Annotated in this window: 216 protein-coding genes, 1 tRNA gene, 4 pseudogenes and 3 riboswitches (1 of these 224 only partly in view); of the genes and pseudogenes, 71 read left to right on the top strand and 150 right to left on the bottom strand. The window is 71.3% G+C overall.

Features of this window, described 5'->3' with window-relative positions:
• Nucleotides 1-30: 30 nt before the first annotated feature.
• A complete protein-coding gene (locus tag Q7L65_RS02150) occupies nt 31-648 on the top strand; it encodes an SCO family protein (protein WP_304718570.1) in 618 nt (205 codons plus the stop codon).
• A gap of 35 nt (nt 649-683) precedes the next feature.
• On the opposite strand, the gene Q7L65_RS02155 is transcribed toward Q7L65_RS02150, so the two are convergent.
• From Q7L65_RS02155 to Q7L65_RS02165, 3 genes are all read right to left on the bottom strand, one after another.
• Nucleotides 684-1469 (bottom strand): hypothetical protein, encoded by a 786-nt coding sequence (locus Q7L65_RS02155; protein ID WP_304718571.1) that lies wholly within the window; start codon nt 1467-1469, stop codon nt 684-686.
• 135 nt (nt 1470-1604) lie between these two features.
• Nucleotides 1605-1763 (bottom strand): hypothetical protein, encoded by a 159-nt coding sequence (locus tag Q7L65_RS02160; protein WP_304718572.1) that lies wholly within the window; start codon nt 1761-1763, stop codon nt 1605-1607.
• Entirely contained in the window at nt 1760-3193 is a 1434-nt protein-coding gene (locus Q7L65_RS02165; RefSeq protein ID WP_304718573.1) for a fenitrothion hydrolase, read from the bottom strand. Before Q7L65_RS02165 ends, Q7L65_RS02160 begins: the two co-directional genes overlap by 4 nt.
• A gap of 70 nt (nt 3194-3263) precedes the next feature.
• Between Q7L65_RS02165 and Q7L65_RS02170 the strand changes: the two genes are divergently transcribed.
• Nucleotides 3264-4016: a redoxin domain-containing protein gene (locus tag Q7L65_RS02170; RefSeq protein ID WP_304718574.1), complete on the top strand. Its 753-nt coding sequence runs from the start codon at nt 3264-3266 to the stop codon at nt 4014-4016.
• 22 nt (nt 4017-4038) lie between these two features.
• Here Q7L65_RS02170 and Q7L65_RS02175 read toward each other — a convergent pair whose 3' ends face one another.
• The gene (locus Q7L65_RS02175) at nt 4039-5211 is read right to left on the bottom strand and encodes a metallophosphoesterase (RefSeq protein WP_304718575.1); all 1173 of its coding nucleotides are present in this window, start codon (nt 5209-5211) and stop codon (nt 4039-4041) included.
• 29 nt (nt 5212-5240) lie between these two features.
• Nucleotides 5241-6200 (bottom strand): 4-hydroxy-3-methylbut-2-enyl diphosphate reductase, encoded by a 960-nt coding sequence (locus Q7L65_RS02180; protein ID WP_304718576.1) that lies wholly within the window; start codon nt 6198-6200, stop codon nt 5241-5243.
• A gap of 46 nt (nt 6201-6246) precedes the next feature.
• Between Q7L65_RS02180 and lepB the strand changes: the two genes are divergently transcribed.
• The gene (gene lepB / locus Q7L65_RS02185) at nt 6247-6894 is read left to right on the top strand and encodes a signal peptidase I (RefSeq protein ID WP_304719129.1); all 648 of its coding nucleotides are present in this window, start codon (nt 6247-6249) and stop codon (nt 6892-6894) included.
• Here the strand turns inward: lepB and Q7L65_RS02190 are convergent.
• The gene (locus Q7L65_RS02190; RefSeq protein WP_304718577.1) at nt 6861-7784 is read right to left on the bottom strand and encodes a M28 family metallopeptidase; all 924 of its coding nucleotides are present in this window, start codon (nt 7782-7784) and stop codon (nt 6861-6863) included. The genes lepB and Q7L65_RS02190 overlap by 34 nt on opposite strands.
• A gap of 155 nt (nt 7785-7939) precedes the next feature.
• Between Q7L65_RS02190 and Q7L65_RS02195 the strand changes: the two genes are divergently transcribed.
• Nucleotides 7940-9580, top strand: coding sequence for a wax ester/triacylglycerol synthase family O-acyltransferase (locus tag Q7L65_RS02195; RefSeq protein WP_304718578.1), 1641 nt, complete (start codon nt 7940-7942; stop codon nt 9578-9580).
• Here the strand turns inward: Q7L65_RS02195 and Q7L65_RS02200 are convergent.
• Nucleotides 9577-11160, bottom strand: coding sequence for a S8 family serine peptidase (locus Q7L65_RS02200; protein WP_304718579.1), 1584 nt, complete (start codon nt 11158-11160; stop codon nt 9577-9579). The genes Q7L65_RS02195 and Q7L65_RS02200 overlap by 4 nt on opposite strands.
• A gap of 140 nt (nt 11161-11300) precedes the next feature.
• Nucleotides 11301-11600, bottom strand: a complete 300-nt coding sequence (locus Q7L65_RS02205) for a metal-sulfur cluster assembly factor (RefSeq protein ID WP_304718580.1) — start codon at nt 11598-11600, stop codon at nt 11301-11303.
• 53 nt (nt 11601-11653) lie between these two features.
• Between Q7L65_RS02205 and Q7L65_RS02210 the strand changes: the two genes are divergently transcribed.
• The 4 genes from Q7L65_RS02210 to Q7L65_RS02225 are packed head-to-tail and all read left to right on the top strand — an operon-like array spanning nt 11654 to nt 14143.
• Nucleotides 11654-12073: a lipid asymmetry maintenance protein MlaB gene (locus Q7L65_RS02210; RefSeq protein ID WP_304718581.1), complete on the top strand. Its 420-nt coding sequence runs from the start codon at nt 11654-11656 to the stop codon at nt 12071-12073.
• 59 nt (nt 12074-12132) lie between these two features.
• Complete coding sequence (locus tag Q7L65_RS02215) at nt 12133-12606, top strand: FxsA family protein (protein WP_304718582.1); 474 nt, start codon at nt 12133-12135, stop codon at nt 12604-12606.
• Nucleotides 12603-13484, top strand: coding sequence for a hypothetical protein (locus Q7L65_RS02220; protein ID WP_304718583.1), 882 nt, complete (start codon nt 12603-12605; stop codon nt 13482-13484). Before Q7L65_RS02215 ends, Q7L65_RS02220 begins: the two co-directional genes overlap by 4 nt.
• On the top strand, nt 13481-14143 hold the full coding sequence (locus Q7L65_RS02225; RefSeq protein ID WP_304718584.1) for an HAD family phosphatase: 663 nt from the start codon (nt 13481-13483) through the stop codon (nt 14141-14143). Before Q7L65_RS02220 ends, Q7L65_RS02225 begins: the two co-directional genes overlap by 4 nt.
• Here the strand turns inward: Q7L65_RS02225 and Q7L65_RS02230 are convergent.
• A complete protein-coding gene (locus Q7L65_RS02230; protein ID WP_304718585.1) occupies nt 14140-14691 on the bottom strand; it encodes a hypothetical protein in 552 nt (183 codons plus the stop codon). The genes Q7L65_RS02225 and Q7L65_RS02230 overlap by 4 nt on opposite strands.
• Here Q7L65_RS02230 and Q7L65_RS02235 point away from each other — a divergent pair.
• Together Q7L65_RS02235 and Q7L65_RS02240 are read left to right on the top strand one after the other, a co-directional pair.
• Entirely contained in the window at nt 14678-15019 is a 342-nt protein-coding gene (locus Q7L65_RS02235; protein ID WP_304718586.1) for a helix-turn-helix domain-containing protein, read from the top strand. The two genes, Q7L65_RS02230 and Q7L65_RS02235, sit on opposite strands and share 14 nt — an antisense overlap.
• Before the next feature lie 229 nt (nt 15020-15248).
• A complete protein-coding gene (locus Q7L65_RS02240; protein WP_304718587.1) occupies nt 15249-15587 on the top strand; it encodes a hypothetical protein in 339 nt (112 codons plus the stop codon).
• A 51-nt stretch (nt 15588-15638) separates the two neighbouring features.
• Here Q7L65_RS02240 and Q7L65_RS02245 read toward each other — a convergent pair whose 3' ends face one another.
• The 12 genes from Q7L65_RS02245 to Q7L65_RS02300 form a co-directional block, all read right to left on the bottom strand.
• Nucleotides 15639-17552 (bottom strand): carboxypeptidase-like regulatory domain-containing protein, encoded by a 1914-nt coding sequence (locus tag Q7L65_RS02245; RefSeq protein WP_304718588.1) that lies wholly within the window; start codon nt 17550-17552, stop codon nt 15639-15641.
• 295 nt (nt 17553-17847) lie between these two features.
• The gene (locus Q7L65_RS02250; RefSeq protein WP_304718589.1) at nt 17848-19497 is read right to left on the bottom strand and encodes a sigma-70 family RNA polymerase sigma factor; all 1650 of its coding nucleotides are present in this window, start codon (nt 19495-19497) and stop codon (nt 17848-17850) included.
• 276 nt (nt 19498-19773) lie between these two features.
• Nucleotides 19774-20763, bottom strand: coding sequence for a hypothetical protein (locus tag Q7L65_RS02255; protein ID WP_304718590.1), 990 nt, complete (start codon nt 20761-20763; stop codon nt 19774-19776).
• A 28-nt stretch (nt 20764-20791) separates the two neighbouring features.
• A complete protein-coding gene (locus Q7L65_RS02260) occupies nt 20792-21421 on the bottom strand; it encodes a TetR/AcrR family transcriptional regulator (protein ID WP_304718591.1) in 630 nt (209 codons plus the stop codon).
• Nucleotides 21418-22848 (bottom strand): NAD(P)/FAD-dependent oxidoreductase, encoded by a 1431-nt coding sequence (locus Q7L65_RS02265; RefSeq protein WP_304718592.1) that lies wholly within the window; start codon nt 22846-22848, stop codon nt 21418-21420. The genes Q7L65_RS02260 and Q7L65_RS02265 overlap by 4 nt, the downstream gene beginning before the upstream one ends.
• Nucleotides 22849-22928: 80 nt before the next feature.
• Complete coding sequence (locus tag Q7L65_RS02270; protein ID WP_304718593.1) at nt 22929-23930, bottom strand: lysylphosphatidylglycerol synthase domain-containing protein; 1002 nt, start codon at nt 23928-23930, stop codon at nt 22929-22931.
• Nucleotides 23931-24059: 129 nt separating this feature from the next.
• Complete coding sequence (locus Q7L65_RS02275) at nt 24060-25631, bottom strand: glutamate synthase subunit beta (protein ID WP_304718594.1); 1572 nt, start codon at nt 25629-25631, stop codon at nt 24060-24062.
• A 12-nt stretch (nt 25632-25643) separates the two neighbouring features.
• A complete protein-coding gene (gene gltB / locus Q7L65_RS02280; RefSeq protein WP_304718595.1) occupies nt 25644-30173 on the bottom strand; it encodes a glutamate synthase large subunit in 4530 nt (1509 codons plus the stop codon).
• A 108-nt stretch (nt 30174-30281) separates the two neighbouring features.
• Complete coding sequence (locus Q7L65_RS02285) at nt 30282-31652, bottom strand: glycosyltransferase family 4 protein (protein WP_304718596.1); 1371 nt, start codon at nt 31650-31652, stop codon at nt 30282-30284.
• A gap of 93 nt (nt 31653-31745) precedes the next feature.
• Nucleotides 31746-32522, bottom strand: coding sequence for a phosphodiester glycosidase family protein (locus Q7L65_RS02290; RefSeq protein ID WP_304718597.1), 777 nt, complete (start codon nt 32520-32522; stop codon nt 31746-31748).
• 161 nt (nt 32523-32683) lie between these two features.
• Nucleotides 32684-33556 carry a Ku protein gene (locus Q7L65_RS02295; protein WP_304718598.1) on the bottom strand — a complete coding sequence of 291 codons (873 nt, stop codon included), beginning with the start codon at nt 33554-33556 and terminating at the stop codon, nt 32684-32686.
• A gap of 56 nt (nt 33557-33612) precedes the next feature.
• Nucleotides 33613-34272, bottom strand: coding sequence for a SigB/SigF/SigG family RNA polymerase sigma factor (locus tag Q7L65_RS02300; RefSeq protein WP_370552504.1), 660 nt, complete (start codon nt 34270-34272; stop codon nt 33613-33615).
• 240 nt (nt 34273-34512) lie between these two features.
• On the opposite strand from Q7L65_RS02300, the gene Q7L65_RS02305 reads away from it, so the two are divergent.
• Nucleotides 34513-35637 (top strand): MerR family transcriptional regulator, encoded by a 1125-nt coding sequence (locus tag Q7L65_RS02305; protein WP_304718600.1) that lies wholly within the window; start codon nt 34513-34515, stop codon nt 35635-35637.
• 6 nt (nt 35638-35643) lie between these two features.
• Here Q7L65_RS02305 and Q7L65_RS02310 read toward each other — a convergent pair whose 3' ends face one another.
• The 3 genes from Q7L65_RS02310 to Q7L65_RS02320 form a co-directional block, all read right to left on the bottom strand.
• Nucleotides 35644-35928, bottom strand: coding sequence for a GlsB/YeaQ/YmgE family stress response membrane protein (locus Q7L65_RS02310; RefSeq protein WP_304718601.1), 285 nt, complete (start codon nt 35926-35928; stop codon nt 35644-35646).
• Nucleotides 35929-36000: 72 nt separating this feature from the next.
• Entirely contained in the window at nt 36001-36405 is a 405-nt protein-coding gene (locus Q7L65_RS02315) for a DUF3037 domain-containing protein (protein ID WP_304718602.1), read from the bottom strand.
• Entirely contained in the window at nt 36389-37138 is a 750-nt protein-coding gene (locus Q7L65_RS02320; RefSeq protein ID WP_304718603.1) for a HipA family kinase, read from the bottom strand. The genes Q7L65_RS02315 and Q7L65_RS02320 overlap by 17 nt, the downstream gene beginning before the upstream one ends.
• Before the next feature lie 99 nt (nt 37139-37237).
• Here Q7L65_RS02320 and Q7L65_RS02325 point away from each other — a divergent pair, with 99 nt between their 5' ends.
• Nucleotides 37238-37654, top strand: a complete 417-nt coding sequence (locus tag Q7L65_RS02325; RefSeq protein ID WP_304718604.1) for a thioesterase family protein — start codon at nt 37238-37240, stop codon at nt 37652-37654.
• On the opposite strand, the gene Q7L65_RS02330 is transcribed toward Q7L65_RS02325, so the two are convergent.
• From Q7L65_RS02330 to Q7L65_RS02350, 5 genes are all read right to left on the bottom strand, one after another.
• Nucleotides 37651-37842, bottom strand: a complete 192-nt coding sequence (locus Q7L65_RS02330) for a hypothetical protein (RefSeq protein WP_304718605.1) — start codon at nt 37840-37842, stop codon at nt 37651-37653. The two genes, Q7L65_RS02325 and Q7L65_RS02330, sit on opposite strands and share 4 nt — an antisense overlap.
• Nucleotides 37843-37950: 108 nt before the next feature.
• Nucleotides 37951-41490, bottom strand: a complete 3540-nt coding sequence (locus tag Q7L65_RS02335) for a UvrD-helicase domain-containing protein (protein WP_304718606.1) — start codon at nt 41488-41490, stop codon at nt 37951-37953.
• 82 nt (nt 41491-41572) lie between these two features.
• Complete coding sequence (locus Q7L65_RS02340) at nt 41573-44563, bottom strand: PD-(D/E)XK nuclease family protein (RefSeq protein WP_304718607.1); 2991 nt, start codon at nt 44561-44563, stop codon at nt 41573-41575.
• Between the two features lie 138 nt (nt 44564-44701).
• Nucleotides 44702-46972 carry a type IA DNA topoisomerase gene (locus Q7L65_RS02345; protein WP_304718608.1) on the bottom strand — a complete coding sequence of 757 codons (2271 nt, stop codon included), beginning with the start codon at nt 46970-46972 and terminating at the stop codon, nt 44702-44704.
• A 38-nt stretch (nt 46973-47010) separates the two neighbouring features.
• On the bottom strand, nt 47011-48162 hold the full coding sequence (locus Q7L65_RS02350) for a MarP family serine protease (protein ID WP_304718609.1): 1152 nt from the start codon (nt 48160-48162) through the stop codon (nt 47011-47013).
• A gap of 253 nt (nt 48163-48415) precedes the next feature.
• Here Q7L65_RS02350 and Q7L65_RS02355 point away from each other — a divergent pair, with 253 nt between their 5' ends.
• Complete coding sequence (locus Q7L65_RS02355) at nt 48416-50053, top strand: penicillin-binding transpeptidase domain-containing protein (RefSeq protein ID WP_304718610.1); 1638 nt, start codon at nt 48416-48418, stop codon at nt 50051-50053.
• Nucleotides 50054-50191: 138 nt separating this feature from the next.
• Here the strand turns inward: Q7L65_RS02355 and Q7L65_RS02360 are convergent, their stop codons facing one another.
• From Q7L65_RS02360 to Q7L65_RS02370, 3 genes are all read right to left on the bottom strand, one after another.
• Entirely contained in the window at nt 50192-50776 is a 585-nt protein-coding gene (locus Q7L65_RS02360) for a hypothetical protein (RefSeq protein WP_304718611.1), read from the bottom strand.
• A 23-nt stretch (nt 50777-50799) separates the two neighbouring features.
• A complete protein-coding gene (locus tag Q7L65_RS02365) occupies nt 50800-51282 on the bottom strand; it encodes an SRPBCC family protein (protein ID WP_304718612.1) in 483 nt (160 codons plus the stop codon).
• Between the two features lie 72 nt (nt 51283-51354).
• Complete coding sequence (locus tag Q7L65_RS02370; RefSeq protein ID WP_304718613.1) at nt 51355-51639, bottom strand: hypothetical protein; 285 nt, start codon at nt 51637-51639, stop codon at nt 51355-51357.
• Between the two features lie 223 nt (nt 51640-51862).
• Between Q7L65_RS02370 and Q7L65_RS02375 the strand changes: the two genes are divergently transcribed.
• The 3 genes from Q7L65_RS02375 (at nt 51863) to Q7L65_RS02385 (ending at nt 54356) form a co-directional block, all read left to right on the top strand.
• Entirely contained in the window at nt 51863-52474 is a 612-nt protein-coding gene (locus tag Q7L65_RS02375; RefSeq protein ID WP_304718614.1) for an FHA domain-containing protein, read from the top strand.
• A 34-nt stretch (nt 52475-52508) separates the two neighbouring features.
• The gene (locus Q7L65_RS02380; protein WP_304718615.1) at nt 52509-53318 is read left to right on the top strand and encodes a ParA family protein; all 810 of its coding nucleotides are present in this window, start codon (nt 52509-52511) and stop codon (nt 53316-53318) included.
• 78 nt (nt 53319-53396) lie between these two features.
• Nucleotides 53397-54356, top strand: a complete 960-nt coding sequence (locus Q7L65_RS02385; protein WP_304718616.1) for a L,D-transpeptidase family protein — start codon at nt 53397-53399, stop codon at nt 54354-54356.
• Nucleotides 54357-54377: 21 nt separating this feature from the next.
• On the opposite strand, the gene thrB is transcribed toward Q7L65_RS02385, so the two are convergent.
• From thrB to Q7L65_RS02410, 5 genes are read right to left on the bottom strand one after another with little or no spacing between them, the layout of a single operon-like run.
• Nucleotides 54378-55232, bottom strand: coding sequence for a homoserine kinase (gene thrB / locus Q7L65_RS02390; protein ID WP_304718617.1), 855 nt, complete (start codon nt 55230-55232; stop codon nt 54378-54380).
• Between the two features lie 18 nt (nt 55233-55250).
• Complete coding sequence (gene thrC / locus Q7L65_RS02395) at nt 55251-56264, bottom strand: threonine synthase (protein WP_304718618.1); 1014 nt, start codon at nt 56262-56264, stop codon at nt 55251-55253.
• Complete coding sequence (locus Q7L65_RS02400) at nt 56261-57502, bottom strand: homoserine dehydrogenase (protein ID WP_304718619.1); 1242 nt, start codon at nt 57500-57502, stop codon at nt 56261-56263. Before Q7L65_RS02400 ends, thrC begins: the two co-directional genes overlap by 4 nt.
• Nucleotides 57492-58760, bottom strand: a complete 1269-nt coding sequence (gene lysA / locus Q7L65_RS02405) for a diaminopimelate decarboxylase (protein WP_304718620.1) — start codon at nt 58758-58760, stop codon at nt 57492-57494. The genes Q7L65_RS02400 and lysA overlap by 11 nt, the downstream gene beginning before the upstream one ends.
• A 60-nt stretch (nt 58761-58820) precedes the next feature.
• Entirely contained in the window at nt 58821-59639 is an 819-nt protein-coding gene (locus Q7L65_RS02410) for a prolipoprotein diacylglyceryl transferase (RefSeq protein ID WP_304718621.1), read from the bottom strand.
• Nucleotides 59640-60066: 427 nt separating this feature from the next.
• Here Q7L65_RS02410 and Q7L65_RS27640 point away from each other — a divergent pair.
• Together Q7L65_RS27640 and Q7L65_RS27645 are read left to right on the top strand one after the other, a co-directional pair.
• Nucleotides 60067-60225, top strand: a pseudogene (locus tag Q7L65_RS27640) (hypothetical protein); the annotation flags it as partial.
• Between the two features lie 92 nt (nt 60226-60317).
• A pseudogene (locus Q7L65_RS27645) lies at nt 60318-60716 on the top strand (DUF234 domain-containing protein); the annotation flags it as partial.
• Nucleotides 60717-60745: 29 nt separating this feature from the next.
• On the opposite strand, the gene Q7L65_RS02420 reads toward Q7L65_RS27645, so the two are convergent.
• Nucleotides 60746-61954 (bottom strand): murein hydrolase activator EnvC, encoded by a 1209-nt coding sequence (locus Q7L65_RS02420; RefSeq protein WP_304718623.1) that lies wholly within the window; start codon nt 61952-61954, stop codon nt 60746-60748.
• A 138-nt stretch (nt 61955-62092) separates the two neighbouring features.
• A riboswitch (cyclic di-AMP (ydaO/yuaA leader) is annotated at nt 62093-62212 on the bottom strand.
• Between the two features lie 116 nt (nt 62213-62328).
• On the opposite strand from Q7L65_RS02420, the gene Q7L65_RS02425 reads away from it, so the two are divergent.
• The 3 genes from Q7L65_RS02425 to Q7L65_RS02435 all read left to right on the top strand — a co-directional run bounded on the left by Q7L65_RS02425 (nt 62329) and on the right by Q7L65_RS02435 (nt 64729).
• Nucleotides 62329-63126, top strand: coding sequence for a hypothetical protein (locus tag Q7L65_RS02425; protein ID WP_304718624.1), 798 nt, complete (start codon nt 62329-62331; stop codon nt 63124-63126).
• 109 nt (nt 63127-63235) lie between these two features.
• Complete coding sequence (htpX, locus tag Q7L65_RS02430; protein WP_304718625.1) at nt 63236-64126, top strand: zinc metalloprotease HtpX; 891 nt, start codon at nt 63236-63238, stop codon at nt 64124-64126.
• 30 nt (nt 64127-64156) lie between these two features.
• A complete protein-coding gene (locus Q7L65_RS02435) occupies nt 64157-64729 on the top strand; it encodes a hypothetical protein (RefSeq protein WP_304718626.1) in 573 nt (190 codons plus the stop codon).
• 98 nt (nt 64730-64827) lie between these two features.
• On the opposite strand, the gene Q7L65_RS02440 is transcribed toward Q7L65_RS02435, so the two are convergent.
• The 3 genes from Q7L65_RS02440 to Q7L65_RS02450 all read right to left on the bottom strand — a co-directional run bounded on the left by Q7L65_RS02440 (nt 64828) and on the right by Q7L65_RS02450 (nt 66647).
• Nucleotides 64828-65106: a hypothetical protein gene (locus Q7L65_RS02440; protein ID WP_304718627.1), complete on the bottom strand. Its 279-nt coding sequence runs from the start codon at nt 65104-65106 to the stop codon at nt 64828-64830.
• On the bottom strand, nt 65103-65879 hold the full coding sequence (locus tag Q7L65_RS02445) for a PspA/IM30 family protein (RefSeq protein ID WP_304718628.1): 777 nt from the start codon (nt 65877-65879) through the stop codon (nt 65103-65105). Before Q7L65_RS02445 ends, Q7L65_RS02440 begins: the two co-directional genes overlap by 4 nt.
• A 102-nt stretch (nt 65880-65981) precedes the next feature.
• Nucleotides 65982-66647: a hypothetical protein gene (locus Q7L65_RS02450; protein ID WP_304718629.1), complete on the bottom strand. Its 666-nt coding sequence runs from the start codon at nt 66645-66647 to the stop codon at nt 65982-65984.
• A gap of 35 nt (nt 66648-66682) precedes the next feature.
• Nucleotides 66683-66830, bottom strand: a riboswitch (cyclic di-AMP (ydaO/yuaA leader).
• A gap of 98 nt (nt 66831-66928) precedes the next feature.
• Between Q7L65_RS02450 and Q7L65_RS02455 the strand changes: the two genes are divergently transcribed.
• The 8 genes and pseudogenes from Q7L65_RS02455 to Q7L65_RS27650 all read left to right on the top strand — a co-directional run.
• Entirely contained in the window at nt 66929-68596 is a 1668-nt protein-coding gene (locus Q7L65_RS02455) for a DUF3352 domain-containing protein (protein ID WP_304718630.1), read from the top strand.
• Nucleotides 68597-68692: 96 nt separating this feature from the next.
• Entirely contained in the window at nt 68693-69898 is a 1206-nt protein-coding gene (locus Q7L65_RS02460) for a cell wall-binding repeat-containing protein (RefSeq protein WP_304718631.1), read from the top strand.
• Complete coding sequence (locus Q7L65_RS02465; protein ID WP_304718632.1) at nt 69895-70173, top strand: hypothetical protein; 279 nt, start codon at nt 69895-69897, stop codon at nt 70171-70173. The genes Q7L65_RS02460 and Q7L65_RS02465 overlap by 4 nt, the downstream gene beginning before the upstream one ends.
• 87 nt (nt 70174-70260) lie before the next feature.
• Nucleotides 70261-71295: an LLM class F420-dependent oxidoreductase gene (locus Q7L65_RS02470; RefSeq protein WP_304718633.1), complete on the top strand. Its 1035-nt coding sequence runs from the start codon at nt 70261-70263 to the stop codon at nt 71293-71295.
• Nucleotides 71292-72707 carry an exodeoxyribonuclease VII large subunit gene (xseA, locus tag Q7L65_RS02475; protein WP_304718634.1) on the top strand — a complete coding sequence of 472 codons (1416 nt, stop codon included), beginning with the start codon at nt 71292-71294 and terminating at the stop codon, nt 72705-72707. The genes Q7L65_RS02470 and xseA overlap by 4 nt, the downstream gene beginning before the upstream one ends.
• Nucleotides 72704-72991 (top strand): exodeoxyribonuclease VII small subunit, encoded by a 288-nt coding sequence (gene xseB / locus Q7L65_RS02480; RefSeq protein WP_304718635.1) that lies wholly within the window; start codon nt 72704-72706, stop codon nt 72989-72991. Before xseA ends, xseB begins: the two co-directional genes overlap by 4 nt.
• Before the next feature lie 73 nt (nt 72992-73064).
• Nucleotides 73065-74123 (top strand): hypothetical protein, encoded by a 1059-nt coding sequence (locus tag Q7L65_RS02485; RefSeq protein ID WP_304718636.1) that lies wholly within the window; start codon nt 73065-73067, stop codon nt 74121-74123.
• Between the two features lie 70 nt (nt 74124-74193).
• A pseudogene (locus Q7L65_RS27650) lies at nt 74194-74502 on the top strand (DUF192 domain-containing protein); the annotation flags it as partial.
• A 10-nt stretch (nt 74503-74512) separates the two neighbouring features.
• Here the strand turns inward: Q7L65_RS27650 and Q7L65_RS02490 are convergent.
• On the bottom strand, nt 74513-76780 hold the full coding sequence (locus tag Q7L65_RS02490; RefSeq protein ID WP_304718637.1) for a bifunctional diguanylate cyclase/phosphodiesterase: 2268 nt from the start codon (nt 76778-76780) through the stop codon (nt 74513-74515).
• Nucleotides 76781-77026: 246 nt separating this feature from the next.
• Between Q7L65_RS02490 and Q7L65_RS02495 the strand changes: the two genes are divergently transcribed.
• The gene (locus Q7L65_RS02495) at nt 77027-77824 is read left to right on the top strand and encodes a 3-hydroxyacyl-CoA dehydrogenase family protein (RefSeq protein ID WP_304718638.1); all 798 of its coding nucleotides are present in this window, start codon (nt 77027-77029) and stop codon (nt 77822-77824) included.
• 246 nt (nt 77825-78070) lie between these two features.
• On the opposite strand, the gene Q7L65_RS02500 is transcribed toward Q7L65_RS02495, so the two are convergent.
• Nucleotides 78071-78364, bottom strand: coding sequence for a 4a-hydroxytetrahydrobiopterin dehydratase (locus Q7L65_RS02500; RefSeq protein ID WP_304718639.1), 294 nt, complete (start codon nt 78362-78364; stop codon nt 78071-78073).
• A gap of 12 nt (nt 78365-78376) precedes the next feature.
• On the opposite strand from Q7L65_RS02500, the gene Q7L65_RS02505 reads away from it, so the two are divergent.
• The 3 genes from Q7L65_RS02505 (at nt 78377) to Q7L65_RS02515 (ending at nt 80964) form a co-directional block, all read left to right on the top strand.
• Complete coding sequence (locus tag Q7L65_RS02505; protein ID WP_304718640.1) at nt 78377-79267, top strand: ABC transporter substrate-binding protein; 891 nt, start codon at nt 78377-78379, stop codon at nt 79265-79267.
• Between the two features lie 97 nt (nt 79268-79364).
• Nucleotides 79365-80117: a hypothetical protein gene (locus Q7L65_RS02510; RefSeq protein WP_304718641.1), complete on the top strand. Its 753-nt coding sequence runs from the start codon at nt 79365-79367 to the stop codon at nt 80115-80117.
• Nucleotides 80118-80208: 91 nt separating this feature from the next.
• A complete protein-coding gene (locus Q7L65_RS02515; RefSeq protein WP_304718642.1) occupies nt 80209-80964 on the top strand; it encodes a hypothetical protein in 756 nt (251 codons plus the stop codon).
• Between the two features lie 52 nt (nt 80965-81016).
• On the opposite strand, the gene Q7L65_RS02520 is transcribed toward Q7L65_RS02515, so the two are convergent.
• The 4 genes from Q7L65_RS02520 to Q7L65_RS02535 all read right to left on the bottom strand — a co-directional run bounded on the left by Q7L65_RS02520 (nt 81017) and on the right by Q7L65_RS02535 (nt 84537).
• Complete coding sequence (locus tag Q7L65_RS02520) at nt 81017-81835, bottom strand: rhomboid family intramembrane serine protease (RefSeq protein ID WP_304718643.1); 819 nt, start codon at nt 81833-81835, stop codon at nt 81017-81019.
• 113 nt (nt 81836-81948) lie between these two features.
• Complete coding sequence (locus Q7L65_RS02525) at nt 81949-82296, bottom strand: hypothetical protein (RefSeq protein ID WP_304718644.1); 348 nt, start codon at nt 82294-82296, stop codon at nt 81949-81951.
• Nucleotides 82293-82838: an RNA polymerase sigma factor gene (locus Q7L65_RS02530; RefSeq protein ID WP_304718645.1), complete on the bottom strand. Its 546-nt coding sequence runs from the start codon at nt 82836-82838 to the stop codon at nt 82293-82295. Before Q7L65_RS02530 ends, Q7L65_RS02525 begins: the two co-directional genes overlap by 4 nt.
• 34 nt (nt 82839-82872) lie before the next feature.
• Nucleotides 82873-84537, bottom strand: a complete 1665-nt coding sequence (locus Q7L65_RS02535) for a 1-acyl-sn-glycerol-3-phosphate acyltransferase (protein ID WP_304718646.1) — start codon at nt 84535-84537, stop codon at nt 82873-82875.
• Between the two features lie 168 nt (nt 84538-84705).
• Here Q7L65_RS02535 and Q7L65_RS02540 point away from each other — a divergent pair, with 168 nt between their 5' ends.
• Nucleotides 84706-85278 (top strand): hypothetical protein, encoded by a 573-nt coding sequence (locus Q7L65_RS02540; RefSeq protein ID WP_304718647.1) that lies wholly within the window; start codon nt 84706-84708, stop codon nt 85276-85278.
• Nucleotides 85269-85341: transfer RNA gene (locus tag Q7L65_RS02545), tRNA-Thr, on the top strand. The genes Q7L65_RS02540 and Q7L65_RS02545 overlap by 10 nt, the downstream gene beginning before the upstream one ends.
• A 75-nt stretch (nt 85342-85416) precedes the next feature.
• On the opposite strand, the gene Q7L65_RS02550 is transcribed toward Q7L65_RS02545, so the two are convergent.
• The 7 genes from Q7L65_RS02550 to Q7L65_RS02580 all read right to left on the bottom strand — a co-directional run bounded on the left by Q7L65_RS02550 (nt 85417) and on the right by Q7L65_RS02580 (nt 89522).
• The gene (locus Q7L65_RS02550; protein ID WP_304718648.1) at nt 85417-86748 is read right to left on the bottom strand and encodes a site-specific integrase; all 1332 of its coding nucleotides are present in this window, start codon (nt 86746-86748) and stop codon (nt 85417-85419) included.
• Complete coding sequence (locus tag Q7L65_RS02555; protein ID WP_304718649.1) at nt 86738-87115, bottom strand: helix-turn-helix domain-containing protein; 378 nt, start codon at nt 87113-87115, stop codon at nt 86738-86740. Before Q7L65_RS02555 ends, Q7L65_RS02550 begins: the two co-directional genes overlap by 11 nt.
• The gene (locus tag Q7L65_RS02560; protein ID WP_304718650.1) at nt 87112-87696 is read right to left on the bottom strand and encodes a hypothetical protein; all 585 of its coding nucleotides are present in this window, start codon (nt 87694-87696) and stop codon (nt 87112-87114) included. The genes Q7L65_RS02555 and Q7L65_RS02560 overlap by 4 nt, the downstream gene beginning before the upstream one ends.
• On the bottom strand, nt 87683-88642 hold the full coding sequence (locus Q7L65_RS02565) for a hypothetical protein (protein ID WP_304718651.1): 960 nt from the start codon (nt 88640-88642) through the stop codon (nt 87683-87685). Before Q7L65_RS02565 ends, Q7L65_RS02560 begins: the two co-directional genes overlap by 14 nt.
• Nucleotides 88639-88857, bottom strand: coding sequence for a hypothetical protein (locus Q7L65_RS02570; protein ID WP_304718652.1), 219 nt, complete (start codon nt 88855-88857; stop codon nt 88639-88641). Before Q7L65_RS02570 ends, Q7L65_RS02565 begins: the two co-directional genes overlap by 4 nt.
• On the bottom strand, nt 88854-89186 hold the full coding sequence (locus Q7L65_RS02575; protein ID WP_304718653.1) for a hypothetical protein: 333 nt from the start codon (nt 89184-89186) through the stop codon (nt 88854-88856). Before Q7L65_RS02575 ends, Q7L65_RS02570 begins: the two co-directional genes overlap by 4 nt.
• A 117-nt stretch (nt 89187-89303) precedes the next feature.
• Nucleotides 89304-89522 carry a helix-turn-helix domain-containing protein gene (locus Q7L65_RS02580; RefSeq protein WP_304718654.1) on the bottom strand — a complete coding sequence of 73 codons (219 nt, stop codon included), beginning with the start codon at nt 89520-89522 and terminating at the stop codon, nt 89304-89306.
• 77 nt (nt 89523-89599) lie between these two features.
• Between Q7L65_RS02580 and Q7L65_RS02585 the strand changes: the two genes are divergently transcribed.
• Both Q7L65_RS02585 and Q7L65_RS02590 read left to right on the top strand, forming a co-directional pair.
• Nucleotides 89600-89977, top strand: coding sequence for a hypothetical protein (locus Q7L65_RS02585; RefSeq protein ID WP_304718655.1), 378 nt, complete (start codon nt 89600-89602; stop codon nt 89975-89977).
• A 393-nt stretch (nt 89978-90370) separates the two neighbouring features.
• Nucleotides 90371-90652, top strand: coding sequence for a hypothetical protein (locus Q7L65_RS02590; RefSeq protein ID WP_304718656.1), 282 nt, complete (start codon nt 90371-90373; stop codon nt 90650-90652).
• A gap of 81 nt (nt 90653-90733) precedes the next feature.
• On the opposite strand, the gene Q7L65_RS02595 is transcribed toward Q7L65_RS02590, so the two are convergent.
• The 23 genes from Q7L65_RS02595 to Q7L65_RS02705 all read right to left on the bottom strand — a co-directional run bounded on the left by Q7L65_RS02595 (nt 90734) and on the right by Q7L65_RS02705 (nt 108349).
• Nucleotides 90734-91045, bottom strand: a complete 312-nt coding sequence (locus tag Q7L65_RS02595; RefSeq protein WP_304718657.1) for a hypothetical protein — start codon at nt 91043-91045, stop codon at nt 90734-90736.
• A 23-nt stretch (nt 91046-91068) separates the two neighbouring features.
• Nucleotides 91069-91359 carry a hypothetical protein gene (locus Q7L65_RS02600; RefSeq protein WP_304718658.1) on the bottom strand — a complete coding sequence of 97 codons (291 nt, stop codon included), beginning with the start codon at nt 91357-91359 and terminating at the stop codon, nt 91069-91071.
• Between the two features lie 16 nt (nt 91360-91375).
• Nucleotides 91376-91942 carry a hypothetical protein gene (locus Q7L65_RS02605; protein ID WP_304718659.1) on the bottom strand — a complete coding sequence of 189 codons (567 nt, stop codon included), beginning with the start codon at nt 91940-91942 and terminating at the stop codon, nt 91376-91378.
• Between the two features lie 63 nt (nt 91943-92005).
• A complete protein-coding gene (locus Q7L65_RS02610; protein WP_304718660.1) occupies nt 92006-93589 on the bottom strand; it encodes a hypothetical protein in 1584 nt (527 codons plus the stop codon).
• Nucleotides 93589-94266, bottom strand: coding sequence for a hypothetical protein (locus Q7L65_RS02615; protein WP_304718661.1), 678 nt, complete (start codon nt 94264-94266; stop codon nt 93589-93591). The genes Q7L65_RS02610 and Q7L65_RS02615 overlap by 1 nt, the downstream gene beginning before the upstream one ends.
• A 3-nt stretch (nt 94267-94269) precedes the next feature.
• Entirely contained in the window at nt 94270-95625 is a 1356-nt protein-coding gene (locus Q7L65_RS02620; RefSeq protein ID WP_304718662.1) for a hypothetical protein, read from the bottom strand.
• The gene (locus Q7L65_RS02625) at nt 95625-96413 is read right to left on the bottom strand and encodes a hypothetical protein (RefSeq protein WP_304718663.1); all 789 of its coding nucleotides are present in this window, start codon (nt 96411-96413) and stop codon (nt 95625-95627) included. The genes Q7L65_RS02620 and Q7L65_RS02625 overlap by 1 nt, the downstream gene beginning before the upstream one ends.
• Before the next feature lie 12 nt (nt 96414-96425).
• Nucleotides 96426-96641: a hypothetical protein gene (locus Q7L65_RS02630; protein WP_304718664.1), complete on the bottom strand. Its 216-nt coding sequence runs from the start codon at nt 96639-96641 to the stop codon at nt 96426-96428.
• 8 nt (nt 96642-96649) lie between these two features.
• Nucleotides 96650-97072: a collagen-like protein gene (locus tag Q7L65_RS02635; protein WP_304718665.1), complete on the bottom strand. Its 423-nt coding sequence runs from the start codon at nt 97070-97072 to the stop codon at nt 96650-96652.
• Between the two features lie 5 nt (nt 97073-97077).
• The gene (locus Q7L65_RS02640; RefSeq protein ID WP_304718666.1) at nt 97078-98544 is read right to left on the bottom strand and encodes a baseplate J/gp47 family protein; all 1467 of its coding nucleotides are present in this window, start codon (nt 98542-98544) and stop codon (nt 97078-97080) included.
• A gap of 1 nt (nt 98545) precedes the next feature.
• Nucleotides 98546-98860: a hypothetical protein gene (locus Q7L65_RS02645; protein WP_304718667.1), complete on the bottom strand. Its 315-nt coding sequence runs from the start codon at nt 98858-98860 to the stop codon at nt 98546-98548.
• A 4-nt stretch (nt 98861-98864) separates the two neighbouring features.
• Entirely contained in the window at nt 98865-99455 is a 591-nt protein-coding gene (locus Q7L65_RS02650) for a hypothetical protein (RefSeq protein WP_304718668.1), read from the bottom strand.
• Nucleotides 99452-100906, bottom strand: a complete 1455-nt coding sequence (locus Q7L65_RS02655; protein WP_304718669.1) for a hypothetical protein — start codon at nt 100904-100906, stop codon at nt 99452-99454. Before Q7L65_RS02655 ends, Q7L65_RS02650 begins: the two co-directional genes overlap by 4 nt.
• Nucleotides 100903-101793 carry a hypothetical protein gene (locus tag Q7L65_RS02660; protein WP_304718670.1) on the bottom strand — a complete coding sequence of 297 codons (891 nt, stop codon included), beginning with the start codon at nt 101791-101793 and terminating at the stop codon, nt 100903-100905. Before Q7L65_RS02660 ends, Q7L65_RS02655 begins: the two co-directional genes overlap by 4 nt.
• A complete protein-coding gene (locus Q7L65_RS02665; protein ID WP_304718671.1) occupies nt 101790-102710 on the bottom strand; it encodes a hypothetical protein in 921 nt (306 codons plus the stop codon). The genes Q7L65_RS02660 and Q7L65_RS02665 overlap by 4 nt, the downstream gene beginning before the upstream one ends.
• Before the next feature lie 378 nt (nt 102711-103088).
• Complete coding sequence (locus Q7L65_RS02670) at nt 103089-103256, bottom strand: hypothetical protein (protein WP_304718672.1); 168 nt, start codon at nt 103254-103256, stop codon at nt 103089-103091.
• 20 nt (nt 103257-103276) lie between these two features.
• Nucleotides 103277-103849 carry a hypothetical protein gene (locus Q7L65_RS02675; protein WP_304718673.1) on the bottom strand — a complete coding sequence of 191 codons (573 nt, stop codon included), beginning with the start codon at nt 103847-103849 and terminating at the stop codon, nt 103277-103279.
• Entirely contained in the window at nt 103846-104277 is a 432-nt protein-coding gene (locus tag Q7L65_RS02680; protein WP_304718674.1) for a hypothetical protein, read from the bottom strand. The genes Q7L65_RS02675 and Q7L65_RS02680 overlap by 4 nt, the downstream gene beginning before the upstream one ends.
• Before the next feature lie 12 nt (nt 104278-104289).
• A complete protein-coding gene (locus tag Q7L65_RS02685) occupies nt 104290-105717 on the bottom strand; it encodes a hypothetical protein (RefSeq protein WP_304718675.1) in 1428 nt (475 codons plus the stop codon).
• A gap of 58 nt (nt 105718-105775) precedes the next feature.
• Nucleotides 105776-106456, bottom strand: a complete 681-nt coding sequence (locus Q7L65_RS02690) for a hypothetical protein (protein ID WP_304718676.1) — start codon at nt 106454-106456, stop codon at nt 105776-105778.
• Nucleotides 106453-106860 (bottom strand): hypothetical protein, encoded by a 408-nt coding sequence (locus Q7L65_RS02695; protein WP_304718677.1) that lies wholly within the window; start codon nt 106858-106860, stop codon nt 106453-106455. The genes Q7L65_RS02690 and Q7L65_RS02695 overlap by 4 nt, the downstream gene beginning before the upstream one ends.
• 2 nt (nt 106861-106862) lie before the next feature.
• Nucleotides 106863-107120: a hypothetical protein gene (locus Q7L65_RS02700; RefSeq protein ID WP_304718678.1), complete on the bottom strand. Its 258-nt coding sequence runs from the start codon at nt 107118-107120 to the stop codon at nt 106863-106865.
• Nucleotides 107117-108349: a peptidoglycan-binding protein gene (locus Q7L65_RS02705; protein ID WP_304718679.1), complete on the bottom strand. Its 1233-nt coding sequence runs from the start codon at nt 108347-108349 to the stop codon at nt 107117-107119. The genes Q7L65_RS02700 and Q7L65_RS02705 overlap by 4 nt, the downstream gene beginning before the upstream one ends.
• Before the next feature lie 123 nt (nt 108350-108472).
• Here Q7L65_RS02705 and Q7L65_RS02710 point away from each other — a divergent pair, with 123 nt between their 5' ends.
• Together Q7L65_RS02710 and Q7L65_RS02715 are read left to right on the top strand one after the other, a co-directional pair.
• The gene (locus tag Q7L65_RS02710) at nt 108473-108679 is read left to right on the top strand and encodes a helix-turn-helix transcriptional regulator (RefSeq protein WP_304718680.1); all 207 of its coding nucleotides are present in this window, start codon (nt 108473-108475) and stop codon (nt 108677-108679) included.
• A gap of 190 nt (nt 108680-108869) precedes the next feature.
• Complete coding sequence (locus tag Q7L65_RS02715) at nt 108870-109790, top strand: DUF389 domain-containing protein (protein WP_304718681.1); 921 nt, start codon at nt 108870-108872, stop codon at nt 109788-109790.
• 53 nt (nt 109791-109843) lie between these two features.
• Here Q7L65_RS02715 and Q7L65_RS02720 read toward each other — a convergent pair whose 3' ends face one another.
• From Q7L65_RS02720 to Q7L65_RS02740, 5 genes are all read right to left on the bottom strand, one after another.
• The gene (locus Q7L65_RS02720; RefSeq protein ID WP_304718682.1) at nt 109844-110068 is read right to left on the bottom strand and encodes a hypothetical protein; all 225 of its coding nucleotides are present in this window, start codon (nt 110066-110068) and stop codon (nt 109844-109846) included.
• 40 nt (nt 110069-110108) lie between these two features.
• A complete protein-coding gene (locus Q7L65_RS02725) occupies nt 110109-111227 on the bottom strand; it encodes an AI-2E family transporter (RefSeq protein ID WP_304718683.1) in 1119 nt (372 codons plus the stop codon).
• A 69-nt stretch (nt 111228-111296) separates the two neighbouring features.
• Nucleotides 111297-113759, bottom strand: a complete 2463-nt coding sequence (locus Q7L65_RS02730; RefSeq protein ID WP_304718684.1) for an HAD-IC family P-type ATPase — start codon at nt 113757-113759, stop codon at nt 111297-111299.
• Between the two features lie 124 nt (nt 113760-113883).
• Nucleotides 113884-116874, bottom strand: a complete 2991-nt coding sequence (locus tag Q7L65_RS02735; protein WP_304718685.1) for an amidase — start codon at nt 116872-116874, stop codon at nt 113884-113886.
• A 133-nt stretch (nt 116875-117007) separates the two neighbouring features.
• Nucleotides 117008-117457 (bottom strand): MarR family winged helix-turn-helix transcriptional regulator, encoded by a 450-nt coding sequence (locus Q7L65_RS02740; protein ID WP_304718686.1) that lies wholly within the window; start codon nt 117455-117457, stop codon nt 117008-117010.
• A 131-nt stretch (nt 117458-117588) separates the two neighbouring features.
• Between Q7L65_RS02740 and Q7L65_RS02745 the strand changes: the two genes are divergently transcribed.
• Nucleotides 117589-119151, top strand: coding sequence for a DHA2 family efflux MFS transporter permease subunit (locus tag Q7L65_RS02745; protein WP_370552505.1), 1563 nt, complete (start codon nt 117589-117591; stop codon nt 119149-119151).
• Nucleotides 119152-119160: 9 nt separating this feature from the next.
• Complete coding sequence (locus Q7L65_RS02750; RefSeq protein ID WP_304718688.1) at nt 119161-120999, top strand: metallophosphoesterase; 1839 nt, start codon at nt 119161-119163, stop codon at nt 120997-120999.
• 144 nt (nt 121000-121143) lie between these two features.
• Here Q7L65_RS02750 and Q7L65_RS02755 read toward each other — a convergent pair whose 3' ends face one another.
• The 5 genes from Q7L65_RS02755 to Q7L65_RS02775 form a co-directional block, all read right to left on the bottom strand.
• Complete coding sequence (locus Q7L65_RS02755; RefSeq protein ID WP_304718689.1) at nt 121144-121938, bottom strand: ABC transporter permease; 795 nt, start codon at nt 121936-121938, stop codon at nt 121144-121146.
• Between the two features lie 82 nt (nt 121939-122020).
• Nucleotides 122021-122779, bottom strand: a complete 759-nt coding sequence (locus Q7L65_RS02760) for an ABC transporter permease (RefSeq protein ID WP_304718690.1) — start codon at nt 122777-122779, stop codon at nt 122021-122023.
• 46 nt (nt 122780-122825) lie between these two features.
• Nucleotides 122826-123752 carry an ABC transporter ATP-binding protein gene (locus Q7L65_RS02765; RefSeq protein WP_304718691.1) on the bottom strand — a complete coding sequence of 309 codons (927 nt, stop codon included), beginning with the start codon at nt 123750-123752 and terminating at the stop codon, nt 122826-122828.
• 26 nt (nt 123753-123778) lie between these two features.
• Entirely contained in the window at nt 123779-126526 is a 2748-nt protein-coding gene (locus Q7L65_RS02770) for an AAA family ATPase (protein ID WP_304718692.1), read from the bottom strand.
• A 115-nt stretch (nt 126527-126641) separates the two neighbouring features.
• Entirely contained in the window at nt 126642-127016 is a 375-nt protein-coding gene (locus tag Q7L65_RS02775) for a hypothetical protein (RefSeq protein ID WP_304718693.1), read from the bottom strand.
• 87 nt (nt 127017-127103) lie between these two features.
• Between Q7L65_RS02775 and Q7L65_RS02780 the strand changes: the two genes are divergently transcribed.
• Nucleotides 127104-127325, top strand: a complete 222-nt coding sequence (locus Q7L65_RS02780) for a hypothetical protein (protein ID WP_304718694.1) — start codon at nt 127104-127106, stop codon at nt 127323-127325.
• Here Q7L65_RS02780 and Q7L65_RS02785 read toward each other — a convergent pair.
• The 4 genes from Q7L65_RS02785 to Q7L65_RS02800 all read right to left on the bottom strand — a co-directional run bounded on the left by Q7L65_RS02785 (nt 127312) and on the right by Q7L65_RS02800 (nt 131358).
• Nucleotides 127312-128943, bottom strand: a complete 1632-nt coding sequence (locus tag Q7L65_RS02785; protein ID WP_304718695.1) for a bifunctional DedA family/phosphatase PAP2 family protein — start codon at nt 128941-128943, stop codon at nt 127312-127314. The two genes, Q7L65_RS02780 and Q7L65_RS02785, sit on opposite strands and share 14 nt — an antisense overlap.
• Before the next feature lie 54 nt (nt 128944-128997).
• On the bottom strand, nt 128998-129468 hold the full coding sequence (locus Q7L65_RS02790) for a CYTH domain-containing protein (RefSeq protein ID WP_304718696.1): 471 nt from the start codon (nt 129466-129468) through the stop codon (nt 128998-129000).
• A complete protein-coding gene (locus Q7L65_RS02795; RefSeq protein WP_304718697.1) occupies nt 129465-130442 on the bottom strand; it encodes a CHAD domain-containing protein in 978 nt (325 codons plus the stop codon). The genes Q7L65_RS02790 and Q7L65_RS02795 overlap by 4 nt, the downstream gene beginning before the upstream one ends.
• A 211-nt stretch (nt 130443-130653) precedes the next feature.
• Nucleotides 130654-131358 (bottom strand): hypothetical protein, encoded by a 705-nt coding sequence (locus tag Q7L65_RS02800; protein WP_304718698.1) that lies wholly within the window; start codon nt 131356-131358, stop codon nt 130654-130656.
• 326 nt (nt 131359-131684) lie between these two features.
• Here Q7L65_RS02800 and Q7L65_RS02805 point away from each other — a divergent pair, with 326 nt between their 5' ends.
• The 3 genes from Q7L65_RS02805 to Q7L65_RS02815 are packed head-to-tail and all read left to right on the top strand — an operon-like array spanning nt 131685 to nt 137610.
• The gene (locus Q7L65_RS02805; protein ID WP_304718699.1) at nt 131685-133610 is read left to right on the top strand and encodes a PKD domain-containing protein; all 1926 of its coding nucleotides are present in this window, start codon (nt 131685-131687) and stop codon (nt 133608-133610) included.
• Nucleotides 133607-135820 carry a hypothetical protein gene (locus Q7L65_RS02810; RefSeq protein ID WP_304718700.1) on the top strand — a complete coding sequence of 738 codons (2214 nt, stop codon included), beginning with the start codon at nt 133607-133609 and terminating at the stop codon, nt 135818-135820. Before Q7L65_RS02805 ends, Q7L65_RS02810 begins: the two co-directional genes overlap by 4 nt.
• Nucleotides 135817-137610, top strand: a complete 1794-nt coding sequence (locus Q7L65_RS02815; protein WP_304718701.1) for a hypothetical protein — start codon at nt 135817-135819, stop codon at nt 137608-137610. The genes Q7L65_RS02810 and Q7L65_RS02815 overlap by 4 nt, the downstream gene beginning before the upstream one ends.
• Nucleotides 137611-137763: 153 nt before the next feature.
• Here Q7L65_RS02815 and Q7L65_RS02820 read toward each other — a convergent pair whose 3' ends face one another.
• The 7 genes from Q7L65_RS02820 to Q7L65_RS02845 form a co-directional block, all read right to left on the bottom strand.
• Entirely contained in the window at nt 137764-138132 is a 369-nt protein-coding gene (locus Q7L65_RS02820; RefSeq protein WP_304718703.1) for a transposase, read from the bottom strand.
• A 244-nt stretch (nt 138133-138376) separates the two neighbouring features.
• On the bottom strand, nt 138377-138619 hold the full coding sequence (locus Q7L65_RS02825) for a hypothetical protein (RefSeq protein ID WP_304718704.1): 243 nt from the start codon (nt 138617-138619) through the stop codon (nt 138377-138379).
• A 37-nt stretch (nt 138620-138656) separates the two neighbouring features.
• Complete coding sequence (locus Q7L65_RS27655; RefSeq protein WP_370552513.1) at nt 138657-138881, bottom strand: integrase core domain-containing protein; 225 nt, start codon at nt 138879-138881, stop codon at nt 138657-138659.
• Nucleotides 138875-139339, bottom strand: a complete 465-nt coding sequence (locus tag Q7L65_RS02830) for a DDE-type integrase/transposase/recombinase (protein WP_304718705.1) — start codon at nt 139337-139339, stop codon at nt 138875-138877. The genes Q7L65_RS27655 and Q7L65_RS02830 overlap by 7 nt, the downstream gene beginning before the upstream one ends.
• A gap of 381 nt (nt 139340-139720) precedes the next feature.
• Complete coding sequence (locus Q7L65_RS02835) at nt 139721-142258, bottom strand: PKD domain-containing protein (protein ID WP_304718707.1); 2538 nt, start codon at nt 142256-142258, stop codon at nt 139721-139723.
• A gap of 299 nt (nt 142259-142557) precedes the next feature.
• Nucleotides 142558-143907, bottom strand: a complete 1350-nt coding sequence (locus Q7L65_RS02840) for a hypothetical protein (protein WP_304718711.1) — start codon at nt 143905-143907, stop codon at nt 142558-142560.
• 246 nt (nt 143908-144153) lie between these two features.
• Nucleotides 144154-148821 carry a hypothetical protein gene (locus tag Q7L65_RS02845; protein WP_304718713.1) on the bottom strand — a complete coding sequence of 1556 codons (4668 nt, stop codon included), beginning with the start codon at nt 148819-148821 and terminating at the stop codon, nt 144154-144156.
• Nucleotides 148822-149182: 361 nt separating this feature from the next.
• Here Q7L65_RS02845 and Q7L65_RS02850 point away from each other — a divergent pair, with 361 nt between their 5' ends.
• From Q7L65_RS02850 to Q7L65_RS02880, 7 genes are all read left to right on the top strand, one after another.
• Entirely contained in the window at nt 149183-150073 is an 891-nt protein-coding gene (locus tag Q7L65_RS02850; protein WP_304718714.1) for a hypothetical protein, read from the top strand.
• 127 nt (nt 150074-150200) lie between these two features.
• The gene (gene ftsH / locus Q7L65_RS02855) at nt 150201-152198 is read left to right on the top strand and encodes an ATP-dependent zinc metalloprotease FtsH (RefSeq protein ID WP_304718718.1); all 1998 of its coding nucleotides are present in this window, start codon (nt 150201-150203) and stop codon (nt 152196-152198) included.
• Nucleotides 152199-152207: 9 nt separating this feature from the next.
• The gene (locus Q7L65_RS02860) at nt 152208-153368 is read left to right on the top strand and encodes a hypothetical protein (RefSeq protein ID WP_304718719.1); all 1161 of its coding nucleotides are present in this window, start codon (nt 152208-152210) and stop codon (nt 153366-153368) included.
• Nucleotides 153365-153964 (top strand): RNA polymerase sigma factor, encoded by a 600-nt coding sequence (locus Q7L65_RS02865; protein WP_304718720.1) that lies wholly within the window; start codon nt 153365-153367, stop codon nt 153962-153964. Before Q7L65_RS02860 ends, Q7L65_RS02865 begins: the two co-directional genes overlap by 4 nt.
• An 18-nt stretch (nt 153965-153982) precedes the next feature.
• Nucleotides 153983-154741 carry a hypothetical protein gene (locus Q7L65_RS02870; RefSeq protein WP_304718721.1) on the top strand — a complete coding sequence of 253 codons (759 nt, stop codon included), beginning with the start codon at nt 153983-153985 and terminating at the stop codon, nt 154739-154741.
• A 168-nt stretch (nt 154742-154909) separates the two neighbouring features.
• On the top strand, nt 154910-155293 hold the full coding sequence (locus Q7L65_RS02875) for a hypothetical protein (protein WP_304718722.1): 384 nt from the start codon (nt 154910-154912) through the stop codon (nt 155291-155293).
• Between the two features lie 33 nt (nt 155294-155326).
• Nucleotides 155327-155722: a YidH family protein gene (locus Q7L65_RS02880; RefSeq protein ID WP_304718723.1), complete on the top strand. Its 396-nt coding sequence runs from the start codon at nt 155327-155329 to the stop codon at nt 155720-155722.
• Between the two features lie 46 nt (nt 155723-155768).
• Here the strand turns inward: Q7L65_RS02880 and purU are convergent, their stop codons facing one another.
• The gene (purU, locus tag Q7L65_RS02885; protein ID WP_304718724.1) at nt 155769-156677 is read right to left on the bottom strand and encodes a formyltetrahydrofolate deformylase; all 909 of its coding nucleotides are present in this window, start codon (nt 156675-156677) and stop codon (nt 155769-155771) included.
• Between purU and Q7L65_RS02890 the strand changes: the two genes are divergently transcribed.
• Genes Q7L65_RS02890 through Q7L65_RS02900 form a run of 3 tightly spaced genes read left to right on the top strand, consistent with a single transcriptional unit; the run spans nt 156667 to nt 158257 of the window.
• Entirely contained in the window at nt 156667-156900 is a 234-nt protein-coding gene (locus Q7L65_RS02890) for a hypothetical protein (RefSeq protein ID WP_304718725.1), read from the top strand. The two genes, purU and Q7L65_RS02890, sit on opposite strands and share 11 nt — an antisense overlap.
• Nucleotides 156897-157319 carry an RNA polymerase sigma factor gene (locus Q7L65_RS02895; RefSeq protein ID WP_304718726.1) on the top strand — a complete coding sequence of 141 codons (423 nt, stop codon included), beginning with the start codon at nt 156897-156899 and terminating at the stop codon, nt 157317-157319. Before Q7L65_RS02890 ends, Q7L65_RS02895 begins: the two co-directional genes overlap by 4 nt.
• Complete coding sequence (locus tag Q7L65_RS02900) at nt 157316-158257, top strand: hypothetical protein (RefSeq protein WP_304718727.1); 942 nt, start codon at nt 157316-157318, stop codon at nt 158255-158257. The genes Q7L65_RS02895 and Q7L65_RS02900 overlap by 4 nt, the downstream gene beginning before the upstream one ends.
• A gap of 6 nt (nt 158258-158263) precedes the next feature.
• Here the strand turns inward: Q7L65_RS02900 and Q7L65_RS02905 are convergent, their stop codons facing one another.
• From Q7L65_RS02905 to Q7L65_RS02980, 17 genes and pseudogenes are all read right to left on the bottom strand, one after another.
• Nucleotides 158264-158656 (bottom strand): hypothetical protein, encoded by a 393-nt coding sequence (locus Q7L65_RS02905; protein ID WP_304718728.1) that lies wholly within the window; start codon nt 158654-158656, stop codon nt 158264-158266.
• Nucleotides 158657-158768: 112 nt separating this feature from the next.
• Nucleotides 158769-159419, bottom strand: a complete 651-nt coding sequence (gene sigH, locus Q7L65_RS02910) for an RNA polymerase sporulation sigma factor SigH (RefSeq protein WP_304718729.1) — start codon at nt 159417-159419, stop codon at nt 158769-158771.
• A 305-nt stretch (nt 159420-159724) separates the two neighbouring features.
• Nucleotides 159725-160891, bottom strand: a complete 1167-nt coding sequence (gene rlmB, locus Q7L65_RS02915; protein ID WP_304718731.1) for a 23S rRNA (guanosine(2251)-2'-O)-methyltransferase RlmB — start codon at nt 160889-160891, stop codon at nt 159725-159727.
• Between the two features lie 2 nt (nt 160892-160893).
• The gene (gene cysS, locus Q7L65_RS02920; RefSeq protein WP_304718732.1) at nt 160894-162264 is read right to left on the bottom strand and encodes a cysteine--tRNA ligase; all 1371 of its coding nucleotides are present in this window, start codon (nt 162262-162264) and stop codon (nt 160894-160896) included.
• Between the two features lie 143 nt (nt 162265-162407).
• The gene (gene ispF, locus Q7L65_RS02925) at nt 162408-162890 is read right to left on the bottom strand and encodes a 2-C-methyl-D-erythritol 2,4-cyclodiphosphate synthase (RefSeq protein ID WP_304718733.1); all 483 of its coding nucleotides are present in this window, start codon (nt 162888-162890) and stop codon (nt 162408-162410) included.
• Between the two features lie 13 nt (nt 162891-162903).
• A complete protein-coding gene (locus Q7L65_RS02930; protein WP_304718734.1) occupies nt 162904-163743 on the bottom strand; it encodes a histidinol-phosphatase in 840 nt (279 codons plus the stop codon).
• Complete coding sequence (ispD, locus tag Q7L65_RS02935; RefSeq protein WP_304718735.1) at nt 163737-164408, bottom strand: 2-C-methyl-D-erythritol 4-phosphate cytidylyltransferase; 672 nt, start codon at nt 164406-164408, stop codon at nt 163737-163739. The genes Q7L65_RS02930 and ispD overlap by 7 nt, the downstream gene beginning before the upstream one ends.
• A gap of 22 nt (nt 164409-164430) precedes the next feature.
• Nucleotides 164431-164820, bottom strand: a complete 390-nt coding sequence (locus tag Q7L65_RS02940; protein WP_370552506.1) for a CarD family transcriptional regulator — start codon at nt 164818-164820, stop codon at nt 164431-164433.
• Nucleotides 164821-164823: 3 nt separating this feature from the next.
• Nucleotides 164824-165009: pseudogene (locus Q7L65_RS27660) on the bottom strand (CarD family transcriptional regulator); the annotation flags it as partial.
• Between the two features lie 42 nt (nt 165010-165051).
• Entirely contained in the window at nt 165052-166167 is a 1116-nt protein-coding gene (gene disA / locus Q7L65_RS02945) for a DNA integrity scanning diadenylate cyclase DisA (RefSeq protein WP_304718737.1), read from the bottom strand.
• A gap of 141 nt (nt 166168-166308) precedes the next feature.
• Nucleotides 166309-167787, bottom strand: coding sequence for a DNA repair protein RadA (gene radA / locus Q7L65_RS02950; RefSeq protein WP_304718738.1), 1479 nt, complete (start codon nt 167785-167787; stop codon nt 166309-166311).
• Nucleotides 167788-167895: 108 nt separating this feature from the next.
• Entirely contained in the window at nt 167896-168120 is a 225-nt protein-coding gene (locus Q7L65_RS02955; RefSeq protein WP_304718739.1) for a CDGSH iron-sulfur domain-containing protein, read from the bottom strand.
• Nucleotides 168121-168207: 87 nt separating this feature from the next.
• The gene (locus Q7L65_RS02960) at nt 168208-170799 is read right to left on the bottom strand and encodes an ATP-dependent Clp protease ATP-binding subunit (RefSeq protein ID WP_304718740.1); all 2592 of its coding nucleotides are present in this window, start codon (nt 170797-170799) and stop codon (nt 168208-168210) included.
• 242 nt (nt 170800-171041) lie between these two features.
• Nucleotides 171042-172526, bottom strand: coding sequence for a lysine--tRNA ligase (gene lysS, locus Q7L65_RS02965; protein ID WP_304718741.1), 1485 nt, complete (start codon nt 172524-172526; stop codon nt 171042-171044).
• A 25-nt stretch (nt 172527-172551) separates the two neighbouring features.
• Nucleotides 172552-173031, bottom strand: a complete 480-nt coding sequence (greA, locus tag Q7L65_RS02970; protein ID WP_304718742.1) for a transcription elongation factor GreA — start codon at nt 173029-173031, stop codon at nt 172552-172554.
• A gap of 211 nt (nt 173032-173242) precedes the next feature.
• Nucleotides 173243-174235 (bottom strand): tRNA-dihydrouridine synthase, encoded by a 993-nt coding sequence (locus Q7L65_RS02975; protein ID WP_304718743.1) that lies wholly within the window; start codon nt 174233-174235, stop codon nt 173243-173245.
• A gap of 21 nt (nt 174236-174256) precedes the next feature.
• Nucleotides 174257-175021 (bottom strand): type III pantothenate kinase, encoded by a 765-nt coding sequence (locus Q7L65_RS02980; RefSeq protein WP_304718744.1) that lies wholly within the window; start codon nt 175019-175021, stop codon nt 174257-174259.
• A gap of 175 nt (nt 175022-175196) precedes the next feature.
• Here Q7L65_RS02980 and Q7L65_RS02985 point away from each other — a divergent pair, with 175 nt between their 5' ends.
• Entirely contained in the window at nt 175197-175982 is a 786-nt protein-coding gene (locus Q7L65_RS02985) for a glutathione S-transferase family protein (RefSeq protein WP_304718745.1), read from the top strand.
• Here the strand turns inward: Q7L65_RS02985 and folK are convergent.
• The 7 genes from folK to Q7L65_RS03020 form a co-directional block, all read right to left on the bottom strand.
• Nucleotides 175877-176434 (bottom strand): 2-amino-4-hydroxy-6-hydroxymethyldihydropteridine diphosphokinase, encoded by a 558-nt coding sequence (gene folK / locus Q7L65_RS02990; RefSeq protein WP_304718746.1) that lies wholly within the window; start codon nt 176432-176434, stop codon nt 175877-175879. The genes Q7L65_RS02985 and folK overlap by 106 nt on opposite strands.
• A gap of 4 nt (nt 176435-176438) precedes the next feature.
• On the bottom strand, nt 176439-176876 hold the full coding sequence (gene folB, locus Q7L65_RS02995; RefSeq protein WP_304718747.1) for a dihydroneopterin aldolase: 438 nt from the start codon (nt 176874-176876) through the stop codon (nt 176439-176441).
• The gene (gene folP / locus Q7L65_RS03000) at nt 176873-177688 is read right to left on the bottom strand and encodes a dihydropteroate synthase (RefSeq protein WP_370552507.1); all 816 of its coding nucleotides are present in this window, start codon (nt 177686-177688) and stop codon (nt 176873-176875) included. The genes folB and folP overlap by 4 nt, the downstream gene beginning before the upstream one ends.
• 120 nt (nt 177689-177808) lie before the next feature.
• Nucleotides 177809-179776 carry an ATP-dependent zinc metalloprotease FtsH gene (gene ftsH, locus Q7L65_RS03005; RefSeq protein WP_304718749.1) on the bottom strand — a complete coding sequence of 656 codons (1968 nt, stop codon included), beginning with the start codon at nt 179774-179776 and terminating at the stop codon, nt 177809-177811.
• Between the two features lie 168 nt (nt 179777-179944).
• Entirely contained in the window at nt 179945-180475 is a 531-nt protein-coding gene (hpt, locus tag Q7L65_RS03010) for a hypoxanthine phosphoribosyltransferase (RefSeq protein ID WP_304719131.1), read from the bottom strand.
• Nucleotides 180476-180506: 31 nt separating this feature from the next.
• The gene (gene tilS / locus Q7L65_RS03015) at nt 180507-181871 is read right to left on the bottom strand and encodes a tRNA lysidine(34) synthetase TilS (RefSeq protein ID WP_304718750.1); all 1365 of its coding nucleotides are present in this window, start codon (nt 181869-181871) and stop codon (nt 180507-180509) included.
• A gap of 382 nt (nt 181872-182253) precedes the next feature.
• Nucleotides 182254-182679 carry an SCP2 sterol-binding domain-containing protein gene (locus Q7L65_RS03020; protein ID WP_304718751.1) on the bottom strand — a complete coding sequence of 142 codons (426 nt, stop codon included), beginning with the start codon at nt 182677-182679 and terminating at the stop codon, nt 182254-182256.
• Nucleotides 182680-182752: 73 nt separating this feature from the next.
• Between Q7L65_RS03020 and Q7L65_RS03025 the strand changes: the two genes are divergently transcribed.
• Complete coding sequence (locus tag Q7L65_RS03025) at nt 182753-183484, top strand: hypothetical protein (RefSeq protein WP_304718752.1); 732 nt, start codon at nt 182753-182755, stop codon at nt 183482-183484.
• A 12-nt stretch (nt 183485-183496) separates the two neighbouring features.
• Here the strand turns inward: Q7L65_RS03025 and Q7L65_RS03030 are convergent, their stop codons facing one another.
• Entirely contained in the window at nt 183497-183997 is a 501-nt protein-coding gene (locus Q7L65_RS03030) for a hypothetical protein (RefSeq protein WP_304718753.1), read from the bottom strand.
• A gap of 412 nt (nt 183998-184409) precedes the next feature.
• Between Q7L65_RS03030 and Q7L65_RS03035 the strand changes: the two genes are divergently transcribed.
• Nucleotides 184410-187181 (top strand): lytic murein transglycosylase, encoded by a 2772-nt coding sequence (locus tag Q7L65_RS03035; protein WP_304718754.1) that lies wholly within the window; start codon nt 184410-184412, stop codon nt 187179-187181.
• A gap of 157 nt (nt 187182-187338) precedes the next feature.
• A complete protein-coding gene (locus tag Q7L65_RS03040; protein WP_304718755.1) occupies nt 187339-188127 on the top strand; it encodes a hypothetical protein in 789 nt (262 codons plus the stop codon).
• A gap of 95 nt (nt 188128-188222) precedes the next feature.
• Here Q7L65_RS03040 and Q7L65_RS03045 read toward each other — a convergent pair whose 3' ends face one another.
• From Q7L65_RS03045 to Q7L65_RS03055, 3 genes are read right to left on the bottom strand one after another with little or no spacing between them, the layout of a single operon-like run.
• Nucleotides 188223-188999, bottom strand: a complete 777-nt coding sequence (locus tag Q7L65_RS03045) for a Sir2 family NAD-dependent protein deacetylase (protein ID WP_304718756.1) — start codon at nt 188997-188999, stop codon at nt 188223-188225.
• Entirely contained in the window at nt 188996-190978 is a 1983-nt protein-coding gene (locus Q7L65_RS03050; RefSeq protein ID WP_304718757.1) for a 3-hydroxyacyl-CoA dehydrogenase/enoyl-CoA hydratase family protein, read from the bottom strand. The genes Q7L65_RS03045 and Q7L65_RS03050 overlap by 4 nt, the downstream gene beginning before the upstream one ends.
• A 34-nt stretch (nt 190979-191012) precedes the next feature.
• On the bottom strand, nt 191013-191471 hold the full coding sequence (locus Q7L65_RS03055; RefSeq protein ID WP_304718758.1) for an SRPBCC family protein: 459 nt from the start codon (nt 191469-191471) through the stop codon (nt 191013-191015).
• Between the two features lie 78 nt (nt 191472-191549).
• Between Q7L65_RS03055 and Q7L65_RS03060 the strand changes: the two genes are divergently transcribed.
• On the top strand, nt 191550-192551 hold the full coding sequence (locus Q7L65_RS03060) for a hypothetical protein (RefSeq protein ID WP_304718759.1): 1002 nt from the start codon (nt 191550-191552) through the stop codon (nt 192549-192551).
• A 161-nt stretch (nt 192552-192712) separates the two neighbouring features.
• Here Q7L65_RS03060 and Q7L65_RS03065 read toward each other — a convergent pair whose 3' ends face one another.
• Nucleotides 192713-193885, bottom strand: a complete 1173-nt coding sequence (locus Q7L65_RS03065; protein WP_304718760.1) for an acyl-CoA dehydrogenase family protein — start codon at nt 193883-193885, stop codon at nt 192713-192715.
• 204 nt (nt 193886-194089) lie between these two features.
• Here Q7L65_RS03065 and Q7L65_RS03070 point away from each other — a divergent pair, with 204 nt between their 5' ends.
• Nucleotides 194090-194410: a hypothetical protein gene (locus Q7L65_RS03070; RefSeq protein WP_304718761.1), complete on the top strand. Its 321-nt coding sequence runs from the start codon at nt 194090-194092 to the stop codon at nt 194408-194410.
• On the opposite strand, the gene cax is transcribed toward Q7L65_RS03070, so the two are convergent.
• On the bottom strand, nt 194411-195553 hold the full coding sequence (gene cax, locus Q7L65_RS03075) for a calcium/proton exchanger (protein ID WP_304718762.1): 1143 nt from the start codon (nt 195551-195553) through the stop codon (nt 194411-194413). It abuts the gene before it with no gap.
• 119 nt (nt 195554-195672) lie between these two features.
• Nucleotides 195673-196740 carry a hypothetical protein gene (locus Q7L65_RS03080; RefSeq protein ID WP_304718763.1) on the bottom strand — a complete coding sequence of 356 codons (1068 nt, stop codon included), beginning with the start codon at nt 196738-196740 and terminating at the stop codon, nt 195673-195675.
• Between the two features lie 165 nt (nt 196741-196905).
• Here Q7L65_RS03080 and Q7L65_RS03085 point away from each other — a divergent pair, with 165 nt between their 5' ends.
• The 3 genes from Q7L65_RS03085 (at nt 196906) to Q7L65_RS03095 (ending at nt 199825) form a co-directional block, all read left to right on the top strand.
• Nucleotides 196906-198330 (top strand): D-glucuronyl C5-epimerase family protein, encoded by a 1425-nt coding sequence (locus Q7L65_RS03085; protein WP_304718764.1) that lies wholly within the window; start codon nt 196906-196908, stop codon nt 198328-198330.
• Nucleotides 198331-198411: 81 nt separating this feature from the next.
• Nucleotides 198412-198915 (top strand): EVE domain-containing protein, encoded by a 504-nt coding sequence (locus tag Q7L65_RS03090; protein ID WP_304718765.1) that lies wholly within the window; start codon nt 198412-198414, stop codon nt 198913-198915.
• A gap of 16 nt (nt 198916-198931) precedes the next feature.
• A complete protein-coding gene (locus Q7L65_RS03095; protein ID WP_304718766.1) occupies nt 198932-199825 on the top strand; it encodes a hypothetical protein in 894 nt (297 codons plus the stop codon).
• 1 nt (nt 199826) lies between these two features.
• Here the strand turns inward: Q7L65_RS03095 and Q7L65_RS03100 are convergent, their stop codons facing one another.
• From Q7L65_RS03100 to Q7L65_RS03120, 5 genes are all read right to left on the bottom strand, one after another.
• Complete coding sequence (locus Q7L65_RS03100; protein ID WP_304718767.1) at nt 199827-200528, bottom strand: response regulator transcription factor; 702 nt, start codon at nt 200526-200528, stop codon at nt 199827-199829.
• On the bottom strand, nt 200525-201781 hold the full coding sequence (locus tag Q7L65_RS03105; RefSeq protein ID WP_304718768.1) for an ATP-binding protein: 1257 nt from the start codon (nt 201779-201781) through the stop codon (nt 200525-200527). The genes Q7L65_RS03100 and Q7L65_RS03105 overlap by 4 nt, the downstream gene beginning before the upstream one ends.
• 14 nt (nt 201782-201795) lie before the next feature.
• A complete protein-coding gene (locus tag Q7L65_RS03110) occupies nt 201796-201987 on the bottom strand; it encodes a hypothetical protein (protein ID WP_304718769.1) in 192 nt (63 codons plus the stop codon).
• A 1-nt stretch (nt 201988) separates the two neighbouring features.
• Nucleotides 201989-203320, bottom strand: coding sequence for a PspC domain-containing protein (locus Q7L65_RS03115; protein ID WP_304718770.1), 1332 nt, complete (start codon nt 203318-203320; stop codon nt 201989-201991).
• A gap of 73 nt (nt 203321-203393) precedes the next feature.
• A complete protein-coding gene (locus Q7L65_RS03120) occupies nt 203394-203558 on the bottom strand; it encodes a hypothetical protein (RefSeq protein ID WP_304718771.1) in 165 nt (54 codons plus the stop codon).
• A 66-nt stretch (nt 203559-203624) separates the two neighbouring features.
• Here Q7L65_RS03120 and Q7L65_RS03125 point away from each other — a divergent pair, with 66 nt between their 5' ends.
• The 5 genes from Q7L65_RS03125 to Q7L65_RS03145 all read left to right on the top strand — a co-directional run bounded on the left by Q7L65_RS03125 (nt 203625) and on the right by Q7L65_RS03145 (nt 208812).
• Complete coding sequence (locus Q7L65_RS03125) at nt 203625-204533, top strand: MoxR family ATPase (RefSeq protein ID WP_304718772.1); 909 nt, start codon at nt 203625-203627, stop codon at nt 204531-204533.
• Nucleotides 204502-205923 carry a VWA domain-containing protein gene (locus Q7L65_RS03130; protein ID WP_304718773.1) on the top strand — a complete coding sequence of 474 codons (1422 nt, stop codon included), beginning with the start codon at nt 204502-204504 and terminating at the stop codon, nt 205921-205923. Before Q7L65_RS03125 ends, Q7L65_RS03130 begins: the two co-directional genes overlap by 32 nt.
• 176 nt (nt 205924-206099) lie before the next feature.
• A riboswitch (TPP riboswitch) is annotated at nt 206100-206217 on the top strand.
• A gap of 51 nt (nt 206218-206268) precedes the next feature.
• Nucleotides 206269-206976, top strand: coding sequence for an ABC transporter ATP-binding protein (locus Q7L65_RS03135; RefSeq protein WP_304718774.1), 708 nt, complete (start codon nt 206269-206271; stop codon nt 206974-206976).
• 55 nt (nt 206977-207031) lie between these two features.
• Nucleotides 207032-207802, top strand: a complete 771-nt coding sequence (locus tag Q7L65_RS03140; protein ID WP_304718775.1) for an ABC transporter permease — start codon at nt 207032-207034, stop codon at nt 207800-207802.
• Entirely contained in the window at nt 207799-208812 is a 1014-nt protein-coding gene (locus Q7L65_RS03145) for an ABC transporter substrate-binding protein (RefSeq protein WP_304718776.1), read from the top strand. Before Q7L65_RS03140 ends, Q7L65_RS03145 begins: the two co-directional genes overlap by 4 nt.
• A 48-nt stretch (nt 208813-208860) precedes the next feature.
• Here Q7L65_RS03145 and Q7L65_RS03150 read toward each other — a convergent pair whose 3' ends face one another.
• The 6 genes from Q7L65_RS03150 to Q7L65_RS03175 all read right to left on the bottom strand — a co-directional run bounded on the left by Q7L65_RS03150 (nt 208861) and on the right by Q7L65_RS03175 (nt 214606).
• On the bottom strand, nt 208861-210039 hold the full coding sequence (locus tag Q7L65_RS03150; protein WP_304718777.1) for a CdaR family transcriptional regulator: 1179 nt from the start codon (nt 210037-210039) through the stop codon (nt 208861-208863).
• Between the two features lie 97 nt (nt 210040-210136).
• Complete coding sequence (locus tag Q7L65_RS03155; RefSeq protein ID WP_304718778.1) at nt 210137-210508, bottom strand: P-II family nitrogen regulator; 372 nt, start codon at nt 210506-210508, stop codon at nt 210137-210139.
• Entirely contained in the window at nt 210505-211902 is a 1398-nt protein-coding gene (locus tag Q7L65_RS03160; RefSeq protein ID WP_304718779.1) for an ammonium transporter, read from the bottom strand. The genes Q7L65_RS03155 and Q7L65_RS03160 overlap by 4 nt, the downstream gene beginning before the upstream one ends.
• Nucleotides 211903-212113: 211 nt before the next feature.
• Nucleotides 212114-213031, bottom strand: coding sequence for a DNA-3-methyladenine glycosylase (locus Q7L65_RS03165; RefSeq protein ID WP_304718780.1), 918 nt, complete (start codon nt 213029-213031; stop codon nt 212114-212116).
• Nucleotides 213032-213082: 51 nt separating this feature from the next.
• Entirely contained in the window at nt 213083-213403 is a 321-nt protein-coding gene (locus Q7L65_RS03170; protein ID WP_304718781.1) for a hypothetical protein, read from the bottom strand.
• Nucleotides 213404-213436: 33 nt separating this feature from the next.
• A complete protein-coding gene (locus Q7L65_RS03175; RefSeq protein WP_304718782.1) occupies nt 213437-214606 on the bottom strand; it encodes a peptidogalycan biosysnthesis protein in 1170 nt (389 codons plus the stop codon).
• A gap of 13 nt (nt 214607-214619) precedes the next feature.
• Between Q7L65_RS03175 and Q7L65_RS03180 the strand changes: the two genes are divergently transcribed.
• Together Q7L65_RS03180 and Q7L65_RS03185 are read left to right on the top strand one after the other, a co-directional pair.
• Nucleotides 214620-215888: an aminotransferase class I/II-fold pyridoxal phosphate-dependent enzyme gene (locus Q7L65_RS03180; protein ID WP_304718783.1), complete on the top strand. Its 1269-nt coding sequence runs from the start codon at nt 214620-214622 to the stop codon at nt 215886-215888.
• A 631-nt stretch (nt 215889-216519) separates the two neighbouring features.
• Nucleotides 216520-216729, top strand: a complete 210-nt coding sequence (locus tag Q7L65_RS03185) for a hypothetical protein (RefSeq protein ID WP_304718784.1) — start codon at nt 216520-216522, stop codon at nt 216727-216729.
• A gap of 93 nt (nt 216730-216822) precedes the next feature.
• On the opposite strand, the gene Q7L65_RS03190 is transcribed toward Q7L65_RS03185, so the two are convergent.
• From Q7L65_RS03190 to Q7L65_RS03230, 9 genes are all read right to left on the bottom strand, one after another.
• Entirely contained in the window at nt 216823-217278 is a 456-nt protein-coding gene (locus tag Q7L65_RS03190) for a VOC family protein (RefSeq protein WP_304718785.1), read from the bottom strand.
• 213 nt (nt 217279-217491) lie between these two features.
• Nucleotides 217492-217812: a hypothetical protein gene (locus Q7L65_RS03195; RefSeq protein WP_304718786.1), complete on the bottom strand. Its 321-nt coding sequence runs from the start codon at nt 217810-217812 to the stop codon at nt 217492-217494.
• 268 nt (nt 217813-218080) lie between these two features.
• On the bottom strand, nt 218081-218515 hold the full coding sequence (locus Q7L65_RS03200; RefSeq protein ID WP_304718787.1) for a hypothetical protein: 435 nt from the start codon (nt 218513-218515) through the stop codon (nt 218081-218083).
• A gap of 962 nt (nt 218516-219477) precedes the next feature.
• Nucleotides 219478-220044 carry a hypothetical protein gene (locus Q7L65_RS03205; RefSeq protein ID WP_304718788.1) on the bottom strand — a complete coding sequence of 189 codons (567 nt, stop codon included), beginning with the start codon at nt 220042-220044 and terminating at the stop codon, nt 219478-219480.
• Nucleotides 220044-220694 (bottom strand): phenylalanine--tRNA ligase beta subunit-related protein, encoded by a 651-nt coding sequence (locus Q7L65_RS03210; RefSeq protein ID WP_304718789.1) that lies wholly within the window; start codon nt 220692-220694, stop codon nt 220044-220046. Before Q7L65_RS03210 ends, Q7L65_RS03205 begins: the two co-directional genes overlap by 1 nt.
• Nucleotides 220691-221296 carry a TlpA disulfide reductase family protein gene (locus Q7L65_RS03215; protein WP_304718790.1) on the bottom strand — a complete coding sequence of 202 codons (606 nt, stop codon included), beginning with the start codon at nt 221294-221296 and terminating at the stop codon, nt 220691-220693. Before Q7L65_RS03215 ends, Q7L65_RS03210 begins: the two co-directional genes overlap by 4 nt.
• Nucleotides 221297-221451: 155 nt before the next feature.
• On the bottom strand, nt 221452-224232 hold the full coding sequence (locus Q7L65_RS03220; RefSeq protein WP_304719133.1) for an RND family transporter: 2781 nt from the start codon (nt 224230-224232) through the stop codon (nt 221452-221454).
• A gap of 73 nt (nt 224233-224305) precedes the next feature.
• On the bottom strand, nt 224306-225841 hold the full coding sequence (locus Q7L65_RS03225) for an MlaD family protein (RefSeq protein ID WP_304718791.1): 1536 nt from the start codon (nt 225839-225841) through the stop codon (nt 224306-224308).
• Nucleotides 225842-225850: 9 nt separating this feature from the next.
• Nucleotides 225851-226297: the 3' end of an MlaD family protein gene (locus tag Q7L65_RS03230; RefSeq protein ID WP_304718792.1), read on the bottom strand. Its footprint extends 882 nt past the window's final position; only the last 447 of its 1329 coding nucleotides appear in the window; the start codon falls outside the window, past its right edge — the gene reads right to left on this strand; its stop codon occupies nt 225851-225853.

The raw sequence follows: 226297 nt of genomic DNA on the forward strand, positions 1-226297 counted from the left end.
AGGATAGCGGCCCGTTACGCTGTCTGGGTCGTGCCTGCCCGTCTGCGCCTCACGCTCCTCGTCACAACCGCCATTCTCGTCGCTGCGCTCGGCGGCGTGGTGGTGTTCGGCGGCGGCAGCGACGGCGCCTCCGACGCCAAGGGCGCCGACCCGACCGGCTTCCACGGGGCCGTGCGCCCGCCCGGTGCGCCGGTGCCCGACTTCCGCCTCAGAGACCAGGACGGCAAGCTCGCGACGATGGACCAGTACCGCGGCAGAACGGTCGTGCTGACGTTCATGTACTCGACCTGCGAGGACACCTGCCCGCTGGCCGCGCAATCGATCCGCGGCGCGCTCGACGACCTCGGCGAGGACCTGCCGGTGATCGCGGTCAGCGTCGACCCGAAAGACGACACGCCGTTCCACGTCGACAACTTCCTCGTGAAGCAGAGAATGAACGGGCGCATGCGCTTCCTCACGGGCACGCGCGCGCAACTGGAGCCGATCTGGAAGGCGTACGGGATCCAGCCGCAGGGCCAGGGCTTCGAGCACTCCGCCTCGACGGTCGTGATCGGCGCCGACGGCCAGCAGAGAGTCGGCTTCCTGACGAACCAGCTGACGCCCGACGGTCTCGCGGCCGACCTGCGCCGCGTGCAGCGCGAGAGCTGAGCGCCCGCGGCGCCCAGCTCTCACACGACCTCAGATCAGCTGCACTTCTGGTTCGGCGAGACCGCGTTCAGCGGGCCGTCGATGAACGGCGCGGCCTGGTCGAACGTGAAGGCCGCCTCGAACGGCCAGCCGCCCGACGGGCACTTGACCGTCTGGACGTACGGGACCTTCGTGCTCTTGCCGCCTCTTCTGACCGTCGTCGTCGCCTTGACGTCGACGTGGAAGTAGACGAGCGGCGCCCAGGCGGTGCCCGGGATGACCTCCTGCAGGTCCTGCGGGAGTCTCACGTTGAGCTTGTAGCCGTACTTGCCGGACGCCTTCACCAGTCTGCCGGTGATCGGCGCCGCGATCGGCAGCGGGTTGGTGCCGGCGACGTACAGCTGCAGCGTGTTGCCGGGGCTGTTGACCGCCGTCACTCTCAGCGTCTCCGGAACGCGCGTGCCGTTCAGGAAGCCGATCGCTCTCGCGGTGCCCTTGCCGACGATCGACCCTCTCGGGCACTTCGACAGGCTGCGGTTCGCGTTGATCGTCTGCAGCGAGCAGGTCGGGAACGCTCTGTTGTTGAACTCGACGCCCTTGCCGAACGAGACGGAGACGGTCTCCGTCGTCGCGGGCTCGGACGTCGGGCTCTGGATCGTGACGCCGATCGACGCGGCCTTCGGCGCTCTTGACGTACCTGACTTCGCCGGGGAGATGGTGACTCTCAGGTTCTGCACCATGTCCACCGGCTTCGGCGGATCAGCGGCCTGTGCCGAGGCCGCCGTGACGCCGAGCGCTGCCAGCGTGACCCCAGCGAGGGTCCGCCAACGGGGAAACGACATGCATCCTCCTCTTGGTACTGCGGTGCGGATGGGACTTGGGGGGGAATCTAGTTACAAACTCCCTCCCCGTGCCAGGGATTCGGGAGCAAGTGACAGATGTCCTCAATCGGACAACTGTAACCGCCGATGTCCAGCTCAGCTGGCGTGTTCGCCGTCGGCGCCGGCTCTTCTGGCCGCGTCGCGACGGCGCTGACGGACGGTGCTGACCGCCAACGCGCCAGCCAGCAGCAGCGCCGGCGCGGCGTAGACGATCGACACGTACCAGTGTCCGAGGTGAGCGAAGACGACGGTCATCGGTTGGCCGCCGAGATCAGCCAGAGGGCGAGGCACGTGAAGGAGACCATCACGGCCAGCATCCACAGTTGCGAGCGGATCGCGGCGCGTCCACCACGGTAGAGGGCGAGCGCCCGGTCGTGTGCCAGCACGAGCGCGCCGATGTGTCCGAGGACGATCACGATCACCTGGAGATACCAGATCCCGGTCGCGGAGATCACCGTGTAGTCGATCGTCCAGTCCGCGGTGCCGAGCAGGTTGGAGCCGTCGCCGAGCGGGTCCGACAGCAGGAAGCCGAGCGCCTGGCCCTGGTAGATCAGCAGCGAGGCGTAGTGGGCGAGCGCGTAGGCGAGCGCGATCGGGACGAGCGTGTGCGCGAATGCGTGCGACAGCTCGCGCGGGCTGCGCTCGCGGTCGACCGTGCGCATGCCGAGGATCCCGACCCGGTAGACGAGCGCGGCCAGCAGGATGCAGGCGATCAGCCCGACCGTGAAGGCCGCCTCCCCCGCCGCCGTCAGGCTCATCCCGAGGTCGGCGAAGACATCCTGCAGGTGCGGCGCCAGATCGGTCCACAGCGGCCCGCCGGAGGCGCCGTCGAACGTCGTCGAACCGATCGTCGCGCACAGCAGCGCGACGGTTCCCGGCAGCACCTCCAGCGACGGCAGCCCGTCGAGCGGGCGGCGCAGGTGGAGGACGCCGTCGCGGCGGACGAACGGGGCGATGCGCGCGAACAGGCCGAAGAAGACGCCGAAGCCGTCGCCGCGACGGCTCCACGGCTCGATCCCCCAGACGCTCATGCCGATCAGCTGCAGCGCCGCGTAGACGAGCGCCAGCGTCGCCAGCAGGCTCGGCGTGTCGCGGTCGACCGAGACCAGCTCCAGCCACGCGAACGCGACGATCGTGAGCACGGCGGGCCAGTGGCCGAGCCAGCGCGGATAGGCGAGCGGTTCGGGGAGGGCCTCCTCGTCGTTGCCACGACGGGCTTGCGAGGTGATCCACGCCGCCGCGCGTGCGAGCGCGCGCCAGGGGCTGAGCAGGCGGAAGACGTCGCCGAACAGCATCGAGGCGACGACGAGGCCGACCCAGAAGACGACGTAGACGGCGGTCGGAGCGAAGTTCGCGGTCGGCACCTCGGTGCCGGCGAAGCCGCTCACGACGAGCAGCACGAAGAACGCGATCCCGACCGCGCCGAGGATCACGTCGGCCGACGCCCCGAGCGGCATCAGCCGCCGCTCGCGCGGCTGCTGCAGGCGCGGCTGCGGCCACAGCAGCCCGAGTGCCGCGAACGAGACGACCAGCACGATCGCGGCAGCCCACGCGAACAGCCAGGTCGGCAGCGGGAGGTCGGCCTTGCCGACGAGGCCGTGGGCGGAGGCCGGAGCGGGTGGGAGCACCAACAGCGCGACGACGACGAGCGCAGCGAACTGCCGGAGACGGGAGAGGCGGATCATGGGGAGCGGCCGGCCGCGCGGGGCGCCGACGAGACCGGCGATTCTACGCGGCGCTACCCTTCCGGGCCGAATGCGCCCGCCAGTAGAAGCCGAGATCCTCGCCCCTTCCTTCCCCGGCCTGGCCAGATGGGTCAACGTCGCGACGCTGCGGATGGACAAGCAGCTCGGGCGTCCCGTGCTGGTCGAGTTCTGGGACTTCTGCCGCGTCAACTCGCTGCGCACGATCCCGTATCTGCAGGCGTGGCACGAGCGCTACGCCGACGACGGGCTGCGCGTGATCGGCATCCACGCGTCCGGCTTCGAGGCGTCGGCCGACATCGACGAGGTGCGCGCGGCCGTCGAGCGGCTCGGGATCACGTACCCGGTCCTGATCGACGCGGAGCTGAAGGCCGCCGAGGCGTACGGGATCGAGGGCTGGCCGAGCCGCTACCTGTGGGACAGAGAGAGCCGGCTGTTCGACTTCCACTTCGGCGAGGGCGCCTACGCCGACACCGAGCTGGCGATCCAGGAGCTGCTCGGCGTCGAGCGCGAGCTGGTCGCGCCGGTGCGGGCGACCGACGAGCCGGGCATCCTGCTGCCGGCGCAGACGGCCGACCAGTTCGGCGCCTGGTCAGGCCCCTACGAGGCCGGCGGCGTCTGGGCGGTGCTGAGCGGCAGCGGCGTCGTGCACGCCAACGGCAACGAGATCGCCGTCACGCATCCGGGCTGCTATCCGCTGATCGAGCACGAGCACCACACGACCGGCGTGCTCGAGCTGAGAGTCGGCGACGGCGTCAGCTGCGAAGCGGTCTGCTTCACGCCGGGCATCGCGCCGACCGACTGACCCGCGCGGGCCCCGCCCCAGCTCACTCCCCGGCCAGCTCCCCCCACGTCCGCTCGCCCAGCAGCGACAGCAGCTCGGGCGGCGCGGTCGAGTCGTGCTCGACGCGGATCGCGCGGCCGGGCCAGTATGGGCTCTGGTACGGGACTCTGCTGAGGAAGTGGCGCTCGAAGACCCACGTGCCCGTGTTGTGCAGCCGCACGGGTCCGTCACCGCGCCAGACGGACGGGTCGTCGCCCGGCAGCGGGCCGGCGCGGTGGGTGTGGCCGAAGATCACGTGCGGGGCGCCGATGCCGAGCGCGGTCGCGGCGTCGGCCATCGCCCGCGCGCCCGCGACGCCGAGCGCTCTGCCCGAGATGTCGGCCTTCACGGGCCCGATCCCGGTGCGGTTGATCGCGGCGACGCCGAGCGGGAAGGCGGCCGCGAGCGCGCGCCGGCGCAGCGGCCGGTGGCCGTCGCCGGCGAGCGTGCTCCAGACCTTCACGCTGATGCCCTGAGTGCCGGCAGCACCGCGTCCCCCTGCGCCGCCCGTGCGGGCGCCTGCTCCGCCGCTGGCGCCGCCCTCGCCCGCACCGCCGTCGCCGCCACCAGCATGCTGCGCGAGCGCGTATGACCACGCGTAGATCGGTGCCAGCGCCGCCTCGTAGTCGTCGGGCCCCGCGCCGTGCGCGGCCGGCCGGCCGACGATCCGGCCCATCACGCCCGCGCTGAGACGCTCGAAGGTCGGCACGGTGGTGTGGCGGTCGAGGTAGTGGCCGTGGGTCGCGTAGACGTCGTCGCGCAGCCAGACGCCGGGGTAGGCGAGCCGCAGCCGCGCCGGTGCGAGCCACGACGCGATCTGCGCGATCGCATCACCGTCCTCCCACGCCGCGTCCTGCTCCAGCCCCAACGCCGGCGGCTGTTCGTCGCGCCGCCGCCGCTCCAGCCACGGCGCGACGAGCGCGTGGTCGTGGTTGCCGGGTACGAGCACGACTTCAGCCACCCCACTCGCCCCCAGCTCCTCGAAGAACGGCCGCGAAGCCGCCAGCGCAACCCGCGCCGGCCCCTGCCGCAGCTCGACCGCGTCGCCCAGCAGCACGACGCGCTCGATCCCGTCCAACGCCTCAGACAGCGCCGCGCGCAGATCGGGCCGGCGCAGCAGGTCGCTGCCGCTGCGGTTGCCGAGGTGCAGATCCGAGATGACGAGCGTGGCAGCCACAGGCGCGCGGGCTCGTCAGCGTCGCTGGATCAGGCGGACTGCGCCGCCATCGCCTGGCGGATCGGCTTTGGCAGCATGAAGCGGACGTCCTCCTGGACGACCTCCAGCTCCTCGACCGTCTCGGTGCCGCGCGCTCTGAAGAACTCGACGAGCCGCTGCACCAACTCCTCGGGCGCGCTCGCGCCGGAGGTGATCCCGACGATTCTGCGGTCGACGAGCCACGACTCGTCGACCTGGCCCTCGTGGTCGATCAGGTGCGAGTCGGTCCCCAGCTCGCGCGTCACGTCCACGAGCCGTTGCGAGTTGGACGAGTTCTGCGAGCCGATCACCAGCACCAGGTCGCACGCTCTCGCGAGCTGCTTGACGGCCAGCTGGCGGTTCGTCGTGGCGTAGCAGATGTCGTCGGTGCGGGGACCGGTGATGTTGGGGAACTTCTCGCGCAGGCGGGCGATGATCGTGCGCGTCTCGTCGACCGACAGCGTCGTCTGCGAGATGTACGCGACCTTGTCCGGATCGCCGATCTCGAGCTGCGCGACGTCCTGCTCGGTCTCGACGAGCACGATGTGGTCCGGTGCCTCGCCCATCGTGCCCTCGACCTCTTCGTGCCCGGCGTGGCCGATCAGCACGATCGTGTAGTCGTCGGAGGCGAATCTGACGGCCTCGCGGTGGACCTTCGTGACGAGCGGGCAGGTCGCGTCGATCGTCTTCAGGCCGCGCGCGGCGGAGTTCTCGTGCACGCTCGGCGCGACGCCGTGGGCGGAGAAGACGACCGTCGAGCCCTCGGGCACCTCGGTCTCGTCGTCGACGAAGATCGCGCCGCGCGAGCGCAGCTGCTCGACGACGTGCTTGTTGTGGACGATCTCCTTGCGCACGTAGACCGGCGCGCCGTGGAAGTCGAGCGCGCGCTCGACCGTCTGGACGGCACGGTCGACCCCGGCGCAGTAGCCGCGCGGGGATGCCAGGAGGATCTTCTCGGGAGCGGGACGCATGCGACTCGACACAGTGTAGGCGACCGTCTACGCTCGGCCCGTGGCCATGGTGCGCAACGACGCCGGGGGGCTCTCGCCGAAGGAAGAGAAGTCCGGCACCAACAAGTGGGTCGAGCTGATCGGCATCGTGATCTTCGCGTTGCTGCTGGCATTCGTGATCCAGCTCTTCCTCGTGAAGACCTACCGGATCCCGAGCGGCTCGATGGAGCCGACGCTCGACATCGGCCAGCGCGTGCTCGTCAACCGCATCGGGATGCGCTTCGGCGACCCGAAGGTCGGCGACATCGTCGTCTTCCACCCGCCGGCCGGGGCCGACATACAGCCGGCCACGTGCGGCGCTCAGGGCGAGGGCAACGGCAGCGCGAGACCGTGCTCGGTGCCGACGCCCGAGGAGTCCGACCAGACCTTCATCAAGCGCGTCGTCGGCACCGGCGGCGACACGATCTCGATCCGCGACGGCCACGTGATCCGCAACGGCAGACTCCAGAGAGAGTCGTTCATCAACGCGTGCGGCGGCGGCTTCGGCTGCAACTTCCCGGGCACGATCACCGTGCCAGACGGCAGCTTCTACATGATGGGCGACAACCGCGGCGCGTCCGACGACAGCCGCTACTGGGGGCCAGTCCCGAAGGACTGGCTGATCGGCACGGCGTTCGCCACCTACTGGCCGCCGAAGCGGATCGGCGTCTTCTGACGCAGCAGCTCGACGAGCGCCTCGCCGGTCGCGTCGAGGCTGCGCACGTCGACCTGGTCGAGTCTGTCGCAGGCTCTGTGGAAGCAGTCGTAGTCGAAGTCGATCAGGTCGATCGCCTGCACGCCCGCTCTCGTGAACGGGGTGTGGTCGTCGTAGATCTCGCCGGCGGTGTCGTCGGGGAAGACGCGCTCGACGCCGGCGCGCGCCGCGGCGGCGCGCAGCGCCTCCCACGTCTGCTCGTCGGAGCTGCCCTCGCGCGGCAGCTTCAGGTCGGGCTGGCCGACGAAGTCGACGACGATCGCCGCGCCCAGCTCGTCGGCGTGCGCGCTGGCGTACGCCTTGCTGCCGCGCAGCCCGGTCGCGTAGAAGTCCGCCTCGTCGTCGGGCGACTCCTCGCCGTCGAACAGCACGAAGCGCAGCTCGGGCGCGCCGGCGGGGCGTCTGATCCGTCTCAGCGCGCGCGCCAGCTCCAGCACGACCGCGGTCCCGCCCGCGCCGTCGTTGGCGCCGGCGAAGCCCGGTACGCCTCTGATCACCTTCGTGTCGTAGTGCGCGCCGATCACGATCGCGGGCTGGCTGCCGGGCAGCGTGCCGACGACGTTGCGCAGCCCGCCGGGCACGGCTTCGAATCTGCCGTTCGGAAGCTGCGTGCGCAGCCACGCGGCGAGTCTGCGCGACGCGGGCGAGCCGGCCGGCCGCGGCCCGCGTCTGACCTGCGCGGCGACGAGCGCGTGGGCGCGGTCGCCGTCGAAGCGGTCGACGCGGGCGGCTTGCGTCGTGCGCGCGCCGGCGTCGCCGCCGGAGCCCGACAGGATGATCGCGGCGACGATCCCGATCGCGCCGCAGAGGAACACGGGCAGCAGCGCCCATCCGAGTCCGCGCGTTGCCATCGGCACAGCTTGTCACGCCGGGGCGGCGCGCAGCCGCGCGCGCGCCGTGCACGGTGACGAACTGGTGACACGCCACCTGTTCGCGTAAGAGGACTTCCGGGGATACGCTTGAAATTCCGGACCACTGAGAAGAGCTGCTGGGGAGGCATCACCGCGTGGCGCAGGAACACCTCGACCGACTGACCGCCGTGGACGCCTCGTTCCTCCACCAGGAGGACGCCGCGTCGCACATGCACATCGGCGCGGTCACGATCTTCGAGGGGCCGCCCCCGCCCTTCTCCGCGGTGCTCGACCACATCCGCAGCCGGCTGCGGTTCGTCCCGCGCTACCGCCAGAAGCTCGCGTACCCGCCGCTCGACAGCGGCCGCCCGCTGTGGGTCGACGACCCGACCTTCAACCTCGAGTACCACGTCCGCCACAGCGCGCTGCCGCATCCCGGCACCGAGCAGCAGCTCTACCGGCTCGCCGCGCGGATCGGCTCCCAGCAGCTGGACCGCTCCAAGCCGCTGTGGGAGTGCTGGTTCGTCGAGGGGCTCGAGAACAACCGCTTCGCGCTGATCTTCAAGACGCACCACGCGCTCGTCGACGGCGTCTCCGGCGTCGACCTCGCGACGGTGCTGTTCGACCTGCAGCCGGTGCCGCCCGCGCTCGACGGCGAGCCGGAGAACTGGCAGCCGCGGCCGGAGCCGACGAGCGCCGAGCTGGTCGCCGCGGGCGTCGCGGGGCTGGCGCGGACGGCGTTCGACATAGCCGCGAAGGCGCTGGAGGCGGCGACCCATCCGGGCAGCGCCGTCGATGCGCTGAGAGAGGCCGCGGAGGGGATCGGCGAGATCGTCTGGGCCGGTCTCAACCCCGCGCCCGAGACGCCGCTCAACGTCCCGATCGGCCCGCACCGCCGCTACGCGATCGTGCGCAACCAGCTGGCCGACTTCCGCTTCGTCAAGAGCGCCTTCGACGCGACCGTCAACGACGTCGTGCTGGCTGTCATCTCGGGCGCGCTCGGCAGCTGGCTGCGCTCGCGCGGCGTGCGCACCGAGGGTCTGGAGCTGCGCGCGCTCGTGCCGGTCTCGATCCGCGCCGAGGGCGACAGAAACCAGCTCGGCAACCAGATCGTGCTGATGCGCGGGCCGCTGCCCGTCTACATCAAGGACCCGGTCGCGCGGCTGCGCTTCGTCAAGGAGGCGATGGACGGGCTGAAGGAGTCCAAGCAGGCGGTCGGCGCGAAGGTGCTCGCCGACGTGCAGCAACTGGCGCCGCCGACCGTGCTCGCGCAGGCGTCGCGGATCCAGTTCTCGACGCGCCTCTTCAACATCCTCACGACGAACGTCCCCGGCCCGCAGTTCCCGCTCTACGTGCTCGGCCGCGAGCTGCAGGACCTCTTCCCCGTCGCGTTCCTGCCGAAGAACCACAGCCTCGCGATCGCGATCATGTCGTACAACGGCGGCGTCAACTTCGGCCTGCTCGGCGACTACGACGCGCTGCCCGACATCGACATGATCGCCGACGGCATCGCCGACGGCCTGGCGGAGCTGAGACGCGCCGCGCAGGCGAAGCTGGCGCGCGCCGCGGGGGCGAAAGCGGTCGTCGGGGCGGTGACCGACGGTGCGAGAGCGAGACGTGGAAGAGCAGCTGCCGAAACGGTGCCCCCGGTGCCTGCTGCGGCGACGGTTGCGCCCACGACAGAGGAACCGCAACTGCTCCCACGCGGTCCGGTCTCGCGTCCCGACGGTCCCGGTGCCGCGATGCGCGCCAGACGGCGTCATCCGCCGAACGGGAACGGCAACGGGAGAAGCTAGCGGCGCGGCTGGGCGCTGTCGCCGTTGCGTGACAACGGCGCGGTGGCGCGCGGCATCCGCAGGACAGCGTCGAAGCGGCGCGGGCGCGGCTCGCGGTTGCCGGCGCGGTCGAGCGCGCGCGTGACGAAGCCGTAGCGCTCGCCCGGCTCGCCGCGGAAGACGACCGTGCGCGTGCGCGGCCGCAGCCGCACGCTCAGCTCGACGTGGCGGTCGCGCAGCCGCACCGCGACCAGCCCGACCGACGCGAGGCCGGACGCGACGACACCGTCGGGCGCCTCGTCGCTCGCGCTCCAGCGCAGCTCGATCGCGCCGGCGACCGGATTCGCGCTGACGTGCGAGAGCGGCGCGCGCAGGTCGGTCGTGCGGGCGCTGGCGAGCGCGCGCTCGGCGTCGAGGATCCCCCAGCCGAGGTCGCGGTTCCAGCCGCCGCCGGGGCCGCGGCGCGCGGTCCGCTTCAGCAGCGTGACGACCGCTCTGCCGCTCATGTCGGGGTTCAGCGCGCGCACCATCGCGGCCGTCGCCGCGACCTGCGGCGCCGCCATCGACGTGCCGGCGAGGTAGCCGTAGCGCGGGTCGCCGTCGATGCTCGTGCGGCAGTCGCAGGGATGCGCGGCGTCCTGCTCGTAGCGCGTCGGGTTCGCGGGGAACGCGCCAACGATCCCGCGCGGTCGGGATCCGGGCGCGCCCGTCGTCCCGTAGGCGGCGAGCGAGATCTGCGAGCCGTAGCCGGCGAACGGCGCGCGCTCGCCGTCGTACGCCGCGGCGGTCACGCTGAGGCCGATGCCGGCGCCGATGTCGGGTCCGGTCCCGCTCGGCTGCAGCACGTTGGAGGGATCGCCCTGCTCGCGCACCGGCTCGTCGGCGGCGGCCGCGACGAGCACGACGTCGCGCTCCGCGGCGTACTGCAGCGCGCGCTTGATCGCGACGCTCGCGGGCCGGCTGCCGTCGTCGCCGAAGCTCATGTTGATCGCGTGCACGCCGCGGTCGGTCGCGTCGACGAGCGCGGCGGCGATCGAGGCGTCGCTGAGGTCGGTCTTCTCGACCACCAGCCGGCAGTCGTGGCCGGCGCCGGCGATCCCGGCGCCGTTGCCCGTCACGGCGCAGGCGATCGAGGCGACGTGTGTCCCGTGGCCGTCCGCGTCGACTCCTGCCGGCCCCTGCGAGAGCGTCCACTGCTGGTCGACGAGCGCGTCGACCTTCGGCGACAGCTCCGGATGGGTCGCGTCGACGCCGGTGTCGATCACGCCGACGAGCGCGCGCTCGCCGCGCGTCACGTCCCACGCGCTCGGGAAGCCCTCTCGCAGCAGCGGCCAGGCCAGCGGCGTCTGCGCCGGCAGCGGCGAGGCGGGCGTGCCGGCGAACGGGTCGGGCAGCGTCAGCGCGGGATCGTCCGCCAGCTCGCGCAGGCGCATCCGCAGCTCCGGCTGCGCGGACTCGACGCCCGGCTGCGCGGCGAGCCGACGGGCGGCGTGCGCGGCGTCCTCGCCGCGGCGCGGGCGCACGGTCACGAGGCCGATCTGGGGTACGTCAGGGCCGGCGTGACGCGCGCCGGTGCCGGAGCCGGCGAGCGCGGCGCGCACGAGCGGCCCGCCGGCGTGCGGCTTCGTCAGGACGAGGACGCGGCCGGTGGAGGGTTGGTCAGCGGCCGCAGCCGGCGCGCTGAACGCGGCGCCGGCGAGGAGGACGAGGCCCGCGACGCGGCCGCGTGCGCGAGCTCCGACTAGAACCCGAGCGCGAACTTCGCGTCTTCGCTCATCCGGTCCGGAGACCACGGCGGCGAGAAGACCATCTTCGGGTTGACCTCTTCGACCTCGTCGAGCTCACCGACGAACTCGATCATCTGCTCGCTCACCTGCGGGCCGATCGGGCACGCGGGCGTCGTCAGCGTGAAGGTGATGTTGACGGTCCCGCCGTCGACCTCGACGTCGTACACGAGGCCCAGCTCGACGAAGTCGAGACCAAGCTCCGGGTCGATCACGTTGGACAGCGCGTCGTTGACTTCTTCGATCGTGGTCGGCACGCAAGTGAGTCTAGCCGACCCCTCCCGAGCGCTCGCGCGCGCGGTCGACCAACGTGAGAGTCCACTTATGTAGTTGCACGGGACGTGAAGGTTTCGTTAGGTTCGCGCGCATCGTCGACTACGTCGAACACCCGCCCACGCTGCGCTGCTCCGGCGACGAGGACCGCGCGACGCAGGCACGGCGCCGCCCCGCGTTGGCGCGCGCGATCAAGGCGCCGGCGGATGTCGTGATCGACCTCGCCGAGCTGACCTGGGCCGACGCCTCGCTGATGCTCGACTTCGTGATGCTGGCGCGCCGCCTGCGCGCGAGCGGCCGCAACGTCGAGCTGCGCAGCGCGCAGCCGCAGATCGTCGCGCTGATCGAACTGGTCGGCCTCGACCGCCTGCCGGGCGTGGACGTCGAGCGCCCGACGGCGCGGATGCCGTCGAGCCTCGCGGCGACCGCCGCGCGGCTGCGACTCGCACACGCGTAGCGCCGGTACGGCCAGCCCCCTGTCCGCCCTGCTCCGGCACGGGTAGCCTGTCAAGCACGATGTTCATCCTGCTCCTGCTGCTCTTGATCCTGGTTCCGATCGCGGAGCTGTACGTGATCATCCAGGTCGGCCAGGCGATCGGCGCGCTGCCGACGATCGGCCTGCTGATCCTCTCCTCCGTCCTGGGCACGATGCTGCTGCGTTCGCAGGGCAGGCTCGCGTGGCGGCGCTTCCGCAGCGCGATCAACGCTGGCCGGGCCCCGACGCGCGAGGTCGTCGACGGCGCGCTCGTCGTCGCCGGCGGCGGGATGTTGATCGTGCCGGGCTTCATCAGCGACTTCTTCGGCCTGCTCCTGCTGCTGCCGCCGACCCGTGTGGCGGCGCGCAAGCTGCTGCTGAGCGGCGCGCGCGGACGGCTGCTGATGGCGGCGACGAGCATCGGCGGAGCATCGCGCGCCCGGGCACGGCAGGATTACGACGTGGACTCCACCGCACACGACGTCGATCGCCCCGGCCCACAGCTGCGCGGATGATCGGCCCCGAACACGAAACGCCTCGCCCCGCCGCGGGCGAGGGATTCGGCGACGCCGTCACGTACGCCTTCGGCGACCCGGCGACAGACATCTACGGCAGCGTCCGGCTCGGCCTGCTCGACGGCACGCCGCCGCGCGCGACCAGCATCGTCCTGCTGTTCCACGCCGGCGAGGTCGCCGACGTCTCCTCCTCCGGCGCGGTCGACGTCGCGCAGCTCGACTGGACGCGCGTCGCGGCCGGTGACGCGGTCGCGGAGATCGTCGAGCCGCTGCGCTCCTGGCGCGTGACCCACGACGGCGACGGCGGCGGCTTCGAGCTCGGCTTCGAGGCGCTCGGCCCGCCGGCCGAAGTCGGCCAGGGCGAGATCGCCAGCAGCGCCGCCGCGATCAACGGCTACGAGCAGCTCTGCCGCGTGCGCGGGACCGTCCGCGTCGGCGAGCGCAGCTGGAAGGTCGACTGCCTCGGCCAGCGCGGCCACACGTGGGGCACGCCCGACTGGCAGCGGATCGAGCTGTCGCGCACGCTCGGCGTCTGGCTCGACGACGAGTTCGGCGTCGCGCTCTCCTCGGTGCGCCCGCGCGGCGCCGCCGGCCACGAGGAGGAGGTCGTCAGCGCCTTCCTGCTCGACGCGGACCCGGTCGCGATCGACGACCCGCGTCTCTCGACCGCCCTCGACGCGAGCGGGCGCCAGCTGCGCGCCGGCCTGGAGCTGTGGGTCGACGAGGAGGGCGAGGAGGGCCCGCTGCGCGGCGCCGGCCAGGCCCTCTGCGGCACGACCTTCGACCTCGGCGAACTGCGACTCGACTGCTCCTTCTTCACCTGGCAGATGGAAGGGCGCCGCGGCGTCGGACGCTACGACCTGCTGCAGCGCAGATGAGCCGCATCGAAGCGATCGTCTCCGACTTCGGCGGCGTCCTGACGACGCCGCTGATGCACGCCTTCGCGGCGCTGCAGGACGCGCAGCAGATACCGCTGGAGCAGTTCGGCGCGGGCATGGCGCGCGCGGCGGAGCTGCACGGCGGCGTGAACCCGCTGTTCGAGCTGGAGAAGGGAACGCTGAGCGAGCGCGACTTCGTGCTGCAGCTGAACGCGGGACTCAGCGACGTCGTCGGCCGTCCGATCGACCTCGACGGCTTCGGCAACGACTTCTTCGCCGCGCTGCACCCGAACGAGGAGCTGTTCGCGTACATGCGCGCGCTGCACGGGCGCGGCTACCGGATGGCGATGCTGACCAACAACGTGCGCGAATGGGAGCCGCTGTGGCGCGCGATGCTCCCGATCGACGAGATCTTCGAGCTGGTCGTCGACTCGGCGTTCGTCGGCATGCGCAAGCCCGATCCGGCGATCTACCGGCTGCTGCTCGACAGACTCGGGCTGCCGGCCGCGACGACGCTGTTCGTCGACGACCTGCAGGTCAACTGCGAGGCGGCACGCGAGCTGGGCATGCACGCCGTCCAGTTCGAGACGACCGAGCAGACGATCGCCGGCGTCGAGGCGCTGCTCGACGGCAACGTGCCGAGCGGCGCGGCGCGCTAGTTCTCGGAGCCGAGCCGGTCCCAGCAGTACAGCTCGACGCACTCTTGCGCGAGCTCGCGGCAGCGGGCGTCGGACAGGAACGGCAGCACCATCTCGAGCGACTGCTCCTCCGCGACGCCGGCGTCGAACGCCTCCTCGCCGCGGAAGCCCGCGGCGATCTTCAGCGCCTCGCGCCGGTTCTCGCCGAGCGACGAGAAGACATTGACGAGGAACTCCTTGTTCGCGATCGGATGGCCGACCTCCAGGGAGGCGTGCCAGGCCGCGAGCATCGACAGATCGTGCTCGTCGAGGTCCGCGACCGCCTTCGCGTAGTGCGAGTCGAGCTCGGTGTCGGGAATCTCGTCGACCCACGCGCGGACGACTTCTCCAAGCAGCTGTCGACGCGCCTCACGCCCAACGGAGTTGGCGATTACGCGAATGGCATTCTGCGGCTCGATGAAGCAAAGGGACATCGGGGCTCCCACGTCGTCACAGATCGGGGACTTGATCGTGCAGGACTGTACGGCTCGGTGCAGACGGCAAAAGTTTCGAGCTGTGAGAATCGTCACGATCCAAAGTCATGACGTAAATGTCGTTGCAGAAGCGACGGCTGCGCCCGAGGGTGGCGCGGTGCTGGATGCCGCCCCATTTCTGCGCGCCCTCGGCCGCGCGCTGCGCGATCGTCGTGAGGAACTCACCCTGACACAGGAGTCGCTTTCACTGCGGACCGGCGTCCCCCAACGACGGATCTGGGAGCTCGAAGCAGGGATCGGCAACCCGACCGCGCGCACGTTGCTGCGTCTCGTGTCGGGACTGGACATGCCCTGCTCCGCGCTGTTCGCCCGCGCCGAGCAGATCGCCGATCTGCCGGAGGCCGCAGCAAGGGCCGAGGACTGAGCGTGTCGCGCCGCCGCTGATCAACTTCTTTTACGACGTTTGCGTCGTAAGCCGAACGCTGCCAACATGGTGAACGCTGTCGTTCATGGGAAGCTCGACAGCGGGGACGAACGCAGGTGTCAGCAGCAGATGACGTGAGTTGGGCACGTCCCCGAGTCCCACGTGGCGGCCGGGGGAGTCGCTGGTGGTGGGGACGCGCACAGTCGTGGTGGCGGAGGTGCAGATGCAGATGCGAGTCGTGACCAAGCAGGAAGACGTCGAGCGCGAGCCCGACGTCGCCGGGGCGCCGGTCGCCTCGGTCGTAGAACGGGGCCTGTTCAACTCGGCGCTCGACTTCTACGGAGCGGCCGGGGCGGTGATCGACTACCGCGGCACCGACCACCCGCAGCTGCGCTGGAGCCTCGAGGGGCTGCAGGGCGTCCGGGAGGCGATGGACGCACTCGAACGGCGGATCGGAATCGCCCTTCGCGCCGGTTTCTCGACTGATCGAATCGTGCGCGTCACGCGTCTCGAACCCGATGTCGTCGCGCAGATTGTCGAGCGCCAACGCGCCGGGATCCAGGACTGAACGGCTGGCGGCGGCCGCGCGTTCGCGCGACCGCCGCCTGGTCCTCGTTCGCTACTTCACGCGGACCGAGACCGCCGCGGAGGTGGTCGTGATGAACGGGTACGCGCCCTGTCTTGGCACGATCGCACGGAACGCGAAGCGGCCCGAGGTGGTGCGGAAGCGGTAGCGCGTGCGCCAACTTCCCGCGCGCGTGGTGCGCAGCGTGCGGAACGTGCGCCACCCGTAGCCGCGTTGGTAGCCCTGCAGCGTGACGAGCAGGCCGCCGGCCGGGATCGACTCGCCGCCGGCCTTTCCGCTGATCGTCACGATGCGCTTTCCACTGACGACGCTGCGGTCCGTCCTGATCGTCAGGGGCGCCAGCACGTCGATTCTCACCGCGTTCGAGGTGCGGAACGCGTTGCTGTCGCCGAACGGGAAGTAGGTCAACTTGACGGTGCGGCTCGGGCCAGGCGGAAGCGTCAGCGTGAAGCGGCCGCCGGCGCCGCTGCGCACGAGCCCCCGCGCCGCCCAGCGCCGTGCGCCGACGCGTCGCAGGACGTTCAGCCGGGCACCGGCGATCGCCCTGCCGTCGGCGCCGGTGATGCGACCGACGATCGTCCAGCGCCTGTCGCGCTTGGAGCGCACGCGCTGAGCCGACCCGCCACCGGCGCGTCGCAACGCGATCGTCACGCGCGCCTGCGCCGATGCGCCCGTGCCGTTCGGCGCGCGCCCGGTCTGGTCGGCGAGCGGGTTCTGCAGGTTCGGCACGCCGCCGATGCCAGGCGCGGGCGCACCGTCGCCCGACCGTCCGCCGTCGCCGGCACGATCCGCCCCACCCCCGCCGCCGGCACCCGGCCCGTCTCCGACGCCAGGCCCGTCACCAGAGCCCGGGCCGTCGCCCGCCCCTGGCCCGTCGCCTGCGCCTGGGTCGTCCCCGGAGCCCGGATTGTCCCCGGTGCCAGTTCTGTCGTCCGGATCCGGATCGGACGGCACGGTTCTGCCGTTCGAATCGGCGACGACCGCGCTGGGCGCGGAGCGAGCGGTCGCCGAGCCGTTGCCGTTGGCGGCGACGACCTCCGCGACGATCCGGTGATAGGCGTCCGCGACGGCCGGGTTGTACTGGGTGCCACCGGCGCCCGTGATCGCAACGCAGGCATCGCCGGTGTCGTCACAGCGCAGCCAGCGATGCTCCAGCCCGGTCGGAACCACGTCCCACTGCCCATCGCCAGCAGTGAGCCCGCCGCCGACCTTCGCCTCGCCCGACAGCGACGGAGGCGCGAGCGAGATCGGCGCATTGTGCGTCGTGACGACGCTGGTCTCGGGCGCCGACACGTTCCCGGCAGCATCCTCGACGCTCACTCTGATCGTGTGCAGCCCGTCTCTCAGCGTCCGCGTGTCGATCGCGACCTCACCGGTCGCGTCGCTCGGACAGGGCTGCGGCGCCGCAAACTCATACGCGTCCGCGTTCCCGGGCTCCACATCCCCACACTGCCCCGCGTTCCCATCCACGACCGCCCGCCCGACCTCCACATCGTCAATCACAACAATCGACCGATACACCCCACTGCCAGTGTCGTGGGCGGTGAGGTCAAGGCTGATCGCTCCCCGGATTTCCTCAGCCAGACTGTCGACGGCGATCGTGGGACGGCGCGGGTCAGACAGCACGAACGTCGCACGAGCGATTGTCACCATCGATCGGCCTGGTTCACACGCACCTTCGCCCATCAGCTCCCAGCAGCTGAGACGGAAATGCACTGACGCCCAGCTTTGTCTCTCGTACTCAACGACCGGAGCAGATTCTCTGCGTACCACGCCGGTCGAGGCCCCTCGCGCCTCCAAGTCGTTGCCAGACTCGTCGTCATCGTGCCAACTGTCATATCGGTAGGGACGTCCGTTTGAGTCGTCAGTAAACGGCCATTCCAGCGTGTATGAACGCACGATCTCGGCCGAGACGATCTTGGTGTCCAAAGCGCTGGTGAAGCTCATGCTGAGGCGCGAAGCTGCTCTAACGGGCAGTTGCGCGTCACCGAACCGCAGTTCAAGTGGCCTCTCAGCGGACGTGCACCGCTCAACGGCTCCGACATCCGTATCGGGCCACGGCGATGGCATAAGCCAACTCCACCCCTCCGCTCCAACCCATCTCCCACTCGGCGTTCTGCAGCTGTAGACGGTGTAGGTATCCGCTTGGGCTTGGGCGGTTGCGAGGAGGAGGAAAGTTGTGAGGAGGAGCGGGAGGAGGTGTTTGGGGGTCTTCATTTCGTGCGACCTCTTGTGGTTGTGGTCAGAAGCCGGCGAACTCGCCGGCGGAGCTGGGTGGCGGGGGCGGGTTCTCGGGCGGGGGTGGCTCGCTGAAGGCGGCGGGCTTGCTCGGCAACGGCGGATCGTCCTGCGAGGTCGACGCGACGGTTGCGGGGGCCGTGGTCGTGCGATCGCCTGCATCCGCATCCGCATCCGGATCGGCACCGGCGCGATCCTGGTCGGCTGACCACTCGGGCGACCGCTGTCGCGACGCACTCACGCGGCTCTCCGTGCGCTTTCGCGACGCGGCTTCCGATCTGTCTCCCTGGTCTGCGAACTGCTCCGCGGGAGCCGTCGCGTCGCCGTGGCTCCCGCCTGCGCTCGAACCGCCCCGTGGGCGGGCGGTCGAGGCGGATCCGGGGGTCCATTCCGCGACCGTGCTGAGCAACTCCGCGCCCGGCCACTCCGAGCCGGCCGCGAATTCGCTCTGGCCTTCCTCGTCGGAGGCGTCCGTCAGGTGCGGGTCGGAACTGGACGAGCCTCCTGCACCACCGGGCGGCACGTTCGGTTCGAGCGGCGGCGCTGTGGTGAGGGCGCCCGAGCCGACTGTCGTACCGTCCGCAGTCGCGATCGGAGCGTTCAGATTCGCTGCCGCCACCTGCGCCGCGGGCACTCTCTTCACACCCGCGGTCGCCGCCTGCTCGATCGCCGCGCCGCCACCGGCGACCGCGACCGTCGAGGCCGCGACGGCTGCCAGCTTTGCGCCGGGCAGCGCGTCGACCGCCGACTGCACCCGCAGCACGGACACGCTCGCTCGATCGAGCGCGCCGTGCACCAGCGCCCCCAGATGGCGCGCGATCCCACCTCCGGGTCCGCTCGCCGCACCGACCGCATCCACCGCAGCCGCCCCGTGATCGGTCGCTGCCGCAGCAGCCGCCCCGTGATCGGCCGCCGCCGTGCCGCCAGCCACTCCAGCGCCGCTGGCGACACCCGCCACTCCCACCGCCCCCAGGACCACCGGCAGCACCGCCACCGGCAGGAGCGCGCGAAGCTGGCTCGGGAGCTCGTGGAAGGCTCGCAGGGTCGCCTGGCAGCTCGTGCAGGCACGCAGGTGGGGGCGCAGCTCCGCGACCTCTCTGGCCGTCGCCTCGCCGTCGGCGAAGATCGACAGCAGCGGGAGCCAGCGTTCGCACTCGGCGCCTGAGTCGATCGCGTCGAGGCGGCGGCGCAGCGCGCGGCGACCCTCCGTCACGACGCGGTTGCATCTGGTGTACGACCAACTCGTCCGCTCGCAGATCTCGCGATAGGAGAGGCCCTCCGCGCGCAGCACCAGCGCGGTCAGCTCCTGCGGCTTGAGGCGGCCGAGCGCCTCCGCCGTGTGGGCGAGGCGCTCGAACCGCTCGACGCGCTCGGCCGGGTCGTTCAGCGACGCGCCGTGGCGGTCGTCGTCGAGCTGGACGCGGTTGAGCGACCGCTCGCGATCGGCGCGCACCTGCAGCGACTCGTGGCGCAGAACCGTCCGGATCCATGAGAGCAGGTTCTCCGGCGGCTCCTGGCGCATCCGCCGCACGAGCTTCTCGAGCGCGCGCTGGTACGCGTCCTGCGCGTCGTCGGCGCAGATCGAGAAGCGGCGTGCGAAGCGCAGCAGCTCCCCGGCGTGCTCGCGCAGCAACTCGAGCACCTCGTCTTCCACGGCATCGTCCCCATGCCGTCCCGGCGTCCGTCCCATCGCGACCTCTTCCCCGGTTTTCGCGGTGAGCTGGCGCATCGGCGACGCGCCAGCTCCACGTGGCTGTCAATCGGCAGCCAGAGCCCGAGAAAGATGTCTTTCTCCCCCAACGAAAGAGGAAAAGTCCGCAAATTGCGGATAGAGACGGTCTTGTTTACGGATATTCGTCCAGCGCCCTTACGGCGTCACGGACGTATTTCCGTGCTGACTATGCAGCGCTGGGACGCGCCAGAAAGCGCGTCAGAGGCCGAGCGCCGCGGCAGCGCGCTCGTACACGTCGGCGTCGGGCTCGCCCTCCGCGACGCCGAGCGTCGCGCGTCTCGGGCGGGCCCAGTTCCAGAGGCCGACGTCGAGCACCTCGATCGGCAGCTCGGCGGCCTCTGCGAGGTCCGCGGCACGTCTCTCGAGCAGCAGCGTGTCGCCGATTCCGAAGACGCGCTTGGCGGCGACCGTCGTCTCGTCCGCGCCGCCGAGTCCGAGTGTCGAGGCGCTGATCTCGTAGACGCCGAGACGGCCGAGCGTGACGAGCAGGTCGTAGCGCGCGTCGCGCGAGAAGCCCTTCACCGCGAGCCGCTCGAACAGCCGCTGCGAGCGCCGCGCGGGCGTCCACGAGCTCTCACCGGTGAACGCTCTCTGCTGCGTGCCGGCACGCTTCACCCAGGCGCGATAGCCCTCGATCGTCGAGGTCCCTCTCTCGCGCGTGTGCGACGTGCGCGGGCCGAGCTGGGCGCCGTCGAGGTCGGGCAGCTCGCCCGAGACCCAGGTCGTGCGCACCGCCTTGACGCCGGCGAACGGATCGTCGCCGTCGAGCGGGCCGAGGTAGGCGATCAGGAAGGCCAGCCAGGTCGCCTCCTCCAGGTCCGAGTCAGACCCGACGGACGCATAGAGCCCGGTCGGCGCGACTGCGAGCGTGGCGAGCCGGGCGCTCGCGAACGCAAGCTCCTCCGCCAGCCGCTCGGCGTCCGCGGTCGCTCTTATCCCCGGCACCAGCACGGAGCTGTAGCCGTCGGCACCGGCGCGCGCGACGCGGCGCACTCTCAGATTGTTGTTGCTCGAACGGGTCCTGGCAGTCCTGCCGGTCGTCGGCGTCTTGCGCGTGACGTGACCGCCGGAGCTTCTCAGCCCGGTCGAGCGCGGACCCGCCTTCTCGGCTTCCTCACGGGAGCAGACCGGGCAGTTTGCGGCGAAGCGGTTATGGCGGCAGAACGACGGCACGGCGACCCCTCTCAATATAGGGATCGAAGCAGCATGTCTGCACTCAGACTCCGAACTCCTCTTCCCCGGTCATACGGGCGATGCCGCCGAGGAACAGCTCGCCGGCGAAGCGGGCCGTCCGCTCGACCTCCGGGACGGGCTGCTCGACCAGCCGGATGCCGAGCTCGAACGCCACCCCGCCCATCGCCGCGGAGAGGTAGTCGAGGTCGATCGTGGGCGCCAGCTGCTTGCGCTGCGCGAGCGTGCTGAGGTCCTCGAACAGCTCGACGATCCCCGCCTCCAACGCCGGCGTGTCGAACATCGTCTGGACCGTGCCGGCGTTGCGCCGCAGCAACTCGAACAGCGGCCGATCCTCGACGATGAAGGAGAAGTAGACGCGGAAGCCCTCCAGCACGACGGCGTCGAGCGTCGTCTCGCGCTGGCGCACCGCGCGCAGCCGCCTGCGCAGCTCCTGCGTGCGTTCCTCCAGCACCGCGTGGAAGACCGACGCCTTGTCCGGGAAGTAGTTGTAGAACGTGCCCGACGCCAGCTCCGTGCGCCGCACGACGTCGCGGATCGAGGCGGCGTCGTAGCCCATCTCGATGAAGACCTCGCAGGCCGCGTCGAGGATCGCGCGGCGGTTCTGCGCCTTCGTGCGCTCACGCCTTCCCGGCGCGGCGGCGGCCGAGCTCACGTCGCGGCCTCGACCTCGACAGCCGCGCCGGCGCCGGCACCCGCGCCGCCGTTCACCGCCGCGACCGTGCCCGTCCCGGCCTCGGCCACCGCCGCCACCGGCAGCGCGAATCCGCGCTCGCACATGCGCCGGGCGCCCGCGCGCCGCTCGCGCCGCAGGTCGTGCAGGTAGTTGTCGAAGTCGACCTGCATCGTGTGGCGCGCGGAGGCGACGTAGCGCTTGTGCATCCGCGCGCGCTCGCGCGCGACGTCGGCCGCCAGCGCGGCCGGGTCCGGCAGCGCGTACTCGCCGCGCAGGTACTCGGCGATCCATCTCCCCTGCGCCTCGGCGAGCGGCATGATCGCCCCGAGCGGCTGCAGCAGCCCGACGAAGAAGACATCGTCGTGCTGCGGGTGGAAGACGCGCCGGAACAGCGGCAGGTCGTTGTCGGGCGCGGACAGGAAGTCCGCGTCGAAGAACGGGAAGGTGACCTTGTAGCCCGTGCACCAGACGATCGCGTCGACCTGCTCGACGGTGTCGTCGCTGAAACGCACGCTGTCGCCCTCCAGCCGAGCGATCCCCGGCTTGTACGTCATCTCGCCGTGCGCGAGGCGGTTGAGGAAGTCGGCCGATATCGTCGGGTGCGACTCGCCGAGCTGATGGTCGGGGCGCGGCAGGCCGTAGTCCTCCACGCGCCCGACGCCGATCCGGTACAGGCCGCGCAGCACCGTCTTGCGCACGCCCCACGGGACCGCGCCGGTGAAGCGGTTGACGCCGATCTGGTCCAGCGGGCGGCCGAACATGTACTTCGGCAGCACGTGCGCGCCACGCCGCGCCGACAGGAACGTGCGCTCGGAGACGAAGCTCGACTCGACCGCGATGTCCATCGCGCTGTTGCCGAAGCCGACGACCAGCACGCGTCTGCCCTCGAACGGTCTGTTGTCGACGTAGTGGTGCGCGTGCGACTGCGCGCCGTCGAACGTGCCGGGATAGGCGGGCTCGGGCCAGCGCGGGTCCCAGTGATGGCCGTTGGCGACGACGAGCGCGTCGTAGCGGCGCGTCTGGCCCGTGTCCAGGCGCACGTCCCAGACGCGGTCGGCGCCGCGCTCGGCGCGCTCGACGCCGGTCTCGAAGAGGATCCTGTCGCGGAAGCCGAAGTGGTGGACGTAGGCGTCGAAGTAGTCGGCGATGTGGGTGTGGTGCGGGAAGTCCGGATACCACTTCGGCATCGGGAAGTCGCTGTACGCCATCCGCTCGCGCGAGGTGTTGATGTGCAGCGAGCGGTACGCCGCCGACATCCCGTTGCTGTTGCCGAAGACCCAGTTGCCGCCGACGCGGTCGGACTTCTCGATGCAGTCGAACGGGATCCCGCGCTCGTGCAGCGCCTTCGCGGCGGCGATCCCGGACGAGCCGGCACCGATGATGCAGACCGACGGCAGCGTGGTCATCGGAGCGTCTCCTTCTCTCTCCAAAAGTGACGGTGGCGTCACTTTAGTCGTGCGCGGTCGCGCGGGTCAAGCGCGAAGGTTCACGCGTGCGCGTCGACGGGTCTCGGCGCGTCGCCCTGCTTGCGGTGCTCGCGGCCGGCGCGGATGACCTCCTTGAAACTCCTGAATCTGAAGATCAGCGCAAGCGCCCCGAACGCCATCGACGCCGCGCCGACCGTGATCGCGATCTGCTGGCCGACCGAGAACGCCGCCACCTCCGCACCGGTCGCCGCGCCCGCGAAGACGGTCAGCAGCAGCGCCTGCTGCACGCCGGCGCCGCCCGGCGTGAACGGCATCAGCATCGCGACGACCTGCACGCCCAGCACCAGCAGCGCGTTTCTGATCCCGCCGCCGATGTGGAACGCGTCGAGCAGGAACCAGTAGGTGAAGAAGCGCGAGACCCACGCGGCCGACTGCCACGTGACCATCTCGCGGAAGTAGCGACGGCGGTCGGTCAGGATCGTGAAGCCCTGGCGCACGCGCGCCCAGAACGCCTTCACCCTCGCCGACAGCAGCGCGAACGCCACCAGCACCGCGATCCCCAGCACCGTCAGGAAGAACAGCAGGAAGCGCGGGTGCGAGGCGAAGAAGGAAAGATCGAATGCGGGGAGTTTCGAGAAGTCGGGCGGTTTCGGGAAGACGCCCTGCGTGAAGGCGAACAGCAGGATCACGATGTTGACGACGTAGTCGAACACGAGCCCCGTCCAGAGCGCGGCGATGATCGCCGGATAGCTCGAGTTCGGGATCGATATGCGCGTCAGGAAGTACTGCACGATCGTCCCGCCGCCGAGCGGGAAGACCTGGTTGATGCCGACGCCGGAGACGTACGCGCCCCAGATGTCGCGCCAGCGGATCGTCTCGGCCGGATAGGCCGCCTGCACGGCGTTGAAGAGCGCGCGCGAGCGCAGCGTCAGGTAGCCGAAGTAGAACGCCAGCGCCAACAACAGCGCGAGCCAGTTGAGGCCGGCGAGATTCCCCAGAAACTCACCGACGGAGTCGAAGAAGCGACTGAGGTCGCTACCGAGCGAGGCGGTGACGAGCATCCGACCTCATGGTATGCGGAAGGGCCCGAATGCATCCGGGCCCCCCGCTGCCGAGGATCGTGGGGGAGACGATTCTCGGCGCAGCAGAACGGCTTGCGCCCTGCACGTGCAGCATACCCGCCCCGGGTGTCAGATCGGTCCGCCAGGACCGCTGAAGAAGTCCTCGCCGAGCCGCACGTTGCCGGCCACGTCGGCCTCGTGACGAAGCGTGTGGTCGACCTCGCCGTCCCACGCGCCGATCGCGAGCTTCTCGCGGTCGGCGTCCATCGGCGAGCCGCCGAGGTCGCGGTTGACGATCCGCGCGCACTTGCGTCCCTCGGCGATCGCGGTCACGACCAGCGACTGCCCGATGCGCGCGTCGCCGCAGGCGTAGACGCCCTCGGTCGAGGTGCGGTAGGTCTTCATCGTCTTGACGTTGCCGCGCGGGTCCTTCTCGACGCCGAGCTGGTCGACGAGGCCGTCGTGCTCGGGATGCGTGAAGCCGATCGCGATCAGCACGAGGTCGGCCGGCAGCGTGTACTCGCTGCCCTCGACGACCTTCAGGTCGCGCGAGGAGGAGCCGACGACCTTGCGCGCGTGCACGTGGGTGACCTTGCCGTCCTCACCGGAGAAGGCGTAGACCTCGGTGCCCCAGCGGCGCTCGCCGCCCTCCTCCAGCGCGTACGTCGTCTCCGTGCGCTTGGGCGGCAGCGGCCACGGCGTGCGCTCGTCGCGCCCGCCCTCGGGCAGCTCCTGGTACACGTCGAGGATCTTCGCGCTCGTCGCGCCCTCGCGGTTGGCGTTGGAGATGCAGTCCATGCCGGTGTCGCCGCCGCCGATCACGACGACGTTCTTGCCGGCCGCGACGATCTCGGTGCCGGGCGCGGGCGCTCTCGACGCGCGTCCCTCCTGCGCGGCGACCCAGCGATTGCGCTGGTAGAGGTAGTCCATCGCCGGGTGGATGCCGGACAGCTCGCGGCCCGGCGACTCGACGTCGCGCGGCACGCGCGAGCCGATCGCGACGACGACCGCGTCGTGCTCCTCGCGCAGCTCGTCCGCGGTGACGTCGACGCCGACGTCGACGCCGTACTCGAATCTGATCCCCTCGGCCTTGAGGATCGCGACGCGGCGGTCGATCACCGACTTCGGCAGCTTCGCGTCCGGCACGCCGAAGCGCATCAGGCCGCCGGGGCCCTCGTCGCGCTCGTAGACGGTCACGAAGTGGCCGGACTTGTTCAGCTCGGCGGCGACCGCGAGGCCGGCGGGGCCGGAGCCGATCACGCCGACCGTCTTGCCGGTGCGGCGATCCGGCGGCTCGGGGACGATCCAGCCTTCCTCGTAGGCGCGCTCGACGATCGACAGCTCGATCTGCTCGATCGTGACCGGGTCGTCGTTGACGGCCAGCACGCAGGCCGACTCGCACGGCGCCGGGCAGATGCGCCCGGTGAACTCCGGGAAGTTGTTGGTCGCGTGCAGCTGGACGATCGCGTCCTGCCACCTGTCGCGGAAGACGAGGTCGTTCCAGTCCGGGATCAGGTTGCCGAGCGGGCAGCCCTCGTGGCAGAACGGAATGCCGCAGTCCATGCAGCGCGCGCCCTGCTGCTGCAGCTCCTCGTCGGACTGCAGCGTGAAGTACTGGTCGTAGTCGTTGACGCGCTGCGCGGGGTCGCGCTTGTCGAAGCCGACACGCTGGATTCTCAGGAAACCGCCAAGCTCACCCATGTCGTGTCCTTCTCAGGCTTCGGCCGCCGTCGCGTGCTGCGCGACGCCGGTCTCTGTCTGCTCGCGCGCGGCGCGCTCGGCGAGCGCCCGCTTGTAGTCGCGCGGCATCACCTTCACGAACCGCTGCGCCGCGGTCTCCCAGTCGTCGAGGATCCGCTGCGCGACCTGCGAGCCGGTCCGCGCGGCATGCTCCGCGACGAGGTCCTTCAGCTCCGCCTCGTCGTGCTCCTCGAGCTCGTCGAGGTCGACCAGCTCCGGGTTGCAGAGCGACGCGAAGCGGTGCTGCTCGTCGTAGACGTAGGCGATCCCGCCGCTCATGCCGGCGGCGAAGTTGCGCCCGGTCGGGCCGAGCACGACGACGCGACCGCCGGTCATGTACTCGCAGCCGTGGTCGCCGACGCCCTCGACGACGGTCTCGGCGCCCGAGTTGCGGACCGCGAAGCGCTCCCCCGCAAGGCCGCGGAAGAACGCGCGGCCGCGCGTCGCGCCGTAGAGCACGGTGTTGCCGATGATCGGCGAGTTCTCGAGGTCGAAGGCGGCGTCCTTGGGCGGATGCACCGTCAGCACGCCGCCGGCAAGGCCCTTGCCGGTGTAGTCGTTCGTCTCGCCGACGAGCGTGAAGGTGACGCCGGGCATCAGCCAGGCGCCGAAGCTCTGACCGGCGGAGCCCTCCAGCGCGACGTCGATCGTGCCCTCCGGCAGGCCGTCCGGGCCCAGGCGCTTGGCGACCTGGCTGGAGAGGATCCCGCCGACGGTGCGGTTGACGTTGCGGACCGTCGCGCTCAGCTGCACTCTCGCCCCGCTGGCGAGCGCCGGCTCGGCCTCGCGCAGCAGCTCCCAGTCGAGCGCGTCGTCGAGCACCGGCTCCTGCGCGCGCGTCTGGTGCAGGGGCGTGCCCTCCTCCAGCTCCGGCATCGCGAAGACGGCGCTGAGGTCGACGCCGCGCGCCTTCCAGTGCTCGATCGCGCCGTCCATCTCGAGCAGGTCGGTGCGGCCGATCATCTCGGAGAAGCTGCGCACGCCGATCGACGCCATCAGCTGGCGCGTCTCCTCGGCGACGAAGAAGAGGTACTTGACGACGTGGTCCGGCGTGCCCTGGAAGCGCTTGCGCAGCTCCTCGTTCTGCGTCGCGATGCCGACCGGACACGTGTTCAGGTGGCAGACGCGCATCATGATGCAGCCCATCGCGATCAGCGGAGCGGTCGAGAAGCCGACCTCGTCGGCGCCCAGCAGCGCGGCGACGACGACGTCGCGGCCGGTCTTCATCTGACCGTCGGCTTGGACGATCACGCGCGAGCGAAGGTCGTTCAGCAGCAGCGTCTGCTGCGTCTCGGCGAGGCCGATCTCCCATGGCGTGCCGGCCGCCTGGATCGACGACTGCGGCGAGGCGCCGGTGCCGCCGTCATGGCCGGAGACGACGATGTGGTCGGCGTTCGCCTTCGCGACGCCGGCGGCGACGGTGCCGACGCCGACCTCGGAGACGAGCTTGACGGAGACCGTCGCGGTCGGGTTCGAGCAGCGCAAATCGTAGATCAGCTGCTTGAGGTCCTCGATCGAGTAGATGTCGTGGTGCGGCGGCGGCGAGATCAGGCCGACGCCCGCGGTCGAGTTGCGCAGCCACGCGATGTAGTCGTCGACCTTGTGGCCGGGCAGCTGGCCGCCCTCGCCGGGCTTGGCGCCCTGCGCCATCTTGATCTGCAGCTGGTCCGCGTTGACGAGGTAGTGCGGCGTCACGCCGAAGCGGCCCGAGGCGATCTGCTTGATCGCCGAGCGGCGCGCGTCGCCGTTCTCGTCGGGCGTGAAGCGGCTGGGGTCCTCCCCGCCCTCGCCCGTGTTCGATCTGCCGCCGATGCGGTTCATCGCGATCGCGAGCGCCTCGTGCGACTCGCGCGAGATCGCGCCCAGCGACATCGCGCCGGTCGAGAAGCGCTTGACGATCTCCTCCGCCGACTCGACCTCGTCGAGCGGGATCGGCTCGGCGAGTCTTCTGAGCTTCATCAGGCCGCGCAGCGACGCCTTGCGGGCCGCCTCGTCGTTGACGGCGCGGGCGAAGTCGTCGTACGTCTGGAGGGCGGTGCCGTCCTCGGTTCTGACCGCGTGCTGCAGCAGCGCGATCGTGTCCGGGTTCCAGATGTGGCGCTCGCCGTCGCGGCGCCACTGCAGCACGCCGCCGACGGGCAGCGTCTCGCGACCGGTGCGCGGGTAGGCGCGGAAGTGACGCTCCAGCGCCTCCTTCGCGAGCACGTCCATGCCGATGCCGCCGATCCGCGACGAGGTGCCGGTGAAGTAGGTCTTGACCAGCTCCGGCTCGAGGCCGACCGCCTCGAAGATCTGGGCGCCGCAGTACGACTGGATCGTCGAGATGCCCATCTTCGAGAACGTCTTCAGCAGCCCCTTGCCGATCGCTCTGACGATCCGCTGCTCGGCCGTCTCGCGGTCGAGGTCGACCGGCAGGCGGCCGTGGTCGGCCAGCTCGTCGAGCGACTCGAACATCAGGTACGGGTTTATCGCCGCGGCGCCATAGCCGATCAGCGTCGCCATGTGGTGGATCTCACGCGGCTCGCCGGTCTCGATCACGAGCCCGCAGCGCAGGCGCGTGCCCTCGCGCACGAGGTGGTGATGGACCGCGGCGACCGCCAGCAGCGACGGGATCGCGACGCGCTCGGCGCCGAGGTTGCGGTCCGACAGGATCACGATGTTGGCGCCCCGCTCGACCCACGTTGAAGCCTCGTCGCAGATCGCTCGGAGACGGCGCTCCATTCCGTCCGAGCCCTGCTCCACCGGCCACGTCAGGTCGATCGTGGCGGCGTGGAATATGTCGTGCGAGACCTGGCGCAGCTTCTCCAGCTCGTGGTTGCGCAGGATCGGCTGGCGCATGAACAGCTGATGCGCGTGCGCGGGGCTCTCGCTGAGCAGGTTGACCTCGGCGCCGAGCGAGGTCGCGAGCGACATCACGACCGACTCGCGGATCGGGTCGATCGGCGGGTTGGTGACCTGTGCGAAGAGCTGCTTGAAGTAGGCGAACAGCGGCGGCTGGCGATCGGACAGGACCGCGAGCGCGGCGTCGTTGCCCATCGACGCCGTCGGCTCCTCGCCGTTGACCGCCATCGGCGCGATCGTCATCCGCAGGTCCTCCTGCGAATAGCCGAACGCGAGCTGCTTGGAGCGCAGCGGCTCCACGCGCGGGGCGCGCGGGGCGCGCTCGGGCAGGTCGTCGAGGTTGACGACGCGCTCGGCGTACCACTCGCCGTACGGACGCTGGCCGGCGACTCTCGCCTTGACCTCCTCGTCCTCGACGATGCGGCCCTGCTCGAGGTCGACGAGGAAGACCTTGCCCGGCTGCAGGCGCCCCTTGCGGACGATCTCCGACGGCTTCGCCTTGATCACGCCGGTCTCGGAGGCGAGCACGACGTAGCCGTCGGTCGTCTGGACCCAGCGGCCGGGACGCAGGCCGTTGCGGTCGAGCGTCGCGCCGACCTGGGTGCCGTCGGTGAAGCAGATCGCGGCGGGACCGTCCCACGGCTCCATCACGCACGAGTGGTAGTCGTAGAAGCCGCGCACGGCCGGCGACAGCTCCGCGTTGTCGCGGTAGGCCTCCGGCACCATCATCATCACGGCGTGCGTGATCGGGCGGCCGTCGAGCACGAGCAGCTCGAGCACGTTGTCGAACGTCGCCGAGTCCGAGCCGCCGTCGCGCACGACCGGCATGATCTTCTCGAGGTCGTCGCCGAAGTTGTCCGACAGCAGCTGCGACTCACGCGCGCGCATCCAGTTGATGTTGCCGCGCAGCGTGTTGATCTCACCGTTGTGGGCGAGCATCCGGTACGGGTGCGCCAGCTCCCAGCTCGGGAACGTGTTGGTCGAGAAGCGCGAGTGCACGAGCGCAAGGCGCGAGACCATCCGCTCGTCCTTGAGGTCGGGGTAGTAGCCCGACATCTGCGGCGCGGTCAGCATGCCCTTGTAGACGATCGTGCGCGAGGAGAAGCTCGGGATCGCCAGCGCCGGGCCGGCGGCCTTCTCGATCAGGCGGCGGATCACGTACAGCTTGCGCTCGAACGCGAGCTGGTCTGGCAGCTCGTCGCTGGCGCCGACGAAGACCTGGCGGATGCGCGGCGCGGCCGCGCCGGCCATCACGCCGACGAACGCGTCGTCGACCGGCACGTCGCGCCAGCCGAGGACTCTCTGGCCCTCCTCGCGGATCGTCCGCTCGACAAGCTCGACGATGCGGTCGTGCTCGTCCTGCTCCTGCGACATGAACAGCACGCCGACGGCGAAGCGGCCGCGCTCGGGCAGCGGGAAGTCCGTGACCGCGCGGAAGAACTCGTCGGGCAGTTGCAGCAGGATGCCCGCGCCGTCGCCGGTCGTCGGGTCCGCGCCGGCAGCGCCGCGGTGCTCCAGGTTCTCGAGCGCGTAGAGCGCACGACCGACGACGCCGTGGTCGGCGTCCCCCGTGATCTTTGCCACGAACGCGACACCGCAGGCGTCGTGCTCATGTTCGGGGTGGTAGAGGCCAGCGGCCTGTGGCGGCTTGTTCGAGAGCATGAATCCTGTGTCCCGGCGGGCGTCGCGAACACTGAGAGGAGGCCAAAGGGTACCAGCGGACCGGCCCCCCATCAGCGCTCCACCAGCAGGAGAATCTTGATATGAGCGTCAGCCTGACGCGACTACCGGAGCCCCGCTCAGAGTCGCGTCGACGCTGCACGCCGCCGCATATGTTGACGCAACTTGGCCTGCGGCGGCGTCGCGGCTGAAACGGCGGACCACGTCGGCATGCGCTGCGACGCCCCGTCGAGCCCGCTCCGCCGGGCGATTGACGACCTCCACGAGCGCCTGCGCGAGGCCCGTTTCGTCGTCGGGTCCGACCAGCCAACCGGTCACGCCGTCGCGCACGATCTCGCCCGGACCCATCGCGTCGACCGCGACCGCGGGCAACCCGCAGGCCATCCCCTCGACCAGCACCGAGCCGAACTGCTCGCGCACCGACGGCAGCACGATCGCGTCGCCGGCGGCGAGGAACTCGGGCAGCACGTCGTGCTCCTGCCAGCCGGCGAGGAAGACGTCGCGCGCGCCGCTCGCCGCGATCGCGTCGTAGGGGTGCTCGCCCTCCCACTCGCCCGGATGGCCGCCGACGAGCACCAGCGGCGTGCGGCGCTCGAAGTCGCGCTGGGCGCGCGCGAAGGCGCGGATCAGCAGGCCGACGCGCTTGACCTCCGTGAAGCGGCCGACGTACAGCAGCACCGGGCCGCCGCCGTCGAACGCGGCGAGGTCGGCGTCGTCGTAGGCGACCGAGCCCTCGGGCGCACCGGGACGCCAGCCGCGCGGGCGCTCGACGAGGTGGCGCCGCCAATGGGCCCTGCGGTCCACTTCGACGTGGGCGAATCTGCGCGGGTCGACGCCGTTGGGGATCGCCACGCACGCCTCGGCGGGCAGGTCGAGCAACTGCTCGACGCGCGGCAACTGGCGCTCTGTCAGCACGATCGTGCGTTCGCAGCGCGCGGCCCAGCCGCGCATCCGCTCCGCCCACTGCTCGGCGTGCGGCCAGGAGGGCGGCGAGCCGGCGGCGATCTGCTCCAGCATCAGCAGCTCGGTCCCGTGCAGGTGCCCGACGACCGGGACGTGCGGCGCGACGCGGGCCGCCGCCTCGTGCAGCGGCGTCAGGTGGTGCAGGTGCAGGACGTCGGCCTCGGCGGCGCCGGCGCGCTGCAGCACACGCGCCCAGGCGGCGACGTGGCGCTCGTAGTCGACCTCGTCGAGCGCCGCGAAGACGCGGTCGGGCGCGTCCGGCCGATCCTCGTAGGAGCCCTGCAGTGCGGGCTCGGCGACGTTGGCGGCGTGGACGCGCAGGGGCGCGTAGAACTGTCTGGCGTCGCCGTGGCCGGGCAGCGAGCCGGACACGACGGTGACGTCCCAGCCGTGCGCCGGGAGCGCTGTGGCGAGGCCGCGGACGACGTGGGCGGAGCCACCGCGCGGGAAGAACGCGACGCCCATCAGGACGCGGCGTCTTTGTGGCAGAAGGCTCATGTGCCATCGACGCTAGCAGCGCGCCCGAGCGCCCGCGGATCATCGGTGCGCCGGATAAGCGCGCGGGCGCGCGCGAGGACGGGCCTGAGCCGCTCAGCGCCGCGCGAACGCGATCGCGGTCGAGATCGGCCGACCGCCCGGGATCACGACGTCCTGCTGGCCGCGCGGGAGGTTGCGCAGCAGGCCGCCGCAGACCAGCGAGGCGGAGCCGCCGCCGTCGAGGTTCATCGCCTGCTCCGCGCCGAGGTCGAGCAGCGTCGCGGCCAGCTCGTCGAGCGTCATACCGGCCTCGTCGTGGGCGCGGCCGTCGACGGCGACCGCCAGCAGCGTGCCGCCCGCCAGCGCGACCGCGGCGCGCGGGTAGCGGCCGTCGCTGATGTCGGAGTCGAACTGGGCGTGGCCGGCGGAGAAGCCCTCGGGGTCCTCCCCCGCCTGCACCGCGGCGGCGCCGTCGCGCACGAGCAGCGGACCGGCCTGCAGCAGGTCCCCGCGCGGCGCGGTGCAGAAGGCGCTGCGCGGCGCGATCGAGACGACACCGCGATCGACGTGCAGGCACGCGCGCTGCTTGTGCCACGGCGCTGCGAAGGCCGTGCTCTCGCGCGCGATCCCGTGCGTGCGGACCTCGCCGAGCGGACGGCCGTGCGGTCGCACGAAGAAGCCGCCGACGATCGCCTCCGCGACGCCGGTGCGCGCGCACCAGGTCGCGAGCGGCTCCGGTCTCGTCAGCCGCGCGACCCGCACGCGCGTGGCGGCGAGCTCGTGGGCGGCGACGTGGACCGTCGTGCGCGCGCCGTCGGCCAGCGTGACGCGCAGCGAGCGCAGGTGCGACAGCGGAACGGGGTCCGCACGGGGTGCGATGAGCGGGCTCATGAAGCGAAGCATGGGTCGCGATCCCTGCGACCACGTTGAGAAAGCGTAAACACCGTGTAACGCGGACGGTCACACGAAAATGTGAAAACGCCTGGAAAGCGCGTGCGGGAGCCGGCGCGCCGACCCCGCGCCGACGGGCGCGGACGCGCCGCCGGCGGGCGCTACTTCGCCGCGGCTCTCGCTCTGGCGGCTCTGGCCGGCGCTCTGCGCGCGCGTCTTCTGGTCGCGACCGGCTCGGGTCTGTCGCTGTCGCCGGCGCGCACGGTCGCGAGACTCGCTTCCAGCGCCGCCATCAGGTCCGGCACCTCGGTCGGCGCATCGGCGGTCGGCTGGACCGTGATCTCCTCGCCGGAGGCCTTGCGCTCGATCAGCTCAAGCACTCTCTCGCGGTAGTCGTCTCTGAACCGCAGCGGCTCGAACGGCGCCGACAGCGAGTCGATCAGCTGGCGCGCCATCGCGACCTCGCGCTCGTTCGCCTCGATCTCGCCGAGCGCCTCCAGCTCGTCGAGCCGCTCGGGCGAGTTGACCTCGTCGCCGAACAGCATCGTCGAGAGCATCATCACGCCGCCGGCCGGCCGCAGCGCGCACAGCTGCTGACGCGTGCGCAACACGAAGCGGCAGATCGCGACCTTGCCGGCGTCCTCCATCGCGCTCAGCAGCAGCCTGTACGCCTTCGCCCCACCCGTCGCCGGGGCCACGTGGTAGGCGCTGTCGTAGTAGACCGGGTCGATCTCCGACAGGTCGACGAACTCCTCCACGTCGATCGTCTTCGTCGCGCGCGGGTCGAGCGCGTCGAGCTCGTCCTGCGTGATCACGACGTAGCGGTCGGGCGAGACCTCGTAGCCCTTCACGATCTCCTCGAACGGGACCTCGGCCCCGTCGATCGCGCAGACGCGCTTCTGCTTCAGGCGGCCGCCGTCGGCAGCGTGCAGCTGGTTGAACCGCACCGTCTTCGGCGAGGTCGCGCTGTACAGCTTGACGGGTACGTTGACCAGGCCGAAGCTGATCGCACCACTCCAGATCGCACGTGGCATGGGACTGATCCTCTACCCCCGCGCCGCCGCGATCAAGCCGTGGGCGCGGGGTTGCATCAGCGATCCTCCGGCGCGATCGGCGACATCGTGTCGCCCATCCGCTCCAGCGAGCGCCGCAGCAGACGCGAGACGTGCATCTGCGAGATGCCGACGCGCTCGGCGATCTCGCGCTGCGTCAGGCCCGCGAAGAAGCGCAGCAGCACGATCCGCCGCTCGCGCTCGTTGAGCACGTGCAGGCCGCGGCTCAGCTCGATCCGCTCCTCCGCCAGCTCGAACTCGGGGTCCTCGGCGCCGATCCGCGCGACCGGCTCGCCGTCGTCGCCGAGCGGCTCCTCCAGCGGCACCGTGCTGTACGCCTGCGCGCCCTGCAGCGCTTCGAGCACCTGCTCGGGCGTCGTGCCGGTCGCCTCGGCGAGGTCCTCGATCGTCGGCGAGCGGCCGAGCTTGGTCGAGAGCCGATCGGCCTCGCGCGTGACGCGGGCGCTCAGCTCCTGCAGCCCGCGCGAGACGCGCACCGACCAAGCGCGGTCGCGGAAGTGGCGCTTGATCTCGCCGAGGATCGTCGGAACCGCGAAGGTGGAGAATCGCAGTTCGCGGGAAAGATCAAACCGATCGACAGCTTTGATGAGTCCGACGCAGCCGACCTGTTCGAGATCGTCGAGCGGCTCCCCGCGATTGGCGTAGCGGCGCGCGAGCGAGCGAACGAGCGGCATCATCCGCTCGATCAGCACGCGTCGCGCGACTTCGTCACGCTCTTCGTGCCACCGGCGGAGCAGCTCGTGCTCGTCACAGATAGTGGCATCAACCCTGACGCGAACGGCCGTTGCGGACACGGGTTGCGCCTCCTTATTCGGGTGCCCAGTCCTGTCTAGCCATGCTCGCGCTCACGAATTCGATGACAAGGTGGGCAGACCTGGTCACTGGTGAACAGCGGTCCGGTGCGGTACAACCCTAGGGTGGACAAAGGTGGACACACGGTCAGCGCAACCGAGTTCGCAACACTGACCGGCGTCTCGCGCGAGCGGCTGCGCACCTGGGAACGACGCTTCGGCTTCCCGCACCCGGCGCGCAGCGGCGCAGGGCCGCGCCGCTATGCGGTCAGCGACGCGCCCCGCGTGGTCGCGGTGCGGCGCGCGGCCGAGCAGGGCGTCCCGCTGCCGCAGGCCATCGAGGCGTCGGTGCTGGTCGCGGCGCCCGCGCTGTCGCAGGCGACGCTCGCTTCGGTCGTCGCCGCCGCGCCGACCCCGATCCTCGTCGTCGCCGGCCCCGAGCCGCTGCGGATCCTCTACGCCAACACCGCGCTGCCGGCCCTCGGCCAGGACGACCCGGCCGGAAGCCTGCTCGACACGCTCCCATGGTTCGCCGGCAGCGACCTGGAGCGAACGCTGCTGACGCTGTTCGCGACCGAGGCACCCGCGTTGGAGTGCGTGCACCCGACCTGGAGCGGCGGCGACGCCAGCGCCCGCTCGCTCGCCTACCGCCTGCCGCTGCAGCCGGGCGAGCCGCCGGCCGTCGCGATCGCCGGGATCGACCGCGCGCAGGACCGCCGCACGCGCAGGGACCTGATCGAGGTGCGCGACGAGCTGACACGACTGCGCGTGCGCGAGCGGCGCCAGGAGCGCTGGCTGGCGCTCGCGGCCGCGCTCGCGGAGCGCTTCCAGCGCGAGACCGGCGACGCGGTGATGGCGACGACGGCCGACACGCTCGTGCGCAGGCTGTCCGCCGTCGACGCCGGCATCGCCGTCTACATGGCCGGCGAGCTGGCGCTCGGCAGCTCCAGCCGCGGCCTGCTCGGCCCGCGCATGGTGACGGTCACCGGCTACGCCGACCTGACCGCGCTGATGCACGAGGGCCAGCCCGGCTGGCTGACCGACGCGGCGGGGCGCGCGTTCGGCGCTCCCGCCGGGCTGCACAGCCTGGCCGTGCCGATCACGGTCGTCGGCGAGACGCTCGGGGTCCTCGTGCTGGTCTTCGACGAGCCGACCGAGCTCGACGACGACGCCCGTCAGCTGCTGACGATCGTCTCCGCCGGGCTTGGCTTCACGCTATTGCGCGACCGGCTGCTGGAGTCCTCGAAGTAGCTCGTCTCAGACGGTGTGGCCGGTTCCGGCGCCCTCGCGCCGGGACATCACGAAGCGGTACAGGAACAGCACGAGCATCACGCCGATCACGGCGCCTATCAGCCCGCCGAGGTCGAAGATCTTGTCGTCGCCGATGTTCAGCAGCTCGGTGAAGATGAAGAAGCCGGCGAGCGCGCCGACGAGTCCCAGCAGGGTCGTGGCGATGAAGCCCTGCGGCTCGTGGTCGTCGCCTGGCATCAGCCATTTGCCGAGGTAGCCCGCGACGATGCCCAGGATGATCGCGCCGATCATGTGCCCTCCTTTGGTCGCCATCCGCACCGGCGGCGCGGATGCACTCCGGAGTATTCCCGTGCCGGCGGTGTTTCAGGCGCCCTGCGAGGGCGCGTCGACCAGCTCCGCCGTGAGCCGGTCGAGCGTCTGCTGCGGGTCGTCGCAGAGGCCCGTGTGGACCGGCGAGGGCTGCACGAGCGCGCTCGACGGAGCGGTCAGCCAGCCGAAGCGGTCGGAGCGGTCCATCCGCGCGACGGCGCCGGCCGCGGGATCGCCCGCCGCGATCCGCTCGATCGCTCTCAGATGACGCTCCAGCGCATCGAGCTCGAGCGCCGGGTCGAGCGCGCGCAGGCGGTCGCGGTCGACGCGCGTGCGGGCGGCGAGAAAGCGCCAGCGGCGGCTGTGCACGACGACCCCGACGTTGAGCGCCTCCCCGCGCGGCAGCGACGGCACGACGCGCAGGATCGCGTACTGGAAGACCTCACGCTCGCCGGGCACGCTCCGCCTCCTCGGCGAACGCGCGCGGCTGACGCAGCCGCGCCGACAGGTACTCGACGTAGCGCGCTGGCGCCGCGTCGCCCAGCCACGCGATCGGCACGCGCGCGACGAGCTGCTGCAGCAGCGCGTCGGTGACGAGCGGGGCGAGGCGCGCGTCGGCCTGCTCGATCGAGCCGGCGGCCGGCAGCAGCACGTGGTCGCGGATCGCCGCGAAGGTGCCGTCGGCTCTCGCCGGGTCGAGGCCGGCGTGCTGCTTGTAGAGCGCCGCGCCATGGTCGATCAGCCACAGTCTGCCGTGCCACGTCAGCAGGTTCGGATTGCGCGGCGTGCGATCGACGTTCTCCGTGTAGGCGTCGAGCCAGACGACCGCGGCCGCCAGCTGCGGATCGACCGGCGAACCCTCGATCGCCGGGTTGTACGGCAGCGAGCGCGGCAGGAAGTCGATCCCGACGTTGAGCCCGGCGCTCGCCTGCAGCAGCTCTTGGATCTCCGGATCCGGCTCGGCGTCGGGCAGATGCGGGTCGAGCTCGACGAAGACCTGCTCGGGCACCGGCAGGCCGAGCGCGCGCGCCAGCTCGCCGACGATCAGCTCGGCCACGAGCGCCTTCGCCCCCTGGCCGGCGCCGCGCAGCTTGACGACGTAGAGCCCGTCGTCGTCGGCCTCGACGAGCGCGGGCAGCGAGCCGCCCTCGCGCAGCGGCAGCACGTAGCGGGTGGCGGAGACGGTGCGCACGAGCGCGGAGGCTACGCGGTCGGCGGGACGGCCGGCGGGCGGAGCGCCCGCCCGCTTCGCCGGGGTCGATCGCGCCGACCGCTCGGTAGGGTCAGGCGGATGAGCGACGCGACCGATCGCACGCTGCGGCTCACGCTGCAGCTGCGCCTGAACGACTTCGACGTGCTGGGTCATCTCAACCAGGCCGTCTACCACGAGCTGCTGGAGCAGGGGCGGATCGGGATCCTCACCGCCCTCGGGGCCGACTCCAACCGCTACGTGCTCGCCCGCGTCGAGCTCGACTACCGCCGCGAGATCGCGGCGACGGTGCGCGAGGCGATCCTCGAGACGAGCGTCGAGGGGTACCGCAGATCCAGCATCAGGCTGTCCCAGCGGGTGCTGCGACCGGACGGCGAGCTGGCCGCGGAGGGCTTCACGGTCCTGGTCGGCTGGGACGGCGACGCGCGCAGATCGCGCCCGCTCGACGCAGCGGAGCGCGCGGCGCTGGCCGAGTGGATCGTGCCGGCGGCGGCCTAAGCCGCGTCGTCGCCGGGCGGCGTCTGCGCGTTCGGCTCGGCGCGTCTGGGCTGCACCGGTCTCGGCTCGACGCGCGCGATCGGCTCGCCGTTGAGGCTGACGGTCACGGAGCCGCCCGTTCTGCTGAGTCTGCGCAGCATCTCGGTCAGCTCTGTTCTGTCGTTGTGCGGTTGGTCACGACGGAGCATCCCTCCAGCGTAGCGGGGCGGGCTGCTCGGCTCGCCCACTGAGCACCCGAGCGGACGCGTCACAGGCCCGGCGGTCCCTGGGCGCGCAGCCGGACGCGTCGGGCGACGTCAGAACAGCTGTCCCTCGTGCGCCGCTCCCTGCGTCCGCTCCAGCGGCCATGAGCAGAGCGTGCCGCGGCCGGGGCAGCCGTCGCAGATGCGCGGGCCCGGATCCTCGGCGACGGCGAAGTCGCGCTTCAGGACGCGGTCGGCGCGCTGGCTCAGCTGCTCCGCCAGCGCGGGCTCGTCCTGGCGCCGGAAGGTCGCCGCGACCGTCGCCTCCGGGCGTTCCAGGAAGCAGTGGACCAGCTCCACCTCGGTCGCGCCGTCGCGCAGCGCGGCGAGCGCGTAGGCGGCGCGCTGGAGGCCGTAGGAGCGCCTCACGACCTCCTCGGGATCGGCGCCGGCGAGGCGGTCGGACTTCCAGTCGACGATCAGCGTCCGCCCCGGCTCGCGGGCGATCACGTCGAAGACGCCGACGAGCGGGAGGCTGCCGAGCTGGAACGCGAACGGCTGCTCGCGCCGCACGTCTCTCGCCTGCGCCAGCCGCTCGCGCAGCGGGCTCGCGAGGAATCTGACGACGAGCGCGCGCAGCTCGTCCAGCTCCTGCCGGCTCGGATCGACGCCGGCGCGCGCGGCGGCGCGTCTCACCGTCTCGGCATCCGGCGGCTGCGCCCGCACGAGGTCTATCTGCTCGAGCAGCTGATGGACGATCACGCCGCGCGTCGTCCCCAGCAGCCCGCCCCCGCCGCGCCCGGCGTGCGGGTCCTCGACGGCCGGCAGCCGCAGCACACGCTCCAGGTAGAAGCGATACCCGCATCTCGCATGCTGCTCCAACGCCGTGTAGGAGAGCGTCTGCACCGGCGCCGCGGGCGCAGCCGCCCGCAGCGCGACCGACCCGTCGTCCAGCTCGCGTGCGTTCTCCGGGTCCAGGAGACGTGGAGATCGCACCTGTTCGGACGCCGCGGTCTCGGCGACCGGCTCGGGCTCCGCCGCGGCGAGTGTCTGCGGGCGGACGATCTCGTACGCGATCGGCATGCCGCCGTTGTCGGCGATCCCACTCGGTGCGACGGAGTCGGGCGCCGCGAGGCGTCTGATGTCGGGCACGAACGCGGGGCCGATCCACGTCAGCGGCGGGGCGCCCGGCTTCGGGTCCGGCCACGGCTCGGTCGGCAGCGCGCCGGACAGGATCAGCTGCTCGCGCGCACGCGTCATCGCGACGTAGAAGAGGCGCGCCTCCTCGTCGGACTCGGCCCGCGCGCGAGCGTCGCCGATCGCCCTGTAGGCGAACGCCGGCTGCGCTCTGCCGCCGTCCAGCGCGCGCAGCTTCAGGCCGACGCGGCCGTCCTTGCCGACGCGCACGACGTCGCCGCCGGCCGAGGGCGAGCCGCGGCCGAGGTCGGCCACGCAGACGACCGGGAACTCGAGGCCCTTCGCGCGGTGGATCGTCATCAGGCGCACGGCGTCGAGCGCCTCGCCCTCGACCGGCGCCTCGCTCTCGCGGTCGGGCTCACGACTGTCGGCGCCGCCGCCCAGCTCCGTCACGAGGTCGACGAAGCCGCGCAGGTCGCGCCCATGTTCCGCCTCGAACTCGCGTGAGAGCCGCATCAGCTTGCGCACGTTCGCCAGCCGCCGCTCGCCGCCCGGCAGCCGCAGCAGCGCGAGGTCGTAGCCGGTTTGCGCCAGCACGCGATCGAGCAGCGATTCGAGGCTGTGGCGCGGTGCGCTGGCGCGCTCGGCGGGGAGCCAGGCGCGCAGCGCGACGATCCGCTCGCGATCATCCTGTCCCAGTCGTTGCAACAGTTGCTCGGAGGCGCTCAAGACCCACCACGGATCCGGCGCCTCCCCCTCGCGCCGCCGCTCGCGGGCGGTCGCGACGAGCTGGACGAGCGCGTCGCTCGAGAGGCCGATCAGCGGGGAGGCGAGCAGCGTCTGCAGTGCGACGCCGTCGCGCGGGTTGGCGAGCACGCCGAGGTAGGCGACGAGGTCGCGCACCTGCTGCTGGGACCAGTAGCCGCGGCCGCCGATCACGTAGGTCGGGACGCCGAGGTCGGTCAGCGCGCGCTCGTAGACGGCGAGGTCGCCGGTCGCGCGCAGCAGCAGCACGACGTCGCCGGCTCTGCGACCGCCGTCCAGCAGCGCCCGCACGCGTCCCGCCAGCGCGCGTGCCTCGGCGATCCGCCACAGCGGCGCGGGCGCCGCCATCCCCTCCGGCAGCAGCTGCGCGCCGGCCCAGTCGACTCTCTGGTCGACGACGATCAGCTCGACGCGCGGGCCGGCGACCGGCAGCGCGTCTGGCTGCTCGGTGCGCCCGGGGACCAGCGGCGTGAAGCTGGCGCCGAAGCGGGGGGCGAAGGCGACGTTGAGCGTCTCCAACACGTCGGCGTGGCTGCGGAAGTTGGTCGCCAGCGTCGCCGCTGCGCCGTGCTCGGCGAGCGCCTTGCGACGGCGCCGGAACAGCTCCACGTCGGCATGACGGAAGCCGTAGATCGACTGCAGCTCGTCGCCGACGGTGAACAGCCGCTCGCCCGCGATCCGCTCCAACAGCTCCAACTGCAGCGGATTCGTGTCCTGGAACTCGTCGACCATCACGTACAGGAAGCGCTCGGCGTAGCGGGCGCGCAGCTCGTCGTGCTCGCGCAGCAGGCGGTTGGCGCGCAGCTCGAGGTCCTCGAAGTCGACCGCGGACGCCGCATGCTTTGCCTGCTGGTAGCGCTCGCCGAAGCTGCGCAGCAGCGTGTCGAGCAGCGCGTGCACGGCGAGCCCGTGCGCGTCGGCGCAGGCGTCGGCGTATCTGGCGAGCGCGTCGCGGTAGCCCTCGCAGCCGTCGCCCGACAGCGCTCTGCCGTTTCTCGGCAGCGCGAGCCTGAGGATCTCGTTCGGCGTCGGCGGCAGCGCGCCGGGCGGTGCGGCGGCGATCCGCTGCAGCACTCTCTCGCACTCCACCAGCGCCAGCCGCGCTCTGAAGACCGTCTTGCCGTCTCTCGCGCCGACCGCCTCGGCCTCCGCCTGGCCGCGCGCGATCGCGAGGGCGACGCGGGCCGGCTCCAGCGGTGCGGGGTGCGGCGCGGGCAGCTCCGGATGCTCCTGCCCGCGGCTGCGCAGCTCGCCGTGCAGCGACATGATCGCGGCGCGCAGCTCGAGCGGTCTGTAGGCGGCGATCAGCTCCAGCGCGGGGTCGCCGTGGTCCTCCGCGAGCTGGTCGAGCGCCTGCTCGAAGGCGACCGCGGCGAGCTGTCTGGAGGCGTTGTCGTCGAGCACGCTGAAGCGCGGGTCGATCCCCGCGGCGAGCGGATGGGTCCGCAGCAGCCGCGCGCAGAAGCCGTGGATCGTCGAGACCCATGCGCCCTCGGTCGCGCGCGCCAGCTCCGGCTCGCCGGCCGCCTCGAAGCCGCGCCGCACGCGCTCCTTCAGCTCCGACGCCGCCTTCTCGGTGAACGTGATCGCGAGGATCCGCGCGACGTCGACGTCGTCCTGCAGCACCGCGCGCACGAACCGCGCGGCCATCACGGACGTTTTTCCGCTGCCGGCGTTGGCGGTCAGCAGCAACCCGCCGCGATGCTCGATCGCGGCGCGCTGCTCGGGGGTGAACGGGACGGAGGCGCTCACGCGGCGCCCACCGTGCCAGGGAACGCGAGAGCGAGCCGCAAGGCGAGTTCCCGCCTGTGACGCAAGGCCGCAGGCCGCAGCATCACGCGTCGACCACGCGACAGATCCCCGGGTACGCGCAGCCGCCGAAGCCGCACGTGTCGGGCGACGGCTGCAGGCGGCCGGCGCGCAACTGGACGGCGAGCTGGCAGGCGCGCTCGGCGGCGTCGCTCAGCGCCTGCTCCAGCTCCTCCTCCGACCTCAGGTCCGTTCTGACGGCCAGCTCGCCGGCGTCGACGTCGTCGCGGATCACGCCGCGCGCGCGCAGGTCCTCGCCGCGCAGCGGCTGGTAGACGCCGCCGACCGGCTGGCGCCCGAGCAGCTCGCGCACGACGACCATGTAGAGCGCGACCTGCAGCTGATCCTCCGCGCGCCATGCCGCGACCGGCCAGCCTCTGCCGGGCCGCCCGCTCTTGTAGTCGCGCACGAGCGCCCGCCCGGCCCCGTCGAGGTCGACGCGGTCGATCACGCCGCGCAGGCGCAGCGGCTCGGCGCCGGCCGGCAGCGGCGGCGCGGCGGCAAGCGGATCGGCCGGGTCCGCGGCACCGCTCGCGCCGCCCAGCTCGAGCGCGGGCAGCGAGCCTTCCTCCTCCCCCATCCCGAACTTCAGCTCCAGCTCGGCCGGTCTGAACGGCCCGCCGGCGGCCGCCTCGTGGCGCAGCAGGCGCAGCACGTCGGCGACGATCTCGTGGGCGGCGGCGGCCTGGGCGGCGGCGCCGCGGCCGAGCACCCATCTCGGCGCCTCCTCCGCGACCGCCGCGCGCACGACCGCCTCGACCGGCGCGAAGTCCTCGTCCGCGCGCGGCAGCGGCCAGTCGAGCTGCGCGAGCGAGCGCTCCAGCACCGCGTGGATGCACGAGCCGCGCGTCATCGCCTCCGGGTCGGGCTCGAAGCGCGCCGGCTGCAGCTCGCTCTCGACGAACCAGCGCACCGGACAGCGCGCGTACTTCTCCAGCGCTCCCGCCGACAGCACGTCGCGCTGGCGCAGCTGGGCGGCGGCCGCGGCGGTCAGCGAGGCGATCGGGCGCGGCTCCACGCGCGGCGCCGCGAGCGCCTCGGAGCGGCGCCGCTCGGCGGGCGTCGGCGCGTCGGCGAGCGGCCACGTGACGGCCGACAGCGGGCGGTGCGACTCGGACAGCCCCGGCAGCACGGCGCGCACATCGTCGACGAAGAACGACGGCAGCGCGGGGTTGCCGTCCTCGTCGGCGTCGCGGGTGCTCAGCAGCAGCCGCCGCCGCGGCCGCGAGACGACCGCGTAGAAGAGGTAGCGCTCGTCGGCGAGCGCGTCCTCGCGCGGCGCCAGCCGGAGGTTCGCGACCGTGTTCAGCTCCCGCCGCACGTCGTCGGACAGGAACGGCTCCGGGTGCGCGGGACGCGGGAACTCGCCCTCCTGCAGGCCGCAGACGATCACGGTGTCGAAGCGGCGCGCACGGATCGCGAGCGGGTCGGCGACCAGCACCGCGCCGCTGCGGGGCGGCTCGCCGAGCGCGACCTCCAGCTCCCCGAGCGACGCCAGCAGCGCGTCCGGCGCCAGCAGCTCCGCGGCGCGGCGGGGTTCCGCGGCGGCCAGCTCGGCCAGCTCGTCGAGCGCGCGCAGCAACGCCGCCAGCGCCCGTGCGTCGGCCTCCTCGGCGGCGTCGAGCACGCGCGCGGCGCCCCTGTGCGGAGCGACGAACAGCGCCCGCGCCTCGCGCCCGAGCGCGCTCAGCAGCGCCCCGGGACCGTCGGCGGCGGCACCGCGCAGGCGGTCCAGCTCGCGCAGCGGCCAGCCGCCTCTGGCCTCCTCCCACGCCCTGCGCGCCCCGTCCAACCTGGTGATCGCATGACGCCGCACGGTCAGCTCCAGCCGGTCGGCCAGCTCCAGCTTCGCGAGCCGGCCGGGCGTGCGCAGGTAGGCGAGCAGATCGGCGGGGCGCGCCTCGTCGGGCAGCAGCGCGCAGCGCGCGAGCGCCAGCAGGCCGCGGCCGAGCGCGGTGTGCGCGAGCGGCACGCGCCAGTCGAGCGCGTGCGGGATCCCATAGGCGCCGAAGACCTGCTCGACGAGCGAGGCGCTGCGCGCGGGCGTCCGCAGCACGACCGCGATCTCCTCGCCCCTCACGCCCGCGTCGAGCAGCCTCAGCACATGCGCGGCGACCAGCTCGATCTCCGCCCGCTCGCCGCCGGCGACGAGCAGGCTGACGGCGTCGCCGGGGTCGGCCCCCTCCGCCCCCGGTTCGAACAGCCCGCGCTCCAGCGCGTGCAGCGGGACCCGCGCCGCCTCGTCGTACCAGTCGTCCAACGCCGGCAACTGCTCGACGGTGTCGGCGATCTGCGTCAGGTCCTCGACCGTTCTCGCACGGCCGGCGAAGGCGTCGCGGCCGCGCTCGTAGGTCATCGAGACGAGCACCTCGGCGTCGGCGATCCTGCCGACCGTCTCGATCGCGTCCAACTCGATCGGCGTGAAGTCGTCGAAGCCGTAGAAGACGACGGGCGTCTCGCCCCACGCGGCCGGCCGGGCGCGCAGCGCGTCGAGCGCGCGCCAGGCGAAGAGATCGCCGTCGACGCGGCCGAGCCGCTCCAGCGCGCGTGCATAGCGGTCGTAGATCGCGGCGACCTCGTGCAGCGTCGCGGGCGCGTCGGGCAGCGCGCGGACGGCGGCGGTCAGCCGCGCCGGCGTCAGCAGCGAGCGCTCCATCTCGGCCGTGAAGGCGCCCGCGGCGTGCAGGAAGCCGCGCGTTCTGGCGATCGGCGCGAGCGCCACCAGCGGCGCCTGCGCGATCGCGTCGGCGACGAGCCGTTCGCGCTGCAGCGGCGCGACCACGCGCGACGCGTAGCCGGCACGCTGCGCAAGCGCCCGCACGAACGCCGAGAACGTCCCGACGTGCCCGCCGCGCCGCACGGGATCTCTCTCCGCCAGCTCGCGCTCGTAGTACGCGACGTCCTCGGCGGTCGGCACGACCAGCCAGGGATCGCGCTTCAGGCGCGCGCGGAACGTGTCCAGCGCGACGCCGGCCTTGGCCGCGTTCGCCGGACCCGTGAGGAGCTTCAGAGGCATCGTGCTCCGCACTGCGAGTTCCACGGCAGCGCGCGGAGCCGCGCGGCGCGTCCGGGAACTCGCGGGGTCGTACGTCTCATCGCGTGCTGCACGACAGCACGCCGGCAGGACGACGCGCGTGCGGGAACGCGCGGCGCCTTAGGCGACAGCAGCCTCGTCGGCGACCGCGTCGATCGCTCTTCTGGCGGCGTCGGCGGCGAGCGCGCCCTCGGCGGGGGCCTCGGCCTCCGGCGGTCTGGCGCCCTCGCGCGCCCACGGCTCGTCGAACTCGACGCGCCATCTGCCCTCGGGCGTCTGCATCAGCGCCAGGCGCGAGCGGAACGATCTGCCGGCGCGGCTTCTGAAGCCGGTCACCGGTCTGTCGGTTCTGCCGGTGCGGATCAGCTCTCTCGCGATCGCGCCGGAGAGCGTCTTGCCGGCCTTCGCCTTCCAGATCACGAAGCCGCAGCCCGGATCCTCGCGCGCCCAGCAGGAGAAGCCCTTGCGGTTCTCCATGATGTCGTGGCCGCAGACAGGGCACGGGCCGAGGTTGGCGCGCGGGATCCGCACGTCTCTCAGCTTCGCGTCCAGCTCCGCGATCGTGCCCTCGGCGAACTTGACGATGTCGCCCATGAACGCTCTGCGCGAGTCGGTGCCCTGCTCGATCTTCGCGAGCCGGTGCTCCCAGTCGCCCGTCAGCGACGGCGACGTGAGCGGGTGCTCGCCGAGCAGCCGGATCACGTTGAGGCCCTTCTCGGTCACGACCAGCGAGCGGCCGTCGCGCTCGATGTAGCCGACCGCCAGCAGGCGCTCGATGATCGCGGCGCGGGTCGCCGGCGTGCCGATGCCGGAGTCCTTCATCGCCTCGCGCAGCTCCTCGTCGTCGACGAGTCTGCCGGCCGTCTCCATCGCTGCCAGCAGCGAGCCCTCGGAGTAGCGCCGCGGCGGTCTCGTCTCCTTCTGCTCGGAGCTGACCTCGCGCGTTCTGACCGCCTCGCCGTGCTCCAGCTTCGGCAGCTGCTGCTCGCGGCCCTCGTCCTCCTCGCCCTCTCTCGGCTCGGCGTCGGCGGACTCGCCGTAGACGCCGCGCCAGCCGGGCACGAGCATGACCTTGCCGCGTGTGCGGAAGACATGGCCGGCGACCTCGGTCTCGACGGAGGTGTTCTCGAACTCGGCGTCGGGATGGAAGACGGCGAGGAAGCGGCGCGCGACCATGTCGTAGATGCGGCGATCGTCGTCGCCCATTCTGTCGACCGGGTGCGGCGCTCTCGTCGGGATGATCGCGTGGTGGTCGGTGACTCTGGCGTCGTTGATGACGCGCGCCAGCGGCAGCACGTCGAGCGACAGCACGTATCTGGCGCCGGCGGCGTACTCGCTGCGCCCGCCGACGATCTCGGCGATCGGCTTGATCTCGGGGATCATGTCCGTCGGCAGGTAGCGCGAGGCGGTACGCGGATAGGTCAGCGCCTTGTGCTCCTCGTACAGCCGCTGCGCGGCGCCGAGCGTGCGTCTGGCGGAGAAGCCGAAGCGCGAGTTCGCCTCGCGCTGCAGCGAGGTGAGGTCGAACAGCAGCGGGACGCGCTCTCTGCGCTTTCTCTTCTCCAGCTTCGAGATGACGCCGTCGGTCGTGCGGCACGCCTCGACGACCGCGGCGGCGAACTCGGCCGTGCCGATCCGCGGGCCTCTGCCGTCGCCGCTGCCGGCGGCGACGTGGAAGCGACCGTCGTAGACGCGCTCCCCGTCGGCGGCGAAGGTCGCGTCGACGGTCCAGTACGGCTCGGATCTGAAGGCGCGGATCTCCTCCTCGCGGCGGGCGAGGATCGCGAGCGTCGGCGTCTGCACGCGGCCGAGCGAGACGGCGCCGTCGAACGACGAGCGCAGGCGGATCGTCGCCGCGCGCGTCGAGTTCATGCCGACGATCCAGTCCGCCTCCGAGCGCGAGCGGGCGGCGTCCTCCAGCGAGCGCATCTCGGAGCCGTCGCGCAGCTGGCCGAAGGCGTTTCTGATCGCCGTCTGCGTCATCGACGACAGCCACAGCCGCTGCACCGGCAGTCTCGCGCCGGCCTTCTCGAACAGGTAGGCGAAGATCAGCTCGCCCTCGCGCCCGGCGTCGCAGGCGTTGATGACGAGGTCGACGTCGTCGCGGCCGAGTTGGCGCTTGACCACGTTCATCTGTCTTCTGGAGCGCTCGTCGCGGACGACGAGTCTGAACTTCTCCGGCACGATCGGCAGATCCGCCATGCGCCATCTCTTGAACTTGTCGTCGTACTCGTCCGGCTCAGCGAGCTGGACGAGATGGCCGACAGCCCACGTCAGGACGTGGTCGGGGCCTTCGAGAAAGCCCTCGCCTCTTCTGAACGGGCCGGTCAGGACTCTGGAGAGATCTCTGCCGACTGAGGGCTTCTCGGCGATGACAAGGGTCTTCGGCATGGGCCGTGCAGCGTAGCGCCCTCGGCGCGGACCCGTCCTCAGCGCGCGCAGGGGCCGCTGGAGACGGTCACGCCGCGATGGGCGCCGACGAGCGCCGAACGGACGATCGCGTTCGGCACGCCATAGCCGCCGGGACGCCCGCTCGTGGTCGCCGCGAAGACCGTCGTCAGCACCCGGCCGCCCGTGTCCACGACCGGCCCGCCGGAGTTGCCGCTGCGCACGACGCCGCGCAGCGTCGTCAGCGGCCGCTGCACCGGCCCGTTGCCGTACGCGTCGTCGGACATCACCGTGCGCGTGGCGCCGATCCGCGCGGCGCGCGCGTCGAACGGGCCGTTGAGCGGATAGCCGAGGATCGCGCCGCCGGTGCCGCTGGCGGGGTCGTCCGCGAGCGCGAGCGCCGGCAGATCGAGCCCCGGCACGCGCAGCACCGCGACGTCGTTGCGCGCGTCGAAGTGGACGACGGAGGCGTTCAGCGACGGCCCGCTGCCACGGCGTTGGACGATCGTGTCGTCCTGGCCGGCGACGACGTGGGCGTTGGTGACGACGAGGTCGTCGCCCGCGACCCAGCCGGAGCCCTCGACGCCGAGCCCGCAGGCGCTGCCGAGAATCCGCACGACGCTCGGCGCGGCGGCGAGCACGCCGGGGTTGCGCAGCACTCGCCGCGACGGCGGCGCGACGTCGGCGTCGGGCCCGTGCAGCTGCGGCAGCGGGTCGAAGCGCGCGAGCGCGTTGAGGATCGGCCCCGACGGCGGCAGCGCCGCGTTGAGCCGTCTCAGCACCTGCGACTGCTGCACCTGCGCGCGCAGGTCGCGGATCCCCGGCGTCTGCAGCACGACCGCGCCCGCGACCCACACCAGCCCGAGCGCCAGCGCGGCCGTCAGCAGCGCGCCGAGCGCGCCGTCGAGCAACCCGAGGCCGGGCAGCCGCATCACGCCGCGCAGCCTCGCCCCGACGGTCTCCAGCACGCTCGACAGCAGCCCGCCGACCAGCAGCGCCCCGGCGAGCGCGAACAACGCCGCGTACGGCGAGTGCGAGCCGTCCGGCAGCAGCAGCGGGCCGACGCGCGCACCGACCAGCGCACCGACCGCGAAGCCGGCGAGCGAGAGCGCTCCGACGATGAACCCGCGCATCCATCCGAACAGCGCGAAGAGGGCGACGAGCGCGACGATGACCCAGTCGATCGTGGTCACGGGGACGACAAGTGTGACGGGTGGACCACCGCGGCTCGCGTGGGCGCCCGCACGCCATCCTGCAGCACCACAAAGAGCGGGTTTCCTGTTTGGCCCTGGATGACGTACCCTCCGCGTGCACGTGGAGGCAGGTAGCCGGTATGGGGGTGCGCGACGGAAACAGCCGTCGCGGTATTCCGCCGCAGACGTCGAGCGGCGGCGTCGACTGCTGCGCCGACTCCTCCCGGCCGTCGGGGTCCTGCTGGTGCTGCTGGTGGCGATCTGGCTGATCGCGGGCCGCGACCCGGGCCGCGGCGAGCGCGACGCCGTCCAGCAGTTCACGAGACTGTGGTCGAGAAACGACTACAGCGCGATGTACGGGCTGATCGACGCGAGAGCCAGAGCGCGCGTCACGCTGGAGCAGTTCCAGGCGCTCTACCGCGCCGCCGCCACGACGGCGACCGCCACCGCGGTCCTCCCCACCGGCCCCGCGAGCGACAAGCGGGGCGAGCTGGTGCCGATCCCCGTCGTCGTCAGAACGCGCGTCTTCGGCACGATCCACAGGCTGCTGCAGGTGCCGGTCAGCGGCTCCGGCGACGAGGCGAGAGTCGCCTGGACCACAGCGCTCGTCTTCCCCGGGCTGCGCAGCGGCGAGCAGCTCACGCGCCAGACCGCGCTGCCCGAGCGCGGCACGCTGCTCGCGCGCGACGACGCCGTGCTGGCGAAGGGCCCCGACCGCACTTCCGACATCCCCGACGTCGCGACGCAGATCGTCGGGCGCTTGGAGCCGATCCCGGATGCCGAGAGACCGGCGCTGGCCGCGCTCGGCTACCCCGACGACGCGCAGGTCGGCGTCTCCGGCCTGGAGCGCGTCTTCCAGCAGCAGCTCGCCGGCACGCCCGGCGGCAGACTGCTGGCCGGCGCGCGCGTGCTGGCCGAGACGCAGCCGAGAGCGGCGCCGAAGCCGGTCAAGACGACGATCGACCCGGAGATCGAGCGCTCCGCCGTCACGAATCTCGGCAGCCGCTATGGCGGGATCGCGGCGATCGAGCCCGCGACCGGCGAGATCCTCGCGCTCGCCGGGGTCGCCTACTCCGGCCTGCAGCCGCCCGGCTCGACCTTCAAGATCATCACGCTGACGGGCGCGCTGGAAGCGGGCATCGCGAGACCGGAGACCGAGTACCCCGTCGTCAGCGAGGCGCTGCTGTCCGGCGTGCCGATCCAGAACGCCAGCGGCGAGATGTGCGGCGGGACGCTCGTCGCCTCGTTCGCGCACTCGTGCAACTCCGTCTTCGCGCCGCTGGGCGCCAGACTCGGGCCGGAGAAGCTCGTCGACGTCGCGGAGCGCTACGGCTTCAACGCGCCGGTCGGCATCCCCGGCGCCGCGATCTCGACGATCCCGGCCGCGAGCGAGATGGGCGACGACCTCAACGTCGGCTCGACCGCGATCGGCCAGGGGATGGTGCAGGCGACCGCGCTGCAGATGACGCTCGTCGCGGCGACGATCGCCAACGGCGGCAAGCGCCCGGTGCCGACGCTCGAGTTCGGCGCCAGACCGCAGTTCGTGCGCGTCACCTCGCCGAGAATCGCGCGCGAGGTCGGGCGGATGATGGACGAGGTCGTCAAGGAGGGCACCGGCACGGCGGCGCAGATCGACGGCGTCGCGGTCGCCGGCAAGACCGGCACGGCGGAGCTGCGCAGCACGGTCGCGCCGGCCGACGGCGAGGAGGCGCCCGACTACCTGACCGACGACATCCCCGACACCGACGCCTGGTTCGTCGCCTACGCGCCGGAGCAGAACCCGCGGATGGCAGTCGGCGTGCTGTTCACGGAGGCGGGCGCCGGCGGCGACGTCGCCGCCCCCGCCGCCCGCGAGGTGCTCGTCGCGGGGCTGCAGAGACCGACAGGCTGAGGGCGCGCGCTTCGCCGGATCAGATGGCGCCGCATCGCGGATGCCGGGCGCCGGGCGGCGGGCCGATCAGGCCGGAGGCCTTGAGGCTCGCCGCGTGGTGATCCGGCGCCGCGAGGCGGTGCCAGATCGCCGGCGAAGCTAGAGGTCCAGCTCTACCACCGACGCCTCGCCGCCCTCGGTGGGCGTGATCTCCAGCTCGGCGGGCGAGTTCTGGTAGATCGTGTGGGGCACCTTGAACAGCACGAGCGAGCCCTGGATCGGGCCGGAGCCGGAGGCGCTGTCGGGATCCGGCTGGATCGGCTGGCCGTTGCCGCTCTTCTGCTCCACGAGGCGCGGGGCGTACTTGAACGGGTTGACGTCGCCGATCGGGATCGGCTCGTACTCGTTGCCGGCCGCGTCCTTGACCTTGAACTCGTCGGTCGACTCGTGCGGGGTGTCAGTCGTGTTCTCGACACGGACCCAGACGCCGAACCACTCGTCGTCCGCGCTCAGTCTCGCCTCGGCGGGGTCGACGGCCTCGAGGTACTGGCTGTCGTCGACCGCCTCGGGGTTGAGTGCGCGGCTGATCTGCACCTGGTAGACGAGGTTGCCGGCCTGCACGTTGACCGACTCGTTCTCACCGTGGGTGACGGGCTCGGTCTGGTTGTAGCCACAGGCCGCCAGCGTCATCGACGCCAGCAGCGCGCCGATGATCGGGGGGGTTCGCAGAAGTCTGTTCGTCATGAGCGGTCGCGGAGTCTACTGAGCTAGCGGCCGGCAACCGTCACTCGACCGCCACGATCCCGGTTCTCCTCCAGGATCGACTGCAGTCGGCGGGCGGCCTTCGCGGTCTTGCGCTTCCACCAGCCGCGACTCTCGCGCAGGCTGTCGGAGGGCATGTTGCTCTCGGCCTCGTAGCGGTACTCGACGCGCGTCATGTCGCCCGGCGCGTCGGACAGCGACCACGTGCCCATCGTGCGGTTGCGGTTGAACTTCCCGCTGCGACCGCGCTCGACGACCTTGTACGGCGAGACCTCGACGAGCGTGTAGTCGCCCCACGAGAAGCGGCTGAACGGCAGCTTCATCTTGAAGCGCACGCCCGCGCCGCGACCCTCGGTGTCCTCGCGCGTCAAGTGCCAGTCGACGAGGAAGTGGTCCTTGAACTCCGGGTGGTTGGCCACGTCGGCCAAGTAGGCGACGATCTCATCGCGCGGGCGGGCGATGAAGACGGTGGCGGTGACGGGCTCCATAGCGCGCTGAAGTCTAAAGGACGAACGGCCGAGAACGCCTGCTCGTCAGAGGCTCCCGGCGCCCGTGGGGCGTCAGGCCGCGCGCCGACGGCGGCGCTCGGGCCGCTGGTCGGTGATCCGCACGGTCGTGCCGTGCTCGCCGCCGTGCACCACGCGCGAGCCGACCGGCTGCTCGCGGCGTTCGCCGCGGCACAGCTCGCACAGCTTGCGGCCACCCTCGTAGTGGTGGATGCGCTCGCCGAGCAGCGGCGTGCGGTGACAGCCGTCACAGCTGTCGCGTCCCTCGGACAGCGCCATCACGCTGCGACGCAGCAGCTGACGCTCGAGGACGTCGGAAGACTGGAGCGAACGGAGCATGTCCAGGTATTCGGCTGCGCTGGGCGTGCGTCCTTTCATGACAGAAATCGTGCAAGGTTTCCATGCTGACGCACTAGAACTCTGTATGGCGGATAGAGTTTCGCCGCCGGCACGCCGGGTAGGAGGAGGGAGGCAGGGATCCCACGGGCCGATCGCTGCAACAAAACTTCGCTCGTAACAAGTGTTACTTGCACGTTCGACCCGACGCCCCCGCGTCGAGTCCGTGACGGAGGTCGAAGACATGCAGGCTCACACGTCGGGAACCCTCGCTGGCACCGGCACGTTCCGCTGCGTCGAGTGCGACTACGTGGTCTCACTCGCAGCCGCGGACGCACTTCCCCCCTGCCCCAGCTGCGGCGGCGCGCAGTTCGTGCGGGCCTCCCTCTTCACCGCGCAGCACGTCAGCGCCGAGACGCTTCCGCGCGGCCTGGACGAACAGGTGCAGCCGTGGCTCGCCGGCGTGCGCGCTCAGCTCGACCAGGCCGGCCAGTACCTGCTGTTCCAGGAGGACGACACGGCGGTCGTGCACCAGCTGTCGCGCGAGTGGACGCGGATCGGCCGCAGCCTCGCCGCCGACGTCCGCTTCGACGATCCAACCGTCTCGCGGCGCCACGCGCTGGTCGTACGCCGCGCCGACGGGGTGCGGGTGCTCGACGACCGCAGCCTCAACGGCGTCTTCGTCAACGGCGAGCGGGTCGAGTGGCACACGCTGCGCGACGGCGACGAGCTGGTCGTCGGCAGGCACCACCTGCACTTCGCCGACGTGCCGGTCGTCAGCGGCACGCGCGAGTTCCCCGCGCTCGCGGACCAGGGGCGGATCGCCGAACCGGCTTGAACCAACGGGCCGCGCGTCTATAGTGCGCGGCTCGATGGCGGTCACGATCGCGGTCCTCTCCCAGAAGGGCGGCACCGGCAAGACGACGACGGTGCGCACGTTGACGGACGTGTTCCGCCGGATCGGCCTCGACACGCTCGCGGTCGACCTCGACCCGCAGGGCAACCTGTCCGACTATCTCGACGTCGACCCGGCCGCCGAGCCGACCGTCGGCGACGTGCTGACCGGACGCGCCGTCGCCGCCGACGCGATCCACGGCGGCGTCCTGCCGGCCAACCTCGGCCTCGCCGAGGCGGAGCTGACGCTGGGCGGCAAGATCGGCCGCGAGCTGACCCTCAGACGCGCGCTGAGAGACGTGAAGGACGACTACGACGTCGTCCTGATCGACTGCCCGCCGGCGCTCGGGCTGCTGACCGTCAACGCGCTCGTCGCGGCCGACTACGCGCTGCTGTCCGCCGAGGCGCAGTACTTCGCGATGCAGGGCGTCGAGCAGGCGCTCGAGGTGATCGAGCTGGCGCGCGACAACCTCAACCCCGGGCTGGAGTGGCTCGGCGTCGTGCTGAACATCGCCGACATGCGCACGCGCCACTCGCGCGAAGCGTTCGACTCGCTCAGAGAGCACTTCGGCGAGAAGCTCGTCGAGCAGACGATCCGCTCCTCGATCGCCTACGCGGAGTCCGCCGAGCGGGCGCTTTCGATCGTCGACTACCGCCCGGACCTCGGGCTCGACTACCTGCGCGTCAGCGACGAGCTGCTCGGCCGCCTCGGCCTCAGAGGCGCCCGTCGCAGACTCAAGCCGCTGATCGACGCGGCCGCGAACGGGCACAGACCCGCCGCGAGCTGAGTTCGCGCGGCGCACGCTCGACGCCCCCGCGGGCGTCGATCCTCCGGTGCTCACACGAACGGGCCGTACCCTTGGTCTGTGACCTGCGCGCGCTCATCGCTCCTCCGGGCGCTCGTCGCCGCGCCGCTCGCGCTCGCCGTCGCGGGCGGGCTCGCGGGCTGCGGCAGCTCCGACCCGGTCGCGAGCGCGCTCCAGGGGCAGACGGTGACGGTCACGATCCCCGGCGCGATCGGCACGAGCACCGCCCCGGTCGCGCCGCAGGAGTCGCCCGCTGCGCCGGGGAGCGCGGACGGGGCCTCCAACGCCGCCGACCCGACCGACCCGCCGGCTGGTGGTGACGGAGCTGACGCGTCCGGCGACTCCGACACCACGCCCGTCCCCGCGCCGGGCAGCGGCACCGACGGCTCGACGCCCAGCGCCACCGCCGCGCCGGTCGCCTCCGCGCCGCGCCCGACGATCCACCTGCTGCAGACGGCGCTGCTGCGCGACGCGCCGGGCGGGCGCGTGATCGGGCAGCTGACGCCGAGAACCGAGTTCAACTCGCCGACCGTGCTCGCGGTCGTGCGCCAGCGCGGCAGCTGGCTGGGCGTGCTCAGCTCGGCGCTGCCCAACGACCGCGTCGGCTGGATCTCCGCGCGCGTCCGCTTCGAGGCGTTCCGCAACAACTACCGCGTCGACGCCTCGCTGGGCCGGCGCGAGGTCGTCGTGCGCCGCGCCGGGCGGATCGTGCAGCGCTTCCCGGTCGCGATCGGCGGCGTCGGCACGCCGACCCCGCGCGGCCGCTTCGCCGTCACCGACAAGCTGTTGACCCAGTCCGCCGCCTCCCCCTACGGCTGCTGCATCCTCGCGCTCAGCGGCCACCAGCTCGCGACGCCGCAGGGCTGGGGCGGCGGCGACCGGATCGCGATCCACGCGACCAACCTGCCCGAGACGATCGGCACCCGCGCCAGCCTCGGCTGCCTGCGCGCCCCGACCGAGGCGATTCGCAGAGTCGTTTCCACGGTCCCGCTGGGGACCATCGTCACCATCACCGCCTGACGACGATCGCCTGAGCGGCGATCAGGTCAACGTGACTACATCCGCACCTTGCGTCTCGAAGGGGACGCGGAGCACCTGCGCCCACCCCGCAGCGCGCTCGCGCAGCGCCTCCGCGACGGCGGCGGTCTGCTCGTAGTGGGTCCAGACGAGGACGGTCGGGCCGGCGCCGGAGATCGTCGCGCCGAGCGCGCCGAGGCTGCGCGCGTCCCTCACCAGCTCGGCCGAGCGCGGGTAGAGGTGGGCGCGGTAGGGCTCGTGCAGACGGTCGTCGAGGCCGCGGCCGACGAGGTCCCAGTCGCCGCGCGCGAGCCCGAGCGTCAGCAGCGCGGCGTGCGCGACGTTGTGGACGGCGTCGGCGATCGGCACCTCGGCCGGCAGCACGCCGCGCGCGGCGGCGGTGCGCACCGCCTCGTGCGGGACCACCAGCAGGCCTTCGAGGCCGGTCGGCGGCTCGATCCGCGTGACGCCGCCGTCGGCGCAGATCACGACGCCACCGTAGAGCGCGGCGGCGACGTTGTCGGGGTGGCCCTCGATCTCGCACGCGAGCCTGAAGACGTCGACGTCCAGCTCGAACAGGTGGTCGGCGGCCATCACGCCGGCGACGATCGCCGCGGCACTGGAGCCGAGCCCGCCCGACAGCGGGATCTGCGATCTGATCCGGAAGGTGAAGTCGGTCGACGGGTGCAGTCGCTCGAACGCGCGCACGCAGAGGTTGCGCCTGTCTCTGGCGATGTCGAGGTCGGTCTCGACCGCGAAGCTGCCGGTCTCGACGACCTCGACCTCCAACTGCAGCGACAGCGCCGCGGCGAGCACGTCGAAGCCCGGGCCGAGGTTGGCGGAGGAGGCGGGGACGCGAACGACGCGGCGGCGTTCCAAGGTCGTGTCCTCGCCGTCCTAGCTCAGCACGGCGTGCTCGACGGCCGTCAACGTCGGCTCGCACGGCAGCACGCCGCCGACCTGGTCCAGCGCGGTGTCCGGATCCTTCAGGCCGTGGCCGGTGCAGACGCAGACGATCCGCTCGGCGTCGCCCGCGCCGTGGACCATCAGACCGGCGACCGAGGCGGCCGAGGCCGGCTCGACGAAGACGCCCTCTCTGGACGCGAGGAAGCGGTAGGCGGTGAGGATCTGCTCGTCGGTGACCGCTCTGACCGCCCCATGCGAGGAGGACATCGCGTTCATCGCCTCCTCCCAGCGGGCCGGGTTGCCGATCCGGATCGCGGTCGCGATCGTCTGCGGGTTGGCGACCGGCGCGCCCTCGACCAGCGGCGCGGCGCCGGCGGCCTGGAAGCCGTACATCGCCGGTCTCTCGCCCAGCTCGTTGAAGCCCTTCCAGTACGCGGTGATGTTGCCCGCGTTGCCGACCGGGATGCAGAGCGCGTCGATCGAGCCGAGCTGCTCGATCACCTCGAAGGCCGCCGTCTTCTGGCCTTCCAGGCGGTATCTGTTGACCGAGTTGACGAGCGCGATCGGGTGGCGGTCGACGACCTCGCGCACGAGCTTCAGCGCCTCGTCGAAGTTGCCGTTGAGCGCGATCACGCGCGCGCCGTGCATCAGCGCCTGTGCGAGCTTGCCCGTCGCGATCTTGCCCTCGGGGACGATCACGGCGCAGCGCAGACCCGCGCGCGCGGCGTAGGCGGCGGCGCTGGCGGAGGTGTTGCCGGTCGAGGCGCAGATGACCGCCTCGGCGCCCTCGCGCACGGCTGCGGACACCGCGCACGTCATCCCGCGGTCCTTGAACGAGCCGGTCGGGTTGAGGCCCTCGAACTTGATCCAGACCTCCGCCCCGACGCGGTCGGACAGCGTCGGCGCGTGGATCAGCGGCGTCGAGCCCTCGCCGAGCGTGACGACGGGGTCGTCGGCGGCGAACGGAAGGCGGTCGCGGTAGCGCTCGATCAGTCCGACGCTCACGAGCTGAACTCCTCTTCGATCACGCGAATCGCGCGCGGTTGGGTGCGCAGCGCCGGCAGCGCGGCGATCTGCTCGACGGCGGCGAAGAAGCGCGACTCCAGCACCGGGTGCACGACCATCACGAGCCGCGCGTTGTCGCCGAGGCCCTTCTGCACGACCGACTTGACGGAGATCCCGTGCTCGCCGAGCACGCCCGTGATGCGCGACAGCACGCCGGGCTCGTCGAGCACCTCGAGGTGCAGGTAGAACGGCGAGACGACGTCGGAGACGATCTCCAGCCGTTCGCTCGTCTCCGGCGTCGAGGCCGGCGGGATCATCGCGCTGACGACGTCGCCGAGCACGGCGCTCGCGGTCTGCGGGCCGCCCGCGCCGGGGCCGGACATCGTGATCTCGGTGATCGCCTCGGACTCGATCGTGACGGCGTTGAAGGGACCGTCGATCGAGGCGAGCGGGTGGCGCGCGTAGAGGAACGCCGGGTGCACGCGCACGGAGATGCCGCCGTTGACGCGCTCCGCCGTGCCGATCAGCTTGAGCCCGAGCCCGAGGTCGCGCGCGTACTCGAGGTCGTCCGGGCCGATCCGCTCGATCCCCTCGACGGCGACCTGGTCGAGGTGCACCGGGGTGTCGAACGCGAGCCGCGCGACGATCGCCATCTTCGCGGCGGCGTCCTTGCCGTTGACGTCCTCGCTCGGATCGGCCTCCGCGTAGCCGAGCCGCTGCGCCGCGGCGAGCACGTCCGCGTACGGCGCGCCGGTGCGCGCCATCTCGCTGAGGATGAAGTTGGAGGTGCCGTTGACGATCCCGTGGATCCGCTCGACGTGCGCGGCCGCGAGCGACTCCTGCAGCACGCGGATGACCGGCACGACGCCGGCGACCGCCGCCTCGAAGCGCAGCTGCACCTGCTGCTCGCGCGCGATCCCCCACAGCTCCTCGCCGTGCTGGGCCAGCAGCTGCTTGTTGGCGGTGACGACGTGCTTGCCGGCGCGCATCGCGCGGATCACGTAGTCGCGCGCCGGCTCGATTCCGCCGATCAGCTCCGCGATCAGGTCACTGGAGGCGAGGATCTGCTCGAAGTCCCCTCTGGAGCGCGTCAGCACGCCGCCGATCTCGGGTCGCAGCCCGGTCACGTGCGCGATCTGCTCGGCGCGCAGCGGCAGCAGCTCGGCGAAGGCGGCACCGACGGTGCCGTATCCGAGCAGGCCGATACGGAAGGGCGCTGCGGTTGTGTCAGACGTCACGGGCTGCCAGATCGTCGTAGGTCTCGCGACGGACGACCACTCGTGCGTCGCCGTCCTTGCAGAAGATCACCGGCGGACGCGGGATCCCGTTGTAGTTGCTCGCCATCGCGTGGCCGTAGGCGCCGGTCGCGGGCGTCACGAGCACGTCGCCCGGCTGCGGATCGGCCAGCGGCACGTCGCGCACGATCACGTCGCCGGACTCGCAGTGCTTGCCGGCGACGTGGGCGGTCTCCCCCGTGCCGGCCAGCTGCGGCCGGTCGGCGAAGAACGCCTCGTAGACGGACCCGTAGAGCATCGGGCGCAGGTTGTCGGACATGCCGCCGTCGACGCCGACCCAGGTCGAGACGTTGCGCTTGACCGTCTCGACGGTGTAGAGCGTCACCGTCGAGTTGGCGACGAGCGAGCGGCCCGGCTCGATCAGCAGGCGCTTGTCCCTGCCGAGCAGCTCGTGCAGCGCGCTGACGTTCGCGTCGACCCACTCCTCGATCGCGGGCGGCTGCTGGCCGGCCGTGTAGGCGACGCCGAGGCCGCCGCCGAAGTTGTAGACGGGGAAGTCGCCGAGCGTCGCGAGCGCCTCGACCGCCGGGCGGTACGCCTCCAACGACAGCAGCTGCGAGCCGATGTGCATGTGCAGCCCGACCAGCTCGAGGCTGCCGGAGCCGCGCAGCCGCTCGATCGCGAGCTTCGCGTCGTCGAGTCCGAAGCCGAACTTCGAGTCGGCCTGGCCGGTCGAGATCTTCGCGTGCGTTCTGCCGGCGACGCCGGGCGTGACGCGAATCAGCACCCGCTGCGAGACGCCGCGGTCGGCCGCGACGCGCTCCAGCCGGTCGATGTCCATGAACGAGTCCAGCACGACGTGGCCGATGCCGGCGTCGATCGCCTGCTCCAGCTCGGCGAGCGACTTCGCGTTGCCGTGCAGGTAGATCCGCTTCGGGTCGAAGCCGCCGCGCAGCGCCAGCGCCAGCTCGCCGCCGGAGGCGACGTCGCAGACGAGGCCCTCCTCGGCCAGCAGGCGGTAGACCGCGGTGCAGGGGAACGCCTTGGAGGCGAACAGCACGTCGAAGTCGTCGTGGCGGGCTCTCATCGCCTCGACGTACGCCCGCGCACGCGTGCGGATGTCGTCCTCGGCGACGAAGTAGGCGGGCGTGCCGAATTCGCGCGCAAGCTCCAGCGCGTCGCAGCCGCCGATCTCGAGGTGTCCGAGGTCGTTGACGCGGCTGCCGAGCGGGAGCACGTGGGAGAGCTGGGTCGCGGCCATGGCGAGCGTGATTATGCCGGCTGGCGGGTGGTGCGAGCGCCGCGGTCCTCGCGCGGCAGCTCAGGCGGTCGCAGGACGCCGGCGCTTGGCGTCCTTCGGCTGCGGGGCGGGCGCGTCCGAGGCGACGAGCTGACCGCCGCCGCGCGCGCGCATGAACAGCAGCCAGGCGACGCCGAGCGCGAACATGATCAGGCTCTCGACCTGCGCGGCGGTCATGAAGCCGACGACCAAGTCGTTGCGGCGCGCGAACTCGACGAGGAAGCGCTCGATCCCCGCACCGACGAGGTAGAAGCCGAACAGCACGCCGGGCCGGAAGCGGTCGCGCAGGTTCCACAGCACGAACGCGAGCAGGCCCATCGACAGCGTCTCGTAGATCGGCGTCGGCTGCACCTCGACGCCGGGATCGGTCGGCACCGCGCCATGCGGGTAACCCATCGCCCACGGCAGCGACGACTCCTTGCCGTAGTCGCCGTCGCCGGAGATCTGGCAGCCGATGCGGCCGATCGCATAGCCGAGCGGCAGGCCTATCGCGGCGATGTCGACGAGGTGCAGCGAGAGGAACCCGCGCCACTTCGCCCAGATCAGCATCGCTATCACGCCGCCGATCAGCCCGCCGTACCAGATCAACCCGCCGCCGGAGAAGAGGCTGCCGAAGACGTCGCCCTTGACGTCGTCCCAGTTCTGCAGCAGGAAGTACCCGCGCGCCCCGATCAGGCCGCCGATCAGCGCGACGAACAGCATCTCGTAGGCCCAGTCGACCGGCTTGCCCAGCTCCTTCAACCGCCGCGCCGCAACCGCTGCCCAACAGAGGAAGTTCAGTGCGAAGAAGATCCCGAAGGTCTGCAGCTGCAGTCCGAAGACGTCGATCGATTTCAGCACGGCGTGAAGGTTACCGGCACGGGTTCCGCGGGCCGACGGCGGTGCCACCGGGCCGCCGGGCGCAAGAGATGCTCTTTCAAGAGATGCTGCTACTTCGAGGCGACCGACACGACCGAGCGCAACCAGCTGCAGGCGTTCTCACAGGAGCTGGCGCGCGTCAGTGGCAACCAGCTGCTCGCCGAGCAGCCCGTCGCGAGCTGGTCCGCCGCGCTCGCAGCGGTCGCCCAGTTCGCCTCGACCGGGGAGCGCACGCTGGTCGTGCTCGACGAGTTCCAGTATGTCGCGAGACAGCAGCCGGAACTCGCGACGCTGCTCAACACGTGGTGGCGCACGGTCGGACGCGACCTCCCCCTGGTGCTCGTGATCGCTGGCAGCGAGGTGTCGTTCTTCCGCGAGGAGGTGCTCGGCGGCCAGATGTACGGGCGACGTGACGGACAGCTCGCGTTGGCGCCGTTCGACCATCGCTCCGCCGCACTGTTCGTGCCGGGCTACTCGGCCGAAGACAAGAAGCTACTTCTCCGTCCTCGACGCGATCGCCCGCGGGGCGGCGCGCAACTCGCAGATCGCCAACAGGACCGGGCTGAACTCAGCGCAGACCTACCAGACGCTCGACGTGCTCGAACGCCTCCAGCTCGTCGAGCAGCTGCGCCCCGCGACGGCCAGCCCGAGGTCGAGACGGTCCTCCCGAACCTCGACGCGTTCGTCTCCAAGCCCGCCTGGGAGCGGATCTGCCAGGAGCACATCGGGCGCCACGAGCCCAACGCCGTCTTCGTCGGGGCGTGGTGGGGCAAGGTCCAGTTCGCTCCGCGACGCACGGAGGAGCGCGAGCTCGACGCGGTCGCGCTCGACCGCGCCGGCGACGTGCTCGCGACCGCGAGCTGCAAGTGGACCAGCGCGCCGATGGACTACGGCGAGGAAAAGCTGCTGACACAGGTCGAGCAGCACGTCCCCGGCGCCGACGACGTCCGCCGGCACTGGTTCTTCTCACGCGCCGGTTTCACAGACCAGCTGCGCAGGCTGGCCGACTCAGACCTCGCGCGTCACCGCCTCGTCACACCCGAGGACATCTACCGCTGAGCGCGGTCGCCCGCGCTTCCTCGGCCGGCTCAGCCGAGGTAGTTCAGCGGCTGCGTGACGGCGCCGTTGATGCGGACCTCGAAGTGCATGTGGGGGCCGGTCGAGAAGCCGGTGTTGCCGGACAGGCCGATCACCTGGCCCTGGGAGACCTGCTGGCCGACGCTGACCTGGATCGCCGACTGGTGGGCGTAGCAGGTGGAGATGCCGCCGCCGTGGTCGATGCAGGTGTAGTTGCCGTAGCCGCCGTTGTAGGAGGCCATGATCACGGTGCCGCTGCCGCCGGCGTGGACCGGCGTGCCCTCGGCGACGCCGATGTCGATGCCGGGGTGGCAGCTCTCCCACGAGCGCGACTCGCAGAAGGGCGAGGTGATCGGGCCGCTGACGGGCCAGACGAAGCGGCCACCGCCTCTGACGGGACCGGGATCCGACGCGGTCGAGGAGGGGTTCTGCGCCGCCTGGATCTGGCGCTCGATTCTCGACTGCTGCGCCTGCATCCCTCTGATGTCCTCGTGCAGCTCGCCCGCCTGCGCGTTGACGCCGCGCAGCAGGTCGCGCTTGCCGGCGCGCATGCGGTCGACCGCGTCGCGCCTTCTCTCGACGGCGATCCGCGCACGCGCGACCTCGTTGCGGCGCTGGTAGATCTCGTCGGCGATCTGCTGCTGCCTTCTCTCGAGCGTGTCGAGCCGCGTCGTCTCGGCCGCGGCCTCCAGCTTCGCGTCTCTGACCGACGTGATGATGCGGCCGTCCTGCTCGCCGATCCGCTGCAGGTATGCGCCGTTCTCGAGCAGCTCCGCGAAGCCGTCGGAGTCGAGCACGACGCTGACGATGTCGGGCTCGTCGGACTTGTACAGCTCGACGAGGCGCGCCGCGAGCGTTCTGCGCGCGCTGTCGAGGCGCGTTCTCAGTCTCGCGAGGCGGGCGCGCACGGTGCGCAGCTCGTCCTGCGTTCTGATCAGCTCGAGGCGCTTGGCGTCGAGCTGCGTCTGGATCGCGTCCTGTCTGTCCTGCAGCCCGTTGACGCTGCTCTGCAGCTCGTCGATTCTGCGCGTGAAGGCGGTGATGTCGCTCGTCAGGATCTGGGCTCTGCCCTTCACTCTGTCGAGCTGCGCCTGCTTCTGGTCGATTCTTCCCTGCAGCCGGTCGATGTCGGACTGCGGGTCGGCGCTGGAGACGAGCGGCAGCGCCGCCCACACGAGCAGCGGGAGCAGAAGCGTGGCGAGGAGGATCCGAAGACGCATGCGACGCGCGAGTCTAGGGTCGGACCGGCCCAAGCTTCAAGCTCGGGTTCAGTGTTATGGAATGCACGGCGTCCGGGCAACCGGCGCGGGCGTTGGCGAAGGCGTCGACGGGCGTCATCTGTGGTCGGTGCGATGCGGTGCCTGCGGGGTTAGCTGTCGGGCTCGCGCGTTGCGCTACGCGGTCATCAGATCGCGATTCGCCCCGGGAACTGCTGGTTCTGGGTCCCCCGCTCCCCGTGCTTTGCAGGGGATTCGGCACGGCGAAGGGTAGCAATCGGGCCTGCGGCGGCGGGATATTGGTCCAGAACTTGCAAGAAAACGCCGCGACGGTGGCGGATCGCGGCCCCTCGTGTGTAACCTCGGCCGTCAGCCGTATGGGTTCTTCGCACGACGACACGCGCTTCGATCGACCGGGCAGCGCTCTCGGGGGCGACCTCGCGGGGCACGTTGAGGCGATCGTCCGCGCCGCCGAGCGCGAGGCGCTCGCGGCCGAGCGCGCGATCGAGGACCGTCGCCGCAGCGCCGAGGAGGAGGTCCGTCGCTACCTCGCCGCCTCGCGCCTGCACGTCGACGCCGAGGCCGCCGCGCGCGCCGCCCGGCTGGAGTCGCTCAGCAGCGCGGCCCGCCGCCTCGCCGACGAGCTGTCCGACGCCGCCGCCGCGCTGAACGACGAACTGCGCCGCAGCGACGACGAACTGCGCGGCGCCCTCCCCCGTGCGCCGTGGCCGGCGGCGCCAGCGCCCCCCGCCGCGCCCGCCGGCGCCGCTCCGGCGCCAGCGCAGCACGCGGAGCCCGTCGATGTCCCTCCGGTCACTGCACCGACTCCCCCTCCGGTGTCCGCCGTCGCACCTCCTGCATCCGACCCCGCTCCCGAGCGCACCGGCCCGATGTGGGCGCGCGCGTCGGAGCCTGTGCGGGAGCGGCCGATCGCGAGCGACGAGGCCCGGGAGCCGGAGCCCGCTCCCGCCGACCAAGCACCCGCGACCAACGGCGACGTCTCCAACGCGGCGCGGCTGGTCGCGATCGAGATGGCCGTCGGCGGCGCTGCGCGCGCGGATGTGGAGCGGCATCTGCTGGAGCGCTTCACAATCGGCGACGCGACGCCGCTGCTGGACGACGTCTTCGGCGCCGAGTCGCACGCGGGCAGCCGGCTCGCGTGGGGCGAGCCGTAGCGTCCGCGCGCCCGCGGATCTCGCGCCGGCACCTCGACACGCTTAGCGGCGCCTGATCCGCGTCTGCGATCATGACGTGCAGACCCTGCACTCAGGAGGATCGCCGCTCATGCCCCGCCCATCGAACTTCGGCAAGGACACCGGACTCCAGGTCCGGATGACGCTGACGCTGTTCCTGCTCGGCCTCATCTACGCGGTGCTGATCGGCGTGATCGTGGCGGCCAGAGCGCTGCCGCTGCTGATCGTCGTCGGCGGCCTGCTGGCGGTCCAGTTCTTCGCCTCCGACAAGCTCGCACTGCACGCGATGGGCGCCCGCGAGGTGTCCCCGCAGGAGGCGCCGCAGCTGCACGCGATGATCGACCGCCTGTGCGTGCAGGCGAACCTGCCCAAGCCGCGCGTCGCGGTCGCCGACACGCCGATGCCGAACGCGTTCGCGGTCGGCCGCTCGCCCAAGAGCGCGACCGTCTGCGCGACGACCGGGATCATGGACCTGCTGTCCCCCGCCGAGCTCGAGGGCGTGATGGCGCACGAGCTGACGCACGTGCAGAACCGCGACGTGATGGTGATGACGATCGCGAGCTTCTTCGCCGCGATCGCCTCCTATATCGTGCAGTTCGGCTTCCTCTTCACGGGCGGCGGCGACAGCGACGACGACGGCCCCGGCTTCATCGTCGTGATCCTCGTCTCGGTTGTCGTCTACATCGTCTCGTTCCTGCTGCTGCAGGCGCTGTCGCGCTACCGCGAGTTCGCGGCCGACCGCGGCGCGGCGATCATCACCGGGCGACCGAGCGCGCTCTCGTCGGCGCTGATGAGAATCTCCGGCACGATGGACCGGATCCCGCAGAGAGACTTGCGAGCATCCGAAGAGCTGGCGGCCTTCTACATCTTCCCGCCGAAGGCGAAGAACTCGGTCATGAACCTGTTCTCGACGCACCCGCCGATGGAGAAGCGGATCGCGGCGCTGAGCCGGCTCGAGTCGCAGCTGCAGGGCGCGGCGTAACCGGCTGGACGACCGGATACGCTCCGCCCCATGGGCCTGTTCGACATCCTCACCGGCAAGCGCAGACTCGCGAGACCGGCGCCTGACCGGCTGTTCGCGATGACGACCGCGTACGTCAAGTTCGAGACGGAGCTGAGCATCACGACCAGCGGCGAGGCCGGGATCGTCTTCCAGGCGCTCGCGACCGCCGACTTCGACGGCATCGTCAGAGACATGGTCGAGGTCGTCGAGGGCCTCGGCAGCGACTCCGACACCGTCGTCGAGTCGCGCGACGACGAGTACGGCTACCGCTGGATCGTGCTCAAGGACAAGGACTTCGACGACCTCGTCGTCGGCATCAACGCCGTCAGCGGCGCGCTCGAGGCCGGCGGTTACGGCGACCGCATCCTCTGCTCCGTCTTCGCCTTCCGCAACGCCCAGGGCAGACCGCTCTACTGGATCTACAACTACAAGCGCGGCTCGTTCTACCCCTTCGTCCCCGCGGGCGGCGCCCAGCAGCGCGACAGCGAATCCGAGCTGCGTCTGAAGGCCCAGGTCGGAGCCGAGCTGCCGCTCGAGGCCGAGCTCGAGCGCTGGTTCCCGCTCTGGGGCATCCCGATCTGAGCCGGCCGGCCCCTCCGGGCCGCTCGCACAACGCGAAGCGCCGGCCTCTCGGCCGGCGCTCGGGCGCTGCTCAGACTTCTGACCTGACGGCGGGCGGGTCAGCCCGGGATCAGGCCCTCGCCGGTGAACTCGTGGCGGGCCTCTTCGTACGAGGTGTCCGGCGGCGGGACGATCACGTCGGAGCCGTGCAACTCGTCGGCCGCCAGCGGCGTGCCTTCGCTGCGGATCAGCGTGATGATCTGCGCGAACAGTTCGACGAAGCGCGTTTCGTCCTCGGCCTCGGCCGCGGCGACCGCGTCGTTGTCGAGCTGGTTGAGGCGGCCTGCGACGTCGTCCGCCAACTTGAACTGACCCTCGCCCGAGATGCGGACGATCATGCCGGCTTCTCCGCGTCCGCCGCGGGCGCGTCGCCGGCGCCCAGCTCCGCCGCGGGCGCGCTGCCGCCGCCGAGCTCGGCCTTCAGCTTCTCCAGCTCGCTGTCGACCGCTCCGCCGGCGCCGAGCTGCGCGAGCTGGCGGTCGATGTCGTCCTGACCGTCGCCGAGCTGGGTCAGGTCGTCGAACGCGCCGGCCTTCTCGAGCTCGTCCATCGCACCCGCGCGGGCGCGCATGTTCTCGGTCTTGTCGAGCGCGCGCTGCATCGCGAGGCCGACGTCGGCCATCTCCTCGCCCACGCCCGTCGCCGCCTCCGAGATGCGCACCTGCGCCTCGGCGGCCGAGTACTGCGCCTTGACGACTTCCTTCTTGGAGCGGAAGGCTTCGATCTTCGCCTGCAGCTTCGCCTGGTTGTCGACCATCGACTGCTGCTGCTGCTCGAGCTCGGCGACCTGCGTGTCGAGACCCTGCAGCTCGCTCTGGATCGCGGCCTTGCGCTCCAGGGCCGTGCGCGCCAGCGTCTCGTTGCCCGCAGACAGCGCCTGGCGCGCCTGCGTGTCGAGCTTCACGACCTGCTGCTCCATCTTCTGCGACTGCAGCTGAAGGCGCTTCTTGGACGTGACGACGTCCGCGAGCCCCTTCTTCACGTTCTGCAACAGCTCCATCTGCTTCTGGTAGCTGTACTCCAGCGTCTCGGAAGGATCCTCTGCTTTGTCGAGCAGCTTGGAGATCTTCGCCTTTACGACGGTGGAGAAGCGCCCGGACAGACCGGCCATCAGGATCCTCCTCGGACAGGTTCGTGGATCAGAGCATCAAGCCTATCGGGCACGGACACCGGCCGAAGGGCGGCGAACCGTACGGCGGGCGGCGAGCGGCGCTCAGAAGTTCTCGGGATGACGCGCCTTGAAGCCGCGCGTCGTGTATCTGCCGGGCCGCCAGCGCGGACCCTCTGCGCCGGGACCGCTCGTGTCGAGCCGCAGGCCGGCGATGATCACGAAGGCGTGACCGGGGTTCGTGTAGACGGTGATCCAGTCGCCTCTGCCGGAGTCGCCCCACGACATGAAGCTGGACGAATCGAGCGGACTGTCGAGCAGGCCGCCGCCGTTGAGCGCGTAGGAGACCGTGCCGGAGCAGTCGTAGCCGCTGGCGCGGAAGCTCTTGTGCCCGCCGCCGTACACGTACGGCTTGTCGAGCAGGTCGTTCGCCGCCCAAACCGCCTCCTGCACCTCGACGGGCGCGGCAGCGGGGGCGTAGGCGATCCCGTCTCTGAAGATCGCGCGAGCGCCGGGGACGGTCGGACGGCTGTCCTGCGGCGGAACGTAGTCGGCGCTGGCGCCGCCGGCGGCCGCACCGGGCTGCTGCCCCTGCTCGGACTGCTGCGCCTGCTGGACCTCGGGTGCCTGAGGGGCCTGCTTGGCCGGCGACTTCTTCGCCTTCTTGGCCTTCTTGCCCTCGGGGGCTCTCGGCTTCGCCTCGCTCGTGACGCCCGCACCGCCCGAGACCACCGCGGAAGCCGCGGGAGCCCAGATGGCAAAGACCGTCATGAGACCCAGCGCAAGCAGGGTCCTGAAACGCAACAGCTTCCTCTTTCGTCGGCCTCCGGGGTTAGCTGTCGGGCTAGCGCTGAAAGAGCCTGCGCCTCCCACGGGTCGACCGTGGAATTAGCCCCAAACGACTTGGGTCCCCCGGTCCGGGGCTTCGGGCCCCGGATTCGGCGTTGCGCGGCATCCTAAGGAGGTCACCGGCGTTACGTCAACCCCTATCGAATGTGAAAATTCCCGCGCATCGGGAACTGCCGTCGGTCTCGACACCTAGGATGCCGCGCATGCCATCCTCTCATCTGCCCTTTATCAGGCGTTCCCGTCGGCTGGCGGCGGCGCTTCTGCTGCTGCTCGCGACAGTCGTGCTGGCCGCCTGTGGCGGCAGTGGCGACGACAACTCCCAGGCCGCCGCGCCCAGCGACGGCCCCGCGACGCTGGCGCCGCCGAACGCGACCGTCTACGGCGAGATCCTCGTGCGCCCCAGCGGCGACGTCGAGGCGGGAATCGTCACAGCCGCGAGACGGATGCTGCGCGTCGATGACCCGGGCAGAGAGCTGCGCAGACTGTTCGACGAGCAGACCGACGGCCAGCGCGGCGTCTTCACGAGAGAGATCGACCCCTGGCTCGGCAGCACGATCGGCGGCTTCCTGCTGATCGAGAACGCCGCGCAGACGGAGTCGCCCGACGGCGCGGTGATCGCCGACGTGAGAGACAGAGACGCCGCGCAGGCGGCGATCGACAGACTGCTCGCCGACAGAGACCTCCAAAGAGGCGGCACCTACGAGGGTGTCGACTACAGCGTCGACAGCAGAGACGACTCGTGGACCGGCCTGATCGACGACTTCTTCGTCGTCGGCACGGCCGAGGGCTTCAGAGCCGCCGTCGTCGCCTCCAGAGGCAGATCGCTGGCCGACGAGGATCGCTTCACGACGGCCGCCGACGAGCTCGCCGACGACCGCCTCGCGTGGGCGTACGTCGAGCCGGCCGGGATCGCGAGACTGATCAGCGACCAGGCCGAGCAGCAGGCGCAGCAACTCGACCCCGAGTTTCGGAGAGCGTTCGAGCAGCAGCAGGACCAGATCGACAGAGCGCTCGGTTCCGAGCCGATCACGGCCTCGCTGACCGCGCGTGCCGACCAGGTCGTCTTCGACGTGAGCTCCGGCTCCGCCGAGCTGCCGCAGAACGAGGGCGACGGCGCCGTCGCGATCGGCGACCTGCCCGGCGACGCCTGGGCCGCGTTCGCGACGCCGCTGCTGGGCGACCTGATCAGCAGAACGCTGAGACAGGCCGGCCAGTACGACGAGGCCGCCAGAGCCGTCAGACAGCTGACCGCGCTGGACCTCGACAGCGATGTGCTCGGCTGGCTCGGCGGGATCGCCGCGTTCGTGCGCGGGACCTCCCCGCTCGACATCGGCGGCGGCATCGTGATCGGCTCCGGCGACCCGGCCGCCTCGCAGCGCTTCGTCGGCAGACTCGAGCGGATCGTCGGTGGCCTCGGCCTGCCGACGACGCCGACGACCGGCGCTGGCAGAGGCTTCCAGCTGAAGCTGCCGACGTTCCCGCAACCGATCGTCGTGCTGGCGCAGGACGACAAGGTCGTGCTCGGACTCGGCGTGGCGTCGACGCGCGACGCGCTCGATCCCGACGAGAAGCTCGACGACACGGAACCGGGCAAGAGCGCGATCGCCTCGCTGGGCGACGACTTCAAGCCCGCCTTCGTGCTCGTGCCCGAGCCGATGATCACGCTGCTGAGAGCGCTCGGGCTCGACAGCGACCCTGACTTCCAGTCCGCGCTGCCGTACCTGACCGCGTACAGATCGATCGTCGCGGGCTCCAAGCAGGACGACGGGCGCACGACGGGGCGCCTGACGCTGAACCTGCAGGACCCGGAGGGCACGCCGGGTGACGACGGCGACGGCGAGGGGACGCAGACGGCCGACGTGACGCCGTAAAGCGGGATGGCGCGACCTGCGCGCCGCTCCGTTCCCGAACTTCGTTCACAGGTCACCGACTCGAAGCGGCGAGCGGCGGGCTATGGTGCGTGGCCGATGATGCGCCGCAGCCTCGCCCTCGCCGGTCTTCTGCTGCTCCTGCTGACCGGCCTTGCCGGCTGCGGCGGGGGCGACGACGGCAGCGCCGACACGTCCGGCTCAGACGACCCGCTGCCGACGCCGCAGATCGGCTCCAGCGGCGACCAGCCGCAGGCGTCGCAACAGCTCGGCTTCCCCGGCTTCGCGACGAAGAACACGACCCGCGTCGGCGGTGCCGACGCGGTCGCCAACGCCGCCGCGATCGCGCGCGCGGTGTACCCCGGCGGGGCGCCCAACACACAGCCGCCGGCGGTCGCGATCGCCGACCAGGACAACTGGCAGGCCGGCCTCGCGGCCGCGGTGCTGATGAGCAGCCCGCTGCGGGCGCCGCTGCTGCTGTCGGACGGCACGTCGCTGCCGCAGGCCAGCGACGACGCGCTGAGAGCGCTCGCGCCGACCGGCGAGAGAGCGCTCGGCGGCGTCCAGGTGGTACGGATCGGCTCCGACACGCCCGCCCCCGGTGGTTTCCGCTCGACCACGATCGACGGCAGAGACCCGGCGGTACTGGCGGCCGCGATCGACAGATTCCAGTCGGCCGCCGCGGGCAGACCGACGCGCGCGGTGATGATCGCCTCCAGTGAGGATCCGGCCTTCGCGATGCCGGCGGCCGCCTACGCCGCCAAGAGCGGCACGCCGGTGCTCTTCGTCAGCAGAGACACGATCCCCGGCGCGACGTTCGCGGCGCTGCGCGCCCACGGCAGACCGCGAATCTACGTGCTCGGCCCGGAGACGGTCATCAGCTCAGACGTCGAGCGCGCGCTCAGAGGCCTCGGCACGGTGACGCGCGTGTCCGGCGAGGACGCCGTCAGAAACTCGATCGCGTTCGCGCGCTACAGCGACGGCGCGTTCGGCTGGGGCGTCGTCGACCCCGGCCACGGGCTCGTCTTCGCCAACGACAGAAGCCCCGAGGACGCCGCCGTGGCGGCGCCGTTGTCGGCCAGCGGGACCTACGGGCCGCTGCTGCTGCTCGACGACGCGGCGACGCTGCCGCTGCCGCTGGGCGAGTACCTGCTGGACATACAGCCGGGCTACGAGCGCGACCCGGTCCGCGGCGTCTACAATCACGCCTGGCTGATCGGCGACGAGGCGGCGATATCGCTTCCGGTCCAGTCGCGCATCGACAGCCTCCTGGAGATCTCCCCGGTCAGAACGAGCCAGCCGTGAGCCAATTCGAGCATCCAGATCGCCTCCGCCCCGGACGCGACGTCACCGTCGACGACGTCCGGCAGTTGATGGGCGCATCGACCCCGCACTTCGCGCTGCAACTGCGCGAGCGCATCCGCAAACTGATCAGAGGCCTCCCGGCCGATCACCCCGCCCGCGTCGAGGGCGAGCGCGAGATCGCCCGCCTCGAGGGCATCGCCTTCCACGGCGAGGTCCGCGGGACGCCCGAGCAGCCGGGCATGAAGACGCTCGCCAGCGTCGACGACGCCGCCTGAGCGGCGGCGCTCTGCGACGGGCGTCGCGGGGTTTCGGCGGGTGGTTGCTGCCGTGCGGCGGCGGCCCGGTGAGCTAGGCTCGCGCGGATGCGCGTCGGTCTCTTTCTCGCCTACTGGCCCTGGTTCACGCCGCAGGAGCAGGTCGAGCTGGCCGTGCTCGGCGACGAGCTCGGGCTCGACTCGGTCTGGATCTCGGAGGCATGGGGGCAGGACGCCGTCTCCGTGCTGGGACTGCTGAGCGGCAAGACGCAGCGGATCGCGCTCGGCTCCGGGCTGATGCAGATCCCGGCGCGCCAGCCGACCGCGACGGCGATGGCGGCCGCCTCGCTCGACGTGCTCAGCGGCGGGCGCTTCCGGCTCGGGCTCGGGCTGTCGGGGCCGCAGGTCTCCGAGGGCTGGTACGGAACGCCGTTCAAGAGACCGCTCAGCCGCACGCGCGAGTACGTCGAGATCGTGCGGATGGTGCTCGCGCGCAGAACCGTCACGTACGACGGCAGCGAGTGGACGCTGCCGCTGCCGGCCGACGCGCCCGGCGCGACCGGGCTCGGCCGCCCGCTGAAGCTGCTCGCCAAGCCGGTGCAGGAGCGGATCCCCGTCTACCTCGGTGCGATCGGGCCGAAGGCCGTCGAGCAGACCGGCGCGATCGCGGACGGCTGGCTGCCGTTCCTGCTCAACCCCGAGCAGCCCGAGACGCTGCTCGATCCGCTGCGGCGGGGCGCCGAGGCCGCCGGACGCTCGCTGGCGGAGATCGACGTCGCACCGGTCGTGCCGACGGCGGTCGCCGAATCGGTCGAGCAGGCGCGCGACCTCGTGCGACCGTGGCTCGCCTTCTACCTCGGCGCAATGGGCGCGAAGGACAAGAACTTCTACGTCGAACTGGCCGACCGCTACGGCTACGGCGACGCGGCGCGGACCTGCCAGGAGCGCTTCCTCGACGGCGACCGCGTCGGCGCGGCGGCAGCGCTCAGCGACGAGTTGCTCGACATCTCGACGATCGCGACCACGCCGGACGGGCTCGCCGAGCGCCTCGAGCGCTACCGCGCGATCGGTGCCGACACGCTCGTGATCGTGCCCGCCGGCGACAAGGCCGCGACGGTGCGCGCGGTCGCGGCGGCGCCGTGAGCGAGCCCGCTCCCGTACCCGCCGGCATCCCCGGCAGCGCACTGCCGGGCCCGTTCGCCGTCGGCGTCTACGCGGAGCGGCTGAGACAGCAGCTGCGCTCGTTCGCGCGCGTGCAGGTCTTCGGCGAGCTGTGGAACTTCCGCTCCAGCCGCACGACCGTCTACTTCGAGCTGCGTGATCCGCGCGGAGCACTGCCGTGCGCGATGTGGCGCAGCGACTTCGACGCGCTCGACGTCGAGCCGACCGACGGCGCGCAGGTCGTGCTCGCGGGCGGCTGCGACTACTACCCGGGCAGCGCGACCTCTTCCCCCTCCTTCTCCTTCCGCGCGACCGACCTGCGGATCGCCGGCGAGGGCGATCTGCTCGCGCAGGTCGAGCGGCTGCGCAAGCTGCTCGCGTCCGAGGGGCTGATGGAGCCGCAGAGGCATCTTCCCCGTCCGCTGCTGCCGCGCACGATCGGCGTCGTCACCGGCGAGACCGGCAAGGCCCGCGACGACGTGCTCGCCGGCCTGCGACGGCGCGGCTGGGGCGGCCGTCTGATCTGGGGCTTCGCGCCGGTGCAGGACCGTCACGCCGCGCCGAAGATCGCGCAGGCGCTGCGCGACCTCGCCGCGATCGAGGAGGTCGACGTCGTGATCGTCGCGCGCGGCGGCGGCTCGCTCGCCGACCTGTTCGCATTCTGCGACGAGACGCTGTGCCGCACCGTCGCGCTGCTGCGCGTGCCGGTGATCGCGTCGGTCGGCCACCACACCGACCGCACGCTGATCGACGACGTCGCTGCGGTCTGCGCATCGACGCCGACGCATGCGGCGGAGGCGGCCGTGCGACTCGACGTCAACGACGCGCGCGCGAGGCTGATCCGCGAGACGCGTCGCCTCGACCGTCACGGCCGCCGCGCCGTGCTCGACCGCGCGCGCACGCTGGCGGCGCTCGCGCGCGCCCCCGCCGAGCACGTCGCCCGCCACCGCCGCCGCCTGCATCAGCAACTGCGCGAGCTGCGCGCCAGCGCCCGTCGCCGCGGCGAGCGCGAGCGCGACCTGGCCGCGACACGGCTGCTCGTGCTGCGCCGCAAGGCCGACGTCGCCGCCGCGGACCGGACCCGCGCGGGGGCCCTGCTGCGCGGCGACGGCGAGCGGCTGCGTCACAGCGCCGACGCCGCCACGACACGACGCCGACGCGACCTCGAACGGTTGGAGCTGGCGCTCGCCGCCCACGATCCCGCCCGCACGCTGGAGCGCGGCTACGCGCTCGTCGAGCAGGCGGACGGCACGCTCGTCACCTCGGCCGAGCAGGCGCGCGCCGCCGGCACGCTCGACCTGCGCTTCCACGACGGTCGCGTCCGCGCCGACGTGAGCGATCCGGCCGGCGACGAGGGCGTCGTCGGGGCCGACGTGGAGGATGCGGCAAGATGAGCAGCGTGCAGATCGGGATCGAAGGCGCCGGCGCCCCCGGCGAGGAGCCGCAGGGCCAGTTGACGTACGAGCGCGCGAGCGCGCGGATCGAGGAGATCATCCGCCGGCTCGACTCCGGCGAGGCCGGCCTGCGCGAGACCCTGGAGCTGGTCGCCGAGGGCCGCCGCCTGGTCGAGTTCTGCGCCGGCGAACTGGACGCCGTCGGCAGAGGGCTGGAGGAGCTGCGGCTCGACGAGCTGGTCGCGCGGCTGGAGCGCGGCGGCGAGACCGGCGAGCAGCGATGAACGCGGCGACCCCGCTCGCGACCGCGCGAAAGAGCAGCGACGGCGCCGCGCCCGCAGTGGGAACGGCGTCTCGATGAGCACCTACGCCCTGCTGGCCGACCTGCCGCTGACGATCGAGTCGTACGCGCTCGAAGGGCTGCAACTCGACGTCTCCAGCGGCTTCACGCGCAGATCGACGATCGTGCACCTGCACGGCGGCGGGCACGAGGGCGTCGGCGAGGACGTCGTCTACGAAGCGGAGGACCAGGACGCGCTGCAGGCGGCGGGCGCCGTCCAGCCGCTGGCCGGCACGTGGACGCTGGGCGACTTCTGCGCCCACGTCGACGCGCTCGATCTCTTCCCCGTCGAGCCGAGAAGCGGCGAGACCTCGCGCCTCTACCGCCGCTGGTCGTTTCACTCGGCGGCGCTGGACCTCGCGCTGCGACAGATCGGCAGACCGCTGCACGAGCTGCTCGGCCGCACGCCGCAGCCGCTCACCTTCGTCGTCTCGCTGTCGCTCGGCAGACCGGCCGAGCCCGAGCGCGTCACGCGCCTGCTGCAGCGCTATCCGACGCTGCGCTTCAAGCTCGACGCGAGCCCGGACTGGGACGACGACGTGATCGCGGCGCTGCGCGCGACCGGCGCCGTCGACTCGATCGACTACAAGGGCAAGTACAAGGGCACGATCGTCGACACGCCCGCCGAGCCCGGCTGGTATCGGCGCGTCGCCGACGCCTTCCCGGACGTCTGGCTGGAGGACCCGGACCTCGACGCGGACGGGATCGACGCGGCGCTCGCGCCCGACCGCGACCGCATCACCTGGGACGCGCCGATCCACTCGATCGCCGACGTCGAGGCGCTGCCGTTCGCGCCCAAGATGGTGAACGTGAAGCCGTCGCGCTTCGGTGGGCTGGAGCGCCTCTGCGCCGGCTACGACTATTGCGCCGAGCACGGCATACGCGCCTACGGCGGCGGCCAGTTCGAGCTCGGCGTCGGGCGCGGGCAGGCGCAGTACCTCGCATCGCTGTTCCACCCCGAGACGCCGAACGACCTCGCGCCGAGCGCCTACAACCTCGCGGTCCCGGCCGACGGCCTGCCCGCGAGCCCGCTGGCGCCGCGCCCGTCGGCGACCGGCTTTCGCTGGGAGGGCTGAGCGGCGCCGCGTTCGCGGCGCGCGACGTCGGCGGGGGGCGAACTCTGCCGCGTGCCGGATCAGGCACGCCATGCTCCCACCCCGCCTGCAGCAGCTCCCGCCACTCCAGCTCGCACCTCCGTTGCAGCACCTGCACGCGTGCACGGCGGCCAGCCCGCTCGCACGTCTGCGCGGCCTCGCGCAGCTCGACGAGCCCGCCGGGATCGCGCTCCTGCTCGAAGGGACCAGCTCGATCCACACCGTCGGGATGCGCTTCGCGCTCGACCTCGTCTGGCTTGACCGCGACGGCCGCGCATTGCGGATCGACCGTTCCGTCAGCCCGCGGCGGCTGCGCTGGTGCCGCGGGGCGCGCGCCGTGCTGGAGACGACGCCGGGCGCTGCCGCGGCGCTCAGGCCTGGATCGCCGGTGCTGAGGCCGACCGCGACGGCGCCGACGCCTCAGCCGAAGCGGCGGCCTCAGCGGCCGCCGTCGTCGCCGCGATCAGGTCCTCCAACGGCGCCGGTCTGCCGAGATGGAAGCCCTGGCCGTCGTTGACGCCCAGCTCGCGCAGCAGCTCCATCGTCGCCTCGTCGCCGACGAACTCCGCGACGGTGCGCTTGCCGAGCCCTCTCGCGATCTCGACGATCGCGCGCACGACGAGCTGGTCCTCGTGGCTGGAGGTCAGCTGGCGGATGAAGTCGCCATCGATCTTGAGGTAGTCGAACGGCAGCCGCTTGAGGTAGTAGAACGAGCCGAAGCCGGCGCCGAAGTCGTCGAGCGCCAGCTCGCAGCCGAGCTCCGCGAGCGTCGCCGCGAACGTGCGTGCGCGATCGAGGTTGACGATCGCGGCCGTCTCGGTCACCTCGAAGATCAGGCTGCCCGGCGGCGGCGCCATCTTCGCGAGGTCGCGCTCGATCATGTCAAGCAGGGCCGGGTCGGAGACCGACGCCCCGGAGAGGTTGACGGCGAGCCGGATCTCGCGCCCCGCGCGCCGCTGCTCGGCGATCGTCGCGATCGCCTGGTGCGTCACCCAGCGGTCGATCTCGGTGATCAGGCCGGAGCGCTCGGCGATCGGCAGGAAGGCGGCTGGCGGGATCAGCTCGCCGTTGTCGCCGCGCATCCGCAGCAGCAGCTCGTGGCTCTTGGGCAGGCCGGTCTGAAGGTCGACGACGGGCTGCTGGTAGAGCACGAACGTGCCCTGCTCGAGCGCGTCGCGCATCCGCTGCGACCACGCCATCCGCTCCGTCATCTGCTGCTGACGCTGCTCGGTCTCGGACGAGATCGCGTGCCGGTCGCGGCCGGCCTCCTTCGCGTCGTACATCGCGATGTCCGCGCTGACCAGCAGCTCCTCCCCGCTCAGCGGCGTGTCGGCGTCGAACAGCGCGATCCCGGCGCTCGCGGTCAGGCCGATCGGATGCCCGTCCTCGACGACGACCGACTGCTCGCGCACGACCCTCAGCAGCTCCGCTATCACCGCCTCGGCCTCCTCGCGCCCGACACCTGACAGCAGCGTCGCGAACTCGTCGCCGCCGAGGCGGCCGAGCACGTCGGTCTTGCGCAGCCGCTTGGCCAGCAGCCGCGCGACGCGCACGATCACCTCGTCGCCGGCCGCATGTCCGAGCGTGTCGTTGATGTCCTTGAAGTGGTCGAGGTCGATCACGACGACCGCGCCGCCGTTGCTGCCCTGCACCGTGCGCTCGTCCAGCTCGCGCTGGAACGCGCGGCGGTTGTAGAGGCCGGTCAGCGCGTCGTGGTCGGCGAGGTAGGCGAGCTGGCCCTCGAAGCGCTTGCGGTCGGAGATGTCCTCCAGCTGTTTGATGCAGTAGCGCGGCACGCCGGAGCTGTCGCGCACGAGCGAGACGGAGAGGCTGACCCAGACGCTGCGACCGGTCGCGTGCACGATCCGACGCTCGAGCCGGTAGGAGCGGATCTCCCCGCGCATCAGGCGGTCGTAGAACTCCTCCTCCGCGTCGGCGGCGTCGGAGTGGCCGAGCAGGTCGACGTTGGCGGCCAGCAGCTCGGCCTCGGTGTAGCCGGTGATCTCGCAGAGCGCGTCGTTGACGCGCAGGAAGCGGCCGTCGAGGTCGGCGAGCGCGATCCCGATCGGCGCGCCCTCGAACGCGAGCCGGAAGCGCTCCTCGGCCTCCGCGAGCGCCTCGGCCGCGCGGCGGCGGGCGCTGACGTCCTCGACCTGGACGATGAAGTGCAGCGGCTGACCGTCGCCGTCGCGCACCAGCGAGGCGCGCAGCTGGCACCAGATCTCACGCCCGTCGGCGCGCTGCAGCCGCACCTCGGAGCTGAACGTCTGACGCGAGCCCTTCATCAGCTCGCGGAAGGTGTCGACCGGCTCGACGCGGTCGCTCGGCGCGACGTACTCGATCACGGGAACCCCGACGAGCTGCTGGCGCTCGACGCCGAGCATCTCGCAGAGCGCGCGGTTGACCTCCGTGAAGCGGGCGTCGACGCCGAACAGCGCGATTCCGATCGGCGCGTCCTCGAACGCGGTGCGGAACTGCTGCTGCGCGTGCGCGAGCGCATGCTGGCCGGCGCGCAGGTACGCGACCAGCCAGCGGACGGCGAAGCCGATCGCGGTCGCCAGCACCACCAGCCCGATCGCTCGTTGCCACATCCGCACGTCGTCGAGCGACGACAGCGGCACCAGCGCGAACGCGAGCACAGCGCCTATGAGAAAGGGCGCTGTCTCGCGGAGGGCTGCGCCCGCGCGCGTAGGGCCGAACTGCATCTTCACTCCCCCAACATCGGCCGCAACGCCCGCCGCTTGACCCGGCAACCGTTCCCCTGGACGCAAACGCGCCAACTCGCAGTTCGGGAACGACCGCTCCGCATCGCGGAACTGGCGCTCCCGACGGCCCCGGACCCCTACTGTTCGCGCCGTTCACGTAGTCGACCGAAGGGACATGGCGTGGAGGAACGGCTGGGCATCGCAGGTTCGGGTGCCATCGCATGCGGATTGGCGGCGACGGCAGCGCAGCACGGCGAGGTACTCCTGTGGGCGCGCTCGGATCGCTCGGCCGACCGTGCCCGCGGCATGGTCTCGAAGTGGTGCGGCAAGCTCAGCGAGGAGCCGATCGCCGACCGCGTCACGATCGTCAGCGAGCTGGGCGACCTGGCGGGAGCGACCTTCCTCGTCGAGGCCGTCGCGGAGGACCGCGCGACGAAGGCGAGCGTGCTCGGCGAACTGGGCCGCCACTCCAACGGCAACGCCGTGCTCGCCACGACGACGTCGTCGCTGTCGGTCGCCGAACTGGCGCGCGAGACCGGCAAGGCCGATCGCTTCGTCGGGCTGCACGTCTTCAACCCGGTGCCGAAGATGGACCTGATCGAGCTGGCCTACGCGCCGGACGCGATCGGCGACGTGCGCGAGCGCGCGCGCAACCTCTGCGCCGCGCTCGGCAAGACCGCGGTCGAGGTGCCCGACATCGCCGGCTTCGTCGTCAACCGGCTGTTGTTCCCGTACCTCTTCAGCGCCGTCGACCTGCTCGAGGAGACGTCGATGGACCCTGCCTCGATCGACCGCTGCATGCAGCTCGGCGCCGGCCATCCGATGGGCCCGCTGGCGCTGCTGGACTACGTCGGGCTCGACGTCTCGAAGGCGATCGGCGAGGCGATCGGCACGCAGGTGCCGGCGCGCGTCGAGGCGCTCGTCGCGGAGGGGCATCTCGGCAAGAAGACGGGCCGCGGCTTCCATTCCTACACATGAGATTCTTCTCAGTCGCAGCTTAAGACTGGTTCAGGTGGCGTCCACATACTGCGACGTGCGACGTACCTCACAGCAGCACCTCCTCCCAGAAGCAACAAAGCCGGCCCGCGAAAGCGGGCCGGCTTTGCTTCGAGGCGGACCCACCTAGCCCACCACGCTCCTCCTCCGCTCAACCGCCGGCTCCTCTCAGGCCGTAGTGCGGTTGTGCACAAGGAACGGTAACGCTTTCGTCGCTTTCGTGCAGTCTCAGGAGGTTTCGCGCGTGATCAGCGCGTCGAACTGCGCGGCAAGGTCGAAGTCGGCGTCGGTCAGGCCGCCCTCGCTGTGCGTCGAGAGCGCCAGGCGCACGTTGTTGAAGCCGTGCACGAGGATGTCGGGATGGTGGCCGGCCGCCTCCGCCAGCTGCGCGACGCCGTTGACGAGCGCGATCGCGGCGACGAAGTCCTTCACCTGCACGTCGCGGACGATCGTCTCGCCCTCGCGTCTCCACACGTCGCCGGTCAGTAGGGCGCGGATCTCGGTCTCGGTCAGTCGTGGCATATCGTCTCCTCCATGCGCATCGTGAGCCTCGTCCCCTCGGCGACCGAGTGGCTGTTCGCACTCGGCCTCGGATCCGAGGTTATCGCCGTCACCCATGAGTGCGACCATCCCGCGCAGGCGCTGACACTGCCGAAGGTCACACGCGACACGCTGCCGGCCGGCCTCAGCGCCGGGCAGATCGACGCCGCCGTGCGCGCCCGCACGCAGCACGGCGAGACGATCTACGAGCTCGACGAGCCGAAGCTCCACGCGCTGCAGCCGGATCTGATCGTGACGCAGGCGCTGTGCGCGGTCTGCGCGGTCTCCTACGACGACGTGGTCGCGATCGCGGCGCGGATCGACAGCAGACCGAGGGTGATCTCGCTCGATCCGACGACGCTCGGCGAGGCGCTCGGCGACGTCCGCACGCTGGCGGAGGCGACTGGCCGCAGAGACGCGGGCGTCGACCTGATCGCCGACGCCTCCGCGCGGATCGACCGCGTCCGCCTGGCGGTTCGGGAGCAGCCGCTGCTGAAGGTCGCCGCGCTCGAATGGCTCGACCCCGTCTACATCGCCGGCCACTGGACGCCGCAGCTGATCGAGTACGCCGGGGGCTTCGACGTGCTCGGGCTGCCGGGCGAGCCGTCCGAGCGCCGCAGCTGGGAGCAGATCGCCGAGGCGGAGCCCGACGTCGTCATCGTGATGCAGTGCGGCTACGACGCCGAGCGCGCGCACACGGAGGCGCTGCTGTTCGGCGAGCGGCTCGCCGCGATCGGCGCCGGCGAGGTGGTCGCAGTCGACGCCTCGTCGTATTTCTCACGTCCCGGTCCGCGGCTCGTCGACGGGCTCGAGCTGATGGCTCACATCCTCCATCCGGCGGCGTTCCCGACCGCTCCGTCGGAGCCGTTGACGGTCGACCTGTAGCCCGTTCGCACCGTCTCCAAACGGTCGCTGTCAGCGGATGCAGTTGGCGCACGGTTCGCATTGGACAAGTTGGAACGCCCCTGTTTATAGTCGGGAGATGCTTCCCATCAAACGTCACGGTCGCGCGCTCGTCGCGGCGACGGCCACCGCCCTGCTGCTTGCCACCGCCCCGGCGGCGATGGGGCAGCCGAACTCGCTGAACGGCTCGATCAACCCCAACAAGGGGCCGATCGGTTCTCCGCTCAGACTGACCATAGGCTTCAGACTCGACGCCGATCCCGGCAAGGAGGCCGGCACGCTGTCGAAGGTCGACCTCTTCTTCCCGCCGAACGCGAGAACGAACGGCGCGCTGTTCCCCTCCTGCAGCCCCGAGACGATCAACGCGCGCAGAAGCTTCGCGGGCTGCCCCAAGGGCTCGAAGATCGGCACCGGCAGAATCCGCGCCGACGTCCCGGCTGCAGACGTGCTGGACGTCCCCGCGACGATGACGATCTTCAACGGCAGAGGCGGCAAGTCCGTCACGATCCACATCTACGCCGAGAACCCGGTCCTGATCAGCGAGGCGTTCACCGCGCCGCTGACGAAGACCAGCGGCAGATTCGGCTACCACCTGGTCGCGCCGATTCCGCCGTCGCTGCAGGAGATCGCAGACGGCTGGTTCGCGCAGGTGCGCACGCTCACCAGCACGATCAGCGGCTGGGCGAGAAACAGAAGCGGGAGAAGAATCCCGTACATCCAGTCGACGACGCTCTGCCCGAAGAGCCTCAGCGTCCCGATCGCGAGCAGAATCGCATTTCTCAGAGACTATGCGCCGATCTCGCAGAGCGCGACGATCGCCTGCCGTCGCTGAATCGCTGAGCCAAAGCTCACGCAGGTCCCTCGGGCCGGTTCCGTCACGCGGAGCCGGCCCGAGGTCGTCGTCGGGAGATAGGCTCGGGGCCATGTCCCTCGCTCGGGTAGGTCGCACACTCGCGCTGGCAGCCGGGATCTCTTCGGCGCTGGCCCTGGCCACGTCTGCCGCGACGGCGGCGGTGCCCTCGGTCAGCGGCGCCTTCACGCCGATCCCCGGCGCCGTCGGCCACTTCCGCGTCAAGCCGCTCAAGCTCACCACCGACGTCACGATCGCGCAGGCGGACGGTCAGAACGGCGTGCTCAGACGGCTCGAGCTGAGGCTGCCGTCGAACTTCCACTTCAACACCAGGGACTTCCCCGCGTGCACCGTCGCGAGAGTCAACTCGCCGGCGAGCTTCGACGCCTGCCCGCTCGGCTCCGCGGTCGGCCGCGGCGACGTGATCGTCGACGTGCCGGCGGCGGGCCTCACGGACGTGGCCGGCAAGATCGTCGCGTTCAACGGCGGGCGCTCCAACACATTCGCGTTCAACATCTACACGGCGACGCCGGTCGTGGTGAACACGGCCTTCCCGGCGAAACTGCGCAGAACGCGCGGCAGATACGGCTACACGCTGACGGCGAACCTGCCCTCCGCGCTGCAGCAGATCGGCGAGGCGGGTTGGCCCTACCAGATCAAGCGCATCAGATTCGGGTTCGACGGCCTCTGGAGAGGTCGCCCCTACACGGAGGTCCGCAGCTGCCCCAAGAGCGGCAGAACGGCGATCGCCGGCAGCTTCCAGTTCGCCGGCACCGCCGTCGCTCCGACGGAGACGGTCGGCACCGTCAGCTGCAGACCCGCGAAGTAGGCGCCATGGTCGTCGCAGCCACCGCCGGCCGCGGCGGTTGGCCGCCGCCGGTCTAGCCGCCGACGACGGCGATGCCGCCGACGACGGCGGCCACGGCGACGATCACCGCGCCGATCGTGCCGGCGAAGCGCGGCAGGCGCGCGCGGTCGGCCTGCTGGAAGATCAGCCCGACGAGCAGGCCGCCGGCGAAGCCGCCGACGTGGCCGCCGATCGAGATGCCGGGGAACAGGAAGGTGAAGGCGAAGTTGATCAGCGCGATCGGCAGCAGACCCGTCGCCCAGACGTCGATCCCGCGCGAGCGCGCCTCGACGATCGCGCAGCCGAGCAGGCCGAAGGCCGCGCCGGATGCGCCGACCGTCGCCGAGTTCGGCTCCAGCAGCAGCACCGCGAACGCGCCGCACAGCAGCGAGGCGAAGTAGAGCGCGACGAAGCGGACCTTTCCGAGCGCCGGTTCGAGCATGTTGCCGATCACCCAGATGAACCACATGTTGAACGCGATGTGGAGGAAGCCCGAGTGCAGGAACGCGTACGAGACCATCCGGTAGTACTCGTGGTTGAACTCGATCGAGGGACCGAACAGCGCGAGCTTCTGGAACAACGTGCCACCGGCCTCGCCGATGCTGCCGCCGGAGGCCATCTCGCCGACGAACAGGATCACGTTGATCGCGATCAGCACGACGGTCGCGCTCAGCGTCGTCGTCGAGAGCCCGCCGCCGACCGGTCCGCGCACGACCTTCGTCTTCTCACGCGAGCACTCGGGGCAGCGCATGCCGACGGGGGTCGGCGTCATGCAGTCCGGGCAGATCGGACGCGAGCAGTTGGAGCACGCGACGCCGGTCTCGCGCGTCGGATGCCGGTAACAGGTGGCCATAGCGGCGCTGACGCTAGCAGCCGGACCTTTCCGCAAGCTCAGGTGCTTCGCATTGGGAGTTCCACGGCGGCGTGACGAAGCTGCGCGGCCGGTCCGGGAACTCCCGCGTTCGCCTAATCACGCCCCGGCAGGAGCTTGCGCGCTTCGTCGGCGACGTCGCGCACGGTCCGCTCGGCGAGGTCCAGGACGCCGATCGACTGCGCCTTGCGCTTGCGGTGGCGGCTGCGCACGCGCAACGCGACCAGCGCCGTGCCGGCCCCCGCGCCGACGACCGCCGCGACCGCCGGGCGCGCCCAGTTGCGCGGGTCGCGCATCGACGACAGCTCCCACGCGTCGAGCTCGTCGGCCGCCAGCTCGGTGAGGCTGACGAGCGTGCGCTCCAGCCGCCGCGCGAGATCCTCCGGCGGCTCGACCGGCTTCAGCGCCGCGCGCAGCCGCTCTTCGAACTCGGTCGTGCTCATGAGGTCGGCTCCGGGTGCGCGACGATGCCTTCCAGCTGCTTGATCGCACGGTGCAGCAGCACCTTCGTGGCGCCGTCGGTGCGCCCGAGCGCGCGCGCGATCTCGCGATTGTCCATGCCGAGCGCGAAGCGCATGATCAGCGCCTCGCGGCGGTCGTCGGGCAGCTGCTGGACGCCGGCGAGGATCTCCTCCAGCTCCTCACGGCCCTCGACGAGCGTCTCGGTCGTGTGCGGCGACGAGATCACGGCCGCGTCCTCGATCGCGGCCTGCGGCTTGCGCGCGCGGTCGCGGTAGAAGTTGGCGGCGAGGTTGTGCGCGATGCGGATGAGCCATGGCCGCAGCGGGCGGCCGTCGGACTCGCGCAGCGCCCGCTCGTAGTGGCGGTACGCCTGCAGGAACGTCTGCTCGGTGAGGTCCTCGGCGTCGTGATGGTTGCCGACGCGGTAGTACGAGTACGAGTAGACGTCCCGCAGATGGGTCCGATACAGGTCGGAGAACTCGCGGTCGAGCTCTGCCTTGGATCTGCTCGGGGGGTCGGACACCGCATCGCAGTATCGCGCTCAGAGAGCGGCGAGGCTAGGCCGCCTTCGCCTTTGCTGGACGCACGGACGGCTGCGTGACCGACGCGGTCCACTGCTCCGGCGCGATCCGGCCCTCCACGAGCGCGGCCAGGCCGGCCGTCGCGGGCGCGCTCACGCCCGCTCTCTCGAGCATCGCGGCGAGTAGCGCGACGCTGTCGACGGACTCCGCCGCCTGCCCCAGCACGCGGGCGATCTCGTCGGCTGAGAGCCCCTGCGCGAGCAGCTCGCCGGCGCGGCGGTTGCGGCTGCCGTCGGCGACGACGGTCGCGACGAGGTCGCCCGCCCCGGCGAGGCCGGCGAACGTCGCGGCCTCCCCGCCGCTGCGCTGCGCCAGCTGGGCGATCTCGGAGAAGACCTTGCCGGCTGCGGCGCCGGCGACGTTGGGGCCGGCGGTCGCGGCGGCCGCGGAGGCGGCCAGCGCGGCGGCGTTCTTGGCGCAGCCGGCCAGCTCGACGCCCGCGACGTCGCTGCTGGTGTGGACGTCGAAGCCGGCCGCGCCGAGGACGGTCGCAAGCTCGTAGGCGAAGGCGGCGTCGGCGGATGCGAGCACGATCGAGGCGCCGTTGACGAGCGCGTCGGCGGCGTGCGAGGGGCCGCCGAGCGCGGCGACCGAGCGGGCCGGGACGCGCTCCGCCGCGTAGGCGGACGGGAGCGTGCCGAGCGGCGGCACGAGGCCCTTGGAGACGACGAGCACGCCGGCGCGCGCTGGGATCCGCGCACCGTGCGCGGCCAGCGCGGCCGGCAGCGCCCGCGCGGGGACGGCGAGACAGACGAGGTCGTGCGCGCTCAGCTCCAGCTCGGCGGCGGGCGCGACGCGAACCTCGGGCGCCAGCGCGACGCCGGGCAGGTAGCGCGCGTTGGCGCGCTCCCGCTCGATCAGCTCGGCCTGCTCGCGCGTGCGGGTGCCGAGGTCGACCTCGAGGCCGGCCCTGGCGAGCATCACCGCGAGCGTCGTGCCCCAGGCGCCGGCGCCGATCACGGCGGCGCGCCGCAGCGGCGTCTGGCCGCCGAGCCACTCCCACTGCAGCATCACGTTGGGCCAGATGCGGTCGGTGACGGCGGCGGCGAGCTCACGCGAGGCGTCCTGGACCTGCGGGAACGTGAGCGGGTGACCGGCGCGGATGCGGATCTTGCGCGGGCGTATGCGCCAGCCCTTGCGCACGTCGGTCGTGCCGATGATCGCGAGCGGGACGACCGGGACGCCGGTCTCCAGCACGAGCCGGCCGACGCCGCGCTTGGCCTTGCCGGGCGGGCCGGGGCGCACGCGCGTGCCCTCGGGGAAGATCAGCACCGAGTCCCCGCGCGCGAGGATTGCCTTCGCGGTCTCGATCGTCTGCGTGTCGCCGTTGCCGCGCGAGACGGGGAAGGCGCCGAGCGAGTTGAGGAACCACGCCTGCAGCTTCTTCTTGAACAGCTCCTCCTTCGCGACGTAGTACAGCGGCCGCCGCGTCATCGTGCCGATGATGAAGGGATCGAGGAAGCTGCGATGGTTGGCCGCGAAGATCACGGGCCCGTCCGGGATGTGCTCACGGCCGATCCGCGACAGCCGGAAGTACAGGTGGAAGAACGGCTGGAAGAACGCGCGCACGATCCAGTAGACGATCGGGTTGACGCCGCGTTCGCGAGCACGCCGGTGCAGGGCTTCGTTTCTCTCGCTCATCGGAGTTACGTACACACGCCCCCGACGCGCGTTACAGACCTGTGTCCGCGGCGCCGACGACGCGCGGGGTGCGCTGCGGATCGGCAGCTGCGGTGCAGCGACCCGGGCAGGCGCGCGGCCGCGCGGCCGGCGTCGGGCGCGCGAGCCCGCGCTATGGTCCTTCCGACGATGTCCTTCGACACGAGACGCACGCTCCGCGGAGCGCTCGCCGGCGCGCTGGCGACCGGCGTCTGGGCGCTGCAGCAGCCGCTCGACAAGCGCGCGTTCGGCTCGTGCTACGACGACGTCGAGCTGCTCGGGCGCTTCGTCACCGGCACGCGTGACGGCTGGTTCGCGCCGGGGCTGGCGCTGCATGTCGGCAACGGCGCGCTGTTCGGCGCCGTCTACGCGCAGCTGGCACCGCTGCTGCCGGGTCCGCCCGCGGCGCGCGGCACGTTCGTCGCGCTCGCCGAGCACGTCGCGCTGTGGCCGGCCGGCCGCCTCAGCGACCGCCACCACCCCGGCCGCGACGAGCTGCCGGTGCTGACCGGCAGCCGCCGCGCCTTCTGGCAGGCCGCCTGGCGCCACGCCCTCTTCGGCGTGCTGCTGGGCGAACTGGAGTCGCGCCTGAACCCGCAGCCGCTGCCGCCGGTCGAGCCCGATCCCGACCCGCTCGAGCACCACGTCTCCAGCAACGGGCACGGCGACATCGCGCGCGCCGCCGGCGTCGCCCGCGTAGACTCGGGCATTCCGCCCGAGTAGCTCAGCTGGTAGAGCACCTGTCTTGTAAACAGGGGGTCAGGGGTTCGAGTCCCCTCTCGGGCTTACGTCTCGATGCCCGTCGCGACTGGCGTTGCGGCGGTCTCCCCGCTCCCGGCGACTGCGCCTCGGTCGACGTGATCACGGGTTGGTCCCGTTCCTGGTCCCATTCGGCATCGCCCCGTCGATCATGCGGTCGATGCGCTCGCCGTAGTCGCGCTGGCGCGACTGGATCACCTGCGCGTAGATCTGCAGCGTGACCTTCGGGTCGGTGTGGCCGACCTGCGCCATCACCCACGGCACGTCCGCACCGCCGGCCAGCAGCAGCGAGATGAACGTGCGCCGCAGCGTGTGCGGCGTCACCGCCGGCAGGCCCGGCAGCGTCTGCGCCGCCAGCGCCGTCGCCGGCGCGAGCACGGCGGTCCGCACGCCCGAGGGCGTGTAGCGCTCGCCGCGCGTGTTGGCGAACAGCGGCTGGTCATGCTGCAGGCGCGCGACGTGCGCGGTCAGCTCCGCGGCCAGCATGTCGCTCAGCACGATCTGACGGCGCCCCGCGTCGGTCTTGGAGTCGGCGATCAGCAGCCGCCTGTTGACGAGGTCGACGTCGCGCACGTCGAGCGCGCACAGCTCCGCGATCCGCGGACCGGCCAGCAAGAGCGTCGCGATCGCCGGGCGCCGTGCCGGCTGGCTCGCCGGCGTTCTCCAGACGAGGCCGCGGCGCACGCGCGAGACGAGCGAGTCGCTGATCCCGTGCGCGCGCGCGAGCGCGACGTTCGACTCCATCGAGCTGCGGAGCTGCTGGACGCGCTCCCAGTCGAGCGGGCCGGCGGCGTCGAGCCGGCCGGCGGCGTCCAGCAGCGCCGCCGCCTGGTCGGGCTCGAGGAAGGAGCGCCGGCCGCGCTGCGTCTTCAGCCGGCGCCGGCGGCCCTTCGCCGGGTTCGGCTGCTCGACCGGCAGCTTGTGCTCGGCGGCGACGTCGAGGATCTGCGCCAGCAGCGCGATCGTCGCGTTGACGCTGTCGTTGGACAGCGAGCGCAACCCCGCTGCGCGCGCCGCGTCGCGCTCGGCGAGCTTCGCGGCGCGGTAGCCGTCGACGGCGCGGACGTCGATCTCCGACAGCCGATGGTCCTTGAAGTGGGGCAGCAGGTGGTTGGAGAGCCGCCACTCGTAGTCCTCGACGGTGCGCCGGCTGAGCCCGCGCGCCTTGCCCGTGAACCATCTCGACGCGAAGGCGTGGAACGACGGATCCTCGGCGGGCGCGCGCGGCGCCCGCGGCGCTCTCCACGTGCCGCGCTGCACCTGCCCGACCAGCTCGGCGACGGCGTTCTCCGCGCGGGTCGCGTTCCAGCCCTCGTGGTCGGTGCCGAGCTTGACTCTGCGGCGTCTGCCCTCCGCGCGGAAGCGGGCGTACCACGTGACGCCGCCGTCGGCGCGCTCGTAGGCGATCGCCTCGCCGGTCGGTCTACGCGGCATCGCGCTTCGGTCCGACGCGCAACAGCGGGCCGTCGGCCGGGCGCGGCCGCGGCGCGCGGCGCGGACGCGCTCTGACCGGCCGTTGCGGACCCGCCGCCTGCGCGCGCAGGCGCTCGCGCACCTGCTCGAGCTCGAAGCGCAGCCGCCCGCGCGCGCCGCCTCCGAGCCGCAGCGCGCCCAACTCGCCGGCGTGCTCGTAGACCCACTCCGGCTTGACCTGCAGCATCTCCGCGACCTGCTCGACGGTCAGCAGCCGCGGCGGCCGCGCCGCGACCAGCTCCGCGACGCGCTGCGCGATCGCCTCCGCCAGCTCGGGGTCGGACGCCGCGCGGGCCGCGCCGCTCGTCGCCGCTTGCACGTCGCTCATCGCGGCTCCTCCGGCGACGCGGACCGCGCCGGGCCCGCCGGCATCAGCGCCGCGGCGTCGAGTCTGCGCGGGCCCGCCAGCCGCCGGCGCCGCACCGTCTCGAGCGCGATCCCATGGCGCTCGCGCTCCTGCTGGCGCGCGACGTGATCGGCGTAGGTCAGCTCGATCCGCCGCAGCACGGCGCCGCCGTGGTCCGGGTCCTCGACCGGCTCGAGCGCGAGCCGGCGCCATCCGTACGCCGCGACGAACGAGGCCAGCAGCGGGTGGACCTGCTCCAGCGCGCGCAGCCCGGCGTCGTGGTCGCGGGCGTGACGCGGCAGCAGCCGGCGCAGATGATGGAAGGCCTCCGGCCAGGTCGGGACGGCGGCTCGCGCGCCGGCCTCGATCGCGCTGACCAGCTCCGCGACCGCCGGGATGAACGGGGAGCCGTTGCGCACGAGCACGTGCAGAGCCCGCTCGACGTCGGCCGCGTCGAACGGCTCCAGCAGGACGAAGTAGGCCGCTGCGCGCGCCTCGTCCCACTCGCCCTTCCAGCAGTTCTCCAACACGACCGCGATCAGCTGCCATTCACGCGATGTCACGTGCGCTCCCCTCCAGCTCGGCGCCCGCCGGGCGCACCAGCTCCGCGAACGCCGCGGCCGCGCGAGCACGGCGCGCCGCGTTCCTGTCGGTGACCGCCGGTCCCGGCGCGGGCGACCTGGCAGCTCTCTGCTCCGCGTTGATCGCGGCCGCGAAGCGGTCGAAGTGCCGCCGCAGCGCGTCAGCGGTGAGCACGTTCGGCGCCCAGAACCTATGTCCGTCGACCCAGCGGATGACGTGCTCGACCTGCTCGGGCGTCCAACCGTCGAGGCGCATCAGCCGATCCATCTCGGTGTGCCATCTACGCGTCGGTCTGAGCCGGCGCGACGTCGGCGCCTGTTTGGTGCGAGCGCGAGCGAGTTCCGACTGCAGCCGGCAGAGGCGGACCACGTGCTCGTCGAAGACCGATGCACGCGTGTCCGCGCCCGGCGCAGTGGCTGCGTCAGCAGTCAAGTCCTCTGCTGTCCTGTCCTCTCCTGTAGGGGACTCGCCGCGACCGGGCGTGACGGGACGTGACACGTCACGGCGCGTCACGGGGCCCGGCGGTTCGTGCCAGTCGGGCTCGCCGCCGTCGTTGTCGGCGCCCGCCTCGCGCTCGCGCTGACGCGCCTTGCGGAAGGCCGCGCGGCCGCGCTCGTTGTCCTTCTCCCAACCGGAGATGCGGGCCGTGAAGCGGCCGTCGTCCTCGTCGTAGTCGTCGAGCGCGCCGAGCGTGACCGCGCGCGCGAGCACGCGCCCGACGATCGCGACGTCGACGAAGCTGCCGCGCGCGCACGAGCGCATCCCGGCCTTGACGCGGCCACCGTCGTTCTGCGCCTTCGCCTCGCACGTCAGCCAGTCGACGACCGCGGGCCCGGCCGGCCCGAACTCCTCGCCGAGCGTGACGACGTACTCGCGCCGCCACCAGGCGGAGTCCTTCGGCCACCAGACCGTGCGCCCGTCGCTCACGTGCGCGCTCCGTCCGCGTGCGACGGGACGAGTCGCAGCCGCGGTCGCGGCGTGGGCTTGACCAGCGCCGAGGCAGGTCGCAGCGGCGCCGGTCCCCCGCGCACCAGCTCGGCCGCGAGCCGCGCCCGCAGCGCGCGGTTCTCGCGCACCAGCTCGGCGAAGCGGATCGCGACGAGCTGCTCGACGAGCTCGGCGACGAGCGGGTCGCGGCTCATGCCGCTCTCCGGCGCGGGAAGACGACCGGCGGGTCGGCGCTGTCGAGCAGCGGCCAGTCGTCGAAGTCGACCTGCTCCAGCTCGACAAGCGGGCGGCGTGCGCGGGTGACCCGCTCCAGCTCGACGGACGAGCGGCGCGCGTGGGCGCGCACCTCCTCGTAGTGGCGCTCGCGCAGCGCCTCCAGGCGGCGATCCGCGCAGCGCGCCCGCAGCGCTGCGCGCACCGCCCAGCTGGCGGCGGCGCCGGCGACTGCCACGACGGCGACGAGCGCGACGAACGCGGCGATGAGCAGCAGCGCGAGCAGGAAGGTGGCGCTCTCATCGAGCACCGGTCTGCTCCGGCCGCAGGTACGTGCGATCCTGGCTGTGCATCCGAACCTCCAATTCGGGTGCCTGCCCCCGGACGTGCGCCGTCGCGGGGGCGCTCTGTTGTCGTGGTGCTGCGACTACGCCGCCGCGAACAGCTCGAGCGTGTCGCCGAACAACACGGCGGGTGCTCTGCCGAGTTCGCGTGCGAGCGCGGCCCGCGTCGACGTGTCCGGCTGCGCACGGCGGTTGACGATCCGCGAGAGCTTGAACTCGCTGATCCCGACCGCAGCCGCGACGTCGCGCTGGCTCCTGCCCGACGCGACGATCGCCAGCTTCAGCGGGGTCACGTTCGTCATGGCCAAGATATTAGGGACTACAACAAGATCTTGCAACAAGATCTTGCAATCCGGCTCTGCATGGCCAAGCTGACCGGATGGTTCCCGTCGACGACCGGCCCGATCCGGAGGAGGTTGCGCGGCGGGTGCGAGCGGCGCAGGCCTACGCGAAGCTGTCGCGCGACGAGCTCGGACGCGCGATCGGCAAGAGCGGGTCGGTGATCGACGAGATCACCGGCAAGCGGGCACGGCTGCGCGGCGCCTCATGGGACGAGCTGCGCGCGATAGCGACCCGCTGCGGGCTGCCGTTCGAATGGTTCTGGGCCGACTTCGGCCGCCTCGGCGAGATCGCGCCGAGTGGCAGAGCGCCGGCGCTCGTCAGTCATGGCATGACAGCCGCGCTCGATGCGCTCGAGGACGCGCGGGCCGTGTCAGCCGGTCTTCGCCGAGCGCACGGGAGAGGTTCGACCCGATAGCTAGCAACGCCCCGCGCACGGGCGAATCGGACGAGAGCTTCGCCGCTTCGCGTCTCAGCGCGAGCACGACCTCATGCAGCGCGACCGCCTCGGCGTGCGCCAGTCCCCTCTGCTTCATCGAATCCCTCTTGGGCGGTCGCGTTCGCCACGTTGCGCGGGCCCGCGACCGAACGGCCCACGCATGCTTCCCAGCCCCGTGACCCCTGGTCCGGCGCCCTCTGCAGCTCACCTCGACAGTCGTTGACCAGTAAAGGACTTCACTACTGAGGTGTCAACGGTGGTGTTGCGAACGGCACCCGGAAACGACGCCCCTCCCACACGTCTGCACGCTGGCGTGCAGACGCTCATCGCTCAACCGCATCGTCAGCCGGCCCGGTACGTACGGTGATTCACATGCCGCGCATCTCCACGACCGTCGACGGGGACCTCGACCGCCGCCTCCGCGCCGAGGCGCGGCGTCGCAGAATCACGCGCGCTCGACTGCTGCGCGAAGCTTCGCTGCACTACCTCGGCGTCAGCGAAGGCGCGCAGGGGCTCGCGGAGCTGCGCGCCGTCGTCGCCAGCCAGGCAGCGCGGCTCGAGCGACTCGAGCGCCAGCTCGGCGCCGGTCCGCCGCGGACGCCGCCGGGCGCGCGCGGAGCGTTGGAACGCGCGGGACCCGACCGCGGCGCGTGACCGCTGGAGCGCACGGACCCAGATGGCGACGTGACCGCCGGAGCGAGCGGGCCCCCCGCATGGCGCGAGACCGGCGCCCGCCTACCGCACCCTCACCTGCTCGCGCGCGTAGCGGGCGCAGTCGTGCGCGATCGGCCCGAAGTCGCGCGCGAGGTCCGCGGCCGTGAACGGCGGCCGCGGCTGCACTCTTATCGCGATGTTCGCGCGATCCTCGTTGCGCGAGCGGCACGAGCGCAGCGTCGCGTCGTAGCGCGAGCGCTGGATCTCGTCGGCCCGATCGGCGTTGCTCGCCGCCGTGTAGGCGAGCGCGCCGAAGCCCGCGCCGAGCGCTACGAACGAGATCGCCAGCGCGACGACGGCGAAGCGGTCCTTGTCGTCGTAGAGCCGCCGCATCGCCGCCCTCCACCCGCCGCCGCTCATGCCCGCCCCCGCGCCTGCAGCACGATCAGCGCGGCCGAGCCCGCGATCGTGAGGCTGAACCCGATGATCGCGAACAGGACCCTGTCGAGCGTCCCCGTGACCTTCTCGAGATCGGCCTGGTCGGCCTTCTCGCGCTGCAGCAGCTCGACTCTCGCGTCGAAGCGGTCGGCAAGCCTGTCAATCCGCTCCCCAAGCTGCTCGGCGCGCCGATCGGCGCCGGCTTTCACATGTGTGAGCCGCTCGCTGAGGGCTTCGTAGCGGGCGGCGGCGTAGTCGTCTGGCGTCATCGCCGCCCTTTCTGACTCACCGCACTGTGTCGAACGAGATGCCGTCGAGCGCGACCGACGTTACGCCCGGCTCGAAGATGGCGTAGACCGCGCCGTCGGTTGAGATCCCTACAGGCACGAGGCTGTCGGGCTGGGCAGCGGCCGCAGCCACTACCGCCAGACTCGGCCGATAGCCGGTCGGCAACGTGAACGCGATCGGGACCACAGTCCCGTTCGTGTTCATCGAACCTGCGAGGTAAACGCGTGATCCTTGGCGCCAGAAGCGCGGCGCCGGAGATCCGGCTGACCAACCGTTCGCGGGCGCCGGCTGGCCGACACCGCCGACAATCCGTGCACTCCCGGCCTCCGCGCCGACCTCGTGCCACACCGAGCCGTCGTCGTAGTAGAGCGTTGCGATGTCGGTCGCGTAGAACGTCCGGCCTCTGAGATGCGTCGTCGGCCGGTCAGACAGTCTGCCCTGCCCGTAGCCGAGCGAGAACGCGTCGAGCTGGTCGCGCAGTCTCAGGATGTCTCTGGGGACGTCAGCGGGGTCGCCGCCCGAGGGGGCGTGCAGGCCCAGGCGGGTTGAGGGAGATACAGGCATCGGGTCAGCCCTCCAGCGTGGCTTCGTAGGTGGTCATCGGGAGTTCGTGTGCGCGGCGCGTCATCAGACGACCATCGCGAGTCGGTTGAACGCCGGCGCCCACAAGCTCGGCGGCGAGTCGGTCGAGTGCGTCGTGCCGGTGATGGCGTTGCGCAGCGCGTAGGCGGTGCCGGCGGAGCGGTCCTCCAAGAACCCGTCGCGCTCGTCCCACTGCGCGTATGCGAGAGCCGCGATCGTGTCGAGGTCGAGCGTCTCGAAGTCGGCGTCGTCGCTCTGCTCGATCACGGCCGCGAGCGCGATCAGACCGCTGAACCTGTCGCCCACTGTCCAGGTGCCGTGGGGGTGGATCGTGTAGGTGTGGTCGGGAGAGCCGTTGGCGTGCGCGACGACGCCGGTCGCCATGTTCTTGTGGTGGAACCGCGGCGGCGTTCTGTTCGGCGTGAAGAAGGTGACGGCGATCATCTGCCACACCCCGGCGGTGAGTCGGATCCCGGAGGCGCTGCTCGACGTCGACTCAGGGTTGTAGACGTCGAGGATCAGCTCGCCGCTGCTCGACATGCGGAAGGCGAACGGGTCTCTGGTGTCGCTCTGCGCCGGGGCCGCGTCGGCGCGAAGCAGGCCCATCGCGGGGGAGACGCTGTCGGGCTTGAGCACCAGCACGAACGTCGCGTTCGGCTGCTCCTGCGGCTCGATGCCCGGCAGCAGGCGGACGAGGTCGGTGCCGTCGAACGAGCGGGAGCCGCCGCCGTGCGGGGTCGGCGCGATCGGGGTCGCGACCAGGTCGCCGCTCGGCGCGCTTTCGTCGCCGCCGACGTAGGCCGTGACCGTCCAGGTGTGCTCGACGCCGTTGGTGAGCCCGGTGTCCTCGAACGCGACGGTGCCTCTGTCGCCGGTGCCTGCACCGTCGTAGACCTCGACGCCGTCGCGGTAGACGCGGTAACCGTCAGGCGGGGTGTTCAGCTCGGTCCAGAAGACGACCGCCCGTCTGTCGCCGACGCCGACCATCGCATCGCCCGGCGTGGCCGGTGCGCTGCCCCACCAGCCGCCCGGTTCGTCGGTCGAGTGCGACGTGCCGGTGATCGAGGTGCGGTCCGCGGCGCCGTCGCTGCCGCGATCGTTCGTGAAGCCGTCGCGCTCGTCCCAGAGGTGCAGCGGCGCGGCGGCCTCGATCGCTGCGCTCGACGTGAACGTGTTGCGGATCGCCGAACCCCTGTAGGCGTCATACAACGCCACCGACGCGATCAACGCCTGTCCTCTGATCACCCAGCCGAGCAGCGATCTGAGGTCGGCGTAGCTACCGCCTCTCGTTTCGCTCGGGGCCGGGTGCACGGGGGTCGACCCGTCGGCCGGGACCCAGCTGAACACGCACTGAACCGATCCGGCCGTCTTCGAGACCATGACTGTGCCCCACGTGTTCAGCGGCACAGGCGAGGTCTCGACGAAGTTCGCGGAGCCGGCAGACTCGAAGATCGCGAGCGGGCCGCCGTCGAGCCCGAACTGGTAGCCGTTGGAGAGGTCGCCGATCCAGGTCTGCGTTGCTCTCGACAGCAGTTTCAGCGTGACCGCCAGCACGAAGTCATCAACCAGCGGCGCGCCGAGCGCGAAGCGCAGCTCGTCACCGCTGGCGAACAGCCGGGAGCCGGCCATCAGCTCGTGTGCTCCAGGATCACCGTGATCACGCCGTCGGTCGGTGAGCCGGATACGTCGCTGATGACGACGTCGACGTAGTCGCCGTCGGCGAGCGTCACATTCGTCGGATCTCTGGCTGCGGCCGTCGTTGTCGCGACGAACGGCGCGCCGCTCGTGCCGAAGCCGCTGACGTCCGCTCTGCCCTTGCGCACGCGGAAGCTGAACGATGTGCCGCCGCCAGCGACGTAGCGCACGGCGGCGAGCGTCGCCGCCTGGCCGGACGCGAGCGACACGAAGAACCCCGGCAGCGTCGCAGCGAGCACCGGGCCGGCGAGCGCGAACGTGTGGACGCTGCGCAACGTCTTGGCCGGCGGCGTGATCCATCTCGTGTCGAAGTCGGCGCTCGACGCCTTGACGAGCTGCTGCCCGCTGCTGCCGCCAGTCGCGACGCCGGGGCCGGTCGCGCCCGTGGCCCCGGCTGCTCCAGTCGCCCCGGTGTCGCCTCTGGCGCCCTGACCGCCGGTCGCGCCGGCGGGACCCTGGTCGCCCCGCGGCCCTCCCGGCCCCACGACGAGGTTCTCCTCGCCGACCTGCGCGACGATCTTCGGCACCAGGTAGTCGACCGTGAGCGTCTGCGAGATCCCGCCGACCTCGACCTGCACCGGCGTGTCTCGGTAGCGAATCTCTTCGGCCACAGCTCAGCCCTCCAGCAGGTCGTCGTAGTTGGTCACGCTCGCGTTCAGTCCGGCGTACGTCGTCTCTGCCGCGATGTCGTCGTAGACGGCGTAGTCGACGATCAGCACGTCGTAGATGAGGCCGGCCGGCACACGGGCCAGCACCCGCGTTCTGATCTCGTCCGCCGTGATCCCGTCGTCGCGTGACTGCGAGGCGTGCAGCGTGCCGTCGGCTCTCCAGCCCGGGGTGAGGGCGTCGCCGAACTCGCGCAGCTCGTCGGCCTGCTCGAGCAGAATCGCGGTCAGCTCGAACTGCATGACGTCGTCCGGAGTCGACGTCGACTGCTGCAGCCGGAACTGGCCGAACACCGCCCCCGACGGAGGTGTGAACGTGCTCGACACGCGTGCGTCGTCAAGGCCCTCGTCCAGGAAACCCGGTCCGAACGAGGTCGTCAGCGCCGCGCCGCTCACGTCGAACCAGGCGACCGCCCATTGCAGGCCCTGCGGCTCCGTCGTCTGCGACGCCGGATCGGAGACGTTGACGTACGCGGAGATCGTGTACGGACGCCGCGGGATGACCGGCAGCGCAGATCTGCCGGTCCCGCCGAGCACGAACCGCACCGAGCGGTACTCCGTGTCGCTCGGCTGCGCACCGGTGACGCGGTAGCACCACTCGATACCCGGGTGCCACAAGCACGCCACCCGGCTGAGCGTCGCGCCGAGGATACCGCTCGATCCGGCCGCGCTCGCTCCGGCGGTGTTGACCTGAGCGCGCGGGTTTGTCGCCAGATTGACGCGCTGGAGGCCTCTCACGCGCGATCTCTTGATCATCACGCGGCCGTGGTACGGCGCGTCGATACCTCTGGGCAGGTTCGGGTCGTAGCGCTCGCGCAGTTCCACGCCACCGCCGCCCGTGAACCGCTCCGCGAACGATCTGATCGAGAGCGGGCGCCCGCGCGAGAACCCGTCGCGTTCGCGGATCGCGGCACGCCGGTCGGCGTCGTCGAGCCCCTCGATGTCGCGGACGCCGACAAGCTGGCCGAGGAACGGCAGCATGTCGAAGCCGCCGTCGACCGCCTCTCTAGCGCCCGGAGCGGCGGTGACGTGCGTCGCTCTCGACCAGCCCGAGCGGACGACCGTCTGCATATAGCCCTCGCGGACCTCGTCCACTCTGACGCGCTCGTCCCATGCACGCACCATGTCTGAGATCGGCTGGCGCATACGGCCGAGCGCCTCGCACAGGTGCGCCAGCGGCCAGCCGTTCTCCTCGTCCGCATAGGCGAGCGGCGCCACCGCGGCGTAGAGCACGGCGCCGCACGAGCCCAGCGTGGGCCCGCCGTCTTCGTACTCCAGTTCCAAGATCACGTCTCCTTCGGCCATCAGCGAATCTCCGGGGTCGGTGGTCGTCTCCAGCCGGCGCTCGTTCGCACCGACACATCGTGTTCGACCCAGCCGGCCGTCGTGCGAACCGCCGTCGTCGCCAGGCGGGCGGGGATCGGCGCCGGCTCCGCCAGCGAACTCGCGCCGCTGGTGCCGCTTTGGTCAGCGGAGCCGATGACGTCCTCGACCGGTGCGCTCGCGCGCCGCTGGTCGAAGAGCCAGAGCGCTCTCGGACTCGACACGAACGCCCAGTCGACCAGCGCGTTGACCTGCGAGAGCGATCTGACCGTCTCGTACGACAGCGCCTGGTTCCAGACCGCCGCCGCGGCGAGCTCGCCCGTGTAGTTGTAGGTGTCGCTGCTCTGATACTTGCCGAACGTCACGACGCCGTCGGCGCCGATCGACGTGCAGTTCGGCGACGGGCTGGCAGCGGTCTCCTGCTTCCACAGTCTCGTGTCGAAGTCGTAGCTGTGGAAGTCCGCCTGGACGGAGCCCGATCTCTTGGTGATCGCCAGGATGCGCCACTTGCCCCTGACGACGTGGACGCTCGGCGAGCTCACCTCGGAGTAGCCGAAGCCGGACCCCGGCGTCCCGGCGTAGAGGTAGAGGGCGCCGCCGCTGAGGATCTCGAGGCCGTAGCCGTACGCCAGTCTGCCCGCGGTGTGCGGCAGGTAGACCGTCTCGAGACGCGCCCCTCTCCAGCGCAGCATCGTGGCGAACGTCCAGTCGCCCGTGATGTCCGCCGCGCCGCGGTTGCAGCGCAGCACGTCGTCGGTGCTGTCGAACATGCGGACCGGCACCTACTCGACCTCCCAGTCCTGCAGCGGTTCGCAGGGCGCGCCGACCGGATCGTCGTGGTGACAGCGGTGCAGCTTGACGCGGCTCAGCGTGTCCTCTCTCCCCCCGGGGATCGTGCGCAGGCTCGGTGCCAGCGCGACGAGCGCGTCGAAGGTCGCGGCGGCGACGGGATCGCCGTCGTCAAAGATCAGGTCGGCTTCAAGGCGCAGTCTGGCCATCGTCCACCTCAGCTCTTGATCCACAGGTCGCCGTTGGCGCTGACAGTGTTCGACGGCGCGTCGAGGCCGATCCATACGACGAGCGCGTAGCCCGCCGGTCGCACGGTGGCGGTGCTCGATGCGTAGCCCACGGCCTTGCCGTCGATCGGGGGATCGATCCAGCCAGTCGCGTAGTCGGCGGAGCCGGTCTTCGCGAGCAGTCTGCCGCTCGTGCCGCCGGTCGCCACGCCCTGGCCGGGGGCGCCGGCAGCGCCGGTCTCGCCGCGCGCCCCCGGCGCCCCGTCGGCGCCGGACGGACCGGGCGGGCCCGTGAGCGCGGCGGTGCCGCCCGCCTGCGCGATCACGTCGGCTGCGAGCCGCTCGCGCGTGAGCGGCACCTCGAACCCGTTCTCGACGACTTTGACCTCTGTGTCGCTCGTGTAGATCGCCATCGGACTCAGCTGCCGATCACTCTGCCGGTGATCCCTCTGTCCTTCGGGCGCGGCAGCGGCGCGCGTCCGCCCAGCGGAACGTTGGCCTGCACCCAGCCGGCTCCACCGTCCAGCCGCAGGCTGTCGATGTAGTGGACTCCGGGCACGTCGTTGAGCACCTGCGCCAGCTCGAGATAGCGGACGACCGGCTCCTGGATCCACGTCGCGTCGTCGGCCTGATCGCCATCCTTTCCGCGCCCCCAGTTCGCCGGCTCGAGATAGTCGGTGATCGCCGCGACCGCCGCCAGCTGCACCGTCGCAGCGTCGTAGTCGGGCCACGCGACGGCGGTGAAGTCGACGCTGATCTCGGTATACGACGGCCCGATCACCGAGACCCGCCAGTTGACCTCGCGCATCGACTCCAGCGTCGTCTGCACCGCCGTGAGCACCGCAAGCTCCGGTCGCTCGCCGGCCTCGTCGATGACGGCGACCGTGACCGCACGCTCAGCCGCGACCTGGTATTCAGCCTCCTGGATGACAGTGAAGCCGTCAACCGATCCACCCCCGGTCACGACGAAGCTCCACGGTCCATAGGGCGTCCACTCCAGGGCAGGAAGGATGACGACGAATTCACTCCCACCGCCGGTCACATCGGCGGTGTAGAAGACACGCTCGAAACTTCTTCTGACCTCGTCTGCCGTGGCCGGTCCGTCTTCTCCCCATTCGATATGGGCCTGCTCGCCGGCGGCAAACACGTAGCCGTTGAAGCTTTCGCTGATGATCTCGATGATCTCCGGTCTGTCCACGACCAGGTTGATCGCGAGCGCGCGTTCGACGCCGTCGACCTGACGCGCGATCGCGGCGAAGTCGTCGGGCAGGATCGGCGTCGGGGAGGCGAGCGCGAGCGTGTCGACGAGACGCTCGAGGTACTCCTCGTCGGTCTCGGCGTCGCGGCCGCCGGAGGAGACGTTGGGCGCGTCGATTCTGATCGATCTGATGAACTCGAGCGCCCGCAGCGAGACGATCTCGTTGTCGCTGTCGAGGCCGTTGCCGGCGCTGCCCTCTCTGCCTGGCGCCGCCTCGAGCTGGACCTGCACGTTCAGCCCTCTGCTCGGTCTCAGCGTCGCGTCTCTGACGACGACCATCGTGACGCCATCGTCGCCGGCGGTCCGCACGAGCACCTCGAGTCCGGCGGGGACCGTGTAGCCGGCCTGATCGCGCACCGTGACGGTCGCGTCGACGCTCGCCGGCAGCGCCAGCCTCGGCGCGACGAGGTGGACCTGCTCGCCGAGCGGGCGCATGATCTGCTCGATCGGCACGTCCGCGGCGATGTCGCGCTCCTCCGCGATCATCTGCGCGTGGGCGCTGATCAGCCACGTCATCAGGTCGCCCGGGGCCGGCTCCCAGCCGGGCAGCGCCTCCTGCAGGTACGAGATCGCGATCTGCTCCAGCTCCGCAGGGTCGGTCTCGATCTCGGGTCGGATCACGGCCACGTCAGTACTCCTCCTCGATCAGGATGCGGATGCTCTCGGCGCGCAGGTCGCCGAGCGACTCGACCAACTCGGCGACGACCTCGGCGCGTGGCTCGGAGGTCACGAGCGCCTCGCGCAGTTCGTCGACGTCGACGCCGCCGGCGGTCATCATGTAGTTGGGAACGCCGAACTCGGGCGCCTCGACGCGCCAGCCGAGCTCGGTTCGGGCGGCAGCCTCGACGCACTCGGCGACCTGCTGCGGCGAGTCCTGCTCGACCGCCGCGAACGTGCCGCGGTCGAGCCGCAGCGGCAATGAAAGGTGTGGGGTGTCGATCATCTCTTCAGTCCTCCGCCCAGTAGCCGATGCCGTCGAGCGTCCAGCGGTCGCCTCTGACCGTTCCGGACGGGATGACGTCCGCAACCACGTCACCGGTTCTCTTCACGGTGATGCGCCCCGTCAGGGCGGTGCCGACCGACGCCGGGAAGCTGCGATCGGTGCCCGGCCAGGAGCCTCTCGGCAGCTCGAGCAGCTTCTGCCCTCTGGTGATGGCCGCGGTCGTTCTGACGACGCCGCGCAGCGTGACCCAGCCGTCCGCCGACTTCGCGCAGCCGACCGGTGAGGTCGTCGCGTCGTCCTGCGCCCAGCCCGAGGCCGGCGTCAGGTTCTGCCAGTCCGGCATGGTGCCGGTCCACTCCGCCGCGACGACCCAGGCACGGCCGATCTCCGACATCACGACGAGGCAGCGGTCGCCGCGCGCCGGCACGGCCGTCGCGTTCGCAGGCCAGCCGACGACCGGCCACGCGTGGCGCGCCGGCTCGTCGCCGTCGAAGTCGTCGATCGTGACGGTCAGCTCGTCAGGGTCGGGGTTGGAGACGCGCGCCTCGCGCGCGACCGGCTCGGAGCCTGTCTCTCTGCGACGCAACGCGCTCATTCGTCGTCGTCCTTGTCGTCGTCTCTCTTCGTTCTCTTGCGCGTTCTGACGAGCGTCACAGTGGCGGTCGCGTGGTAGCGCGAGCGGCGGTACCCGCCGACCAGCCAGCGACCCGCGGCCGGGCCGCAGTCCTCGTCGAGCACGACGATCGAGCCCGGCGGGACGTCCCAGATGGCGGCATCGCAGGTGACGTCGATCCGCCGCATCCGCTTGTGCGGCGCCCACTCCCAGTCGATCGTGTGGATTCCAGGCGTCTGCTCGCCGATCCGCTTGCGCGCGCGGCTGGTGCGCAGCGCTCTCTCGGGCAGGTAGTAGGCCTTGTTCGACGCGACGAAGAAGATGAAGTCGTTCTGGTCGGCGGTGCGGGTGGCCGCGTCCCAGTACGTCTCGCCCTTGATGACGGCCAGCAGTTGGTCCTTGCTGCTGTCCTCGTCCTCGTCGGGGTCGTCGTTGCGGAACGCCTCGATCAGCTCCTGCGCCTGCGACTCCCAGCGGTCGTAGAGGCCGGCGTTGCCGCGTCTCAGCACCTCGTGCGCGATCGCGCCGACGCTCCAACTCGTGTGGGTTCGCGCCAATCTGATCGCGCCGGCCTCGCCGGCGAAGCCGGGGTCGCGCAGGAACGCCTCGGCGCTGAACTCGACGTCGATCGCGCCCGCTCGCAGAAATCTGCCGCGATGGCTGCGCGAGCGCTCGGGGATCGCCCCGAGCACGCCGAGCCGGCCGCGCGTGTCGGCCTTCGTCTCGTTCGTGAGCGCCGACTCCTCGATCGCGGCGACGATCAGCGCCTGCGTCGCCTTGTCGTTGGCGCTCAGCTCGCGCGCGACCGTCAGCAGCTGGTTGGCGACGTCGAGCTGCCGCGTCGCCGCCCACACCAACTTGACTCTCACCTTCGCATCGTCGTCGATGCCCTCGGCGCGACGGTCGTCGGCGTTGGCGAGGGCGCTTCTGCGCTTGCCTCTGGAGGCGCCCTTCAGCGAGCCGCGCCCTCTGCGCTCCTGCTCGCTCGGGTACTCCAGGATCAGCTCGTCGATGCCCGCCTTCTTGCACAGTCTTCTGACGAAGGCTTGGTGATCGGTCGCGCTGGAGTCGGCGAGCATGACTTTGCCCTTGGCACGCAGCCTGCAGATCGTGGAGTCCTCGAACGTCAGCATGAAGCTGTCGTCGCGTTTGGCGATCGACCGCAGCCAGTACTCGACGCCGTCCAGCTCCAGCCGGACCTCGCGCTCGAGCCGCTCGTCGTCGTCCGCTCTGGGCTTGAAGAGGCCGGAGTCGACGAGCACGCGCTCAGGGTCGATCACGCCCATTCTCACGACGGACGAGCCGACGAGGCTGAGCTCCTCCTCGAAGGCGGTCAGGCCGTCGCCGACGAGCAGGTCGACGCCCTTGCCGTCGAGGCGGATGTCGCCGTCGAGCTGACGCGCGTCACCCGGAAGGGTGTACAGCGCGCTCATCTTCTCGCTCTCCCGCTCCACACTTTCGGCGCTCTCGGCTTCGCCGTTTCGGTCTTTCTTCTCTTGACCTCCCGCCGCCACCAGCTGCCTCTCGGCAACTTGATTCTCTCCTTGAGCTTGTCGCCGGGCTTGAGGTGGTTCATTCTGCGCACGTAGCGGGCCGCGGCAGTGATCTCGTTGGTGGCGTGGAGACCGAGCTCCTCTTTGACGATTCTGCGCAGGTCCTCTCTGCCTTTGACGGTGTAGGAGCGCGTCGGTCTCGCGATCGGATCTCTGCGCTTGAGCAGGTCGACCGGGACGTACATTCTCAGCGTCACCGTCACGAACGCTCGCACGCGCGTGTTTCTGACGACGTCGACCTCGCCCCACTCGAGCTTCTCGACGAACCAGCGGCGGTGGTGATGGGGGACCTGCCCGCGGATCCGCAGCAGCGTCGGACGGTCCTCTTTGCGGTCGAACGGCAGTCGTGCGAAGTGGTCGAGCACGCGCATGTCGCGCTCGCAGTCGACGTCTCTTCTCCGCGGCCAGCCGCCCAGGATCAGTCTCAGCCGCAGCTGCGGGGCGCTCGTCCCACGGAAGACGGTCGCCGAGGTCTGTCCCGGCCGCGTCTCGTCCTCCCAGCCGCCGTATCCGCCGAAGGACTGCGGATAGCCGTCGTCGAGGTGCGCCTTCACGACCAGGTCGTCCTCTTTGCTGACCAGTCTGACGACGTCGTAGGCGGGTCTGTGTCTCTTTCTCTTGGTCGTGCGGCGTCTGTCCGGCAGGGTTCTCGGCCCGTTCTCGGACTGCATGTGCGCCTGGCGCTGCGCCGCGCGCGTCGCTCTCGCAGTGAGCCGGCTGATCACCTCAGCCAGCGTCTCGGGCATCCAGTCGCTCTTGTCGCTCATCGCCATCCCCACTGCTCTTCGTCGTCGAGGTTGCGCACCGTCGAGCGCGCGACCTCGCGACCATCCAGGTACTGATGGACGTGAAGGTCACGCTGCGCGCCCGCCCCGCTGCCGAACGGCGAGGCGGATTCGGCACGCTCCATCAGCTGACGCGAGCGATGCGCAGGCGTCACGTCGGAGCCGGCCGGGAGCTGCACGATCTCCGGGCCGCGTTCGCCGACCAGTGTCGTCTCGCCATGGCGCACGCGACCGCCGTGAGCCCGCTCGGTGGTCGCGCCCGGCGCGCGACCGGGGCGCGCTGTCTGAGCGGTCGGGTCCGGCACGAGAACCTTTTCGGCGGTCGAGCCCGAGCTCTCGTGCTCCTCGTCGTAGGAGTACCATCCGAGCGCGAGCCCGCCCACCTTCGCCACCTTCCACGGGGCGACCTCGAGCAAGGCGCCGCCCCGGGCACGCCACAGTTCCCCCTCAGCGGCCTCTCCGCGCGCGAATCTGGCCTCCGTGTCCCACCACTCGACTACCGTCGCGCCAGTGCCGACGAGATCCGCGGCTCTCCCGAACCGTTCGGTCCCTCGGGCGATCGTGCCGACGATTCCTCTCTCATTTCTCAGCAGAGCGGGGAGGCCGCCGCCCGAGCCCGGGAGCCAAAACGGCACGGTGCCCGTATCGAGGGCCAGTTTGCCGGTGTTGTAGTCGTGTGCCGCCTGGCCGAGCCACGCGCTCCCGGGGATGACGTCCCACACGGGCCCGATCACGTCGCTCAGCGTCGCTGGCGCCTCGCCCGGCCACGCCGAGTGTTTGAGGGCTGGATCCTCATCCGGCGGCGTCGACATCGACGGCGGCATGACGCCGTTGTATGCGTAGTACAACTCTGGGAACGGCATCGTCGGTGTCGGTCTCGGAAATCTCAGCTCCGACATGAACGGATGCTTCGGTCTCGGCGGGAGCAGCGGCGACGGTCTCAGCAGCCCCAGTGCGCCGAAGAACTTCGAGTTCCGTCGGGTGACCGCGGGCGGCAGCGGTCTCGGCCGCGGCGCGGCAGGCGTGACAGGCGACACGGTCGCCGTCGGAGACAGCGGATAGACCAGCCCCTGGGTACCCGGCGTACCGTTCCCGGCGCTCCAGACGCCCCTCCCGCCAGACTCCTTGTAGCCCTGGTAACCGACGACACCGGAGCCGGTCGGGGGTGGGGGAAGCGTCTGTCTTCTCGGCGCAGGCGGCTTCGGCAGCGGTGACGGGACGTCCCAGGGCATTCTCGCCGCCCCGGTGATGTCATTCCACGAGGCTCCGGTCATCGTTCATCCCCACATGAGCTTGGCGACGTGGTGCGCGAGCCGCTCGTCGCGTTTGGCGGCGTACTTGTCAGCCCCGGCGAGGCGCTCGCGCCAGAACACGCGCTCGAGCGCATCGCCGGCGACGAGCCGCTCGGCGATCCGGTCCAGCCCGAGTGCCAGCGCAAGCTCCACATGACTTTGCTCGCCGAGGCTCAGCGCCCCGGGACGATCGCCTCCGCGATCTCACGGGAGGTGTCGGTGAGCCAGCGCTCGATCGTGTTGGCGAAGTCGGAGAGCGCGACAACGTTGACGACCGGGATCGAGCCCTCGCCGCCGACGGTGAACGCCGAGTGGACGGCGCCGCGCGCCGACAGCGCCTGCGGCAGTCCGACAGCCTCGCTGTAGTGCACGTCGAAGCGCAGCGGGCCGTAGGAGCCCTCCAGCGCGGTCAGCCGCGGTCTGCCCTCGTCGTCGACGCCGTCGCCCGCATACAGCCCGGCGACGGTCGCGGCGACGAAGTCGCCCATCCAGTCGATCGTTCCCGGCGTGCCGGTGAGCGTGCTTGCGAAGTCGTGGTCCGGGACCGTGACGCGCGCGATCAGCTCGTCGCCCCAGCCGGGCAACGGCAGGAACAGCTCCGCCTGCTGCCGGCGCTCGACGTAGGTGCGCCGCAGGCGCGCCAGCGGCGAGTCGGCCGCGGCGGCATCGCTGCCCGCCGCGGCTGCCTCGCCGTGCTCGACCTCGTCGACGACGTCGTCCGCCGCGAACGGATCGGGGTTCGTCACGACGGGAACCAGGTGCCGACCGGCGTCACGATGACTCTGTACAGCGAGACGCCGTCGCTCTCGGATCTGAAGGACGGCCGCGTGACCTCCTTGAGGATCCCTCTGATCGACTCGCCGCTTCCGGGCACCTTCGTTCTGTCGTCGGCCATCGCGTAGTACTGGACCGTCGCCGTTCTGCCGATGCGGGCGACCAGGTCGCGCCGCAGCGAGCCGTCGACCTCACCACGGTAGGCGCGCTCGAGCACCACGTCGCCGGTGGTCGGGACGCCCGCCAGCGCTTGCTGGGCGACGTTGCCGCCGGGACGGTAGCTGCGCGTCGGCGAGGTCGTGTCGCCGCCGTCGATCGCGTCCCAGTTGCCGTCCACTCTCAGGTCGGCGAGCGAGAGGGTCGCGACAAACTGCCATTCGCTCGTCAGGGGGTGAGCCATCGTCAGCGTCTCCTAGATCGTGTCGCTCGGGGCGACCTGGGTGATGGTCAGCTCGACCGTGTGCGCCGAAGGCGACGGCCGCAGGGCGAGGTAGCCGACGAGACGGGGACGTCTGCCGGCCTCGGTCTCCGCGACGACGCTGGCCGCGTACGCCTCGGCGGCGTCGCCGCCGTAGAGCGCGTCGCGCGCGTACCAGTCGGCACAGATCGCGATGACGTCGCCGGTGGCGGCGGCGGCGAGATGGCCGCGGCCGTCGATCGTCTGCATCACGCGCTTGCGCAGGACCTGCTTCGCCTGTGCGTGGACCGCCATCGTCACGCGCATCGCCGAGACCTCGGCGTACTGCGGGTATCTGATGGTGTCGACCGCGGTGATCGCGTCCTCGGCGTAGATCGCGCCCTGCGGGTCCTGCACGATCACGTTGACGCCGAGGTCGTTGAGCGTCTCGCGCTCGGCGCGGGTGAACTGCTTCACGACGCCGACCGGCGTGCGGTACTCCCCGAAGGTCCAGGAGCACGGCTGGCCGGGGCCGGCGGCGTTCTCGCGATCGGCCAGCGCCTCGCGGCCGGTGTGGACCCCGGACGGCGGCACGGGCACCGTGACACCGGCGACCGAGACGTTGATCCAGCCGGCCAGCAGCTGGATGTATCTGGCGTTCGGGAGTCCGCGGACCGTCGTGGCGACCGGCTCGATCGTGGCGACCGTCGCGGTGCGGCCGAAGTCGCCGCGGGCGAAGCGGTTGTTCGCGGCGGCGTGGTCTGCGAGCGCGGTGAAGACGTCGATGCCGTCCCACGCGGAGGCGCAGACCGAGCCGGGGCCGAAGTCCTCGTCGAAGGCCGCGAGCGCCGTTCTGACCTGGGTGTGGGTGATGCTCGTGTCGTCGTCGGCACCGTCGGCGAGCGTCGCGCCGGCGACCGTCAGCGGCCATCTGCCGTTCGTGACCGCGCTCGCGGTCACGTAGCCGGAGAGGTCGATCAGCTCGATCGCCTCGTCGATGCTGGAGACGGTGCCGCTGACCAGCGTGGAGCCGTTCAGCGTCACCGTGACAAGGCGGTCGTCGCCGCTGTCGGAGGCCGCGACGGCCACTCTGACGCCGTGGTAGAAGGTGCCCTCGCCGGCGGCCTCGACCGTCACCGTCGCGACGGGGCTGGCGCCGCCGGTGAGCGTGGCTCTCGCCACTCTCGCGGCGGGGCCGACGGCCCGCGACAACACGGCGCGGCTGCCGCCCTCGGCGAAGTAGGACTCGACCGCGCGCAGCGTCGAGGTCGTGGAGTGGTCGCCGAACGCCTGGCGGACCTGGGCGAAGGAACGGCACTCGACCGGCTCGCCAACCGGGCCGCGGTCGCTGGCGACGACCTCGAAACGAGTCGAGACGTCGTCGGCCGGGAACGGCGCGGCGCCGCGATCTCCGCGGCGCACGATCACTTCAGGCAGCGGCATCAGCTTGCATCTCCTGCGTTGGTTGCGGACAACTCGACGTGCACCGGCACGGCCTCGCTCATGGGATCTCCTCGACGGGAGTGGTGGTCAGGGCGATCTCTTCGACTCTCGGCCCGTCTTCCAGGTCGAGCGCGGGGTCTTCGATCGGCGGATCTCTGAGATCGAGCGGCAGCGGGCCGCCGAGATCCGACAGCAGGACGCCGGAGACGGCCAGCACGTGGCCCTCCGTGTACAGCAGCTGGTCGATGTCGTCCGCCGGCTCGCGCACCTCGTCGGGTGCCTCGGGCGGCGTCGCGACGACGCCGACCCAGCGGGCGGTGAAGCCGGTCGTCAGCGGCAGCTCCTGCAGCAGCAGCGCGGTCGCGCCGAGCGCCAGGATGCTGGCGGTCGCTCCGCCGACGAGCTCGTCGGCATTGCGTGTGATCGCGTGCACCTCGAGCCGAAGCGTGCCGGTGTACTCGCCGTCGCCGGCGCGGTAGCGGATGTCGTCGAAGGTGCCCGGGCAGGAGACGACGATCAGCGGCATGAGCTCCTGCGAACGCGGCTTCGGACGCTCGCGGCAGACGACGTCGAAGGGACGCTCGATCCGCTTGACCGTGCCGCCGAACGGCGTCTGCTGGCGCACGATCTCGTCGAGGTAGATGCCGAGGTGGTAGCCGAGCAGCAGCTCGCGCGCGGCGTTTCTCAGCGACCACGGCGTCGTGAACGGACCGAGCACGCGTGAGGTGTTCACGCTCACGGGCTCTCCTCGGAGTCGAGCGGGCAGCCGGCGATGATCGCCTCCGCCAGCGCCTCGACGGCGTCGTTGTAGAGCGTCGAGAAGGCGTCGAAGGCGGTGCCGGCCTCGGTGCGTTCGGGCAGCACGGACAGCTCGATCAGCTGCGCCGTGCGGTAGACGGCCGCGGTCGCCGCGGCGGCTTCGAACGCGTCGGTGCACGGGCTGCGGCCGGCGAAGCGCATCGCGACGTCGTTGCAGGCCAGCTCGATCAGCGCTCTGACCTGCGTCTCCGTCGGACGCGTCGTCTCGGTGAATCTGCCCAGCTCTCTGGCGGACGTCGCGGCGATCGAGTCGCGCCCGCGCGTGCGGGAGGACAGGACCGTGGCGACCTGGTCGGGCGTGGGCGCCCAGGCGGGAGCGGCCATGGTTACTCGTGAACCTCCGTCGGCGGCACGCTGCGCGTCGCCGGGTTGGTCTTGACGACGACGCCGCCGAGGCGGTCCTGCAGGTACTGCGAGACGATCCCGATCGCGACGAGCGCGGCGGTCAGCTTCGCGGTCGTGTCGCCGCCGAGCGTGATCCCGAACGGCTCGATCAGCGCGACCACGGTGCTCAGCAGCGCCGCCGCGGTGACGGGCAGCTTGAGCGTCGCGAGGTCGTCGAGGAAGGCGCGCAGGAAGCTCATCGCGACCCCGTCAGGAAGAGCGTGCGCTCGGCGCGGCGGCGGCGCGCCAGGCCGGGCAGCGAGACCGGCGGGTCGCCGGCCTTGTCCCACCGCAGCAGCTCGTCGGCGGCGACGTTCCAACGCTGGGCGCGCAAGGCTCTGCCGATGCCGGTGTCGCTGCCGAGCGCTCCGGTGCCGACGTTGTAGACGAACGAGACGAGCGCGTCGTGCTGGTGCTGCACGAGCGGCAGCCGCAGCGCGGTCACCGTCGGCTCGTACTGCGTCGCGAGCTGTTGCCGGAGCAGCTGACGCGCCTCGGCGTTGGTCAGCTGGCCCGGCGTGCTCTGATCCGCGACCCACGTCGCGCGCTGGTCAGCGGCGGTGACGGGCCCCAGGTGGAGCAGATGGCCGTAGCCGACGGTCGCGTGACCGGCGGGGTCCGCGTAGGGCCGCGCGTAGAAGCCCTCGAACTCCTCGATCAGCGCGAGGCCTGTCGCGGAGATCCGCAGCTGCGGGGCGGGTGCAGGCGCGGCGATGCTCGGCGGGGCCGTGGGCGGCGCACCCGCGGCGGGCCTGCCCGCCGGCGCGACCGGCGCCGCGGCCTTGCGTCTGGACCACACCCGCCAGCCGTAGCGGCGCCGCAGCGCCGCGAAGGTCTTCGGGCCGACGATCCCGTCGGCGTCGAGCCGGACGTGCCGTTGGAACGTTCTCACGGCCTCCACGAGGGCCGGGCCGAAGGTGCCGATCTTCTTCGCGGGCTTGCCGTCGAAGTAGCCCCCGCGCCGCAGGTAGACCTGCACCGCGCGCACGTCAGGCGATCTCGTGCCGCGGCGCAGCGGACGCGCGCGCAGGCGGTCGAGGATCGTCAGCGGCCTGGCGAGGCGGACGGCGGCGGCGTGGAGGTCGCCGGCGCTGTCGGCCTCGACGTGCCAGCCCTCGCCGGGAACCGTCAGCGAGGTCGCGACGCCGTGCGCGCGCAGCCAGCTGCGCAGGCCCGCGGTGCCGACGCCGGCGTACATGTCGACGTCGAGCGCGTGGTCCTGGCGGCCGCTGCGGATGTGCGGCGCGGAGTGCGACGGGACGGCGGCGAGGTTGCCGATCCCGGCTCTCCAGAGGTCGTAGAGGCGCTGCTGCTCTTCGAAGGTGCGCTGGCCGCTGTTGAGCTGGAACGCGACGCCGGCCCGGCGCGCGGCCGAGAGGACGTGGAACCAGTCGTCGCTGACGCGCTGACCGTCGAAGGAGCGGACCATTGCGGCGCAGCATGCGACCGCCGGCAGCGATCCGCCTAGCGATCCGGCGGTTCCTCCGGAGGTTCCGCCGGATCGCCCACCGTCAACAGGATCTTGGCCGCTGCAGCAGCTACGATCCCGTCCGTGCTGCTGAGAGAAGCTCGTGAGCGCGCCGGTCTTTCACGCGAAGGCCTCGCCCGTCGTTCCGGCGTGAGCGCGCGCCAGATCTACGACATCGAGCACGCGCTCTGTTCGCCGCGCCGCGCGACGCGCGCGGTGCTCGCGGTCGCGGTCGGCCTGCCGCGCGACGGCATCGCCTGGCCCGCGCAGGCCGCGCGCAAGGCTGCCTGAGCGGTCGCTCCCCCTGGTCCCGATCCTGGGCCCGAACCGGGGCCCGAAACAGCCCGGATCCGGCACCCCCGCTCCACCCCACCCGACGCTCGATCGCTCCGTCCTGCCTGCGATCGCGGCCTGCTCGCACGACACGGCGACCGCCTTGTAAACAGGGCGCGAGTGGTTCGAGTAGCGTCCGCGGTTCCCGATGCTCCATCTTCGACTGTCTGCCGGCGAGCGCCTCGCCGAGAAGCTGCGCGGCGTGCGCGGCGTGCGGCGCGTGACCTTGCAGGACGGCGTCGTCTCGGCCGACGTGGACGAGGAAGCGGCCGATGCGGTCGTCGCGCTGCTGGCGTTTCACGAGGTTCCGGACGACGACTACGTGATCGCGCATCTCGACGTCGTCGCGCCGCGCGCGACGCTACAGCGCGGGACGCGCTCGCAGAGCGGGCCGGCGTGGGTCGAGGTGCTCGGCGAGGCGCGCGCGAACGCGCGACCGGTCGGGCGCTACCTGACGCTGATGGGCGTCGCCGGGATCCTGGCCGCGCTCGGCGTGCTCGACAAGAACGTGATCCTCGTGATCGGCGCGATGGCCGTCAGCCCGGATCTGCTGCCGATCTGCGCGATCTGCGTCGGGATCGTCGGCGCGCGCGTGCGACTCGTCTGGCGCGCGTCGCTGACGCTCGCGATCGGGCTGGCGCTCGGGACCGTCGTCGCAGCGCTGGTGACCTGGCTGCTGAAGCTGGCCGACTGGCTGCCGGACGACTTCGTCCTGAACCGCGGAGCGCTCGGCACGCTCGCGACCGTCGACATCTTCACGATCCTCGTCGCGCTCGCCGCGGGCGTCGCGGGCGTGCTCGCGTTCCAGACGCGCGCGAGCGCCGCGGTCGGCGTCGCGATCTCGGTCACGACGATCCCCGCGTCCGCCTATCTCGGCGTCGGGATCGGGCTCGGCGAGGGCCACAAGGCCGTCGGCGCGCTCGCCGTGCTCGGCGTCAACGTCGGCTGCATCATCGCGTCCGGCACCGTGACGCTGCTGATACAGCGGTACGCCGCGCACGTGCGGGAGCGGCGGCACGAGCACGCGGCCGCGGCTCGCAGCAGCAGCGACGGCGAGCGACGCGCCTAGCGGTGTCGGCAGCGCCGCCGGTGCCGACCAGCGCTGCGGCCGACAAGCCGCGTCTAGAGGATCCCGGCTTCTTCCAGCTCGGCGCGCCATGCGCCGGGCCGGGCCGGGCCCTCGTGCACGACGACGACGGTGTCGGCTCTGGAGGCCGGCAGGACGTCGACGATCTCCGTGAACAGGTACAGCTCGGAGCGCACCAGCTGGGCGGCCATCGCCGGGGGCGTCAGATCCGAGCCGAGCGACAGCTGCGTCGCCCACACGAACGATTCGTTGTCAGTCATCGGGGCCATCCGCAGATGGTAGCTCGCGCCCGGCGTCGGCTCAGGTGGCCGCGGGCGGCGGCGACTCGGGACCCGCGGCGGCGACCCCGGGCGGCAGCGCCAGCCCGGACTTGCGCTCCATCCGCCAGTCCCACCAGTCCTTCGCGGCGATCTGCAGCGAAGCGGCGACCGGGACCGCCAGCAGCGCGCCCGGGATCCCCAGCAGCGTGCCGCCGCACAGCACCGCGAAGATCACCCCGAACGGGTGGATGCCGACGGCGCGGTTCTGGATCCGCGGCTGCACGAGGTTGTTCTCGACCTGCTGGTAGACGATCGCCCAGACGACCCAGATGATCGTGTCGACCGGGAAGTCGGAGAAGACCGTCACGATGCCGACGACGATCGCGCCGAGCGTCGCGCCGACCATCGGGATCAGGTCGAACAGCGCCGTCAACACCGCCAACGGGGCCGCGAACGGGATCCCGAGGATCGTCAGCACGATGAAGGTGGTTATCCCTGCGATCAGCGCCTGGAACAGCGCCCCGGCGACGTAGGCGCCGACCGCCTGCCCCATCTGTTCGAGCGTTCTCCCTATTCGTCTGGCGCGGTCGGGAGGTTGCAACGCCAGCAGCGCGCGTATCCAGCGCGGACCGCTGCCGAGGATGAACGCGACCATGATGAAGATCGTGACCGCGGCGAAGACGGAGTTGACGATCCCGACGCCGAGGTCTCCGAGCAGCTGTGCCGCGTCGCCGATTCTCGACGGCAGGTCGTTCGCCCAGTCCTGGACCTTTCTGGTGACGTCGTACTCCTCGTTGATTCTCTGCAGCTTCTCGTTGTCGTTCACGTACTGGGTGAACTCGCGCGCGTAGTCCGGCACGCTCTCGACGAGCTTGGAGCCCTCCTTCACGAGCGGCGGCACGATGATCGCGAGCACGCCGACCGGCACCAGCAGCACGCCGATCAGCGTCAGCGTGATCGCGAAGCCGCGCTTCATCCGCTTCTGCAGCAGCGCGACCGGCCCCGACAGCGCGACCGCGACGAACGTCGCGATCAGCAGCCAGCCGATCGGCTTGCGCAGCAGGTAGACGAGGTAGAGACCGATGACGACCGCGACGACCGTGATCGTCGTCGTGAAGACAGCCCGCGCAAGCGACGCGGGGCGCTGCTCTGCACCCATGCCCCGACAGTTCGCCCCGGCGGACGCGGGTCCTGCCTCGCGCGCGGGAGAACAGCCGCGTGCGAGCGCCTACGCGACTTCGACGCGCGCGTCGGCCTCTGCCCGCGCGTCCAGCACCTTCACGAACCGCAGCGCGATCGCCAGCAGCACGAGCGTGACGGCGGTGCCGATCGCGAACGCGGCGACCATGCCGCCGGTCGGGTCGGCGAGGTCGAAGAAGTCGCGCCCGGCCGGGATCGCGTTGACGAGCACGAAGCCGACGGCCATCAGCGCGCACAGCCCCGCGACGATCCAGCGGCGCTTGCCGGGCTCGTCCTCGAGCACCATCACGATCGCCAGGCCGGAGGCGACGAGCGTCGCGACGGTGACGGTGCGGCCCTCCTCCAGCGTCGCGTCGAAGCCGTGGCGCGCGACCAGGTAGGCGACGAGGATGCCCGCTCCGGTCGCGATCCCCGCCGGCAGCGAGAAGCGCGCGATCGCCTTCAGGAAACCGTCCGGCCGCCACGGGCCGGTCGAGGGCGCGAGCGCGAGGAAGAACGCGGGGATCCCGATCGTCAGCGACGACGCGAGCGTGAACTGGCGCGGCAGCAGCGGGAAGACGCCGCTCGGCAGCGCGATCGTGATCAGCAGGAACGCGGTGAAGACCGCCTTCGTCACGAACAGCCGCGCGACGCGCTGGATGTTGCGCAGGATCTGACGGCCCTCGTGGACCATCTGCGGGACCTCGTCGAACTCGCCCGAGACGAGCACGAGGTCGGAGACCGAGCGCGCCATCTGCGTGCCGCTGCCCTGCGCGATCGCCAGCCGCGCCTGCTTCAGCGCGGGCACGTCGTTGACGCCGTCGCCGAGCATGCCGACGTACTCACCGGCCTCCGCCAGCACGCGCACGACGCGCGCCTTGTCCTCCGGCGAGATGCGCCCGATCGCGGGCGCGGCGCGCACCGCGGCGAGCAGCTCCGCGTCGTCCTCGGGCAGGCTGCCGCCGTCGAGCGCGGCCGACCGGGCGGGGATCCCCGCGTCGCGCGCGATCGCGCCGACGGTCGCCGGGTTGTCGCCCGACAGCACCTTCAGCGCGACCTCCTCGTGGCCGAAGAACGCGACCGTCTTGTCGGCGTCGTTGCGCAGCCGCTCGGCCAGCACGACGATCCCGAGCGGGCGGATCCCCTGCGGCAGCGGCGCATCGGGCGCGGCCGGCGGCAGCGGTCCGTCGGCGGCGACGAGCGCCAGCACGCGGCGACCGGTCGAGGCGTGCGTCGTCGCCAGCTCGCGCAGCGCGGCGGCGCCGTCCGCGGCGCTCGCCCCGTCGCCGCCCGCGACCGCACCGCCCACACCGCCGCCCCCGCCGGCCAACAACGCCTCCGGCGCGCCGAGCACGTAGCGCACGCCGTCCAGCTCCAGCGCGCTCCAGCGGCGGCGGGAGGAGAAGGGGACCTGCGCGGTCGGCTCGACGGCGGCGTCGTCGCCGGCCAGGCGCGCGTCGTTGACGGCGTCGAGCGTCCCGTTGCGCGACGGGGCGCTGGCGGCGAAGCGGCCGAGCGCGGCGCGCAGCTCGTCCTCGGAGCAGCCGTCGCCGGGCAGCGTCTCGACGACGCGCAGCGCCGCCTCGGTCAGCGTCCCGGTCTTGTCGGTGCACATGACGGAGACCGACGCGAGCGACTCGATCGCGTTGAGCTGCTGCGCCAGCACGCCGCGGCGGGCCATCTTCGCGGCCGACACCGCCATCGTCAGCGAGACGAGCAGGATCAGCCCCTCCGGCACGATGTTGACGACCGCCGCCGTCAGCGTCTCGACTGCCTGCGCCTGGCTCACGTCGCGGATCGCGAGCGAGATCCCCAGCGCCAGCGCGAGCGGGAACATGACCGCGACGAAGACGATCAGCAGTCTGTCCATCGCGCGCTCCAGCGGCGAGCGCGGATGGCGGAAGGCGCGCGCCGTCGCGGCCAGTCTGGAGGCGCGGCTGTCGGGGCCGACGGCGGTCGCCTCGAACGTGCCGTCGCCGTCGACGACGAACGAGCCGGAGAAGACGCCGCGCCCCTCCTCCCCGCGCACCGACTCCGACTCGCCGGTCAGGTTGGACTCGTCGAGCGCGAGCCCGTCGGCGCGCACGAGCCTGCCGTCGGCGACGACCTGGTCGCCCGCCTGCACGCGCACGAGGTCCCCGACGACGACGTCGGCGACCGGGACTCTTCTCGTCTCGCCGTCGCGGATCACGCTCGCGTGCGGCGCGACCAGCGCCGCGAGCCCGTCGAGCGCCCGCTTGGCGCGCACCTCCTGGAAGATGCCGATCGTCATGTTGGCGATCAGGATCCCGACGAAGAGCGCGTCCTTGGGATCGCCGAAGAAGATCGTCAGCAGCCCGAAGACGAGCAGGATCAGGTTGAAGATCGTGAACGTGTTCGCGATCACGATCGAGCGGTAGGAGCGGCTCGTCGCCTGCTCCGGCAGCGGCCCGCGCTGCTGCAGGCGTCGCTGCGCCTCCGCCTCGGTCAACCCGCTCTGCGGTGTCGCGCGCGCGACCTCTGTCCCGGTCATGCCGGGGAGGCTAGTCGACGGCCCGGCCCGCGACGGTGCGGCTGACCGAACGCGCGAGCGCGGCGGGTGCCAGGAGGCTCCCGCCGCGCTCGCCGCGACTACGGCTGCTGTTGCCGCGAACGCGTCAGCCGCGCTTGAGCACGATCCGCTTCGTGCTCACGTGCGCGCCGCTCGCGTCCTTGACCGCGGCCTGCAATCTGACCGCGATCGATCTGTGCGCTCTGAGCGCTCTTCTGCCGGCTCTGCCGAGCTTCAGCTGGACCGTGACGGTCCGGCCGGCTCTCAGCGTCACCGTCTTGCGCGCCAGCACTCTGCCGCCGGCGCTTCTGAGCGTCACCGTCGCGCTGCACGTTCTCGTGCCGCTCGCCGAGCAGCGCAGCGCGACCTTCACGATCCCTGCTCTGCCGACCTTGACGCTTCTCGGCGCTCTGAAGGAGACGCCGCGTCTGACGACGGTCGGGTTCGGGGCCGGCGGCGCGGGCGGAGCGGGCGGCGCCGGCGGCACCGGCGGCACCGGGGCCGGCGGGATCGGCGTCGGGGGCTCGGGGACGTCGTCCGGATCGTCCGGCGTCGGATCGTCCGGATCGTCCGGCGTCGGGTCTGCTCTGTAGGTCAGCGGCGGCACCGTGTCCGGCTTGACGTGGCCGTGCGCGACCTGGTCGAACGCGTAGGCGTAGCCCATCAGCTTCGCGTCGTCCCACGCGCGTCCGACGATCTGCAGGTTCATCGGCTCGCCGTGGTCGTTGACGCCGGCCGGGAAGGCCACCGTCGGCGCGCCGACGCCGTTGGTCGGCGGGTCGCCGCGGCCGAACGCCGAGCTGCCGCCGTCGTTGAGGCTGATGTCGCTGCGCAGGCCCGGGAAGACGACCGCGTCGATCGACCCCGGCGACGGCGTCGCCGTGTCCGGGACGACCGGGTTGGACGGCGCGTCGAGCCAGTCGGCGACCTGCGTCTTGCCCAGCGCACGCGCGTCTCTGTACGCCTGGATCTGCGTCGGCGTCATCATGCCCGTGCTGCTGTAGCCGTTCTGGAACGATCTGTAGCGGTAGGGCAGCCGTCTGGGGTTGGCGAGGATGTCGCGCGGGTCCTTGTACGGCGAGTTGGGGTGGTCGTCGATCCAGAACTTCCAGCCCGTGTACGCCTTGTCACCGCCCGCCGAGGCGAAGCTTCTCGGCGCGTCGATCTGCACCAGCGTCGCGCCCGCGTCGGTGAAGTATCTGAGCGCCTGCAGCTGTGCGTTGACGGTCCCGGTCGTCGCGAACGGGTCGACGAACGCCGAGGCGTAGTAGCCGATCCGCTTGCCTCTGAGCGCTTCTCTGTCGAGCGAGTCGCGCCAGTCCGCCGGCCGCTTCTCGTCCGCCTCGGCGGTCAGCGGGTCGAGCGGGTCCGTGCCCGTCGTGACGTTCAGCATGTCGGCGAGGTCGCCCGCGGAGCGCGCGATCGTGCCGGGGAAATCCTGCAGCCACGAGAGCGGCCAGACGCCGTGCGAGCTGGCGATCCCGTCGGTGCCGCGCAGCGTCCACAGCGAGGCGGCGCTGGCGGGGCCGTAGAGCGAGTCGCCGGTCTGCGAGCCGAGGCCCGCGGCGGCGAAGTCGGCCGCCGTCGCGACGGCGGTGCCGCCCGAGGAGGCGATCGACGACTTCGACGGCTCGAACGCGTTCCAGACCTGGCCCCAGGCATCGTCGGAGTACTGACCCGAGAGCGCGTACTCCTCCATCGCGGCCTTGCCGAGGATGATCGCGCCGGCTCTGCGCAGCAGCGCGACCTGCGTCGAGTCGGTCTCGGGCTGGAAGCCCTCGAACGCGAGCGACCCGTTCGTCGTCGGCATGTCCTTCGTGTCGTAGAGGTCCTTCGCCACGACCGGGATGCCGAGCAGCTGCCCTCTGGCGCCCGTGGCGCGCGCGTCGTCGGCGGCCTTCGCCTGCGCCATCGCGTCTCTGGCGACGTAGTGCATCGAGTTGAGGCCCCACGGGCCGACGTCGTACGCCGCGATGCGGTCGAGGTAGGCGCGCGTGATCTGCTGCGAGGTCGTGACGCCGGACTCCATGTCCGCCTGCATGTCGTCGATCGACTTGCCGACGACGTTGTACGGCGAGCCGGTCGTGGTCGGTTCCGGCGCCGTCAGCGGCGGCATCGCGGGCACGCCCGCGACCGCGCAGTTGGCGGGGTCGAACGCCGTGATCGTGACCGCCGAAAGGTTCCAGTTGGCGAGCGAGCAGAGATCGGGCGTGCTGAGGTCGGACAGGACCGGTCTGGCGGCGAGTCTGGCGGCCATGTCTCTGACGGCCGTCGTCTGCGCGCCCGGCGCGGTCGTACCGGTGCCGGTGTCGGACTCCGTCGTTCCGATCACGACGAAGTGCACGAGCGACTTCGTCTGGCCCGGCAGCAGCGTCAGCGTGTTCTGGTAGCCGACGAAGTTGGCCTCGTGGGCGCTCGCGAACGGCGTCTCGTCGAACGGGTCGCGCACGAAGTTGACCGTGCGCGTCATCGCACCGCCGAACGGGCTCGGGGTGCCGAGCACGATCGCGGAGGGACCCGCGGCTCTCGTCTCGGCCGGCGCGACGCCGGTGCGCATGAGCACCCACGAGTCGTCGGTCCCGGCGGTCAGGTCGCCGCTCGAGCTGGCGCCGACGCTGGTGTTCGTCGAGCCGGACGCATTGCCGATGCCGGTCTGGCCGCCGAACGCGACGTCGACGGTGATCGGAAGGTCGGTCGTGTTCTTGAAGGTGTCGAGCCAGCGACCCCAGTTGTCGGCCTGGCTGAAGCGCATCGAACGCTCGATCGCGACGCCGCCGAGATCGACCGATCTCGTGCTGGAGAAGCGGTCCGGCGGATCGAGCTTGAGCCCGAAGCCGCGCACCAGCTCGCCGTTGCGCAACGGATCGGTCGAGACCTGCACGCGGATGCCGCCGAAGCCGCGCAGCGCGTTGGAGGTCGTGTCGCGGATGCTGCCTGTGTCGACCCGCGGCGCGGCCGCGTCCTGGACGCCCCAGTACTCGCCGTTGGAACTCGCCACGTAGTTGTACGCCTGTGCCGCCCCGGCACCTCCCAGCGTCACCGCCGCCGCGCCCAGCAGCGCGGCGACCCCCTTCAGAATCGGTCTCCCATCCTGCATTCACAGCTCCTCTTCGAATGTGAAGAAGATGCTGTTGGACGCGTGGCCGGCTCCGAATGGCCATCGGGCGAACGTTTGCGCGGGTACGTCTTCCAACCGGTAGCCGGTGCTTCGGGCGTGTCGGCGTTGCGGTTCAGGCGAACTTGCGCAGGCCCGGATGGATTCCCGGGGTGAGGCCCTCGGCATCGGCGAGACGCTGCAGCTGCGCGGTCAGCGCATCGCGCTCGGCGGGCGTCAGCGAGGCGGTCAGGCGCTCCTCCTGCGCGATCCCGATCTGCCGCACGCGCTCGACCATCCGCTCGCCGTCGGCGGTCAACCGCAGCGCGAAGACACGGCGGTCGGTCGGCGGGCGGTCGCGGCGAACGAGGCCGCGCGCCTCCAGCTCGTCGATCATCCCGACGAGCCGGTTGGCCGGGATCCCGAGCTTCGTCGCGAGCGCCTGCTGGCTCTGCCCGGGCTCGCGCCCGACCAGCTGCATGATCCCGACGTGCGGCAGGGCCAGCCCGAGCGGCTCGAGCGCCTCCTTGAAGGCGAACGAGACGTGAAAACCGAGCTGCGAGAGCACGAACGTGAGACCGTGCATGGCATCGGGTCCTGAGGGGCACATGACGTGGCCAGCGTATCAACTCGTTCTATGTCGGAATGATGACTTGCGAGGATCATTCCAATCTGGAACGATCTTGGCCGTCGCCACGATCCGTCAGGAGCACACCGATGTCAGGCCCCGACACAGCAGCCCCCTCACACAGCGCCGCCGGCGAACCTCTGCCGAGGCACGTCTGGATGGTCGCGATCGTCGTCGTGCTCGGCGCGATCATGACGATCCTCGACACGACGATCGTCAACGTCGCGATCGACACGCTGGCGAGAGACTTCGACGTCTCGCTGTCGACGATCCAGTGGGTCTCGACCGCGTACCTGCTGTCGCTCGCGATCGTGATCCCGCTGACCGGCTGGGCGGCCGATCGATTCGGCACCAAACGACTGTGGATGTCGTCGGTCGCGCTGTTCGTGCTCGGCTCGGCGCTCTGCGGTCTCGCCTGGAACGCCGACTCGCTCATAGCGTTCCGCGTGCTGCAGGGGCTCGGCGGCGGCATGGTGATGCCGGCCGGCATGACGGTGCTGGCGCAGACGGCCGGCCCGCAGCGCGTCGGACGCGTGATGTCGATCGTCGGCGTGCCGATGCTGCTGGGGCCGATCCTCGGCCCGGTGCTCGGCGGCTGGCTCGTCGACGACGTCTCGTGGCGCTGGATCTTCTACGTCAACGTCCCGATCGGCGCGATCGCGCTGCCGCTCGCCTGGAGAATCCTCGACAGAGACGTGCCGAGACCGAGTGAGAAGCTCGACCTGCTCGGCCTGCTGCTCGTCTCCCCCGGCCTCGCGCTGTTCGTGTACGGCCTCGCCGAGACCTCGACGAAGGGCGGGATCGGCTCGGCCGGCGCGCTGATCCCGATGGTCGCCGGCGTCGTGCTGGTGGCGCTGTTCGTGCTGCACGCGCTGCGCTCGCCGCACCCGCTCGTCGACCTGCGGCTGTTCAAGGTGCGAGCCTTCTCCGCCGCGGCCGGGGTGACCGTCCTGTTCGGCACCGCGATGTTCGGCGGCATGCTGCTGTTCCCGCTCTACTACCAGATCGTGCGCGGCCAATCGGCGCTCGACGCCGGCCTGCTGATGGCGCCGCAGGGCCTCGGCGCGGCGCTGATGATGCCGATCGCGGGGCGGATCGTCGACAGAGGCGCCGCCGGCAAGGTCGTGCTGACCGGCCTGCCGCTGGTCGCGCTCGGCTACCTGACGTACACGCAACTCGGCGCCGACACCTCCTACGCGCTGCTGGCGGGGTCGCTGTTCGTCGCGGGCCTCGGTACCGGCATGACGATGATGCCGGCGATGTCGGCCGCCTACCAGACGCTCTCGCACGCCGACGTCCCGCGCGCGACGACGACGCTGAACGTGCTGATGCGCGTCGGCGGATCGATCGGCACCGCGCTGTTCGCCGTCGTGCTGCAGCACCAGATCAGAGACGGGCTGCCGCCGGCCGCCGCGAACGCCGGCGGCGGCGGGCTCGGCGCGCTCGAGGCGATCCCGGCGAACGCGGTCGACAGAGTCGCCCCGCTGCTCGCGGACGCGTTCGCGCACACCTTCTGGTGGCCGGTGATCGTGCTGCTGATCGCGATCGTTCCGGCGCTGTTCCTGCCGCGCAGACGGCCGGCGGCGCCGGTCGCCCCCTCCACGAGCGACAGACCGGCGCCGGAGGTGACACACGAGGTCGTGCAGGCGTAGAGTCTGCACATGAGAACGCTGCCCGTTGTCGCGCTGGCGGGAGCCGCGCTCGCCCTCGCCGCCCCGGCCGCCGTCGCCGACCCGCAGGGCCGCTCGACGCTGCAGGAGACGATCCAGGTGCAGGGCGGCTACGGCAACGGGCCGTACCACCCGCTGCAGCGCGGCAGAGGCGAGCCGTACACGGTCCGCACGACGCTCGCGCCCGCCAGACGCCAGCGCCTGAAGCAGCGCACGTCGCTGGCGTTCTTCGGGCAGCTGACCGACCCGCAGATCGCCGACGAGATGTCGCCCGCGCGCGTCGAGCTGCTGGACCCGGCCGGCGGCGCGGTCAGCGCCTCATGGCGCCCGCAGGAGGCGCTCGGGCTGCAGACGTTCGACGCGATCGTGCGCAACGTCAACCGCAACCGCGTCAGCGCCGTGAAGCAGGGCGACGGCAGACGGGCGAGACTGGGCTTCGCGATCACGACCGGCGACCTGCCCGACAACACCCAGCGCAACGAGACGCAGTGGATGGTCAGAGTGCTCGACGGCGGGCGCGTCGACCCGTTCTCCGGCAAGCCGATCACGGCCGCCAACGACTGCCCCGGCGCGACGCCTGCGCAGACGGCGAAGCTGAACGCCGACATCGCCGCGCGCCGCTACACCGGCATCCAGGACTACGACGACTACCCAGGCGCGGGCGCCGACCGCCAGGCCGGCTTCTGGGATCCCGACAGCGCGCCGGCCGGCGGCGCCTACGCGAGCTTCCCGCGCTACCCGGGCCTGATGGAGCGCGCGCAGCGGCCGTTCACCGCCGAGGGGCTGAGGGTGCCGTGGTACTCCTCGCGCGGCAACCACGACGGGCTCGTGCAGGGCAACGCGCCGGCCTCGAGCGCCCTCTTCCGCGGGATCGCGACCGGCTGCCTGAAGATCTACCCGTCGTCCGCGTTCGATCCGGCCAGACTTGCCGGCAGAAGCGGCAGCGAGGTGTTCGCCGAGATCGGCAGCCCGCTGTTCATCGGCGGGTTGCTCGCGGGCGCCGCGCAGACGCCGCCCGATCCTGACCGCGCGCTCGTCTCCAAGCCCGAGTACAAGCGACTGCAGGGCCGCGCCGACGACCGCCACGGCTTCGGCTGGACCGACCCGGCCGAGCTGCGCGCCTCCGACGGGACGGCGCTCTACTACTCCTACGCGCCGCGCAGAGGGCTGCGGCTGATCTCGCTCGACACGGTCGCGGAGGGCGGCGGCTCGGAGGGCAATCTCGACGACCCGCAGTACCGCTGGCTGGCGAGAACGCTGAGAGCCGCCGCGGCCAGAGACGAGCTGGTGATCGTCTACGGCCACCACACGCTCGAGACGCTGACGAACAGAACGCCCGACGAGGCGGCCGGCTGCACCGATCCCGACGGACCGGGCTGTGACGGCGACCCGCGCAGATCGACGCCGCTGCACCTCGGCGTGAGCGGACCGAAGAGCATCCGCGACCTGCTGCTGTCGCAGCCGCACGTGATCGCGTTCGTCAACGGCCACACGCACCACAACGGCGTGCGCGCGTTCAAGCGCGGCGGCCATGGCTTCTGGCAGGTCAACACCGCCGCGCACATCGACTTCCCACAGCAGTCGCGCGAGCTGGAGCTGATGGACAACCGCGACGGCACGCTGTCGCTGTTCGGCACGATCCTCGACACGGCGGCCCCGATCGCCCCGCCGAAGCCCGGCGCCGCGGCCGGCTTCAGCGACGTCCAGCTCGGCTCACTCGCCCGCACGCTCGCGGCGAATGACCCGCAGACGCGCGAGGTGACCGGCGGCGGCGGGCCGGGCAGACGCAGCGACCGCAACGTCGAACTGCTGATCCGGGATCCGCGCTGATCGTCACAACGTCGCGGGTCGCGCGAGAGTGCCGCATCGTGGATGCTGGGCGCGATCCGATTTCGTGATCAGACCGGGGTCGTCTTTGAACGAGATCGGATCGTGTCCAGCGCCGCGAGGCGGTGCTCTCGCGCGACCCGCTAGCTAGCCGCCGATGGGTGCTCGGGGGTTTGCGCCCCAGAACAGTTGCGTGCCCATCATGCCGATCAGGTGCACGTAGACGAGATTGAGCACCATCGACTTGGCCGTCGCGGTGCCGACGCCGACGGGGCCGCCGCTGGCGTTGTAGCCGTAGTAGCAGCCGACGATCACGATGCCGGTCGCCATGAAGGCGCCCTTCAGCAGCGAGAACAAGAGGTCGGTCGGATTCTGGAAGGCCCAGAAGATCAGCTCGTAGCCGCCGGCCGAGACCTCGTGGATCTGCACCACGACCGCAAGGTAGGAGGCGATGAAGGCGGCTCCGACGCCTCCGATGTAGACGAACGGGAGCACCATCCAGGAGGCGAGCAGGCGTGTGCCGCAGAGGAACGTCATCGAGCTGATGCCCATCACCTCGAGCGCGTCGATCTCCTCCGTGATCCGCATCGAGCCGATCTCGGCCACGATGCCGGTGCCGACCTTCGCGGCCATCATGTAGCCGAACGCGTAGGGGACCAGCTCGCGCAGGTCGCACCAGGCGGTGAAGACGCCGGCGTAGTTCGGCGTGCCGGTGCCGCGCGTGAAGTAGGCGCCCTCGATCCCGCACTGCAGGCCGATGATGAACACCAGGCCCCAGATCACGAGCGTCGAGGAGAGGATCAGCAGGCCGGCCTGGCGCAGCGCCTCGCCGAAGAAGCGAAAGACGCGCCCGCCGTAGACCTCGCCGAACATGCGCATCGCGAACCGCACGATGTCGCCGAACGACTCGATCCATCCACGCGGTACCGCCAACCAGCTCATGCGGTCTCCCCGCCGTTCACTCTCCACCGGGCCATGCCGGAGGCGATACTAGGCGATGGCGAAACCGCTGGCGCTGGTTCCATCAGGCGCTGATGTCGCGTCGCTTCAGGAGCACCGCTCCGGCGATCGCGAACAGCGCGCAGTAGGCCAGCAGCAGCAGCCCGGCGGGGATCTGCGCGAGCGTGTCGGTGTCGCCGCCGAAGTCGCTGTTGGCGAGGCCGCTGGCGACGCCGTTGAGGCCGAACTTGCTGATCGCGTCGTCGAGCCCGGGGATGATCGTCAGCAGCGACTCGATCACGAACAGGTATGCCAGCGTGCCGACGATCGCGCCGACCTGGTTGCGCACGACCGCGCCGATCCCGACCCCGAGCGTGGCGTAGAAGGCGATCGACAGCGCCGTGCCGCCGCCGGTCTTGATCACGTTGGCGGCGTCGAGCCCTGTCTCGATGTCGCGCAGCGAGAAGATCAGCGCCGACAGCACCAGCGTCAGCAGCACGGTCAGGATGCCGAACAGCAGGCCCGCGAGCAGGTGGACGATCAGCTTCGACGACAGCAGCCGCTCGCGGCTGGGCACGACCAGCAGCGACGGCGTGATCGTGCCGTGGCGGAACTCGCTCGTGACGGCGAGGATCCCCAGCACGACCGCGAACAGCTGCGCGATCGCGGCGACGCCGAGCAGATCGAGGCCGGGCGGCGTGTCGCCGGGGCCGTAGGTCCAGTCGCCGGTCGCCGCGGCGACGCAGACGATCAGCAGGACGAGCCCGAGCGCGCTGCCGACGAGCGCGTAGAACGTCCGCGTCGTGCGCAGCTTCAGCAGCTCGCTGGAGAGCGCGCGGCTCATCCGCGTGCTCCTCGCGCGCGGGCGGTCGCCGCGGCGTGACGCGCGCTCATGCCGGTCCCCCGGTCGTGCCGGTCAGTTCGAAGAAGACGTCCTCGAGCGACTCCGCCACCGGCGACAGCTCGGAGATCACGACGGCGTTGGCGGCGATCACGCGGCCGACCTGTTCGCCGCTGCGGTCGGAGATCACGATCGCGCTGTCGCCGTCGAGCGCTCTGACGTCGGCGCCGTCGGCGCGCAGCAGCTGCGCGAGGCGGCCGACGTCGGGGCCGGCGACCTTGACGCCGCCGGCGTGACGCGCGAGCAGCTCGTTCAGCGGCGCCTGCAGGATCGATCTGCCGCGGTGGATCACGACGACGTCGTCGGCGGTCTGGGCGACCTCGGCGAGCACGTGCGAGGAGACGAGCACCGCGCGGCCCTCCGCCGCGAGCGCGCGCAGGAAGTCGCGCAGCCAGCGGATCCCCTGCGGGTCGAGGCCGTTGGCGGGCTCGTCGAGCACGAGCACGCGCGGATCGCCCAGCAGCGCCGCCGCGAGCCCGAGCCGCTGGCGCATGCCGAGCGAATAGCCCTTCGTGCGGCGTCTGCCGTCCTGGCTCAGCTGCACCAGCTCCAGCAGCTCCTCGACGCGCGCGTCCGAGACGCCGGCGCCGCGCGCGAGCGTGCGCAGGTGGTTGCGGCCGCTGCGGCCGGGATGGAACATGCCGCCGTCGAGCACCGCGCCGACCGACGCGGCCGGGTTCTCGATCGTGGTGAACTGCCTGCCCTCGATCGTGACCGTGCCGCCGGTCGGGTTGATCAGGCCCAGCAGCGCGCGCAGCGTCGTCGTCTTGCCGGCGCCGTTGGGGCCGAGGAAGCCGACGATGCGGCCGAAGTCGACGGAGAACGACAGGTCGTCGACGGCGAGCTTGTCGCCGAAGCGCTTGCTGAGTCCCACCACCTCGATCGCCGTCCCCATGCCGGGGTATTCGTATCGCATGACGCGGCGGCGCCACCGCGCGGGTGTCAGGCGTCGGCCGCGAGCAGGCGCGCCAGCTCGGTGCGCGAACGCACGTCGAGCTTGCGGTAGATGCGGCTGAGGTGGCGCTCGATCGTCTTCGGCGACAGGAACAGCGCCGCCGCGACCTCTCTGTTGGTCATCCCGTGCGCGACCATCAGCGCGACCTTCAGCTCGTGCGGGCTCAGCTCGTCGCGCGTGCGCGGGGAGCTGTCCGCCGGGCGCGTGCCGCCGGCCGCGCCGAGCTCGTCGGCGGCGCGCCGCGCCCACGGCTCCGCGCCGAGCGCGCGGAACGTCCGCAGCGCCGCCTCCAGCGGCTCGCGGGCGTCCATCCGCCGGCGCCGCCGCCGCAGCCGCTCGCCCCACGCCAGCTGCGTGCGCGCGCGCTCGAACGGGCCGTGGTCGCGCGCGTGCCAGGCGAGCGCCGCCTGCGCGTGGACGTCGAGCTGCTCCGGCGCGGCGAGCAGCATCCGCCCGCGCTCCAGCACGGCGTGCGCCCATGCGCCGCCGGTCAGCTCGGCGTCGGCGGCGAGCCGCTCCAGCACCCGCTCGGCGTCCGCGACGCGGCCGACCCGCACGAGCGCCTCGACGTGGTCGCCCGCGAACTGCACGACGTTGGGCTCGTGCCAATGCAGGTCGTGCGCGCGTCCGGCCGCGGCGTCGAGCGCCTCCGCCGCCGCTTCGGGCCGGTCGGCGACCAGCTCGGTGCGTCCGAGCGCGGCGAGCAGGTAGATGCCGAGGTTCGTCGCGTGCGCGGCGTCGGTCAAGGCGAGTCCGTCCAGGGCATGCGCACGTGCCTGCTCGATCTGGCCGACGCCCGCCTCGACGTGCGCGAGCGTCGAGAGGCAGAAGGCGAAGATCGTCGCCTGGTCGATCTCGCGCGCCAGCCGCACGGCCTCCTCGGCGTCGGCGTGGGCGGCGTCCCAGCGGCCGCGGCGCTCGTGCAGCATCGCGCGCACCGTCAGCGGGAACGGCAGCACGCCGAACGCGCTCGCCTCGCGGTAGTGCGCGATCAGCCGCTCGACGACGCGCTCGGCGCGCTCCTCCTCGACCCACATCGACGCCTGCGCGTAGAGGCCGAGCGGCTCGCCGAGGCCGGTCGGGTCGAGCGCCGCGGCGAGCGGCTCGATCTCCGCCAGCTCCCGCGCGGCGGCCGCGTGCGCGCCGCCGGTGACGGTGCGCGAGACGGCCAGCATGATCCGCGCGATCAGCTCGGGCGGGCCGCCGACGACCGCGGCGGACGTCTGCGCTCGCTCCAGGACCGAGAACATCCCGACCTGGTCGCCGGTCATCGTGTAGCCGATCGAGGACTCCAGCAGCAGCGCCGCGGCGCTGCCGTGATCGCCCGCGTCGGCCGCGCGCTGCGCCTCGCCCTCGAGGATCCGCTGCGCCGCGAGCGGCTCGCCGCGGCGCATCGTGAGGTTGCCGCGCAGCCGCGTCACGGCCGGTGCCAGCGCCGGCTCGACGCGTGCCCCGGCCTCGTCCAGCAGCGCCAGCGCGGTCGCGACGTGACCGGCGACGGCGTGGTCCTGCGCGGCGTCGAGCGCGCGCCGGCCCTGCGCGACGGGGTCGGTCGACAGCTCCGCCGCGCGCGCGAAGGCGCGCGCCGCCTCGGCATGGCCGCGGCGGGCACGCGCGTCCTGCGCGGCCGCCTCCAGCGCCGCGGCGACGGCCTCGTCGGCGCCGGTAGCGGCGTGCGCGAGGTGCCACGCGCGCACGCGCGGATCGTTCGCGACGGCGCCGAGCGCGGCGTGCGCGGCGCGGCGCTCGCTGCTGGCGGCGGCGTGGTAGACGGCGGCGCGCAGCAGCGGGTGGCGGAAGGTCAGGTCGCCGTCGCGCTCGGTGACGATGCGCGCCTGCTCGGCTGGCGCGAGCACGTCGTCGGCCAGCTCCAGCTGCCGCAGCGCGGCGCTCAGCAGGTCGAGCCGGCCGCGGTGCAGGGCGGCGGCGACCAGCAGCGCGCGGCGCGTGTCGGGCGCCAGCTGAGCGACCTGGCGCGCGTAGGCGCGCTCGATCGCGGCGCTCGCCGGCAGCGGGTCGGCCAGCGGCGTCTCCCCCGCCAGCTGCGCGGGCGTCAGCGCGCTCGGCAGCTCGATCAGCGCGAGCGGGTTGCCGGCCGTCGCGGCGACGAGCGCGTCCGCGACGCCGTCGGGCAGGCGCGGCGCGCCACGGCGCAGCAGCGTCAGCGCGGCCTCCGCGTCGAGGCCCTGCAGGCGCAGCTCCTGCAACCCGCTGAGGTCGATCCCGTCGTCGGCGCCGGCGCGCACCGCCAGCAGCATCCCGACGCCGCCGGCCACGAGCCGCCGCGCGGCGAACAGGATCGCGTCGCGCGAGGCGTCGTCGAGCCAGTGGACGTCGTCGACGACCGCCACCAGCGGCTGGCGCTCGGCCGCGCGCGCGAGCAGGCCGAGCAGCCCGGCCGGGACCGCGAGGCGGTCGTGCGGGGTCGGCGGCTCCAGCGCGAAGGCCGACTCGATCGCGCGCCGCTGTGCCTGCGGCAGCGTCTCGCGCAGGTCCAGCAACGGCGCGGCCAGCTCCAGCAGTCCGGCGTACGGGATCGCCGTGTCGGACTCGTAGCCGCGCGCCCGCAGCACGCGCACGCCGCGCGCGTCGGGGCCGGCCAGCGCCGCGTCGATCAGCGCGCTCTTGCCGACGCCCGCCTCGCCGCGCAGCAGCGCCGCGAACGCGTCGCCCTCACGCAGACTGCGCAGCCGCGCGCCCAACCACGCGGTCTCCCTCGTACGACCCTCCAGCATTCGCCGCGAGTCTCGCATGCGGATGCGCGTCGTGGGAGCGCTGAAGGTGGGAGATCCCTCCCGCGAACGTCCCGCGCGCCGCCCGCCGATCGCAGGATGTCAGCAGGCGGACCGTCTAGACGCCGTCGACCCCGCGCTCGGAGAGCCATTCCTCGACGGTGCGCGGCGGATCGCCTCTCCACTCGGCGCGCACGGCGAGGCGCATGATCGTGTCGGCGTCGGCGTCGAGCTCGTCGCGGCGGCGGCCGAGGTACTGCACGATCGCGACGGTGACCGCGACCGCGGGGTCGTCCAGCTCGACGTCGATCTGCTCGACCGCGTCGGCGAGCCGTTCCTCGAGGCCGTCGAGGATCGCGCTGATCGGCTCGTCGGCGTCTTCGAACAGCTCCTGCAGCGCGGCGATCGAGGGGTCCTGGTTTGCCGGGTCGGTCACGTCGACGGCACGGTTGACGACCTCGGCGAGGGTCGTCGGCTGCGGTTCGGTGGGCATGGCGGCGATCTACCCGCCGGTCGCAGCCGCGACGCATCCGATCGCAGCGCCGCGGCGCCGCTTCCGGCACCTGCGAACATTGGGGACATGGCCAATATCCAGCGCCGTTCCTCCAACCGACCCACGCGCAGCCAGAGAGCGCAGCGGGCGTATCAGCTCGTGATGGCATCGGGCGTCTTCGGCCTGATCGCCGTCGTCGGCCTCGTGCTCGCGATCGCCGGCGTGCTCGGCAGCGGGCTGTGGATCATCACCGCGATCATCGCGATCGTCTGCTTCCTGATGTTCAGACGGACCGTCAGCGGGGGCTGAGTCCCGCTGGGGCGGGCGCGCCAGCCCCGGCGCCGCCCTGCCCGCTCGCGCCGCCGCCGGCGCCGCCCTCGTTGCGCTCGCGCGCCGCGTCGCCGCCGCTGAAGTAGCTGACGATCAGCGCGACCATCCCGGTCAGCGCGAAGCACATCGCCGCAAGGCCCCAGCCGCCCGCGACGTCGGAGAACCAGTGCGCGCGCAGGTATATCCGCGTCAGCCCGACGACGACGGCGAGCGCGATCCCGACCGTCAGCACGGCCGCGCGCGCGGCCAGCCCGGGGAACGCGCGCCGCAGCGCGATCGCGATCGCGACCCAGAAGACGGAGTACGCCGCATGTCCGGACGGGAACGCCGAGCCGGCCGCGTCGATCAGCGCGTCGGTCGGGCGCGGCCGGTCGGTCGCCGCCTTCGTGATGTGGACGCCGGCGTAGGTCAGCACACCGCCGGCCAGCAGCGCGAGGCCCTCCAGCCACTCGCGCCGCGTCAGCAGCACGATCGTGACGAGCGCGAGCGCGCCGCCGGCGACCGGCAGCGAGCCCAGGTGGGTGAGGATCTTCGCCAGGTCCGTCAGCCACGCGCTCTGCAGGTCGGTCGACCAGCGGGCCCCGCGCAGGTCGCCGGGGGTGTGCGTGGTGATCGGGTCGAGCACGATCAGGTAGCCGAAGAAGACGAACGAGCCGACCGCGGCGACCGCCAGCAGGCTCGTCAGCTCCAGCCCGAGCTGGCCGGGCGTCAGGCGCTGCCAGAGGAACCGCGCCGGACCGGCGAGGCGCCGGCCGAGCGCGCGCAGGAAGCGGATCGCGGGGCCGATCGCGGGCTTCGGCTCCTGCGCGTCGATCCAGGCGTCGAGCTTCTCGCGGTTGCCCTCGACGCGCAGCCAGCGCACGACCACGACGATCGCGACGACGAGCACGATCACCGTCGCGAGCGCCAGCGTGCCCTGTCTGGCGATCTTCAGGACTCTGTCGAGCGAGTGCCAGAAGAGGTAGCCGACAAGCGAGAAGGCGGTGCACATGATCCCCGCGGCGAGCACGTCGTACGGCAGGAAGCGCCGCAGCGGCATGCCGGAGGACCCCGCGACGAACGGCGAGACCGCGCGCACGAGTCCGACGAAGCGGCCGAGGAAGACGGCCTTGCCGCCGTGCTTGGCGTAGAACGCCTCGACGTGCTCGATCTTCGGCTCGTCGATCTTGAAGCGCGGGCCGTGCTTGACGAGGAACTGGCGCCCGAGCCGGCGGCCTATGAAGAAGCTCGTGAGGTCGCCCGCGACCGCGGTGGTCCAGGCGATCGCTATCAGCAGGATGATGTTGATCTCGCCCTGGCCGGCGACGACGCCGCCGACGATGATCGCCGTCTCGCCCGGGACCAGCAGCCCGATCCCGGCGCCGCTCTCGAGGAAGCAGAGCGCGCCGACGAGCAGATAGGTCCACGTTCCGAGCGCTCTGCCGAGGTCGGTGAGCACCTTCTCGAGGTCCGGCAGCTCGACCAGGCCGGTGCCGTAGACGGCGCTGCCGGCGGCGACGATCAGCAGGCCGATCAGCAGCGGCGGCTCGAGTCTGCGCCGTCTCCACCACGCAAACGCGGCGACAGCGACCGCGACGGCGAACCAGATCGGCTTCACGCGGGGGCCCGCTCGGGTCGGCTGCTGAGAATCGTCGGCATCGCCGACATCCTGTCAATCCGGCCGGCCGTGCAGCGCGAGCGACTGGTTCTTCCAGCGCGGGTCGTCGGTCACCTCGCGCCCGAGCCACTCGGGCGAGTCGAACGCGTTGGCGGCCCGGTCGTCGGGGAACTCGACCTCCGCGACGACGAGCCCGGCGAGCTCGTCCTCGTACACGTCGACCTCGAACTCGAGCGCGTCGTCGGCCGGCACGACGTAGCGGCGCTTGACGATCCTGCGCCCCTCCGTCAGCGGCCAGAGCGCGTCGAAGCGCTCCTGCTCCAGCTCCAGCTCCTGCTCGACGCGGCGGCGCCCGCCGCCGGCCTTGACGGTCAGATACGCGTGCTCCCCGCGTCTGCGCACGCGCACCTCGACGTCGCCGTCGAGCGCCAGGTAGCCCTGCGAGATCGGCTCGGAGGGATGCTCCTCGAGCCCCTGCGGCGGGGCGTCGAGGACGAACTTGCGCTCGATCTCAGCGCCGCTCACGCCGCAGCCTCGGCGACGGCCGCCTCGACCCATGCCGCGATGCGCCGCTCGAACGCCTTCGGCGTCTCGGCGTAGAGGCGTGCGGCCAGCCGCCGCGCGTGCGCCTGCAGCTCCAGCCGCCGCTCGTCGACGAGCGCGAGGAACGGGTCGAGGTCGACGGTCGCAGCGCGCCCCGACAGTTCGATCCCGCGCTCCAGCCGTGCCCGCAGGACCGCGAGGTCGTGGTCGTCGCCGAGCAGCTCCGACAGCACGTGCGCCTGCTCGGCGTAGGCGTCGAGGACCTCGGTCCAGGCCGGCTTCAACAGCCGCTGGTGGTACCAGAGGTCCTTCACGCGCTTGCGCCAGTCGTGCAGGTGCTCGACGGTCGGCTCGGCCTCGGCCCGCTCGCGCTCGCGCGCCCCGCGTCTGTACGCGCGCGAGATCCCGGCGACGACCGTGTCCCAGTCGCTGTCGTCCAGCGGCCACTCTTCCACGCGCGCGTGGATGGCGCGGAGCTGGAGGGCGGCGGCCGCGGGGGCCTCAGCGGTCGTGGCGTCGGTAGCCGGCGCGGCCCCGGCCGCCGTGGCGGTGGGAGCGTCGCCCGCGGTCGCACCCGGCGCCCGCGCGGCCGCCGCCTCCGCCACGAGCGCGTCGTGCAGGGCGCCGAAGTCAGCCGACGGCAGCCGCCCGATCGAGCGCTCGGCGAGCGCGTCGACGGTCGCAACCAGCACGTCCGCGTCGCGCGTCGCCGACAGCATGCCGGCGATCTCGCGCAGCGCGTCGTTCTCGCGCCGGTAGACGTCGTCACCGAGCGCCGGTCGCACGAGCCGCAGCAACGCGCGCGACTTCTTCAGGTGCTTGCGCGCCTCGTGGATCGCCTTCGCGGGATCCTCGCCGGGGTTCTCGAGCTGCGTCACGGCGCCGAACAGCTGCTCGCGGGCAACAGCGCGGATGGAGGCCGGCAGCTCGTCGGCGAGGCTGAAGCGGTAGGACACGTGAGCAAGCCTAACCTGCGACGGACACGCCGAAAACATCCGACGCTCCGTCCGCGCCCAACTCCCTCCACGCTCATACGGTCGGACACAACACACGAGGGGGCGGCACGCGCAGCGCCGCCCCCTCGGTTCCCCCTGTTGCGCGCGCGCTTGCGTGGGCGCGTGCGCCTATCGGCGGCCGGTCCAGCCCGCCGCCGTCAGCGGCCTTTGCCTAGAGGCCGAAGGTGATCGCGACGTCGTCGGTGATCGTCAGCGAGTTGTGACCGGCCGGCGAGGGCGCGCCGAAACGCCAGTTGATGAGGCTGTTGAGTGCTCTCAGTGCGCACCCCGACGCTGCCGGGACGGCGAACGTGTTGCCGGTGTGCTCGTTGCCGAACGCCTCGAAGTACGTGTCCTCGAAGACGAAGTCGCCGACCGTCGCGACCGGGAGGTCGAGCTGGATCGGGTTCGCGTCGGTGCCGAACTTGCAGGTCCCGATCAGCGGGTTCTTGACCGTCAGCTTGACCGGCAGCGAGAGGTCGAACGTGCCGGAGTCGAACTTGATCGGACCGTTGCCGGCCAGCTTGAACTGGACGGTCAGGTTGTTGAGCGGCGACGGCGAGTTGCTTCTGACCAGGCCTCCGGGAACCTTGACAGGCGTGGAGTCGAGGCCGGTTCTGCCCACGGGCGGGACGAGCGCCGTCGAGTCAGCCGTGATCCCGCCGCGAATGTTAAGCGAGTCGCCGAGCGGTATCGCGGTGCCGTTGATGTTGAGCGAGCCGCCCGTCGACTGCAGCACGAGGCACTGCGTCACGCCGGTGGCCGTCGTGGGGCAGTCGCTGAAGTCAGGCGCGGCAAGCGCCGAACTGCTGAACGCGACAGTGGTGAGTGCAGAGCCGATGACAGCCGCAGCGGCGACGCGTGCACGAAAACGCATGGGTTCTCCTACTTCGTTGTCTGACATGGAATGCCGAGCGAATGGATTCCTATCTGCGAGCGACCACGACCCGGTGAAGCTTTCGTAAACACACACCGAATAGTGTTTACACCACTACTGAAACGCTTAAATTCAAGTGTCAGTAGCAATTCGTCAACATCGCGGGCAAGAGATCGTCACAGCGCGTCAACTCTCTTGTGACGTTCTCGTGAACACGCCTGGACGCGGGGCTGTGTTCACTTAGTATCGACGGAGGGCGCCGACTGCGGCGTCGCGCGCTGCTGATGACTTCCCGAACCGTCGCCCGACACACACTCCTCGCAGTGGTGCTCGCCGCCACCGCCGCAGCCGGCAACTCAGCCGGGGCGGGGGCCGTCGTCCTTCCGTCGCAGACGCTCGACGGCCCCAACGCGACGATCCTCGACGTCGGCGGCGCCGCGCTCGCACCGGACGGAACTGGCGGCGTCGTCTACCGCAAGCTCGTCGACGGCACCCCGCACGTCTTCGTCGCCCGCTTCGCACACGGATCGTGGAGCGCGCCGATCCGCGTCGACACCGGCCAGTCGTTCGCAGCGACCTTTCCGACGATCGCGGCGGGCAACCGCGGTCGGCTGCTGGTCGTGTGGGCGACTCCGTGGGCCGTGCGACGAGATCGCAAGACCCACTTCGCGTTGATGTCAGCAACGCTCGATCCCGGCGCCCGGGGCTTCGGGCAGGCGATCGAGATCGACCCTGACGACATCGGCGATGGCTCAGCCGCTTACCCGTCGCTCGCGATGGCGCCGGGCGGCGCGGCCTATGTCGCATACCGAGTCGTCACCAATCCGCTCGACGCGGACCAGGGCGCCAGTCTCGGCACGATGCCGATGCGCCCCGGCGACGAGCTCGTTGACGTACGCGTCGCCCGCTTCAACGGCCTCACCTGGTCGTCGTTGGGCGAGGTCAACCGACTCGACGACCAGGTCACGATGCGCCGTCCGAGCGCGACGAACGCTCCGTCGATCGGCGTCAACCGCGCCGGCAACGCCGCTGTCGTGACGTGGCAGGAACCGAGCAGCGACGGCGTCGCGCGGATCTGGTCGCGTCGCATCTTCGGAACCACGCCGGGCAACGTGCTCGCCGTCAGCCCGACCACGCTCGACGGCAGCCCGGTCGACGTCGACGCGGACGCGCCGGCGCTCGCGGTCAGCCAGCTGTCCCAGGCGAAGGTCGCCTTCCGGCTCCTCGGCGGATCGGGATCCGTTGCCGGCGGTTCACAGCTGTTCCTCAGCGACTTGCCGGCGCTGATCGAGGACACCGCCCAGAGATTCGGCGTGGCGGAACGGATCGAGACAGCGGCGTCGATCGGTCGCCCTAGCGTGTCGGTGGACGCAGACAGCGGCTACCGCCTCGTGTACTCCGCGGACTCGGCCGTGCGCCTCGTCACCGGCGACATCGACGGCCGCCAGCCCCCGGCCCCGTTGCCGGGCGGCAACGGCGATCTCCCCTTCGCGACGTTGAACCCCGAAGGTGGCGGCGTCACCGCCTGGCCCAGCCTCGACGACGGCGGTCGGCCGGTCGTCAAGGTGCGCCAGGACTTCCCCGCCGGCGAGTGGCAGCTGGCCGCTCTGACGGCACCCGTCAGCGGCGCGGTCGACGGCCTGGCGACCGGCGAGTCCGAGCGCGGTGACGGGCTCGTCGCCTTCCGGCAAGGTTCCGCTGAGCAGTCGCAGGTCGTCGCGGCGATCGCGACGTCGCGTCCGGCATCGTTTCTCGCGACGACCCCCAACCGCTGGGTGCGCGCGAAGGCCGCCCGCGTGCGCTGGGACGCCGCACTGACGAGCGCCCGCGGCATCACCTACACGGTGACGCTCGACGGGCAGACGAAGGCGCGTGGCCTGACCGCGCGCCGATTCAGATTCGATCCGCGCGGCCTTGGCGACGGACGCCACGACGTCCAGGTGACGGCGGTCGACAGCGACGGGCAGGAGACCGCGAGCGCGCTCGCGCAACTGCGGGTCGATTCGAATCCGCCTCAGGTGACCGTGAGACGAGCGGGCCGCCGCGCGGTCGCTGTCGTCGTCAGAGACACGGCGTCGGGTCTGCGCCGGGCCTCGACCCGGATCTCCTTCGGCGATCGCACGCGAGCTGCCGGCGGACGGGCGTCGGCGAGACACCGGTATCGCAGACCCGGCCACTACGTCGTGACCGTCCGCCGCCGCGACAGAATCGGCAACGCCGGCACATGGCGCACGCGGGTGCAGGTCAGATGAGGCTGGTACGCACGGCGGCGACCGTCGTGGCGTCGGCGGGCGTCGCGACCGTGCTCGCCACCACGTTCGCGACAACGAGTGCCGACGCGGCCTTCTCGCCCCCGCAGATGATCTCCGGCAACACCGCGATGGCCGCCGACACGGCACTGGACCCCGTGTTCGCCGCCGCCGGCCGGTACGTCGCGTTCACCGGCTCGCAGTCGGGCACGACGGGCATCTTCCGCAAGGATCTCGCGACAGGCGCGCTCGAACTCGTCGCCGGCGGCGACGCAACCTCGCCGTCGATCAGCGCTGACGGCCGCTACGTCAGCTTCACGACCAGCGCCGACCTCGACCCGGCCGACAGCAGCGGCGACTGCACCAGCGTCTACGTGCGCGACATGTCGGCGTCCACGGCCTCCTCCGCTGCGTACACGCTCGTCTCGGCCCGTGACGGCGCAACCGACAGCCTCTCCTACGCCGACAGCGCGACGCCCGGTTGCCCGGGCGGGGGCGCGGACGCGACTCGCGGAGCGCTCAGCGCCGACGGGCACCGGGTCGCGTTCACCGTCATCGGGTCCTCTGACCTCGAAGGCGGCCCCGGGGAGACCACGACGCCGCCGCTGCAGGTGGCGATGCGAGCGCTCGACACGGACAGCACGATGCTGGTCAGCCAGACGCGCGAGTCGCTCGGCTCCACGCCGGCGCCGGTCCCCGGCGCGGCAGCGCTCGCCATCGCTCCGCAGCAAGGAAGCCCCGGTGCCCGCACGAGCCGCAGCACGGCGACGATCAGCGCCGACGGCTCGACGGTCGCGTGGATGGGGGCGCAGATCCCAGCGCAGGCCGCTGTCGACCTCGCCCGTCTGCCGAGACCGCAGCCGGACTGGTCGCCGACGTGGTACGCCGAGCCGCTGTGGCGGAGGATCGCCGACGGTCCTGCCGCTCCGACGCGCCGGATCCTCGGCGGAGACGACGATCCTGAGGCCTGCCCGACCTGCAGCGGGCCGCTCGTCGCCAGCTACACCAGCCAGAGCAGCATCGCCGAACGCTCCCCGACGCCCGTCTTCGGCAGCTTCGTCGTCAACGGCATCGCGACGGCGTCCTTTCCCTTCCGATCCAGCTTCGACGCGATCACGCCGCGCATGAGCGCCGACGGGCGCACCGTCGCGCTGCTCTCGACCCAGCCGACGCCGCCAGAGGCGGCGATCCTCGCGAGCAGCCCGACGCGAGGCCTCACGACCGCCAACGCGTTCGTCGTCGACATGACGCCGGGCCTCACCCGCCAGCAAGCGGTACGACAGCTGACGGCGTGGCCGTCGTTCGACTTCGGCACGCTCGCACGGACCGGCGACGTGACCGAGATCGCGATCTCGCCGGATGGCTCTCGCGTCGCGCTGACGACGCCGCGGATCGTCTTCTCGCTCTCGCCGCCGGCGCTCGTCAGCGCACCGCTGGGCCAGGTCGTCGCCACCGAGCTGTACCAGGTCAACCTCGGCGCGAGCACGCTCTCGCTCGCAAGCATCGGCTACGACGGGAGAGCGGCCGACGGCGACGTGTTCGGGCTGTCTTACGGCGGCGACAGCCGCACGATCGCCTTCGCTTCGGCCGCCGCAAACCTCGTCTACGGCGCCGTCAACGGCTCGGACGCGATCTTCGCGATGAGAGAGCTCGAGGTCCCGTCGGTTCCCGGCCAGCCGACCGAGACGCCACGACCGATCTCACCGGAGCCGACGCCGCGTTGGCGGATCAGCGCGACCGCGCGTAGAACCCGCGACGGACGCGTGCTGCTCGATGTGGCCGTCCCTGCGTCCGGGCGGCTCGCCGTGGTCGCAAGCGCCAACGTAGCCGTGGCCGCACCGAGACCGAAGAGAAGCGCCAGCCGCAGGCGTACTTCATCGCGCAGAGGCGCCAGACGCCCTGCGGCGCGTTCACGCACGGCTGCTCGTCAGCGTCGGACGCGCATCGTCCGGCGCACGGTGGCACAGGCCAAGACCACCACAGGCAGCGCCGGCGTGGTGCACCTGAAGCTCACGACCCCGCAACGCTATCGGGCCCTCGCCCGCGCCCGCGCCGGACTCGACGCAACGCTCGCGATCGCCTTCACGGCCGCTGGCAGACCGGCGCTGCGAATCACGCTCCAGACGCGGTTTCGCGTCGTGCCCAAGCGGCCCGCCAGATCGCTGCGGACACCTCCACCCAGACCCTCACCTCGACGCACAGCCCAGGGATGAGCATGCCCGCACTCGCCCGTGTCCTCGCCGTCGCCGCAACCGCGCTGCCGCTGGCAGGGACGTTGGCGCCGGCCTCCACCGCGGCGCAGGCCGAGTGGCAGTTCGCGCCGGCCCTCGCGCCCGCGCCGCCGATCGGAGCGCTGCCCTCGCCGTACCGAGTCCGGCTCGGGAACATCGGCGACATCGAGTTCTGGTCGCCGAACCGCGGCGTGCTGATCACCAGCGGCACGGAGGCCAGCGGCGGCATCGTGCCGATGGGTGTCTACGCCTATGACGGCGTCGACTGGCACCAGCTCTCGACGGTCTGCGGCGGTGCCGACGGCCGCATCGCGTTCTCCGGGCCCGACGAGTTCTGGACGATCGCCGACCAGCGTCCCGGCCAGGTCACGCAGATCGGCGCCTCGCTGGCCAACATGTCGCTCTGTCACTTCCAGGGCGGTCGCGTCGTCGGCTCCTATGCGATGCCGCTCGACCAGCCCAACTCCTACCGGCCGATGAATGCCGTCGCCTGTCGCAGCGCCGACGACTGCTGGTTCGCCGGCGCTCGCGCTGTGCGACCGGGTCGAGGCGGCTTCCATCTGCACTGGGACGGCAGCGCCGTCACGGCGTTCTACTCGCCGCAGGATCACGCGATCACGGACATCGCCGCGCTGCCCGGCCAGCTGTACGAGAGCGTCAGGCTCGGCGAGGACGACGTCTTCGCGGACGAGGACCCCGCGACGCCGGCCCTGTTGCACACGATCGCTTCGCCCAGCTCGTCGACGATCTTCCGCTCCGTCGTCCCGTCCGACTCGGCATGTGCCGGCGAGGTGGTGTGCCCGCCGCTGCCCGACTACGGCAGAGACCCAGCGGGAAGACCGGTGTGGCCCGCCACGCTCGGCGGGTTCAGCCTCAGCAGCGACTGGTCGCTGGCCGGCTCCTCCACCAGCCCCCCGCAGCTGTGGGCGATCGCCGGCCTGCCGTTCGGCACGCCCAAGGTGCCGGCCGGAAGAGGCGCCGGCCACCCGATCGCCTTGCGCTTCTCCGGCGGCACCTGGACGCAGGTCGTGCCGCGACTCGGCACGTTCCCGGACGGACAGACGCCCCTGAAGATCGCGGCCGAGCCCGGTACCGGCGCCGCGTGGGTCGCACTCGGGACCGACGGTGCGCACACCTCCTACGTCGCCCGTGTCAGTGCCGACGGCAGCGTAACGGCCGTTGGCGAGCTTGGTGTCGACCAAGGCGTCGGCAAGCGCGGCACGCCCAGCGCGATCAGTTGCCCGGCGGCGAACGACTGCTGGCTGGGAACGGACGAGGGCTGGCTGTTCCACCTCACCAACGGAGCGCAGCTGCCGCGCGACACGGACCCCAGCTTTGCCGGCGTGATCACCTTCCGCCCGCCAGACGGTGGCGTCCCGTTCGCGCCGCCGGACGACCCGCCGCCCGACGACTCGCTGCGCAACCAGGCCCCCCCACTGCCGCCGGTCGGCCCCGGCAACGGTGACGACGGCGACGACAGACCGCGCAGACAACGCAGAACGCGGGTCGTGAGACTCGTCAAGAACGCCAGACGAGAGATCGTGCGCAGAACGACGCTGAAGATGACGTTCACGCTCACTGCACGAGCGCACGTCCAGCTCGTCGCGTCGCGCAGATCGCGAGTCGTCGCGCGAAGCCCCAAGCGGACGATGAACGCCGGGCGCCGCGTGATCATGCTGCGTCTCTACCCTCGTCGCTGGCCGACGAAGCTCGACCTCCGCGCCACGCCTGCGCCGGCCTCGAAGCGGAAGCATCCGAAGAAGCCGGGCTGAGCAACCTCGTCGGGGCGGCCGGCCGCGACCGGCTGCCCCGAAGGCGTGCCGCAGCTGCTAAGTGGTTGATGCCACGGTTGTTGGTTAGGTGGTGAGGTCGGCGAAGGTTCGTGTTGGGCGGCCGGTGAGCCAGTTGAGCCAGATGCCGGCGCTCTAGGCGAGGAGCTTTACGGTGATTCGGGCGCGCAGGCCGTGCAGGCTGCGCGCCAGGTGCAGCTCGAGCCCGAGTTGGTCTTTGAGGGTCCAGAAGAAGCTCTCAATCTGCTGTCGGATCAAGGAGAGGTGCAGGCCGTTGTCGGGTTCGGTCGCGCGGGCTGGGCGCAGAACCTTGGCGCCGTAGGTATCGACAGCATGCTGGGCGAATTCCGCGCCTGCGTAGCCCTTGTCGCAGACGATCGCTTCGCCGCCGCGCAGGCCGATCGCGAACAGGCGGTGCGCGACGTCACGTTCCTTCTGGTCGGCGGAGGCGAGGATGACGGAGTGGATCGTGCCGTCCGGTGCGCCGAGCAGATGCAGGCGCATCCCCAGAACCAACGGGAATGGCTGCGGCTGTAGTGGTAGGCGCATGCAGGGCCAAGATCGGAGCCGCGCGCGGTCTCGACCGACCGGCCACACTCGACCGGCGTTGGGTCCAGCAGGCAGATCGAGTCCCGGTAGCCCGGACAGTCTCTGGCGGACACGGCCATGACCCGCTCGATCTGCTCAGTCAGCCGCGCGCGCCGCTCTCAGAACGCGTCCTGAGTCGGCAGGACGGGGAACAGGCCGCTCAGTCGCCGCCGTGCGGCCCGCAGGAACTGCGATCCGAGCTGATCCCGAGCAGCGGCTGAGCGATACAGAGCGTGATGACCTCCGCGTCAGCGATCCTTCGCCTGGCGTTCCCCAGCCTTGTGGGCAGGAGATCGTCAGCCGTGACGAACACGGCACAGAGCAGCAGATCGAGGTCGGCAAGCATCGTGGCCCCCTGGTCGACGGTGGCACTGAGCACCGCCGACTTCGATCTGCGCTCCATAAACACCTGCCACACCCACCGGCGTGGCATCCACCATCTAACTGTTCTGCTCGTGGTGTTGGTGAACGCGGGTGATGGGGGCTTGGCCGCTGCAGGCTGGGTGTGGTCGGCGGCGGTTGTAGAAGCGGATGAACGATGACAGGGCGCGGTCGCGTTGGGTGCTGTTGGGCCAGATGCGGCCGTGCGCCCATTCGCGGTCGAGGGTGCCGAAGAAGCGCTCGATCTTTGCGTTCCAGCGGGGTGTGTAGGGCGGGATCAGGATGTGGCGGGCGCGATCTCAGCGAGGGCGTCTTTGAAGGCGGCGCTGGTTGAGTAACACCTGGCGTTGTCGCTCATGACCGCCTCGACTGCGCCGCAGCCTTGCCGGTGGAACCAGGTCGTTGCGCGGCGCAGCGTGGCGGCGACGTTGGTCGCCTTCTCAGCGCTGTGCAGCTCGCAGTAGGCCAGGCGGGTGTGGTCGTCGACGATGCCGATCACGACCGTTTTGCCGACGTTGCGGCTGCGGCCTGTCTGGGAGCGATCTCTGGTCGCCCAGTGCCCGGGCGCGTCGAACTTCGGGGCTGAGAACGCGTCGATGTGCAGCAGCGCGCCGGCCTCGGTCGATTCGTAGCGGCGCGTGCTCGCCGGCGGCGCTGAGCGCCGCGCTCGGCTGACGCCATGGCGGTGCAGCACCTTCCAGATCGTCGAGCGATGCCGGCCGATCAAGAACGTCAGCCGCATCGGCCCCCAGTTCGTTCTCGCCCTTGCGTCAAGGATCTGCTGCTCGGCCTCGGCGCTGAGCGCCCACGGACACGACCTCGGAACCGGCGGCCTGGCTCGCAGGCACGCTCGCGACGCGCGCTCCTCCACGCTCGCGTCCTGCCACCGATGCCACCACCGATGCGCGGTCGCCGGCGCGACGCTGAGGGCGGCCGCGGCCGCCCTCAGCGTCGCGCCACCCTCCACCAACTGCACCAACTCAAGCCGGCCCCGCAGCCCGAGCTTGCACCTACGATCCTCCATGTCCGGCCTCCTTCGGCAGGTCTGTCCTCGCAGACCGCACCTTCCGTCGGAGGCCGGACACCTCCCTTCAAACGTTCACAAACCCCGTGAGCAGCTCACCTAGCGGCGCGCCTTCTTTCTCGCGGCTCTTCTCGCTGCTGCTCTTCTGATCGTGACCGTGCGTCTCTTGGAGCTTGCGTTGCCGGCTTGGTCTCTCGTCGTGACGATCACCTGGACGCGCAGCGCGCCTCTCTTCAGCAGCCCTCTGCCTGCCCCGTTGAGCTTCGCGGTCACCGTTCTAGACTGACCGCCCGCGAGCGAGAACGACACCTGGCCGACCGTCACGACGCTCGTGCGCAGTCTCGCTCTTCTGCCCTTGCCGACCTTGACTCTCGTCGTCGCCGTCAGCTTGATCGTGCCAACGCAGGCCGACTCGCCTACCGGACAGCCGAGCGTCGCCACGAGCGCGTCTCTCGCCGCTCTCAGCTTCAGCGAAATGTCCGGGGCGGTGGTGTCCGCCACGGGAGCGGGGATCACCGGCGGTCTCTGCTGCGGCGGCGGGACGACGATCGGCGTTCTTCTGTCATCCGGCGGAGGGGGCTGGACGATGTCTCTCGCCGAGACCGTCACCGTCCGCGTCGCCGCCGTGCTGACCTGCTGGTCGCTGCCGCGCACCGTCAGTCTGACGCTGTACGAGCCGGCCGCGCCGAAGACGTGGTCGATCTGCGGCGTAGAGCTGTCCTCGATGACGCCGTCGCCATAGTCCCAGTGGTAGTTGAGCAGTCTCGTGTCCGGCGAGGCGCTCGACGCGGACGCGTCGAACGCGACCTCGTCGCCGACGAACGCCGAGTTCGTGCTGGCCGTGAACGAGGCCGCGGGTGCGGTCGTCGACTGCACCACCACTCTCGCCTCGCGCTCGACAACACCGAAGTCGCCATGCATCCGGAGTCTGATCGTGTAGACCCCCGGTCTCGTGTACTGATGTCTGGCGGTGGGGTCCTGTCTCGTCTCGAAGTCGTCGGGTGCGAGCCATCTCGTAGCCTGCTCGTAGCCGTTGGACGCATCGCCGTCGAGATCCCACTCGTACTTGTAGCCCCACGTACCGACGAGCAGCGCCGAGGCGTCGAAGTCGACCGTCGACGCGACCGGAATCGTGATCGGGGCGCTCGCATCGAGGTCTCTGCCGCCTGTCGCGGCCGCGAAGGTGCCCTGCGGTTGCGAGCAGGGACGCTCACTCGCCCCGGGCGACAACTCAATCACCTCGCGACCGTTGACGGCCACGCCGTCGGTCTGCGCCTGTCCCGCGTCGTCGCCGGCGGTCAGCGCCCAGACGCTGCCGTCGCTGCCGGTGGCCAGGCCCGCGGTGTTGTTGATGTTGTTGAACGACAGCGCGCAGTCGCCTCTGCCGGAGACGTTGCCGAGCGTGTTCAGGATCGAGCTGACCGGCACGTCGGGGTTGGACAGCGACCCGTCCCACGACTCACCCGGAGCGCTCACCGGCGCGAGCAGGCGGATACCGAGATTCGACTCGTACCAGAAGCCGGATCCGGCCGAGCGGGCCGTCCACGGCGTCGCCTGTCCGACCTCCAGGAACATCGCCGCATAGCGGCCGTTGCTCAGCGCGACGACCTGCGAGGAGGGCTTGGGGATGGCGCCGAACGTCGGTGTCGAGACGGCCGCCCAGCGCGAGAAGTCGAGGCCGAAGAAGGGCGGGAACATGGCCGGCGTGTTGACCCACGACTCGAGCACTCTCGGCTGGTCGAGATCAGGCCCGAGCCGCACCACTGCGACGGCGCCGGCACCGCGGGCGTTCTCGACCGCCGAGAGCGTCGCCGTCAGCCCGCCGTCAGGATCGCGCGAGAGGCCGCCGTAGTCGCGCTGGTAGGCGCCGATGTCATCCGGGGCGTTGGGCAGTCCGGTGAGCTCTGCCGGCGTCCACGTCTCGAGCTTGTCACCGGCCGCTCTGCCGCCGCCGTTGGTGAGCGCGATGCGCGTGATCGCGGCCGGCACGCCGATGTCGCCGGACATCACGGCCAGCGTTCTGCCCGTGCCCGTGCCCGCGATCGCCAGCGCGGTCGGGAACACCGTGGTGCTGTCGAGGTTCAGCTGCGCGCTCGTGCTGAGGACGCCCGCCGACTGCGAGCCGTCCTCCGCCTGCGTGTAGGTGTCGGCGGTCAGCCCGTCCGGGGTCGTCAGCTTGCCGTCGACGACTCTCGTCGACCACGCGACGATCGCGATCGCCGCGTGGGTGTCGACGTCCTGCAGCGAGACGTAGACGCGCCCGGGGTTCCCCGCGGAGCCCGAATCGACGGTGATCGCGGCGATCGAGGGATAGTCGCTGAGCGGCTGCCCGCCCGGCAGCGAGAAGCTCGCGACGCCCTCGACCGCACCGCTCTCGCTCAGCTTCTGCAGGCGCCACTGGCTGCGCGCGCTGCCGAGCTGCGAGGGCGTTCTGCTGGTGCGGTCGACGACGTAGATCGCGGTGCCGTCCGGATCGCTCGCGTCGACTGCGAAGCCCGTCGGGTTGAGGAATCTGCCAGGGGCGGGAGCACTCGAACCGTCATAACCGCCGCTGTTGAAGTACGCCGCGTCGAACCCGCCGAAGCGGTGCGCCTCGCCGTAGGGGTCGGCGGCGTGAGCCGAAGCGGTGGCCACCACCGAGGCGGCAACCACGATCGGCAGTGAACGTCCGATGCCGCGCCGGATCGTCGAACCGATCTCTCGCCGCCATCTGCGCTTCGTACTTGTCACTCTCGTCACTTCTCGCAAGGGAACCTCGTCTCTCAGGGGGATTCACAACGTGCCAAGGGCGGCGCCGAATTCGGCGCCGCCCGAGGCTGTCGAATTCACCGCGTCGAAGTCGACACGATGAATTCGGCACGCGCATGGTCGTCAGACGACCGGCGCGCGTTCTTCTGTCATCGAACTGCTCTTGTCAGAGCCTCTCAATCCAAGGCTCAGCCGCAGAGCGCCGCGTTGTTGCGCGCGGCGGTCCCCGGGTTGGTCGGCAGCGCCGCGTAGTATCTGGCGGGGCCGGTGGTGGAGCTCAGGAACTGCTGGCCGCCGATGCCCAGGAACGGCGACGCGCTGACCACGTATCTGACGTAGTTGCACGCCGTGTCCTCGACGTCGGTGGTCGATCTGGCGGGGGAGTTTCTGCCGTACGCGGTGCCAAGCGCCCCCGTCTGGTAGTCGTCGAACACGATCATGTACGTGACCGCGACGATGCCGTACTTGTTGCTGGCGGGGCTCAGACCGGCGTCCGGACGGTTGGCCGTGATGCCGAGCGACGGATCGCTGCTCGGATCGAACCACGAACCGCCACCCGACGGGTACGACGACGGGACTCTGTTGTCCGTCGTGGTGAAGTCGCTTCTGTCGGTGCGCACGTTCGCGCGATCGCTGCTGATCGGATCGCCGTAGGTGGCCGGCGAGGTGGAGCCGTTGTTCTGGACCAGCGCGTACGCGATCAGGTGGGGCGCCGACGTGGTGCAGTCGGCGGCCGTGCCCGCGTGGGACGCGAGCGTGTTCGTGAACCCGGCGGTGACCGCGTCCGCGAGGTTCGCGTAGCCGATCGCGCCCTCACCGGCGGCGGCGACGTTGCCCGCCAGCTGGCTGCCGCCGCTGTTGGCCGTGGAGCAGCGCGTCAGCTCCAGGTTGGTGCCCGACGGCCACGTGGTCGTGCCATCGTTGAATCTCAGCCACGTGGTCGAGTCGACCTTCGCCAGGTAGTTCTTGAAGGCGTAGGTGGTGCCCGACGTCGAGGAGCGGCCCTCGACCTTGATTCTCGTGTTGAGGCCGGCGCCGCCGAGGCCGGTCTTGCCGGCCGCCGTCAGCAGGGCGCCCCACGTGTTGGCCGCGAAGCCGCCGTTGGTCGGCAGCGTGCCGGCGAACGTCTGGTTCAGGAGCGCGTTGGTCAGGCTGACCTGGCCCGACAGGCCCGTGACCGTCGACGGGATGCCGAGGATCACCGCGACCGGCGCCTGCGTCACCGGAACCGTGACGGCCGTGGTGCCCGTGAGCAGGTTCGAGGCCGCGATCTGCGCCGTGCTCGGCGGGTCATCCGAGGAGCAGTAGTCGAACATCGGCGTCGGCGAGCCGAGGCTGCCGCCGGTGAAGCCCCAGTTGTTGAGGCAGCGACCGCTTGAGTCCGAGACGTAGGTCAGACCCGAACCGCCGGAGATCTTTCTCGTGCTCGTGCCCCAGTTGGCCAGCCACTGGCCCTGGACCACGTTCTGCAGCGACGCGCCGCCGCCCTGAATCGCGATGCCGGCCGCGGAGGCCTGCCCTGCCATCGCACCGGCCATGAGCGCGCCTACGCCCACGGCGAGACCAGCCTTGCGAAGGCCGTTCTTCCAACTTGACATCGTCCCGTCCTTTTCCCCCTAGAGGGGGATCGATGTGATCTGCCCCGACCCCCTTCGTCGAGGTCTACATGACCGTAAACGCGTGTCTGGAGGGCGATGTAATAAGAACGTAAACACCTGTGCCAACACCAGCTCCCGATTACGGGATGCGCCAATTCATCACATTGAGGTCGCCGCGCCATGCGTTCACCCTCTGCGGAGACGGCGGTCGCGTGCGGTCGCGTAGGCGAGCCGGCCGGGGTCGTTGGACGTGCGGCGGCGGCGATCCAGGCGCAGCGTCGCGCCCGCTCCTGCCGCGATCACGAGGAGCGCCACCGACAACGGCCACGACGGCGCGCGCGACGTGCGGTCCGGCTCGTAGGCGGCCATGTGATGCATCAGCTCGGTGGCGACCTCCTGCTCACGCTGGCGCTCGGGCGCGGAAGCCGTCTGGGAGACCGGCGACTGGCCCTGCACCTGCGACGTGCCCGACGGCGGCGTCGGGCGCGCGGGCGACGGAGGCGGGGGCGGCACGGCGGCGCGCACGGGGATCGGGATCAGCGCGGCGGCGACCGGGATCGCCAGCGACAGCGGTGGCGGCGGCGCTCTCACGGGAGCCTTCGGCGCCGGGGATCTCTGCGCAGGCGTCGGCTGCGGCTGCGCGGACGGAGACGGCGGCAGTGGCGGTGCGATGTCGATCTCGGTCGGGGTCCGTCTCGCCGGCTCCTCGTCGGGCGGCGCAGTGAAGTCCGGCGGTTCGATCTCCGTCTGCGCGACGATCTGTCTCGCCGGCGGGGGGTTACGCAGCGGGACAGTGCCGCACGGCTGCTGGACGCTGCCTCTCAGGATCGTCACGTCCTGCGAGTAGCTCAGGCCTCCGGACTCGACGGTCACCGTCGTGTTGCCCGCGTTGAACGCGCAGAAGAGGCCCGACGCAGGATCGAGCAGCGGTTTGCCGTCCACGCCCTGGAGCACCGCACGGGGGTTCGTCGAATTGGGATCGCGCGCGACGAAGTCGCCGATGTCGGGGTTCGACGACGTGAAGCGATAGGCGAGCGGCACCTGCTGCCCGCAGCTGGCGCCGATGCAGCTGCTGGGAATCGCGACGTACGGGTCCGGGTTCTCGATCCGGTTGGCTGCGGTGCCGGCGACGCTGTTGCCGCCGAGCGGACGGCGTGCGAGACCGGTGAAGAGGGCGACGCTGCTGCGTCGCAGCAGCAGGCCGTCGGTGGCATCGAGCGCGAGCTGACCGGCGTTCGGGATCGTCAACGCGCTCACGGGCGCGACGTTGGTCACGGGGTTGCGCCTGGCGACGTCGACGCTGACGAGCAGGAACCCGCTGTCGCCGAGGAACTCGTCGAGCTTGACGGTCGGCCGCGTGACGTAGCCGAGCGTGCCCGTGCCGAACGCCGGGACGGTCCGCGGCGCCACCCCGAGCGTCTGCTGGACGTTCTTCTCGACGCTCTGGAACAGATACGCCGAGGCGCCGTGGTTGACGAGCGCATCGACGACGAGGTCGCTGTCCGCGGCGTGGTTGGGCGCCGACGCGTCCAGCAGGTCGGCGTTCGCCACCACGAGCGCGGGCACCTGCGCGGCGTTCGCGGCGTCGAGCTGCGCGCAGAGCCAGTCGAGCTGGTCCTGGATCGCGGTCGCGGAGCATGCCCCGCTCGTGCGTCCCGGTGCGACGGCTCGACGCGACGTGTCGAGCACGATCACGCGCACCGGGCCTGTCGCGCCCTCGGAGTCGAACGCGTACGCCGCGATCCCCGCGGGCGGCTGAGGGGTGCCGGGCGGTACCGAGCCGGCAGGCGCGGACGGCCCGAGCGCGGCCACGAACGGCGCGATGCTGCCATCCACCGCGGCCTCCCCGGCCGATGCCGCCGCGTAGGTCGGCAGCGTGGCACCGGATCCGCGCAGGATCTGCGAATAGCGCATGAGCTCCCGGCCGAACGCATCGGCATCGGTCGTTCTCTGCGTCGGCGAGAGGCGCGAGCCGGCATAGAGAAAGGCGCGCAGATCCGGTATCTGCGCGGCGCGGTTGACGGCGGCGCGCAGCCACACGTCGGGGCCGACGCCGAGGTTCGCCGAGTCGGCGCAGAGCTGGGCGCACTGCGCGCCGCCCGCGAGCGCGAACGTCGCCATCCCCGGCGGTGCGCCGACCGGGACGGTCGCGGCCGCCGGCGGCGCGGGCCCGGCGCCGTAGCGCTGAGCGCTCGCCGTCTGCACGCCTCCCTGCACGCCGCCGCTGTACTGCCGGCCGCCGGTGTTGCCGCCGACCGCCCAACCGGTGGTGCCGGCGGGGTCGACGGCGAGCGCCAGGACGGGATCCGGCCAGGCCGGTGCGTCGATGCCGCTCTCGACGTAGGCGCCGTGCTGGACGTCTTGCCATCCGCCCGCGTTCTCGCGCAGCAGGTATCCCGTCACGGGGAGCGGGTCGGGGTCGATGAACAACGGCGGCTGGCCGGGCGGCGGCGAGGGCTGATCGTTGATGTCGAGGTCGGCCAGCGCCGTACCGTCGGTGTCGACCGAGACCAGCGCACGCACCGACGCGCCGTCGCGCAACGCGGCGAGCGCGGAGATTCTCGGCGCCTGCTGCCCGGAGAGCGGCGGGCCCTCTCGCCATGGCGCGCTGGGTCCGTCGCGCTCGATCACGACGCCGGGGCCGGCGGCGACCGCGCCGCCGTCGCGCAGACCGGCGACTCTCGTCAGCGCTCGCCCTCTCAGCAGCTGCGTGACGGTGTCGTCGATCCGCCAGCCGGCGCCGTCGCGCACCAGCAGGCCGCTTCTGCTCGACGCGACCGGAGTGCCGAAGGTGGCGACGGTGCTGTAGGTCGCGAGCGCCTGCGTCCCCGCGAACGCGACGTCGGTGAGGTGTTGCTGCTGAATGCCCTCCGGCAGCGCCTCCTGCGTCCACATGCGGCCGTACGCGAGCAGGACGCCCTGCTTGCCGACGGCATAGCCGACGTTCGGGTCGCTCGGCGAGAAGGCGACCGCGTTGAGGTTGCCGTGGAAGTTCAACGGCTTGCCCGGGTCGGGTTCCCACAGACCGGTGTCCGAGCGCCACAGCCACATCTCGCCTTCGTCGCCGACGGCATAGGCGCGCCCGCTCTCGGGCCACGCGACGCCGCGCAGCCGCGGCGTCGCGCGGGCCCCGCTGGCGCCGTACATGAACTCCGGCTGCCATCCACGCCCAGGCGCGAAGCGGGCCGCCTGGCCGCGATCTCCGACGGCGAGCATCTGCGCGTCGGCGTCCCCGGCGGCTCTGCCGGGCTGCGAGGCCAGCGCCAGCAACGGGTAGCGGAACGGGACGGGCCACGACGTCAGCGGGCTCGGAACCGCCGTCGCCGCGACGCGCAGGAGCGTCGTGCCGGCCAGCGCGCCCGTCCATCCGTCGTCGGGCGCGCTGAACGCCGCCGTCGCGCCGCCGGTTCCGGCGCCGACGACGTAGTCAAAGGTGCCATTCCCCTGCAGCCGCAACTGGACGCCGCGGGGCAGCCCGGTGACGATGCGCGTGCCGGGGTCGGCACCGGTGCCGGGGAAGGCGACGCTGCCGTACGCGTCGCTCGGAAGAGGAGCGGCGAGCGCGCCGGTGGCATCCGCGCATGCGGCTCTCGGGTAACACCATGTGCCGATCGGCGGCCCGTCCGGCGCAGCAGCGGGAACGAGCAGGGTGCCGCTGCCGTGCGCGGCGTCGAGGTCGAGATCGACCCATGCGCCCTGCGCAGTGACGGTCAGCTTCCGCGGCGTGGTCGCGAGCGGCTCGGCGCCGGCGCCGAGCAGCGGGCTCTGCGGTCTACGTTGGAGCCAGACCCGCGTGTCTCCTGTGCTCGGCATGCGCTGGAAAAGCGTCGCTCTGTTGCCGGTTCTCGCCAGCAGCCAGGCGTCGTCTGGTCCGCTGGCGACGAGTGTCGGCGTCAGCAGCGGATCCGTCGGCGGCGTGCATCTATCCGTGACCAGAGCGATGCAGATCGCCTCGCGTGTCCAACTGCTGCCGTCGTAGTGGAGCACCCCAGGAGCTGCTCTGGCGTCCCCGTCACGCGCCGGGAGGACGAGCGCCCCCGTGCGGCCGGCCTCGTCGATCGCGGCGATCGTCGGACGCAGGAGCAGGCTCGGATCCTGCTCGCCGGCGTAGAGGCGCTCACCGGCCTCGAGCACTGGATCGGCCGGTGCGGCCGGGTCGTCGTTGGCCGTGGTCGTCGCGGCCGGATCCTGCGGTGTCGTCGTCGCTTCCGGGTCCCGCGGTGTCGTCGTCGGCGTCGCAGGCGCCTGCGACATGTCCGGCGATGTCGCCTCGTTCGTCATGACCGCGCCGGTAGCGGCCTCACCGTCGCCGGACGCGTCGTGAGCCGCTCTCGGGTCGGTGCCGCTCACCGTCGGCTCGCTCGGCGTCGGGTCGGTCACGGGCGGTTCGCTCGGCGAAACGTCTCTCGCATCCGCGGGCGGCGTCGCAGACGGCGGCGCCGGCGCGATCACGAACCCGCCGTTCGGATCACGCGTCGCAAGCCGCCCGAAATCATCCGTCGTCACACCGTCGGCACGTGCCAGCACCGCGAATCCTCCGCTCGGCGTGACGACGCTGTACGGCCAGGCGGGCTCGACGTTCAACGGGCCACCCTGAGCATCGGCGAACGGCACCGGTTGCCAGACGCCGGAATCGCGCGTGTAGCGAATCGCCCCCCACTCCAATCCTCCGGAGGTGGCGGCCTGCGGCTCGCTCAGCTGTCCGTAGCCCCAGACCTCGCCCGGGGCGCCCTGGGTCGCTGCGCCCAGCAGCCGTACGTTGACCGCCGGCGCTCCGAGCACCGGCTGGAACGTCAACCCGCTGCGGTCCTCGGTGCCAGTCCCGGCGAGATCTCCCAGCGAGATCTGGGCCAACCATGCGCCGGCCACCAGCACGAGGGCTGCGGCAACGGTGACGCGCCTGCGTGCGCTTAACCTCACGCGGCTCACGCGGCCGCGTGGTCGCGCGCTCCAGTGCGGCGACGACCGGACGCAACGTGAACACGGCGAGGATGTTGTGACAACACTGCAGCTCCTTGATTGCGCCAGGGGGACCGGCGAGATGCGGGCGCAGACCCCGAACGCGACGATAGTCTGCCGTGCCGTAAAACGGACAACGTGAAGAATTGGTGATCACATCGTCAACACGTGTTCGTTCTCAAGTCGTTGACATCCTCGCTGCGCCGGGGGTCGATGATCGCGCGTCAGCCGTCAACGAATTCTGGGAGCAGTCTGGATGAAGGAGCGCATCTCGCGCGGCATCGCGCCCGCCGCGCTGACGATCTCGATCATCGCGCTGGTGGTGTCGACGACCGGGCTCGCGGGCGCCGCGCTCGGCGGACGTGAACGCCCGGTCACAGCCGTGAACGCCGCCGCAAACAGAAGACCGGGTACACCGACCAGAAGAAGCTCCAAGCGCAGAGCGCTGCCGGGCCCCAGCACGACGCCGCGGCCGCTGGGCCTGTTGCGGCTCAATCGCAGAAAGCAGTTCCCGGCGTCGGCGATTCCGCTGGTCAGCGTCGCGAGATCCGCTAGATCGGCGAGATCCGCGAGAAACGCCGACAGACTCGGCGGCAGAACGCTCGCACAGGTGCAGGGCAGCTGCGCGCCGACGACGATCGACCTGGGCAGCTACTGCATCGACGCCTCCCCGTACCCGGTCGAGCCGCAAGACGCCGGCGACAACGACTGGTTCTGGGCGACGAGACGGTGCAGCGATGCCGACGGCTACCTGCCGAGCGCTGCGCAGCTGATCGGCGCTGTCACACGGCTCAAGCTCGAGTCGAGCGTCAGCGATTCGGAGCTGACCTCCTCGCGCGACGAGGACCCGGCCGACGGCAGCAAGGATCAGCGCGAGATGACGTCCAACCTCATAACGACGACCGCCGGCGGCAGCGCCGCCGGCTCGCAGGGCGTCAGCGACGGCTCGCGCGGCGACCCCCGTCAGGGCGAGCCGGACCCGGTCCCGCTGCCCGCCAACCCGTCACCCGAGACGTTGCAGTACATCACCGTATACGACAACGCCGACCACGGCGGCTTCGCCGGGGCGAAGCCCGTCTCGCAGCCGGAGAACTTCCGTTGCGCGTACGCGAAGACCCCAGGCGCCGAGGAGCGCGGCGCCGAATGATCGAGTTTGAAAACACCGCGCCGTGTTCACGGCGCGGTGTTCTCGATTTGTTCACACCAGGCGGCTCGTCGCGCCTCAATCTTGTCCGCTTGCCGTTTTCGTTCCCGAATCGCTGTCGAGGAGTTCGATGAGCAATCCCCGCCTGGCGGCGAAGAGCAGACGCTCCCCCGTCGCGCTCGCCCTCCAGCGCGTCGTCGACGCGATCGCGCCGATCGGCCGCTTCCTCACGAAGGACGTGATCACGACCTTCCTGCTGCTGGCCTCGATCGCGCTCGCGATCACCTTCTTCGTCCTGCTCGGCTCGCTCGGGCAGGAGGGGAGCGGCAACAAGGTCGCCCTCAGCACCGTCGTCGAGCTGTCCGACGCCGAGCAGCTGCGCTCCGCCGTCCTGCTCGACCGCGACCACCAGATCGAAGCGGTCACCGAGACCGGCCTCGACGTGTACGCGGACTACCCGGCCTCCGACGCCGCGACGCTCGACCTCGTCAACACGCTGCAGAAGAACAGAGTCCCGTACACGATCGACGCGCAGTCGGGCAAGCCGGCGCGCACGATCGTCGTGCAGTTCCTGCTGCCGATCCTGCTGCTCGTCTGCCTGTTCGCGTTCTTCACGCGGCTCGGCCAGGACGGCGGCGCCGGCGGTATCGGCGCGTTCTCGAACTTCCGTGGCAGAGGCCGCAAGAAGAAGAGAGGCGCTTCGCCGATCACGTTCGACTCGGTCGCGGGCGCCGGCGAGGCGCTGGCGGAGCTGCGCGAGATCCGCGACTTCCTCGACGACCCGCAGAGATACCTCGACCAGGGCGCGGCGGCGCCGAAGGGCGTGCTGCTCGTCGGACCTCCCGGAACCGGCAAGACGCTGCTGGCGCGCGCGACCGCCGGCGAAGCCGACGCCACCTTCTACTCCGCCTCCGGCGCCGAATTCGTCGAATCGCTCGTCGGCGTCGGCGCCGCCCGCATCCGCAGCCTCTTCGCGATGGCCCGCAAGAACGCGCCCGCGATCATCTTCATCGACGAACTCGACGCCGCCGGGCGCAAACGCGGCGCCGGCGTCGGACAAGGCAACGACGAACGCGAACAGACACTCAACCAGCTGCTCGTCGAAATGGACGGCTTCGGCGGCGACGCCGGCGTCGTCGTCATGGGCGCCACCAACCGCCCCGACATCCTCGACCCCGCCCTCCTGCGCCCCGGCCGCTTCGACCGCCAAGTCGTCGTCGACGTCCCCGACGTTCACGGCCGCTTCGAGATCCTCTCGCTGCACGCCCGCGGCCGCAGATTCCACAAAGACGTCGAGCTGCACGAGATCGCCAAGCTCTGCCCCGGCTTCTCCGGCGCCGAGATCGCCAATGTGGTCAACGAGGCCGCATTGCTGACCGTCCGCGAAGGCCATGCCGAGATCGACCAGGCGACGCTCGAAGAGGCGATCGACCGCGTCGTCGCCGGCCCCGCCAAGAAGCACGTGCTGAGCGTCGACGAGCGTTGGACGATCGCGATCCACGAGGCGGGCCACGCCGTCGCCACCCGTGCGATCGGCCAGGCCGTCAGCGCGCAGAAGCTCTCGATCGTCGCCCGCGGCCGCCAACTCGGCACCGCCGCCCACATGCTCACCGACCGCGACGCGATCATGCACGGCAGAAGCGACCTCGAACGTCAGCTGGTCGCGATCATGGCCGGCACCGCCGGCGAGGTGATCGAGTTCGGCGAGGAGTCGACCGGGATCAGCGACGATCTGCACGCCGCCACGAGACTGGCGCGCTCGATGGTCACGAGCTTCGGCATGTCGCCGCGGCTCGGTCACGTCACGATCGGCGAGCCGGCCAGCGAGGTCTTCCTCGGCGCCTCGTTGCAGGAGCTGGGCTCGATCGGCAACGCGACACTCAACCTGATCGACGAAGAGGTCGAGCGGATCGTCGAAGAGTCCGAGACGCGCGCCGAGCACGTGCTGCGCATGAACTGGACCTCTGTGCAGGAGACGGCGCGCTCGTTGATCGAGGTCGAGACGCTCTCGGGGGTCGCGCTCGAGGCGCTGCTGTCGACGGTCAAGACGGTCGACCTGCAGACGATCCCGCTCGCGGAGCGCAACAACGCCGACACGCGCGGTCGCGGTGACGGCGACCAGCGCTGAGCGCCGCTGATGCGCGCCACCTCTCTCGGTGGGCGTGGTCTATGGCCGCTGGTGCTGACGATGACCGTCGCGCTCGTCGCGGCGGACTTCCTGCGCCAGCCGCTGCACGGTCCCGAGAACGGTGTGGCGGCGCCGCCGGCGAGCGCGCTCGTGCTGTGGGTGCCCGGCGTCAACGCGGGCAGCTCGGCGGAGCGCCTGGCCGGCGCCGCCGCAGAGCGACTGGACCGGCCCTGGCGGCCGGTCCGCAGTCAGCTCGTGCACGGCGGCTCCACGAGCGCGGTGACGACGTTGCTGGCACGACGCGGCGGCTCGACGCCGCCGCTGCTGCTGGTCGACGCCGGCACCGTCGCAGACATCGAGCGCGACCGTCGCGGCAGCGCGCTGCCGACGATCGCGGCAGAGGGAGAGCGCGCTGCGCGACTGCTGCGCCACGCCGTTCCGGTCGCGCTGCTGGCCGAGGATCCGCTTGTGGTCGCGACCTCTGGGAGATCATCGATCCACAGCCCCGAGGAGCTCTTCACGACGATGCGCCGCGATCCGGGCGGCGCCGTCTTCGGGCTCGCGCCAGATGCCTGGTCGAGGACTGCGCTGGCGGCGCTGGTGCACTCGGTCGGCGTCGACGGCGACGTGCGCTACCGCGTCCTGCCGACCGCCGACGCTGCCGTGATCGCACGCGCCGGGGACCTCGCCGACGTCGTGATCGCGCCGCGCAGCGAGCTGCACCGGCTGCCGTTGGCGCGCGGCCTGCGGCTGCTGGCGCAGAGCGACAGCCTGCAGACCGCCAGCGGCTCCGCGACCCCGGCAGGCGCGTCCGCCCGCGCCGCTGGACCGATCGGGACCGCTGGGCCGACCGGCGCCGCTGGGCCAACCGGCCCGCCCGTCGCGCGGCTGGGCGATCTGCTCGGCGACGGCGCAGCAGTCGCCCACGCGCAGCGCTGGATCGCGATCGTCGCTCCACCCGGCACCAACGCGCGCACACGCCGTGCGCTGACGCGCCAGTTGACGCGCATCACCGCGACGGTCAGCTGGCAGGCGACGCTGCGCCGGCTCGCGCTCTCGCCCGCACCGCGCGCGACGCCCGCGCGCTACCTCGCGCTGGCGCGGAGCGAGCAGGACAAGATCGCCGTCGACGCCGGCCATGTCGCGCAGCGCGCCGCGAGGCGCAGATGACGCAGCCGCCCAGGCGCCGACCCTCCGCTCCGCTGGACGCGGACGACTTCGGGGTGCTCTACCGACGCCACGCGCAGTCGCTGCTGCTGTTCTTCCAACGGCGGCTGCACGACGCGGAGCTGGCGATGGACCTGATGGGCGAGGTCTTCGCGACGGCACTCGACCGCCGCGCGCAGTATCGCGGCAGCGACGAGTCGGAGCTGTCCGGCTGGCTGTGGGCCATCGCCCGCAGCACGCTGCGCGACCACGAGCGACGCGGCGTCACCGAGCGCAGAGGGGCAGCGCGCATGGGCGTAGAGCGGCGGATGCTGAGCGACCGCGAGATCGAGCGGATCGAGGAGCTCGCGGGCCTGTCGGAGTTGCGCGCCATGCTCGCCGAGCAACTCGCCGAACTGCCAGATGACCAGCGCACCGCCGTGCAGCTGCGCGTGATCGACGACCTGACGTACAGGGAGGTGGCCGACCGCATGGGGGTACGCGTGCCGACCGCCCGCGCGCACGTGTCACGCGCGTTGCGCCGACTGTCGCGCGAACTGCTCGACAGTGACAGGGGGGACCTGCTGCACCACGCGAATTGCAACCACGAGGACCCCTGACGAGTGACGAGTGATGACGTGAACAGACCCTACGACCTGGACCTGCCGATCCTCGCGGAGCTCGAGCAGGCATGGTGCGCCGCGGCGCAGCGCGCGATCGGCCCGTCGGCCGCGCACGCTCCCGCGGCCGACCGTGTGCATGCTCCCGCGACGGTGAGCGCACCCGCGCACTCGCCCGGCATTGCCGTGCGCACTCGCGGCCGCGCGGCCGCACGCCGCGAGGCCGCCGGCCGTATAGCGCGCCGCGTGCTTGTGCTCACCGGGCTCGGCTGCCTCGTCGCGGCGTCGGCCGTCGCGACGCGCTCGCTCGTCGACACGGGCGGCAGCGATCCGACGCTGCGCACGAGCGCGACGGCGCGACTCGCCAGCGGCATGATCGACGGCCAGCACTGGCTGTTGAACGGCTACCGCCGTGATCACCAGCTCTGCCATGACCTGATCGCCGCGGGACGCGTCGCCACCGCGTGCCAGCCGCCGCCGAGCGCGCGCGAGCTGCAGATCGACGGCACGCTGGCGCCGCTGACACGGATAGTGATCGGCTACACGGGCGACGAGATCGATCGCGTCGCCGTGATCGAGGGGAGGCGGCGCGTGATCGTCCCGACGCAGCCGCTCACGTCCGCTGCGGGTGCGCGAGCGGCGCGCCTGCCGCGCGAGCTGCGCTGGTTTGTCGCGCTGCTCCCGCGCGGTGACGGGGCGCCCTCGCACGCGGGTGCTGAAGTCGTCTCCTACGACCAGGACGGCGTGCGACTGGAGCGGCGGCGGCTGCGCCCGTGACGCGGGCGCGGATGTAAACGTTGACGTTTCGTATACACCGCGCCGCGTTGACGTGCCAGTTGTGAACAGTTCGTAAATTCGTTACCAGGTTTGTCATGTTTAGCGACGACATGCCTCATACTGGCCTCTCCCCGTCCGTTTCCCCGCCGCACGTTTCCCCAAGAGGTCATGAGTCCCACCGTCGACGAGATTCGCCGCACCGCCGAGGCACGTCTGCGCGAACTGCAGCCGCTGCTGGTGGAGGCCGAACAGCTGCAGCATCTGCTGATCGCGCTGGACGAGAGCCCGCAGCCACGGCTGGCCACCGTCTCGACACGCCGCCTCGGCGGCGGCGCCGCGGTCGGCGCACGCGCGCCGCAAGGGGCCAACAAGCAGTTGATCCTGGACATCGTCGCGCGCAAGCCGGGCGTCGCCGCTCCGGAGATCGCCGCGCTGACGGGCCTCAAGCGAACCGTCGTCGCCTCCACGATCAGCCGCCTCAAGCGCGTCGGCGAGCTGGAAGCCGAGGGCAGCGGCGTGCGCCTGCCCAGCAGCGCCGCCGCCGCGGCGTGAGCGCCGGCCTCACCGTGGAGTAGCGTCCTCGCTGTGACCAGCGAGCGCAACCGCGACACCGCGCCCGCGCGCGGTGGCAGATTCGACGCCGACGGCGACGCGACGCGACGCACCCACCTCGCGAACGAGCGCACCTACCTGGCGTGGTGGCGGACCGGGTTGACGTGCATGGCCGGCAGCCTCGGGCTCGGCCGCGTCCTGCCCGAGGTGACGACGGGCAGCGAGACGCTGGCGATACTCGCGGGCGTCGTCTTCGGACTGCTGGGGATCGCCTGCTTCGTCTACGGGGTGATCCGCTACAGGCAGGTCGACGCGGCGGTGCGGCGCGGCGAGTACATGGGCCCCGACGACCGCTTCGTGACCGTGCTGGCAGCCGTCGGCGTCTTCGTCGCGGTGCTCGTCGTCGCGATCGTGCTGATCGACGCCTGAGCGCTTGCGAGCGGCGGCGAGCGCCCGCCCGGCCGCCGCGTCCGGCTCAGAAGACGACGGTCTTGTTCTCGTAGACGAGCACGCGGTCGGCCAAGTGGCGCGCGACCGCGCGTGCGAGCACCGTGCGCTCGATGTCGCGGCCGATTCGCACGAGGTCCGGGACGCTGTCGCGGTGGCTGACGCGGGCGACGTCCTGCTCGATGATCGGTCCGGCGTCGAGCTCTTCGGTCACGTAGTGGGCCGTGGCGCCGATGATCTTCACGCCGCGCTCACTCGCGCGGCGGTACGGGTCGGCGCCGGCGAAGGCCGGCAGGAACGAGTGGTGGATGTTGATCAGCGGGGCGCCGACCCTCGCGAGGAAGTCGCCGGAGACGATCTGCATATAGCGCGCCAGCACGACCAGGTCGAAGCTGCCGTGGTCGCCACTTCGGAGCAGCCGGATGATCTCAGCCTCAGCCTGAGGCTTAGTGTCTCTCGTGACGGGGACATGGACGAACGGGACGCCAAAGCTCTCGACGTCGCGCTGTGCGTCGGTGTGGTTGGAGATCACGAGCCCGACGTCAGCGTCGAGGTCGCCGCTGCGCCAGCGCCACAGCAGGTCCAGCAGGCAGTGCTCCTCACGCGAGACCAGCAACGCGACGCGCTTGGGGCTGTGCGCATAGGACATCTGCCAGTCCATCTGGAACTGCTCGGCGACCGTCGAGCCGAACGCCTGCTCCAGCTCCGGTCTGCCGAGGTCGAGCCCGTCGAGGTGGAACTCCATCCGCATGAAGAAGCTGCCGCCGGCCGGGTCGGTCGAGTGCTGGTCGGCCTCGAGCACGTTGGCGCCGTGCTCGAACAGGAAGCGCGAGACAGCCGCGACGATCCCTCGCCTGTCTGGGCACGAGATCAGCAGCCGGGCGGTGTTCGGCCGCTCGTTGCGGCCCTTCGTCGTGGAATCTGCGGTGGCGGTCATCGGACTGCGGATCGTAGGGACTTGGCACGTCTTCGTCACAGCCGGTGGCACTGCGGCGAAGATCGACCAGATGCAGGACCGCGATCCCCGCACCGACGCCGAACTGCTGGCCGCCACGGGCGGCGACGCCGACGCGTTCGGCGTCTTCTACCGCCGCCACGTCCGCTGGGTGCTCGCCGTTTGCTCCCGCCGCGCGCGCGACCCCGGCTGGCCGCCGACGTGACTGCTGAGGTGTTCGCCGCCGCGCTCGCCGCCAGCGACCGCTTCGAGCCAGGCCGCGGCGCCGCCGGCAACTGGCTGTTCGGGATCGCGCTCAACAAGCTCGCCGACGCGCAGCGCCGCGGCCACGCCGAACGCCGCGCGCGGGAGCGGCTCGGGATCGCGACGATCGCGCTGAGCGACGACGACGTGCAGCGGATCGACGAGCTCGGGTCGCTCCCCGTCGCCGAGCTCGCGCGGCTGCTCGACGCGCTCCCGTTCCAACAGCGCGAGGCGATCCTCGCGCGGATCGTGCACGAGCGCGACTACGAGCAGATCGCGGGCGAGCTGGACCTGTCCGAGGCGGCGGTGCGCCAGCGCGTCTCGCGCGGCTTGGCGACCTTGCGCGCGCGCCTGCGTGCCCGTGAGAGGACGCAACCGTGAGCACGACCTTCGAAGACCGCCTCGAACGCGAACTGGTCGACGCGGCCCGGCGCCGCGCACGCGCCGGCGCATCTGCCGCAGGCGCCGGCAGCCCCGCTCGCGCGCGCTCCCGCCGCGCCCTCGGCCCGCGCCGGCTGCCGCGCCCGCCGCGGTTCGCGCTGACGGCCGCGGTCGCGTGCATCGCGTTGGTCGCACTCGCGGTGATCGCGCTCGCGCTCCCGGGCGGCGACCGCGCGACGACTCCCGGCGGCTCGCACAGCGCGCTGCCGAGACAGTGCGACGCAGCCGCCGGGCGCGGCCGCCTGAGACTCGTCTCGGCGCCGGTCGACAGCGGTCTGCTCGCGACCTACGCGATCCTGCGGCGTCCGCAGACGGCGGCCGACCGCACGACCTGTCCCGCCACCGCGCAGATCGGACGGCTCAACCCCGCCGCGATCCGCCGAGCCGGCAGCGACCCCGACGGGCATCCGCTCTTCCTCGTCCCGATGGCGAGCGTCCCCGACATGGAGCGCGCCTTCCGACGCGGTGACCCGCGTCCGCCGTGGGAGATCCCGGACATGACCGGCCCGCGTCTGTGCCCGACGATCGTGTACCCGAACAGCGGCGCGGGCGGGAACTGCTACCCGCCGTCCTTCTTCGGCCGCGGCCGCTTCCTGCCGGCCAGCTCCCGCACGCGGATCTCGATCTCGATCGGCCTCTTCAGCGACGCGGTCGCGGCCGTCGACGTGCGCTTCTTCGACGGGTCCCTGAAGCGCTTCGAGATCACCGACAACGTCGCGGTCCTGAAGCTCGAGGGGCGGACGGCCACGCCCGCGAACAGCGTCGCCGGCTACAGGCTGCTCGACGAGCACGGCGCGACGATCGCCGAGCGCGGTGCCGACCGCGGGCTGCGGCCGTCCGCGCGCATCAGCGCTGCTGGGCGACCGCCCGGCCCCTGACGGCCGTCAACGGTCGTCCTCGACGCCCTTCGCGTACCAGGCACCGTTTCTGCGGCCGAGCGTCAGGCGCGTCGTGCCCTCGGCCGTGACGATGCGGTAGATCGCGAGGTCGGAGTCGGTGCCGGGCTCGTCGACGATCTGCGCCAGCCCCAGCTCCTGCGGCTTGACGCCGGGACGGTGCGCGGCGAACGCTCTGCGCGCTGCGGCGTCGAGCGTCGAGCGCTCCCAGCCGTGGTCCTCGGCGGTCGCCGCGGCCAGTTGGCGGTCGACCGCGAGCAGGCTCGCGCCGAAGCTCGCGGCGCCGGCGCGGTTGCGGCGAGTGGCGGCGACGGCGCCGATGGCGATCGCCAGCAGAAACAGGCCGGCGACCACGAGGATGACGATCAGAACGGTGTTCACGCCGTGATCCTAACGCGGGGGTGCTGCGACGACGCAGGGCCGTCGCGGCGCGGGGTGTGGGCGCGCCGCGACGGCCCGCGGAAAGTCGTCGTCGTGAACGGTCCCTGCCCGGCTACAGCAGGACGTTGCGGGCGGCGAGGTGCGTGCCGACCTTGCGCTTGACGCGCTGCAGCGCGTTGTCGACCGTCTTGGTGTCGCAGCCGAGCTTCTCGCCGACGGCCTCGTAGGAGTGGCCGTCGAGGTACAGCGACAGCACGCGCGACTCGAGGTCCGAGAGCACGGTCGAGAGGCATGCGACGAGCGCCCGCAGCTCCTCGCTGCTGATCACCTGGTTGACCGGGTCGTGGACGGTCGGGCCCGGGATCACCTCGTCCAGCGTCGGATCGCCGTCGCCGGTCGCCGAGGCGGGCGACGCCGAGAACGAGACGTACTGGTTCAGCGGCGTGTGCTTGTTGCGCGTCGCCGTCTTGACGGCGGTGATGATCTGGCGCGTGATGCACAGCTCCGCGAAGTTGCGGAAGCTCGACTCGCGATCGGTGCGGTAGTCGCGGATCGCCTTGTAGAGGCCGACCAGGCCCTCCTGTATCAGGTCATCCGAGTCGCCACCGGCGAGGAAATACGACGACGCCTTCAGTCGCACGAATCCGTAATAGCGGCGGACGAGTCTGTCGTACGCATCTGGATTGCCCTGCTTCGCAAGGGCGATCAGGAACCCGTCATCAAGCTGGACTTGACCTTGAGGGTTATAGGAGATTCGAGCCACGAGCACACCCTTCCGACAACCGCACGCTCGAGTGCGATCGTCGCTACGTAGCGCATTACCTCCCCAGGCGCTGCCACTTTATAGGTCCGGGTGGGAGCCTCAAGCTGAGGTCCACCCTTATGAGGGCTGCAGACTGCCACAGTTATGGAACGCCTGTCAAGCGGCGTCTGCAGGATCGGTTGCAGCCCGGACACCCGGGTGCAGGAAACGGCGCGCAAACGCCGATCGCAGCGCGCGCACGCATTCGGGCAGAGCCGACGCGAGGGGGGCGCGAGCCCCCTCTCCCCCACCCCGGCTGCCGCGGCTCAGGCCGCGGCGGCGTCGCGCTGGCGGACGATCTCGTAGAGCAGCGCGGAGGCTGCGGCGCTCACGTTGAGCGACCCGATCATGCCGCGCAGCGGCAGTGCGATCAGCCCGTCGCAGTTGGACGCGACGCGCGGCCGCAGGCCCCTGCCCTCGGAGCCGAGCACGAGTACGACGCCGGGGCCGGAGTAGTCGACGCCCGTGTACGGGACGCCGCCGTCGCCCTCGGCGCCGTAGCACCAGGCGCCTGTCTCCCTCGCGTCTCTGAGGAAGTCGGCGAGGTTGCGCGCCCGCGCGATCGGGATGTGCTCGACCGCGCCGGCCGACGCCTTGCAGACCGCGGGCGTGACGTCGGCGGTGCGCCGCGCCGGGATCACGATCCCGGTCGCGCCCGCGCACTCGGCGGTCCGTGCGATCGCGCCGAGGTTCTGCGGATCCTGGATCTCGTCGAGCGCCACGATCAGCGGCCGCTCGACCGCCAGCAGCTCGTCGACGTAGGCGTACTTGAACGGCGCGACCTGCGCGCAGACGCCCTGATGGTCCGGCGAGCCCGACCGCCGCTCGATCCACGACCCGTCCGAGACGACGTTGACGTCGACCGCGTTGGCGTCCCGCGCGACCTCGGCCAGCCACGGCTCCTCGAGCGCGTGCCGCGTCGCCCACACGTGCTGCACCTCGCGCGGTCCGCGCAGCGCCTCGTGGACGGCGTTGCGGCCGTAGAGCACCATCGAGTCGTCGAAGACGCGCTCCTCGCGCACGTCCGCCGGCGGCGCGACGACCTCCGCCTCGGGCCCGCGCCGCTGAGCAGCTCCGCGCGCGCCCGGACGTCCCGGTCCGCGCTGCCCGGGCGTCGCCGGCACGCGCGCGCTGCGCGCTCTCGCGCTTCTCGCCCCGGGCCCGTGCTTGCCGCCCGCTCTGCGCGATCTGCGCGTCGGCGGCCGCTCCTCGCGTCTGCCGCGCTCACCCGCACCGCCAAAGCCCGAGCCCGCGCCACGGGGCGCGGATCCGCGCTCGCCGAAGCCGCCCGAACTGCGCGGCCCGTCGCCGCGCCCATCGCGCCTGCCCGAGCCTCCGCGTCCGCGCTCGCCACCGCGCCCGCCCGCGCCGCCGCCCTCCGTCGAGCCGCTGGCCCGGCGCGCGTCGCGCCCTTGTCTACGTCGATCAGCCATAGTCAGGAGTTGGGGACCAGCTCGGGCCCGGCGGCGCCGTCGCGCACCGTCCAGCCGAGCGCCGCCAGCTCGTCGCGCAGCGCGTCGGCGGCGGCGAAGTCGCGCGCCGCGCGTGCCGCCTCCCGCCGCGCCAGCAGGTCCTGCGCCGCCTCGTCGGGACCGCCCGCCGCGCCATCGGCGTCGAGCAGGTTGTCGAGCGCCAGCACCTGCAGCAGCTCGCGCAGGTCGCGCGCGCCGACCGGCGTGCCGGTCTCCAGCAGGCGGTTCGCGCCGCGCACCCAGTCGAACACGACCGCAAGCGCTCTCGGCGTGTTGAAGTCGTCGGCGAGCGCGGCGAAGAAGGCCTCGCGCAGCGGCGCCAGCTCCGGCGGCGTCGGCCCGTCCGGATCCAGCCGGCGGCCCAGCTCGCGGATCCGCTGCACCGAGCGGCTCGCCTCCTCCAGCCGCTCGCCGGAGTACGAGATCGGCTGGCGGTAGTGCCCGCCGGCGAAGTAGGCGACGAGCGCGTCGCGGCCGTGGGTCGCGAGCGCCTCGTGCAGCAGGAAGATGTTGCCGACCGACTTCGCCATCTTCTCGCCGTCGAGCCGCACCATGCCGTTGTGCATCCACAGCCGTGCGAGCGGCTCGCCGTGCGCGGCGCAGGTCTGCGCCGCCTCGTTCTCGTGATGCGGGAAGACGAGGTCGGAGCCGCCGCCGTGGACGTCGAAGCCGACGCCCAGCAGCGCCTCGGCCATCGCCGAGCACTCGATGTGCCAGCCGGGCCGGCCTCTGCCCCACGGCGCGTCCCAGGAGGTGTCCTCGCCGTCCTTCCACGCCTTCCACAGCGCGAAGTCGAGCGGGTCGCGCTTCAAGGCGGCGCCGGAGACGCCCTCGCCCTGGTCCATCTGGTCGACGTCGCGGTGCGACAGCTCGCCGTAGGCGGGGTAGGAGCGCACGTCGAAGTAGACGTCGCCCTCGACGGCGTACGCATGGCCGCGCTCGATCAGCAACGCGATCAGCGCGACGATCTCGGCGATCGTCTCTCTCGCGAGCGGCTCGTGGTCGGGCCGCCCGAGCCCGAGCGCGTCGGTGTCCGCGACGTAGTGCGCGGTCATCTCGGCCGCGAGCTGCTCGCTCGGCACGCCCGCCGCGCGCGCGGCGTCGTAGATCTTGTCGTTGACGTCCGTCACGTTCGCGACGAACGTGACCTCGTAGCCCTCGTGCTGCAGGAACCGCTTGAAGTGCGAGAAGACGACGAACGGGCGGGCGTTGCCGACGTGGACGCGGCCGTAGACGGTCGGCCCGCAGGCGTAGATCGAGACGCGCCCCGGGTCGCGCGGTTCAAGCGGCTTCAGCTCGCCGCTTCTGGTGTCATGGATCGTGATCGCGCGCATCTGGCTTGTCCTCGCCGCGTCTGGCGGCGTCCTCACTCGCTTATGGGCTGGCGCCCACCGCGCTCGCTGCGTCCTTGCCAGACACGACGACTACGGCGCCAGAGCAGCACACACTACCGTCAGCGCGGTAGCAGCGGCGCTCGTCAGTCCTCGGGTCGCTGCAGCGTCGCGATCGCGAGCGCCGCGGCGCCCTCGACGCGGCCGACGAAGCCCATCCCCTCGCCGCGCGTCGCCTTCACGTTCACGCGCGCGACCGGCAGCTCGAGCGCGCCCGCGAGGTTCGCGCGCATCGCCTCCTTGTGCGGCAGCAGCTTCGGCCGCTCCAGCATCACGGTCGCGTCGACGTGCGCGATCTCGACGCCGCCGACGACCACCAGCTCACGCGTCGAGCGCAGCAGGTCGAGCGAGTTCGCGCCGCTCCAGTACTCGTCGGTGTCGGGGAAGTGCTCGCCGATGTCGCCGAGGCCGGCGGCGCCCAGCAACGCGTCGATCACCGCGTGCGTCAGCACGTCGGCGTCGGAGTGGCCCTCAAGCCCCAGCTCGTTGGGGATCGTCACGCCGCCGACGATCAGCGGCCGGTCCGGCACGAGTCTGTGGACGTCCCAGCCGACTCCGGTCGCGACCATCAGCAGCGCCCCATCAGCTCGGCCCGATCGGTTCCAGCCGCCGCTGCCGGCGCTCGAACACCGCCAGCTCGGTGACGCCCTGCTCAGCCAGCCATTCGATCGTCGACTCGTACTGCCAGCCGATGTGCTCGGGCAGGTGCGCGTCGCTGGAGAGCGCGACCGGGCAGCCCGCCTCGATGCACAGCTGCAGGAACGAGACCGCCGGGTACAGCTCTCCGACCGGCTTGCGCAGGCCCGCGGTCGAGACCTCGACCGCGATCCCCGACTCCGCGATCCCCTCGATCGCCAGCTCGTAGTAGCGGCGCAGGTCGCCGTCGGGCTTGGGCCGCTCCCTGCCCCACACCTTCACGAGGTCCGGGTGGGCGAGGATGTCGTAGAGACCGCTGCGGGCGCACTCGCCGAGCGTCTCGAAGTAGCGCCGCCAGACCTTGTCGGGCGACTCGAACGAGGTCGTCCAGACGTCCCAGTCGCCGGCCATGTCGACGGCGGTGTCTCTGACGAAGTGGACCGAGCCGACCACGTAGTCCCACTCGCGCGCTTCGAGCAGATTGCCCATGCGGTCTTCTCTACCCGGGACGTAGTCCGCCTCGATCCCCAGCTTCAGATCGGTCTGTTCGCGGACGTATTGGCAGTAGGCGTCGATGTCCTCCCGCGCCTGCCCCTGCCAGAACGGGTGCTGCCACACCTCCAGCGCCTGCGTGAAGCGGTAGATGTGCTCGGAGACGCCCAGCTCGGCGATGCCGCGTTCGGCGGCGGCTTCGCGATAGCGCTCGGCGTTGGCGGGGGTGAAGTAGCGCTCGGCCGTCGTGCCGGGCTCGTCGGGGCGCAGGTGGACGTGGTAGTCGGTCAGCATCGTTCTTCCAGGAGGAGGGCTGCGAGGCGAAGGTCGAGAGGAGTGGTGACCTTGAGGTTCTCTCGAGGGGACTCTACGAGGTGGACGCGGCCGCCCGTCTGCTCGACGATGCCGGCGTCGTCGGTCGCCGCCGCGAGCACGTCGTCGGGTTGGGCGAGCGCGCGCGAGAGCGCGGCGCGACGGAAGACCTGCGGCGTCTGCGCGGCCCACAGCGCGTGGCGCTGCAGCGTCGCCTCGACGTGCAGGCCGGGCGCGTCGGTGCGCACGCGCTTGATCGTGTCGACGACGGGCGCGGCGGCGACGACGGCGTCGGCGCCGGTCTGCGCGAGCGCGTCGAGCGAGCGCCGCACCAACTCGGGCGTCAGCAGCGGGCGGGCGGCGTCGTGGACGAGGATCGGCTCGTCGTCGGGCCCGTCGCCGGCCGCGGCGAGCGCGGCGCGCACGGAGTGCGACCGCTCCTCGCCGCCGGCGACGCCGATCGTGCCGGCCGGCGCGACGACGCCGTCGGGCAGGGCGACGACGATGCAGCGGATCGCCTCGACCGCGCGCAGCGCGTCGAGCGACCATTCCAACATCGGGCGACCCGCCAGCATGACGAGCGCCTTGGGACCCCCGGCCCCAAGGCGCTCTCCACGACCAGCGGCCACCAGCAGCGCGACCGCCATCTCCGATCCCGCGTGCCGGCGGTTACTCCGCGCCGACGGCCACCTTGCCGCTGGCGGCAGACGAGGCGAGCAGCTCGTCGAGGTGCTCCTCCGCCTGTGCCTCTTCCATCTCAAGGGCGTACATCAGCTCCGAGGCGAGGATCTTCTTCGCCCGCGTGAACATCTGCTTCTCGCCAGTCGACAGGCCCTTCTCCGCCTCTCGGATGGCGAGGTTGCGCACGACCTCGGCCAGCTCGTAGATGTCGCCGGTCTTGATCTTGTCTCGATTGTGCTTGAAACGCCGGTTCCAGTTCTTCGGCATCTCCGAGCACTCGTCGGCCAGCACTCCGAGCACTCTCTTGACGGTCTCCTCGTCGATCACGCGGCGCAGCCCGGCGACCGCGGCGTTCTCGGTCGGGACCATCACGGTCATGTCGTTGTGGAGGATCTTGATCGTCAGGTACTCGCGCGTCTCCCCGAGGATCTCCTTGTCCTCCTTCTTGAGAACCTGGCCTGCACCGTGGTGCGGGTAGACGACGTTGTCGCCGATCTCGAACTCGATGTGCTCGACCTCGATGGTGATGTCAAGGTCCTCGAGCTGCTCTTCGCTCAGTTCAGTGATGGTCGTCCTCCTTGTTCCAAGTAGTCCAGGATCCGCAGCCCCTCAGGTCTGCAGATACCGATCCACGAGGTTGATCTCCTGCTGGCGGCGAAGGCCCTCTCGGATGTCCTTCGCCCGGATCTCGCCGACGCCGTCGACGGTTTCGAGCTCGCCGTCAGTTGCGGCGAGCATCTCCTCCAAGCCTCCGAACTCCTGCACGATTCGCTGGACGACGAGTCGTGGCAGCCGCGGGATCCGACCGAGGATCCGGTAGCCCCGCGGGGAGACGGGATAGTCAAGCGTGTTGACCTTGCGGTCGTAGCCGAGCAGCTCGGCGAGTCGGCCGAAGTCGAGCAGGTCCTGGTGCGGCAGGCGCACGAGCTGGTCGAAGGCAACGGCGAAGTTCTCGTCGGTGTCCTCGGCGAGGTAGTCGTGCACGAGCGCCGACTTGTCGCCGGCGACGCCGACCATCGTCTCGTCGAGCTGCATCTCGATCAGGCGGCCCTCGGTGCCCAACTCGACGATGTAGCGCTCGATCTCGACGCCCATGCGCGTGACCAGCTCGGCTCGCTGCAGCACCGTCAGCACGTCGTGCAGCGTCGCGCCGCCCTCGAACTCGAGCGCCGTCAGGCGCGTCGAGACCTGGTCGAGGCGGCTGCGGTACTTGTCGAGCGTCGCGAGCGCCTGGTTGGCCTTCGCGAGCACGACCGGAATGTCCTCGAGGATGTACTTCGCGCCGTCGACGTAGAGCGACACGACCTCCCTCCGTTGGGAGATCGCGATCACCAGCGCCTCCGTCTGCTTGGAGATGCGCTCGGCGGTGCGGTGGCGCGTGCCGGTCTCGAGCGTGAGGATCGTCGGGTCGGGCGTCAGCTGGACGTTGCCCCAGACGATCTTCGTCGCGTTGGCGTTCAGCACCAGCGCGCCGTCCATCTTCGCAAGCTGGTAGAGAAACGCCGGCGTGTAGTCGATGTCGAGCTTCAGACCACCGGAATACAGGAACGCGAGGTCGTCGGAGTCGCCCATCACGATCAGGCCACCGGTGCGGGCATGGACGATGTTGTCGATACCCTCCCGCAGCGACGTGCCAGGGGCGACCATCTCGAGTGCCTTGACGAGCCGGGGCTCTTGGCGAGACTCGAGCTCGTCTTTGAGCTCTTCCCCGGGACGCGGCGCCATAGAACAACCATTCTACCGGGTTTTCCCGGGATTTTCGGCACGGCAGAGGGAAATCTGGACGGAACGCGAAAGCAGCGGGAAACGTCCGCATTCTACGACCCGGCCGACGCGCCGCTCGCGAGCTGTTCAATCGGTTGCAGCTCAGGCCGCTTGGGGACGGCGCTGGGCCGGCAGCGCACTGCGCAGCGCCGCCCGTAACGTACCGGCCTCCGGCGTCACGATCGTGCCAAGTCCGAACTTCGCCGCCTCCGCGATCCGTCGCTCCGGATGCGCGACCGTGCGCAGCTCACCAGTCAGGCCGAGCTCCCCGAAGCAGGCGAGCGGCGGGCCCGGAGCGGCCCCTTCGGTCCGCTCGCCGCCGCCCAGCTGCAGCCTCTCCTGCGCGTCCGCGCCGCTCCGCTGAGCGTCGCGCCCGCCCCGCGCGCCGCCGTTGACGCCCCCGCGCAACGCGACCCCGCGCGCCGCGCTCGCCACCGCCAGCGCGACCGCGAGGTCCGCTCCCGGCTCGTCGACACGCACGCCGCCGACGACGTTGACGAAGACGTCGGCCGCGCCGAGCGCGACGCCGCCGTGGCGCGTCAGCACCGCCAGCACGAGCGCGAGGCGGTTGCGGTCGATCCCGCTGACGACGCGGCGCGGCGGCACCAGCTCCGACTGCGAGACGAGCGCCTGCACCTCCACCAGCAGCGGCCGCGAGCCCTCCATCGCGCACAGCACGACCGAGCCGGGCGCATGCGTCGCCTCGCCGACGAAGCGCGCGGAGGCGTCGAGCACCTCCACCAGGCCGCCCTGTCTCATCTCGAAGACGCCCGCCTCGCTGGTCGAGCCGAAGCGGTTCTTGAGCGCGCGCAGCGTGCGGTAGGTGCGCTCGCGCTCGCCCTCGAACTGCAGCACGCAGTCGACCAGGTGCTCCAGCACGCGCGGCCCCGCGAGCGCGCCCTCCTTCGTCACGTGGCCGACCAGCAGGACCGCGATCCGGTGCTGCTTGGCTACCCGCATGATCTCGCCGGCGACCTCGCGCACCTGTCCGACGGAGCCGGGCGCCCCGGTCAGCTCGGAGGCGTGCAGCGTCTGCACCGAGTCGACGACGCACACGTCGGGACGCTCCCGCTCCAGCGTCGCCAGCACCGCGCCGAGGTCGGTCTCGGCGATCACGGGGATGTCGAGCGCGGCGCCCGGCAATCGCTCGGCGCGCAGCTTGATCTGCGCCGCCGACTCCTCCGCCGAGACGTACAGCGTCTTGCGCCCGGCGCCCGTCAGGTTCGCGAGCGCCATCGTCGTCAGCGTCGACTTGCCGATCCCCGGCGAGCCGCCGATCAGCACGAGCGAGCCCGGCACGATCCCGCCGCCGAGCACGCGGTCCAGCTCGCCGATCCCCGTCGGCAGCCGTGCGACCTCCGTCGCCTCGACCGCCCCCAGCCGCGTCGGCGTCACCGCCGCCCCGCCGCGCGAGCCGCCGACGCCGGCGCGGCCGGAGCCGCCGCCACCGCCGCGCGCAGGCGCGCTGCGGACCTCCTCCACGAGCGTGTTCCACTCGCCGCAGCCGGTGCACTGACCGGCCCAGCGCGGCGCCTCGTGCCCGCAGGAGGAGCAGACGTGAACGGTGGTCGGGCGAGCCATGCCAGGCAGGCTACGCACCGTGCCGGACGAACAGGCGTTCGCGCCGAAGCGGACAGGTTCGCTGGTCCAGGAGACCAGCAGACCTGACCTCTTACGGTGAAACAGGCGTCAATCGCCGACCCGCTCCGCCCGCACGCACGACTCGAACCCGCTCGCCTTGTGCGCCGCGTCGCAGAACGGCTTCGTCAGCGACTGCCCGCAGCGGCACAGCGCGATCGGGCGATCGCCGTCCGGCAGCGGAATCGGACGGCCCTCGGGATCGACCAACCGCACCGGCCCCGTGACCTTGTACGGCCCGTTGTCCCGCACTCTGATCTCGACGCGCTCGTCCATCGCTCCAACGTACCCGACCCGCAACGCAAGACGGGGCGGCTCCGAAGAGCCGCCCCGTCAGGCGCTGCTGAAATGCGTTGCCGCGAGCTACTTGTCGGCCGGCTCGGAACCGTCCGTCGTGCCCTCGGCCTCGGGCGCCGCCGGCTCCTCGTCAGAGGAACCGCCCTCGGCGCCGACACCGACCGGCGTCGGAGCGGGCTTCGGCGCGACGATCTCGATGATCACGCCGCGGTCGTCGCCCTCGGGAGCGCGGTCGACCATGACCGTGCCGCCGGCGATCAGCTCGGAGCGCAGCACGAAGTCGGCGAGCGGATCCTCGATGTATCTCTGGATCGCGCGACGCAGCGGACGGGCGCCCATCGCGGGGTCCCAGCCTCTGTCGACGAGCAGGTCCTTCGCCTCCTCGGTCAGCTCCAACTGCAGCTCGCGTTCCGCCAGCGACGCGCGGATCCGCAGCAGCAGCAGGTCGACGATCTCCTTGATCTCTTCCTTGGCCAGCTTGTGGAAGACGATCACGTCGTCGATGCGGTTGAGGAACTCGGGCCGGAAGACCTTCTTCAGCTCGCCCATGATCCGGGTCTTCATGTCGTCGTACGTGATCCCGGTCTCGTCATCGGAGATGGCGAAGCCGAGCGGCGTGTTGCGAGCGATCTCGCTCGCGCCGATGTTCGACGTCATGATCACGATCGCGTGGCGGAAGTCGACGGTGCGCCCTTGCGCATCCGTCAGCCGCCCGTCCTCGAGGATCTGGAGCAGAATGTTGAAGACGTCCGGGTGGGCCTTCTCGATCTCGTCGAGCAGGAGCACCGAGTACGGCTTGCGCCGCACGGCCTCGGTCAGCTGACCGCCCTCGTCGTACCCGATGTAGCCGGGGGGCGAGCCGACGAGCCGGGACACGGCGTGCTTCTCCATGTACTCCGACATGTCGATCCGGACCATCGCGTCCTCGTCGCCGAAGAGGAACTCGGCGAGCGTGCGCGCCAGCTCCGTCTTGCCGACGCCGGAGGGGCCGAGGAAGATGAAGGAGCCCGTGGGCCGCTTCGGATCCTTGAGGCCCGCGCGCGAGCGGCGGATCGCCTTCGAGATGACCTCGACGGCGGCGTGCTGCCCGATGACGCGCTTGTGGAGCTCTTCCTCCATCCGCATCAGCTTGGCCGTCTCGGCCTCGGTCAGCTTGAAGACCGGGATGCCCGTCCACATCGAGACGATGTCGGCGATCTCTTCCTCGCCGATCGACGGACGCTCACCGGACTCGCCGGCCTCCCACTGCTCTTCCAGCTCGCGCTTTCTCTGCGTCAGCCGGCGCTCGGCGTCGCGCAGGTTCGCGGCCTTCTCGAACTCCTGCGCCTCGATCGCGGCCTCCTTGTTGCGCCGCGTCGTCTCGATCTCTTCCTCGAGATCGCGATACACGGGCGGGGAGGTCATCGACTTGATCCGCATGCGGGCCGCGGCCTCGTCGATCAGGTCGATCGCCTTGTCCGGCAGGAAGCGGTCGGAGATGTAGCGGTCCGCCAGGTCGGCTGCGGCCGTCAGCGCCTCGTCGGTGATGTTCACCTTGTGGTGCGCTTCGTAGCGGTCGCGCAGACCCTGGAGGATCTGGAACGTCTCGTCGGTCGACGGCGGGTCGACGCGGATCTGCTGGAAGCGCCGTTCCAGCGCCGCGTCGCGCTCGAGGTACTTGCGGTACTCCTCGAGCGTCGTAGCGCCGATCGTCTGCAGCTCGCCGCGTGCGAGCGCGGGCTTCAGGATCGAGGCCGCGTCGATCGCGCCCTCGGCCGCGCCTGCGCCGACGAGGTTGTGCAGCTCGTCGATGAAGAGGATGATGTCGCCGCGCTGGGTGATCTCCTTCATCACCTTCTTGAGGCGCTCCTCGAACTCGCCGCGGTACTTCGAACCGGCGACGAGCGCCGCCAGGTCGAGCGTGTAGATCTGCTTGCCCTTCAGCAGTTCCGGCACGTCCGCGTTGGTGATCCGCTGCGCGAGTCCCTCGACGACGGCGGTCTTGCCGACGCCGGGCTCCCCGATCAGAACCGGGTTGTTCTTCTGACGGCGCGAGAGGATCTGCATGATCCGCTCGACCTCCGTCTCGCGGCCGACGACCGGATCGAGCTTGCCCTCGGAGGCGAGCTTGGTCAGGTTGCGACCGAACTGGTCCAGCAGCTTGGAGGACTTCTTGCCCTCGCCCTGCTGACCAGCGGCTGCTGCTGCCCCGCTCCCGCTGCTGGCGCCCTGGCGACGACCGCCCGGACCCGACAGCATGCGGATGACCTCGTTGCGGATCTTCTCCGAATCCGCGTCGAAGTCGAGCAGGATGCGCGCGGCGACACCCTCGTTCTCGCGCACGAGACCGAGGAGGATGTGCTCCGTGCCGATGTAGTTGTGCCCGAGGCTCAAGGCCTCGCGCAAAGCCAGTTCCAGGACCTTCTTCGCACGAGGCGTGAAGGGGATCTGACCGGACGTCACCTCTTCACCGGAGCCGACGATGCGCACGACTTGCGCGCGCACACGCTCGACGGTGATGTCAAGGCTCTCGAGCACACGCGCGGCCAGACCCTCTTCCTCGCGCAGAAGGCCGAGGAGGATGTGCTCTGTGCCGATGTAGTTGTGCTTGAGCGTCCGGGCCTCCTCTTGGGCGAGGACGACCACCTGGCGGGCTCGCTCTGTGAATCGCTCGAACATAGGTGCGACGTTCCTTCCCTACGGGCGGGTGAGGCGGGATCTTTCAGAGGGATGCGAATGTTCCTGTGCACCCGTGTCATCGGCTGCTGGCAGCCAAATGATGAGTGGTCGGGTTCGTTCGCCGGGCATACGTCAGTCTACCAACAGGGCGGATGTGCTTTGCACTGCGAGTTCCACGTCGGGGAAAAGTTCGCCCCCCACGTTCGGGGGAACTCGCGGGATCGTCCCCGCGTCGGCGTTCCTCAGTCCCGCATTGCAGGGAAGAGCACGACTTCGCGGATCGATCTGCGGCCTGTCAGCAGCATCACGAGGCGGTCGATCCCGAGCCCGACGCCGCCGGTCGGCGGCATCCCCTGCTCCAGCGCCTGCAGGTACGACTCGTCGTACGGCTGCGCTTCCTCGTCGCCCGCCTCGGCGTGCGCGCGCTGCTGCTCGAAGCGGCGGCGCTGGTCGTCGGGATCGTTCAGCTCGGTGAAGGCGTTCGCGATCTCCATCCCGTTGACGTACGCCTCGAAGCGCTCGACGAGGCGGTCGTCCTCGCGGTGGCGCTTGGCGAACGGCGACAGCGCGACGGGATAGTCGAACAGGAAGGTCGGCTCGATCAGCGTCGGCTCGACGTGCTTGGTGACGAGCTCGTCGACCAGTTGCGCCCACGTGTCGTCGGGCGGGACTCTCATCCCCTTCGCCGCCATCGCGGCCGCGAGCGCGTCGCGGTCCTCCAGTTCGAGGATGTCGATCCCGCTGCGGCTGAGGATCGCGCCCTGCAGCGTCTCACGTCTCCACGGCGGCGTGACGTCGATCTCGCCGTCGTAGCCGGCCGCCGCGGCCGCCGCGGCGACGAGCCGCTCGGTCCGCTGCGCCATGTCCTCGTAGTCCGCGTAGGCCTCGTAGAACTCGACCATCGTGAACTCGGGGTTGTGCTTCTGCGAGATCCCCTCGTTGCGGAAGTCCTTGCCCATCTCGTAGACGCGCTCGAGGCCGCCGACGATCAGCCGCTTGAGGTACAGCTCGGTTGCGATCCGCAGGAACAGGTCACGGTCCAGAGCGTTGTGATGGGTCGTGAACGGCCGCGCGTTGGCGCCGCCGTAGAGCGGCTGCAGGACCGGCGTCTCGACCTCGACGTAGCCGTTGTCGTCGAGGAAGCGGCGCACGGCGGAGACGATTCTGGCGCGCGCGATGAACAGCGCGCGCGTCTCCTCCGACGACAGCAGGTCCAGCTCGCGGTGGCGGAAGCGCGTCTCGACGTCCTGCACGCCGTGGTGCTTCTCCGGCGGCGGGCGCAGCGACTTCGCCAGCAGCGTCCAGTCGTCGACGCGCAGCGACAGCTCGCCGCGGCGCGAGCGGAAGACGGTGCCGTCGACCCCGAGCAGGTCGCCGAGGTCGAGGCCGACGAGGCGGTCCAGCGACTCCTGCCCGAGCACGTCGACGCGCGCGTGCAGCTGGATCCGGCCGGAGCGGTCGACGAGATCGAGGAAGGCGGCCTTGCCCTGGCCGCGACGCGCCGCCAGGCGACCGGCGACGCGATACCTCGCGTCGGTCTCCTCGCCCGCCTCCAGCGCCTCGTGCGCCGCCTTCACGTCGACGACGTGGACGACGCCGTCGTAGTCGTGCGGGAACGGCTCGACGCCCTCCTCGCGGAGCCGTTCGAGCTTGCGGCGGCGGGCTGCGAGCAGCTCCGTGGTCTCCTCGCCGGTGGGCGAGGAGCCGTTCTCGTCTGTGTCGGCCATCAGGTGGGGCGGCGGCGAGCCGGGCCTACGCGAGGCCGACGTCGATCTTCTTGATCTTGAACTCGCGCTGCTTGCCGTTGGGCAGCTGCACGGTGACCGTGTCGCCGGCCTTGGCGCCGAGCAGCGCCTTGCCGACGGGCGACTCGTTGGAGAGCTTGCGCTCCGCGGGGCTGGCCTCGGAGGAGCCGACGATCGTGTAGGTCGTCGACTTGCCGCTGTCCTCGACCTCCACGGAGGAGCCGATCCCGACGATGTCGGTTCTGAGCTCCTTCGAGTCGATCACCGTCGCGGCACGAAGCTTCTCTTCCAGCTGGGCGATCTTGGACTCGAGCATCGCCTGCTCGTTCTTCGCATCGTCGTACTCCGCGTTCTCGGAGATGTCCCCGAACTCGCGCGCCTCCTTGATGCGGGCTGCGACCTCACGGCGCTTTTCGGTCGCGAGGAACTCGAGCTCGTTCTTGAGTCTCGTGAGACCGTCCGGCGTGAGGATGACGTCCTTGGGCATAGCGTGACCTTGCAGGTGCGATGGTGTGCAAAGCGTGCCGATCCTGACAAGGAAAAACCCGCACATGGCGGGATTCCGGTCCGATCAGGCCGACGGGGCGCGACAGTATAGCGCCGTCTCGGTAAGTACCCGCTAAGGGCGCTTCGCATTGCGAGTTCCACGCCAGGCCGATGGCGCCTGGGAGCGGTCGTGGGAGCTCGCGGGCGGCCGCTCAGGCCGTCGACGTCGCCAGCTCGCCGATGCCGAACGCGGCGCGCGCCTCGGCCGTCGACTCGCTGCGCTGCAGCTGATCCTGCAGCTCCGCACCCTCGCCGAGACGCTCGACGTACCAGGGGTAGAACTTGCGCAGGTAGCGCGCGGCGCGCGGCTCGCCGAGGTGCTCGACGGCGCGCTCCAGCACCCAGTCGACCTCGGCGAGGACCTCCTCGCGGCTCGGCTCGCCCTCGCGCGTGCCGAGCACCTGCTCGAACAGCCACGGGTTGCCGAGCGAGCCGCGCGCGAGCAGGACCGCCTCGGCGCCTGTGTATTCGAATACTTCTCTGACGACCTCAGCGCTTCTGAGTCCGCCTGAGATCAGCACCGGCACCGGCAGCTCCTCGACGAGCTGCTTGGCGAGGTCGTAGTCCGGTCTGCCTCTGTGCTGCTGGGAGGCGTGGCGCGGGTGGATGCAGAGGCCGGCGATGCCGGCGTCCTCGACGAGCCGGTAGGCCAGCTCGATCCCGTGGCGGTCGCCGGGGCGCAGGCCGGGGCGCAGCTTGACCGTGACCGGCAGGCCGCTGCCCTCGTGCGCGGCGCGAGCGATCGCGACGGCGAGGTCGGGATCCTTCACGAGCGCGGCGCCGGCGCCGGTCTTGCAGACCTTCGGAACCGGGCAGCCCATGTTGAGGTCGATCAGGTTCGCGCCCGTCTCGGCCGCTCTGGCGGCGGCGGAGCGCATGATCTCCGGGTCGTTGCCGAACAGCTGGATCGAGACCGGTCCGGTCAGCTGCTCGTCCGGGTGGACGCGCAGCAGCTCGGTGCACGTCTTCTCGTTGCCGTAGTGGATCGCGTGGCTGGAGACCATCTCCGAGACCGCCAGGCCGGCGCCGTAGCGCTTCGCCTGCAGGCGCACGAACCAGTTGCCGATGCCCGCCAGCGGGGCGAGCACGACGCGGTTGGGGATCTCGACGCCGCCGAGCGTCCAGGTGTCGTGAAGGGAGCGCATCAGGCTCCGATTCTATCCGGGCTAGGTGTTGCGCTCGTGCAGGAGGCGAAGGCCCGTGAGGGTCAGCAGGTCGTCGGTCTCGTCGATCTCCTTTGTGAACGGCACGACGGCGCCCGCGAGGCCGCCGGTCGCGATCGTCGTCGAGTCGGCGCCGAGCTCGGCGCGCAGCCGCCGCACGATCCCGTCGACCATGCCGGCGAAGCCGTAGACGATGCCGGAGCGGATCGCGTCGACGGTCGTCTTGCCGATCAGCGTGCGCGGCTCGACGAGGTCGATCTTCGGCAGCGCCGCGGCGCGCTCGGTCAGCGCCTCCATCGAGATCTCGATGCCCGGGGCGATGATGCCGCCGAGGTACTCGCCGTCGGCGGAGACCGGGTCGAACGTGATCGCGGTGCCGAAGTCGACGACGACGCAGGCGTCGCCGACGCGCTCGTAGGCGGCGACGGCGTTGACGAGCCGGTCGGCGCCGATCTCGCGCGGGTTCTCGTAGCGGATCGGCATGCCGGTCTTGATGCCGGGGCCGACGACGAGCGTCTGGTGGCCGAGGTACCGCTCACCGGCCGCACGCCATTCGGCGCCCAGTTGCGGGACCGTGCTGGAGACGATCGAGCCCTGCACGTCGGCGAACGAGAGGCCGCGCAGGTCGAGCAGGGCGGCGAGCTTGGCGCCGAGCTCGTCAGCGGTCGAGTCGCGCACGGTGGCGAAGCGCCAGTGCTGCGTCAGTTCGGTCCCGTCGAAGGTCCCGAAGTGCGTCTGGGTGTTGCCGACGTCGAGCACGAGAAGCATGGGCGCGACAGTATCGCCGCTGGGGCGGCTGGGATGCCGCAACAGCCTGCCGACGCGCCGCCGGCGGCGCGCGAGCGGTCCTCCATGCGACGGCTGTCGCCGCAGCCGGCGACTGCTCGCGCCACCGCTCCCTGCAACTGCCGCAAAAGCGGTGCGCTGCGCGTATGCTCGCGCGATGGGCCATCGACTGCATGTGATCCACGCCTCCCACCCGTGCGTCGCGGCCGAGCGGGCGCTGCAGCTGACGCGCCAGCCGTATCGCGTCGTCGAGTATCCGCCGGTGCTGCACGTGGCGGCGATGCAGCTGCGCTTCGGCCACCCGACCGTCCCGCTGCTGGTGCTCGGCAACGGCGAGCGCGTCGCCGGTTCGCGCGCGATCGTCCGGCGGCTCGACGAGCTGGTCCCGCAGGCTGGGCTGCTGCCGGCCGACGCCGTCGCACGCGAGCGCGTGCTGGCGGCCGAGCGCTGGGGCGACGAGGAGCTGCAGCCGGCGGTGCGGCGGCTCTTCTGGCTCGGGATCAAGCAGTCGCCGCGCGCGATCGACGGCTACGCGGCCGGCTCCAGACTGCCGCTGCCGCGCCCGCTGCGGACGCTCGTGACGCCCGTCGTCTGCCGCCTCGCGGCCTGGCGCAACAGAGCCGACGAGACGAGCCGCCGCGCCGACCTCGCCGCGCTGCCCGGCTGGCTCGACGACGTCGACCAGCTGATCGCCGACGGCGTCATCGGCGGTCCGCAGCCCAACGCCGCCGACCTCCAGATCGGCTCCAGCCTGCGCATGCTCGCCACCTTCGCCGACGCCTGGCCCCTGCTGGCGGGACGCCCCGCCTGGCAGCTCGCGCGCCAGGTCTGCCCGGTCTATCCCGGTGAAGGGGGGCTGCCGCCGGGATCGTTGACGACGAGCGGCGGTCCGGCGAGCCGCACGTCGTCTCTCTCACCTGCTGGCAATCCCTCCAGCGCCTGAGCGAGCCGGGTCCCGTCCGGAAGCGTGAGCGCCGGCTCCAACTCCAGCAGCGGCACCAGCACGAAGCGGCGGCTGGCGACTTCGCGGTGGGGCAGCCTGAGGCGCACGGAGGCGTATTGCAGCTCGCCCAGCAGCAGCAGGTCGACGTCGATCGGCCGCGGGCCGTGTCGGACGTAGGCGGGCGAGTCCTGCGCCGCCCGTCCCAGCTCCCGCTCGACCGCCTTGCAGGCGTCCAGCAGCGGCTCCGGCTCCAGCGCCGTGACGATCCGCAGGCAGGCGTTGAGGAAGTCCGGCTGGTCGAGGATCTCGCCGACCGGGTCGGTCTCGTACGTCGAGGACGACGCGACGACGCGCACGCCGTGCGCCGGCAGCGCCGCGACGGCGGCCGCGAGGTTCTCCCGCGGCACGCCGACGTTGGAGCCGAGTCCCAGGTAGCCGATCCGCTCGGCCACCGGCCTACCCGTCTGACTCGCGGAAGACCTCGACCGAGACGTCGTCGACCGGCAGCGGGATCGGCGGCTCCGGCTTGGACGCCTTGACCCACACCGTCTCGGCCTCGTACTGGTCCAGCAGGCGGTCGGCGATCGCGGTGCAGAGCCGCTCCAGCGTTCTGTACGAGCGCTGCTGGGCGACGAGCGCGACGACCTGGCAGACCTCGCCGTAGTCGATCGTGTCCTCGACACGATCGGTGATCGTCGCGTCGCAGTCGCCGACCTCGAGCCTCAGGTCCAGCACGAGCCGCTGGCCGACCTCGCGCTCGGCGGCGCTGACGCCGTGGTGGGTGTAGAGCGAGAGACCGTTGATCTCGATCGTGACGACGGGCTCGGAGGGCTCGTCGTCTTCAAGCTCGTCGTCGAGGTCGTCCTCGAACTCGTCGTTGTCGTCAGGGCTCATTGTCGGCGGACCGTAGCAGCAGCGACCGCGAGCGCGTCTCTCAGCGGCGCGACGTCGTGGACGCGGAAGACGGTCGCGCCCGCGACGTACGCGAGCACGTTCGCGGCCAGCGTCGCGGCGAGGCGGTCGCCGACCTCGCGGCCCGTGATGCGGCCGAGGAACGTCTTGCGCGAAAGGCCGATCAGCAGCGGGCGCCCGAGCGTCAGCAGCTCCGGCAGACGCCGCATCAGCTCGAGGTTGTGCTCGGGCGTCTTGCCGAAGCCGATGCCGGGGTCGAGCAGGATCCGCTCCTCCGCGATCCCCTCCGCGACGGCGAACGCGAGCCGCTGCTCCAGGAACGCCTTCACGTCGGAGACGACGTCGTCGTAGGTCGGGTCGAGCTGCATCGTGCGGGGCTCGCCGCGCATGTGCATCAGGCAGCAGTCGAGGCCGCGCTCGGCGACGAGCCCGGCCAGCTGCGGCTCGTGCCGGAAGGCGGTCACGTCGTTGACGAACGTCGCGCCGGCGTCGACGGCGGCGCGCGCGACCTCCAGCTTGATCGTGTCGATCGAGATCTGCGCGCGTGTGCCGCCGGCGGCGAGCGCCTCGATCACCGGCACGACGCGCCGCAGCTCCTCGTCCTGCGCGACCGGCTGCGCGCCCGGCCGCGTCGACTCGCCGCCGATGTCCAGCAGCGCGGCGCCCTCCTCCTCCAACGCGCGCGCGTGCGCGAGCGCCGCGGGCGCGTCGAGGAACTCGCCGCCGTCGGAGAACGAGTCGGGCGTCACGTTGACGATGCCCATGATGCGGAACGGAGGGGTCACCGCGCCCATCCTGTCATCAGAGCCGCCTGCGGCGCCCGCTGAGGCGCTGCGCAACGACGAGAGCCGCCCGGGGGCGGCTCTCGCTCAAAGCATCGGTGCGGGGCGCTGTCGCGCGCGCCGCGCCCGCTGTTACGCCAACTCAGGTCTCTCGGGAAACTCCAGCCCGCGGATCTCGGCGGCACCGCCGGCGAGGCCGGGACGCGGGAGCGTGCGCGGGGTGTCGCGACCGCGCTCGGCCGCTGCCGTCGGGACCTCCGGCGGCGGCGGGGCCTCGGCGCCGAAGACGTCCTCCTCGCTGCGCCCTTCCAGCAGCGCCGCGAACTGATCCGACTCGATCGTCTCGCGCTTGATCAGGATCTCGGAGATGTACGTCAGCGACTCGCGGTGCTCCGTCAGCAGATCCGTCGCCGCCTGGTGGGCGGTCTCGACGATGCGGCGGATCTCGTCGTCGATCTCGCGCGCGATCTCGTCCGAGTAGTCGGCCTGCGAGCTGAACTCGCGGCCGAGGAACGGCTGGCTCTGATCGTGCCCGAAGACGCGCGGCCCGAGCTTCTCACTCATGCCGAAGCGCATCACCATCTGCTTCGCCGTGCCGGTGACCTTCTCGAGGTCGTTGGAGGCGCCGGTCGTGATCTCGCCGAAGACGATCTCCTCGGCGGCGCGGCCGCCGAGCGTCATCGCCATCGTGTCGCTCAGCGCGGCGCGCGTGGTGAGGAACTTGTCCTCCTGCGGCATCGAGATCGTGTAGCCGAGCGCCTGGCCGCGGCCGATCACGGAGATCTTGTGAACCGGGTCCGCGTGCTCGAGGAAGTGGCCGACGATCGCGTGGCCCATCTCGTGGTACGCCGTGATGCGACGCTCCTCGTCGCTCATCACGCGGGTCTTCTTCTCGGGACCCGCGATCACGCGCATGATCCCCTCTTCGAGCTCGACCTGGGTGATCTCGCGCTTGCCCGTGCGGGCGGCGAGCAGGGCGGCCTCGTTGACGAGGTTCGCGAGATCGGCACCGGTGAAGCCCGGCGTCTGGCCCGCGAGCGTGTCGACGTCGATGTCGCGCGCGAGCGGCTTGCCGCGCGTGTGCACCTCGAGGATCTTCGAGCGGCCCTTGCGGTCGGGCCGGTCGACGGTGATCTGACGGTCGAAGCGACCGGGACGCAGCAGGGCGGGATCGAGGATGTCGGGCCGGTTCGTGGCCGCGATCATGATGATGTTGTCCTTCGCCTCGAAGCCGTCCATCTCGACGAGCAGCTGGTTGAGCGTCTGCTCGCGCTCGTCGTGACCGCCGCCCATGCCGGCGCCGCGGTGACGACCGACGGCGTCGATCTCGTCCATGAAGATGATGCAGGGCGAGTTCTGCTTCGCCTGCTCGAACAGGTCGCGCACGCGGGACGCGCCGACGCCGACGAACATTTCGACGAAGTCAGAGCCGGAGATCGAGAAGAACGGCACGCCGGCCTCGCCGGCGACCGCGCGGGCGAGCAGCGTCTTGCCGGTGCCCGGAGGGCCGTACAGCAGCACGCCCTTGGGGATCCGCGCGCCGAGCGCCTGGAATTTCTTCGGGTTCTCGAGGAACTCCTTGATCTCGTGCAGCTCCTCGACCGCCTCGTCCGCGCCCGCGACGTCGCGGAAGGTGATCTTCGGGCTGTCGACCGACATCCGCTTCGCTCTGCTCTTGCCGAACGACATCACCTTCGAGCCGCCGCCCTGGACCTGGTTCATCAAGAAGATCCAGAAGCCGATGAAGATCAGGAACGGCAGGACGTACGTGAGCAGCGAAAGCCAGCTGTTGGACTTTCTGCCCTCGACGTCGAAGGCGACTCTCGCGTCGGTCAGCTGCGTGACGAGCGTGTTGCCGTCCTCCGGCACATAGCCGACCTCGTGCTTCTGGTTCGCCGGATCTCTGAGCGTGACTTCCATCGTGTTGTCACGCGTCTTGACGACGGCAGATCTGACGTTGCCGTCTCTGAGATCCTGCTGGAACGTGGAGTAGTCGTACTTCGGGCCGGACTCACCGGGGTTGATGAGCCGCTGGGCGAAGAAGGCGAGCACGACCACGATCAGGATCGGGAAGGCGGCGCTCTTGAAGAACCTGCTCATGAATGGCTTCCGGGCGCCCTCGGCGCCGATCTGACGGTGGACGGGGTGGTCAAGCGTAGCATCTGGGTTTTCCCGCCCCCGCAGGCATCCCTGCAGTCTGGAGCGGGTGTTCTCCCTGCATCGGCAGGGAGCGGGCGGAACCTGAGCCGGGGTTGCGCCCGCGGTCCGTCACTCAGTCTTCAACGCCGCGACGTACGGGAGGTTGCGGTAGCGCTCGACGTAGTCGAGTCCGTAGCCGATCGCGAACCTGTCGGGGATCTCGAAGCCGACGTAGCGCGGCGAGAGGTCCACCTGCAGCCGCTCGGGCTTCGTCAGCAGCGCGCAGACGGCGAGCGAGGCGGGGCTGCGGGCGGTCAGGTTGCGCAGCAGATACTGGAGCGTCAGGCCGGAGTCGACGATGTCCTCGACGATGATCACGTTGCGCCCCTCGATCGCGGCGTCGAGGTCCTTCAGGATCCGCACCACGCCCGAGGACTGCGTCGCGGAGCCGTAGGAGGCGACCGCCATGAAGTCGACCTCGCACGGCACGTCGATCTCGCGCATCAGGTCGGCGAGGAAGAAGACCGCGCCCTTCAGCACGCAGACGAGCAACGGCTCCCTGCCGGCGTAGTCGCGCGAGATCTCGCGCCCCAGCTCGCGCACCCGGTGGTGCAGATCGTCAGGTTGGACGAGAATCTCGCCGATCGACGCGTCGCGCATGGCAGCCATGTGGGGCGGCAGTGTACGGAGGTCAGGGACCGGTCGCTGTCAGCCGCACCGCCGCGCGTGTGCTCGCGGTGACGCCGAAGCGGGCGGAGGTCGCAACGCCGGGGATCCACGCGATCTCCTCCCCGCAGACGACGACCGGCAGCGCCGCGCGCCGCGCGAGCGGGACGCGGCGGGCGGTGAAGAGGTCCTGCAGCGACTTCGTCCCGTCGAGGCCGATCGGCGCGATCCGGTCGCCCGTGCGCCACTGCCGCACGAGCAGCGCGCCGCCGTCGCCGAGCGCGGCGCGGTCGAGCACGCCGTCGACCGCCGCGACCGCGCTCGCCTCGCAGCGGAGCTGCCAGTCGCCGAACATGACGGCGCCGGGGATCGGCAGGACGACGGGTGGCAACGGCGCGACCCGCTCCCCGCGCCCGCCGGCGCCCGCCTGGCCGCCTGCGCCCGTACGCGCGGCGCGTTCGCCGACGAGCTCGGCGCGCAGCACCCCGTACTCCGCGACCGCGCGCACGCCGCCGCCGAGGTCGAGCCACGCGGTCCCCTGCCGTCTCAGGGCGGCGACCGCGTCGGCGCGGCGAGCGGCGCCGGACACGGGACGACCGGCGGCCGCGTCGGCGAGCCGCTGGACGACCAGCCGCCGCAGCGCGGGTGCGAGCGACGCGAGACGGTCGAGCGGGATCGTCTCGCCGTCGAACTGCTCGTCGACGAGCGCGTCGAGCACGTCGGCTTCGTCGCGCAGCAGTTCGGCCAGCCGCAGCACGTTCGCCTCCGCGGCCGGGTGCGCCTCGCGCAGCGCCGCGACGAGCTGGTGGCGCACGCGGTTGCGCGCGTATCTGTCGCCGGCGTTGGTGACGTCGTCGCGCCAGCCGAGCCCGCGCGCCTCGCAGTAGGCGGTCGTCTGCGCGCGCGTCAGCTCCAGCAGCGGCCGCACGAGCCGCCCGTCGCGCGGGCGCATCCCCAGCAGCGCGCGCCGGCTCGGCGAGGAGGCGAGCCGGTAGAGGATCGTCTCGACCTGGTCGTCGGCGGTGTGACCCGCGGCGATGGCGGTGCAGTCGCCAAGCGCGCGCGCCAGCTCCTGCGCGGCCGCGTAACGCGCCTCGCGCGCCCACGCCTGGACGTTGCCGCCCCCGGCGAGCGGCGTCGCGCGGCGCACGACGAACGTAACGCCGAGCCGCTCGCAGAGCGCGGCGCAGTGGCGCTCGTCGTCGTCGGCCTCCGCGCGCAGGCCGTAGTTGACGTGCAGCGCGGTGACGGCTTGCTCGCCCACGATCCGCGCCGCGACGTCGAGCAGGCAGACGGAGTCGCGCCCGCCGGACAGCAGCAGGACGACAGGCGCGCCGGGCCGCAGCAGCCCGCCGGCCCGGATCTGCTCGACGACGCCGTCCGGGTCCATCGCGCGAGTCTAAGCGGCGACAGCGCCGCGCGGACGCGGACGCTCCGCCCACGGCCGGCACGCCGCGGCCGGCCGCGGACCGGCGTACGGGCCCCCACAAGCAGTTGACGGCGAGGCCTCGCTCGGAGACCCCGCCGTCATGCGGGCAAGACGGCCCGCCGCGCTCGGCCGACGGCGCTCGTTCCGCGCACGGTCGCGGCGCCTTGCGAGCCTCGCTGCGCCCTTCGCGCCGCCCTCTCGGACCGGCGCTCGAACGGCAGGCTCACTGCTCGGCTGTGCTTCACACCTAACTCCTCCGCAACGTCCGCGTCAACGTGATCTGTCCGCGCACGCGCGGACTGGCGCGCACGCCGTCGGCCGCCGACAGCGGAGGTTTCGCGGCTCAGACCTTCAGGTGCGGATACTCGCGCTCGACCAGCTCGACGTATCTCGCGTAGACCGGCTTGACGACAGGCATCAACGCGAGCGCGGCCTTGATGTCGCCGCCCGTCTTGATCCGCCGGCGCGCGATCGCCATCGCGATGTTCTCCTTGCCCTGGAAGTATTTGTTGGCCGTCTCGGAGGACATCTCCATGCGGACCTTCGGCTCCCAGTCGACCTCGTCGCTCCACTCCCACACGATGAAGCGACCGTCCTCGTCGGGCCGCGCCGCGCGCACGTTCACGACCAGGTCGAGGTCGTCGAACTCGAACCGCTGGGGAACGTCGGCGTCGCGCAGCTGCGGCCCCATCTCGGGACCGTCCATCAGACCGAAGATCTGGTCGATCACCTCGCGAAACTCCGCCGGCGACCTGAAGCTGCTGCTCATCTGAAGACCTCCCTTTCGACGACGCCCGCCGCCCGGGCTTCCGATGTGACCGGAGTCTATGCTCGCTGGCCGCATGCCGACCACGCTTCACATCCACCCCACGGCCGAGCTGGCCGAGCGCGTGCTGCTGCCGGGCGACCCCGGCCGCGCGCTGCTGCTCGCGCAGTCGCTGCTCGCGAGACCGCTGATGTTCAACCACAACCGCGGGCTGTGGGGCTACACCGGCGCCGCCGCCGACGGCGAGCCGCTGACGATCCAGTCGACCGGGATGGGCGGTCCCAGCGCCGCGATCGTGATCGAGGAACTGCTGCGCCTCGGCGCCCGCCGGATCGTGCGCGTCGGCTCCTGCGGCGCACTCGCCGACGGCTTCGAGCTCGGCGACACGCTCGTCGTCGACCAAGCGATCGCGACCGACGGCACCAGCCGCGCGCTCGGCGCCGCCGAGCGCGTCGCGGGCGACCCCGCCCTGACCGAGGCGCTGGCGCTGGCCGCGGCCGCGGAGCCGCCGATCCCGCTGGAGGGCGGCGTCGGCGACGTCGTCGCCGTGCGTCAAGGCGCGGTCGTCACGACCGACCTCTTCTACGACCCCGCCGGCGAGCACGCCGACCCGCCCCCCGGCGACGCGCTCGCGATCGAGATGGAGACCGCGACGCTGTTCCAGCTCGGCGCGCTGCGCGACCTGCGGGCCGGCTGCGTGCTCGTCGTCAGCGACCTGCTGGGCGCACGGCGCGGCCGGATCGAGCCGGAGGCTATGGAAGCCGCGGCGATCCGCGCAGGCAAGATCGCCGTGACCGCACTCAGCTGACGTCAGTCGCGGTCAGCCTCTTCTCGCGGCTGCCCGTCTCTCTGCAGCTCTCGCGCGCGTGCGCGAGGCGATCGGGCTTCTGGCGGCGGCCGAGGTGATCACCGGCTGCGGGGCGGACGGGGTGCCCTGGTCCGCGAGCCGGGAGAGCTGCGTCGAGAGCGCCTCGAGCTGCTGCTCGATCGACGCCAGCCGCTGCTCGACGGCGCCGGCGCCGCCGATCCCGTCGACCCTCTGCTCGACGCGGTCGAGCGCGTCCTCGATCCCCTCCAGCCGCTGCGAGACCGAGCGCACGCGGCGCGTCAGCTTCTCGAGGTCGGCCGCCGACGGCAGGTTGAGCGCGCCCATCGCGACCTCCTGCGCCGCCGACGCCTTCTCACGCGCGTCGAACGCCCGCGTCAGCGCGCTGCTGACGAGCGGACTCTCCAGCAGCTCCTGTGCCAGCCTTCCGAGGGCGTCCTCGCCCTGCCTTGAGATGCGGGCGCGCAGCCCGTCGCTGGACGTCTCGTTCGTCATGTCGTCCCCTGCGGGTCGGGTCGGCGGGAAGGGGCCGACTGTAGCGCAGCGTCCCCGCCCGATCCGCCGGCAACGAACGTTGCAGGTGAGCTGGAGGGTCAGCGCGCACGTGTGTGCGAGCCGCAAATGGGAAGAGTTCGTGAACGGGAGTCACGAGAGCCCTTCAGGCGGTGTTAAACGAGCTGGTTACCCTTGGGCCAGACGTCGTGTGGTACTCAAGGTGGAGGAGCAGTCCGCCGAAACGCGGGTACTGCTCCTTTCGCATGTGAACGCCTCATTACAAACACGCGGGTTCTTCTTTGCAAACGTCCAGAACAGCCGGTAGCTTCCGAGTCGTCCGTCGCATCGACGGCTTTGTATTTAGGCCGCATATGCGGCCCTGCGGGAGGAGCTCGTCGGTCCGATGAAGAGAATGAAGCTGCGCATAGCCTCGCTTGTCGCGGGTGCGGCGCTCGTCATCGGAGTCACGTCGACGAACGCCTCCGCGGAGAAGCGCGCGGTCGTCGTCACGCTGCTGGGCGGCAGACAGGTCTCGCTGACGATCGAAGCGACGCCCGGCGTCCCGGTCAGCGCGAGCCAGCTGCCTGACCTCGGCGCGCCGGTCGTCTCGATCTCCGAGTCGGTGATCGAGGACGCACCGCCTGCGACGCAGACGACGCCGCCCTCGACCGCGACGACGCCTCCCACGACCCTGCAGACGACGCCGATCGTCCCGACCACGCCGACGATCCCGTCGACGTCGACGATCACGCCGCCTCCGGCCGGCACGACGGGCGCCACGACGGTCCCGCCGACGACCGGCACGACCGGCACCACCACGAGCACGACCGGCACCACGGGCACGACCACCACGCCCGGCGCGACGACCAGAACGACGACCACGACTCCGGGCAAGACGCAGCCGGACGCCGTCGGCGGTGTCGTCAAGCCGAAGGGTCAAGCTAAGGGTGAGGGTTCCGGCGGCGTCGTCGTGCCGGACGAGACCTCCGCCGACGCCGACGACGACGGCGCGCTGACCGACGCCAACCGCGACGGCACCGCCACGCCGGACGAGACGGTCGACACGCCGGACCAGACCGCGGGCGCGCAGCCGACGCCCGACACGCCCGGCTTCACCGTCGCCCCCACGCTCGACCAGGGCCCCGCGGGCGTCCCGAACTTCTTCATCGAGCAGTTCCGCATCCCGCCGTTCCTGCTGCCGATCTACCAGGCCGCCGCGATGCAGTACGGCGTGCCGTGGCAGATCCTCGCCGCGATCAACGAGATCGAGACGGACTACGGGCGCAACCTGTCCGTGTCGTCCGCCGGCGCGCTCGGCTGGATGCAGTTCATGCCGCCGACCTGGGACTCCTACGGCGTCGACGCCAACGGCGACGGCGTCAAGGACCCGTACAACCCCGTCGACGCGATCTTCGCCGCCGGCCGCTACCTGAAGGCCGCCGGCGCCGAGACCGACCTCGAGAGAGCGATCTTCGCCTACAACCACGCCGACTGGTACGTCCAGTCGGTGCTGCTGCGGGCGCGCGTGATCGGCGGCATGCCGGCCGACCTCGTCGGCTCGCTGACCGGCCTCACGCAGGGCCGCTTCCCGGTCGCCGCCCGCTCGACCTACGCCGACTCGATCGACGTCAGAAGAGCCGGCAGAAGAATCGTCGGCAGCAACGCGGCGGTCACCGTCGAGGGCGACGCGTCGCGGCGCTCGATCAACGTCTACGCCGCGAGAAACGCTCCCGTCGTCGCCGTCAACGACGGCACGATCGTGAGACTCGGCGAGAACGACAGACTCGGCCGCTTCGTCGTGCTGCAGGACGTCTTCGGCAACCGCTACACGTACAGCGACCTCGGCTCGCTCGCGGAGAAGCACCCGGTGCCCAAGCCGCGGCAGGACGACGCGGACGCGGCGGCCGGCAGCGAGTTGGAGCAGGCGAGCGCGGACGCGGCGCCGACGCAGGCGGCGACCGACGGCAGACAGCAGCCGAGCGGCAGCGGCGCAGGCGCGGCCGACAGAGGCAGAGATGCCGTCAGCGGGGCCGTCACCAGCAGCACGGCCATCAGCGGCATCCCGACGCCGCCCGCCACGGGCGACGACGAGGCCGACGCGCCGGCGAAGACCGACAAGCCCGCCGGCAGAAGCGACACGGGCGTCAGAAGAGCCGGCGCCGCCGCCGCAAGAGCCGCCGCCGTGCAGGCCCCCGCCGTCACGAAGGAGCGGCTGTTCGCGCATCCCGGCCGCCCGGAGGCCTTCGCCGCCGGCGGCGAGCGGCAGATCGAGCAGATGGGCGAGCGCCTGACGACGTTCGAGGGCTACTTCAGCGGACCGCTGGAGGCCGACCCGGCCGACTACGTGCTGAAGCCGCTGAGAGTCGGCTCGACCGTCATCGCGGGCACGATCCTCGGCCGCATCGGCAAGACCGACGACAGACTCGCGCCGCACGTCGAGTTCACGATCCGCCCGGCCGGCCGCGGCGCTCCGCGGATCGACCCGAAGCCGATCCTCGACGGCTGGAAGCTGCTCGAGTCGACGGCGATCTACAAGGCCGAGAACGACAGCGTCTTCGGCAGCGACGGCAGAGGCGGCCCGTCGATCGGGCAGATCCTGCTGATGAGCAAGGAAGAGCTGCAGGCACGCGTGCTCGCCGATCCGAACGTCGAGATCTACGAGGGCGGCCGCAACGACATCCAGACCGGCCAGATCGACCGCCGCGTGCTCGCGACGATCGAGTTCCTCGCGGCCAGCGGCCTGAAGCCGACGATCACGTCGCTGAAGGGCAATCACGGCCTGATGACGGCGTCCGGCAACGTCTCGGAGCACTCGACCGGGACCGCCGTCGACATCGGCTCGATCAACGGCATCCGCATCTCGCCCGCCACGCAGGGCGAGGGGTCGATCACCGACATCACGATCCGCCGGCTGCTGACGCTGCAGGGCACGATGAAGCCGCACCAGATCATCAGCCTCATGACGTACCCGGAGGCCGACAACACGCTCGCGCTGCCGGACCACGACGATCACATCCACGTCGGCTTCCACGCGGTCGAGACGCCGAGCAGCACTCCCACGCTGCAGACGCTGATGAGACCGGAGCAGTGGACGAGACTGATGGCGCAGCTCGGCACGATCCAGAACCCGACCGTGCTGACGAGCCCGTCGAGATACGCGATCAAGGACAGAGACGCGAGATAGGACGGAATCCGCCGGCGCCCCCACGGGCGCCGGTTCCGCTTCGGGCGCCGCGGCCGGCGCCCGCGGCGGCGAGCGGGAACGCGAGCGGCAGCAGGTCTTTCGCTTCGTCCAGCTGGAGTTCCCGTGGGCGGTCGGGCCGCAGGAGGGGCGCTACGTCGTGCGCCCCGACGGCGCGGACGGCGCCGCGACGCACGTGATCGTCGTCGCGACGCTCGGCAGCGCGGAGCGGCGCCTGCTGCGCGGCCGCCGCGCAAAGCCGCGCGAGGCAGCGCCCGAGCCCTCCCCCGCGCCCGTCGCGACCGGTCGCGTGACCGTGATCGACGCGCAGCCGAGCGAACTGGCCGCGGCCGAGCGCTGGCTCTCCGGCGCCGGCCCCGAGGTCGCCGCGCCGGCGCTGGTCGAGCTGGGCCGGCTCGTGCGCGCCCACCGGATCTCCAGCGCCGACCCCGGCGTGCCGCTGCCGCACCAGTCGCAGGCGCTCGTCGTGCGGGTCGGCTACGGCGCCGGCGAGGAGGTCGCGCACGGCCGCTGGAGCGAGGCGCGCGAACTGCCGCCCGCCGACGCCGAGCGCACCCGCCGCCGCAGCCACGCGCTGCGCCCGCAGGAGCGGATCGCGGCGCTGCTGAGCGGTCGCTCGCACGCGCTGGCGTGCGAGGAGCTGGCGCTGCGCGCCCGCCACGATCTCGACCACGCCCAGCTGCGCGAGGCCGCCCTGCAGCTGCGCACCGCGCTCGACGCCGCGCTCGCCGAGCTGCCGAGGACGCCGCAGGCCGCCGAGCTGACCGAGCGCGTCGAGGAGCTGCGCAGACTGCACGGCCCCGTCGTCGCGCTCGCCGACGACGCGCTCGGCGGCGTGATCCCACCAGAGGCCGCCCAGACGCTCGAGGAGACGCTCAGACGGCTGGAGGCGGCGTTACGCGCCCGAACGGTCGCTGAAGGCCGCTGACGGCCGCCTCGCCGCCGCTGGCGGTGTCCTCGGTCGCTCACGGGCTGGCGCCCGCAGCGCTCCCTGCGTCCTTGCCAGCGACGACGATCCGGCCGTCAGAGTGCTGCGCTCAGGGCTTCCAGCTCCGCGACCACGTCCCCCTCCAGCTTCACCACCGCATCCCTGTCGTAGCGCGTCGGGCCCTGCGTCAGGATCGCCAGCTCGCCGCCGGCGCGCAGCGTCAGCGCGGGCAGCTCGCCGACCGGCCAGACCTCCAGCGAGGAGCCCATGCAGAGCAGCAGGTCGGCGCGCACGGCGAGCGCCTGCGCCCGCTCCAGCGCCGCCTGCGGCAGGAACTCGCCGAACAGCACGACGTCGGGCTTCAGCGGCTGCCCGCAGTCGCAGCGCGGCACGCCCTGCGGATCGTCCTCCAAGCGCCGCTGGACCTCCGCGAGCGCGTACGCAGCGCCGCAGGCCTGGCACGACGACGAGGCGATCGAGCCGTGCAGCTCGATCAGCTCGCCCGCACCCTCGGCGGCCGTGCCGCTCGGGTCCCCCGCCCCGCTCCCCGCCTGTGCGTGCAGTCGGTCGATGTTCTGCGTCACGACTGCGTCGAGCAGGCCGCGGCGCTGCAGCTCGACCAGCAGCTCGTGCGCGCGGTTGGGGCGCTTGTCGCGCAGCGACTGGAAGCGCTCGCCGTAGAAGGCCCAGAAGCGGGCCGGGTCGCGCCGCCAGGCGTCGATGTGCGCGACCTCCATCGGGTCGACGTTCTCCCACAGCCCGGTGCGCGGCGTGCGGAAGTCGGGGATCCCGGATGGCACCGAGATCCCCGCGCCGGTCAGCGCGACGACCGATCTGGCGCAGCGGATCCGCTGCGCCAGAAGCTCGATCACTTGCCCTGCCACCTCGGCGTGCGCTTCTTCAGGAACGCGCCGATGCCCTCCTGCGCGTCCTCGGAGGCGAACACGAGCGCGAAGCCCTTCTTCTCCTCCGCGATCCCCTCGTCGAGGTCCGCCACGGCCGAGACCTGCTTGATCTGCTGCACCGCCAGCGGCGCCTGCCCCGCCAGCTTGCGCGCCCACGCGAGCGCCGTGTCGAGCAGCTCGTGATCGGGCACGAGGCGGTTGACGAGTCCGAACTCGTACGCCTCCTCGGCCGACATCGGCTCGCCGGTGAGGTTCAGCTCCAGCGCCTTCGCCTCGCCGACCAGCCGCGGCAGCCGCTGCGTGCCGCCGAAGCCGGGGATGATGCCGAGGCTGACCTCCGGCTGGCCGAAGCTCGCAGACGCCGCCGCGATCCGCACGTCGGTCGCCATCGCCAGCTCGCAGCCGCCGCCGAAGGCGAGCGCGTTGACCGCCGCGATCGTGACCGTCGAGCTCTGCTCCCAGGAGCGGAACAGCTTGTGCGCGTCGTCCAGCAGCGCGCGCCCGGTCGCCTCGTCCATCGTCGTGAACGCCTTCACGTCGGCGCCGGCGCAGAACAGCGCCGGGTTGGCGGAGGCGAACACGACCGCGCGCACCGCCGCGTCGCCGTCGACCTGCGCCCACGCTCTTGCCAGCTCGGCGATGACCGCGGGCGAGAGCGAGTTGGCCGGCGGCCGGTCGAGCCAGACGATCGCGGTCGCGCCGCGCGTCTGGAGCTTGATCGGACCCTCCTCCCAGCCCGCGTCGGGCTGCGGGTAGGCGAAGAAGCCCTGGCCGCTCTTGGCGCCCAGGCGCCCCTGCGCGACCAGCCGCCGCAGGATCGCCGGCGGCGCGAAGTGCTCGCCCCACGCTTCCTGCGCGCGCTCCAGCCGCGCCAGCACGGTGTCGAGCCCCTCCTGGTCGGCGCGCGCGAACGGCGGCGGGATCAGGCCGGCGCCGGCCATCAGGCCGAGGTCGATGTCCTTCGTCGACGCGATCCCCTCCTCCAGCACGAGGCAGGCCTCGACGAGCGCCTTCAGCTGGAAGCGCTCGACGACCTGCTCGATCCCGGCGACGGGAGCCTCCGCGGCGGCGGCGTCCGCGCCGCCGGCCGAAGCCCCGCCGCCGTGCGAGTAGAACCCCTGCCCGGTCTTCGCCCCCAGCTCGCCGCGCTCGATGTGCTCGAGCATCCCCTGGTGCAGCGGGAAGCGGTCGCCGAAGCTCTCGTTGAGGTAGCGACCGACGTGGCCGACGGTGTCGAGGCCGAGCAGGTCGACGAGGAAGAACGGCCCCATCGGCGTCGCTCTCGCGTCGGTCATCGCTCTGTCGATCGCCTCGATCGGGGCGCCGCTCTGCTCCTGGAAGCGGAAGACCTCGCCGAAGGAGGAGTTGAGGATCCGGTTGACGACGAAGCCGGGCGCCTCGTCGCAGCGGATCGGCAGCTTGCGGATCGACTGCGCGAAGCTGCTCGCGGTCTGCGTCGTCTCCGGCGACGTCTCCAGCCCCTCGATCACCTCGATCAGGCGCATCATCGACGCCGGATAGAAGTAGTGGAAGCCGACGACGCGGTCCGGCCGGCTGGTCGCCTCGGCGATCTCGGTGATCGACAGCGCGGAGGTGTTGGAGGCGAGGATCGCGTGGCCGGGCGTGACGTCGTCCAGCTCGGCGAAGACCGCCTGCTTGATCTCCATCCGCTCCGGCACGGCCTCGATCACGAAATCGACGTCGCCGAACTCCTCGTAGCTGGTCGTGCCGGTGATCAGCGCGAGCTTCTGCTCCAGCCCCTCGGGCGTCAGCTTGCCGGCGTCGACCTGGCCCTGCCAGATCGAGCGGGCTTTCGCCAGCCCTTGGTCGACGAATCTCTGGTCGACGTCCTTCAACACGACGGGGATGTCGGCCGAGGCGATCGTGTAGGCGATCTCCCCTCCCATCGTGCCGGCCCCGACGACCGCGGCCTTGAACACGAACATGCTTGCCCTTCCTCGGGTTGCGGTGCGGCGCAGTCTATGACCGCGAGGCGGCGCGAACCCCCAGCTCAGTCGACAGTCCCTGCAGCGTGCGGCGCAGCGAGTCGCGCAGCGCGCGGCGTACGAACAACGGGTCGGCGAGCAGCATGAACGGCCCGCGTCTGACGAGCACGTAGTCCAGCTCCAGCGCGACGCCGACGCGGTCGACGGCGGGCGCGAACGCGAGCCGCTGCACGCCGCGCAGGGTCGGATCCTCGAGCTCCGTCACCAACTCGACGCCCGGCTCGTGTCTGAGCACCTTCTCGACGACGCGCCCGCGCCCGCCGGGGTGCGACTCCCACACCAGCCGCGTGCCGACCGCCGGCCAGCCGGGAGCGGCCTCGACGACGCGGTCGAAGCCGTCGACGAACGCGCTCCAGCCGGCCGGATCGGCCCACAGCCGCTCGACCGCGACCGCCGTCGTCGGCAGTTCGAGCGCGGCGCGCGCAACGCTCATCGGCGTGGGCTTCGCATGCGAAAGGGGCTCACGGGGCACGGATGTTCGCAGAGCAACCGACCCGAGGAGCGAGTTCAGATGCGACGGCGATTGGCCGCGGCCGCGCTCGCGAGCTTGACGCTCGCGACCGTCACGACGGCGACAGCACGGGCGGCGAGCCCGGCGGCGAGCACGCGACCCGCCGACGCGATCGGCCAGACGGCGGCGACGCTGCGCGGCGCGGTCGACCCCAACGGGGTCGCGACGAGCTTCGCCTTCCAGTGGGGCACGACGACGAGCTACGGCCAGCAGACGGCGAACCGCGCGGCCGGCGCCGGAGCGAGAGCGAGAGACGTCACGCAGCGGCTGACGGGGCTCGTGCCGGGCACGACCTACCACTACCGGATCGTCGCGACCAACGCCGACGGCACGACCGTCGGCGGCGACCGCGCGTTCAGAACGACGCTGCCGCCGGCGACGGCCCCGGCGATCCTCGCCACGGCGCCGTTCTCGCCGCAGGCCAACAGCGTCACGCTGACGGCGACGGTCAACCCCGGCGGCGCCGCGACGACGTACAAGTTCCAGTTCGGCACGACCAACACCTATGGCGCCGAGACGTTCGCCGCGTCGGTGCCCGCGGGCGTGCAGCCGGTCGCGGTGAAGCTGCCGCTGAACGGGCTGCAGGAGCGGACGCTCTACCACTTCCGCACCGTCGTCTCCAACCGCATCGGCACGGTCGTCGGCCCCGACGCGACGTTCACGACCGGTCCGTATCCGCCCGCGAAGATCGACGTCCACACGCGGCCGACGACGCAGCGCCGCTCGCACCCGTACTTCGTCACGACCGGCGCGCTGCGGCTCGGCTCCGGCGTCGGCGTCGCGGACGGCTGCACCGGCATCGTCGGCGTCCGCTTCACGTCCGGCTCGCGCACGGTCGCGAGCAAGCGCGTGCGGCTGGCGCCCGGCCATTGCAGCTACCGCCTGCGCGTGCGGGCGCTGCCACCGGCCGGCACGTCGAAGCTGCGCGTGCACGTGCGCTTCTACGGCAACGCGATCCTCTCCCCGCACGACGCGCGCACGTTCCTCGTCAGCGTGCGCTGACGCACGTTGCGAGTTCCGCGCCGCGCCGTGCCGCGCTGCGCCGGCGGGAACTCGCGGGAGCGAGTGCAGAAACGAGAGAGCCCCGGAGCTGCTGCTCCGGGGCTCGATCTCTCACCACCACATAGTGTGTGCGAAAGCGTACTACCTATGTGGCGGTCTGGCTAGGCGGTCGCGGCGGCGGGCGTCTCCGCGCGGCGCGGCAACAGCGTCTCGCGGGCGATCACGAGGCGCTGGATCTGGGCGGTGCCCTCGTACAGCTGCATGATCTTCGCGTCGCGCATCAGCTTCTCGACGGGGTACTCCTTGATGAAGCCGTAGCCGCCGTAGACCTGCACCGCGTCGGTCGCGACTCTCATCGCGGTGTCGGCGGCGAAGCGCTTGGCGTGCGAGGAGACGAGCGTGTTGCGCTCGCCGTTGTCGAGCTGGAAGGCGGCCTTCCAGGTCAGCAGGCGGCTCGCCTCGACCTCGGTCGCCATGTCGGCGATGATGAACTGGATCGCCTGGTGCATCGCGATCGGCACGCCGAACTGCACGCGCTCCTTGGAGTAGTCGATCGCGAACTCCATCGCGGCGCGCGCGATGCCGGTCGCCATCGCGGCGACGCCCGGACGCGTCCGGTCGAGCGTCATCATCGCGAGCTTGAAGCCCTTGTTCTCCTCGCCGATGAGGTGGTCGGCCGGGATCTCGACGTCGTTGAAGGAGATGGTCGCGGTGTTGGACGCCCGCTGGCCCATCTTGTCTTCCTTCTTGTCGACCACGACGCCCGCGTCACGCGGGACGATGAAGGCCGAGATGCCGCGGTGGCCGGCGTCCTTGTCCGTCTTCGCGTAGACGGTGTAGAAGTTCGCGTGGCTGCCGTTGGTGATGAAGCACTTGGAGCCGTTGATGACCCACTTGTCGCCCTTCTTGACGGCAGTGGTCTTCATGCCGGAGACATCGGAGCCGGCGTCGGGCTCGGTGAGGCAGAAGGAGGCCAGCAGCGGCGCCTCCGTGAGGCGGCCGAGGTACTCCTTCTTCAGCTCGTGCGAGCCGCCGAGGATCAGCGGCGCGGTCGCGAGACCGTTGCAGCCGACTGACGTCTGGATGCCGGAGCAGCCCCAGGCCAGCTCCTCCTCGATGACACAACCGTCGAGGTAGCCGAGGCCGACGCCGCCGTACTCCTCGGGGATGTGGTTGTTCATCAGGCCGACTTCCCAGGCCTTCTTGATGACGTTCTCGGGCCAGACGGAGTCTCTGTCGTACTCCCAGGCGACCGGACGCATCTCCTTCTCGGCGAAGTCGTGCGCGACCTCGCGCAGGTTCTTCTGCTCGTCGGTGAGCGTGAAATCGACCACGGTGATTGCTCCTTGAAGCGGTGCGGGTGTTCCGCGGCGGCTCCTGGCCCCCTGCGGACAGCAGATTGACTGGTCAGTCAATGGGTTGTGGCAAGGGTAGCGAACCCCGCCCGCGATCTACAAGCGCGAGCTGCAAAGGCCGCTGCGACGGGCCGCATGACGTGTCCGATGCCTGACGTGCGGCGACGGGGTACCCTCCCGGGCATGGCCGATCTTCGCCGTTTCGAGCTGGACGAGCTGCTCGTCCGACCGGGTACCTACTTCAACCCGCAGACCGAGGTCCTCGTCGTCGTCGACGACTCGCCTGAGATGGACCAGGCGGTCTTCAACATGGAGGGCGCCGAAGGCGCCGACTGGGTGCTCGTCTCCGACGAGTCGCCGATCGACGAGGCCGAGCGCGACGAGATGCTGGAGCGCTTCCAGGTCACCTACCACGCCGGTGCCGCGAACTCGATCACCGACGACGGCGACGAGCCCGACGACGAGCTCGAAGAGGACGAGCAGGAAGTCGGCCGCGAAGACTAGTCAGGCGAACGCGAAGGTCAGCGCCAGCACGGCGTAGACCGCCAGCAGCTGCACGCCTTCGAACCACGTCGACTCGCCCTCGTTGGTGACGTGGTTGGCGATGATCACGGCGATCAGGAACGCGCCCAGCTCGAAGCCGTTGAAGACGAGCGCGAGCGGGTTGGGCCCGATGAAGAACGAGCACAGCACCAGCACGGGCACGACGAACAGCGCGATCTGCGCGCTCGACCCGATCGCGATGTTGACCGACAGGTCCATCTTGTCCTTGCGCGCGACCAGCACCGCGACCCAGTGCTCGGCGGCGTTGCCGACGATCGCGACGACGATCGCGCCGACGAAGAACTCCGTCAGGCCGATCGACTCGGTCGCCTCGGAGATCGAGCCGACGAGGATCTCCGACATCACGCCGACCGCGACGCCGGCCAGCGCCAGCGCGCCGATCGATCTGCGCACCGACCACGCCTCGTGCGCCTCGCCCTCGTCGTGCGAGCCGGGCGGGTTGAAGAGGCCGCGGTGGGTCTTGAGCGAGAACAGCAGACCCGCCGCGTAGGAGACGATCAGCACGATCGCGACCGCCAGCGAGAGGTGCTCGACGGTCGAGTCGTAGGAGATCCGCTCGTCGCCCGGCAGCGGCAGCCCCTTGCCCTCGACCAGCTCGAAGATCGCCGGCATGATCAGCGCGGCGCCGGCCAGCAGCAGCATCGACGACTGCGCGCTGGCGGCCGCGCGGCTGAAGGTCTGTCTGTCGCGCCCGATCCCGCCGGCCAGCATCGAGGCGCCGAGCACCAGCAGGATGTTGCCGATCACGGAGCCTATGAGCGAGGCCTTCACGACCTCGTGCAGGCCCTTCTGAAGCGCGAACAGCGCGATGATCAGCTCCGGCGCGTTGCCGAACGTGACGTTCAGCAGGCCGCCGATGCCGGGGCCCGAGCGGGCCGCCAGCTCCTCCGTCGCGCGGCCCATCAGCGCCGCGGTCGGGATCACGCCGAGCGCCGACGTGAAGAAGATCGCGACCGGCGAGACGCCGAGCACGTCGAGGAGGATCGCCAGCGGGATGAAGGGGACGAGCAGGAACGGCCAGCCGTCGCTGGAGAGGATCAGGCGACGGAGCGAGAACTGCTGCTCGTGACGGGGGCTCGACACGCGCGGGACCTTACCCGTCGCCGCGGTCGCGCGTGCGGCGCGCGCGTTGCGACGCGCGCGCCGCGTCCGGGCGCACGGCGGGTCCCGCCGGCCGGCGGGACCCGCGCATGCTCAGTGCGTCATCTGGCCTGCAGCAGTCTCGTGCACTGCTGCACCTTCGCGACGTCGGAACCGGCGTCGACGACACATCTCTGGTACTCGCCGAGCGCGTCGGAGGAGGCGCTCGGGTCGTTGCCGCCGCTATCAGTGCCGGGGCTCACCGCGCTGCCGAGCAGCCCGCTGACCGCGCCGAGCAGCTCGTCGATCGGTCTCGTGTTCGCGGGCGGCTCAATCGTCTGCGCCTCGTTGAGGTCAGACAGCTCCAGCGAGAAGGAGGCGGTGCCGCTTCTGCCGGCCTCCGGCTCGATGCCGGTGTCGACCTGCAGCTTGCGCAGCGTCTTGTCGTCGCTGCCGGTCCATATGTCGACTCTCGGATCTCTGACCGCTCTCTCGATCTGCGCGCGCGTGTCGGCGGGGATCGAGCTCGGCACCTGGCCGCCGGCGGCCGCGCCGAGGCCCTGTCTGCCGACTTCGGCGAGCACTCTGTCGATCGAGTCCATCAGCGCGGTCACGTTCAGCCCGGCGCTGATGTGCTGTGTCTCGACGCCGCCGACGTCCTCGGTGCCGACGACGGTCGGGTCGGTGACCCAGCTGAGCGGATCGAAGTCCGGCAGCTCCGGGATCGCTCTGTCCTGCGTGCCCGTCTGCTGTCTGGCCAGATCGAGGTACTCGGCGGGGACCTCGTAGGCGTTGCCGCCGTACTCGACGTACAGTCTGTCGCTCGTCGAGGTCAGCCCGCCGCTGATGTCGAGGCCGCCGCCTCTGACGACCGCCGTGATCGCGAACTTCGGGTAGGCGTCGCCGCCGATCGACTCGAACGGGCCGCCGATGCTGACGGCGATCTGCTCGCCGCCGCTCTCGCCCGCTCTGAGGCTGAGCGCGAATCTGCCGCTTCTGACGTCCTTCGTGCCGCTGAAGGTCTCTCTCAGCAGCGTCTGCGCGTCGGCCGTGTCGCCGCCACCGCCACCGCTGCTGCCGGAGCTGTCCTTGTCGTCGCTGCCGCAGGCCGCGAGCGTCACCGCCGCGAGCAGCGCGAGCAGCAGCGCGACAACGGCGCGTGCTCGGTGTTCCAGGACACGATGGTTCACGTGCAATCTCCTTCTCACTGGTGGCGACGGGCGGCAGCGGGCGTAAGACTCAGCCGCGTGCCTTCTCTGCCCACGTTGTCGGCATGCATCGTCGCAGGTGCATTGCTTTCAAGTTCCGCTTCAGCCGCCGCCAGCCCCGTTCTCGTGATGGACGGACAGGGCAGAGTGCATCAGCGCACCGATCGCGCGCTGCCGCCGATCGGCAGCCCGCTGGCAGATCTGCCGACGCCGCGGCAGTTCAGAGCGGCCGCCGCGCGCGCCGCCAGCCCGGCCGCGCAGGCGCGGCTGGCGCGCAGCAGCACGCCCCAAGCCCGGCGCGCCGCCGCTCTCACCGTCCGCGGCGAGCTGAAGAAGCTGCTGAGCCGCGGTCAGATCACGGACGCGCAGCACGACGAGTACCGCGCGATCTACGACGACGCGCTGCGGACCCGCAGCAGACTGTCCGGCAGCCGCGGCGACGCGCTGCAGGGCGTCATCAACAACACGAACTTCATGGCCTCGCGCGGCGACCTGACCGCCTCGCGGCTGCCGGCGATCTTCACGACGCTGAAGCGCAACCGCGAGTGGTGGACGACCGGCCGACTGCTGTCCTACGGCGAGCGGGTCGAGTTCAACGACAGCGAACTGGTGTGGCAGTACTACCCCGGCGAGGGGATCCAGCTGCAGGTGCTCGGCACGTTCGGCAAGGGCAACGGGCTGTGGATGTCCAGAGACGGCCGCAGACTCGGCGAGCTGCTCGACGAGATGACGTCGCTGGCGTCCACGCGCGGCGGCGCGCTCGCCTGGGAGTACTACTTCTACTTCGGCGGCGGCCGGCCGCCGTGGGCGAGCGCGATGGCGCAGGCGACCGGCCTGCAGGTCTACGCGCGCGCCGCCGAGCTGCTGAAGAAGCCCGCCTACCTCGCGACCGCGAAGAAGGGCGTGCAGCTGTTCAGCGTCAACGCGACGACGGGCGTCGGCGTCAAGACGAGCAGCGGGCGCCGCTTCCTGCTCTATTCCTTCGCCCCCAGCCAGCAGGTCATCAACGGCTTCGTGCAGACGCTCGTCGGGCTCAACGACTACTGGGAGATCTCCAGAGACGCCCGCGCACGCACGCTGTTCAAGGCCGGCGAGCGCCAGGCGCGGCTCGACCTCGCCGCGACCGACACGGGCGCCTGGTCGCTCTACCAGATCGGTGGTGCGGAGGCCGACCTCAACTACCAGACCGAGGTCACGACCTTCATCCACAACCTCTGCGACCGCTCCGAGATCGCCTTCTGGTGCCAGGCCGACAGACGCTTCAGCGGCTACCTGAAGGCGCCGCCCGAGCTGGAGCTGCTGACGACGCGCGTGCGCGCCGGCTCGACCGCGCTCGTGCGCTTCGAGGTCTCGAAGATGTCGAAGGTCGGCCTGACGATCCGCCGCGACGGCGCGACGGCGCTGGCGACCAGCGCGACCGTCTCCCGCGGCCCGCACGGTTACGCGTGGAAGGTGCCGTCGGCGCCCGGGACCTACGACCTCGTGTTGTCGGGCACCGACCTCGCCGGCAACTACGGCACGACGAAGGCGACGATCACCGTCGTCGGCAGACCCGGCAGAGCGAGAGTCTGATCCGCCGCACGCGCCGTGCCGCCCGTCCGCCGGACGGCACGGCGCGTGTGGCGAAACGCGCCCACGCGTACAATCGCGTTGGTGGTCGACGAGACGCCCAAGACGTGGGTCCTGACGTGTTCTCCGGAGAACTACGCCGCGACGCGGGCACACGCCCACGGCGTGATCGGCGTGAAGGAGCGCAACCGCAACCGCGCACTGCGGATCGCCGTCGGCGACCGCATCGTGCTCTACCTCACGCGCGTCTCGTCTTTCGCGGCGAGCATCGTCGTGACCGGCGAGCTGTTCGAGCAGCGCACGGTGCTGTGGCCGGGCCGGACGGGCCGTGCCGACATCTATCCGTGGCGCTTTGCGACGCGGCCGGAGATCGTCGTTCCCGAGCAGGAGTGGGTCCCGGCCGAGACGCTGGCGGACACGCTCGACCACGTCGCAAAGTGGCCGCGCGAGCACTGGACGCTCGCCTTTCAGGGGCAGCTGAGGACCGTCTCCGAGCACGACACGGGGGTCCTGTTGGCGCGCCTGCGGGCGGCAGCGGGCGCGCCCGCCGCCGCGGACGCGCGTCTGGGCGCCGGCATGCGCGCATGAGCGGGGAGCGGACGCGGTGTTGACACGACTGAGCAGAGCGTGGCGCGGACTGGCGCCCGACGGGCGGATGGCGGCGGGCGCGGCGCTGCTGCTGTTCCTGACGATGTTCCTGCCGTGGTACCAGCTCAACGCGGTCGTCAACGACAGAACGGGCGGCAAGCTCGTCGGCGACAACATGAACGCGTTCGGCGTCTTCTCGTTCGTCGAAGCGGCCGTGCTGCTGGTCGCGATCGCGGTCCTGTTCCTGCTGTTCGCGCGCGCTGAGGGCCGCAGCTTCCACCTGCCGGGCGGCGACGGCACGATTGTCATGATCGCCGGCGGCTGGACGGCGCTGCTGCTGATCTGGCGCCTGTTCGACAAGCCCGACGTCGACGGCAGCGGCGTCGGCAACGTCGGGATCCAGTGGGGGATCTTCTTCGCGCTCGGCGCCGCGGGGCTGCTGACCTACGCGGGCGCGCGGATGCGCGCCGCCCACAGGCCGGAGCCGGAGGGTCCCGCCGCCGAGACGAGTCCCGAGGAGCGCGCCGCGCGCCGGCGCCGTCCGCGGCCGGCGCCGGGCACCGAGCCGACGCGCCCGCTCGCGTCGGAGCGCGCCGTGTGGGAGGACGCCCCCGCGGATCCCCCGCCCGGGCCCCCGCGCGAGCGCATGCCCGAGCGCGCGCGGGAGCCCGACGACGCGCCCGAGAAGCGCGCGATCTGGGACGACGCGCCGTCCGATCCGCCGCCGGACTGGGAGGAGGCGCCGACGAAGCGCGTGCCCTCCTCAGACGCTCCAACGAAGCGAATCCCCTCCCCGCCACCACCTCCGCCCGTGGTGCGTAGACGTGCCCGTCCGCCGCTCGACGTCGACGAGGAGCCGCCGACGCAGCGGCTGCCGCAGCCCGAGCGGCTGTGGGACGACAACAGCTGAGTCAGTCGTCGCCGTCGAGCATCCGCCGCTCGACCGCCCAGCGGCTCAGCTCGTGGCGGTTGGACAGCTGCAGCTTGCGCAGCACCGCGGAGACGTGCGCCTCGACCGTCTTCGTCGAGATCCCCAGTCGCAGCGCCACCTCCTTGTACATGTAGCCGCGCGCGATGTGGCGCAGGACCTCGCGCTCGCGCGCGGTCAGCTGGTCGAGGTCGTCGTCCTGCGCGGCCGGGTCGGCCGACACACCGGCGGGCGCCGTGCCGTGGGGCGCCGCCGTCTGCCCCGCGCCGAGCGAGAAGGCGTCGAGCACGAAGCCGGCCAGCCGCGGCGAGAAGACCGCGTCGCCGTCGGCGACCCGCTGGACCGCCTCGACCAGCTCGTCCGCGGAGATCGTCTTCGTCACGTAGCCGCGCGCGCCGGCGCGGATCACGGCGATCACGTCGTCGGGCGCGTCGGAGACCGACAGCGCGAGGAAGCGCACGCCCGGCTGCGCGGGCGCGGTCTGGCGGATCACCTCGACCCCGCCGCCGCCGGGCATGTGCACGTCGAGCAGCACGACGTCCGGCGTCAGCTCGGCGATCAGCGCGACCGCCTGCTCGACCCCGTCCGCCTCCCCCACGACCTCGACGCGATCCCCCAGCTCGGCCCGCACGCCCGCGCGGAACAGCTGGTGGTCGTCGACGATCAGCACGCGCACACCGCTCATGTTCGCTCCTCGGGCGGTTCCACCGGCAGCTCCATCGTCAGCTCGATCTCCGTTCCCTCGCCCGGCGCCGCGTGCACGACCGCGCGGCCGCCGTGGCGCTCCATCCGGCCGACGATCGACTCGCGCACGCCGCGGCGGTCGGCTGGGATCGCGGCCGGGTCGAAGCCGACGCCGCGGTCGCGCACGTAGACCTCGACGCGGCCCGGCGAGACCTCGGCGTAGAGGTCGACCTTCGCGCTGCGGGCGAACTTCGCCGCGTTCGACATCGCCTCGCGCGCGGCCGAGACGAGCGCCGCGAGCCGCTCGTCGACGGGGCTGTCGCCGACCATCACGACCTCGATCGGGACGCCGTGCAACCGCTCGACCTCGCTCGCCGCCTCCTCCAGCGCCGCGGCGAGGCTCTCCCCCGCCGGCTTCGCCGGCCGGTCGCTGAGCCAGTGGCGCAGCTCGCGCTCCTGCTGGCGCGCGAGGCTGGCGACCTCGCGCGGATCCTCCGCGCGCTTCTGGATCAGCGCCAGCGTCTGCAGGACCGAGTCGTGCAGATGGGCGGCGACCTCGGCGCGCTCCTGCGAGCGGATCCGCTCCGCGCGCTCGTCCGCCAGCGAACGGCCCATCCGCACCAGCCACGGGCCGAACACGAGCGCGACCGCGCCCGCCAGCACGACGACGCCGCCGATCGCGTTGCCGAGCGCCCGCAGCGCGCCGGTCGAGCTGAGCAGCACGAACGCGGCCAGCAGCACGAGCGCCGCGCCGAGCGCCGTGCGACGGCCGTCGGCGCCGCGCTCGCCGCGCATGCGGGCGCGCAGCCCGTCGAGCGGGTGGCGCAACTCGGCCGGCGTCCAGGCCGCGGCCTTGTCGGCCTGGCGCCAGATCAGCCCGACGCCGGCGGACGCGAGCAGCAGCGGCCAGACCAGCTCGTCGCCGAACCAGAAGCCGAACTGGCGCAGGATCAGCAGGCCCGCTGCGGTCAACAGCACGGCGCCGATCACCTCGCGCGTGAAGCCGCCACGATCGTTCCAGGCGCGCCGCTGCTCCGGCGGCTGCGTGTGGATCGCCGGCAGCAGCGCCCAGCCGAGTGCATAGACGACGACGCCGACCCCGCCGAAGATCGTCAGCAGCATGAAGACGACCTGCACGTACATCGTCTCGACGCCGAGGTGGCGGGCGATGCCGGCGCAGACGCCGGCCAGCGACGCCTCGTCCGGCAGCCGGCGCAACGGCGGCTTCGCCGCCGTGGCTTCGTCGCGCGACATCGCGGTCGATTGTCTCAACGCCGCTGCCGGTCGCGCAGGCCGCTGGCGAGCAGGCCGGCGCCGGCGACCGCCAGCAGCACGGGGCCGATCGCGCCGGCGCTGAGGTCGAGCACGTCGAGCGAGTCCAGCAGCAGCCCGATCCCGATGAGGACCAGCCCGATCCCGACGACCAGGGACGGCAGGTGCAGCTCCCGTTCACGCCGCATCTCAGGCACCTTCGCAGGACGGCTGGGTGGTCGCAAAGCCGAGTTTGATGCAGCGGCGCCCACCCGTCGACCCGATCGTGCGGCTCGACCAGTTGAGGTCGTCGCCGCTGAGGTTGTTCTTCGCCGTCAGGGCGCCGACGCCGACGTGGGCGTCGATCTCCAACAGGCGGTCGCCCCTGCCGACGACGATCGTGCGACGCACGTCGAGGCCGCCGTCGCCGCTGCCGTCGCGGCCGGAGCGCAGCGTCGTGTCGCCGTCCTCCATCCGCGCGTCGGCGCCGACGATCTCCAGCAGCCCGACGTCGAGGTCCGCTCTCACGTGCGTGACGCCGCGTGCCAGCTCGATCCCGCGCAGGTCGAGCATCAGGTGCCCGATCCCCAGCTCGTAGCGGGCGCGCAGCATGTCGCCGTCGGTGACGCGGTACTCGCGCTCGCCGATCCCGCCGTTGAGCGAGACGCCGGCGGCCGCGGCGCCGCCGAGCACGACCGCGAGCAGCAGCCCGACCGGGATCAGCCCGCGCGCGCCGCCGTAGAAGGCGCTGACGACGAGCGCGACGCCGGTCAGCACGATCGCGACCGCGACGATCCCGCCCCAGCCGAGGTCGACCGCGTCGGTCGCGTCGAGCCCGATCGCGGCGGCCAGCAGCACGAGCACGCCGCCCGTCGCGAGCGCGGTGACGCCCGCCGAGCCCCGGCGGCGCGCCGCCTCCGGCGGCACGTCCGGCGCGGGGTCGGCGATCAGCGTCGGGTCCTCGGGGGCGTTCGCCCCGTCAGCGACGAAGGTCTCGGCATCGGGATCGACGGTCGCGCGCTCGGTCGACAGGCCGGCGGCACTCGCGCGCACCACGGACGTGCTCGGTCCGGCGGCGGGCTGAGTCGGGCGCGGCGGCGCGGCGGTCGCACCGCCAGACAGCGGCGCGTCCGTGTTGACATCCCCCCGCTCGCTCACGAACCAGACGACTGCTCCGCCAGCGACCAACAGCAGCAGCGGCCAGCCGCCGAACCACAGGCCGAGCGCCGACCACGCGGCGACGGCGGCGATCGCGAGCAGCGAGAACGCCGCGATCGCGGCGGCCTGCACGCTGCGGCGCTGGTCGGAGCGGCCCAGCAGCGGCCGCGCCTCACCCTGCTCGGGCACCAGCAGCCAGGCTGCCAGGTAAAGAAACGCGCCGAAGCCGCCGAAGGCCAGCAGCGCGACGGTCACGACGCGCACGATCGTCGCGTCGACGCTGAAGTAGCGGGCGACGCCGCCGCAGACGCCGGCGATCACCTTGTCGTCGCGGCTGCGCTCCAGGCGCCGCGGTCCTCTCTCGGTGCTGTCGGTCGTGGTCATGGCAGCAAGACTGCCGTTCGGCGTCGCCCGTGCCTATTGGGAATGCTCCCTAGGGAGCGACCCCGACGGGCCCTCAGTCAGGTTGCCCGAAACGCAGCAGCGGCAGCACCACGGCGACCGCGAAGATGATCGCGATCCCCGTTGCGATCAAGGTTCTGGACTTGATCACGTGGCCGAACGTCCCGACCACGAAGCCGAGCGCCATTCCGATCACGTAAGGGGCGAGCGCCGGGTCCATCGAGGCGGGGATCTTCCCAGGTGTCGGCGAGTCGCGTGCCGGCCAGCCCCTATCATTCGCCGTCGCATGCCGATCGAGCCCACATCGGTCGCGGAGGTCGCCGCGGGCCTGCGCGCCGCCGGCTACCTTCCCGGCGAGTCGACCGCACTCGTCGCCTACCTCGCCGCGAAGCTCGGCAAGCCGGTGCTGGTCGAGGGTCCCGCGGGCGTCGGCAAGACCGAGCTGGCGAAGGCGCTGTCGAAGTACCTGGGCCGCGAACTGGTGCGGCTGCAGTGCTACGAGGGCCTCGACGAGGCGAAGGCGCTGTACGAGTGGAACTACCGCAAGCAGCTGCTGCGGATCCAGGCGGAGGCGGCCGGCACCGGCTGGGAAGCGGTGCAGGACGACATCTTCGGCGAGGAGTTCCTGCTCGCCCGCCCGCTGATGACGGCGATCGCGTCGCCCGAGCCGGTCGTGCTGCTGATCGACGAGATCGACAAGACCGACCAAGAGTTCGAGGCGATGCTGCTCGAGCTGCTGTCCGACTTCCAGATCTCGATCCCCGAGCTGGGCCGCATCGACGCGCGCACGCAGCCGGTCGTGCTGCTGACGTCGAACAACTCGCGCGAGCTGACCGAGGCGCTCAAGCGCCGCTGCCTCTACCTCTGGGTCGACTACCCCGACGCCGAGCACGAGCTCGAGATCGTGCGCCTGCACACGCCGGAGCTGAGTGAGACGATCTCGCGCAAGCTCGTCGAGATCGTCCACGAGGTGCGCGCGCTGGACCTGAAGAAGCCGCCCTCGATCGCGGAGTCGATCGACTGGGCGCGCGCGCTGCTGCTGCTCGGCGCCGACGACCTCGACGCGAGAATCTTCCGCGAGACGATGAGCGTGATCGTCAAGCACCGCACCGACCTCGAGCTGGTCGCCGCGCGCGTCGGCGTGCGGCTCGAAGGAGCGCCCGATGGCGCCCTCGGATCCGCCCGCCGCGGCTGACCCGCAGCCCCCGGCGCCGCGCCCGGACGCCGGCATCGACGCGCAGCTGATCGGCTTCGCGGACCAGCTGCGCAGCGAGGGCGTCTCGATCGGGACCTCCGAGCTGCTGGACTCGTTCGCCGCGCTGAGAGAGGTCGGCTGGGGGCAGCGCGACGACTTCCGCGAGGCGCTCGCGGCGACGCTTGCGAAATCTCCAGACGACCGCCGCATCTTCGAGCTGGTCTTCGACCGCTTCTTCTTCCGCGCCGCCGAGCACCAGGCGGCGCAGCACCAGATCAGAGAGGGCGCGGGCTTCGACGGCTCCGAGCAGATCGACCTCGACGAACTGCGCCAGCAGATCGCGCAGGCGCTGCAGGACGGCGGCGAGGGCGGCATGCAGGACCTCGCGCGGCTCGCGATCGCTGCGTTCGGCGACCGCGGCGACGGCTCCGGCGTGATCGGCGTCGACGTGCAGCGGATCCGCCGCCAGCTCGGCCTGAGGGCGGAGCCGCAGCCGGAGCTGCCGCAGGACGACCCGCGCCACGACGGGATCCCGCGCGACCAGCTGCGCCGCTTCGAGCAGCAGCTGCGCAGAGAGCTGGAGCGGGCGATGATCGAGCGCACGCGGAGACTGCCGCCGGCGCGGCCGCTGAGCGACCTCGACCGCTCGCTGCCGGGCGGCCCGATCCAGGATCTCGCGGCGGTCCACAAGGTCGTCGTGCAGCTGAAGCGCCGGCTCGCGACGCAGGGTCACGAGAAGAAGGGCCACCGCAGCCACGCGCACGTCGACGTGCGCCGCACGATGCGCGCGTCGCTGGAGACCGGCGGCGTGCCGGTGGTGCTGAGATACCGCCCGAAGCGGCCGCGGCGGCCGGAGCTGTTCGTGCTGTGCGACGTCTCGACCAGCGTCGCGTCAGCGTCGGTCTTCTTCCTGTCGGTGCTGCACGCGCTGCACGACTCGTTCCGCAAGCTGCGCTCGTTCGTCTTCATCGAGCGGATCAGCGAGGTGACGGAGGTGTTCGAGCGCGAGCGCGACTTCGAGGCCGCGAGCCTCGCGATATCGCGCGACGCGGGCGTCGCCGACGTCTCCGGCTACACCGACTACGGCCGCGTCTGGACCGAGTTCCTCGCCGAACTGGAGGACGACCTCGGCCCGCGCGCGACCGTGATCGTGCTCGGCGACGCGCGCACCAACGGCCGCCCGCCGCGCGACGACGTCTTCGCCGCGATCGCCGCGAAGGCCGGCCGCACCTTCTGGCTCAACCCCGAGCCGAAGCTCTACTGGAACTACGGCGACTCGGTGATCGCCGCCTACGCCAAGCACTGCATCGCGTTCGAGTGCTGGACGACGGCCCAGCTGGAGGACTTCGTCAAGGCCCTGACAGGACCGGCATCCGACCTGCCGCGCTGAAGCGCCTGCAGACCTTCAGAGATCACCTGGCTCCAGCTCTACGTGACTGCGCAGTCCGTACCCGTTCGAGGAGACCGGTACGACCGCGACCATCCCGCCGGGCCCGTTGTTGACCGCATCGCTGGAGCACGACGCACCTCACATCCGACGCGCCGCGCTAAGCTGCCGTCGTAGACGTGCACATACAGGGGGGCTGGCGGGTGAGCCGGCTGAGATAGCGCCTTCAAAGACCTGGCGCTGACCCTTCGAACCTGTGGGGTAATGCCCGCGGAGGGAGCGATGCCAGAGACAACCGAGGCTCCCGTGATGGAGCCTCGACCCGTTTCAGCCCCGATCGGGGTGTTGGTGGAAGGCGCAGGACGCACTTTTCACGGCCGCGACGGCGCCGTCGAGGCGCTGCGCGGGATGGAGCTGCGCGCGCGGCCGGGCGAGCTGGTCGCGGTCGTCGGCGCCAGCGGCTGCGGCAAGTCGACGCTGCTGGAGCTGATCTGCGGGCTGCAGCCGCCGGACAGCGGCAGCGTCAGATCCGACCCTGCGGTGCTGATGCCGCAACGCGACCTGCTGCTGCCGTGGGCCTCCGCGCTCGACAACGCGGCGCTGGCGCTGCGGGCGAGAGGGCTCGGGCGCGACGAGGCGCGCGCGCAGGCGCAGCCGCTGTTCACGCGCTTCGGCCTCGCCGGTTTCGAGCGCGCGCGGCCCGCGGCGCTGTCGGGCGGGATGCGCCAGCGCGTCGCGTTCGTGCGCACGCTGCTGGCGGGCAAGCCGGTGCTCGCGCTCGACGAGCCGTTCGCCGCGCTCGACGCGCTCACACGCCAGGAGCTGCACGGCTGGCTGATCGCGACGCTCGCGGCCGAGCCGCGCACGGTCGTGCTCGTCACCCACGACGTCGAGGAGGCGGTCCTGCTGGCCGATCGCGTCGTCGTGATGTCGCCGCGCCCGGGCCGCGCGGTGCTGACCCTGGAGATCCCGCTGCCGCACCCGCGCAAGCGCACGGACGCGGCGGTCGTGGAGCTGCGCGAACGGGCGCTGCAGGCGCTGGGGCTGGCCGCGTGAGCCGCGCCGCAGCGATCCGCCGCCACGCCGCTCGCCCCGCACCGGGAGCGGCCGCGTGAGCAAGCCCCTCCGCTACCTCCCCGCCCTCGCGATCCTCGTCGCGCTCATCGGCGCGTGGCAGCTGTACGCGACCTACGGCAACGTCGATCCGCTGCTGCTGCCGTCGCCCGCCGACGTCGCCACCGCCCTGTGGGACGACCGCGCGCTGCTGTGGGACAACTTCAAGGTGACCGCGGGCGAGGTGCTGCTGGGAATCGTCGTCGCGGCGATCGCCGGGCTCGCGTGCGCGGTCGCGATCCACCTCTCCCCCACGCTGCGACGCGCGACCTACCCCCTGCTGGTCGCCTCGCAGACGATCCCGATCCCGATCGTGGCGTCGCTGCTGGTCGTCTGGCTCGGCTTCGACCTCGCGCCGAAGCTCGTGATCATCGGGCTCGTGTCGTTCTTCCCGATCGCCGTCACGACACTCGACGCGCTCGCCGGCGTCGACCCCGAGCTGCGCCGCCTGATGCGCACGCTCGACTCCCCGCGCCTGCGCACGTTCCGCTTCGTCGAGGCACCGGCCGCGCTGCCGGGCCTCTTCAGCGGTGCCAAGATCGCCGTCGCCGTCGCCGTCATCGGCGCCGTCTTCGCCGAGCAGTCCGGCTCCGACGCCGGCCTCGGGCACCTCGTGCAACAGGCCGTGCCCCAACTGCTGACCGCACGCGCGTACGCCGCCGTGCTGATCCTGTCCGCCTTCGCGATCGTGCTGTTCGGCCTGCTGTCCTGGGCCGAGCGGCGCATGCTGCCATGGGCGTTTGAATCCAGAGGAGGACCCACACGATGAAACGCGCGCTCACGCTCCTCGCCCTCGCCGCCACGGCGATGCTCGGCCTCACGGCCTGCGGCGAGAAGCAGGAGACGACCACCCCCTCGGCGCAGAAGCGCACGATCACGGTGATGCTCGACTACCTGCCCAACCCCGACCACGTCGGCCTCTACGCCGCGCTCGCCAACGGCGACTTCGACGAGGCCGGGCTCGACGTCAAGGTCGAGACCCCGGGCGATCCGGCCGCACCGCTGAAGCTGCTGCAGGCCGGTCGCGTCGACGTCGCGATCTCCTACGAGCCCGAGGTGCTGATCGCGCGCGACAAGGGCGCGCAGGTCGTCTCGATCGGCGCGGTCGCGCAGACGCCGCTGACGTCGCTGATGACGCTCGACAGAAGAGTCAGAGCGCCGGCCGACCTCAGAGGCGGCCGCGTCGGCACCGCCGGGATCCCCTACCAGAGCGCGTATCTCAGAACGATCCTCGAGACCGCCAGAGTCCCGCTCGACTCCGTCAAGGAGACCAGCGTCGGCTTCAACCTCGTGCCGGCGATGCTGTCGAGAAGAGTCAACGCGACGCTCGGCGCCTTCTGGAACGTCGAGGGCGTGCAGTTGCAGCGCGCCAGAAGAAACCCGACGATCATCAGAATGGAGGACGTCGGCGTGCCGACGTACAACGAGCTGGTGCTCGCCTCCACGAAGGACTTCGTCGGCGAGCGCGGCGACGACGTGCGCGCGTTCGTGCAGGCGCTCGCGCGCGGCTACGAGGCGACGCGCGAGGACCCGCAGGCGGCGACCGACTCGCTCGTGGCGGCCGCGCCCGACCTCGACCCCGGCTTCGCGCTCGCGAGCGTGAGAGCGACGCTGCCGGTCTTCTTCCCGTCCGACAGCTCGAAGCCGTGGGGCTGGCAGGATCCGGACGACTGGACCACCTATGGCAGATGGATGTTCAACCAGGGCCTGCTGACGACGAACCCGAACGCGGGCGCTTCGGCGATCACGAACGAGTTCCTCGCCGGCCAGTCCGGCTGATTCGCCGTGGGCGCCCGCCGCGGGCGCCCCGCGGCGACGGTCACCGCATCAGTGCGCCGGCGGCAGCGTCGGCGCGATGATGCGGTAGGCCTTCAGGCCGAGCCCGAGCCGCTCGCGGTCCTCCGAGCGCAGCGGGTCGAGCTGCGTCAGCTCCTTCACGCGGTCCAGCCGATGGGCGATCGTGTGGCGGTGGGCGCCGATCGCGGCGGCGGTCGCGTTGACGTTGCAGTCCTGCGCGAGGTACGCCTCGACCGTCTTGACCAGCTCGCTGCTGTGACGTTCGTCGTAGCGCACCAGCGGCGCGACGGTCTCCTGGTAGAAGCTGCTCAGCTCCTCCGGGTGCGAGGCGAGCACGCGGAACAGCAGCCGGTACGTGCCCTGGCCGACGTCCTCGGCGATCGGCGCGTTGGAGCGGCGCAGCACGTCGAGCACCAGCTCCGCCTCCTGGATCGCGCGCGGCAGCGCCGCGGGATCGGCGCAGAAGCTGGAGATGCCGGCGACGCCGTTGGTCTGCAGCCGCAGCGACAGACGCCGGGCGGCCGTCAGCGTGCGCGCGGCGACGTCGTCGCCCGCGTCGCCGTTCTGCGGCGGCAGCGGCGGCAGGATCGCGTAGACGAGCCCGTCGAGCGCCTGCGCGAGCGCGCCCGGATGCTGCTCGGCGATCAGCGCGACGGCGCGCCGCTGCGCGCTCTCGTCGTCGCCCTCGAAGCTTGCGCAGAGCGCGACCGCGCCCTGCGACAGGTCGCAGCCCAGGCGCGCCGCGCGACGCACGACCTGGCGCGCGTCGAGCTGCTCGGCGGGCGAGCGCAGCTCCTCCAGCAGCGAGCCGCGCAATCTCTGCTCGACCTCGCGCTTGGCCTGCTCGACCGCGACCTCGGTCAGCGAGGCGACGGCCGCGAACTGCAGCAGCTCCTGCGCCTCGGCCGGCGGCGGCTGCGATCCGCGCAGCAGCGCGACGACGCCGATCAGATCTTCGCCGGCGACCACGGGGGCCTCGTCGACCAGCTCCAGCGGGCGCGCGGCGCGACGGCCCTCGACACGTTCGTTCGCGTAGCGACGCAGCGCTCCCAGCTCGATCGAGGCGGGAAACGCGGCGGCGACGGCGATCCGCGGCACGAGGATCGCGACGGGCGCGCGCACGGCAGCGGAGACGAGCTGCGCGACGCGCACGAGCCCCTCACCACCGAGCACGGCGCCGACGAGCTGGAGATGCAGCTCGTGGGACATTGGCGACACCCTCCGGTTCACGCGCACGGCACACGGCGCACGGCGGGTGGTGGGCACTGCGCCCACCACCCGGCGATGCCGTGCTCGCGCGTCGTGCTCAGGTCGCGGCTGCCGCCGCGTCCGGGTGGATCTGGAGAGTCTCCTCACCGGACTCGCCGGTGCGGATCCGGTACGCCTGCTCGACGGGTATGACGAACACCTTGCCGTCCCCGATCGAGCCAGTCCTCGCGTGCTTGAGGATCGAGTCGACGATCGTCTGGACGTCGCTGTCGGCGACGACGCATTCGATCTTGATCTTCGGCCGCAGGTAGTTCGTCACCGCCGAGCCGCGGTACTGCTCGGTGATGCCCTTCTGGCGTCCCGATCCCTTGACCTCGATGATCGTCAGGGACGGGAACCCCAGCTCGAGCAGCTCCGTGCGGATCGGCTCGAAGGCCTCATGCCGGATGTACGCCACGACGAGCTTCATGCGGTGACCTCCGTGGTGCTGCCGACCGGGGCGGCCACACCGGACTGGGGACGGGGCGAGCCGACGCCGATCAGCTCAGGGGCGGGGATGAACTGCTCGGGGTAGCCGTACATGCCGTGCTCGGCGATGTCGAGACCCGCGTCCTCTTCCTCTTCGCTGACGCGCATCCCGATCGTCGCCTTGATGATCCCGAACGTGATCGCCGAGAGGATGAAGACGCCGAAGAACGTCACCAGGACCGCGACGGCCTGGACGCCCAGCTGCTCGAGCCCGCCGCCGTAGAAGAGGCCGGCCTTGCCGACGCCGAGCGACTCCGCGAGGCGGTCGGACGTGAAGAGACCGCACGACAGCGTGCCCCAGATGCCCGCGAGCCCGTGCGCCGACAGCGCGCCGACCGGGTCGTCGAGCTTCTTCTCGATCGCGAGCACGCCCGCGACGACGACGAGACCGCCGACGAGGCCGATGATCGGTGCCGCCCACATCTCGACGTAGCCGGCCGGGGCCGTGATCGCGACGAGACCGGCGATCGCGCCGTTGCCCATCATGCCGACGTCGAGCTTTCTCGACAGCATGTAGATCAGGAAGGTGGCGCCGATGACGCCGCCGATCGCGCCCATGTTCGTGACCGCGATGACCTCGGCGAAGCTGTTGCCGCTGGTGCCCAGCGTCGAGCCGCCGTTGAAGCCGAACCAGCCGAGCCACAGGATCAGCACGCCGAGCCCGAGCAGCGGCATGCTGTGGCCCGGGATCGCGCGCGGTCTGCCGTCGGGGCCGAACTTGCCCTTGCGCGGGCCGAGGAACACCAGGGCCGCGAACGCCGCGGTCGCGCCCGTGAGGTGCACGACGGACGATCCGGCGAAGTCCTGCACGCCGCCGCCGACTCTCGAGAGGATGCCCGAGCCGCTCCATGCCGCGTGCGCGACGAGCGGGTAGATGAGGCCGACGAAGACGGCGCCGAAGATGATGTAGACACCGAACTTGATGCGCTCGAGCGTCGAGCCCCAGACGATCGCGAGCGAGACGCAGGCGAACATCAGCTGGAAGGCGAAGAAGCCCAGCTCAGCTGAATCGGCCGGAGTGCCGGCGACATCTGTTCCGTTGCCGATGAAGAATCCGCTTGATCCGATGATCGTGTGGTCTCCACCGAATGCAAAACCGAAGCCGACCGCCCACCACAGGAGCGAGCCGATCGAGAAGTTGATGAGGATCTTGGCGATTCCCATGCCGGCGTTCTTGCCGCGCGACAGGCCGATCTCGAGGAACGCGAAACCTGCCTGCATGAAGAAGACGAGACACGCGGCGACCATCACCCACGTGGTGTCGAGCTCGCTCTTGAGCGAGTCGAGCGTCGGGCCGTCCTGGGCGAGGGCGGAGGCCGGCAAGAGAAGCGTCACGAGCACGCCGAGAACGGCGGCCCGCCCCAAACGGGATTTAGGCACTGCGAACCCTCCTGAATCGATTGCGAGCGTCGCAAATCCTCCGCAACCTTGGGGGGCGAAACATTGGACGGGTGTCGAAGATTCCTGGGCCACCCGTTGTCCACGCGGTAGAACGGGGGTGGACCAAGATGTGAATGGACCTCCGATCGGAGGGGGTCCGAGGGCGCTAAGCCGCTGCTGCGACGGCCTTCAGCTCGGGCGCGGCGGCGCGCAACGCGTACGCCCCCGCCAACCCGGCCCACTGTCCATATGGCGCGAAGAAGGTCCGCACGTCCTGCTCGTCGACGCGAGCGCGCGGGTCGCCGGTCAACAGCCGCCCGACGAGCTTGCGATACGCGAGGTCGCCGGCGGGCAGCTGATCCATCCGGCCCTGGCCCAGCAGCGCGGTCACCTCCAGCGTCCAGCTGCCGATCTCCGGGATCGCGCGCAGGCGTCTCCAGGCGCGCTCCTGATCGGTCGCGTGGAGGTCGACGCGGCCGCTGGCGACCTCGCGCGCGGCGCGGCGCAGCGCGAGCGCGCGCTTGTCGGCGAGGTCGAAGGAGCACAGCAGCGCGGGCGCCTGCGCCGCCAGCAGTGCGGGTGACGGCAGGTCGCGCAGGCCGCTGGCCTCGTCGCGGCGGCCGAGCCGCACGACGATCCGCCGCTGTATCGCGGCGGCGCGCACGTACTCGATCAGCTGCTCCGTCACCGCCCACGCGAGCGCCTCGAACGGCTGCGGGCGGCGCCGCAGCCGCAGCGCCGGCTGCGCGCGCACCGCGCCGCCGATCAGCGGGTCGTCGCGAAAGGTCTCGTGGAAGGCGCGCAGGTCGTCGTCGACGCCGAGCGCGAAGCGCATCCGCTCGATCCCCCACGCGGCCGTCCGCTCACTGCGCGAGCGCGCGCCGAACAGGACGCGGTCCGGCGCCGTCTGCGCCACGCGCACGACGACCGGCTCGCCGTCGTCGTCGTGCAGCAGCCGCTGCAGCACCCCGTGGCGGCAGCGCAGAACGCCGTCCATCCCGCTCCCGCGCGGCAGCCGGAAGGCCCAGGGCGGCGTCACCTCGATGCGCAGTTCGCGCAGTGCTGCCAGTGGCGTGTCAGGCAACGGTCACCGGGTCGGGCTCGTCGGACCCGGCAAACGTCACCGGACGCACCACTAGTCGCGACCCAGCAGGTGGATGTCGAGCAGGACCGAGCGCGTCGCGACGATCGGCAGCGCGTCGGCGCCCTTGCCACGACGGCGACCGCCGCCGAGCAGCCGCCCGCCGTTGCGCTTGCGCGCATGGTGGGAGATCGCCACGACCGTCGCCGCGCCGGCGACGAAGCTCGTCGCCGCGACCGCGGCCGCCGTCTTGACCGCCGGCAGCTGGGCGCGGGTGCGTTCGATCGCGCGCACCTCGTCGATGACGGGGACGGCGTCGACCGTCTCCTCTTCGTCGAGCGGCAGCGGGTGATGGTCTGCGGTGGTCTCGCTCATCGCGCTTCGGACACGCTACGCGATGCGGCGGCGTTATGTCGACACTGGGTCAGCGGGCGCGATCGACGGGATCGCGTCGGCGTCGAACAGCTTCTCGAAGAGGCGGTAGCGGCGCACGACTCTGCCGCCCATCCCTTCCATCGCGCGGTTCATCGACTTGTTCGTCTCGAGGATCCAGCCCATCTCGCCGTAGGTCTGCGGGGTGACCTCGGCGGAGTCGAAGTGCAGCTCGTAGAAGCGCGCGGCGACGCCGGTGTGCTGCCACTCGCGCTTGACGCCGAGCGCGAACACGCGCACGCGATCGATCTTTCTGCGGTGGAGCAGGAACTGCAGCCAGCCGAACGGCAGGATCCGCCCGTTCATGCGCTTGAAGACCTGGTTGTAGTCCGGCACCGACAGCGCGGCGCCGACGGTCTCCCCGTCCTTCTCGGCGACGAACGCCCAGTGCTCGTCGAGGATCGGCTTCAGCGTCTTGGCGTAGTGGCGGACCTCGTTCTCCGTCAGCGGCGAGAAGCCCCAGTTTCTCTCCCACGCCTCGTTGTAGACCTCGAGAAAGCGGTCGATCTCGGCGTTGATGTCCTTCTTGCGCATCGGCCGCACGGTGATCCCGTACTTCGACTCGACGCGCTCGGCGACTCTCCAGATCGTCGGGTGGACTCTGTCGCGGCCCGAGATCTCCAGGTGCCACATCAGCGTGTCCATCGCTCTGACGAGGCCCGCCGACTCGATGAGTCTCGGGTAGTACGGCTTGGTCCAGTTCGTCAGCACGATCGGATCGAGCTTGAAGCCCTCGACGAGCACCCCGCACTCGTCGTTCATCGTGAAGTCGGCCGGGCCGACCATGCGGTCGCGACCGCGGCCGCGCAGCCACTGCTCGGCGGCGTCGAGCAGGGCGGCGGCCGTGCGCGGATCGTCCTCGCATTCGAAGAAGCCGAAGAGGCCCCATCTGTTGTCCTGGAACTCGTTGAGGACGTGGTCGACCTGAGCGGTGATGCGCCCGACCGCTCTGCCGTCGCGCCAGGCGAGGAAGTACTGCGCCTCGCCGTGCTCGAACCACGGGTTCTTGCGCCGGTCCAAGAAGCTGCGCCGCTCGGAGATCAAGGGCGGCACCCAGTGCGGCTCGTTACGATAGAGCCGCCATGGCAGCTTGATGAAGGTTGTGAGGTCGCGCTTGGAAGCGACCGGCCGGACTTCGAGAGCCATCCGGCCAATCTATATGCCGACCACCACAGACGTCTTCGACAAGGCCCGCACCCACGAGCGCGTTCTCCAGCTGAGAGCGGCCCGTGACATCGATGCGGTCCCCTACTTCCGCCGGCTCGAATCGGCGACGGCCCCCGTCGTGGAGATGGAGGGGCAGCCGCGCATCATGCTCGGCTCCAACAACTACCTCGGGTTGACGAGCGACCCGCGCGTGATCGAGGGCGCCCACGACGCGATCCGCCGCTACGGCACCGGCGTGACCGGCTCGCGCCTGCTCAACGGCACGCTCGACCTGCACCTGGAACTGGAGCAGGAGCTGGCCGAGTGGTTCGGCACCGAGGACGCGATCGTCTACACGACGGGGCACCAGGCGAACCTCGGCGCGATCGGGACGATCCTCGGCCCGGGCGACACCGTCGTCGTCGACTCCGGCGACCACGCCTCGATCCTCGACGGCGTGATCCTCTCGCGCGCGAAGATGCGCGTCTTCCGCCACAACCGGCTCGACCTGCTGGAGAAGCGGCTGCAGCAGGCGGAGTCCGACGGCGGCGGGATCATGGTCGTCGTCGACGGCGTCTTCTCGATGGAGGGCGACGTCGCGCCGCTGCCGCAGATCGCGGACCTGGCGGAGCGCTACGGCGCGCGCCTGATGGTCGACGAGGCGCACGGCCTCGGCGTGCTCGGCGCGCGCGGCGCGGGTGCGTCGGAGCTGCTCGGGGTCGAGGACCGCGTCGACCTGCGGATGGCGACGTTCTCGAAGTCGCTCGCCTCCTGCGGCGGCGTGATCGCGGGCCCGACCGACGTGATCGACTTCCTGCGGATCCAGTCGCGGCCGTTCCTGTTCACGGCATCGGCGGTGCCGGCGGCGGTCGGCTCGGCGCTGGCGGCGGTGCGCGTCTGCCGCTCGGACGAGGGCAGAGCGCTGTTCGCGCGCGTGCTCGACAACGCGGCCTACCTGAACGCCGGGCTGCGCTCGCTCGGCTTCCACACGGTCGAGCCGACGGCGCTGCCGGACGGCTCGGTCGTCGCGACGCCCGTCGTGCCGGTGCTGGTCGCCGACGACTGGAAGGCGGCGCTGATGTGGAAGGCGCTCTACGAGGAAGGCGTGTACGTCAACGTCGCGTTGCACCCGGCGGTGCCGCCGGGCGGGGCGCTGCTGCGCACGAGCGTGATGGCAACGCACGAGCGCTCGCAGCTGGATGAGGCGATCGCGAAGTTCGCCAGCGTCAAGCGCAGCTTCGAGGCGGAGCACGGGCCGCTGCCCGGCCCGCTCGCCGCGTGAGTCGCACCGTTCACGTCTGACCTCTCAATCGAGTTCGTCACCTGCCGAACCTCTCCTTGAGGTGCAGGTGACGGACCGATTGCGGATGAGGGAACTCTAAGACTTTGCTCCGATTCTCTCTCTGTCAAAGCTCTCATTTTTCGCTTGGTCCTGCGACCTCGTTCGCGACACTCTGATATGGGCGTGGCGCACCTTCGTTGCACTGCTTTGTGCGGCACAAAAAAAGGCCGCTCCTAGCGCACGTTCAGACAGTTCGGCATTGACCGCCGCGGGGCGAAGGGCATAGCTTCTGCGGACGTTGTTGGGGCTGACTCGCACCGGGGCCACGGCGTCTCTTACGAGGGAGAGCGCTCACGTCAAGGAAGGTGCCCGAGACTCGTTCCGCGACGCGACAGTGCGTTCTGATCCCCCTTAGTTCAGTCGCCTGTCGGTGGTCTACTCGTATCGGAGGCAGGGAGAAAGAGTGCAGATGGACGGGTTGCCGACGATGACCCCTGGGCCGCAGCACATGCGTGCCCTCCAGAGAGCAAACCGCGTGCGTCTCGCTCGCGCGGAGCTCAAACGCCGTATCGCGGACGGGGAGGTCTCCGCAGCGGAGGTTCTCCTCTCTTCCCCGTGGGAGGCTGACAGCATGGCGATCGGGGACGTCCTGATGAGCCAGCGCCGGTGGGGTAGCACCCGCTGTCGCAAGTTCCTCGCGATGTTCCGGATCCAGGAGACCAAGAGCGTCGGTTCGCTCACGGAGCGCCAGAGGCTGGCCCTCGCCGCGCAGTTGGATGCGCACGCGAAGATAGAGCGCTCGTGCCGCCTCGAGGTGGCAGGAGCGTTGGTCAGCGCCTGACGCAGGTGTTGGTGCAGGTGCAGTGAACGCTGCGACGCGCCCCGTGCCCGAGGACTTCCGCGGGCACGGGGCGCGCCGTGCGGGCGGGGATGCTCAGATGCGGTCGGCCGCGAAGCCGGGCCCGCGCGTGGCGATCTCGACGATGTGCCCGTCCGGGTCGCGGACGTAGATCGAGCGGAACGCGCCGCGGTCGAAGACGTCGGTGCAGCCGACGCCGCGCTCGCGCAGATAGTCGCGCCACGCGAGCTGCTCGTCCGCGGTGTCGACGGTGAACGCGACGTGGTGCACGGAGCCGGCGCCGGTGACGCCGTCGGGCAGCTGCGGGTACTCCATGAAGGTGATCAGCGTGCCGGGCGTGGCGCCGGCGTCGCCGAACCAGAAGTGGCGCGTGTTGGGGTCGTCGTCGTTGACCCCTTCCTCGACGAGCGCGAGCCCGAGCACGTCACGGTAGAACGCGGTGGTACGGCTGAGGTCACGACAGATCGCGGTGACGTGGTGAAGCCCGGTCAGCCGCATCCGCCGCGGCTCGCTCGGTGGATCGGCAGTCATCGAGCGCAGCATATAGGCGCGAGAGGCGGCTCCCCCGCACTCATCCGCCACAAAACCCGCCAGATCCCATATCTATCGGGTAGCGCATCGCTCCCGACCGCCCTAGAGTTGCTCGTGGTTGTCAAGCGCTCCGGGCCAACCACCCGCGTCTCGACCCGTTCCGTCTCGGAGCGGGTCGATGTCGTTGTGGGGCGGTTCGGCCTCTCCTGCCCCTCAGCGGACCTTGATCCCGAACCCGCCGGAGCGCTTCTTGAACAGCGCCCGCCAGCCGAGGAACCCGAGCGCAAGGACGCCGACGGCGATAGGGACCATCGTCGCTCTGTCGACTCTCAGGAAGAACAGCACCGCCATCGTCGCCACCGCTCCCACCGCCGACAGCAGCAGGGTGTGCGACCGGTACCCCCCGATGTGCTCGCGCAGTGCAACCTCCAGCCCCGCCACGGATCCCATCAGCACGGCCCCGGTCAGCAGCACGTTCCCCGGCCGCCCCCCGACGAAGAACCCCGCGATCCCGAGCACGATCGCCGACAGCACGGCAAGCTCGACAAGCGGAAACGCCCCCCAAGGCGCCGCCGGCGCCTCCTCCCGCCGCGAAGGCGCCCGCGCCGCCCGCACCCGCTCCCCCCGAGCCCGAGCCGTCACCTCATGTCGCCCGGGAACGACCGGCGCCGGCGGCTGCTCAGCAACCACCGGCGTCTCGGGTGCGGTTATGCGCTTTCGGCTACGGCGGCCCATATGGGAGCCAGCGTAACGGAGCCGAGGAGCTCGGCATTCAGGTTCCTCTCGAACGCCTAGACCACGATCACGGACTTCCCCAGTTCATGAGGCCCGCGCCGTAGATGCCGCGCGCTTCCTGGTTGATGTACGTCGGATAGCCGTAGTTCGACAGCCCCCCGGGCGTCCATCTCGCAGTATTCGGTGCGACATATACGCATGTGAAGGGAATCGCGTTCCCGCCAGACCCGTCGGCATTTGTCTTGGCGCCGACACACACGTTGTCTCCCACGGTCTCGGTCCAAGGCGCCTCGTAGCCCACGCCGAACAGGTACTTGTACGGACCCACGAACCGTCCGCCTGCTCCCACCGAAATCCCACCAAAGTATTGCGTTATGGCGTGAGCCCTCTCCGCCCCGACGATCGGCACGTTGCTCGCAAGGGCAACGCCTACGATCAGCGAGATCGCCGCTGCGATCAACGGCACATATCGCCGGAACCCCCAACTCTCCTGATGCAACATACGGACACCCCCTGGCGTCTCGTCATACTTCGTCCGGCGCACTCGTCGTGCGCCCTATCATTTAAGCGCCGGTACCGCCGGCACCGCTGGTTAAGAGATCTGCAACAAACGCAATTCTCGCTTCGCCGCGCGAAGTCAGCAATCCCGACATCCGCTCACGGGGAGCAGTTCCACTTCTCCGCCGGGTCGCGATGCTTCAATGCCTGTGAGATCTCTTCGCGTGAGAAGCACGAATCCACCGTCCTCTGTTCTCATTGGCGTCCTGTCTCCTCGGCGTGAGATCATTCGCACTTCACGAACGCCGTCCGGCACCAAGCCCGCAAGAACGATTTCATGCGGGCGCAGACCTGGTGCGCCGACTGCTCCACCGCTGAGCAACGTGAACACTCTGCCGAGTTCGGTTGCCTCACCACGGGGCGCGCATCGGAACGCAACCGGCGCGGCACGACGATCGAACAAATGCAGACAGACCACGTTGGGATCGAAATCCGAACGCCAGTTCGAATTCCCCGGCCTCGTACCGTTTGTGACCCACATGCGGTAGCGCTTGGTTTCAGCGCGGACACGCCGTGCGGAATCGAAGTCGACAGTCACGTCTCCATAGCCGCTTGCATAGGCCGATGGCGGCAGGCGATCTCGATCCAACTGCGGACGCTCGAACAAGGCAATCGATTCAGTTGACACGCCGTCGTCGTGCGTGCGTGCAACGTGATCCTTGCTTCCACATGAGGAGCATAACCCACCAACGAGCAATACTACGACGACCCATACCGTTCTTCGCAAACGCGCACTGATCAACAAACCCCCTGACCTCGGCCAATCGTTGCTGGAGTCGACCTTCTACAAGGCCGGTCTCGCTTCCCAAGCGAGACCTCCGATCAACGATCTGTATTGCCGAAGATCTTACACACGGAGTTTAGGCATTTGCAAGCAATGCCAGTTATCTGTTGTCTAATGCCGAATCAACGCCGTACTGCGCCGGCTAGCGGACAGCCGGATGAGACCTTGACGTGCCACCAGCCGGCGAGCATGCCGATCAGCCCAAGGCGGGGCTTGGACTCCCAGCCGCCGCAACCTGGCTCGCCGATCTCGCGGCGGGAGATGCGCACGCCGGGGTAGTCAGCGGGGTCGCGCAGGAGACGGGCCAGCTCGTCGCGCTTGAGCACTTCACGGGCGGCTCGTTCGCGGTGCGCAGTGCGGACCTCGTGGAGGCGCTCGGCGAGGTCGTCGCGGGTGCGCTCCAACTCGCCGAGGTCGAGCAGGTGCGGGCCGCGTTCGCTCGGGGTGCCGATCGACCAGACGATCCGATCGTGCGGCGCCGTTCGCGCGGCCGCTGCAGCCAGTTGGCCCTCCAGCTTGGCGATCTGGGCGCGCAGCGTGCGGCGCGCCGCGGACTCGTCGACGCCCACCCAATCGGGGGTGACCTGCGTGTTCGGCTGATCGATTACGCGCTCCATCGCCGGGCATTCTACCCGCGTCACGCCGCTTTCGAGTGCGCAACCTACGAGGTGCGGGTCGAGGCCGCGCATCATGACCGCAGCGTCTCTGCGCACGCCCACATCGCCTCTTCGACTTCGAGCGCCGAGACGCCGGCGACGACGACCGCGAACAGCTGCACGCGGCGCGTCCTCTTCGTCACCGATCGCTCGGCCGCAACGTCGCCGAACAGCAGCGAGATCGGGCCGCGCTCGTCAGCGATCACGATGCGGCCCGGCGGGAGCGGCGTGGCGTCGTTCCCCTCCCCCAACTGTTCGCGCTCGCCGGAGAGACGCAGGCCGAGGCGGCCTTCGACCTGGTCCCCGTCGAGCGCCCACAGCGGGACGCCCGTCTCCATCAGCCCGATCGTCAGCGCGTCGTCGAGCAGCCCGTGCGACACGAAGCCGCCCTTCACCAGGCGCTCCACCGCGGCCGCCTCGACCGGCACACGCGTCACATCCGGGTCGAGGCCGATGTGGCGGAAGAAGACGCGATACGCGTGCGGCACGGGCCGCTGGCGCAGCACCAGCGCATCAGCACCGCGGAAGCGGTTGGCCATCAGCGCCAGCCGCTCTCTGACGCCTCTCGGGCTGCGGCCGAGCTTGCGCTCCAACTCGACGTCGAGCAGCGTCAGACCGAGTTGCGGGAACTCGTCCCGCAGCCGATCGGAGACCCAGCCGGGGCGGGTGGTCGGCTCGCTCACTGTCTCACCAGCGCCTGCACCTGGGCCGCCAGCACACGTGGCGTCGAGGCCTCGTCCCCCAGCAGCGTCTCCGTCACTCTCCCGCCTCTCGCCGCCAGCACGACCGTCGGGCAGACCGCGATCCCGTAAAGGTTGGCGACGGCGCCGTCGCGATCCTGCGCGAGCGGGAAGGTCCAGCCGTGGGTTCTTGCGAGTTGGCGGAAGTCGTCGCGCTTGCCCTTGATCCCGACCGCGGCGAACGCGACCTGCGGGAAGTCCGCGGCAACCGACTGCATCACGTCCAGCTCGCGGGTGCACTTGTCCGCGCCGGAGGTCAGGAAGGCGAGCACGAGCGGTCGGTCTCTCGCGAGCGTGCAGGCGTTGAGCGCGCGCGGGTCGGTCACGTCGCAGGCGGGCACGGCGCCCGCGTCACCCTGGTCGGGTCTCGTGGCGACGTTGGCGTCACCTTCGAGGTCGCTCGTCACCAGCGGGGCGGCGAAGGGCGGGAGCGTCTTGCCGACCACGGGACCGGTCGACCCCGGTCCCTCCGTGCGCAGCGTGTTGAGCGAGATGTAGGCGATGACGATCAGGCCGACGATGCCGACGATCCAGCCATATCGCACGCGCCCAGGCGGCTGGGCCGATGGTGGATGCGCTCCCCCGGGCTCCGCTGGCGAGCGAACGGTCTCAGGATCCGACGGCGTGCCAGACGTACGCGCGGGTGTTCGCGGCGCCGGCGGCCACGCCGCGCCTGGCTCGCCCGGCTCTGGCTCGCGCGTCATGCGAACGGCGCGTCAGACCGCGCCGTCGAGCGGCGGCGGCGCCGGCCCGGCAGCGGCAGCCGCTGCGCGACGCGGGCGAAGACGCCGCGCTCGGCCAGCACCAGGACCGACGGCAGCACGACCAGCACGCCGATCAGCGACGCCGCCAGGTCGACCACGGTCACGATCCCGAAGTCGCGCAGCATCCGGATGTCGGAGAAGGCGAGCACGCCGAAGCCAGCGATTGCGGTCACGCCCGAGGCAACGACCGCGCGACCGGTCGAGCGGTACGTGCGCGCGAGCGCGTCACCGAGGTCGCGGCCGTCCGCGCGCTCCTGGCGGAAGCGCTCGGACAGCAGCACGCTGAACTCCGTCGAGATCGCGATCACGAGCGCTCCGAGCGTCGCCGACAGCGGGTTCAGCGGCACGCGCGTCAGGAACAGCACGAGCGCCGACCAGCCGGTCGCGAGCGCGATCGGCAGCAGCGGCACGAGCGCGCGGCCCGCGCTGCGGAAGATCGCGAACAGGACAGCAGCAACCGCCAGCAGGCCCAGCACGACGGTCAGCAGCCGGCGCGTCGCCGACGACAGGTCCGCGTTGGCCTGCGCGGTCACGACGGGGAGGCCGGCAAGCTGCGCCTCGACGCCCTTGGGCGGATTCAGCTCCGCGCGCAGCACGTCGACGACACGCTGCTGCTCGTCGAGCGGCATCAGTCGGATCCCGAACGCGAGCGTCGCGGCGCGGCGGTCGCTCGACAGCACCGCAGAGGCGAAGTACGGCGGGACCGCGTCCAGCAGCGCGTCGATCTGTCTCTGCGTGGAGGCAGCCGACCCGGAGAACAGATCCGGCAGAGAGAACGCTGGGCACAGTTTCGCGTCCGTGCAGCCGCTTCTAGCGTCGTAGCCGAGGCGTCTGAGCACGCGGCCCTGGTAGTCGCTCATCCAGCTCACGACGGCCGGGCTCGCAACGTCGTCGCCCCGCACGACGATGTCGATCTCGCCCGATGATCTGGTCGCGTCCTGCAGCGTCGTCAGATCCGCGAGCGCGGGCATGTCGGCCGGCACGAGTTTCGTCACGTCGGAGACGACATCGGTCTGCGTCTCCACGCACCAGCCGACGACCGCAAGCGCCAGCGCGACCGCGAGGATGCGGCCCGGGCGGCGCAGCGAGACGGCGATCAGGCCGGCGGAGGTCGGGCGACGGCGGACGAGGGCGCGGACCGGGCGGGGTCGCGCGAGCGTGTGGCCGACGCCGGCGAGCAGGTCACGGGCTCCGGCGAGCGAGGCGGAGAGGGCGCGGCCGAGTGCTGCGAATGCCCGAGCGGGAACGGAGAACAGGCGTGTGGTGGCCGCCGTGATGCGGCTGCCGCGGCGCGACGAGCGGTCGCCGATCCCGCCGTTTCGGGTGACGGGGCCTGGCGCAACATCCCGGCGCGCGCTCAGCGCCAGCGCCGCCGACCCCGCCGTGATCGTCACGAGGAACGCGATCGCGATGCCGACGACGAGCAGCAGGCCGAAGCCGCGCACCATCGGCACGGGCGACAGCAGCAGCACGAGGAAGCCGGTCGCCGTCGCAAGTCCGGCGGTGGCGATCGTCGGCGCGCCGGCGCGCGCCGCCAACCCGACAGCATCCGCCCCGCGGACACCCGCCTCCCGCTGCTCCTCCACGCGCGACTGGAACTGGATCGCGTAGTCGACCGCAAGACCGATCAGTACGGGCAGCACCGCGATCGACGCCATCGTCAGCTCGGCGCCGGCGAGACGCATCAGGCCGAACGTGAGGCCGGCGGCTGAGAGGGCAAGCGCGAGCGGCAGCAGACGCAGGCGCGCGCGGAAGACGAGCAGCAGCACGAGCGCCATCGCCGCGACGGCGGCGCCGAGCAGCAGCGTCAGCTCGCCGGTGACGGAGTCGGCGAGGTCGTCGACGACGACCGGGACGCCCGAGACGGTGTACGTCCCGCCGCGTCTGAGTCTGAACATCGGCATCGCAACCGCGTCGCGCACGAGGCTGATCGCCTGCGCCCGGTCAGCCTGCGAGAGGTCGTCGCGCAGCCGCACCTGGATCAGCGCGGAGTCTCTGCTCGGGAACAGATAGGTGAAACGCGACTTCGGCACATCTGCGCCACGGGCCGGATCGAAGACGATCTGCGAGACGAAGTCTCTGTTGTCGATCTGCGGCATCCCTCTCAGGCCGCTGTCGAGCGCGAGTCTGGCGACCGCCGCGAGCACCTGCTGCGAAGCTTTGTTAGCCGCCGCGTCGCCAGCACGCTGCTGCTCGGCCGCGCTGCCCCCGGCTCTCGCGACCCGCTGCTCGGCCGCTCTGCGCGCCGTCGCCGCCTCCGCTCTCGCGCGCGTCAGCTCTGCGAAGAGGGTGTCCTGCAACGCGCGCGCGGCCTCGTTCAGGAAGGTGCCTGGTCCATACACGACGCGCGCGGGCTTGAGGGCGGCGAGCTTCGCGCACGGACTGTCGTCGCCGCCGTACGGTCTCGCGCCGGCCGGGACGTTGCCGCCGAGGCAGCCTTCGAGCTGAACCGCGCGACCGAGGTCGTCGGTCAGGACGAAGTCTGCAACGCGCTCTCGCACGAGCACGAGGATCGCGTCGTCGCCGAAGTCGCGATGGAAATCGGCCGTCGCCTTGCCGGCATCGGACGAGCGGCCGGCGAGCGTGTCGGTGCTCGTGCTCGCCTGCAGCCCCAGCGCCAACACGCCGCCCCCGACGGCGAGCGCAAACACCGCGAGCAGCACAACGAGCGGGCGGCCCGCAGCGGCCCGGGCGACGCGCTCGAGACCCTCTCGCATCCGCACGGTCAGCCGAGGCTAGCGCGCGCCTGAGCGGCGCGCGTCAGCCGGACGGATGCCGCAGCGCGCTGGCTCACGGCTGCGATGGCGGATCAGCGACCACGTGCGGGTAGTCGCCGGAGAAGCCGGGGAATCTGCCTTGCAGGCGGCAGGCGGGTGCGGGGACGTCGGTGTAGCTGCCGCTGGTCAGGTTCGAGGAGCCAGGCGGGTCAGCGGTCGCACGGAATGCGAGCAGTTGGAGGAACTGCGGAGCGTCCGGTCCGATGCCGCCGATAATCGATGCTGTGTCGGCAGGGAAATTCGGCACCGGGCGCAGGCCGTCAACACATTGGCGCGTCTCGAACGATGCCAGGCCGCGAGCGAGATCCCCGCCAGTGCCCGGCGAGCGATAGGGATTGCCGCGGTTGTATGCGAGGCGTTTCGGATATGTCGCGAGCATCTCAGGTGTGAAAGGCGTCGTCCCGCGAAGCGCGCCGTTGGCACCATTGATGCCGATGCCGTTCGCGGCCGCCGTGAAGTTGCCGAAGAACGCGTCGATCTCCGGCAGGTAGTCGCCGACGAACGCGAGCACCGGGTTCAATGTGCGCGTGAATGGGTCGAGCTGACCCAGCGCCGGCCGCAGGTCGTCGAGGAAACGTGAGAATGCCGGCAGGCCTCTGTATGAAGCAGTGATGAGTGGCCCGAGATCGACGAAGAAGTCACGGAAGGGTGGCGCGACTCTCGACAAGGACGCGAGCGTCGGGCTCAACTGCCGCGCGACGGGCTGCAGTTGCAGGACGAGCGGATCGGTGTTTCTGGCGAACTCGTTGAGACGCTCGACCGTCAGCTGCCCCTCGCGCTCGAACGTCGGCAACGCACGGAACGTCGCCTGCAGTGCCTCGTTGCGATCGGCGATCGTCCCAAAGACCTGGTTGGAGTTGCTGATCAGGTCGCGCAGCTCGCCGTTGCGGCCAGCCAGCGCGTCGAACACGACGCCGGTGTTCTTGATCAATGCCTGCACCTCGGGTCTCTGTCTGTCGAGCACCTCCAGCAGGTTGTTGGTCCCCTCCGCGAACGGCGCGAGGTTGCCGAGCGCGTCGTTGAAGTCCTGCCCGCGGCCTCTGAGCCCCTCCGCGGTCGACTGCATCCAGACCTGGAACGCGCGCCGCGTCGGCTCGTCGAACGAGCGGAAGATCTCGTCCAGCTCGACCGTTCTCTGCACGTTCGCAGCCGGCAGCACGCCGCCCTCGGCCAGGAGTCCGTCGGACTTGTTGCCCGGTGTCAGCTCAACGTAGGTCTCGCCCAAGAGCGTCTTCTGCCGCAGGATCGCCCGCGCGTCTCTCGGTATCGGTGCGTAGCGCTCGTCGATCTGAAGCGTGGCGTCGGTCGTGTCGTTCGGACCCAGCTCAAGCTTGGCGACCTTACCGACGGGCACGCCGGAGATCCGCACGTCAGCCTGCTGCGCGAGCTGCGCAGCTTCGGGGAAGTACGCGTGGAACTGGTAGCCCTTCGGCTTCAGCGGGACAGATCCGCCGAACGAGATCCAGAGGTAGAGCAGCAGACCAAAGCACGACAGTGCGAAGCCCGCCATGACGAGGATGCGACCGAGTGTCGGAGCTTGCTTCTGCATCTCAGCTCCTCATCTCCCACAAAACGCTGGCGAGGTGTCGGGCAGATTGGAAAGCTGCGTGGCGAGTGTGATGGCGGCACCAGCTGGCTCGTCAGCGCCCTTGACGCCTCCGATCGCTCTCAGGTTGAAGCAGTTGACGTAGAGCGCCGCACGCAGGTTCGCGCCCATCGCGTCCTGAGTCCCGAGCGCCGAGTTCGCAAGATGGCCGAGCCAGGTCAAGTAGAAGAGGTAGCCCTCCTGCCCGCCTCTGTACGCAAGCGCGTTGAAGAACTCGTTGAGGATCCCGAACGTTCTGACGAGATCAGGCGATGCCGCCGCGAGCTTCTGCGCCGCCGGGCGCAGCTCCTCGATCACCGGCGTGGCGGCGACGGTGAAGGGCCGGATCTGATCACGGATGATCGGCGTCGTCTCCTTCAGGAACGGCCGCGTCGCGGTCAGTGCCGGGCCGAGCTCGCG

Source organism: Conexibacter sp. CPCC 206217 (assembly GCF_030646165.1).
Classification (GTDB): domain Bacteria; phylum Actinomycetota; class Thermoleophilia; order Solirubrobacterales; family Solirubrobacteraceae; genus Conexibacter.

Coding starts and splice junctions, on each gene's coding strand:
- Q7L65_RS02685 (WP_304718675.1), bottom strand. CDS start 105,717: ATGCCGCTGCCTGAAGTGATCGTGCGCCGCGGAGATCGCGGCGCCGCG.
- Q7L65_RS02450 (WP_304718629.1), bottom strand. CDS start 66,647: ATGACGGTCTTTGCCATCTGGGCTCCCGCGGCTTCCGCGGTGGTCTCG.
- Q7L65_RS02760 (WP_304718690.1), bottom strand. CDS start 122,779: ATGAGCCGCGCGCTCTCCAGCGAGCTGCTGAAGCTGCGCACGACGCGG.
- Q7L65_RS02445 (WP_304718628.1), bottom strand. CDS start 65,879: ATGGCCGGTCTGTCCGGGCGCTTCTCCACCGTCGTAAAGGCGAAGATC.
- Q7L65_RS02330 (WP_304718605.1), bottom strand. CDS start 37,842: ATGCTCCGTCGTGACCAACCGCACAACGACAGAACAGAGCTGACCGAG.
- Q7L65_RS02730 (WP_304718684.1), bottom strand. CDS start 113,759: ATGACCGGGACAGAGGTCGCGCGCGCGACACCGCAGAGCGGGTTGACC.
- Q7L65_RS02930 (WP_304718734.1), bottom strand. CDS start 163,743: ATGCTGACCGACTACCACGTCCACCTGCGCCCCGACGAGCCCGGCACG.
- Q7L65_RS02800 (WP_304718698.1), bottom strand. CDS start 131,358: ATGCGTTTTCGTGCACGCGTCGCCGCTGCGGCTGTCATCGGCTCTGCA.
- Q7L65_RS02680 (WP_304718674.1), bottom strand. CDS start 104,277: ATGGCTCACCCCCTGACGAGCGAATGGCAGTTTGTCGCGACCCTCTCG.
- Q7L65_RS03060 (WP_304718759.1), top strand. CDS start 191,550: ATGCGACGGCGATTGGCCGCGGCCGCGCTCGCGAGCTTGACGCTCGCG.
- Q7L65_RS02380 (WP_304718615.1), top strand. CDS start 52,509: ATGGCGGTCACGATCGCGGTCCTCTCCCAGAAGGGCGGCACCGGCAAG.
- Q7L65_RS02285 (WP_304718596.1), bottom strand. CDS start 31,652: ATGAGCCTTCTGCCACAAAGACGCCGCGTCCTGATGGGCGTCGCGTTC.
- Q7L65_RS02610 (WP_304718660.1), bottom strand. CDS start 93,589: ATGGCCGGCTCCCGGCTGTTCGCCAGCGGTGACGAGCTGCGCTTCGCG.
- Q7L65_RS03130 (WP_304718773.1), top strand. CDS start 204,502: ATGGCGCCCTCGGATCCGCCCGCCGCGGCTGACCCGCAGCCCCCGGCG.
- lepB (WP_304719129.1), top strand. CDS start 6,247: ATGGTGCGCAACGACGCCGGGGGGCTCTCGCCGAAGGAAGAGAAGTCC.
- Q7L65_RS03220 (WP_304719133.1), bottom strand. CDS start 224,232: ATGCGAGAGGGTCTCGAGCGCGTCGCCCGGGCCGCTGCGGGCCGCCCG.
- Q7L65_RS02365 (WP_304718612.1), bottom strand. CDS start 51,282: ATGGAGCCCGTCACCGCCACCGTCTTCATCGCCCGCCCGCGCGATGAG.
- purU (WP_304718724.1), bottom strand. CDS start 156,677: ATGACCGCCACCGCAGATTCCACGACGAAGGGCCGCAACGAGCGGCCG.
- lysA (WP_304718620.1), bottom strand. CDS start 58,760: ATGGCCGCGACCCAGCTCTCCCACGTGCTCCCGCTCGGCAGCCGCGTC.
- Q7L65_RS03180 (WP_304718783.1), top strand. CDS start 214,620: ATGCCGACCACCACAGACGTCTTCGACAAGGCCCGCACCCACGAGCGC.
- Q7L65_RS02325 (WP_304718604.1), top strand. CDS start 37,238: ATGAGCGACGCGACCGATCGCACGCTGCGGCTCACGCTGCAGCTGCGC.
- Q7L65_RS02650 (WP_304718668.1), bottom strand. CDS start 99,455: ATGAGCGCGTTGCGTCGCAGAGAGACAGGCTCCGAGCCGGTCGCGCGC.
- Q7L65_RS02820 (WP_304718703.1), bottom strand. CDS start 138,132: ATGCGCCTGCATCTGCTCGGCGCACCGGACGGCACGATCCACTCCGTC.
- Q7L65_RS02770 (WP_304718692.1), bottom strand. CDS start 126,526: ATGCTGGAGGGTCGTACGAGGGAGACCGCGTGGTTGGGCGCGCGGCTG.
- Q7L65_RS02815 (WP_304718701.1), top strand. CDS start 135,817: ATGAGCATGCCCGCACTCGCCCGTGTCCTCGCCGTCGCCGCAACCGCG.
- Q7L65_RS02550 (WP_304718648.1), bottom strand. CDS start 86,748: ATGCCGCGTAGACCGACCGGCGAGGCGATCGCCTACGAGCGCGCCGAC.
- Q7L65_RS02875 (WP_304718722.1), top strand. CDS start 154,910: ATGAGTCCCACCGTCGACGAGATTCGCCGCACCGCCGAGGCACGTCTG.
- Q7L65_RS02270 (WP_304718593.1), bottom strand. CDS start 23,930: ATGCTCGTCACCGCCTCGCTCGGTAGCGACCTCAGTCGCTTCTTCGAC.
- Q7L65_RS02470 (WP_304718633.1), top strand. CDS start 70,261: ATGCGCGTCGGTCTCTTTCTCGCCTACTGGCCCTGGTTCACGCCGCAG.
- Q7L65_RS03225 (WP_304718791.1), bottom strand. CDS start 225,841: ATGCAGAAGCAAGCTCCGACACTCGGTCGCATCCTCGTCATGGCGGGC.
- Q7L65_RS03070 (WP_304718761.1), top strand. CDS start 194,090: ATGGCCGATCTTCGCCGTTTCGAGCTGGACGAGCTGCTCGTCCGACCG.
- Q7L65_RS03105 (WP_304718768.1), bottom strand. CDS start 201,781: ATGTCGCGCGACGAAGCCACGGCGGCGAAGCCGCCGTTGCGCCGGCTG.
- Q7L65_RS03125 (WP_304718772.1), top strand. CDS start 203,625: ATGCCGATCGAGCCCACATCGGTCGCGGAGGTCGCCGCGGGCCTGCGC.
- radA (WP_304718738.1), bottom strand. CDS start 167,787: ATGGCTCGCCCGACCACCGTTCACGTCTGCTCCTCCTGCGGGCACGAG.
- Q7L65_RS02620 (WP_304718662.1), bottom strand. CDS start 95,625: ATGGCCGAAGGAGACGTGATCTTGGAACTGGAGTACGAAGACGGCGGG.
- Q7L65_RS02275 (WP_304718594.1), bottom strand. CDS start 25,631: ATGGGTGAGCTTGGCGGTTTCCTGAGAATCCAGCGTGTCGGCTTCGAC.
- Q7L65_RS02220 (WP_304718583.1), top strand. CDS start 12,603: ATGATCGGCCCCGAACACGAAACGCCTCGCCCCGCCGCGGGCGAGGGA.
- folP (WP_370552507.1), bottom strand. CDS start 177,688: ATGGGCGCGGTGACCCCTCCGTTCCGCATCATGGGCATCGTCAACGTG.
- hpt (WP_304719131.1), bottom strand. CDS start 180,475: ATGCGCGACGCGTCGATCGGCGAGATTCTCGTCCAACCTGACGATCTG.
- Q7L65_RS02700 (WP_304718678.1), bottom strand. CDS start 107,120: ATGAGCTTCCTGCGCGCCTTCCTCGACGACCTCGCGACGCTCAAGCTG.
- Q7L65_RS02735 (WP_304718685.1), bottom strand. CDS start 116,874: ATGCAGGATGGGAGACCGATTCTGAAGGGGGTCGCCGCGCTGCTGGGC.
- Q7L65_RS02520 (WP_304718643.1), bottom strand. CDS start 81,835: ATGGCCACCTGTTACCGGCATCCGACGCGCGAGACCGGCGTCGCGTGC.
- ftsH (WP_304718749.1), bottom strand. CDS start 179,776: ATGAGCAGGTTCTTCAAGAGCGCCGCCTTCCCGATCCTGATCGTGGTC.
- Q7L65_RS02435 (WP_304718626.1), top strand. CDS start 64,157: ATGGGCCTGTTCGACATCCTCACCGGCAAGCGCAGACTCGCGAGACCG.
- Q7L65_RS02755 (WP_304718689.1), bottom strand. CDS start 121,938: ATGAGCTGGTTGGCGGTACCGCGTGGATGGATCGAGTCGTTCGGCGAC.
- Q7L65_RS02780 (WP_304718694.1), top strand. CDS start 127,104: ATGGCCAATATCCAGCGCCGTTCCTCCAACCGACCCACGCGCAGCCAG.
- ispF (WP_304718733.1), bottom strand. CDS start 162,890: ATGGTCGCGACCGGAGTCGGCTGGGACGTCCACAGACTCGTGCCGGAC.
- Q7L65_RS03120 (WP_304718771.1), bottom strand. CDS start 203,558: ATGGACCCGGCGCTCGCCCCTTACGTGATCGGAATGGCGCTCGGCTTC.
- Q7L65_RS02840 (WP_304718711.1), bottom strand. CDS start 143,907: ATGGCCGGTGCGATGGCAGGGCAGGCCTCCGCGGCCGGCATCGCGATT.
- Q7L65_RS03190 (WP_304718785.1), bottom strand. CDS start 217,278: ATGACTGCCGATCCACCGAGCGAGCCGCGGCGGATGCGGCTGACCGGG.
- Q7L65_RS03055 (WP_304718758.1), bottom strand. CDS start 191,471: ATGAGCGTTGCGCGCGCCGCGCTCGAACTGCCGACGACGGCGGTCGCG.
- Q7L65_RS02625 (WP_304718663.1), bottom strand. CDS start 96,413: ATGTTCGACAGCACCGACGACGTGCTGCGCTGCAACCGCGGCGCGGCG.
- Q7L65_RS02515 (WP_304718642.1), top strand. CDS start 80,209: ATGTCCCTCGCTCGGGTAGGTCGCACACTCGCGCTGGCAGCCGGGATC.
- Q7L65_RS02155 (WP_304718571.1), bottom strand. CDS start 1,469: ATGTCGTTTCCCCGTTGGCGGACCCTCGCTGGGGTCACGCTGGCAGCG.
- Q7L65_RS02300 (WP_370552504.1), bottom strand. CDS start 34,272: ATGATGCCGCTCGTTCGCTCGCTCGCGCGCCGCTACGCCAATCGCGGG.
- Q7L65_RS03200 (WP_304718787.1), bottom strand. CDS start 218,515: ATGTTGCATCAGGAGAGTTGGGGGTTCCGGCGATATGTGCCGTTGATC.
- Q7L65_RS02165 (WP_304718573.1), bottom strand. CDS start 3,193: ATGATCCGCCTCTCCCGTCTCCGGCAGTTCGCTGCGCTCGTCGTCGTC.
- htpX (WP_304718625.1), top strand. CDS start 63,236: ATGCCCCGCCCATCGAACTTCGGCAAGGACACCGGACTCCAGGTCCGG.
- Q7L65_RS03170 (WP_304718781.1), bottom strand. CDS start 213,403: ATGAGCGAGACCACCGCAGACCATCACCCGCTGCCGCTCGACGAAGAG.
- Q7L65_RS02555 (WP_304718649.1), bottom strand. CDS start 87,115: ATGAGCGACGTGCAAGCGGCGACGAGCGGCGCGGCCCGCGCGGCGTCC.
- Q7L65_RS02745 (WP_370552505.1), top strand. CDS start 117,589: ATGTCAGGCCCCGACACAGCAGCCCCCTCACACAGCGCCGCCGGCGAA.
- lysS (WP_304718741.1), bottom strand. CDS start 172,526: ATGGCCGACACAGACGAGAACGGCTCCTCGCCCACCGGCGAGGAGACC.
- Q7L65_RS02705 (WP_304718679.1), bottom strand. CDS start 108,349: ATGGTCCGCTCCTTCGACGGTCAGCGCGTCAGCGACGACTGGTTCCAC.
- Q7L65_RS02170 (WP_304718574.1), top strand. CDS start 3,264: ATGCGCCCGCCAGTAGAAGCCGAGATCCTCGCCCCTTCCTTCCCCGGC.
- Q7L65_RS03050 (WP_304718757.1), bottom strand. CDS start 190,978: ATGTTCGTGTTCAAGGCCGCGGTCGTCGGGGCCGGCACGATGGGAGGG.
- disA (WP_304718737.1), bottom strand. CDS start 166,167: ATGGCGCCGCGTCCCGGGGAAGAGCTCAAAGACGAGCTCGAGTCTCGC.
- Q7L65_RS02665 (WP_304718671.1), bottom strand. CDS start 102,710: ATGTCGGAGCTGAGATTTCCGAGACCGACACCGACGATGCCGTTCCCA.
- ftsH (WP_304718718.1), top strand. CDS start 150,201: ATGAGCAATCCCCGCCTGGCGGCGAAGAGCAGACGCTCCCCCGTCGCG.
- xseB (WP_304718635.1), top strand. CDS start 72,704: ATGAGCAGCGTGCAGATCGGGATCGAAGGCGCCGGCGCCCCCGGCGAG.
- greA (WP_304718742.1), bottom strand. CDS start 173,031: ATGCCCAAGGACGTCATCCTCACGCCGGACGGTCTCACGAGACTCAAG.
- Q7L65_RS02720 (WP_304718682.1), bottom strand. CDS start 110,068: ATGACTGACAACGAATCGTTCGTGTGGGCGACGCAGCTGTCGCTCGGC.
- Q7L65_RS02660 (WP_304718670.1), bottom strand. CDS start 101,793: ATGAGCGACAAGAGCGACTGGATGCCCGAGACGCTGGCTGAGGTGATC.
- Q7L65_RS03020 (WP_304718751.1), bottom strand. CDS start 182,679: ATGAGCAGCAGCTTCAGGTCGCCGGCGGAGTTTCGCGAGGTGATCGAC.
- Q7L65_RS02525 (WP_304718644.1), bottom strand. CDS start 82,296: ATGAGCACGACCGAGTTCGAAGAGCGGCTGCGCGCGGCGCTGAAGCCG.
- Q7L65_RS02500 (WP_304718639.1), bottom strand. CDS start 78,364: ATGCCACGACTGACCGAGACCGAGATCCGCGCCCTACTGACCGGCGAC.
- Q7L65_RS02980 (WP_304718744.1), bottom strand. CDS start 175,021: ATGCTTCTCGTGCTCGACGTCGGCAACACCCAGACGCACTTCGGGACC.
- Q7L65_RS02190 (WP_304718577.1), bottom strand. CDS start 7,784: ATGGCAACGCGCGGACTCGGATGGGCGCTGCTGCCCGTGTTCCTCTGC.
- Q7L65_RS02420 (WP_304718623.1), bottom strand. CDS start 61,954: ATGCGTCTTCGGATCCTCCTCGCCACGCTTCTGCTCCCGCTGCTCGTG.
- Q7L65_RS02740 (WP_304718686.1), bottom strand. CDS start 117,457: ATGCACGGTCTCACGTTCGTGCTCTCGCAGCTCGGTTTTCACGTCTCG.
- Q7L65_RS02595 (WP_304718657.1), bottom strand. CDS start 91,045: ATGCGGCGGCTCTACGACGACAAGGACCGCTTCGCCGTCGTCGCGCTG.
- Q7L65_RS02865 (WP_304718720.1), top strand. CDS start 153,365: ATGACGCAGCCGCCCAGGCGCCGACCCTCCGCTCCGCTGGACGCGGAC.
- tilS (WP_304718750.1), bottom strand. CDS start 181,871: ATGGACCCGGACGGCGTCGTCGAGCAGATCCGGGCCGGCGGGCTGCTG.
- Q7L65_RS02645 (WP_304718667.1), bottom strand. CDS start 98,860: ATGATCGACACCCCACACCTTTCATTGCCGCTGCGGCTCGACCGCGGC.
- Q7L65_RS02505 (WP_304718640.1), top strand. CDS start 78,377: ATGCGCATCGTGAGCCTCGTCCCCTCGGCGACCGAGTGGCTGTTCGCA.
- Q7L65_RS02360 (WP_304718611.1), bottom strand. CDS start 50,776: ATGACGAACAGACTTCTGCGAACCCCCCCGATCATCGGCGCGCTGCTG.
- Q7L65_RS02345 (WP_304718608.1), bottom strand. CDS start 46,972: ATGCCGAAGACCCTTGTCATCGCCGAGAAGCCCTCAGTCGGCAGAGAT.
- Q7L65_RS02810 (WP_304718700.1), top strand. CDS start 133,607: ATGAGGCTGGTACGCACGGCGGCGACCGTCGTGGCGTCGGCGGGCGTC.
- Q7L65_RS02295 (WP_304718598.1), bottom strand. CDS start 33,556: ATGCCACGTGCGATCTGGAGTGGTGCGATCAGCTTCGGCCTGGTCAAC.
- Q7L65_RS02600 (WP_304718658.1), bottom strand. CDS start 91,359: ATGACGCCAGACGACTACGCCGCCGCCCGCTACGAAGCCCTCAGCGAG.
- Q7L65_RS02535 (WP_304718646.1), bottom strand. CDS start 84,537: ATGAGCGAGAGAAACGAAGCCCTGCACCGGCGTGCTCGCGAACGCGGC.
- Q7L65_RS02830 (WP_304718705.1), bottom strand. CDS start 139,339: ATGCGGCTGACGTTCTTGATCGGCCGGCATCGCTCGACGATCTGGAAG.
- Q7L65_RS02975 (WP_304718743.1), bottom strand. CDS start 174,235: ATGCGCTCCCTTCACGACACCTGGACGCTCGGCGGCGTCGAGATCCCC.
- Q7L65_RS02215 (WP_304718582.1), top strand. CDS start 12,133: ATGTTCATCCTGCTCCTGCTGCTCTTGATCCTGGTTCCGATCGCGGAG.
- Q7L65_RS02715 (WP_304718681.1), top strand. CDS start 108,870: ATGCTCCATCTTCGACTGTCTGCCGGCGAGCGCCTCGCCGAGAAGCTG.
- Q7L65_RS02245 (WP_304718588.1), bottom strand. CDS start 17,552: ATGAGCTTCACCAGCGCTTTGGACACCAAGATCGTCTCGGCCGAGATC.
- Q7L65_RS02960 (WP_304718740.1), bottom strand. CDS start 170,799: ATGTTCGAGCGATTCACAGAGCGAGCCCGCCAGGTGGTCGTCCTCGCC.
- Q7L65_RS02860 (WP_304718719.1), top strand. CDS start 152,208: ATGCGCGCCACCTCTCTCGGTGGGCGTGGTCTATGGCCGCTGGTGCTG.
- Q7L65_RS02585 (WP_304718655.1), top strand. CDS start 89,600: ATGGTTCCCGTCGACGACCGGCCCGATCCGGAGGAGGTTGCGCGGCGG.
- Q7L65_RS02825 (WP_304718704.1), bottom strand. CDS start 138,619: ATGGAGCGCAGATCGAAGTCGGCGGTGCTCAGTGCCACCGTCGACCAG.
- Q7L65_RS02955 (WP_304718739.1), bottom strand. CDS start 168,120: ATGGACGAGCGCGTCGAGATCAGAGTGCGGGACAACGGGCCGTACAAG.
- Q7L65_RS02510 (WP_304718641.1), top strand. CDS start 79,365: ATGCTTCCCATCAAACGTCACGGTCGCGCGCTCGTCGCGGCGACGGCC.
- Q7L65_RS03150 (WP_304718777.1), bottom strand. CDS start 210,039: ATGTCCCACGAGCTGCATCTCCAGCTCGTCGGCGCCGTGCTCGGTGGT.
- Q7L65_RS03185 (WP_304718784.1), top strand. CDS start 216,520: ATGGCGATCGGGGACGTCCTGATGAGCCAGCGCCGGTGGGGTAGCACC.
- Q7L65_RS02340 (WP_304718607.1), bottom strand. CDS start 44,563: ATGCCTCTGAAGCTCCTCACGGGTCCGGCGAACGCGGCCAAGGCCGGC.
- Q7L65_RS03145 (WP_304718776.1), top strand. CDS start 207,799: ATGAAACGCGCGCTCACGCTCCTCGCCCTCGCCGCCACGGCGATGCTC.
- Q7L65_RS02630 (WP_304718664.1), bottom strand. CDS start 96,641: ATGGCCAGACTGCGCCTTGAAGCCGACCTGATCTTTGACGACGGCGAT.
- Q7L65_RS03030 (WP_304718753.1), bottom strand. CDS start 183,997: ATGACGAACGAGACGTCCAGCGACGGGCTGCGCGCCCGCATCTCAAGG.
- Q7L65_RS02570 (WP_304718652.1), bottom strand. CDS start 88,857: ATGAGCCGCGACCCGCTCGTCGCCGAGCTCGTCGAGCAGCTCGTCGCG.
- Q7L65_RS03100 (WP_304718767.1), bottom strand. CDS start 200,528: ATGAGCGGTGTGCGCGTGCTGATCGTCGACGACCACCAGCTGTTCCGC.
- gltB (WP_304718595.1), bottom strand. CDS start 30,173: ATGCTCTCGAACAAGCCGCCACAGGCCGCTGGCCTCTACCACCCCGAA.
- Q7L65_RS03175 (WP_304718782.1), bottom strand. CDS start 214,606: ATGGCTCTCGAAGTCCGGCCGGTCGCTTCCAAGCGCGACCTCACAACC.
- Q7L65_RS03155 (WP_304718778.1), bottom strand. CDS start 210,508: ATGAAGCTCGTCGTGGCGTACATCCGGCATGAGGCCTTCGAGCCGATC.
- Q7L65_RS03115 (WP_304718770.1), bottom strand. CDS start 203,320: ATGACCACGACCGACAGCACCGAGAGAGGACCGCGGCGCCTGGAGCGC.
- Q7L65_RS02485 (WP_304718636.1), top strand. CDS start 73,065: ATGAGCACCTACGCCCTGCTGGCCGACCTGCCGCTGACGATCGAGTCG.
- Q7L65_RS02580 (WP_304718654.1), bottom strand. CDS start 89,522: ATGACGAACGTGACCCCGCTGAAGCTGGCGATCGTCGCGTCGGGCAGG.
- Q7L65_RS02590 (WP_304718656.1), top strand. CDS start 90,371: ATGCCGCGCATCTCCACGACCGTCGACGGGGACCTCGACCGCCGCCTC.
- rlmB (WP_304718731.1), bottom strand. CDS start 160,891: ATGGCTGATCGACGTAGACAAGGGCGCGACGCGCGCCGGGCCAGCGGC.
- Q7L65_RS02940 (WP_370552506.1), bottom strand. CDS start 164,820: ATGACCGTGATGGTCCCGACCGAGAACGCCGCGGTCGCCGGGCTGCGC.
- Q7L65_RS02635 (WP_304718665.1), bottom strand. CDS start 97,072: ATGGCGATCTACACGAGCGACACAGAGGTCAAAGTCGTCGAGAACGGG.
- Q7L65_RS02455 (WP_304718630.1), top strand. CDS start 66,929: ATGCCATCCTCTCATCTGCCCTTTATCAGGCGTTCCCGTCGGCTGGCG.
- Q7L65_RS02850 (WP_304718714.1), top strand. CDS start 149,183: ATGAAGGAGCGCATCTCGCGCGGCATCGCGCCCGCCGCGCTGACGATC.
- Q7L65_RS02265 (WP_304718592.1), bottom strand. CDS start 22,848: ATGACCACGCTGCCGTCGGTCTGCATCATCGGTGCCGGCTCGTCCGGG.
- Q7L65_RS03025 (WP_304718752.1), top strand. CDS start 182,753: ATGCCGACCACGCTTCACATCCACCCCACGGCCGAGCTGGCCGAGCGC.
- Q7L65_RS02750 (WP_304718688.1), top strand. CDS start 119,161: ATGAGAACGCTGCCCGTTGTCGCGCTGGCGGGAGCCGCGCTCGCCCTC.
- Q7L65_RS02655 (WP_304718669.1), bottom strand. CDS start 100,906: ATGAGCGCGCTGTACACCCTTCCGGGTGACGCGCGTCAGCTCGACGGC.
- Q7L65_RS02160 (WP_304718572.1), bottom strand. CDS start 1,763: ATGACCGTCGTCTTCGCTCACCTCGGACACTGGTACGTGTCGATCGTC.
- Q7L65_RS02765 (WP_304718691.1), bottom strand. CDS start 123,752: ATGCGATACGAATACCCCGGCATGGGGACGGCGATCGAGGTGGTGGGA.
- Q7L65_RS02180 (WP_304718576.1), bottom strand. CDS start 6,200: ATGCGTCCCGCTCCCGAGAAGATCCTCCTGGCATCCCCGCGCGGCTAC.
- Q7L65_RS03205 (WP_304718788.1), bottom strand. CDS start 220,044: ATGCGCGGCCTCGACCCGCACCTCGTAGGTTGCGCACTCGAAAGCGGC.
- ispD (WP_304718735.1), bottom strand. CDS start 164,408: ATGGCGGTCGCGCTGCTGGTGGCCGCTGGTCGTGGAGAGCGCCTTGGG.
- Q7L65_RS02310 (WP_304718601.1), bottom strand. CDS start 35,928: ATGATCGGCGCGATCATCCTGGGCATCGTCGCGGGCTACCTCGGCAAA.
- Q7L65_RS02290 (WP_304718597.1), bottom strand. CDS start 32,522: ATGAGCCCGCTCATCGCACCCCGTGCGGACCCCGTTCCGCTGTCGCAC.
- Q7L65_RS02725 (WP_304718683.1), bottom strand. CDS start 111,227: ATGGGTGCAGAGCAGCGCCCCGCGTCGCTTGCGCGGGCTGTCTTCACG.
- Q7L65_RS03110 (WP_304718769.1), bottom strand. CDS start 201,987: ATGCGGCGTGAACGGGAGCTGCACCTGCCGTCCCTGGTCGTCGGGATC.
- Q7L65_RS02440 (WP_304718627.1), bottom strand. CDS start 65,106: ATGATCGTCCGCATCTCGGGCGAGGGTCAGTTCAAGTTGGCGGACGAC.
- Q7L65_RS02540 (WP_304718647.1), top strand. CDS start 84,706: ATGTCCTTCGACACGAGACGCACGCTCCGCGGAGCGCTCGCCGGCGCG.
- Q7L65_RS02225 (WP_304718584.1), top strand. CDS start 13,481: ATGAGCCGCATCGAAGCGATCGTCTCCGACTTCGGCGGCGTCCTGACG.
- Q7L65_RS02370 (WP_304718613.1), bottom strand. CDS start 51,639: ATGCTCCGTTCGCTCCAGTCTTCCGACGTCCTCGAGCGTCAGCTGCTG.
- Q7L65_RS02425 (WP_304718624.1), top strand. CDS start 62,329: ATGGGTTCTTCGCACGACGACACGCGCTTCGATCGACCGGGCAGCGCT.
- Q7L65_RS02240 (WP_304718587.1), top strand. CDS start 15,249: ATGCGAGTCGTGACCAAGCAGGAAGACGTCGAGCGCGAGCCCGACGTC.
- Q7L65_RS02775 (WP_304718693.1), bottom strand. CDS start 127,016: ATGCCCACCGAACCGCAGCCGACGACCCTCGCCGAGGTCGTCAACCGT.
- Q7L65_RS02695 (WP_304718677.1), bottom strand. CDS start 106,860: ATGGCCGCTCCCGCCTGGGCGCCCACGCCCGACCAGGTCGCCACGGTC.
- Q7L65_RS02985 (WP_304718745.1), top strand. CDS start 175,197: ATGGGCCATCGACTGCATGTGATCCACGCCTCCCACCCGTGCGTCGCG.
- Q7L65_RS02460 (WP_304718631.1), top strand. CDS start 68,693: ATGATGCGCCGCAGCCTCGCCCTCGCCGGTCTTCTGCTGCTCCTGCTG.
- cysS (WP_304718732.1), bottom strand. CDS start 162,264: ATGCGCGCGATCACGATCCATGACACCAGAAGCGGCGAGCTGAAGCCG.
- folB (WP_304718747.1), bottom strand. CDS start 176,876: ATGAGCCCTGACGACAACGACGAGTTCGAGGACGACCTCGACGACGAG.
- Q7L65_RS03035 (WP_304718754.1), top strand. CDS start 184,410: ATGAAGCTGCGCATAGCCTCGCTTGTCGCGGGTGCGGCGCTCGTCATC.
- Q7L65_RS02605 (WP_304718659.1), bottom strand. CDS start 91,942: ATGCCTGTATCTCCCTCAACCCGCCTGGGCCTGCACGCCCCCTCGGGC.